Here is a 225,597-nt window from a genome sequence, read left to right on the forward strand (position 1 = left end):
GTGACACCAAGGCCCTTTGCCCGCATCAGGACGGCATAGATGAGGAACAGCGCATCCGCGTCCTCCGGCGGCCGGGCCTGCGGGGGCAGATGGGACTGGATCAGTCGGGCGTCATCACACAGGTAACTCATGTCAGCAGCCTGCCCAGGCACAACAGCCCATGCAAGAAAGCGAAGACCCAGGGGATCATTCGCTCGCTGAAACCGAGCTCGGCGTAGCGGCTGCGCCAGGAGGCCATGGGTCTCCGGGTCAGATGGCCCCACTCATCGGTGAAGACCTTAACCGGAAGCCGTGTCTCGATGGAGTTGATGACCTCGAACTTCGCCCGGTTGAGATCCCGGTAGCTGCGTAGCTGGAGCCACCAGGTCATCGAGATCGCCACGCCCGCCAGGGCGATCACCGGTGCGGTCCACAGTGGTTGCTGCCGGAGATTGAGGAGATTGATGCCGATGGTGCCGACAAAGGCCGTCTGGATGGAGAGGAAGAAGGCATTGGCCAGGCCCCGTCGTGCGGAGACCCGGTCGGCCATTTCCACGGCGAGCTTGTAGAGCTCCAGGACCGTTGAGGAGACGGGGGCCTCGTCGGCCGAGGTGGGCGGTGGCGGTGGCGATGGCGGTAACGGTGGCGATGGCGGTGCGCTGCGCGGATCGGGCATCACAGTCATCATGATGACGTCCGGGACGCCTGGGCATGGCCCGCTTCACGGAAAACGGGCGGCGGCGCCCGGCCGGGTGGCCGGGCGCCGCCGCCCGTCGGAACACTCCGTCTTAGTAAGCGGAGTTGACGTTGTCCATGGAGCCATAGGTCTTGGCCGCGTAGTTGCAGGACGCCACGATGTTGGCCACCGGGTCCCAGATGTTCCACGAGGTGCCGTCCACGTGGAAGGCCTTGAAGGTGGGGTCGATGATCTGCAGCAGACCCTTGGACGGGATACCGGCCTGGGCGTTGACGTCCCAGTCGTTGATCGACTGGGGGTTGCCGCTCGACTCACGCATGATGTTGCGCTTGATGCCGTCGTAGGAGCCGGGGATGCCCTTGGCGTGCATGATGTCCAGCGCCTGGCTGATCCAGCCGTCCAGGTTGTCGGCGTACGCCTTGGGGGCCGGAGCGGCCGGGGCAGCCGGGGCGGCGATGGGCTTGCGGGCCTCGGAGCGGCCGGCGGCGGCCTTGGCGGCGTGCGCCTTCTCGGCGGCCTTGGCCTTCTCGGCGGCCTTGGCGTCGGCCTGCTTCTTGGCGGCGGTGGCCTTGACCGTGGCGGCCTGGGCCTTGGCCTGGGCGGCGGCGGTGTCCGACAGCTGGGTCAGCTCGGTCTGGCCCGCACCGGAGAAGGTCTGCGCATTCCACGCGACCGGCTTGACCGAGGAGGACTCGGCGGCCGAAGCGGTGCCCGCCACGCCCAGGGCGAGGGCGGCGGCACCAGCGGTGGCGATACCGGCGGCGGCGAACTTGTGGGCCTTGGTCAGGTGGGTATAGCCAGAACGCATAAGTGAGCTGAACCTTCCAGTGGGGGGAATCTGCCGCAGCGGCCCTCATCGGCGCGAAAGAAGCGCCGCGTCTCGATCCGACGGCGCCCTGCGACCCGACCAGTCTTAGCGACGCAAAAACCCCCTGGCAAAGGGTGTGACCTACGAAAGAACCCCATGCAGAGGGCACACCGCTTCCGCCAATTGGCCATCCCAGGCGTTCGGTTATCACGAAAGAGGCTCGTAAGTGACGTGGGTCTCATGGGCGGGCTCACACTCCACACCCCCCGATCTCACCCACCGCCCAACAACCGCTACACAGGCGGAACGGCCGGGTCGTCCACTAGCGTTCGTATTTCCAGCCGCCGCTCCCGAGGAGCCCGCCAGCGATGACTGCCCCGCTCGACCTGGACTTCTTCCGCCGCTTCCTGGACCGCGCCACCCGCGTGATCGTCATCCAGGCCCCGTATCTGACCGATCTGGACGCCGCCATCGGCGACGCCGACCATGGCGCCAATCTCAAGCGCGGCTTCACCTCCGCGTCCGGGCTGACGGCCGACACGCCGGGGGCCCTGCTCACCGCCGTGGGGGCGCAGCTGACCAACACGGTGGGCGGGGCCTCCGGCCCGCTCTTCGGCACGGTGCTGCGCCGGATGGGCAAGGTGCTCGGCGAGGAACCCGTGGTGGAACCGGCCGCGCTGGGCAAGGCCCTGGCCGCGGCGGTGGCGAGCGTACGGCGGCTGGGGGACTCGGCGCCGGGCGACAAGACCATGGTGGACGCGCTCCAGCCCGCGTCCGATGCCTATACCGCCGCCGTCCAGGACGGGCAGGAGGTGACGGCCGCGCTGGACGCGGCGGCCCGGGCGGCCCGGGACGGCGCTCAGGCCACGGTCCCGCTGCGTGCCCGGCGGGGCCGGGCCAGCTATCTGGGCGAGCGGAGCACCGGTCATCTGGATCCGGGGGCCGCCTCCTCGGCGATGCTGGTCACGGCGCTGTACGAGGCCACCGACCCGGAGCTGTGCGCGGTGGACCCGGAGCCGCTGGCGGTGGCCAAGGAGGAGCGGCCCCAGGAGCCGGGGCGGGTCGGTCTGGTGCTGGTCTCGCACAGCCGGGAGGTGGCCACGGCCACCGCCGCCCTGGCCAAGGCCCTGGTGGGCACGGGTGACCCGGCGCCGGTCGCCCCCGCCGGGGGCCTTCCGGACGGCAAGATCGGCACCAGCGCGGAGCTGGTCCGCAAGGCGGTCCGGGCGGCCGACCAGGGGGCCGGGGTGGTGGTCGTCTGCGATATGGGCAGCGCGGTGCTGACCGTCCGGGAACTGCTGCCGGAGCTGGGCGGGACCCGGATCGCGGACACCCCCTTTGTGGAGGGCGCCGTGGCGGCTGCGGTCACCGCCTCGGCGGGCGGCGACCTGGCCGCGGTGCTGGCCGCGGCCGAGGACGCCCGTACCTACCGCAAGCTCAGCGGCTGAACAGTTCAAAGGCGACGCCCGGCCGCCCGCCGAAGCGCTCGGCGACGGCGGCCATATTGCCCTCCAGGAAGGAGCGGGCATAGCGCTCCGGGTCCTCCTGGGTCAGCGCCTCGATATAGGTGCGATGGCACAGCAGTGAGGCCACTCCCCGGTCCAGTCCGGCCCGCGCGTCCACCGCATGGGTGGGCCGGGGCGAGCCCGCCACGGCCACATAACGCACCCCGTTCCAGGGCAGCAGCCCCTGGTCCGCGAGCTCGGGGAAGATCCAGCGGTTGCCGGCGTCGGCCACCGCGTCCAGGGTGGCCCGGCCGACCGCCCGGTGATCGGGGGTGTTCCAGGCGACACCGCCCCAGGTGTCATGGTGATTGAGGGTGATGACCAGCTCGGGCCGGTGCCGGCGGATGGCGGCCGCGAAGTCCCGGCGCAGCGCGGTGCCGTATTCGATGACACCGTCGGAGTGGTCGAGGAACTCCACCGCCGCCACCCCGACCGCCGCGGCGCTCTCCCGCTGTTCGCGTTCGCGCAGTGGTCCGGCCTCGGCGGGCGGGAGAGTGTCGATGCCCGCCTCGCCCCGGGTGGCCAGCAGATAGGCGCACTGGCGTTCGTCGTCCAGCCAGGTGGCGATGGCGGCCGCGGCCCCGTACTCCAGGTCGTCGGGGTGGGCGACGATCGCCAGGGCGCGGCGCCAGTCGGTGGGCATCTCCAGGAGTTGCTGCTCGGCCATGCGGTTGTTCTCCTCGGCAGATCATCGAGGGCGCCTCGGCGGGTCCTCGGCGGATTCTCGGGGCGGACGGTCGGGTGGACGGGTCAATCGGCGAACGGGCCTTTCCCGGGATCATCGCACCGGGCGGGAACCCGGGGCCGTTCGCGGCCGACTACCTGTTCCGGATCCGTCATCTCGGGTCCGGTGTCCGGTGGAACGAATTCCTGGAGTGTTTCTGATGCGCCCTCGTGCGTGGTGCGGTGTGCTGGCCGCGGTTGCTCTGTCGGCGACGGCTTGCGGCGGTGGCAGCGAGGAAGGTACGGCCGCCAGGACCGCCGAGGGGGGTGCCCGGGGCGGTGGGTTCCCGGTGACCGTGACCGACTGCATGGGGGCCAGGACCACCTTTGACTCGGCGCCCAAGAAGATCGTCACCAGCAATGCCTCCGCCCTGGAGCTGCTGCTGTGGCTGGGCGCGGGCGACCGGGTGGCCGGTACCGGCTTCCCGCCCGGAAAGGGCGCGCTGCCAGGGCAGTTGGCGGACCGCGGCGCCAAGGTGCCGGTGCTGGGCCGGACGGTGATCCCCAAGGAGAAGCTGCTGGCCTCCGGGGCCGATCTCTATATCGACTCCTTCTCCTCGATGAAGAACATGGGCGGGGCGGGCGATGCCCCGACCCCCGAGGAGTTCAAGGCCGCGGGCATCAAGCATGTCTTCCTCAAGTCCACCGCCTGCGCCGCGAAGGCGGACAAGTCGCCGCGTACCGATCTGTCCGGGGTGGAGGCCGATATCGAGCAGCTTGGCAAGGTGACCGGCACCTCCGCCCGGGCCGCCGAACTGGTGGGAGGGATGCGGCAGAAGACGGAGGCGGTGCGCACCGCGCTGAAGTCCGTGCCGGAGGACAAGCGGCCCGGCTACTTTCTCTTCGACTATGACGCGGGCACCAAGCAGCCAATGGCGGTGTGCAACCGGCAGGTGGCCAACGCGGTGATCACCGAGGGCGGCGGCCGCAATGTCTTCGCCGACTGCGCGGGCGACTTCAAGCCGGTCGGCTGGGAGGACGTGGTGGCCAAGGACCCGGACTGGATCCAGCTGGCGGTCCGCAACCGGGGCAGCGAGGAGGCCAACCGCAAGGCGTTCGACGAGGCCGCCGGTTTCCTGAGGTCGTTTCCGGCCACCAAGGACCTCAAGGCGGTCAAGGAGGGGCACTTCCTGCGCATCAACTCCGAGCTCACCACCATCGGCGGGGTACGCAGCGCGGACACCGTCCGCGAGATCGCGCACACCCTGCACCCGGATCTGGTGAAGTAAGTGGCCGCGCCGGCCCGGGAGTTGCCGGAGCGGCGGCGGGCACCGCGCACCGGTGTGGTGGCGGCCGCACTGGCCGCCGCCCTGCTGTGCGCACTGGTCGCCTCGGTGTGCCTGGGCTCCACCCAGGTGCCGCCGGGCCGGGTGTGGTCGGCGGTGGTACGCGGGGTGAGCGGCCAGGCCCCGGTGCCGGGCACCCAGGATCTGATCGTCTGGCGGCTGCGGGTGCCAAGGGCACTGCTGGCGGCCGTGGTTGGCGCGGGTCTGGGACTGGTCGGTACGGCCGTTCAGGCGCTGGTCCGCAATCCGCTGGCCGACCCCTATCTGCTGGGGATCTCCAGTGGTGCCTCGCTGGGCGCGGTCTCGGCGATTGTGCTGGGCGCGGGGGCGGGCGGCGTGCTGGGGCTGGGGCTGTCCTCGGCGGCCTTCGCCGGGGCGCTGGCCTCCTTCACCCTGGTGTGGGCGGTGGCCCGGCGCGGCGGGGGCTTCTCCCCGCTGCGGCTGGTGCTGGCGGGTGTGGGCATTGGGCAGTTCCTCTCCGGCTTCACCCACTATCTGGTGCTCCAAGCCGGGGACGACCAGCAGACCCATGGGGTGCTGTTCTGGCTGATGGGCTCGCTGGGCGGGGCCCAGTGGTCCACCCTGGCCGCGCCCTCCCTGGCCGTACTGCTGGGCCTGGCACTGCTGACGGCCCGGGCCCGGGCGCTCAACGCGCTGCTGATGGGCGATGAGACGGCGGCCGGGCTGGGCGTGGATGTGGCCCGGCTGCGCCGTGAACTCTTCGTTGTCACCAGTGTATTGACCGGGGTGCTGGTGTCGGCCTCCGGCGCCATTGGCTTTGTGGGCCTGATGGTGCCGCATGTCTGCCGGATGGTGGTGGGCGGCGACCACCGTCGGCTGCTGCCCGTCTCGGCTCTGTTCGGGGCGGTGCTGCTGGTGGTGGTGGACCTTCTGGCGCGTACCGCGCTGCCCGAACAGGAGCTGCCGGTGGGGGTGGTGACCGCGCTGATCGGCGCGCCCACCCTGCTGTTTCTGCTGGACCGACGGCTGGAGCGGGCATGAGGACCTGTATCGAGGACCTGGCGGTGGTGCTGTCCGGGCGGACCATTGTCTCGGGCGTACGGGTGGTGGCCGAGCCGGGCGAGATCGCCGGGCTGATCGGCCCCAATGGCAGCGGGAAGTCCACGGTGCTGCGTACCGTCTACCGCCATCTGCGGCCGCACGCCGGGCTGGTGACGGTGGGCGGTACGGACGTCAGGGCACTCGGCGCCGCCCAGGCGGCCCGCCGGGTGGCGGCGCTGCCCCAGGAGCGGGGTTCGGACTTCGAGCTCTCGGTCCGCGAGGTGGTGGCCATGGGCCGTACCCCCTACAAACGGGCCTTCGCCGCCGATGACCGCGCCGACCGGGAAGCGGTGTCCGCCGCGCTGGCCCGGGTGGGCATGACGGATGCGGGTGACCGCCGCTTCTCCGTCCTCTCCGGCGGCGAACGGCAACGGGTCCTGCTGGCCCGGGCGTTGGCCCAGGACCCGGAGGTACTGGTGCTGGACGAGCCCACCAATCATCTGGACGTCCGGCACCAGGTGGAACTGCTGGGCATCCTGCGGGAGTTGGGCCGCACCACGCTGCTGTCGCTGCATGACCTGAACGCGGCCGCGTCGGTGTGCGACCGGCTGCATGTACTGCACGGCGGCGCGGTGGTGGCCTCTGGTGCGCCGCGAGATGTTCTCACCCCGGAGCTGCTGGCCGAAGTGTTCGGGGTTCGCGCGGTTGTGGTCGAGCATCCGCTCACGGGTGACCCTTTGATCGCCTTCGACCACCGGAGCGGTGCGCCCCGTCAGGGGCGCGGGGAACTGCGCGAACAACCACGGATGTCCCGCACCCGGAATGCGACCGCTGGTGCGGTTTCACCATGGAGCGACCCTGTGCAGCCGGTTTGCGGGTCAGGCGCGGGCCGCCTTGGGCTGATCGCGCAGTTCCCCGCGCCCCTGACGGGGCTCTCCCTTCAGCCCTGGAAAGCCACAAAGTGGCTGGGGCGCCCCTCGCGGAATGCGAGCCTCCCCAGCCGCTCCGCCTCCGCGCGCCGCATCAGCCGGGCGTGACCGCCCACGTCCCGGAGCACCGCCGTGTGCCAAGGCGTGGCCCACGCGTCCGGCGCGTCCAGCAGCCGGATGCCGAACTTGGCGGCGCCAAGCGGCTGCGGGTGGATGGACAGCCGTACCGACCGGGGGTGATGGAAGGCGATCAGTCCGCCCCAGGCCCGGCTGCGGGCGATCACCCCATAGGCCCGTTCCCGGCACTGTCGTTGCAGGGCCGAGCGGCTGCCGGAGAAGCCGGCGGTGTCCTCCACCAGGAAGCGGGTGATGCCCCGGTACAGCCGGGCGGTCTCCTCGTCGGTGCGGGTTCGCTCACGCAGTTCGGCCAGGGTGGGCGCGAACTCCTCGGTGACCAGGGCACGTTTGGTGTCATAGGGCAGGTCGCCATGGACCGCGCGCAGGTCGAAGGTGTCCAGATGGTGCAGCCCGTCCCGGCGGATCATGGCCCTCAGCTCGTCCCCGTAGGCATCGATATGGGCGTCCGGCACCTGGATCAGGTCGGCGAAGACATGGCCGTCGGAGCAGATGAGCATCCGGGCGCCGGGCGGGTAGATCTCGCCGATGCGTGCGCACAGCCGGTCCAGGAAGGCCAGGGAGAGCCGCTCGCCCTCGTCCGGCAGCCGGCCCAGCACCTTGGCGGGGTTGGGTGACTTGCAGGGAAAGCCGGGCAGGGTGAACAGGACCGGCTCACCGGTCCGGGTGAACTGCCGTATCTGACGCAGCTGTTCGGGGTGGTCCAGCGGATCGGGCGAGGACGGTCCGGATGTGCGGTGGTGGGGCAGCAGCAGGCTGAGGATGCGGGTCTCCACCGCCGGGGGTGCCACCAGGGCTGTCGGGGTCATCTGCGGGTCATCCAGCGAGGTGCGGGCAGGCGGAACGGTCGAAGGCGACGGGCAGGCGGCTTACGCCGCGGCCCAGTACGGCCGGGATCCAGGGCAGTTGGTCCTCGGGGACGGCCGGCCGCAGGCCGGGCAGGCGGCGCAACAGGGCGCCCAGGGCCACCTGGAGTTCAACGCGGGCGAGGGCCGCGCCGGGGCAGAAGTGGATGCCATGGCCAAAGGCCAGATGGGATCCCTGGGCCCGGTCCACATCGAGGGTGTCGGGGTCGGGGAAGCGCTCGGGGTCGCGGTTGGCGGCGCACAGCGAGACGATCACCGAGTCGCCGGCCGGTACCCGGGTGCCGTGCAGTTCGGCGTCCTCGGCGAGGAACCGCCAGGTGGTGAGCTCAAAGGCGCTGTCCAGGCGCAGGAGTTCCTCCACGGCGGCGGGCAGGGTCTCCGGTTCGTCCCGCAGCCGGTGCAGTACGTCCGGTCTGCGCAGCAGGGCCACCAGTGCGGTGGTGATCTGATTGGTCACCGGTTCCTGGCCGGCCACCAGCAACTGGAAGATCATGGAGTCCAGCTCCTGCCGGGTGAGTTGGCCCTCGTCGCGGGCGGTCACCAGGCGGCTGAGCAGTCCGTCGCCGGGGGCCGCGCGCCGGTCGGCGACCACCTCCGCGATGTACTGCTGCAATCCGCGCAACAGGGCCTCATAGGCGCCCCGGCCTGGGTCGGTCGGGCCGACCGGTGCCACCACCCCGCCCCACTCGCGCCGGAAGCGGCCGGCCAGGTGTGGCGGCAGGCCGATGACCTCGGCCAGTACCTGGAAGGGGAAGCGGGCGGCGAAGCAGCGCACCAGGTCAACGGTGGGGGCGTCCTTGGGCAGGGCGTCCAGGAGTTCCCCGGCCATCCGCTCGAAGCGCGGGCGCAGCCGCTCCACCCGGCGGGGGGCGAAGGCGTCGGTGATCAGCCGCCGCATGGTGGTGTGCTTGGGCGGGTCCTGGTGCAGCAGATGCACCTGGAGCTGGGAGTGCTGCGGCTCCGGCATGATCGAGGCGCGGGCCCGCCAGCGGTCGTTGCCCAGCGCGTGGTTCTTGCCCAGCCGGGGGTCGGCCAGGGTGCGCTGGGCGGCCGTGTGCCCGGTGACCAGCCAGGCCCGTACCCCGCTGGGGAAGAGCACCCGGTGGATGGGGCCCGCCTGGCGCAGCCGGGCGTACAGCGGATAGGGATCGCGCTTGTAGTCGGGACCGTAGAGGGGTACGGGTTCGGGCGGCGACTGCACGGTGGCGGGCTCCTTGAGGTGAAGGCGGGCCCTGAGGAAGTCGGACGCCGGTCCGGGTGAGTTCCTGGACATTTATGCGAGCCGGGGCGGGCGCGGTCCGCGATCCATTGGTAGTCGGCCGGCGGGCCCCCTCGGTTCCCGGCGGCGAAAGGGACAATCCTCACGCGCCATACCAGCGGCGCCGGTTGCCGCCGGACCGTCCGGACATGCCACGATGCGTTGATGACCGCTCGTCGTTCACTTGCTCCCCATGCCGCGCTGACCGGCTTTGTCCTGCTGCTGGCCATGGTCTTCGGCGCCGCCTACGCCGCCGGGTCGGCGGCCGGTCCGGTGGCCCCGGGCATGCACCGCACCGGTGGCGGATCCGCCCCGGCGCCGGGCTCCGGTTCCGGGAACGGTGGCGGGGGCTCGCACGATATGCCGGGAATGGACCACTGATGACCACGACCAGCGCAACCACCGGGTCCATCGGGACCACCGGGACCTCCGCGACCGCCGCCGAGACCGAGTTGATCGTCGGCGGAATGACCTGTGCCGCCTGTGTGGCCCGGGTGGAGAAGAAGCTCGGCCGGCTGGCAGGGGTCAGCGCCAGCGTCAATCTGGCCACCGGCCGGGCCCGGGTCAGCCATCCCCCCTCGGTGACCGCCGCCGAGCTGATGGCGGTGGTGGAGGGCGCGGGCTTCACCGCGGCCCTCCCGGAGCCGGAGCGCCCCGCACAGCCCGAAGTCACCGACTCCGCACCCGAGTTCACCCGGCTGCTGATCACCGCGCTGCTCTCGGTGCCGGTGCTGGTGCTGTCCATGGTGCCCGCCTGGCAGTTCACCCACTGGCAGTGGCTGTGCTTCACCCTGGCCACCCCGGTCGCCACCTGGGGCGCCTGGCCCTTCCACCAGCGGGCGCTGCGCGGCCTGCGGCACTCCACGGCCACCATGGACACCCTGGTCTCGCTGGGCGTGCTGGCCTCCTACGCCTGGTCGGTGTACGCGCTGTACTTCGGCGGCGCCGGACGGCCGGGCATGCGGATGCCGTTCTCGCTGACCCCCACGGTGATGGGCGGCACGGCCGATGTCTATCTGGAGGCGGTGGTCGGCGTTCCGCTGTTCGTGCTGACCGGCCGGCTGCTGGAGGCCCGCGCCCGCCAGGGCACCGGCTCCGCGCTGCGCGCCCTGGCCGCACTGGCCGCCAAGGACGTGGTGGTACGCGCCGACGGCACCGAACGCCGGGTGCCCATCGGCGAGTTGCGGGTGGGCGACCACTTTGTGGTGCGGCCCGGAGAGCGGGTGGCCACCGACGGCGTGGTGGTCTCGGGCAGTTCGGCGCTGGACATGTCGCTGGTGACCGGGGAGAGCGCACCGGTGGAGGCCGGTCCGGGCACCGCGGTGACCGGCGGAGCGGTCAACTCCGGCGGAGTGCTGGAGGTACGGGCCGAGGCGGTCGGCGCGGACACCCAACTGGCCCGGATCGCCCGCCTGGTGGCGGACGCCCAGGCCGGCAAGGCACGGGTGCAGCGGCTGGCCGACGCGGTGGCGGGGGTCTTCGTCCCGGCGGTGCTCACCGCGGCCGTCACCGTGCTGGGCTTCTGGCTGGGCGCCGGCGCCACCCCGCAGGCCGCGGTCACCGCGGCGGTGGCGGTGCTGGTGGTGGCCTGCCCCTGCGCGCTCGGACTGGCCACACCCACCGCCCTGTTGGCCGCCACCGGCCGGGGCGCGGCCCTGGGCATCCTGGTGCGCGGGCCGCAGGCACTGGAGGGGCTGCGCCGGGTGGACACCGTGGTGCTGGACAAGACCGGGACGCTCACCACCGGCGCCATGGCGGTGACCGGGGTGACCACCCGCCCGGACGGCCCGGACACCGAGGCGGTGCTGCGGCTGGCCGCGGCGGCCGAGGCCGGTTCCGAGCATCCGGTGGGCCGGGCCGTACGGGCCCGGGTGCCCGGACCGCTGCCCCGCGCCGAGGACTTCCGGGCCACCCCGGGACTAGGGGTGACCGCCCTGGTGGCGGGCCACCGGGTGGAAGTCGGGCGCCCCGGGCCCGAGTTGCCCGGGGTACTCGCGGCCGCCGTGCGCAAGGCCGAGGAAGACGGACATACGACCGTTGTGGTCCGGGTGGACGGCGAGCCCCAGGCGGTGATCGCCCTGGGCGACACGGTGCGTACCGACGCCTACCGGGCGGTGGACCACCTCAAGCGGCTGGGCCTGCGGCCGGTGCTGGCCACCGGCGACAGCCCGGCCACCGCCCACGCGGTCGCCGCCGGGCTGGGCATCGAGGAGGTGCACGCCCGGGCCACGCCGGAGGAGAAGGCGGCCCTGGTGCGCGAGCTGCGGGAGCGCGGCCACCGGGTGGCGGTGATCGGCGACGGCGTCAACGACACGGCGGCGCTGGCCGGTTCGGACCTGGGCATCGCCATGGGCGGCGGCACCGACGCGGCGATCGGCGCCGCCGATGTCACCCTGGTCCGCGAGGACATGGGGGCACTGGCCGACGCGGTGCGGCTGGCCCGGCGCACCTCGCTGACCGTACGGGCCAATCTGGCCTGGGCCTTCGGCTACAACCTGGTCACCGTGCCGCTGGCCGCGGTCGGGCTGCTCAGCCCGATGTTCGCGGCGGCCGCCATGTCCGTCAGTTCCCTGCTGGTGGTGGGCAACAGCCTGCGGCTGCGCACCTGGCAGCCGGCCCCGGCCCGACGAAAGGCAGCCCGATGAGGACCCCGGAACCGCTGCGCGCCCTGCGCGCCGCGCTGGTGCCGCTGGCCGCCTGTGCGCTGACCCTGGCCGGGCTGGGCGCCTGGACGGCCTCCGGGGCGGCCGGCCGCCCGGCGCGGATCACCGCCTCCGACGCCCGGGTGCTGCTGCCCTTCGGCACGGACGACACCGCGGCCTTCGTCCGGCTCCGCAACGACGGCGACGAGGACGACCGGCTGCTGGATGTGGAGGTGCCCTCGGCCTACCGGGCCATGCTCAGCCGGACGGTCACCCGCAACGCGGTCAGCCATATGGAGATGGTCTCCGCGGCCACGGTCCCGGCCCATGGCTCGCTGTCCATGTCGCCCCGGCAACTGGACATCATGATCTCCCGCCCGCCCCGGCTGCGCCTGGGCGACCGGCTGCCGCTGGTACTGACCTTCGCCAGGAGCGGCGTGCTGCGGGTGACCGCGGAAGTGGTGCGGCCGGGCACCGGCTGAGGGCCTGGCGCGCCGAGGGCCCCTGTGATCGACTCACCGGGTGACCACAGTGCTGCTCTCCATACGGCCCGCGCTCCCGGCCGCCTGGTTCCACCACCTCCTCACCCGCCCCTTCATCGAGCTCGACGGGACGGAACACCCGGCGAAGTGGGGCGAGCAATCCCTCGACCTCGCCCCCGGCACACACCGCCTCGGCGTCTGCTTCCGCTACCGCGTCCGGAGTTCGCCCCGCCTCGCCGAGTCGGTCACCCAGCTCACCGTCCCCGACACACCGACCCCCATCCCGGTACGCGCCCGCCTGGGCCTTCCCAACGGCAGCCACTTCCACATCGACGGCCCCTCAGCCCCCACACAAGGACCAGGGCCCACCCCATAAGGGGCGCGTGCAACCGACATCCCGCACCCAAAACGCGACGGGACGCCCGTCACCCAGGGGCCCGGGGAACTGCGCCACCAGCCACACACAGCCCGCACCAAAACACGGGGCGCCCCCCTCCCTGGGGGCGCGAGCAACCGCGCAACCAACCACCGACAACCCGCACCCAAACACGGCAGGACACCCCCCGTCCCAGGGGCGCGAGGAACGGCGCGACCAGCCACCGACAACCCGCACCCAAAACACAGCGAGACGCCGGCAAGCCCGCCCAGCGGGGGCACGAGGACACGCCCCGTACCCCCACCGCACAGCTCACCCAGCCGCACCCGCCAACACCGGAACCCGGCCGGCCGCATCCCGCTCAGCCGTCTCCAGCTGGCCGATCAGCGCCTCCCGCGCCCGCGCGACCCGCGACCGCACCGTGCCCACCGGGCAGCCGGCGACCAGCGCCGCCTCCGCGTACGGCAGGCCCAGCATCTGGGTCAGCACAAAGGCCTCCCGGCGCTCATAGGGCAGCCGGTCCAGCAGCTGCGACAGGGCCACGCCCTCGTCGAAGCCGGGCAGCTGAGCGCACTGGGCGCGTTCCGCCGCCGACTGCCAGTCGTCGGTATCCGACAGCCGCGGCCGGGCCGCGTTGAACCGGAGCCGGTCCACCACCGTGCGGCGGGCGATGGTCAGCAGCCAGGTACGGGCGGAGGACCGGCCCTCGAAGCGGGGCAGGGTCCGCAGCGCCCGGAGATAGGTCTCCTGCACCAGGTCGTCCGCACCCTGCGGGTCATTGCTCAGCCTGGCGACATACCGCCGCACATCACTCTGTGTGGCCCGGATGAACTGCTCCACCGCTTCGGCGTCACCGCCACGCGCCGCCAGTGCCCAGGCGGTCACCATGTCGCCATCACGCACGGCGGCCCCCGGTGGAGTGCGCCGCGCACACGCCGGAGACCATGGCGGGGTGCACTGCAGTGAGCTTCGTACCGCTATATCCGCCCGCGTCGACGACGAGCGGCCGCCGCCAGGGGTCGGCGAGGCGGTGCTGGACGCGCATCTGCGGGACTGTGCCGAGTGCCGGAGCTGGAGCGAGCGCGCCCGGCGGCTGAGGATCCTCGCCGCGGGCCTGGACCTCGACTGAAGCCGGCTCTGGGAACGCCGCCGTGAGCGGCGTAAGGGCAGGGGCCATCGCCCTGGGTCCTTCCTGGAATCCGGGCCCCGGCAGCGCCTGCGCGCGCCCGGCCCGGTGACGGTTACGGCCTTCAACCGGCCGCCGTCGGCGGGCCCCATGGACCGGCGTTGTTCCAGGTCGTGGGCTCAGCCGAGGGCGGCGAGGGCAGCCGGCGGCCCCCGGGTGGCGAGCACATGGGCGTACAGCAGCTGCCGCAGCCGCTGCGCGGCCCGCGCCAGGCCGGCGCGGATACGCGGGGGGCGCGGGGTGGACACCGGGTCGCGGAAGAGCACCAGCAGCGGGGCGAACAGCCGGGCGCCCACCGCACGTCCCAGCCGGAAGGCGGCCTGTTCGCCGCCGGACAGCCAGATCCCGCAGACCAGCGCCACCAGCAGGTGCGCGGACCACATCCCGGCCGCGCCGTGCCCGGTGTGTGCCGGCATCGCCTCCATGGGCATCGGCCCGCCCATGCCGGGCATGGGGTGACCCATGGTCAGGTGGTGCGCGCCGGTCAGGTTGTGCGCGCCGCACAGCATCCGGCCGGGATCGATCACCATCCGCTGGGCCGCCGCACCCGGCCGAGTGCCCTGGGCGACGGTCTGCGCCAGCGAGAAGAAGAGGTGCAGGCCGGTCTGCGCACCCACGGTGGCCAGGGTGACCAGCAGCGGGCCGCGCTCGCGGCCGGCCAGGAACCAGGCGCAGCTCCCGGTGCCGGACAGCGCCACGGCCACCGCCCACCAGGGGACGTCGGTACCCGACATCACCGCGTGGCCCAGGGCCGCGAGCAGCACACAGACCGCTGCGAACACCATGGCCCGCAACGCCCTGGGTCCCTGTTCCGCCCGCTGTCCCGCACTCATGACGTGGACATCGTTGCACCCGCCCCGAGCCGCGCGACGGCCGGGTATGGGTGACCGGTCCACATCCCCCCGCCCGGACGCACGGCTCCGCCCCGCACCGTCCGCCCGGCGGTGCGGGGCGGCGGGCCGCCGGCCCGGGGGAAGACCGGCGTCCGGTCCCGTCGCGCCATGGGACTCGCAGGAAAAGCCTCCCGTGCGGCGGGCCGTGCGGGGAGCGTGTGCGGCGGCCGGTTTGGAGTGCGCCGCCGCACACCCCGTGTGGAACTCCGGATTCCGAAGTTCCGCCCGCTGATCCACCTCAGACGGGCCGATGAACCCTTGACCGCCCCGAGCGAATGATCGATCATCGATCACGGAAAAGGGATTCCGAGTGGCGGAACAACGAGGTTCCATCCGGAAGCGAAAGGGGATCCACCGTGGCCCAGCTCGACCAATTGCCCGACCCGGACCCGTCCGAGACCGCCGAATGGCGGGAGTCACTGGACGCGGCCGCCCGCCACGGCGGCCCGCACCGCGCGGCCCTGCTGCTGCGCCGGACCGTGGAGCACGCCGGACACACCGGGCTGGACGTCCCCCCGCTGCTCGGCACGCCCTACCTCAACACCATCCCGACCGCCGAGGAACCGCCCTACCCCGGCGACGAGGCGCTGGAGCGCCGGATCACCGCCTGGAACCGGTGGAACGCCGCGGCCATGGTCACCCGTGGCAACCAACGCGCCGGGCTGGGCGGGCATATGGCCACCTTCGCCTCGGCCGCCTGGCTGTACGAGACCGGTTTCCAGCACTTCTTCCGCGGCAAGGAGACGGACGGCAGCGGCGACCAGCTCTATCTCCAGGGCCACGCCGCACCGGGGATCTATGCCCGCGCCTTCCTCGAAGGCCGCCTGACCGAGGGGCAGTTGGACCGGTTCAGGCAGGAGGCGTCTGGCGACGGACTGCCCTCCTATCCGCACCCGCGCCGGCTGCCCTGGTTCTGGGAGTTCCCCACCGTCTCCATGGGCCTGGGCCCCATCTCCGCGGTCTACCAGGCCCGTTTCAACCGCTATCTGGAGCACCGCGGCATCAAGGACACCTCGCGCTCCAGGGTGTGGGCATTCCTGGGCGACGGCGAGATGGACGAGCCGGAATCGACCGCCGCCCTCGACCTGGCCGGGCGCGAGGGCCTGGACAACCTCACCTTTGTCATCAACTGCAATCTGCAGCGGCTGGACGGCCCGGTCCGGTCCAACTTCAAGATTGTGCAGGAGCTGGAGGCCCGCTTCCGGGCGGCCGGCTGGCAGGTCGTCAAGGCCCTATGGGGCACCGCCTGGGACGCCGTCCTCGGCCGGGACACCGACGGGGCGCTGCTGAGCCGGCTGGGCGAGGTGCCGGACGCCCAGTTCCAGACCTATGCCACCCGGGACGCCGCCTATATCCGCGAGCACTTCTTCGGCACCGGCCCCTCGCTGCGCGCCCTGGGCGCCGGTCTCGGGGACGACGAACTGCTGGAGCTCTTCCACACCTCGCGGGCCGGCCATGAGCCGCGCAAGGTGTACGCCGCCTACCGGGCCGCGGTGGAGCACACCGGAGCGCCCACGGTGATCCTGGCGCAGACCGTCAAGGGCTACACCCTGGGCCCCGGCTTCGAGTCCCGCAATGCCAACCACCAGATGAAGAAGCTCACCGGCAAGGAGTTCCGCGCCATGCGGGACCTGCTGGAACTCCCCATCCCGGACCGGGCGTTGGACGGTGACACCATGCCCTACGCCCACCCGGGAGCGAACTCCGCCGAGGTGCGCCATCTGCGCGAGCGGCGGGCCGCGCTGGGCGGGCCGGCGCCCGCCCGCACCGTCCGGCCCAGGCCGCTGCCGGAGCCCTCCGCCAAGCCCTTCGCGGCGCTGGAGAAGGGCTCCGGACAGCAGGAGATCGCCACCACCATGGCGTTCGTCCGGCTGGTCAAGGAGCTGATGCGGGAGAAGGAGACCGGCCGGCGCTGGGTGCCGGTGGTGCCCGACGAGGCCCGCACCTTCGGCATGGAGTCGCTCTTCCCCACGGCCGGCCTCTATTCACCGGTGGGCCAGACCTATGACCCGGTGGACCGCGACCAACTCCTCTACTACAAGGAGGCCAAGGACGGCCAGATCCTCAACGAGGGCATCACCGAGGCCGGTTCACTGGCCTCCTTCACCGCCGCGGCCACCTCCTACGCCACCCATGGCGAGCCGGTGATCCCCTTCTACATCTTCTACTCGATGTTCGGCTGGCAGCGCACCGCCGACCAGTTCTGGGCGCTGGCCGACCAGTTGGGCCGCGGCTTTGTCATCGGGGCCACCGCGGGGCGCACCACCATGACGGGAGAGGGCCTGCAGCACGCCGACGGCCACTCGCATCTGATCGCCTCCACCAACCCGGCGGCGATCGGCTATGACCCGGCCTTCGCCTATGAGATCTCGGTCATCGTCCGCGAGGGGCTGCGCCGGATGTACAGCCCCCAGGCCGAGGACGTCTTTTACTATCTGACGGTCTACAACGAGCCCAAGGTCCAGCCGGCCATGCCCGAGGGGGTGACCGAGGGCATCCTCAAGGGCCTCTACCGCTTCCGGGAAGCCGCCGGCCTGCCCACCGACGCGCCGCGCCTGCAGCTGCTGGCCTCCGGTACGGCGGTGCACTGGGCGCTGGACGCCCAGCGGCTGCTGGCCGGGGACTGGGGCGTGGCGGCCGACGTCTGGTCCGCCCCGTCCTGGACCGAGCTGCGCCGGGAGGCGCTGGACTGCGACGCGGCCCGGCTGCGCGGTGAGGACCGGGTCCCCCATGTGACCCGGGTGCTGCGCGACGCCCCGGGGCCGGTGGTGGCGGTCAGCGACTGGATGCGTGCCGTGCCGGATCAGATCGCGCCCTGGGTGGAGCAGGACTGGACGTCCCTGGGCACCGACGGCTTCGGCCTCTCCGACACCCGGGAAGCCGCCCGCCGCCACTTCGGGGTGGATCCGCAGTCGGTCACCGTGGCGGCGCTGGCGGCTCTGGCCCGGCGGGGCGAGGTCAAACCGGAGACCGTGCGCCGGGCCGCCCGGCACTACGGCCTGGACTGAGCGGCGCCACGACCTGGACCGGGCCGCATTACTGCCTGGACTGGGCGGACTGACCGGAAGGAGCCGTTCCGGACGACGGCCCGGGCAGCCAGGCGGCGCTGTCCTTGTCGCCGATGTACCTGCCGATCGCCCCCTTGATCACCGAGAGAGCGGCCGGCAGGGCGGCGATGGCGGCCGCCTTGAGCGCCGAGACGCTGGTGAGGTTGAACCCGTCGGCCAGGATCAGGCCGAGGAAGGTGGTCACATATGCGGCGATGGTGCGCTCGGCTATGTCGATGAGCACCTTCTTGTTCATGGATTCATCCATTTCTGCGCAGCGGGAACGGTCTTCCTGATGTGTACACCACAGTGATCAGGACTTCCGAGGCGGGCCCGCGGGTAGCTTCCAGCCGTCCGCCGCCCGCGATGGCGCGGGCGGCACCGTCCCAGGAGGCCCCCGGACCATGACCCGTTACGCCGACCCCGGCTCCCCCGATGCCCTTGTCTCCTACCGCTCCCGCTATGACCACTGGATCGGCGGTGATTACGTCCCGCCCGCCCGGGGCCGCTACTTCGAGAACCCCACCCCGGTCAATGGCCGCCCCTTCACCGAGGTGGCCCGGGGCACCGCCGAGGACGTGGAGCGTGCCCTGGACGCGGCCCACTCGGCGTTACCGGCCTGGTCGCGCACCTCGCCGGCCGAGCGGGCGGCCGTTCTGCTGCGCATCGCCGACCGGATGGAGGCCCGGCTGGAGCCGCTGGCGGTGGCCGAGTCCTGGGAGAACGGCAAGCCGGTCCGGGAGACCCTGGCCGCCGACATCCCGCTGGCCATCGACCACTTCCGCTACTTCGCGGGCGTCATACGGGCCCAGGAGGGCAGCCTCTCCCAGCTGGACGAGGACACCGTCGCGTACCACTTCCACGAGCCGCTGGGCGTGGTCGCCCAGATCATCCCGTGGAACTTCCCGCTGCTGATGGCGGCCTGGAAGCTGGCCCCGGCGCTGGCCGCGGGCAACACCGTGGTGCTCAAGCCGGCCGAGCAGACACCCGCCTCCATCCATGTCTGGCTGGATCTGGTGTCCGACCTGCTGCCGCCGGGTGTGGTCAATGTGGTCAACGGCTTCGGTGCGGAGGCCGGCAAGCCGCTGGCGGCCAGCCCCCGGGTGGCCAAGATCGCCTTCACCGGGGAGACCACCACCGGCCGCCTGATCATGCAGTACGCCTCGGAGAACCTGAAGCCGGTCACCCTGGAGCTGGGCGGCAAGAGCCCCAATGTCTTCTTCGACGACGTCTCCGCCGCCGAGGACGACTTCCTGGACAAGGCCCTGGAGGGCTTCACCATGTTCGCCCTCAACCAGGGCGAGGTCTGCACCTGTCCGTCCCGCGCGCTGATCCAGCGCGGTCACTACGACTCCTTCCTCCAGGCGGCCATCGCCCGCACCGAGGCCATCGTCCCCGGCCATCCGCTGGACACCGCCACAATGACCGGCGCCCAGGCCTCCAACGACCAGCTGGAGAAGATCCTTTCCTATCTGGACATCGGAAAGCAGGAGGGGGCCCGCGTCCTCACCGGCGGCTCCCGCGCCGCACTGGGCGGCGAGCTGGCGGGCGGCTACTACGTGGAGCCCACCATCCTCGAGGGCACCAACCGGATGCGCGTCTTCCAGGAGGAGATCTTCGGCCCGGTGGTCGCCGTGACCCCCTTCACCGACTTCGACGAGGCCGTCTCGCTGGCCAATGACACCCTCTACGGCCTGGGCGCCGGCGTCTGGACCCGGGACGCCAACACCGCCTACCGGGCCGGCCGCGCCATCCAGGCCGGCCGGGTCTGGACCAACTGCTACCACTCCTACCCGGCCCATGCCGCCTTCGGCGGCTACAAGCAGTCGGGCATCGGGCGGGAGGGGCACAGGATGGTGCTGGAGCACTACCAGCAGACCAAAAACCTGCTGGTGAGCTACTCACCGAAGAAGCTCGGCTTCTTCTAGGCCAGTTGGGCGGGGCCCGGCTCCGGCAAATTCGATTCTCCCGTACGAAAAGGGCTCACCGGTCAAACCGCTGACGGGCTTCGGGAGTTCTCCTGAATTGGCGTCAACAACCCTTCGCACCCTAGAATTTGGGGCACGTACCGGCATAGCGGAAGGGCGCCGTCCATGGGCACCAAATTCATTGAGGTCGACGAATCCCACAAGGGTCAGCCCGGTGTGGAAGAAGGGGTGAAAACGATCGAGGTCGGTGGTCAGACGATCACGACGCCGATTTACGTCCAGCGGATCGACTTCGACGACCTCGACCCCGAGGTGACCGGCAATCTGACCACGGTCAAGTTCGCCGTAACGGTCACCGAGGAAATGGAGGACCTGACCGGGGAGCTGGACGAGGACGGCTCCCCGGTCACCGAAATCAAGGAAATCCAGGTGCCCAAGTGGCTGGAGGTCGATCTGGGCCCGGAATCCCTGCGGAAGTACGAGGAGGTAATGGCCCCCTACTGCGCCGCCGCCCGGGAAACCGAGGCCCCGGCCATTCCGGCCCCCCGCAAGCGCCGCAAGAAGTGAACTCCGAGCCCCTCTCCTGTCTTCGGGAGAGGGGTTTCGTCCAGCCGCCCGTCCCCCGGATCGCGAGGTGACGCCCTATCACCCCGCCCCCGCGACACGCCGCGCCCGCCCCCGCCGGACACCCCCGCGCCCACCCATCCGGCGCAGCTTGGCTACCGAACGGAGCAATACCGCTACCCTCCGGATGCCCGGGCGGATCTCCCAGGTGAACCTCGGATCAAGGAGGTACACCCATGAAGTCAATCCGTACCGCTTTCTGCGGCACTCTGACGGCAGTCGCCGTCTGCGCGGCGCCCGCCGCCTACGCCCTCAACTCCAGCCACTCCGCCCCGGTCAAATCGGAGACCCATGTCGCCGCCCCCAAGCACGGGGACCGTGCGGGCTGCGACCACGGTTGCGACGAGGACCATGGCCGCGACCACGAGGGCCGGGACGAGGACCACGGCCGTGACGAGGACCACGGTCGCGACCACGAAGGCCGGGACGAGGACCACGGCCGTGACCACGACGGTCGCGACGAGGACCACGGCCGCGACCACGAAGGCCGGGACGAGGACCACGGCCGCGACCATGAGGGCCGCGACGAGGACCACGGCCGCGACCACGATGAGCACGGGCGTGACCACGGCCGGGAGGACCACGGCCGCGAGCACGGCCGTGACCACGAGGGCCGCCATGAGCACGGCCGTCCGCACGGTCCCGCGCACGCGGGCGGCGGCGCCACCGCTCAGATGGCCGCGGCCGAATCCGCCACCGACACCCCCGCGCTCCTGCTCGCGGGTGCCACGGCGGGTATCGCCGGTGGTCTGATCTGGACCCGCCGCCGCGCCAATGCGGCCAAGCGCTGACGGGAAACGGATCGGCATCATGTCAGAGACGCGCAGAGGTGGTTTCGGCCGCCTGCTGACAGGGGCGGCCTGGGTAGCACTGCTGCTGGCCCTCTGGCTTCGCGGCCACGACATCGCCGAGGAGCCGATAGCCACGGCTCCCCGACCCGGTGATGTCGTTGCCCAGGGCCGCCCTCCTGCGCATGGCCTGCCCCCGGCACACGAGCCGTTGCCGGGGGCCGGCCCTCAAGGGCTGATCATCAAGAACATGGGGCTGCGGGCCCCGATCGAGGGCCATGGCCTGGACCCCCTGGGCGGCGTGGAACCGCCTCCCTATGAGCGTCCCGGCTCCGTGGCCTGGTACCAGGACGGCCCCGAGCCCGGGGCTTCCGGCTCCGCGGTGCTCGTCGGCCATGTGGACACCAAGACCGGCCCCGCCGTCTTCTACGAGCTCAGCACCGTCAAGCGCGGCGACCAGATCGCGGTCGCCCGGGCGGACGGCACCATCGCCGACTTCACCGTCGAGGATGTCTCGGTGGTCGCCAAGGACCACTTCGACGTGGACCGGGTCTATGGCCCCGAGGACACCCGGCGCGCCGAACTCCGGCTGATCACCTGCGGCGGCGACTACGACCGCGACCAGCACGAGTACAGCGCCAATGTGGTGGTCACCGCCTATCTCACGGGCACCGAGCGCACTCCCCGGCCGGCCTGATCACCGAGGCCGGCCCGCAAACCATTCGACAGCGAACGCCCGTTCCCGGCAGAGTCCGGTCATGGAAAGCCGCTACTGGCCGCTGTACGGCCTGGTACTCACCACCCCGCGCCTGGAGTTGCGCCTGCCGGACCTGGAGCTGCTGACCGGGCTGGCGGACGCCGCCGCCCAAGGGGTGCACGACGAGGCCGCCATGCCCTTCAGCGTGCCGTGGAGTGACGCACCGCCGGAGGAACGGGGCCGGTCGGTGTTCCAGTACACGCTGGGGACCATCGCCGAGTGGCGGCCGGAGCGCTGGGTGCTGTCGCTGGCCGTGGTCCATCAGGGCGAGCCGGTCGGCGTCCAGGGGCTGAACGGCACCGGCTTCGCGGTGACCCGGGAGGCGTCCACCGGCTCCTGGCTGGGGCTGGCCCACCAGGGCCGGGGCCTGGGCACCGAGATGCGGGCCGCCGTGCTGCACCTGGCCTTCGCCGGGCTGGGCGCCCGGTTTATGACCTCCTCGGCGATGACCGACAATCCGGCCTCCCACCGGGTCTCGGAGAAGCTCGGCTACCGCCCGGACGGTCTGGAGACGGCCGGCGTCCAGGGCCGTTGCCGCACCCTGCGGCGCTGGCGGCTGTCCCGGGAGGACTGGGAGGAGCGCCGGACCGTGCCGGTACGCGTCCAAGGGCTGGAATCCTGCCACCAGTTGTTCGGGCTGCCCTGATATCCGCTTGGCAAGTGAACGCAGGCACAGCAGAGTTGATGGCGTGAAGGAACCGGCAACCGCCCGGGTGGCGCTCACCGAAGACGCGGCCGGGCTGATCCGCGCGCTGTACACCGCGCATGGCCCGCTGATGTTCCATCAGTCCGGTGGCTGTTGTGACGGCAGTTCGCCGATGTGCTACCGGCGCGGCGAGTTCCGTACCGGCGGCTCGGATGTCCTGCTGGCCGAACTGGCCGTGGACGGGCTGCCGGAGCCGGTCGGCTTCTGGATGTCGGCGGAGCAGTTCGAGCGCTGGCGGCACACCCGTCTCACGGTGGACGTGGTGCCGGGGCGCGGCAGCGGCTTCTCCCTGGAGGCCCCGGAAGGGGTGCGCTTCCTGATCCGTTCCCGGCTGCTGACCGACGCGGAGCGGGCCCTGCTGGACGCGGCTCAGGAGGAGGCGTCCGCCAGGGAGAGGGCATGCAGGCGTTCCGGCGGGCCGGGGCGGGCGTAGTACCAGCCCTGGGCCGTCTCACAGCCCAGTATCCGCAGGTGGTCGGCCTGGGTGCCGGTCTCCACGCCCTCCACGGTCACCGAGAGGTCCAGCGTGTGGGCGAGCGAGACAATGCCCTCGACGATCTTGACGTCCACCGGGTCGGCGGGGGCGCACTGCATGCCCCGGGTGAAGGACCGGTCCAGCTTGAGGGTGCTCACCGGCAGCCGGCGCAGATAGGACAGGTTGGAGTAGCCGGTGCCGAAGTCGTCGAGCGCGATGTCCACGCCCAGGTCGGCGAGTTGCCGCAAGGGGCGCAGCTCCTCCTCGTCGGCGCCGATGAGGGCGCTCTCGGTGACCTCCAGGCAGAGCGCGGAGGGTTCCAGTCCGGCGTTGTCCAGCACCGCGACGGTCTCGGCGACCAGTGAGGGGTAACGCAGCTGCGCGGGCGAGAGGTTGACATTGACCCGCAGCGGCAGCGGGCAGCTGTCGTCATTGCGCCAGGCACGGGCCTGGCGGGCGGCCTCCTCCAGCACCCAGCGTCCCAGCGGCACGATCAGCCCGGTGCTCTCGGCCAGCGGGATGAACTGGTCCGGCCCCAGCACCCCATGGACCGGGTGCAGCCAGCGCACCAGGGCCTCGGCGCCGCGCACCGTGCCGTCGGCGAGCCGTACCAGCGGCTGGTACTCGATGAAGAACTCGCCGTTGTCCAGGGCGCCGGGCAGACAGTTGGTGAGGTCGTGCCGGGCAATGGCGCGGGCGTCGGAGTCGGCATCGGCGACCTCATAGCGGTTGCCGCCGGCCGCCTTGGCCCGGTACATGGTGATGTCGGCGCTGCGCAGCACCTCGGCGGCGCCCAGTTCGCCCACCGGGCCGTCCACGATGCCGATGCTGGCCCGTACCGACAGATGGCGGCCGTCCAGGCGAACCGGTTCGGCGAGCGCGTCCAGCATCCGGCGGGCTAAGGCGGTGACATCGCGCTGGGCGCCGGGGCCGGTGATCAGGGCCACGAACTCGTCGCCGCCCAGCCGGGCGATCAGTTCATGGGGGCCGGTGACACAGGAGCGCAGCCGTTCGGCGACGGCCACCAGCAGCTGGTCCCCCACCCCGTGGCCCAGGCTGTCGTTGACCGCCTTGAAGCCGTCGATGTCCAGGTAGCACAGGCCGAAGTCCTCGTCCGCGCCGCCGGATTCCAGCGCCTTGTCCAGCCGTTCGAAGAACAGGGCGCGGTTGGGCAGGCCGGTGAGGTCGTCATGGGTGGCCTGATGGCGCAGCCGCTCATGCAGCAGCCGGCGTTCGGTGATGTCCTCCATCAGGGCCAGCTGGTACTGGGGGCGGCCCTGGGCGTCGCGCAGCAGGGTGACCGACAGGTCGGTCCACAGCACACTGCCGTCGCCCCGGTAGTAGGGCTTCTCCACCCGGTAGTGGTCGCGGTCGCCGCGTACCAGCTCGGCGTACAGGCCCCAGACCTCCGGGGAGTCCTGGGGGTGCACCAGTTCGCCGACGTTGCGGCCGGCCACCGGGTGGTCCAGGCTGCGGAACATCCGCACCAGGGCGTCATTGACGTCGGTGATGTGCCCGTCCACATCGGCGATGCCCACGCCGATGGCCGCGCCCTCGAAGACCGCGCGGAAGCGGGCCTCGCTGGTGTGCAGGGCCTGTTCGGTCTGGGCCTGGGCGGCCAGCGCGGCGCGCGAGATGGCCTCCTGTTCGGCCAGGGTGCGCTCGCGCAGGGCGCGGGCGAAGCCGGCGGCCAGGGCGTGCTGGAGGCGGGTGCAGCGGGCCCGGTCCTCGCCCGCGGTACGGCCCGCGCCGGGTGGGCAGTACAGCGGCAGATAGGCATCGACCGCGCCCAGGATCAGCGGCAGGGCATCCGGGTCGGTGCAGTGGCCATGGACCAGGGCGGCGCCCACCTCGGCCCCGGGCCGGGGGTCGAAGGGCTGGGCGCGCAGGGCGTCGCGCAGCCGGGCGGCCAGCGGCCGCAGATAGCGCTCGAACTCGGGGCGGGTCATCGGGGTGCCGGCGGCGGGGTGGACCGCCCGGCACCAGATCGCGGCGAAGGCGCGGGTGCGCTCCAGCTCCTCGGCGTCCCGGGCCGGCTCCTCGGGCGCGGGGGACGGCTGGGCCGCCGCCGTCCCGTACAGGGTGCGGCCGTTGGGCGCCCCCGTCACGGCTTGCGCCCCACACCGGCGAATCCGGCGGCGCCGGCCCGCCCGTCCATACCGCCGGGTGCCGGGGCGCCGGGTCCGTCGTCCTCCGGGCGCCAGGCGTCCATCGGCACCAGGCCCGGCTCGACCAGGGTGAAGCCCTCGAAGAAGTCGGCCACCCGGTCCCGGGAGCGGGTGCACAGCGGGGAGCCGATGGCCTGGTAGACACCGCGCACCCGCTCGCCCGCCTCGGGGCGCATCGGCCCGTCCTGTTCGGTGGCGTGGGTGAGGATCAGCAGGCTGCCGGAGGGCAGGGCGTCGCGCAGCCCGGCCACCGCCTTGCGGGGTTCGTCCGCGTCCTGGAGGAAGTGCAGCACGGCCACCAGCAGCAGGGCCACCGGGCGGCCGGGCGCGAGCAGTTCGGCCACCGGGGGGCTGCCCAGTATGTCGTCGGGCGAGCGGAGGTCGGCGGCGACCACCGTCGCCCGGTCGTTGCCCGCCAGCACGGCCCGGCTGTGTTCCACGGCCACCGGGTCATGGTCCACATAGACCACCCGGGACCGGGGGTCCGCCCGCTGGGCGATCTCATGGACATTGCCGAAGGTGGGGATGCCGGAGCCGATGTCCAGGAACCGGGTCACTCCCTCGGCCACCGCGAAGCGCACCGCCCGCCGCAGGAAGGCCCGGTTGGCCTGCATGATCTTCGGCAGGCCGGGATAGGCCGCCATGGCCTGCCGGGCGGCCTCCCGGTCCACCTCGAAGTTGTGCGAGCCGCCCAGGTAGTAGTCATAGATGCGGGACACGCTAGGCATGGACAGATCGATGCCCTGGGGGGCCCAGGCGGGACGCTCCGTCACTTCGTCTCTCCGACTCGTCTCAGGGGGTGTTGAGGGCTCTGAGCAGAGGCTACTGATCGTTCGTTCGAATGATAGAAGGAAGTGGACATCCAGCGTCCGCATCCGGCCGTCGATCACCCCTCGCCTCCAGCAGGTGTGCTCTTCAGGCGAGTTTGAAACCAGTTGTACGCGTGAGATGCATCTCTGTTCCCGATTTCAGCCACTACAGGAAATGATCATGGAGTGCCGACGCCCGCGCAAGGGGCGCGTCCGGCCTCGCCCCGGCGCGCGGACGCACGACAGGGACCGCACGGTGAAGAGTGCGGTCCCTGTCGCTGCGTCAGGCGCGTGATCCTTGACCCGGAGGGGTTTACGGGCCCCGGAAGGGCTTACGCCCCCGAGGGAGCTATGGACGGATCGCGTCGGCCGGGCCCATGAGGTCGGAGTGGGCGGTGGTGTTCCTGGGGTGGTCGGGGTTGAGGAACCACCGCCGGGCCGAGACCAGCCACCACACCCCCGCGAAGCCCAGCACCACGGCCACCGCGATGGGCGCGTAGTTGAAGTTCTTCATGGTCACCGGGGAGACCTGGGGCAGCATAAAGAGCACGGTGATCACCGCCACCCAGCCCACCGCCAGCACCCCGACCGGCCGCGACCAGCGGCCCAGGTGCCAGGGCCCGCGCTCGAAGCGCTCCCCCAGCCGCAGCCGCAGCAGAGTGGGGATCACATAGGCGATATAGAGCCCGATGGTGGCGATGCTGGTGACGGCCGCGTAGGCGGTCTCATTGATCAGATACGGCAGTCCCAGCACCAGCGCCCCGCCGGCCGCCAGCCATACCGCGTTGGTGGGGGTGCGGGTGGCCGGGTTGAGCTGGTGCCAGACCCGGGAGAAGGGCAGCGCGCCGTCCCGGGAAAAGGCGTAGATCATCCGGGAGTTGGCGGTCACCGAGGCCATCCCGCAGAACAGCTGGGCCCCGATGATCACCAGCAGCAGCGCCTTGCCGCCACTGGCCCCCAGCGCGTCCATCAGAATCTGGGCGGGCGGCACCCCGGTGTCCGAACCGGAGGCCCCCGTATAGCTCCGGATGGCGAAGGTCAGCCCCACCAGCAGGACGAACCCGGCGATCCAGGAGGTCCAGATGGAACGGACGATGCCACGCGGGCCCGCGACGGAGGCGTCATTGGTCTCCTCCGTCATATGCGCCGAGGCGTCATAGCCGGTGAAGGTGTACTGCGCCATCAGCAGCGACAGCAGACCCACATAAAGCCCGTTGTGCCAGCCGGTGTTGTCGACGAATTTGGTGAACACAAAGGAGGCCGACTGGTGATGGTCCGGCACCAGGCCCAGCACCGCCACGATCAGCACCACACCGGCCACATGCCACCACACGCTCACCGTGTTGAGCACGGCCACGATCCGCACCCCAAAGGTGTTGAGCACCGCGTGCAGCAACAGGATCAGGGCGAACAGCGTCATGGTGTGCCGGGGCGTGGCCGCGAAACCGAACTGCAGGTCCAGATAGGCGTTGAGGAAGGAGGCGGCGCCGAAGTCCACCCCGGCGGTGCAGGCGATCTGGCCCAGCACATTGAACCACCCGGTGAACCAGGCCCAGGCGGCCCGGCTGCGCTCCGGGGCCATCCGGTGGGCCCAGAAGTACAGCCCCGCGCTGGTGGGATAGGAGGAGCAGACCTCCGCCATGGCCAGGCCCACGATCAGGGTCATCAGCCCCACCGCGACCCAGCCCCAGGAGATCATGGCGGGCCCGCCGGTGCTCATCCCATAGCCGTACATGGTCATACAGCCGGAGAGCACCGAGATGATGGTGAAGGAGACGGCGAAGTTGGCGAACCCGCTCATGCTGCGGGCCAGGGTCTGCCGGTAGCCGAGCTGGGCGAGGCGTTCCTCGTCGGAGACGCCGGAGGCGCCGGGGACATCGAGTGGCACGGGTTCCTCTTCCTCGGGCGAGCGGTCGTAACGGGCGATCGGTCGTGGGTCGGGGAGGTGTGGCACCGGCGCGGGCGGCGGTGGCTCAGCCCGGCGGGGGCCGGCCCTCCGCCGCGGCGCGGGCGGCCCAGGCGCGGTGCCTGACGAACAGCTCACGCGGTTCCCCGCAGTAGGACCAGGGCACATCGACGGCGTACGGGCCGATGGCGTGGAACACCTCGTGCGCCTCCGCGTGCCGTCCCGCGAAACCCAGGGCGTGCGCAAGGTAGTTGGCGTCCTCGGCGAACTGGGCGTGCGGCCGCGGCGGCCGGTGGTACCACCAGCGCTCCAGCACCCGGTCGATATGCGGGCAGTCGGTCCAGGGGTGGAGGCTCAGGCCGTACCGCTGCCCCTCGGCCGCCCTGCGCTGCCGGTGCGACTCGGCCAGCGCCACCAGGGGCAGTACGGCCAGCGGCAGACCGCGCGGCGCGGTCTCGGCCCGCTCCAGGGCCCAGTGGAACATCTCCCCGGCGCTGCCATGGTTGCGTTCGAAGAGATAGATGAGCACCTCATGGCGGGCTTCGCGGTTGTACGGATCGCGGGCCGCGGCCTCCTCCCAGACCTGCCTGAGCAGCGTCCGGTCCGGGGCGTGCACCCGCAGCAGGGCCAGCAGCACCACCCAGGGCGCCGGATCGGCGGGCTCCGCCTCGGCGGCGGCCACACAGGTGCGCCAGGCCTCCTCCATCAGCTCCCGGCCCTCCCCCCGCCCGGCGATCAGGGAGCGCAGCGCCTGCACATGGGCCAGCAGCGCCAGGGCGTCGGCCGAACCGGGCTCGGCCCGCGCCCAGGTGTCCGCGAACCGCAGCCTGGCCCCGGCCCTGGCCAGCACCTGGAGCCGGAAGATCCGCCGGTCCCAGTCCCGCCCGGTGGAGGCCAGCAGCTCGCGCAGCCCTTCCCAGCGGCCCATGGCGGCGTCCTCCAGCCCGGCGCGCAGCGGCATGTCCCCGCGTGCCGGATGGCGGTCGAGCGGCAGTTGACCGGGGTCCGGGGAGCGGGTGCGCCGTCCCCCGCGCCCGAACCTTCGACGCTCCATCGCAGTGCGCCCCTCCCCCTGAAGTGCCACGCCGGCCCATCGGAGCGGTGAACGCCCCGCCAACTCCGGTTGAACGGGGCGACAGCATATCCATACGCCAGTGCGAGGGAAGCGTTGTACGAATCTTTTGCCGGACCGGGAGGAACGGCCATGCCGCACAAGGGAGTTAGGCGCTCAGCGCACCCCCACCGCGCGCAGCGCCCGGCGCTGTTCCGCCGAGAGCTCCACCGGGAAATAGAGGTAACACACCCCTCCGGAACCGGACTTGACCTTTCCCTGGGCGTCATGCCGCTTGGTGCGCAGCCAGATGTTCTCGAACTGGCGCCGTTTGTACACCCGTTGGACCGTCCGGTCCGAGGCGCTGGCCGGATCATTGGCGATCACGTCCCCGGACTTGGTGAAGCCCGCCACGCACATCAGATGCCCCGCCGTGCCATAGCCCGCGCCGTCCAGCTCGGAGGCCAGGAAGGACTGCGAGGTGATCACCGGGATCCCGGCCCGCACCAGGCGCTCGGCGTCATTGAGGGTGTGCAGCCGGGTGATGACCGCCTGCATATCGTGATAACCGGCCGCATAGGCGGCGTTGAAGGGCCAGTTGCCGCAGCCCTGGTACTGGTGGTCATAGGTGAAGCGGGCCGCCTGGCAGACCTGGGGATCGGCATAGGCGGGATTCACCCAGGCCAGCTGGGCGGCAGTGGGGCGGCGCCCCCAGTACTCGATGACCATCTCCGAGGAGGTGGGGCTGCACCAGGCCTCGCCGCCGTTGTCGTACTCCGGGTACTGGCCCTTGTGGATCTCCTGCGAGTAGCGCGGCACCCCCAGCCGGTGGCCCGCCCCCGCGCCCGGGCGGGAGGCGGGCACCGTAAAGCGGTCCGGGATGTCGGAGCCCATCGCGCCCAGCCGCCAGACCTCGGGGGTCAGCGAGGTGCCCGGCCGGCGGAAGAGGGTCAGCCGCAGCGCGTAGGAGGCCAGCCGGACCCCGCTCGCCGGGTCCACCGCCAGGGTGTCGGTGTAGACCGCGCTCTTCTTGTCGCCCTGGCCGTCCACCGAGGTCCGCCGGATGTCGCCGGCCGCGTCACCGGAGGTCCATCGGCCCATGACATACCAGGGGGTGCGGGTGTGGTCGGTGTAGGTGCCGCGCGCCTCGACCTGGAGCCAGGTGCCGGCCGGGGTGCGGGCGTTCCAGGAGGCGATCAGCTCGGTGGCCGGCGCGGGCAGGGTGTGCACCGGCGAGACCCAGGTGGCGTACTCCCAGCGGGCCTTGGTGCCGGTGTGCGGGTCGGTGTACTCCATGCTGCCCGCCGGATGCGCGATGGCCAGGCGGGGCCGCCGCCCGTCCAGCGCCCGGGTGCCGTCCGCCGTCCCGCCGCGCCAGTCGGCGAGCGAGGTCCAGGCCCGGTAGTCGATGGAACCGGTGCGGGTGGTGCCGGAGTTGCCGGCGTCCTCCGTGTGTCCGCCGCCCGGAGCGGCCGCCAGGGCCGCCGCCGTCCGGGGCAGCGAGGAGGCGGCGGTCAGGGTGAGGACGGCGGCGAGCAGGGTGCGTCTGCTGGACATGGCGTTGATCCCTCGGTCGGCGCGGCGAACGGCTGGTGGGGGCACGGCGGGCGACTGGTCCGGCCGGACCACTATCGCCGCTCCGGAGGCCGCTTGGCCAGTGATGTGCGGCCCGTTGCCTCCGCACGGACCAGTGGCTCTCCTAGGGTGATCCGGTGCGCGAATCCTTTCCTCCCTTCTCCCCCGGCGGCACCGACGCCCTGGGTGTGCTGGCCCGCTGGCTGCCGGCGCTCCCCCCGTCCGTGGGCGCCGTGCGGCTGGTCGCCGTGGACGGTCACGCCGGCTCCGGCAAGTCCACCTTCAGCGCCCGCCTGGCCGAGGCGCTGGGCGGGGTGCCCGTGGTGCACCTGGACGACCTGGCCACCCATCAGGAGCTGTTCGACTGGACCGGCCGGCTGCGCCAGTGGGTGCTGGACCCGCTGACCCACGGGGAGACCGCGCGGTACCGGGCGTACGACTGGGTGGCCGAGCGCTTCACCGGCCCGGAACACCGGCTGGCGCCCGCACCGGTGGTCCTTCTGGAGGGGGTGGGCGCGGGCCGCCGCGATCTGAGGCCCCAGCTGAGCACCCTGCTGTGGATGGAGTTGACCTATGAGCACTCCTGGGAAAGAGGTCAACTCCGTGATGGTGCAGGGCTGGCGGAATTCTGGGAGGGCTGGAAGCGCGCGGAACACGCGCACTTCAGCGCAGACCCCAGCCGCCCTTATGCCCACATCCTGGTGCGGCAGTGCCAGGAGGGTTATGAGTTGCTTCCCGGGCCCGCTGGGACGGCCTGAACTCCCTTGATTCTCACCCTCCGTAGCCGGTCCCCGGTCCTCCGCCGGGCCGGGTCCGGACGCTCGTCCGCCGGCTCCTCAACTCCGCTTGACCCCGGGGCCTTACAGGACTTACGTTCTGAATGTGCGGTCGGCGCAGGCCGCTTGAGAACGCGAGGCCCCCGGTTGTTCCCCCGTGACCGGGGGCTTCGTACCGCCCCGGAACGGCCCCGCAACCGCCCTTCGAAGTCACCCACCGTGACCGCTCTGCGGAGTGCTTTCCCAAGCGCCGGGGATCACCCGCGCGCCGCGAACGGCCCTTCGGCACCCTACGGCGCACACCGGCTGCGCAGGTACGATGCGAACGGCGCACCCAACAGCCGGGGGCGCCGACCGAGCTGTGATCAACTCCCGTCAAACGACAAGAGCGTTCAACACACAGGGCGGTCCGGGAACCGGCCGGCCCGCCACGGGGGCAGGTTGGTGGGGGATGTGATGGACTTCGGCACTCAGGGCCCGCCCGCCCCGGCCGATCTCGCCTGGCTGCGCGCGGTGGACGCGTACACCATGGGCGCCTACACCCAGGCCGAGGAGGAGTTCCGCACCGCGGTCCGTCTCGACCCGGGGATGGCCGACGCCTGGCTGGGCCTGCACGCCCTGCGTGCCGAGACCTCCACCGCACTGCTGCGGATGCACCGGCACCGGGAGCGCTTCGGCCAGCAGCGCGCCCGCCACCGCCGCCCGCTGAACTCCTGGTACTGGCTGGGCTGGTGGGTCCAGCCGGTGCTGGAGAACGGCCGCGATCTGCTGCTGGCGCATGCCTCGCACTGGCTGGACGGCCGCCATGTCCCGGAACTGGACCGGGCGCTGGCCGACTGCCCGCCGGTGGAGACCGACCCCCAGGTGCGCTTCCTGCACGCCTGCCGGGCCTATCTGGTCAAGGACTGGGAGCAGTTGGTCCGGCAGACCGACCCGCTGCTGGACGACTCCCTGCTGGGCATCGAGGCGGGGCTGTTCGGCGGCATGGCCCGGGTCCGGCTGGAGATGTACGGGCAGGCCGAACCGCTGCTGGCCACCGCGCTGATGCGCTGCCGCAGCGAACAGCCGCAGCGCAAGGAGCTGCGCTACTGGCTGGCCCGGGCCCATGAGGGCACCGGCCGCAGCGCCGCCGCCCTGCCGCTCTACCGCGCGGTGCATCGGGTCGATCCCACCTTTATGGACACCTCCGCCCGGCTGACCGCCATCGCCGACTCCGACGGCCTGGACGATCCGCCCGACCCCGCCCCGGTGGCCCTGGTGGGCTCCGGCCCGGACGGCACCGAACCGGCCGGCGAACCCCAGGCACCGGCCGCCGAGCTGCTCACCGGGGTGGACCCCCAGTTCGGCGGGCCGCCGCCGGCCCCGGTGGACGGGGTACGCGAGAAACGGCGGATCCCGGCCCAGCCGGCCACCCGGCCGGTGCCCGGCCCCGCCGACCCCGCACTGCTGGACCAAGCCCTGGCCGAACTGGAGCGGATGGTGGGGCTGGAGCCGGTCAAGCGGCAGGTCAAGGCGCTCTCCGCCCAACTGCGCATGGCCCGGCTGCGGGCCGGACAGGGCCTGCCGGTACAGCCCCCCAAGCGCCACTTCATCTTCTCCGGCCCCTCCGGCACCGGAAAGACCACCGTCGCCCGGATCCTCGGCCGGGTCTTCTACGCCCTGGGCCTGCTGGGCGGCGATCACCTGGTGGAGGCCCAACGAGCGGATCTGGTGGGCGAGTTCCTGGGCCAGACGGCCGTCAAGGCCAATGAGCTGATCGACTCCGCACTGGGCGGGGTGCTCTTTGTGGACGAGGCCTACAGCCTCGCCAACTCCGGCTACAGCAAGGGCGACGCCTATGGCGACGAGGCCCTGCAGGTGCTGCTGAAACGGGCCGAGGACAACCGCGACCGCCTGGTGGTGATCCTGGCCGGCTACCCCGAGGGCATGGACCGTCTGCTGGCCGCCAACCCCGGCCTGAGCAGCCGCTTCACCAGCCGGGTGGACTTCCCCAGCTACCGCCCCGGTGAACTCACCGCCATCGGCGAGGTGCTGGCAGCCGACAACGGCGACTCCTGGGACGAGGAGGCGCTGGACGAACTGCGCAGCATCAGCACCCATGTGGTCCGGCAGGGCTGGATCGACGAACTGGGCAACGGCCGCTTTCTGCGCACCCTTTACGAGAAGAGCTGCGCCTACCGCGATCTGCGCCTCACCGGCTTCCCCGGCACCCCGACCCGCGACGACCTCGCCACCCTGCGGCTGCCCGATCTGATGCAGGCCTATGGCGAGGTCCTCTCGGGCCGGGGACCGGAGAACCGCTCTTGACTCGGTGGGCGATCGGGCGGGCGGGTGGGTGGGTGGGTGGAACAACGCCCCGAAGGGGCGTGCCCACCCACCGGCGGTCAGCCGACCATGACCCCCTCTTCCTCCCGCGTAGCGGGCACCGCAACCCGGTGCGAGGGATCCCGCACCTCCCCCACCAGCATCTCCAGCACATCCTCCAGGGCAACCAACCCCAGAAAACGCCCCGACGCGTCGGCGACCGCGGCCAGATGCGCCGCTCCCCGCCGCATCACGGTCAGCGCGTCGTCCAGCGGCAGCTCCGCCCGGAGGGTCTGCACCCGCCGCCAGAGCCGCTGCGGCACCGCCCGGTCCCGGTCCTCCAGGTCCAGCACGTCCTTCACATGCAGATAGCCCATGAACGCCCCGCCGGGCCCGCACACCGGGAAGCGGGAGTACCCGGTGCGTACCGTCAGCTCCTCCACCTCCCGGGGTGTGACCGACGGCGGTACGGTCACCAGCCGCGCCGGGTCCAGCAGCACATCCGTCACCGGACGGCTGCCCAACTCCAGGGCGTCCTCCAGGCGTTCCTGCTCGGCGGGGGCCAACAGCCCGGCCCGCCGGGAGTGTTCCACCAGGTGGGTCAGCTGTTCACTGGTGAACGCCGACTCCACCTCGTCCTTGGGCTCCACCCGGAACAGCCGCAGCACGCCATGCGCACAGGCGCCCAGCAGCCGGGTCACCGGGCGGCACAGCCGGGCGAAGGCGACCAGCCCGGGGCCCAGCCACAGAGCCGCCCGGTCGGGGGCGGACATGGCCAGGTTCTTGGGCACCATCTCCCCGATCACCAGATGCAGGGAGATCACCAGCGCCAGGGCGATCACATAGCCCAGCGGATGCACCAGCCCCTCCGGCAGGCCCACGGCCTGGAACACCGGTTCCAGCAGCCGCGCCACCGTGGGCTCGGCCACCGCGCCCAGCGTCAGGGAACACACCGTGACGCCGAACTGGGCCGCCGCCAGCATCTGCGGCAGATTCTCCAGCCCGGTCAGCACGGTACGGGCCCGTGCGGACCCCTCGGCCGCCCTGGGCTCGATCTGGCTGCGGCGCACCGACACCAGGGCGAACTCGGCGCCCACGAAATAGCCGTTGGCCAGCACCAGCAGCGCGGCGAACAGCAGTTGCAGCACGCTCATCGGGCGTCCCCCTTGACCGCGGCCAACACGGCGCTCTTGACCGGTCCCTTGGCGGCGCCCTTGGCCGTACCCGTGCGCACCAGTCGCACCCGTTCGGCCCGGTGGTGGCCCACCTGGCGCACCGACAGCCGCCAGCCGGGCAGTTCGGCCCGGTCGCCGGGGACCGGGATGCGTCCCAGCAGGTCCGCGACCAGTCCGGCGACCGTCTCATAGGGCCCGTCCGGCACCCGAAGTCCGATACGGGCCAGCGTGTCCACCCGGCAGGCGCCGTCCGCCTCCCAGGCGGTCCGTCCGTCCTCGCAGGTCACGGTGGTCAGGTCGGGGCGTGCCGCATCGGCATGGTCATGCTCGTCACGGACCTCGCCGACCAGCTCCTCGACGATGTCCTCCAGGGTCACCACCCCGGCGGTGCCGCCGTACTCGTCCACCACCACGGCTATCGGCTGCTCGCTGCGCAGCTGTTCCAGCAGCGGCTGCACCGGCAGGGTGCCGGGCACCAGCATCGGCGCCACCGCGATCCGCCCCACGGGCGTACGCAGCCGCTCCTCGCGCGGCACCGCCAGCGCGTCCTTGAGGTGGACCATGCCGACCACCTCGTCCAGCCGTTCCCGGTAGACCGGGAAGCGGGAAAGCCCGGTGGCCCGGGTGAGGTTGAGGACGTCCTCGGCGGTGGCGTCCGTCTGCAGGGCGCTGACCCTCACCCGGGGGGTCATCACATGCTGAGCGGTCAGCTCGCCCAGTGAGAGGGTGCGGACGAACAGGTCGGCGGTGTCCGCCTCCAGGGCCCCGGCGAGCGCCGAGTGGCGGGCCAGCGAGACCAGTTCGCCGGGGGTGCGGGCGGAGGCCAGTTCCTCCGCGGGCTCCACGCCCAGGGCCCGTACCAGCCGGTTGGCGACCGTGTTCAGCACGGTGATCACCGGGCGGAAGAGGTGGGCGAACAGGCTCTGCGGCCGGGCCACAAAGCGGGCCACCTGCAACGGCCGGGAGACCGCCCAGTTCTTGGGCACCAGTTCGCCGATGACCATCTGCACCGCGGAGGCCACCAGCATGCCGGTCACCACGGCCACCCCGGCCGCGGCACCGGCCGGCAGTCCGGCCGCGTCCAGCGGTCCGGCCAGCAGCCGGCCCAGGGCGGGCTCGGCCAGCATGCCGACCGCCAAGGAGGTGATGGTGATGCCCAGTTGGGTGCCGGAGAGCTGGAAGGACAGCTCACCCAGGGCCTTGACCACGGTCCGGGCGCGGTGGTCGCCGCCCGCCGCGGCCCGTTCGGCCTCCGGCTTCTCCACGGTGACCAGGCCGAACTCGGCGGCTACGAAGAAGCCGTTGGCCAGGATCAGCAGCAGTGCCGCCGCAAGCAGCAGCAGGGATACGGTGATGCTCATCGCGCCGCCTCACAATGCGGGGCGGCGCAGGTACTACAGGACGATCCGTCCATCCCGGAGGGATTCACTCCTCGGTTCGCAGGTGCCCCGCGGCGGCCGCGTCAGGCGGCCGAGTCGTCTCGGGCGGGGCCGGGCACGGATGTGCTCGTGTGCAACAGAGTAATCAAGGAATCCGCCGACCGGGCAGGCACCGGCCGTCAGGTCGCCGATCGGCCGGTGCCGCGCTCCTCCACCAGAGCGTTCAGCGCCCGGGCCTGGCTGATGGCCTGCTGCTTGCCGATGCCGGTCTGAATGCCCATCGCGGGCAGCGAGGTTCCGTCCGAGAGGTCCAGATGGACCCAGGGGTCGCCGGGCCGCAGATTGACCCGGATGATCTGGGCCCACTCCAGCCGGCGCACCGTGGTGAGGTTCACCACGGTGACCCCGCCCTCGGTCACCACCACCTTGGGGCGGCTGAGCAGCGCCAGCACGCCCAGGCCCAGCAGCGCGGCGAGAATGAAGGACGCGCGGTCCCCGGCCGTGAAGGTGTCCAGCAGGAAGGACACCACGGTCAGCACGGCGGCCAGGGCGCCGCCCACGCCCAGCAGCACCACACGGGTGCGGGTGGGACGGAAGGTCACGGGAAGCTCGGGCATGTCAGAGGCGGCAGGCGTGGATGCCGGTGGTCAGGATGGCCCGCGCGCCCAGTTCATAGAGCTCGTCCATGATCCGCTGGGCGTCCTTGGCCGGGACCATGGAGCGCACCGCCACCCAGCCCTCGTGGTGCAGCGGCGAGACGGTGGGCGACTCCAGGCCGGGGGTGAGCGCCACCGCGCGCTCCACCTGCTCGGCGCGGATGTCGTAGTCCATCATCACGTAGCGGCGGGCGACCAGGACGCCCTGCATCCGGCGGAGGAACTGGCGCACCTTGGGGTCGTCGGCCGGGGCACCGGCGCGCCGGATGACGATGGCCTCCGACTCCAGGATGGGCTCGCCGATGACCTCCAGCCCGGCATTGCGCAGGGTGGTGCCGGTCTCCACCACATCGGCGATGACCTCGGCGACGCCCAGCTGGATGGCGGTCTCCACGGCGCCGTCCAGGTGCACCACCTCGGCGTCCACGCCATGGTCGGCCAGGTGCTTGGTGACCAGCCCGGCGAAGGAGGTGGCGACGGTCAGGCCGCCGAACTCGGCCACGTCCTTGACGGTGCCCGGGCGGGTGGCGTACCGGAAGGTCGAGGCCGCGAAGCCCAGCTGCATGATCTCCTCGGCCTGGGAGCCGGAGTCCAGCAGCAGGTCACGGCCGGTGATCCCGATGTCGAGCCGGCCGGAGCCGACGTACACCGCGATATCGCGGGGGCGCAGGAAGAAGAACTCCACCTCGTTGGCGGCGTCCACCAGCACCAGTTCCTTGCGGTCCTTGCGCTGCCGGTAACCGGCCTCATGGAGCATCTCCGCCGCAGGCTCGGCGAGAGAACCCTTGTTGGGGACGGCGATGCGCAGCATGAGGTCGGTTCCTTTGTGCGTGGGAGGAAGGGGGCGGGGCGTTCGCGGGGATCAGAGGTGGGCGTAGACGTCGTCCAGCGAGATACCCCGGGCGACCATCATCACCTGCAGGTGGTAGAGGAGCTGGGAGATCTCCTCGGCGGTCGCCTCGGCGCCCTCGTACTCGGCGGCCATCCACACCTCGGCCGCCTCTTCGACGACCTTCTTGCCGATGGCGTGGACCCCCTTGCCCACCAGTTCCGCGGTGCGGGAGGTGGCGGGGTCGCCGGTGGCCTTCTGCTGGAGCTCGGCGAAGAGCTCCTCGAACGTCTTCTTGGACATGGTGGTCCTACCCTACGGCCTTGCCCGCCGGTGTCAGTGCCAGGGTTCGGAGACCGAGCGCAGGGTCACCGCGGTGGAGACCGCGGCGTAGACCGCCTCATGCCCCTTGTCCTCGGTGGATCCCTCGAGTCCGGCCCGGTCCACCGCCTGCTCCTCGGTGTCACAGGTCAGCAGGCCGAAGCCGACCGGGACTCCGGTGTCCACCGAGACCTGGGCCAGCCCCCGGGTGACGCCCTCACACACATACTCGAAGTGCGGGGTGCCGCCGCGGATGACGACGCCCAGGGCGACGATGGCGTCATAGCCCCGGCCGGCCAGCACCTTGGCCACCACCGGCAGCTCCCAGCTGCCCGGGACGCGCAGCAGGGTGGGCTCGTCGATGCCCAGCTCGTGCAGGGCGCGCAGGGCGCCGTCCACCAGCCCGTCCATCACCTTCTCGTGCCACTGCGCGGCGATCACGGCCACCCGCAGGTCCTGACAGTTCTTCACACTCAGCTCGGGTGCGCCCTTGCCGCTCATGTTTCTCCTCGGTGGCTGGTGGTGCTTACTGGTTGTCGCAGGCGGAGACCGGCTCGGCGTCCAGCCAGGGCAGGTCGTGCCCCATCCGGTCGCGCTTGGTCCGCAGATACCGCAGATTGTGCTCACCGGCGGGGGCGGGCATCGGCTCCCGTCCGGTGACCTTCAGACCGTGCCGCTCCAGGGCGATGGTCTTGTCGGGGTTGTTGGTCATCAGCCGCAGCGAGCGCACGCCCAGGTCGGCGAGCATCCGGGCGCCGGCCCCGTAGTCCCGGGCGTCGGCGGGCAGGCCCAGCTCCAGGTTGGCGTCCAGGGTGTCGTGCCCGTTCTCCTGGAGCTCGTAGGCCCGCAGCTTGGACAGCAGGCCGATGCCCCGGCCCTCGTGCCCGCGCAGATAGATCACCGCGCCGCGGCCCTCCTCGGCGATCCGGCGCAGCGAGGCCTGGAGCTGGGGGCCGCAGTCGCAGCGCAGCGAGCCGAAGACATCGCCGGTCAGGCACTCGGAGTGGATACGCACCAGGACGTCCTCGGCGCCGTCGAGTTCGCCCATCACCAGGGCGATGTGCTCCACCCCGTCGATGCCGGAGCGGTAGCCGTGGGCGAGGAAGTGACCGTAGGCGGTGGGCAGTTGGGTGGTGGCCTCGCGGCGTACCGCTGGCTCGGCCGCCTTGAGGTGGTTCACCAGCTGCTCGATGGAGATCAGGGTCAGACCGAACCGGCGGGCGAAGGCGGTCAGTTGGGGCAGTCGCAGCATCCGGCCGTCCTCGCCGGCGATCTCCACGATCGCGGCGGCCGGGCGGAATCCGGCCAGCCGGGCCAGGTCGCAGCCGGCCTCGGTGTGGCCGGGGCGGACCAGGACGCCGCCGGGCCTGGCCCGCAGCGGGAAGACATGCCCGGGGCGGACGAAGTCACCGGGCTTGCTGGCGGGGTCGGCCAGCAGCCGGATGGTGGTGGCCCGGTCGGCGGCGGAGATGCCGGTGTCCACGCCATGGGCGGCGGTGGCATCGGTGGAGACGGTGAAGGCGGTGCGCATGGTCTCGGTGTTGTTCTCGACCATCTGCGGGAGTTCCAGGCGGTCCAGGTCCTCGCCCTCCATGGGCACACAGATCAGCCCACGGCACTCGCTCATCATAAAGGCGAGGATCTCGGGGGTGGCCGCCTCGGCGGCGATCACCAGATCCCCCTCGTTCTCCCGGCTCTCGTCATCGATCACAATCACCGGCCGGCCGGCCGCGATATCGGCGATGGCCTGCTCGACCGGGTCGAGGACGCTCTCCCCGGTCACTGCGGTGTGCTGCGGGGCGGCGGTCATGCTGTCTCCGTTGAGTCGTCGGGCGGCCGCACGCGGGTCGCGCGGCGGCGTGGTTGTCGGGCCTGGCCCGCCGGGCGGGCGCATCAGAACGCCGGTGCGGTACGGGCGCCCGGACGCGAGCGCAGCCACCAGTCACGCAGCCCCCAGAGCACCAGGCCGAGGTAGACCACATAGACCAGGCCGGAGAAGGCCAGTCCGCTGGAGAAGGCCAGCGGGACACCGACCACGTCCACCAGCAGCCAGGCGAGCCAGAACTCCACCAGCCCGCGGGCCTGGGCGACCATGGCCGCCAGCGTGCCGACGAAGATATAGGCGTCCGGCCAGGGGTTCCACGACAGCTGCGGTACGGCGGTGAACAGCGTGCCCACGGCCAGGGTGCCCAGGGCCGTCCCGCCCAGCAGCGCCAGCCGCTCGCGGGCCGTGGCGAAGCGTACGGCCACCGAGCCGCCCTCGGCGTCGCGCCCGCCGCGCCCCCACTGCCGCCAGCCCCACACGGCCACGCCGATCACCAGCAGCTGCTTGCCCACTCCCCCGCTGAGGTGGGCGGAGGCATAGGCGGCCACCAGTATCAGCCCGGACAGCAGCTGGGCGGGCCAGGTCCAGATGGAGCGCTTCCAGCCCAGGGCGAGGGCGGCCAGTCCGATGGTGTTGCCGATGGCGTCGGACCAGATCACATGCTGTCCGAAGGCCGAGAAGGCCTCACCGGTCAGCCAGTTGAGCGAGGTCATGCGCGCTCCCGGAGGTCAGGGGTGGCGGTGTGGGCGAGCAGCCGCTCGGTGTACTTGGCCAGTACGTCCACCTCGAGGTTGACCGGGTCGCCGGCGGTCTTGAAGCCCAGGGTGGTCAGGGCGAGGGTGGTGGGGATGAGGCTGATGGTGAAGAAGTCGTCCCCCGCCTCCACCACGGTCAGGCTCACCCCGTCCACGGTGATGGAGCCCTTGGCGGCCACATAGCGGCTGAGTCCGGCGGGCAGCGAGACCGTGACCACGTCCCAGTGCTCGGAGCGTTCCCGGCCGAGGATCACTCCGGTGCCGTCCACATGGCCCTGGACCAGGTGGCCGCCGAGGCGGCCGTCCGCCTTCAGCGGGCGCTCCAGGTTCACCCGGGAGCCGGGGCCCAGCCCGCCCAGGCTGGAGCGCTTGAGGGTCTCGGCCATCACATCGGCGGTGAACTCCCCGTCCGCGGTCTCGACCACGGTCAGGCAGACACCGTTGACCGCGATGGAGTCGCCGTGCCGGGCGTCCTCGGTGACCAGCGGGCCGCGCAGCCGGATCCGGGAGCTGTCACCGAGGCTCTCCACGGCGACGACCTCACCCAGCTCTTCGACGATTCCGGTGAACATCCGTCAGTTCTCCTCGATTGCTTGTGACTTGGGGATGGCGGTCAGGCGCAGATCAGGGCCGATCCGGGTGACCTCGGTGATGTCCAGGCGCAGCGCCTCGCCGATGCTGCCGATGCCCGCCCCGGCCAGGGCGGCGGGCCCGGCGCCCAGCAGGGCGGGGGCGAGATAACCGGTCACCCGGTCCACCGCGCCGGCCGCCAGGAAGGCGCCGGCCAGCACCGGCCCGCCCTCCAGCAGCACCGAGCGCACCCCGCGCTCATACAGCGCGGCGAGCAGCTCCGGGATGCCGACGCGGCCGTCACGGGTGGGCAGCCGCAGCACCTCCGTCCCGGGCAGGTGCCGGGTGTCGGCGTCCGGGCCGGTGACCACCAGGGTGGGCGCGGCATCGTCCAGGACGCGGGCGTCCGGCCGGATGGTGGCCCGGGTGTCCAGCACCACGCGCAGCGGCTGGACGGCGCCCTCGATGCCGCGTACGGCCAGCTGGGGATCGTCGGCATGCAGCGTGCCGGAGCCCACCACCACCGCGTCCGCCTCGGCGCGCAGCCGGTGGACATCCGCGCGGGAGGCGGCGGAGGTGATCCAGCGGCTGCTGCCGTCGGCGGCAGCGCTGCGGCCGTCCAGGGTGGCGGCGTACTTCCACCGCACCTGGGGGCGGCCCCGGGTGACCGAGAACAGCCAGGCGGCATTGCCTTCGGCGGCCTCCTCGGCCAGCAGGCCGCCCTCGGTGGCCACTCCGGCCGCGGCCAGGGTGGCCGCGCCGCCGGTGGCGGTGGGGTCGGGATCGGCCACCGCGTAGACCACCCGGGCGATGCCCGCCTCGATCAGCGCCTGGGCGCAGGGGCCGGTGCGCCCGGTGTGGTTGCAGGGCTCCAGGGTGACCACGGCGGTGGCGCCGCGTACCGCATGGCCCCGGGCGGCGGCGTCCCGCAGGGCGTTGACCTCGGCATGGGCCTGTCCGGCACGCTGGTGGAAGCCCTCGCCCAGCACCCGGCCGGCCGGGTCCAGCAGGACACAGCCGACGACGGGGTTGGGGCTGGTCGCACCGAGTGCACGGGCGGCGAGCGCGATGGCGCGTCGCATCGCCTCTGCTTCGGTCGCGGTGGCCACCGGGTCCTCCTGCCTCTTCGGGCACGGACTCCGGGGCGTCGTCAGGAACGACGAGAAAGCGGGTGCACAACGCCGGTGGCGGAACCGCCGATACCGAGGGCCGTCCCCGCGACGGGTACGGCCGGACCGGCGGCGGCGCATAGCCGACGTCTGCCCGCCGCGCACTGCCTCCCATCCGGACTTTAACCGTCGGTCCAGGAATTTCACCTGGTCAACCGGCCGCTGGCGGCGGACGGGTCGCGGACTGTAACCGCCGGTTCGGACTTTCACCGACCCCGGAGTGCGCTGCGTAAGTTGAATTACGGTGTGCGATCCGCGGAAGCTCCACGGATCGACGCCCCCCGAGCGTACGACGCCCGGCCGCGCGGTGTCCACGGGGACTTGACAAGGTGGGACAGCTCACGTTGGTTGCCAGGGGCGGCAGGACGGAAGGGAGACCCGGCATGAACGGTGGCGGCCCCGGACGGTTACACCGGGCGCGGCCGGCCCTGTCCGCGGTCTTCGCCGTGCATGGCGCGGTCACCGGTGACTTCGCCACCCGGATCCCCTGGATCCGGGACCATCTGGGCCTGGACAACGGGCAGTTGGGCCTGGCCCTGGCCTTCCCCGCGCTGGGCTCCTTCGCCGCGATGCCGCTGGCGGGCCGGATCACCCACCGCCTGGGCTCCCGGACCGCGCTGCGCCTGCTGATCGTCCTGTGGTGCGCCTCGCTGGCGCTGCCCGCCCTGGCGCCCTCGCTGCCCGCGCTGTGCGGGGCGCTGGCACTGTACGGGGCCGCCTCCGGAATGGCCGATGTGGCGATGAACGCGCTGGGCGTGGAGACCGAGAACCTGCTGGGCCGCCCGGTCATGTCCGGCCTGCACGGCATGTGGAGCGCCGGGGCGCTGGCCGGGGCGGCGGTGGGCACCCTGGCCGCGCATACCGGCCTGGACGCCCGGCTCCACCTGGCACCGGCGGCCGGGGTGCTCGCCCTGCTGGGCGCGGCCGCCTGCCGCTGGGCGCCGGACCTGCGCCCGCCGCCCGGCGAGCGCCCGCCGCCGCGCTTCGCGCTGCCGCCGCGGTCCGCCCTGGCCATCGGCGCGGTCGGCTTCTGCGCGGTCTTCGCGGAGGGCGCCGGACTGGACTGGTCGGCCGTCTATCTGCGCGATGTCATGGGGTCCGGCGCCGGCCCGGCGGCCGCCTGCACCACGGCCTTCTCCTGCACCATGGCGGCCGCCCGGTTCGCCGGTGACGCCGCGGTGCGCCGCTTCGGGCCGGTACGTACGGTACGCGCGAGCGGCGCCCTGGCCACCGCAGGCGGGCTGCTGGTGGTCGCCGCCCCCGGCCCGGCACCGGCGATGGCCGGTTTCGCGCTGCTGGGCCTGGGCGTCGCGGTGGTGGTCCCGCTGGCCTTCGCCTCGGCGGCGCGCAGCGGCCCGGCCCCCAGCCAGGCCATCGCCGGGGTGGCCACCATCACCTACAGCTCCAGCCTGGTGGCCCCCTCGGTCATCGGCCGGCTCTCCGACGCCACCTCACTGACCGCCTCTTTCGGCCTGGTGACGGCGCTGACCGTGGGTCTGACCGCGGCCGCGGGGGTACTGCGGGTGCCCGCCGGACGGCCGGCCGGGCGGCCGGGGGCCCTGGCCGCCCCAGAGGACTGAGCCGCGCACACATCACCGCGGGCCGCGTGCCGGGCGAGTGCCCGGGTACGCGGCCCGCGGTCGAAGGGGCTGTTCAGACGTTGACCGGCTGAGCCTCCGGCCTAGTCGAAGATGCCGAACAGGTTGACGTTGCTGACGTGCTCGAAGTGACGGCTGCTGTGGTGGTGACCGTGCTCGCAGTCCTCACCGCGCCCACGGTCCCAGCCGCCGTGCCCACGGTCGCAGTCCTCGCCACGCCCGCGGCCCCAGCCGCCGTGCCCACGGTCGCAGTCCTCACCGCGCCCACGGCCCCAGCCGCCGTGCTCCCAGCCGCCCCGCTCCCAGCCGCCTCGGTCACAGTCACCGTGACGGCCACCGCGGCCCCAGTCACCCCAGTTGCCGCCACCCCAGTTGCCCCAGTTGCCGCCACCCCAGTTACCCCACAGGCCGCCGCCTTCGTGGCAGCCGCCGCCCCAGCGGTTGTGGCGACCGGAGTGAACGATCCCGAAGACGTTCCAGTTGTTCCAGTCTCTGGTCCAGTGGTCCTCGCTCCAGCCGCCCCAGCGGCCGCCATGGTCGCAGTCGTGGTCCCGGCCGTGGTCCCGGCCGCGGTCGCAGTCGCGGCCACGGTCGCGGTCGCGGTCGCGGTCGCGGCCCCGGTCGCGGCCACGGTCACGGTCCCGGTCACGGCCACCGTCGCGGCCGTGGTCGTCGTCCCAGCTCACCGTCTGACCGACGGACGGGGACTGCGGCGCGGCGTGAGCCACCCCGGCGGCCGCCGGCACGATGACGCCAGTAGCAAGGATCGCAGCAGCCGCAGTGCGGCCGACGAGCTTACGCATGTATGTCTCCTGGTTTGCAGGAAATCGGACAACCAACCCATACCGCGCAGTGCGGGGTGCTCAGCCGAGGGTCACGGCCGTACAGCCTTACGGGGCGGGAATTGGTCCGATCGCAGCAGCGCCCGCCGGGGCCACGGCCCGGCCGCCGGAACGACGGCGCCCTGCTCAGGCGCCCTTAACATGGTCCGGATCATCACATCGGGACATCGAGCACCTCAGGAGCGGTCATGGGCCTTGGCGTCCGCTGGACCCTGCACGGCGACGGACGCACCCCGGCCCCGGGAGCGGTGGTACGCCCCGACGAGCGGCTGTCCTGGCCGCGCACCGTGGGGCTGGGCGCCCAGCATGTGGTCGCGATGTTCGGCGCGTCTTTTGTGGCTCCGGTGCTCATGGGTCTGGATCCCAATCTGGCCATCATGATGTCCGGGGTCGCCACCATCCTGTTTCTGCTGGCCACCCGGGGCCGGATCCCCAGCTATCTGGGATGCAGCCTCTCCTTCGTCGGTGTGGCGGCCATCATCCGGGCCCAGGGCGGCGGCAGCGCGGCGGTCACCGGGGCCATCTTCGTGGTCGGCGGGGTGCTGCTGCTCAGCGGCCTGGCGGTGCGCCGGTTCGGCGCCCGGGTGATCCATGCGGCGATGCCGCCGGTGGTGACCGGTGCGGTGGTGATGCTGATCGGCTTCAACCTGGCGCCGGTCACGGCCACCGTCTACTGGCCGCAGGACCAGTGGACGGCGCTGCTCACCATGCTCTTCACCGGGCTGGCGGTGGTCTGTCTGCGCGGTTTCTGGTCCCGGGTGGCCATCTTCCTGGGACTGGTCTTCGGTTACGCCCTGTCCTGGATCCTGGACCGGCTCTTCGGCAAGATCCACTCGGTGCATGGGGGGACTCAGGCGGTGGACCACTGGCGGCTGGACCTCTCCGGGGTGTCCAAGGCCGACTGGATCGGACTGCCCTCGCTGCACACCCCGTCCTTCGGCTGGTCGGCCACTCTGGTGGCGCTGCCGGTGGTGATCGCCCTGATCGCCGAGAACGCCGGCCATGTCAAGGCGGTCGGCGAGATGACCGGGGATCCGCTGGACGACCAGCTGGGCACCGCCATCTCCGCCGATGGCGCGGCGACCATGCTCTCCACGGCGGTGGGCGGCCCCGCCAACACCACCTACTCCGAGAACATCGGGGTGATGGCGGCCACCCGGGTTTACTCCACCGCGGCCTACTGGGCGGCGGCCGGCTTCGCCCTTCTGTTCGGTGTATGCCCCAAGTTCGGCGCGGTGGTGGCGGCCGTTCCGGGCGGGGTGCTGGGCGGGATCACGGTGATCCTCTACGGCATGATCGGCCTGCTGGGCGCCCAGATCTGGGTGCACAACAAGGTGGACCTGCGCAATCCGCTCAACCTGGTACCGGTCGCGGCGGGCATCATCATCGGCATCGGCGGGGTGAGCCTGAAGTTCGGCAAGAACTTCGAGCTCAGCGGGATCGCCCTGGGCACCCTGGTGGTGCTCACCGGCTATCACGCCCTGCGCGCCCTGGCCCCGGCCCACCTCAAGCGGCAGGAACCCCTGCTGGACGAGGGGACCAGCGGCTATGACAGCGTGGTGGAGGACGATTCCAAGTCAACGCATTCGTAAGCCCGTTGCACCCCGGCTCACTCTTTCCGGTGGACCGGATCCCAGAACTCTCCACTCTCCGTGTTCGCATGTCACTCTCTGTATATGACGACGAGGGGGATGACGGGGATGACGGACACCACGGGGACGGCACGGATGGCGGGGGCTGCCGCACCCGCCGGAATCGACTGGGTACTCGCCCGGATGCACGGGCTGGAGAGGGCGCTCCCCCCGCGGGACGGGGTGGCGGTCTTCAACCGGGTGTATCTGTCGGTCACCGAGGAGGTCGGCCGACGGGTCACCGCCGGCCGGTTCCAGGACCGGCTGGCCACCACGGAGTTGGATGTGCTCTTCGCCGAGCGCTATCTCACCGCGGTGGACCGCGCCGCCGCGGGACGGCCGGCACCGGCCTGCTGGCGGCCGCTGTTCCAGCTGCGCGGCCACCCGGCGGTGCGGCCCGTCCAGTTCGCCCTGGCCGGGATCAACGCCCATATCGGCCATGATCTGCCGCTGGCGCTCACCGACACCTGCCGGGCCCTGGGGGCCGAACCCGCCGAGCTGGAAAAGGACTTCAACCGCGTCGGCGAGCTGCTGGTCTCCATGGAGGAGCGGATCCGGGAGGAGCTGATACCGGGCCATGAGCCGCTGGATGTGGCCGATCCGCTGACCCACCTGCTGGGCTCCTGGACCCTGGAGGCCGCGCGGGGTGCGGCCTGGGCCGCCTTCCGGACGCTCTGGGCCATACGCCATCTGCCCGAGCTGGCCCGGGAGTTCGCGGACCGGATCGACGCCGGAGTCGGCCTGGTCGGCCGCTGCCTGCTCACCCCGCTGTGCTGAAGGGCCCTCAGTCCTCCGGGAGTTCCACCGGGGCGATCTCGTCGAAGACATCGCCGGGGCCCGGGTTGGTGGGGTCGGTGGCACCACCGAAGTGGTGCATCACTCCCCATACGGCGTTGAGCGCGGTCTGCACGGCACCCTCGGCCCAGCCGGCGGTCCAGGAGATGTCGTCACCGGCCAGGAAGAGGCCGCGCTTGTTCTCGGGGAGGCGGTCCTGCATGAAGTGGGTGTACAGCCGGCGCTGATAGCGGTAGTGGCCGGGCAGGTTGGCCTTGAACGCGCCCATGAAATAGGGCTCGTTCTCCCAGGAGATGGTGACCGGGTTGCCGATGATGTGCTTGCGGATGTCCACCTTGGGATAGATCTCGCCCAGCGACTTCAGCATCACCTCCAGGCGCTCCCCGGCCGACAACGGCAGCCACTTCAGGCTGTCATCGCACCAGGTGTAGGAGAGGCAGATCACCGCGGGCTTGTCCGGCCCGTTGTCCAGCAGATAGGTGCCACGGGTCATCCGGTCGGTGAGCGTCATGCTCATCACGTCCCGGCCGGTCTCCTCGTCCTTGTCCAGCCAGAAGGGCCGGTCCACCGGAATGAACAGCTTGGAGGACTCCATGTAGTGGGTACGCTCGACCGCCGTCCAGTGGTCGATGGGCAGCAGCTCGTCATCGCACTGGATCTTCGACAGCAGCATCCAGGACTGGGCGGTGAAGACCGCCGCCCGGTAGGTGCGGATGTCCCCGGCGGCGTCGGTGACCGTGATGTGGTTGCCCGCGGTGCGGTGCAGCCGGGTGACGGCCGGCCGCGGCTCGCCGCCGTGCAGCGAGGCCAGTGAGGTGCCCTGGGGCCAGTGCACCATCTTTCGCGGCTCGCGCTCCCAGAGCCGCAGGGGCAGCTGCTGGCTGCCGCCGACGATGCCGCGGTGGTGGTCGTCCGCCTCGGTGTAGACGACGCGCAGGATCTCCAGGATGGAGTTGGGGAAGTCGGTGTCCCAGCCGCCGGTGCCGAAGCCGACCTGACCGAAGATCTCGCGATGCCGGAAGGAGGCGAAGGCCGCGGAGTCACAGAGGAAGCCATAGAAGGTCTGGTTGTCGAGCTTCTCGACCAGCCTGGCCCAGATTTCACGGATGCGGGGCACATCGCGCTCGCGCATGGCCCGGTTCATGGCGGAGAAGTCGGCGCCCTCCTCCAGGCAGGCGTTCCAGGCGGCGGCGACATCGCGGTAGACCTGGGGCAGGTCGTCGATGGTCCGCGCATAGTGGGACTCGCCCTTGAGGTCCACCACGGTGGAGGGGGTGCACGGCGCCAGCGGGTTGGGGAAGGGCTTGGTCTCCAGGCCCACCAGGTCGATGTAGTGCTGGAAGGCGGTGGAGGAGGGCGGGAAGCGCATGGCGCCCATTTCGGCGGTCAGTTCACCGTCACAGCCTTCGAAGCCCACGGTGCGCAGCCGGCCGCCGATCTGGTCGGCCTCGTAGACGACCGGCTTGAGCCCCATCTTCATCAGCTCATAGGCGGTGATGATGCCGGACAGTCCGCCGCCGATCACGGCGACCTCGGTGCCGTGCTCGGTGGCCGGTATCTGGCCCAGGCCGGCCGGGTGGGCCAGGAAGTCGTCATAGGCGAAGGGGAAGTCCGGTCCGAACATGGTGATGGGCGGCTCGGCCGGGAGCTGCTCGTCATGGACGGCGGTGGGCACCGTGGACGTCATCGGCTGGACTCTCCTACTGAAAGGCGGTGTTGGGGCGGGAGCTGTGGGCGGGGGGTGCTCAGAGGAGCGAGGTGTACAGCTCGGGGCGGCGGTCGGTGAGGTAGGTGTTCTCGGCGCGGGAGGCCCTGAGAAGCTGGGGGTCGATGTCGCCGAGGATCAGGTCACTGCGGTCGGCGGAGGCCCGGGCGCGGACGGTGCCGTCGGGCGCGGCCAGACAGGACAGTCCGGCGAAGGTGAAGTCGCCTTCCGGACCGCACCGGTTGGCATAGGCGATATAGAGCTGGCTCTCCCAGGCGCGGGCCGGGACGATGGTGTGCGGCACGATCTCATAGGGCCGCATCAGCGCGGTGGGCACCAGCAGGACCTCGGTACCGGCCAGGGCGTGCGCCCGCACCGGTTCCGGGAACTCCACGTCGTAGCAGGTCAGCAGGCCCAGCCGGAGGCCGTCCAACTCGGCCTGGACCACGGCGGCTTCGCCGGGGGTGAAATGGGCGGTCTCATAGGCGCCGAAGAGATGGGTCTTGCGGTAGCACGCCAGCGGTTCACCGGACGGGCCTATCAGGGCGCTGGAGTTGAACAGCCGCTCGCCCGCGCGCTCGGGGTAGCCGTAACAGATGGCCAGGCCGTGCTCGGCGGCGATGCGGGCCACCGCGCGGGCGGAGGGGCCGTCGGCGGCTTCGGCGCGGTCGCGGACCTCCTCACCCAGGGCGTAGCCGGTGAGGTACAGCTCATTGGTCAGCAGCAGCCGGGCCCCGCCGGCGGCGGCGCGGCGGGCGGCGGTCTCCAGGGCGGAGAGCGTCTCGTCGGTCGAGGCGGGAACGCCGCTGGGTCCCTGGAACAGTGCAATGCGCAGCGACGTCATAGGTCCTCGTTTTCAACCGGTCAGCAGGGGGCCACAGGGCCGTGAACGCAGGATTTCGTTAAGCGCCTTGACGGTACGGCTGGGCATCGGCGTGCGACAAGGCGCGGATGTTGCGTGACGGCGGTCGATTTGTTGCGCCTTGGGCGCCATTTCCGGCGATTCATTGCACGAGCGTCCGGCGGTGCGCTTTCCGTCGGCCACGGTGGGGGCGGGGGCGGCGGTGGCAGCCGGTTTCCCCGGTGCCGGGTCATGGCCGCCCTGGGCGCCCTGCCTCGGGTGGCCATCGGGGGCCTGCCCGGGCGGGTGAGTCCGGGGCCCGGTGAGCTGGTGGGGGCGGGCGTCGGCGGCAATGGCTCGCAGGGGCGGGGCGGTGTACCCGGCGTCGGGGCGGTCCGGGCCCGGTGCTAGCGTCCAGACGTTTGAAGCCGGAATGCAACCCATGGGGGCCATGCGCTCATGACCAAGCTAGTGCTCAGCATCCACGTCCTGGCGGCCATCATCCTGATAGGCCCGGCCACGATCGCCGCGAGCCTGTTCCCCCGCTATGCCCGGCAGGCGCTGGCCCCGCAGGGCGAAGAGGCCGGTTCGGCCATGGGCGCGTTGCGGGTGCTGCACCGGGTCACCCGGCTCTATGCCGGCGCCTCCCTGCTGGTCCCCGCCTTCGGTGTGGTCACCGCCCAGCTGATGGGCTCGCTGGGGCAGAGCTGGATGATCGCCTCCATGGTGCTCACCGCGATCGCCGCGGGCCTGCTGGCCTTCACCGTTTTCAGCCAGGACGCCGTGATGGAGGTGCTGGACGAGAAGGCCGGGGACACCGCCGCGCGGTCGGCCGCCGCGGCCACCCTCCCCCGGCTGGCCATGATCACCGGGCTGTTCTCGCTGGCCTGGGCGGTGGTCACGGTACTGATGGTCTTCCGCCCCGGCTCCAGCACCGGGGCGTAGTCCCCCCGCCCGGCCTCAGCGCCCGGCCCGGCCTCAGCCGCCCAGCAGGCCGCGGCCCAGCCAGTCGCCGGAGTCACGGACTCCGGGCAGGGCGAAGAAGTAGCCGCCGCCGGTCGGCGAGATGTAGTCCACCAGCGGCTCGTCCTTCAGCCGCTCCTGGTTGGCCTCGAACTGGCGCTTGACGTCCTGCTGGTAGCAGCAGAAGACCAGACCCATATCGAGGTTGCCGACGTTGTCCACGCCCCGGTCGTAGTTGTAGCCGCGGCGCAGGATCCGGGAGTCGTCGGTCTTGGCGGTGCGCGGGTTGGCCATCCGTATATGGGCGGTGAGCGGAATGGCCTCGCCCTTGGGGTCCGCGGAGTAGCGCGGGATATCGGTCTCCTTGGCTCCGTCCAGCGGAGCGCCGGTGTCCTTGCGGCGGCCGAACATCTTCTCCTGTTCGGCGAGGGAGACCCGGTCCCAGAATTCCACCAGCATCCGGATGATGCGGATCACCTGGTAGCTGCCGCCCACCGCCCAGGACGGCTCGCCCAGTTGCTCGGTGACCCAGACCAGCCGGTCCATCTCCCGGGCGGATGCGGTGTCCGGGTTGGCTATGCCGTCCTTGAAGCCCAGCAGATTGCGCTGGGCGCCGGTCGGGCGCGGCGCGTTCTGGAAGCCGTCCACCCGCCACTTGATCTGCATGGCGCCCCGGGTGTGCCGGGCGATGTCCCGCAGCGCGTGCAGCACCACATCCTGCCGGGCGGCACAGATCTGCAGCGAGAGGTCGCCATGGCACTCGGCCGCCTGCAGATTGTCATTGGGGAAGGTGCGCATGGGGGTGAGCTTGCGGGGCTTGGCCTTCTCCAGGCCGAAGCGGCCGTCGAAGAGCGAGGCCCCCACGCCCAGGGTCACGGTCAGCTTCTCGGCCGGGACCACGGGGCCCAGGATGCCGTTGTCCGAGGGCGGGGCGCCCACACCCAGGTCCTCGGGGGCACCGCCCGCGGTCAGCAGCCGGGCCCGCTCGGTGATGGTCTTGAAGAGCTCGGCCAGTTCCTTGCGGTTGTCCGCGATCACATTGAGCGAGACAAAGCTGGCGGCCTCGGGCTGCGGAGTGGTGATGCCCGCCTGGTGGGCGCCGTGGAAGGGCACCTTGCCGTGGTCCCCGGCCACCTCGGTCTCGGCGGCTTGGGCCGGGGTGCCGCTGACGGTCCGGCCCAGGGCGAAGCCACCGCCGGCCAGGGCGGCACCGGCCGCTCCGGCGCCCAGCACCGTCTTGGTGAAGCCCCGGCGTCCTGGAGCGAATCCGCCCGGCGTGAGGTCCGAGTCGGCGGTCATGGCATGGTTCCCTTCGCGGCGGTGCAACGGCGTCTGCATCAGGCGGACTTGCGGATTTCCAGGAGGTCGGGCACGGGGGCCAGGTCTTCGAGCAGCTGGCCGGTGGCGCCGTTGAGGCGGGCGCGGGTGCCGGCGTCCAGCTTGTCCACCGGGGTCCACTTGTCGTCCTGGTGGGCCGCGTCCAGCAGCTTCTGCACCCGGGCGATGTCCCCGTCCACCCGGGAGAGCAGGCCCGCGTCGCGCTTGGTGAGCAAGGGGCGCAGTACGTCCAGGAGTTCGCGGGTGCCGGTCAGATTGGCGTCCGCGGTGGCCAGATTGGTGCCGCTGCCCTCGTCGGTGTCGCCGGTCAGCTCGAACTGGAGGGTGTTCTCCAGGATCTCATGGGTGCGCAGCGGCAGGTCGCCCGGGTCGAAGTCCTGGCCGGGGAAGGCCTGCCGCAGCCCGTCGGCGTCCTTGGCCAACTGCTCAGCGGGGCCGCGCAGTTCGTCCGCGGACTGGCCGTGCCACAGCCCGTACTCAAGGCGGTGGAAGCCGGCGAAGTCCTTGTCGCGCTCAGCGTCGGGCAGTCCGTCCTTGCGCCCGTTGATCTTCTGGTCGAAGTCCTGGAAGGTGCCGTAGGCCGCGCCGAGGGAGGAGTAGGTGCGGTGGGCGGTGAGCCAGTCACCGCGGGCGGCGTCGAGGTCGCCGCCGTTGATGTCGTCGCTGAGCTTCCGGGTCTGTGAAGTCAGCGTGGCCAGGCCCTGGTTGACATAGTTCTTGTAGGCGGCCAGCGGTGCGGCCAGATCCCGCTCGGCGACCGGGGAGACGGCCTTGGCATTGCCGCCGCCGCTGACCCGGACCGCGGCCGAGGTGACGGCCTTGCCGCCGGTGGGCACACAGCGCCAGGCGTACTGGCCGCCGCCCACGGTGGCCACCAGGTCGCGGGTGGTGCCGGGGGCCAGTCCCTCGATCTCGCCGTAGACGGCGTTGCTGGCCGGGTCGATCAGATAGACCTCGGAGGCCTTGTCACCGGTGTTGTGCATCTGGAAGGTCTGCCGGCCGGGCCGGGGGGCGGTGAAGCCCTTGCCGCAGTCCTTCTCGGAGACGGCCACGGTCTGGGCTCCGGCGGGCTTGCCGCCGCTGAAGGCGACCACCGCTCCGGCGGCCACCGCGGGCACCGCGACCACGGCGGCGGGGATCACCCAGGCCGGACGGCGGCGCGGCGCCGGGGCGTCCCCGGCCGGCTCGCCGTCCTTGGCGGCCGCGGCGGCCTTCGCGGGCTTGGGCTCCTTGGGTGCCTTGGCCCGTACGCCCCGGACGAACAGCGTCATCACCACGGCCAGATAGCCGGCATAGGCGATCACCTGCAGCCAGGTCATGGCCGGGGTGAGGTTGAAGACGCCCTGGACCAGGGTGCTGTACCAGGAGCTCGCGTCGATGTGCGGGCTCAGGTCGAAGGCGAAGGCCTCCTTGCCCGGCAGGGTGCCGCCCTCCTGGAGGTCGCGCAGGCCGTAGCCGAGCACACCGGCGGCGATGACGATCAGAACGACGCCGGTCGCGGTGAAGAACCTGGTCAGGTTGATCTTCAGCACCCGGCGGTACAGGCCCCAGCACAGCCCCGCCGCGATGACCAGTCCGATGCCGGCGCCGGTCAGCGGTCCGGCGGACTCGCCGGCGGCCCGGGCGGTGGTCCACAGGAACAGCGCCGTCTCCAGGCCCTCGCGGCCCACGGCCAGGAAGGAGGTGACGATCAGCATGCCCGCGCCCATGGTGAGGGCGCTGGTGACCTTCTCCTTGATCTCACCGGAGAGGTTGCGGGCCGAGCGGCGCATCCAGAACACCATGGCCGTGACAAAGGCGACGGCGATGACGCTGAGCGCGCCGCCGAAGGACTCCTGGGCGGTGGTGGAGAGGCTGGCGGCGGTGAAGGTGAGCACCGCGCCAAAGCTCATGGCCAGGGCCATCGCGGCCAGTACGCCCGTCCAGACCTGTGGCAGGCGGGACTTGGCGCCGGCGCGCACCAGGGTGGCGACCAGGATGGAGACGATGAGCCCGGCTTCCAAGCCTTCCCGGAGTCCGATCAGAAAGCTTGGAAAAGCGTCATCCCACATGGTGTCCTCCCCCGCAGCCGTGATGGCGCATGGTCAAGTTCCGTGCCACCGGCTGCCGGTCGCCCTGGTTAGCGAAGCCATACCTTAATGAGGTGGACCTTAGTTGTCTACGGAAGTGTAGTCAAAAAATCGCATTTGCGCTGGTCAAGAGGGTGCACCGGAACTGAACCGGCGCAGCAGCGGAGACAGCACCAGCACCGATTTGGTGCGCTCCACAAAGGGTTCGCCGGCGATGCGCTCCAACACCCGCTCAAAATGCCGCATATCGGATGCGAAGATCTGCACCAGGGCATCGGCCTCACCGGTGACCGTGGAGGCCGATGCCACCTCCGGATAGCGCGAGAGCCCCCGGTGGATGGCCTCGGGCGAGGTGTTGCGCCGGCAGTACAGCTCGATAAAGCCCTCGGTCTCCCAGCCCAGCGCCGCCGGATCCACCCGGACCGTGAAACCGGTGATGGCACCCTCGGCGCGCAGCCGGTCCACCCGGCGCTTGACCGCCGGAGCGGACAGGCCGATCTCCGCGCCGATGTCGGCGTAGGAGCGCCTGGCGTCCTCGGCCAGGGCGTGCACGATGCGTTCGTCGAGCTCGTTCAGTCGCACGGGGGGCGGATCACTTCTCTGCGGAATCAGCGGAAACTGCGGAAACAGCGGATAACTGCGGTACCCATGAAAAGTAGATCACGCGTCCGGCCCGCACTCCGACCCGAGCGCGGCCCGGCGCCCGACCAGCGCGGTCAGCCCGTCCAGCAGCGGCCCCAGGCCGAACTCGAAGAGCTCGTCCAGATAGAGGTCATAGCCGGTCTCGGAGAATTCCCGGAGGACCTTGGCGAAGGTGGGGTAGCGGCCGGTGGCGGCCAGCGCCGCCAGGGCACCGGCCTGGGAGTCCAGCCACTCGTTCTCCGTCATCCCGGTCACACTCTCGGCCTGCGCCTGGCGTTCCAGGTGCACGGCGATGCCCTGGACATAGCTGTAGAGCAGCACATTGAGGTTGAACATGGTGGTGGCGTCCAGGCCCTGGCCGTCCAGCGCGGCCAGGTTCCACTCGGAGAAGGCGATCATTCCGGGCAGGGCGATCGGCCGGGTCAGCGGGCCGATATGGGCCAGCCAGGGGTGGGCCCGGTGGGCCGCCCACAGCGTCCGGGCGCCGGTTTCCAGACGGGCCCGGCAGCCGGCCGGAGCCTCGGCGGGCAGCGGGGTGTCGGCCAGCGCGGCCTCGGCCATCAGCAGGATCAGGTCGTCCTTGCCGCCGACATGACGGTAGGTGGACATCACGGCGACGCCCAGCCGCGCGGCCACTCCCCGCATGGACAGCGCGGCCAGGCCCTCACGGTCGGCGAGCTCGATGGCGGCCCGCACAATCCGCTCGCGGGTCAGCTCCCCTTCCCTGGCGGGAGCGGCCGGGGCCGTGCTCCCGGCGGGGGCGGGGGACGCGGGCGGCGTCCGGGAGGCCACCACGGTGCCCACCCGTGGTTCGGCCCGCACCAGGCCCTCCTGGCGCAGGGTGGTCAGCACCTTGGTGGCGGTGGCCAGGGCCACCTGCCACTCCCGGGCGATCTGGCGGGTGGACGGCACCCGGTCGCCGGGCGCCAGCTCCCCGTCGGCGATGCGCTTGCGGATCGCGGCGGCGATCCGCAGATACGGCGGAATGGATTTCGCGGATTGCGCGGACTTCGCGGCCATTTTTCGGTCCCCCTTGGTCCTGTACTAGCACAGAGGCTAGCAGCCGACTTGCCGCCACAGCCGCCCAACTGTCCTAGTTCAGAAGCGAAGAAGGCCGCTTGGCAGAGCTGTGCGTACGGCGTACATTCAGGAGCGTACACCGTACGAAGGGGGAGGTTCCCATGCACTCTGTCCTGGTTTCCGGCGCCGGCGTCGCCGGACTGACACTCGCCTACTGGCTGCGCCGCAACGGCCATGAGGTCACCGTCGTCGAACGGGCACCCGCCGTCCGGCCGGGCGGGCAGGCCATCGATGTGCGCGGAACGGCGCTTGAGGTGCTCGACCGGATGGGGCTGAGGGAGCGGGCAGCGCTCGCCCGGACCGGGCTGCGCGGCATGGCCATGCTGGACGGCCAGGGAAACGAACTGTGGCGCTCCACCGAAATGACCATCAGCGGCGGCCGGCTGGACAGCGAGGACATCGAGCTGCTGCGCGAGGACCTCACCTCACTGCTCCATGAGCGGGCCCGTCAGGCGGGTGCCGAGTTCCTCTTCGGTGATTCCCTGTGCAGCCTGGCGGACGGGCCGGACGGCGTCCTGGCCGGCTTCGAGAGCGGGGCCGAGCGGACCTTCGGCCTGGTGCTGGGGGCGGACGGGCTGCACTCCCGGACCCGGGCGCTGGCCTTCGGCCCGGAGCGGGAGTTCCTGCACCATATGGGGAGCTATCTCGCGGTGTTCAGCGCGGAGAACTTCCTTGGGCTGGACAACTGGGAGATCTGGCTCACCGAGGGCCGGGAGGCCACTTACTGCGTCTATCCGGTGCGCGACAACAGCCAGTTGCGGATCACCCTGGGCTTCCGCTCGGAGCCGGTCGCCTATGACCACCGTGACACCGAGCGGCAGCGGACCCTGCTGACCGAGCGGCTGTCCCATGTGGGCTGGGAGACCCCGCGGCTGCTTCAGGCCATGCGCCGGGCCCCGGACTTCTACTTCGACTCCTTGGCGCAGATCCGGATGGACCGCTGGTCAACCGGCCGGGTGGCGCTGGTCGGTGACGCCGGGTACTGCCCCTCGCCATTGTCCGGCCAGGGCACCAGCCTGGCGCTGGTGGGCGCCTTCATCCTGGCCGACGAGCTGCGGGCGGACGGTGACCATGTCAGTGCCTTCGCCCGCTATGAGACGCGGATGCGCCGTTATGTGGAACTCAACCAGGCGCTGGCACTGGCGAATCAGGAGGGCTCGCCCGACGAGAAGGCACTGGAGCAGGCCAAGTACGCGGTGACTCTGGACCGTTGAGACGGCGAGGGCCCGCGCGGGAATTCCGCACGGGCCCTTGGGGCGCCTCCCCGGTGGTGCTCAGCCCTCCAGGGTCACCGTCTCGCGTTCCTCCCGGGCCAGCCGCGAGGACTTCATTCCGTAGAGGAAGTAGATGACCAGGCCGACGGCCATCCAGCCGGCGAAGGTCAGCCAGGTGACAGCGGGCAGGTTGACCATGTTGTAGACACAGAGCCCAAAGCCGATCACCGGGAAGACCGGCCCCAGCGCCACCTTGAAGCTCCGCTTCATCTCCGGACGGGTCCGGCGCAGCACAATCACCGAGACATTGACCAGCGCGAAGGCGAACAGGGTGCCGATGCTGGTGGCGTCGGCCAGCTGGTCCAGCGGGATGGCGGCGGCGAGCAGGCCGCAGAACAGCGAGACGATCACGGTGTTGGCGCGCGGCACCCCGCTCTTGGCGTGCACCTTGGCGAAGACCTTGGGCGCCAGGCCGTCCCTGGACATCGCGAACAGGATGCGGGTCTGGCCGTAGAGCACGGTCAGCACCACACTGGCGATGGCGATCACGGCGCCGGCCGCCAGCATCACCGACCAGAAGCTCTGCCCGGTGACATCCTTCATGATCCCGGCCAGCGCGGCCTCGGCCCCGTCGAACCGCTTCCACGGCATGGCACCCACCGCGACGGCGGCGACCAGGCAGTAGAGAGTGGTGACGATCAGCAGCGAGAGCATGATCGCCTTCGGCAGGTCACGCTGGGCGTCCTTGGCCTCCTCGCCGGCCGTGGAGGCGGCGTCGAAGCCGATGTAGGAGAAGAACAGCGAGGCTCCGGCGTGGCTGACGCCCGCGATGCCCAGCGGCATAAAGGGCTTGTAGTTACCGGACTTGATGCCCTGGAAGGCCACCGCACAGAACAGCAGCAGCGCCGCGATCTTCACACAGACCATGATGGTGTTGGCGCGGGCGCTCTCCTTGGCGCCGCCCAGCAGGAAGGCCATGCACAGCAGCACCACCAGCAGCGCCGGAAGGTTGAAGTACCCGCCATGGCCAGGGGGGTTGGCCAGCCAGCCGGGGATGGTGACCCCGATGGTGCCGTCCAGCAGCTCATTGAGGTACTGGCCCCAGCCGACCGCCACCGCGGCCACCGAGACGCCGTACTCCAGGATCAGGCACCAGCCGCAGACCCAGGCGATCAGCTCGCCCAGGGTGGCGTAGGCATAGGAGTAGGAGGAGCCGGAGACCGGGATGGAGCCGGCCAGCTCCGCGTAGGACAGCGCGGAGAACAGCGCGGTCACACCGGCGATCACAAAGGAGATGATCACCGCCGGACCGGCCTTGGGGACCGCGTCGCCCAGCACCACAAAGATGCCGGTGCCCAGGGTGGCGCCGATGCTGATCATGGTCAGCTGCCACATACCGAGCGAGCGTCGCAGCGTACCGCCCTCGCCGTGGCCGCCCTCGGCGACCAGCCGCTCCACCGGCTTGCGCCGCATCATACGGCCGCCGAATCCGGTGGCCGGGCGGGGGGACCGCTGGTCCTCGCCGATGGCGGGGGCCGTTGTGTCTTGGTCCAACACTGGGGTCGCTCCGTTTCCTCGCTGCCAGTGGAACACCGGTACCGCAGCGGCCACCCACGGGCCATCGGCAGGACGAGCAACCCGGAAGAAAAAGAGGGGGACCGCGGGAAGCGGTACCCGCCACTCCACGTACTGCGCAGGACCTTATGGGGAGGGGACCTGCGCTGGTAATGCACCATTCTTGCGCATGCCCGCACGATCGTTGCGTCTGCACGTCAAGAACGACTGTTCATTGCATGTCATCTTACGCATGGATATGCAGTACCGTCAATAGGCATGTGCCGCATAACGCACAAAGGGGCGCGACCCTTGAAGGCCGCGCCCCTTTTCGCAGGTGAGACGAGGTGTTACTGCCAGCTGGCGTGCAGCGGCTTGCCCTCCGCGTAACCGGCGGCGCTCTGTACGCCGACCACGGCGCGCTCGGCGAACTCCGCCAGGTTGGCCGCTCCCGCGTAGGTGCAGGAGGAACGGACACCGGCGATGATCGAGTCGATCAGGTCCTCCACGCCCGGACGGGCCGGGTCCAGGAACATCCGGGAGGTGGAGATGCCCTCCTCGAACAGGCCCTTGCGGGCCCGGTCGTAGGCCGACTCCTCGCTGGTGCGGTTGCGCACGGCACGGGCCGAGGCCATGCCGAAGCTCTCCTTGTACAGCCGGCCGTCGGCGGTCTGCTGGAGGTCGCCCGGGGACTCATGGGTACCGGCGAACCAGGAGCCGATCATGACATTGGAGGCACCGGCGGCCAGCGCCATGGCCACATCGCGCGGGTGCCGGACGCCACCGTCGGCCCAGACGTGCTTGCCGAACTTCTTGGCCTCGGCGGCGCACTCCAGCACCGCGGAGAACTGCGGGCGGCCCACACCGGTCATCATCCGGGTGGTGCACATGGCGCCGGGGCCCACACCGACCTTGATGATGTCCGCGCCGGCCTCGATCAGGTCGCGCACGCCCTCAGCGGCCACGATGTTGCCGGCCACGATCGGGACCTGCGGGTCCAGCGCCCGGACGGCCTTGACCGCGGCGATCATGCCCTCCTGGTGACCGTGCGCGGTGTCCACCACGATGGTGTCCGCACCGGCCTCCAGCAGCGCCTTGGCCTTGCCCGCCACATCGCCGTTGATGCCCACCGCGGCGGCGATCCGCAGCTTGCCCTGGGCGTCGGTGGCCGGGGTGTAGAGGGTGGCGCGCAGCGCGCCCTTGCGGGTGAGGATGCCGGCCAGCCTGCCGTCCTTGTCCACCGCGGGTGCCAGCTTGCGGTGCGCGGCATCCAGCTGGTTGAAGGCCTCGCGCGGGTCCATGTCCGCGTCCAGCAGCAGCAGCTCCTTGGACATCACCTCGGAGAGCTGGGTGAAGCGGTCCACCCCGGTCAGGTCGTGCTCGGTGACCACGCCGACCGGGCGCTGGTCCTCGTCCACCACCACACCGGCGCCGTGCGCCCGCTTGGGCAGCAGGGCCAGGGCGTCGGCCACGGTCTGGGTGGGGGCGAGCACGATCGGGGTGTCGAGCACCAGGTGGCGGCTCTTGACCCAGGAGATGACGTCGGCGACGACCTCGATGGGGATGTCCTGGGGGATGACCACCAGTCCGCCCCGGCGGGCGACCGTCTCGGCCATGCGGCGGCCGGCGATGGCGGTCATATTGGCGACGACCAGCGGGATGGTGGTGCCGGTGCCGTCGGGCGAGGACAGGTCCACGGCCTGCCGGGAGCCGACCGCAGAGCGGCTGGGCACCATGAAGACATCGTCGTACGTCAGGTCGTACGGCGGCTTCTGGTCATTGAGGAAACGCATACTGGCTCTCTCACCTGCGATGTTGAATGCGGATGCGGGTGGGGAGTCAGCTCGAACCAGCACCGGATCGGGCTGAGGTTCCTGGACCCATCATCCATGATGATCCCGGTTTCTGGCGAACTCCTGTCGCATTCTGTGGCTTCGGCCAAGAGTGCCTGTCGCTTCGGCCAATTCTCCGGGCGCAGGCGGGTCAGCGGGTGTCGGGGTCGGCCCGGTCCAGCGCCGGGCGCGGGCCGGGGCCGGTCTGATGGAGCAGATAGTCCGCGGCGGCGGTGTCCGTGACCAGGCTGGTGACCAGCCCGGAGCGCAGCACCGCGCCGATCGCCGCCGCCTTCCGCTGCCCGCCGGCGATGGCCACCACCTCCGGTATGCGGCGCAGCCGGTCCGCCTCCACGGTGATGCAGCGCTCCCCCAGGTCCCGCCCGATGCGGCGGCCCTCGGTGTCGAAGAGGTGCGCGGACATCTCCGCGGCCGCCCCCAGCGAGGCGTAGTGGGCGCGCTCCTCGTCGCTGAGCATGTCGTAGACGGTGGAGATGCCCGGTTCCCAGGAGCCGATGGAGACGGCCGCCACGGTCACCTTGTCGAAGTAGTCGAAGGCCCGGGCGATGCCGGTCTGGCCGCGCAGCGCGGCGGCGGTGGCCGGGTCGGGGAGCAGCATCGGGGCGTAGATGGGGTGCGCCTCGCCACCGGAGACGGCGGCCGCCCGGCGCACCGCCTCCACCGAGCCGCGCTCGGCGGTGCCCGCGTCATAGACGCCGGTGAGCTGGACGACCGTGCACGGCGGCAGCCGGTGCAGCGCCGCCGCCATATGGATGGTGGAGCGGCCCCAGGCCAGGCCGAGTACATCGCCCTCGTGCACCAGCTCACCGAGCAGGCCGGCCGCCACCTCGCCGAGGTTCTCCGGGTCGGGGGCGTCCTCGGCGGCGTCGGCCGGGGACTCCACGACCACCGCGTGCCGCAGGCCGTAGCGGGCGCGCAGCGCGTCGGAGCGCTCCGCGTCCAGCTCCGCCGGCACCCGGATCTCGATCCGTACCAGGTCGCGCTCCAGTGCCGTCTCCAGCACCCGGGCCACCTTGAAGCGGCTCACGCCGAACTCCTCGGCGATCTGGATCTTCGACTTGCCCTCGAGGTAGAAGCGGCGGGCCATGGCGGCCGCCTGCACCAGCTCGGCGGGCCCCATCGGCGCGGCTGAACGGCCCGTCGACACCACGGTCTCCTCACTGCTGTGTTGGCGTTGTGACTGGACCGTCATCCTGTCAGAAAACGGCGGTCCTTGATCAGGTCTTGACCCCGGCCCGGACAACCGGGCCGGGGCCGAGCCTGCTCAGTGCCCGCAGGCCCAGGACGCGGTGGCGGTGGCCGCCTCGGCCCGCCCACGCAGCGAGCGTACGGCCGCCGCCGGGTCGTCCGCACCGTAAACGGCGGACCCGGCCACGAAGACATCGGCGCCCGCCTCGGCACACCGCTCGATGGTGGAGGCCGAGACTCCGCCGTCCACCTGGAGCCACAGCTGGAGGCCGTGCCGGGAGATCAGCTCCCGGGTGCGGCGGATCTTGGGCAGGGTGACGTCCAGGAACTGCTGGCCGCCGAAGCCGGGCTCCACGGTCATGATCAGGATCATGTCGAGTTCGGGCAGCAGGTCGGCATAGGGCTCGATGGGCGTCGCGGGCCTGAGCGCCATCGAGGCCCGGGCGCCCTTGGCCCGGATCTCCCGGGCCAGCCGCACCGGGGCGGCGGCCGCCTCCGCATGGAAGGTGACCGAGCCGGCCCCGGCCTCCACATACTGCGGGGCCCAGCGGTCCGGGTCGGCGATCATCAGATGGCAGTCCAGCGGGATGTCGGTGGACCGGCTGAGTGACTCCACGACCGGCACGCCCAGCGTGAGGTTGGGGACGAAGTGGTTGTCCATCACGTCTACATGGAGCCAGTCGGCCCCCTTCACGGCCTGCGCCTCATCGGCCAGGCGGGCGAAGTCCGCGCTCAGGATGCTGGGGTTGATCTGGACACTCATGCCCCCAAGACTGCCATGTCCGCGAGGCGGCGCCGACAGCGAGGTCAGCCGGTACGGCGCAGCAGGGCCAGGTACATCGCGTCGGTGCCGTGCAGGTGGGGCCAGAGCTGGACATCGGGGCCGTCGCCCAGCGAGGGCACCCCCGGCATCAGCGGACGGGCGTCGATCCACTCGGCTGCCGTGCCCGGCTGCTTGAGGACGTCCTCCACCACCGCCCGGGTCTCCGCCGGGTGCGGGGAACAGGTGGCATAGCCCACCACGCCGCCCACCCGCACCGCGCGCAGCGCCTGCCGCAGCAGCTCGCGCTGCAGGGGCGCGAAGCCGGCCACATCCTCCGGGCGCCGCCGCCAGCGGGCCTCCGGGCGGCGGCGCAGCGCGCCCAGCCCGGTGCACGGCACATCGACCAGGGCGCGGTCGAAGCTTCCCGCCCGCCATGGCGGGCGGGTGCCGTCGGCGGCGATGACCTGGTACGGGCCGGGGTTGCCGGCCAGGGCGCGGGCCACCAGCCGGGCCCGGTGCGGCTGCTTCTCGGAGGCCAGCAGGGCCGCTCCACGCCCGGCGGCCAGGGCGCCCAGCAGGGCGGCCTTGCCGCCGGGGCCGGCGCAGCCGTCCAGCCAGCGGTGGTCCGGGCCGTCCAGCGGAGCGTTGGCCAGGGCCAGGGCGACCAGCTGGCTGCCCTCGTCCTGGACGCCGGCCCGGCCCTCGCGGACCGCCTCCAGCGCGCCGGGCTCGCCGCCCTCGGCCATCCGCAGGGCGTAGGGGGACCAGCGGCCGGGCCGGGTGCGCTCGTCGCTCAGCTCTTCCACGGTGGCCCGGCCGGGGCGGGCGACCAGGGTCACCTCGGGCCGTTCGTTGTCCGCCGCCAGCAGGTCCTCGATGCCCTCCCGGCCGCCGCCCAGGGCGTCCCACAGGGCGGAGACGATCCAGCGGGGGTGGGAGTGGACGACCGCGAGATGCTCCTCGGGGTCCTCGGCGTAAGGCGGCGCGACCTTTTCCAGCCAGCCGTCCAGGTCATGGGCGGCGATCCGGCGCAGCACCGCGTTGACGAACTTCGCCCGGCCGTCGCCCAGCACCACCCGGGCCAGTTCCACGCTGGCGGAGACCGCCGCATGGCTGGGGATGCGGGTGCCCAGCAGCTGGTGGGCACCCAGGCTGAGCACATCCAGCACCGGCGGGTCCACCTCGCGCAGCGGGCGGTCCACGCACTGGGCGATGATCGCGTCATAGGTGCCCTGGTGGCGCAGGGTGCCATAGACCAGCTCGGTGGCCAGGGCGGCGTCCCGGGCGTCGAAGCCCTCCTTCTCCCGGGCCTTGCGCAGCAGCGGCGGCAGGACCAGGTTGGCGTAGGCGTCCCGTTCGTCCACCGCCCGCAGCGCCTCGAAGGCCAGGATGCGCACCGGGTCCTTCTTGGGCCTGCGGTGCGGCCGCGGGGGGCGCTTGCCGGTGGGGGCGGGGCCGTTGCCGTGGTTCAAAAGGTGCTCCGGATAACGAGGTGGCGAAGGTCCAAGCCTACGCCCCGCCCAGCCTCTCGCCTGCGGCGATGCGTACGCCACGGGCCCAGTCGGCGGCCTTCATCGGCTTCTTGCCCTGCGGCTGGACCCACAGCAGTTCCACCGCGTGCGAGCCGGTGCCCACATGGACGCTGTTCTTGCCGGCGACGATCTCGCCGGGGGCCAGATCGGTACGGCCGTGGTCCAGGGCCACCTGCATCACCTTCAGCCGCTCGCCGCGGAACAGCGTCCAGGCGCCGGGGGCCGGGGCGCAGCCGCGGACCACCCGGTCCACCCGCAGGGCGGGGGCGGCCCAGTCCAGGCGGGCGTCCTCCACGGTGAGCTTGGGGGCCAGCGAGACGCCCTCGGCGGGCTGCGGCACCGGCTTGAGGGTGCCGTCCTCGATGCCGTCCATGGTGGCGGCGAGCAGCCCGGCGCCCGCGAAGGCCAGCCGGGTGAGCAGGTCGCCGCTGGTGTCGGTGGGGCGGACCTGTTCGGTGATCACGCCATAGACCGGGCCGGAGTCCAGCCCCTCCTCGATCTGGAAGGTGGCCGCCCCGGTGACCTCGTCCCCGGCCAGCACCGCGTGCTGCACCGGGGCGGCGCCGCGCCAGGCGGGCAGCAGCGAGAAGTGCAGATTGACCCAGCCATGGCGCGGGATCTCCAGGGCCGGCCTGGGCAGCAGCGCGCCATAGGCGACCACCGGGCAGCAGTCCGGGCCGATCTCGCGCAGCCGGGCCAGGAAGTCCTCGTCACGCGGGCGGGCGGGCTTGAGCACCTCGATGCCGGCCTCCTCGGCGCGTTCGGCGACGGGGCTGGCCACCATCCGGCGGCCGCGTCCGGCGGGCGCGTCGGGACGGGTGACCACGGCGACCACCTCATGGCGCTCGGAGGCGATCAGGGCGTCCAGGGCGGGAACGGCGACCTCGGGGGTACCGGCGAAGACGAGCCTCATGGGGGACGAACACAACCTCTCAAGCACCGGGCGGGACGGCGCACCAGTCTAGGCGGGGGCCGGAGTTGAAGGGGCGTGCGGGGCAGCATGCGCCTCATTCCGGCGGATGTGCGCCCCCATACCGTGACCCGCGGGGCTGTGGCGCGTTGGGTCAAGAGAGATTGACCGAACCGGGCCGCAACCGCGGCCCGCTTCCATTGCGTGTCAACTCTCTCTTGCTTACGTCCCGTTCACCGCCGGTTCGAGAGGCTTGTTCATGCCCGACCACGCAACCCATGACGCCCAGGCGAGGGCCAGCCTGCATCTTCTGGTCCGGGACATCGAGCGGGTCCGCCGACAGGTGGACGCGCTTCGTACCCTGACCGCTCAGCTGGGCAATGTCTACCGTCCACGCCGTACCGGCCCGTCCTCGGGATTCGTGGTCTACGGGCGCGCCCCCGCTCCCACCGTCCGGCTGGCGCAGGAACTGCGCGACAGCGTGGAGACCCTGGTGACGGCGGCGGTCGACTTCGACCGCTCACTGGGCTTCTCCTGGGACGCGGTGGGCTCGGCGCTGGGCGTCACCAAGCAGGCGGTGCACCGGCGTTACGGGGCCCGGCGGGCCAATGGTCAGGCCACGGTGGAGAGTTCGGCCACCGAGCCGAGCACCGCCGCGCTGACGCCCTCGGCGATGCCGGTGGTGCCCGCCGCCCGCTCGGTGCCAGGGCAGCCCTCGGGTCCGCTCCGGGAGGAGCCGGCCCGCCCCTCGGCCTTCCCGGGCCCGCGCAACGGCTGACCAACCAGTCGGCCGCCGACGGTGACCAGCCGTCCACTGGAGAGTCCGGCCAACTCTGCTGACGGTAACGGGCGGTTGCGGGTGGGTGCCCACGCGCCGCCAGGCGCGTGCAAGCCCCCAGCGGCGGGTCAGCCGATATCCGGCGGATCCATCCGCAACCGCACGACAGGGCCCGCGCCCCGCGCCAGCCGCACCGCCTGCGCCGTCTTCAGCGCCGCCGCCAACTCGCCGCCCAGCCCCGGGCGGACCCGTACCAGCACCCGCTCCTCCCCCGGCGCGGCCCCCCGCGAGGTCACCGGAACGGGGCCCAACAGCTCGGCCTCCGAGGGCAGTTCGGCGGCGGCCAGCAACTCGGCGACCGCGTCCGCCGGTCCGCTCACCGAGGCCATCCGGGACACCGGCGGAAAACCCAGCTCCGCCCGCTCGGACAGCTCCCGCACCGCGTGCCCGGCCGGGTCCCAGCGGACCAGCGCCTGCACCGGCCGCAGGGTGGGCTCGGCCACGATCACCACCTGGCCGCCCGCCTCCTGGCCCCGTACCAGCGCCGCCGCGCCCAGCCAGCGGCGCAGCGCCTCCTCCCCGGCCCGCAGGTCGGGCAGCGACAGCAGCGCCCAGCCGTCCAGCAGCAGGGCCGCCGCATAGCCGCCCTCGGCGACCGGCTCCGCCCCGGGTGTGGAGACCACCAGGGCGGGGGTGTCCGGCACGGTGTCCAGCACCTGGTCCCGGCCTGAGGTGCGCACCGGGACCGCGGGAAACGCCCGTCCCAGCTCCTCGGCGGTGCGCCGGGCCCCCACCACCCTGGCCCGCAGCCGGGTGCCGCCGCACTCGGCGCAGTGCCAGCCGTCCTGCCGCCGGCCGCACCAGCCGCAGTGCAGCGCGCCATCGGCGTCATGTGCCTCCAGCGGGCCGGCGCAGTCCGCACAGCGGGCCGGTTCCCGGCAGCGGTCGCAGGCCAGCCGGGGGACATAGCCCCGGCGCGGCACCTGCACCAGCACCGGGCCGCGCTCCAGGCCCTCGCGCGCCACCCGCCAGGCCAGGGAGGGCAGCCGGGCGGCCCGTGCCGCCTCGTCCCGGGCCAGCTCGCCGTCGCCGACGGTACGGACCAGCGGGGCCACGGCGCGTATCCGCTCGCGGTCCGCCGCCAGCGGCCTGGCCCAGCCGGTCCGTACCAGCTGGGCGGCCTCGACGGTGCAGGAGAAGCCGCCCAGCAGGAACGCCGCCTTCTGGTGGGCGGCCCGCAGCAGCAGCACCTCCCGGGCGTGCGGCTGGGGGGCGTGCGGTTCGGCATGGCTGCCGTCGCCGTCGTCCCAGATCGCCAGCAGCCCCAGGTCGCGTACCGGGGCGAACATGGCGGCCCGGGTGCCGACCACCGCCCGTACCGCCCCACGGTTGACCGCCAGCCAGCGGCGGTAGCGCTCCTCGGGGCCGGTGTCGGCGGTCAGCAGCACATGCCGCCCCGGGCCCAGCAGCTCACCGAGGGCGGCATCGACCCGGGCGGCGCTCCGGCCGTCGGGCACCACGATCAGCACCCCACGCCGGGAGGCCAGGGTGGCCGCCGCGGCCCGGGCCAGCTCCATGGCCCAGTGCTCTCCCGGCAGCGCGGTCCATACCGCCCGGGGGGAGCCGCCGCGGGCCAGGGCGTCCAGAAAGCCGGGGCCGGTGGGATAGCGGGACCAGCTGCCGGGCTGCGGGGCGGCGGGCGGCGGCAGCAGGGCGGGCGAGGGCTCGGCCTCGATCCGGGCGTGCCGGGGGGGCACCGCCAGCTGAAGTACGTCCGCCAGCGAGCCGGCGTAGCGGTCAGCCACCGCCCGGCACAGCCGCAGCAGCTGCGGGCCCAGCACCGGCTCCGGGGAGAGCACCTGGGCGATGGCGGCCAGCGGGCCCTGATAGTCGGACTCGGCCACCCGCTCCACGATGAAGCCGTCCAGCAGCCCGCCGCCCTCGCGGCGGCCCTGGTGCACATTGCGGGCACCGGCGCCGAAGCGGACCCGTACCCGGGTGCCGGGCTGGGCGTCGGCGTCCAGCTCGGCGGGCACGGCGTAGTCCCAGAGCCGGTCCAGATGCACGGGGCCCTTGTCCACCAGCACCCGGGCCACCGGGAGCTCGGCGGCCAGTGGGGCGCCTCGCCAGGTGCGCGGCTTGGCCCTCGGCACATCCGCCTTGCGCACCAGCTCCCGGATGAGAGCCAGCTGCTCCGCCTGCTGCGGCTCCTCCTCCGGGTGACCGTTTTCGCTGCTCACAGGCTCAGTCCTACCAGACGGCTCGGACAGTGGCCGCCGCGCCCGACGGGCGGCCCAGCCGTTGACCGGGACGAGCCGCCTTCCCGGCCCGGTGCAGGCCGCCACCGGCTGTCATCCGCACGATCTCGGGCGCCGGCGGTGCCTTCGGTGCGGGAACCGTCCCCGGAACCGGACGTCTGCCTACGGACCGTACGCCATCAGGTGCGGGCCGTGCGGGGCTGGTCGCGCAGTTCCCCGCGCCCCTGATGAGGTGCCCGGCAACGCATCGGGGTCCGGAGACCGCTGCTCGGTCTCCGGACCCCGAGGACAGCGGGTCGGCGCGGGTTACAGCCCCACGGCCTTGCGCAGCGCGTCCACGCGGTCCGTGCGCTCCCAGGTGAAGTCGGGCAGCTCACGGCCGAAGTGGCCATAGGCGGCGGTCTGGGAGTAGATCGGGCGGAGCAGGTCGAGGTCGCGGATGATCGCGGCCGGGCGGAGGTCGAAGACCTCGGTGATGGCGTGCTCGATCTTCTCGGTCTCGACCGTGTTGGTGCCGAAGGTCTCGACGAACAGACCGACCGGCTCGGCCTTGCCGATGGCGTAGGCGACCTGGACCTCGCAGCGCGCGGCCAGCCCGGCGGCGACCACGTTCTTGGCCACCCAGCGCATGGCGTAGGCGGCGCTGCGGTCCACCTTGGACGGGTCCTTGCCGGAGAAGGCGCCGCCACCGTGGCGGGCCATGCCGCCATAGGTGTCGATGATGATCTTGCGGCCGGTCAGGCCGGCGTCGCCCATCGGGCCGCCGATCTCAAAGCGGCCGGTGGGGTTGACCAGCAGGCGGTAGCCCTCGGTGTCCAGCTTGATGCCGTCCTCGACCAGCTCCTTGAGCACGTGCTCCACCACGAACTCACGGATGTCGGGGGCCAGCAGCGACTCCAGGTCGATGTCGGAGGCGTGCTGCGAGGAGACCACCACGGTGTCCAGGCGGACCGCCTTGTTGCCGTCGTACTCGATGGTGACCTGGGTCTTGCCGTCGGGGCGCAGGTAGGGAATGGTCCCGTTCTTGCGCACCTCGGTCAGCCGGCGGGACAGCCGGTGCGCCAGGTTGATCGGCAGCGGCATCAGCTCGGGCGTCTCGTCACAGGCGTAGCCGAACATCAGGCCCTGGTCGCCCGCGCCCTGCTTGTCCAGCTCGTCCTCATCGCCCTCGACCCGCGCCTCATAGGCGGAGTCCACGCCCTGGGCGATGTCCGGGGACTGGGAGCCGATGGAGACCGAAACACCGCAGGAAGCGCCGTCGAAGCCCTTCTTGGAGGAGTCGTAGCCGATCTGAAGGATCTTCTCGCGCACCAGCTGCGCGATCGGCGCGTACGCCTTGGTCGTCACCTCGCCGGCCACATGCACCAGGCCGGTGGTGATCATCGTCTCGACGGCCACCCGGGACGTGGGGTCCTCACGGAGCAGGGCGTCGAGAATGGTGTCGCTGATCTGGTCAGCGATCTTGTCGGGGTGACCCTCGGTCACGGATTCCGAGGTGAACAGGCGGCGGGACACATCGCTCCCTGGGGTTGCAGCGGCTGCTGGCTGATCATTTGATGGAGTCGGCCGAGAGCTGCGCTCGACGCGGATCCGGTGCCAGTTTATCCGTCCTTGGTGTGCACGGGGCATGGGGTTGGCCATCACCGGCAACGTGACCTGCGACACCAGCCTCTCAAGCCGCACTGGAACACGGAATCGAGCGGCATCAAGGGAGACGGCGGACCACCAGGTCCCATACCACATCGGCGAGGGCCTCCTTGGGGCCGTGCGGCACGGGCGTCTCCTCACCGTCGGCGGCCAGCACCACGGCCTCGTTCTCCGTGGAGCCGAAGGTCTTGCGCTCCCCCACCTCATTGACCACCAGCAGGTCACAGCCCTTGCGGGCCAGCTTGGCGCGGCCATGGGCGAGGACGTCGTCGGTCTCGGCGGCGAAGCCGACCACCACCTGGCCGGGGCGGGCGCGCTCGGCGGAGAGCTCGGCCAGAACGTCCGGATTACGCACCAGCTCCACCGGCGCGGGCTCCTGGCCCTCCTGCTTCTTGATCTTCCCGGCGGCGTAGTGGGCGGGCCGGAAGTCGGCCACCGCGGCGGCCATCACCACGGCGTCCGCGTCCGCCGCCGCCTTGAGCACCGCCTCCCGCAGCTGGACCGCGGTGCCGACCCGCACCACATCGGCCCCGGCCGGATCCGGCAGCTCGCTGTTGGCCGCGACCAGGGTGACCCTGGCCCCGCGGGCCACGGCGGTACGGGCCAGTGCGTACCCCTGCCGGCCGGAGGAGCGGTTGCCCAGGTAGCGCACCGGGTCCAGCGGCTCCCGGGTGCCGCCCGCGCTGATCACCACATGGCGGCCGGCCAGGTCGGCGGGGAGCGGGCCGCGGGCCAGCACCCGGCGGCAGACCTCGAAGATCTCCTCGGGGTCGGGCAGCCGGCCCTTGCCGGTGTCCGCCCCGGTCAGCCGGCCGACGGCGGGCTCGATCACCACGGCGCCGCGGCGGCGCAGGGTGGCGACATTCTCCCGGGTGGCCGGGTTCTCCCACATCTCGGTGTGCATCGCGGGCGCGAAGACCACCGGACAGCGGGCGGTGAGCAGGGTGTTGGTCAGCAGGTCGTCGGCCAGGCCGTGGGCGGCCTTGGCCAGCAGGTCGGCGGTGGCCGGCGCCACCACCACCAGCTCGGCCTGCTGGCCGATGCGGACATGCGGCACCTCGTGCACGGTCTCCCAGACCTCGGTGGCCGCCCGGTGGCCGGAGAGCGCGGACCAGGTGGCCTCGCCGACGAAGTGCAGCGCGGCGGCGGTGGGCACCACCTGGACGTCATGCCCCGACTCGGTGAGGCGGCGCAGCAGCTCGCACGCCTTGTAGGCGGCGATCCCGCCGCTGACTCCCAGGACGACCTTGGGCTTGTCCATCGCTCGCTTCTCCCCGCGCCGCACGAAGTGTCTGTCCATCCATGACACACCAAGGGTCCGACAGCCGTGCTGCCGGACCCTTGGTGAAAGCCTTGGCCCTTACTGAGCCGGGGCCTCGACGGCCTCGGAGGTCAGCAGACCCGCGTTGATCTCGCGGAGCGCGATGGAGAGCGGCTTCTCGTGGACGTGGGTGTCCACCAGCGGACCGACGTACTCCAGCAGACCCTCGCCCAGCTGCGAGTAGTACGCGTTGATCTGGCGCGCCCGCTTGGCGGCGTAGATCACCAGGCTGTACTTCGAGTCGGTCGCCTCGAGCAGCTCATCAATCGGCGGGTTGATGATGCCCTCGGGCGCGGTGATGGAAGAGGACACTCTCTGCCTTCCGACGGGGGGTTGCGATCCAGTTGATTCGGGATCTTAAGGAAATTCCCAGTTCAACGCAGCAAGGCTAGCAGCTCGCGGGCCACGTCCTCGACGGAGGTGTTGACCAGCGTCACATCGAACTCGGACTCGGCCGCCAGCTCCACCTTGGCGGTGGCCAGCCGGCGCTCGATCACCTCGGGCGATTCGGTGCCCCGGCCGGTGAGCCGGCGCACCAGTTCGTCCCAGCCGGGCGGGGCCAGGAAGACCAGCTGGGCGTCCGGCATGGTTTCCCGCACCTGGCGGGCGCCCTGCAGGTCGATCTCCAGCAGCACCGGCTCGCCGGCCTCCAGGCGGTCCAGTACGGCCTGGCGGGGTGTGCCATAGCGGTTGCCGGCGAACTCGGCCCACTCCAGCAGCTCGCCATTGGCGATCAGCTTGTCGAACTCCTCGTCGCCCACGAAGAAGTACTGCACACCCTCCTGCTCGCCGGGGCGCGGCTTGCGGGTGGTGCAGGAGACCGACAGCCACACCTCGGGGTGGGCCTTGCGCATATGGGCGACGACCGTGCTCTTGCCGACCCCGGAGGGGCCGGAGAGCACGGTCAGCCGCGGACGTCTGGCCGGGGGTACGGGGGTCGTCCCCCGGGAGACAGCATTACTCATGCGGTGATTATCCCGGTTCCCGGGAGTGCCTGGGAACTCAGGCAGCGTGGCTGCCGAACTCCCGCTCCAGGGAGGCGATCTGGTTGGAGCCGAGCCCGCGGACGCGGCGGCTCTCGGAGATCCCGAGTCGTTCCATGATCTGCTTGGCGCGGACCTTGCCCACGCCGGGCAGGCTCTCCAGGAGGGCGCTGACCTTCATCTTGCCGATGACGTCGTTCTCCTGGCCTTGCTTGATGACCTCGTGCAGCGAGGCGCCGGAGTGCTTGAGCCGATTCTTGACCTCGGCGCGCTCCCGGCGAGCCGCGGCGGCCTTTTCGAGCGCGGCTGCGCGCTGTTCAGGGGTAAGGGGCGGAAGAGCCACGCCTACGTCACCTCGGATGTCGAACTGTCGGATACGGACCGGTGAGGAACCTAGTCGGCCCACACCTGGGGAGCAACGAGCAACGCGCTTGCACGTTCGCTCTTGTCGGAGACTAGCGGCCGATCCCGCTCCAGTCAGCGAGAACAGACGAAAAGTCCTGGTCAGCCTTGCTCGACCAGGACTTTTCCGGACATAACAACCGTCAATTTTTCGAGTGGAGCGCGGATTCCACCGCCGAGCGCACCTCTTCGGCGAACCTCGCGGCGCTCTCGCGCAGCGCGGTGACGTCCGGGCCGTGCCGCAGCACGCCCCGGCTGACATTGGGGACCACGTTCCCGGCCGCGGCGCCGAAGACCTTGGGCAGGTCGGCCGCGGTGGCCCCCTGGGCGCCGATGCCGGGGGCCAGCAGCGGGCCGTTGATGGCCAGATCGGCGGCGGGCGCGGTGCCCAGGGTGGCGCCGACCACCGCACCGAAGGAGCCCAGCGGCGCCGCGTCGGCGTTCTCCGCCCGCAGGTGGTCCAGCATGGCCGCGGCCACGCTGGAGCCGTCGGCGCGGACGGCGTGCTGGACCTCGGGGCCCTCCGGGTTGGAGGTGAGCGCCAGGACGAAGACCCCGGTGCCGCTCTGCCGGGCCAGGTCCAGGGCCGGGCGCAGCGAGCCATAGCCCAGGTACGGGCTGACGGTGACCGCGTCCGAGAACAGCGGGGAGGCGGGGTCGAGGTAGGTGGCGGCGTAGGCGGCCATGGTGGAGCCGATGTCGCCGCGCTTGGCGTCCATCAGCACCAGGGCGCCGGCCGCCCGGGCCTCGGCCACGGTCCGTTCCAGCACCGCGATGCCGCGTGAGCCGAAGCGCTCGAAGAAGGCGGACTGCGGCTTGAGCACGGCCACCCGGTCGGCCAGGGCCTCCACCACGGTGCGGCTGAAGCGCTCCAGGCCGGCGATGTCGTCGGTCAGCCCCCAGTCGGTGAGCAGCGCGGCATGCGGGTCGATGCCCACGCAGAGCGGGCCGCGCTCGTCCATGGCGCGGCGCAGGCGCGTACCGAAGGGTTCCAGAGAGGTCATGCGGTCACCTTCCGGTGGTCGGCGCCGACGGCCTCGGCGAGGGTGGCGTACGGGCTGGCGGCCAGCTTCCCGGCCAGGCCGCGGTGGATGGCGCGGCACCAGAACGGGCCCTGGTAGATGAAGGCGCTGTAGCCCTGGACCAGGGTGGCGCCGGCCAGGATGCGTTCCCAGACGTCCTCGGCGCTCTCCACGCCGCCGACGCCGATCAGGGTGATCCGGTCGCCGACCCGGGCGTACAGGCGGCGCAGCACCTGAAGCGAGCGGGTCTTGAGCGGGGCGCCGGAGAGGCCGCCGGCGCCGATGGCCTCGACGGTCTCGCGGGGGGTGCGCAGGCCCAGGCCGTCCCGGGCGATGGTGGTGTTGGTGGCGATGATGCCGTCCAGGCCGAGTTCCACGGCGAGGTCGGCGACCGCGTCCACGTCCTCGTCGGCCAGGTCGGGGGCGATCTTGACCAGCAGCGGGACGCGGCGGGTGGTGACCGTGCGGTCGGCGGCCTCGCGGACCGCGGTCAGCAGGGGGCGCAGCTGGTCCACCGCCTGGAGGTTGCGCAGGCCGGGGGTGTTGGGCGAGGAGACATTGACCACCAGGTAGTCGGCGTGGGCGGCCAGCCGCTCGGTGGAGGTGACATAGTCGGCCACTGCCTCGGCCTCGGGCACCACCTTGGTCTTGCCGATGTTGACGCCCACGGTGGTCCGGAACACCGGGTTCCGCTCGGCCAGCCGCCGGGCCACGGCGGCCGAGCCGTCGTTGTTGAAGCCCATCCGGTTGATCAGGGCGCGGTCGGCGACCAGGCGGAACAGCCGCTGCTTGGGGTTGCCGGGCTGCGGCTGGGCGGTGACGGTGCCGATCTCCACATGGTCGAAGCCCAGCATGGCCATGCCGTCGATGGCGGCGGCGTTCTTGTCGAAGCCGGCGGCCAGTCCGAAGGGGCCATGCATCCGCAGGCCCAGGGCCTCGGTGCGCAGTTCCTTGTGGCGGGGGGCCAGCACGGCGGCCGCGAAGGTGCGCAGCACCGGGATCCGGGCCAGGCCGCGGATCCAGGCGAAGGCCAGGTGGTGGGCCCGCTCGGGGTCCATCCGTTTGAAGATCAGGTTGAAGAAGAGTCGGTACATTTCCAGCCTTTTCGGGCGTGGAGGCTCGTGAAGAGGGGGACACCGCGTGGTGTCCCCCGTCTTCCGTCTCAGGCCTCGCGGGCGGCGGTCAGGTGTCCGGCGTGTTCCTGCAGGGAGCGGACGCCGACATCGCCCCTGGTGAGGGCCTCGATGCCCTGGACCGCGGCGGCCAGCGCCTGGACCGTGGTCAGGCAGGGCACCGCACGGGCGACCGCGGCGGTACGGATCTCATAGCCGTCGAGCCGGCCGCCGGTGCCATAGGGGGTGTTGACGATCAGATCGACCTCACCGTCGTGGATCAGCTGGACGATGGTCTTCTCGCCGTTCGGCCCCTCCCCCTCGCTCTGCTTGCGCACCACGGTGGCGTTGATGCCATTGCGCTTGAGGACCTCGGCGGTGCCGGAGGTGGCCAGCAGCTCGAAGCCATGGGCCACCAGCTCCCGGGCCGGGAAGATCATCGAGCGCTTGTCGCGGTTGGCCACCGAGACAAAGGCCCGTCCCTTGGTGGGCAGCGCTCCATAGGCGCCCGCCTGGGACTTGGCGTAGGCGGTGCCGAAGACATTGTCGATGCCCATGACCTCGCCGGTGGAGCGCATCTCCGGGCCCAGCACGGTGTCCACCCCGCGGCCGTGGATGTCGCGGAAGCGCGACCACGGCATCACGGCCTCCTTGACCGAGATCGGCGCATCCATCGGCAGGGTGCCGCCATCGCCCGACTTGGGCAGCATGCCCTCGGCCCGCAGCTCGGCGATGGTGGCGCCCAGCGAGATCCGGGCGGCGGCCTTGGCCAGCGGTACCGCGGTGGCCTTGGAGGTGAAGGGGACGGTACGGGAGGCGCGCGGGTTGGCCTCCAGGACGTAGAGGATGTCCCCGGCCATGGCGAACTGGATGTTGATCAGGCCGCGGACGCCGACGCCCTTGGCGATGGCCTCGGTGGAGTTGCGCAGCCGCTTGATGTCGAAGCCGCCCAGGGTGATCGGCGGCAGGGCGCAGGCCGAGTCGCCGGAGTGGATGCCGGCCTCCTCGATGTGCTCCATCACGCCGCCCAGGTAGAGCTCATGGCCGTCGTAGAGCGCGTCCACGTCGATCTCGATGGCGTCGTCCAGGAAGCGGTCGATCAGCACCGGGTGCTCGGAGATCAGGCCCGCGTGCCGCTCCAGGTAGCCGGCCAGCGAGGGCTCGTCATAGACGATCTCCATGCCGCGCCCGCCCAGGACGTAGGAGGGGCGGACCATCACCGGGTAGCCGATCTCGGCGGCGATGGTCTTGGCCTCCTCGAAGGAGAAGGCGGTGCCGTACTTGGGCGCGGGCAGCCCGGCCTCGGTGAGCACCCGGCCGAAGGCCCCGCGCTCCTCGGCCAGGTCGATGGCCTCCGGCGAGGTGCCCACGATGGGCACGCCGTTGTCCTTGAGCGCCTGCGCCAGGCCCAGCGGGGTCTGCCCGCCGAGCTGGACCACCACGCCCGCCACCGGGCCGGCCTGCTGCTCGGCGTGCACGATCTCCAGGACGTCCTCCAGGGTGAGCGGCTCGAAGTAGAGCCGGTCGGAGGTGTCGTAGTCGGTGGAGACGGTCTCCGGGTTGCAGTTGACCATCACCGTCTCATAGCCCGCCTCGCTGAGCGCGAAGGAGGCGTGGACGCAGGAGTAGTCGAACTCGATGCCCTGGCCGATGCGGTTGGGGCCGGAGCCCAGGATGATCACCGCGGGCTTCTGGCGCGGGGCGACCTCGGACTCCTCGTCGTAGGAGGAGTAGAAGTACGGGGTCTTCGCGGCGAACTCGGCGGCGCAGGTGTCCACCGTCTTGTAGACCGGCCGTACGCCCAGGGCGTGCCGTACCTCGCGGACCACATCCTCGCGCAGGCCGCGGATGGCGGCGATCTGGGCGTCGGAGAAGCCGTGCCGCTTGGCCTCGGCGAGCAGCGCGGGGTCCAGCTCGGCGGCGGTGCGCAGGTCCTCGGAGATCTCATGGATCAGGAACAGCTGGTCCACGAACCAGGGGTCGATGCGGGTGGCCTGGAAGACCTCCTCCTGGCTCGCCCCGGCGCGGATGGCGGCCATCACCGTGTTGATCCGGCCGTCGGTCGGCAGCTTTGCCTTGGCCAGCAGCTCCTCCTTGTCGCCCACCGGGGAGACGAAGTCGAACTGGGAGCCCTTCTTCTCCAGCGAGCGCAGCGCCTTCTGCAGCGCCTCGGTGAAGTTGCGGCCGATGGCCATGGCCTCGCCCACCGACTTCATGGTGGTGGTGAGGGTGGGGTCGGCGGAGGGGAACTTCTCGAACGCGAACCGCGGAGCCTTGACCACCACATAGTCCAGGGTGGGCTCAAAGGAGGCCGGGGTCTGCTCGGTGATGTCGTTGGGGATCTCGTCGAGGGTGTAGCCCACCGCCAGCCGGGCGGCAATCTTCGCGATCGGGAAGCCGGTGGCCTTGGAGGCCAGGGCGGAGGAGCGGGAGACCCGGGGGTTCATCTCGATGACGATGACCCGGCCGTCCTCGGGGTTGACCGCGAACTGGATATTGCAGCCGCCGGTGTCCACCCCGACCTCGCGGATCACCGCGATGCCGATGTCCCGGAGGATCTGGTACTCGCGGTCGGTCAGCGTCATCGAGGGCGCCACGGTGATGGAGTCACCGGTGTGCACGCCCATGGGGTCGAAGTTCTCGATGGAGCAGACGACCACGACATTGTCGTTCTTGTCGCGCATCAGCTCCAGCTCGTACTCCTTCCAGCCGAGGATGGACTCCTCCAGGAGCACCTCGGTGGTCGGGGAGAGCGTCAGGCCCTGGCCGGCGATGCGGCGCAGCTCCTCCTCGTCATGGGCGAAGCCGGAGCCGGCGCCGCCCATGGTGAAGGAGGGCCGGACCACCACCGGGTAGCCGCCGAGCGTCTCGACGCCCGCCAGCACCTCGTCCATGGTGTGGCAGATGACCGAGCGGGCGGACTCGCCATGGCCGATCTTGGCGCGGACGGCCTCCACCACGGTCTTGAACTGGTCGCGGTCCTCGCCCTTGTGGATGGCCTCGACATTGGCGCCGATCAGCTCGACGCCGTACTTCTCCAGCGTCCCGGCCTCGTGCAGCGCGATGGCGGTGTTGAGCGCGGTCTGGCCGCCGAGGGTGGGCAGCAGGGCGTCGGGGCGCTCCTTGGCGATGATCTTCTCGACGAACTCCGGGGTGATCGGCTCCACATAGGTGGCGTCGGCGATCTCCGGGTCGGTCATGATCGTGGCCGGGTTGGAGTTGACCAGGATGACCCGCAGGCCCTCGGACTTCAGCACCCGGCAGGCCTGGGTGCCGGAGTAGTCGAACTCGGCGGCCTGCCCGATGACGATCGGGCCGGAGCCGATGACCAGAACGGACTGGATGTCGGTGCGCTTAGGCACGCTGGCCCTCCATCAGGGAGACGAAGCGGTCGAACAGGTACGCGGCGTCATGCGGACCTGCGGCTGCCTCGGGGTGGTACTGGACGCTGAAGGCCGGCTGGTCGAGCAGCTGGAGACCTTCGACCACGTTGTCGTTGAGACAGACGTGGGAGACCTCGGCGCGGCCGTAGGGGGTGTCGGTCGCCCGGTCGAGCGGGGCGTCCACGGCGAAGCCGTGGTTGTGCGCGGTGACCTCGACCTTGCCGGTCGTACGGTCCTGCACGGGCTGGTTGATGCCCCGGTGGCCGTACTTCAGCTTGTAGGTGCCGAAGCCCAGCGCGCGGCCGAGGATCTGGTTGCCGAAGCAGATGCCGAACAGCGGGGTCCTGCGCTCCAGCACCGCCCGCATCACCGAGACCGGGTGGTCGGCGGTGGCCGGGTCGCCGGGGCCATTGGAGAAGAACACGCCGTCGGGGTTGACCGCGTAGACGTCCTCGGCGGTGGCGGTGGCGGGCAGGACATGCACCTCGATGCCGCGCTCGGCCATCCGGTGCGGGGTCATGCCCTTGATGCCCAGGTCGATGGCGGCCACGGTGAACCGCTTGGTGCCGATGGCCGGGACGACATACGCCTCCTTGGTGGCCACCTCGGCGGACAGGTCGGCCCCGGTCATCTCCGGCGCCCGGCGCACCTCGGCCAGCATGGTGCCCTCGTCGGGCAGGACACTGCCGGAGAAGATGCCCACCCGCATGGCACCGCGCTCGCGCAGATGGCGGGTGAGGGCGCGGGTGTCCACACCGCTGATGCCGACCACGCCCTGGGCGCGCAGCTCCTCGTCGAGGGAGCGGCGGGAGCGCCAGTTGGAGGGGGTGCGGGCGGGGTCGCGGACCACATAGCCGGCCACCCAGATCCGGGAGGATTCCGGGTCCTCGTCGTTGACGCCGGTGTTGCCGACGTGCGGGGCGGTCATGACGACCACCTGGCGGTGGTAGGAGGGGTCGGTGAGGGTCTCCTGGTAGCCGGTCATGCCGGTGGAGAAGACGGCCTCGCCGAAGGCCGACCCCACGGCCCCGTAGGCGCGGCCGTGGAAGGTACGGCCGTCCTCCAGGACGAGTACGGCGGGGACCTTGGCGGTCCCCCTGGTGGAGGTCGTCATCGTGCGCCTTCCGTGGTGCTGTTCATGGTGGAGATGGCTTCGACCCAGGCCGGGTGCCCGTCCGCCGCATCGGAGCGGAAGCCGGAGTCGATGGTCCGTTCGCCGTGCTGCCAGGTGATCACCAGCAGGCCGCCCTCGGTGAGGACCTTGCCCGCGATGCCCTTGTCCAGCCGGGCGCCGCGCAGGGCGGAAGCGGGGATGAAGAAGTCGCGGGCGCCGGGACGGACCACATTCACGCCCTGCTCGGTGAGGGTGAGTTCGGCGCGACTGCGGGTGCCCAGGCCCTGGGCGACGATGCGGTCCAGCCACTGCCCGGCGGTGGTCGAGCCGTGGTAGCGGCCGGTCATCGTCAGCAGCGGCTCGCTCTGCCGCTCGGGGGCGGCGGGCAGCTCGGGGAGGTCGCCCTGGAGGGTGCCGCGCCACTTCCAGCCCTCGCGCATCAGCCAGTAGAGCAGGGCGACAAAGAGCAGCAGCCCGACCACCCAGCCGGCGCGGGCCGCCCAGTCGGTCACGGCCTGCGACTTCTGCTCGCCCGCCAGGTTGATCAAAGTTGTCACGTCAGATTCCCGTCCACGACCGTCGCCCGGCCCCGCAGGAAGGTGTGGGTGACGCGCCCCGGCAGCTCAAGGCCCTGGTAGGGGGTGTTGCGGCTGCGGGAGGCGAAGCCCGCGGGGTCCACCACACCACGGTAAGCGGAATCGACCAGGGTGAGGTTGGCGGGCTCTCCGGCGGCGATGGGCCGGCCGTGCCCCGCCAGCCGGCCGATGGCGGCCGGGCGGAAGGACATCCGGTCGGCGACCCCGGCCCAGTCCAGCAGGCCGGTGTCCACCATGGTGTGCTGGACCACCGACAGGGCGGTCTCCAGGCCCACCATGCCCATGGCGGCCGCACCCCACTCGCAGTCCTTGTCCTCGTGCGGGTGCGGGGCGTGGTCGGTGGCCACACAGTCGATGGTGCCGTCGGCCAGCGCCTCGCGCAGGGCCCGTACATCGGCCTCGGTGCGCAGCGGCGGGTTGACCTTGTAGACCGGGTTGTAGCTGCGCACCAGTTCGTCGGTGAGCAGCAGGTGGTGCGGGGTGACCTCGGCGGTCACATTCCAGCCCTTGGACTTGGCCCAGCGGACGATCTCCACCGAGCCGGCGGTGGACAGATGGCAGATATGCACCCGGGAGCCGACATGGGCGGCCAGCAGCACATCGCGGGCGATGATCGACTCCTCGGCGACGGCCGGCCAGCCGCCCAGGCCCAGCTCGGCGGAGACCACGCCCTCGTTCATCTGAGCGCCCTCGGTCAGCCGCGGCTCCTGGGCGTGCTGGGCGATGACGCCGTCGAAGGCCTTCACATACTCCAGCGCCCGCCGCATGATCACGGCGTCGTCCACGCACTTGCCGTCGTCGGAGAAGACCCGCACGCCGGCGGCGGAGTCGTGCATGGCGCCCAGCTCGGCGAGCTTCTTGCCCTCCAGGCCCACGGTGACCGCGCCCACCGGCTGGACGTCGCAGTAGCCGGACTGCCGGCCCAGCCGCCAGACCTGCTCCACCACACCGGCGGTATCGGCCACCGGGAAGGTGTTGGCCATGGCGTGTACGGCGGTGTAGCCGCCGACGGCGGCGGCACGGGTGCCGGTCAGGACGGTCTCGGAGTCCTCCCGGCCGGGCTCGCGCAGATGGGTGTGCAGGTCCACCAGGCCGGGCAGCAGGATCCGGCCGTCCGCCTCGATGACGGTGGCGCCGTCGGCGTCCAGGCCGGTGCCCACCGCGGCGATGGTCTCGCCGTCGATCAGGACGTCCTGCGGCTCGCCGCCCAGCGGCCGGGCGCCGCGGATCAGGGTCTTGCTCATGATCGCTGCATCTCCTCAGGGGTTCCGCCGAGCGGGCGGTGCGGGTGGTCGGTGGGGGCGGGGGCGGGGGCGGTCACTGCTCACCTGTCGTACGGTTTCCCGCCACCGCGGGCTCCGCGCCGCCCAGCAGCAGATAGAGCACGGCCATCCGGATGGAGACGCCGTTGGCGACCTGCTCCACCGCGGTGCAGCGCGGGGAGTCGGCGACCTCGGCAGTGATCTCCATGCCCCGGTTCATCGGGCCGGGGTGCATCACGATGGCGTGCTCCGGCATCCGGGCCATCCGCTCGGAGTCCAGGCCGTAGCGGCGGGCGTACTCCCGCTCGGTGGGGAAGAAGGCGGCGTTCATCCGCTCACGCTGGACGCGCAGCATCATCACCGCGTCGGACTTGGGCAGCACCGCGTCCAGGTCGTAGGAGACCTCGCAGGGCCAGTGCTCCACGCCGATGGGCACCAGGGTGGGCGGGGCGACCAGGGTGACCTGGGCGCCCAGGGTGGTCAGCAGATGGACGTTGGAGCGGGCCACCCGGCTGTGCAGGACATCGCCCACGATGGTGATCCGGCGGCCGTCCAGGTCACGGCCGAGCCCGGCGTCCGGGCCCACCAGCCGGCGGCGCATGGTGAAGGCGTCCAGCAGGGCCTGGGTGGGGTGCTCATGGGTGCCGTCGCCGGCGTTGACCACGGCGCCCTCGATCCAGCCGGAGTTGGCCAGCCGGTAGGGGGCGCCCGAATCGTGGTGGCGGATGACCACCGCGTCCGCGCCCATGGCCTCCAGGGTCAGTGCGGTGTCCTTGAGCGACTCGCCCTTGGAGACCGAGGAGCCCTTGGCGGAGAAGTTGATGACATCGGCCGACAGCCGCTTGGCGGCGGCCTCGAAGGAGATGCGGGTGCGGGTGGAGTCCTCGAAGAAGAGGTTGACCACGGTGCGGCCGCGCAGGGTCGGCAGCTTCTTGATCGGCCGGTCGGCGACCCGGGCCATCTCCTCGGCGGTGTCGAGGATCAGCACGGCGTCGTCGCGGGAGAGGTCGGCGGCCGAGATGAGGTGACGCTTCATCCGGATTACTCCGATGTTGGGGAGGTATGCGGGAGTACTGGCCGGGCATGCGGGCTCGCGGGCCCGGTGCCACCGGGTCCGCTGTGGGTCCGCTACTGCCCGGCGGGGGCCGGGTGCACGCCGAGCAGGACGCTGTCGCGCCCGTCCTCCTCGGTGAGCTGCACCTTGACCGTCTCCCGCAACGACGTGGGGAGGTTCTTGCCGACATAGTCGGCGCGGATGGGAAGTTCGCGGTGGCCGCGGTCCACCAGGACCGCCAGCTGTACGGCGCGCGGGCGGCCGATGTCGTTCAGCGCGTCCAGCGCGGCGCGGATGGTGCGGCCGGAGAAGAGCACATCGTCCACCAGGACCACCAGCCGGCCGTCGATGCCCTCACCGGGGATCTCGGTACGGGCCAGCGCACGGGCCGGGCGCAGCCGGAGGTCGTCGCGGTACATGGTGATGTCGAGGGAGCCGACCGGGGTGCGGGCGCCGGTGATCTCCTGGAGTTTGGCGGCCAGCCGGTGGGCGAGGAAGACACCCCGGGTGGGAATGCCGAGCAGCACCACATCGTCCGCGCCCTTGGCGCGCTCGACGATTTCGTGGGCGATGCGGGTGAGAACCCGGGCGATGTCCGGTGCTTCTAGCACGGGACGCGCCGGAGCATTTGCGTCCATACGAAACGGACCTCCTTCTCCGCCTCACGGGACGGACATTAAAGGACGTCGAAATTGCGTGGTCCACCGTACCAGTACCGCCGAGGGCCGGTGAACGGGCCCTTGGCCGGTGCACCGCATGAACCATTCGGCTTGACGAAGGCAGATTACGCTGCGTAACCTCACAGTGAGTTACCACTCTTCGTCCGGGGAGCTTTATGTCCAGCGAATACGCCAAACAGCTCGGGGCCAAGCTCCGTGCCATCCGCACCCAGCAGGGACTCTCCCTCCATGGAGTCGAGGAAAAGTCCCAGGGGCGCTGGAAGGCCGTGGTGGTGGGCTCGTACGAGCGCGGCGACCGTGCCGTGACCGTGCAGCGCCTGGCCGAGCTGGCCGACTTCTACGGCGTGCCCGTGCAGGAGCTGCTGCCCGGCACCACGCCGGGCGGCGCCGCCGAGCCCCCGCCGAAGCTGGTGCTGGACCTTGAGCGGCTGGCCCATGTCCCGGCCGAGAAGGCGGGTCCGCTCCAGCGTTATGCCGCCACCATTCAGAGCCAGCGCGGCGACTACAACGGCAAGGTCCTCTCCATCCGCCAGGACGACCTGCGCACTCTTGCCGTCATCTATGACCAGTCGCCTTCGGTGCTGACCGAGCAGCTGATCAGCTGGGGCGTGCTGGACGCGGATGCCCGTCGCGCCGTGCAGCACGAGGACGCCTGACCTCCGCTCTTGTCCGATAAAACCGCCGTGGGGCGGGAAACCTGATCAGGTTTCCCGCCCCACGGCGGTTTCGCGTCATCGTCCGCAAAGGGTTCAGGAACGCCGGATGTTCGGCTTCAGCTCCTTGAACCGGCCCAGCAGACCATTGACGAAGGTGGGCGATTCGTCGGTGGAGAACTCCTTGGCCAGCTGCACGGCCTCGTCGATGGCCACCGCGTCCGGGGTCTCGTCCTCCCAGATCAGCTCGTACGCACCGAGCCGGACGATGTTCCGGTCGGCGGCCGGCATCCGGTCCAGGTCCCAGTCCACCGCATAGGTCTTGATCAGCTCGTCGATCCGGTCCACATGCCCGGCGTACCCCTCGACCAGCCGCATGGTGTACTCGGTGACCGGCGGCTGCCGGTCGTCGGTCCGTGAGTGCCGGATCCAGTCGGCGAGCACCGTCTGCACGGTGGTACCGCGCTGGTCGGCCTCGAAGAGGATCTGGAAGGCGCGCTTACGGGCCTTGCTACGGGCGGCCACGGTTAGCTGTTCACCCGGCCGAGGTAATCACCGGTGCGGGTGTCAACCTTGATCTTCTCGCCGGTGGAGATGAACAGCGGGACCTGGATCTCGTAGCCGGTCTCCAGGGTGGCGGGCTTGGTGCCACCGGTGGAGCGGTCGCCCTGGACGCCCGGGTCGGTGTGCTGGATGGTCAGCTCGACGGCGGCCGGGAGCTCGACATAGAGCACCTCGCCCTCGTGCTGGGCGACCGAGGCCTCGAAGCCCTCGATCAGGAAGTTGGCGGCGTCACCGACCGTCTTGCGGTCGATGTGCAGCTGGTCGTAGGTCTGCATGTCCATGAAGACGAAGTAGTCGCCGTCCATGTACGAGAACTGCATGTCGCGGCGGTCAACGGTGGCCGTCTCGACCTTGACACCGGCGTTGAAGGTCTTGTCGACCACCTTGCCGGAGAGCACGTTCTTGAGCTTGGTGCGCACGAAGGCGGGGCCCTTGCCAGGCTTGACGTGCTGGAACTCGACGACGGACCAGAGCTGGCCGCCTTCGAGCTTGAGCACCATGCCGTTCTTGAGGTCGTTCGTGGAAGCCACGGTTGCGGAATCTCCTGGACTGAACTGGGACCCCGAAGGCGCGCGCTACAGCGCGAGCAGCTCCTTGGTCGTGATGGTGAGTAGCTCGGGTCCGCCATCCGCCTCGGGGCGGACGACGAGCGTGTCATCGATCCGGACGCCGCCCCGCCCCGGGAGGTGGACTCCCGGATCTACGGTGACCGGCACGCAAGCGTCCAGTTTACCCATGGCCGAGGGCGCCAGACGCGGGTCCTCGCCGTTTTCCAGTCCCACCCCGTGCCCGATGGACGGGCCGACCCGCTCACCGTGCCCGGCCGCCTCCAGCACCCGGCGCGCTGCCCGGTCCACCTCCCGGTACGGCGTCCCCGGCGCCAGCGCCTCCCGCCCGGCCCGCTGGGCGGCGAAGACCTGGTCGTACAGCTCGATCTGCCACTCGGCGGGCGAGGTGCCGATGACAAAGGTACGGGCGATCTCGCTGTGGTAGCCCCGGTAGTCGGCGCCCAGGCAGACGCTGAGGAAATCGCCCTCCTCCACCCGCCGGTCGGTCGGCACATGCCCGGCCAGCCCGGAATGCGGGCCGGTGCCCACCGAGGTGGGGAAGGCCGCGCCGCCCGCCCCGTGGTCCACCAGCCGCCGCTCCAGCTCCAGGGCCAGATGCCGCTCGGTGCGGCCCACCAGGATGGACTCCAGCAGCTCGCCCAGCGCCTGGTCGGCGATCTCGGCGGCGATGCGCAGCGCGGCGATCTCCTCGCCGTCCTTGACGATGCGCTGCTGCTCCACCGCCGGGCCCAGGTCCTCCAGGTGCAGCCGGGGAGCCACCGAGCGCATGGCGCGGTGGCGCGCCACGGTCAGATGGTGTTCCTCGACCGCCAGGGTCTCCACCCCGGCGCCGGCGGCCCGCTCGGCGGCGGCCACCGCCGGGTCGCCCTCCGCGCTGGGCAGCAGCTGCACCCGCAGGTCCTCGGCGGGCCGTCCGGCCGGGCCGGTGCCGGCCGAGTGGTCGGCGAAGGGGTCCACCGTGCACAGCAGCAGGTCATGGCCGGGGCCGACCAGCAGCACGGACCCCGGCGGGGCACCGCCCGCCAGGTATCGGACATTGGCCGGACCGGTCACCAGGGCGGCCTCGCTGCCACCGGTGACACACCGTTCGAGGAGCCGTGAGCGCCGTGCCGCGTACACGTCGGACATGCTTCGAGCGTACGTACGGCGACCGGAACCGTCCGTTCCAGCGCGTCCGACCGGGCTTTACCAGCCGCCGGGCGCGGTCAGCGCGCGGGTGACGGTCTCGTCCAGCAGCCGGGCGGTGGTGGCCACATCCTGCTGGGAGTTGTCGATGATGGGCAGCCCGGAGCCGTACCAGCCGGCCATCCGGCCGTGGATACGGGCCACCTCCTCGTCACCGAGGCGGCGGTTGCCGCTGCGCTCGGCGTTGCGCTCCAGCACCACCTCCAGGCCCGGCAGCAGCACCACGGGCAGCAGGCCGGGGCCCACATGCCGCTTCCAGCCGCCCAGGCCCACCGAGGGCCAGTCGGGGAAGACGGCGTCGTCGATGATGCAGGAGATGCCGTTGGCGATGAAGTTACGTGCGGCGAAGCCGCAGGTGCGGCGGGCGAGGCGGTACTGGGCCTCGGAGTGGTCGTTCCACCCGGACTGGGGGTCGGCGAAGCCCGAGCGCACCCACTCCCGGACGTCGTCCAGGCTGATGTGGGCGGTGGGCGTGGCGCGGGTGTCCGCCCAGTGGCGGGCCACGGTGGTCTTTCCGGCGCCCGCCGGGCCGATCAGCAGCACCGCCACCGGGGCCCGCAGGGCGTCGGCCGGGACGGTGGTCCCGGGTACGGCCTGCGCGGCGGGTACGGCCTGCGCGGGCGCGGCGGGGGCGGGCGGTGCCGGGAAGTGTCCGGGCGGGGGCGGCGGCCCGGGAACCGGCGGCGGGCTCACCGGCCGGGGAGCGGGGGCCGCCCAGCCGGGCGCGGCCGGTATCGGCCGCCGGCCGTCCCCCCTTGGTGGCAGCGGCTCTCCCCCTGCGTGCTGCATCCGACTGGCACTCCGTCTCGTACTGGCGTTTGGGCGGGTTGAGGTTACCCGAGACGGCCGCGGCGGGCCGCCGGGCGGTCAACGGCCCGCCGGCCCGGAAAGTGCCCTCAAGCGGCCGGGTCAGCCCGCCAGTTCGTCCGCCAGGGCGCGCAGCGCCAGCCGGTAGGAGCCGATGCCGAACCCGGCGATGGTGCCGCTGGCCACCGCCGAGACCACCGAGGTGTGCCGGAACTCCTCCCGGGCATGCGGGTTGGAGATGTGCACCTCGATCAGCGGGGCGGTGCGCTGGGCGGCCGCGTCCCGCAGGGCGTACGAGTAGTGGGTGAACGCACCGGGGTTGATGACCACCGGCAGCGCCCCGTCGGCCGCCTCATGCAGCCAGCGCACCAGCTCGCCCTCGTCATTGGTCTCCCGGACCTCCACGGCCAGGCCGAGCTCCGCGCCCAGCGCGGTGCACTCGCGTACCAGCCCGGCGTAGGAGGTGGAGCCATAGACATCGGGCTCCCGCGAACCCAGCCGCCCGAGGTTGGGCCCATTGAGCACCAGCACCCGCGCGCTCACGCCGCGATCTCCGCGTGCGCGGCCAGCAGCATGGCCGGATCCGGTGCCTCCAGCACGGCCGGCCGGGCCAGGCCCTCCAGGACGATAAAGCGCAGCCGGTCGCCCCGGGTCTTCTTGTCGATCTTCATGGTCTCCAGCAGCTTGGGCCACTGGTCGCCCCGGTAGGTCACCGGCAGCCCCACCGAGGAGAGCACCGCACGGTGCCGGTCGGCGGTGGCGTCGTCCAGCCGTCCGGCGATCCGGCCGAGTTCGGCGGCGAACACCATGCCCACCGAAACCGCCGCGCCATGGCGCCAGTTGTAGCGCTCGTTCTTCTCGATGGCATGCGCCAGGGTGTGCCCATAGTTGAGGATCTCCCGCAGTCCGGACTCCCGCAGGTCCTTGGAGACCACCTCGGCCTTGACCCGGATCGCCCGCCCGATCAGCTCCGCGGTATGCGGGCCCCCGGGGCTGCGGGCCCCCTCCGGGTCGGCCTCGATCAGCTCCAGGATGGCGGGGTCGGCGATAAAGCCGGCCTTGATCACCTCGGCCAGGCCGGAGACATAGTCATTGACCGGCAGCGACTCCAGCGCCGCCAGGTCGCACAGCACCCCGGCGGGCGGGTGGAAGGCGCCCACCAGGTTCTTGCCCTCGGCGGTGTTGATGCCGGTCTTGCCGCCGACCGCCGCGTCCACCATGCCCAGCACGGTGGTGGGCACCGCCACCCAGCGCACCCCGCGCAGCCAGGTGGCCGCCACAAAGCCGGCCAGGTCGGTGGTGGCCCCCCCGCCGACGCCGACGATCACATCGGTGCGGGTGAAGCCGCTCTGCCCCAGCGCCTTCCAGCAGTAGGCGGCCACCTCGGCGGTCTTGGCCTCCTCGGCGTTGGGCACCTGGATGGCGATGGCCTCATAGCCCTGGGCGGCCAGGTCCTCGCACAGCGCTTCCCCGGTGGCGGCCAGTGCCTCGGGGTGCACCACGGCCACCCGCCGGGCCGCCTTGCCGATCAACTCGGGCAGCTCGCCCAGCAGTTGGTGCCCTACCAGAACCTCGTAGGGTGCGGTGCCCGCGCTGCCTGCGACATGGATGCGGGTGGGGGCGTCGGTCATGGGTTCCTCACTGGACGGAACTGGATGGAACTTGCTGGAACTTCTCTATGAAACCGGATGGACTGCCGGTCAGGGGCCCTTGAGGCCGAGGGCCTCGATCACCGCATCGGCGACCTGGGCGGGAGTACGGCCGCCGGTGGGCACCACCGCCCGGGCGACCTCGGTGTACAGCGGGCGGCGCTGCTCCATCAGCTCGCGCCACCGCTTGCGGGGGTTGACCGCGAGCAGCGGGCGCGGGCCGTCCAGCCCCACCCGCCGTACCGCGTCGGCGAGTTCGACCTCCAGGAAGACCACCGGCAGTCCGGCCAGCAGGGCGCGGGTGGCGGGGTCCATGACCGCGCCGCCGCCGAGCGAGAGCACCCCCTGGTGCTCCTCGACCGCGGCCCGCACCGCCCGCCGCTCCAGCTCGCGGAAGTGCGGCTCGCCGTCCTCCAGGAAGATGTCCGGGATGGGCTTGCCGGCCATCGCCTCGATATCGGCGTCGGTGTCCCGGTAGCCGGTCTCCAGCCGCCGGGCGAGCAGGGCGCCGATGGTGGACTTGCCCGCTCCGGGCGGGCCCACCAGCACCGCCAGCGGCCCGGTCACCTGATGGCCAGGTTGTCGAGGTAACCCTGGAGGTTGCGGCGGGTCTCCGCGACGCTGTCCCCGCCGAACTTCTCCACCACCGCGTCGGCCAGCACCAGGGCCACCATCGCCTCGGCCACGATGCCCGCGGCGGGCACCGCGCAGACATCGGAGCGCTGGTGGTGCGCCTGGGCCGGCTCGCCGGTGGCCACGTCCACCGTGGCCAGGGCGCGGGGCACGGTGGCGATGGGCTTCATGGCGGCGCGTACCCGCAGCAGTTCGCCGGTGGTCAGGCCGCCCTCGGTGCCGCCGGAGCGGCCGGTGGAGCGGCGGATGCCGTCCTCGGTGGCGACGATCTCGTCATGCGCCTGCGAACCGGGCACCCGGGCCAGCTCGAAGCCGTCGCCGACCTCCACGCCCTTGATGGCCTGAATGCCCATCAGGGCACCGGCCAGCCGGGCGTCCAGCCGCCGGTCCCAGTGCACATGCGAGCCCAGGCCCACCGGCACGCCATAGGCCAGCACCTCGACCACACCGCCCAGGGTGTCGCCGTCCTTGTGCGCCTGGTCGATCTCCGCGACCATCGCCTTGCTCGCGGCCTGGTCCAGGCAGCGCACCGGGTCGGCGTCCAGCCGCTCCACATCGGAGGGCTTGGGGTGGACGCCATAGGGCGCCTTGGCGGAGGCCAGCTCCACCACATGGGAGACGATCTCGATGCCGGCCGCCTCCTTGAGGAAGGACCGGGCCACCGCGCCCAGCGCCACCCGGGCCGCGGTCTCCCGGGCGCTGGCCCGCTCCAGCACCGGACGGGCCTCGTCAAAGCCGTACTTCTGCATTCCGGCCAGGTCCGCGTGGCCCGGGCGGGGCCGGGTCAGCGGGGCGTTACGGGCCAGCTCGGCCAGCTCCGCCGGGTCCACCGGGTCGGCCGCCATCACCTTCTCCCACTTGGGCCACTCGGTGTTGCCCACCATCACCGCGACCGGGGAGCCCAGGGACAGGCCGTGCCGCACTCCGCCGAGGAAGGTGACCTCGTCGCGCTCGAACTTCATCCGCGCGCCGCGCCCATAGCCGAGCCGCCGCCGGGCCAGGTGGTCGGCCACCATCCCGGTGGTCACCGGCACGCCGGCGGGAAGTCCCTCCAGCGTCGCCACCAGTGCGGGGCCGTGCGACTCCCCCGCAGTCAGCCAGCGCAACCTGCTCAACGGTGCTCCTCAAGTGCCGGGCCAATGCTCGCCCCGATCCTCCCATGGGCGACCGCCCGCACCGGGCGCGGGTCCGCGATGCGGACGGGTGGCTGAGACGACAGGTGCCGACTCTTGGCCTGGGCTGGGGCGCCCCGTAGGGGCGCGGGGAACTGCGCGACCAGCCACATACGACCCGCACGTGGCCCGCGTCCGTGGGTCATGGGGTGCTCACCGGAGGAACCGCACCGGCCCATGAGCCGCCGGCCATCCGTATTCGCCGCCCGCTCCCCGGCTCAGCCGGCGCGGGCCGCCAGCGCCGCCTCACCGGCCGCGCGCATCGCCGCCAGCGGGGCCGGTGCCCGGCCGGTCATCCGCTCCACCTGGAGCACCGCCTGGTGCACCAGCAGGTCCAGGCCGCCCAGTACGGATCCGCCACGCGCTGCCCAGGCCGTGGCCAGCGGGGTGGGCCAGGGCTCATAGAGCACATCGAAGAGGGTGCCGGGGCGCTCCGGCACCGCTCCCGCCAGCGCGTCGGTGGCACCGGCCGGGGTGGTGGCGATCACCAGCGGAGCGTCCAGCGCCTCGGCGGCCCGGGACCAGTCGGCGGTGCGCACCGCCACCCCCAGCCGCTCGCCCCAGCCGCGCATCTGCGCGGCCCGCTCGGCGCCGCGCACATAGGCGGTGACCTCGCCGGTGCACACCCGGGCCAGCGCGGCCAACGCCGAGGAGGCGGTGGCCCCGGCGCCCAGCACCGCCGCCGAGTCCACCTCGCCGATGCCGTGCTCGCGCAGCGCCGCCACCAGGCCGGGGATATCGGTGTTGTCGCCGACGCGCCGTCCATCCCCGGTGAACACCACGGTGTTGACCGCCTCCACGGCGGCGGCGGTGGCGCTGACCTCGTCCAGCAGCCCGATCACCGCCCGCTTCAGCGGCATGGTCAGGGAGAGTCCGGCCCAGCTGTCGTCCAGCCGGTCCAGGAAGCCGGGCAGCGCGGCCTCGTCCACCTCGAACCGCTCATAGGTCCAGTCGGTGAGACCGAGCGCGGCGTAGGCGGCCCGGTGCAGCACCGGGGAGAGCGAGTGGGCGATCGGCGAGCCCAGCACCGCCGCCCGGTGGCGGACGGTCACTGGCCGGCCGCCTTCTTGTGCTCCTGCTCGTAGCGCTGGCGGTTCTTGTTCTGCTCCTCGTTGGTCACGGCGAACAGTGTCTCGTTCTCATTGACCGAGACGAAGTAGTACCAGGGGCCGGGTGCCGGGTCGAGCGCCGACTTCAGCGCCTCGGCGCCGGGGTTGCCGATGGGGCCGGGCGGCAGTCCCTTGATGCTGTAGGTGTTGTACGGATCCTTGAACTTGCGCAGGTCGTTGACCGACCCGGTGTCCAGGGTGCTCTGGCTCTTGGCGTAGTTGACGGTGGAGTCGAAGTCCAGCAGCCCGTAGGTCTCCTTGTTGTCCGGCTTCAGCCGGTTGTAGATCACCCGGGAGATCTTGTCGAAGTCATGCGGGTAGCGGCCCTCGGCCTGCACCAGGCTGGCCACCGTGATCACCTGGAGCGGCGACTTCAGGCCGAGCTCCCTGGCCTTGCCGTCCAGGTCCTGCTCGGCGTAGTTCTTCTTGGCCCGGTCCACCATCTGCCGCAGCAGGTCCTCGGGCTTGGTGCCCTTGCCGGCGTTGTACTGGGAGGGGAAGAGGAAGCCCTCCAGCGGGTCCTTGATGTCGGGCGCGCTGTCGGCCCAGTCCGGCAGCCCCAGGTTCTTCGCCTGGGCCTTGGCCACGTCCTTGGTGGTGCCGGGCTTGAGGCCCAGCTTGTCGTCGATGGCCTTGTAGACCTGGGCGGCCCGGATGCCCTCCCGCAGGGTCAGGAAATTCCCGGCGTTGGTCATCATGGCGACCGCCGCCTCGCCGGACATCTCCTTGCGCAGGGTGTAGGTGCCCGGCTGGATGGACTTGCCGGAGGCCGCCGCGGAGAAGGCACGGGCGCTCTTGACCACACCGTTCTTCGCCAGGATGTCACCGATCTGGGTGAGACCGGCGCCCTTGGGCACCTCGATCTGCACCTGGCCGGTGCCCTCGCCCTGGTAGTCGGGGGCGGGCCCGTAGTGGGTCTCCCAGTAGTCGTAGCCGACATAGCCGATGCCGCCCACGGTGCCCAGCAGCACCACCGAGGCCACCAGACAGGCGGTGCCGCTGCGGCGCTTGTTCTTCTTGTCCTTGCCCTTGCCGCGCCGCTCCCGGCCGCGCGGGCTCTCCTCGGCCGGTTCGTCGTCCGCTTCGGCGGTGGTGCCGGGCTCGGCCTTGGGCTCCGCGCCGCCGGCCAGGCCGTCGAAGAAGGAGAGTTCGCCGGTGTCACCGGGATCGGGATCGGCCTGCCACTGCTCCTGCTGCGGCTGGTGTTGCTGATGCTGGTGCTGCTGCGGCACGCCCTGCTGCTGCTGTTGCTGCTGCTGTTGATGCATCAGCTGCTCATGCGTCTGCTGATGCATGCCCTGCTGATGCATGCCCTGCTGCTGATGGGGCGGCGGGTAAGAGCCCTGCCCCCCGTAATGGTCCTGCGCGTTCCCCGCGTAGGGGTCACCCTGAGGCGGATACGTTCCGGCCTGCGGGGCGTGCCCGTAGGGGGACCCCGTGCCCTGCGCGGGGTCCCACCCATACTGCTGCTGCTCCGGGTGGCCGTAGTACGGCTGCTGTGGCTGCTGCGACTGCTGTGGGTACTGCTGCCCCTCGTAGCCCTGCTCCCCGTAGTGGGGGTCGCCGGGATGCCACGGTTGGGAGCCGGAGTCCCGGCCGTACTCAGTCATCTATCCCCTAGAGCCGCACAGCGGCAGCCGGTGGACGCTCCCGGGGGAGCGCGGTCCGATCGTCTGGTCCTGTACGGATGGCGTTCGAACAGCTGCCATGTCGCGCGGAAGGTTACCGTATCGCGATTAGATGACCGCTTCGACGGCTTCGCCGGGGGGGCGCCCGGAGCTTTTCTCGGTCTCCAGGGCGCTCTGCAGAATGACCACCGCCGCCGCCTGATCGACGAAGGAACGTCCCTTCTTGGCGCTCACACCGGAGGCGCGCAGCCCCTGGGCGGCGGTGACGGTGGTCATCCGCTCGTCCACCAGCCGCACCGGCACCGGGGCGATGCGCCGGGCCATCTCCCGGGCGAAGGTGCGCGCCTTGGCGGCCGCCGGTCCCTCCCGCCCGCTGAGCGAGCGGGGCAGGCCGACGACCACCTCGATGGGTTCGTACTCCTCGACGATCGCCGCCAGCCGCTTGTGCGCGGCCGGGATGTCCCGGCCGGGCACGGTCTCCACCGGGGTGGCCAGCACCCCGTCGGGGTCGCAGCTGGCGACCCCGATCCGGGCGTCCCCGACATCGACGGCGATGCGTCTGCCGCGTCGCACGGCCTCAGACCGCTTCCGCGACAAGCCGCTCCACGGCGGCCATGGCCTCGCCCACGGCCTGCGGGTTCTGCCCGCCGCCCTGGGCCACGTCCGGCTTGCCGCCGCCCCCGCCACCGAGCGTCTTGGCGGCGGTACGCACCAGGTCACCGGCCTTGAGCCCACGCTCACGGGCGGCCTCGTTGGTGGCGATCACGGTCAGCGGACGGCCGCCCGCGACGGTGAACAGCGCCACCACGGCGGGCCGGGAACCCAGCCGGGAACGGACGTCCAGCACCAGCTTGCGCAGATCGTCGGCGCCGGTGCCGTCCGGCACCTGCCCGGTGACCAGGGCCACCCCGTGGACGTCCTTGGCGTCCTGGGCCAGTCCGGCGGCGGCGGCCAGCACCTTCTCGGCGCGGTAGCGCTCGATCTCCTTCTCGGCGTCCTTGAGCTTGGCGAGCATTCCGGAGATCTTCTCCGGCAGCTCCTCCGGGCGGCCCTTGACCAGCTCGGTGAGCTGGGAGACCACCGTGTGCTCCCGGGCCAGGAAGTTATAGGCGTCGGCACCCACCAGCGCCTCCACCCGGCGCACCCCGGAGCCGATGGAGGACTCGCCCAGCAGCTTCACCAGGCCCAGCTGGGCGGTGTTGGCGACATGCGTACCGCCGCACAGCTCCTTGGAGAAGTCGCCGATGGTCACCACGCGTACCCGCTCGCCGTACTTCTCGCCGAACTCGGCGATGGCACCGGACTTCTTGGCCTCGTCCAGGCTCATGATCTCGGCCTGGACGTCGAGCTCCCGCGAGAGCACCTCATTGATCCGCTGCTCCACATCGGTGAGCACCGTGCCGGGAACGGCCGCCGGCGAACCGAAGTCGAAGCGGAAGCGGCCCGGGGCGTTCTCCGAACCGGCCTGGGCGGCGGTCGGGCCCAGGGCGTCGCGCAGCGCCTGGTGGGTGAGGTGGGTGGCGCTGTGGGCGCGGGCGATGGCCCGGCGGCGCGTGACGTCGATGGCGGCGTACGCCGAGGCGCCCACCGTCACTTCACCGACCTGGACGACGCCCTTGTGGATGTTGACGCCCGGCACCGGCTTCTGGACGTCCCGGACCTCGATGACCGCGCCGTTGTCCAGCTTGATCCGGCCCTGGTCGGCCTGCTGGCCACCGCCCTCGGCGTAGAAGGGCGTACGGTCCAGTACGACCTCCACCTCGTCGCCCTCGGTGGCGGCGGGCGAGGGCACACCGTCCACCAGCAGGCCGACCACGGTGGCCTCGTTCTCGGTCCGGGTGTAGCCGGTGAAGTCGGTCTCCCCGGCCTTGTCGGCCAGCTCACGGTAGGCGGAGAGGTCGGCGTGGCCGGTCTTCTTGGCCTTGGCATCGGCCTTGGCGCGCTCCCGCTGTTCCTTCATCAGACGGCGGAAGCCGGTCTCGTCCACGGAAAGGCCCTGCTCGGCGGCCATCTCCAGGGTGAGGTCGATGGGGAAGCCCCAGGTGTCGTGGAGCAGGAAGGCCTTCTCGCCGGGCAGCACGGTGGAACCGGCGGCCTTGGTGTCGCTGACCGCGGTGTCCAGGATGTTGGTGCCGGCCTTCAGGGTCTTGAGGAAGGCGGCCTCCTCGGCGAGCGCGACGGTCTCGATGCGCTTGCGGTCCGTCTCCAGCTCCGGGTACTGCTGGCCCATCTTCTTGATGACGGTGTCCACCAGCTCACCGGCCACCGGCCCGGTGGCGCCCAGGATGCGCATATTGCGGATGGCGCGGCGCATGATGCGGCGCAGGACATAGCCGCGGCCCTCGTTGCCGGGGGTGACGCCGTCCCCGATGAGCATCACCGAGGTGCGCATATGGTCGGCGACCACCCGCAGCGAGACATCGGTGTCATGGGCCGTGCCATAGCGGACGCCGGTCAGCTCGGTGGCCTTGTCGATGACCACGCGCAGGGTGTCGGTCTCGTACATGTTCTGTACGCCCTGCAGGATCATCGCCAGGCGTTCCAGGCCGAGGCCGGTGTCGATGTTCTTGGCGGGCAGGTCGCCGAGGATGGGGAAGTCCTCCTTGCCCTCGCCGGCGCCGCGCTCGTACTGCATGAAGACCAGGTTCCAGATCTCCACATACCGCTCGTCGTTGACGGCCGGGCCGCCCTCGGGGCCGAACTCCGGGCCGCGGTCGTAGTTGATCTCGGAGCAGGGACCACAGGGGCCGGGGACGCCCATGGACCAGAAGTTCTCCTTCTTGCCCAGGCGCTGGATCCGCTCGGCGGGCACGCCGATGACGTCCCGCCAGATCCGCTCGGCCTCGTCGTCGTCCAGGTAGACGGTGATCCAGAGCTTCTCCGGGTCCAGCCCGTAGCCACCGTCGGCCACCGGAGTGGTCAGCAGCTCCCAGGCGTACTTGATGGCCCCTTCCTTGAAGTAGTCGCCGAAGGAGAAGTTGCCGCACATCTGGAAGAAGGTGCCATGCCGGGTGGTCTTGCCGACCTCTTCGATGTCGGGGGTGCGGATGCACTTCTGCACGCTGGTGGCGCGGTTGAAGGACGGCTTGACCTCGCCGAGGAAGTACGGCTTGAAGGGCACCATGCCGGCGTTGACCAGCAGCAGGGTCGGGTCGTCCGCGATGACCGACGCCGACGGGACGACGGTGTGCCCGCGCTCCTCGAAGAAGCGCAGCCAGCGGCGGCGGATTTCAGCCGACTCCATCAGTGGTCCTCTTTCCGGGTGAGCGAGTGGTAGGGGTGGGGCTGTTCGAGTGCGACCAGCCGGCGCTGCTCGGGGAGTTCATGGCGCTCCGGCCCGGGCCCGGCGGTCAGGCCGAGCGCGTCCTTGAGCGCCGCCTCCCGGTGCGCCATGCCGTCGCGGACGTCCAGGGCGAAGAGCTTGACCCGGCGGCCGGCCAGGACGGCCCGGTCGGCCGCCTGCAGCGCCAGGCTGTCCGGCTTGAGCTTGTTGAGTTTGCGGTTGACCTTGGTGGTGGCCCACACACCGGCGGCCACACCGGAGGTGAACCAGAAAGCGCGGCGGAACATTTCTCTGGTCAGCCCTTCCCACGGGTACGGCGGCCGCCGCGCCGGGCGGACGGCAGCTTCTTGCCGACGATCACGGTGCGGGACTGCTCCGGCTCGTTCCTGCGGCCCAGCGCGCGCCGTACTCCATAGCCGAAGGCGGCCACCTTGACCAGCGGGCCGCCGAAGGCGGTGGAGACGGTCGAGGAGAGCGCGGAGGCGTTGGCCGTCACCTCCTGGACGTCCGCGGCGATGGAGTCGACACGGGCCAGCTGGCTGTTGGCGGAGCGTACGGTCGCGGAGGCGTCGGCGAGCAGCGGCACCGCCTGCTCCGTGACATCGGCGACCAGCTTGGTGGCCGCCTTGAGCGTCTGCGCGAGACGCACCAGGACCAGGGCGATGAACGACACCAGGATCGCCCAGAAGACGGCCACCAGGATCCCGGCCACTTCTCCACCGGACACGCTGCACCGCTCCCTGCTGATCGTCGCTGGTCGTTGGACGTCGGATACCGACCTTATCGCGCCGGACACCGGCGCCCGTACCGCGTTTTGTGCTCGGTTCCGGGCCGGAAAACGGGCCCGGAGAACGCGCGAGCCCGCCGCTCCCCAGGCCGCGAAGGCCGGGGAGACGACGGGCTGGGCAAAGAGCGCGTTACGCCAGGATCAACGGGCGTAGTACTCGACGACGAGCTGCTCGTCGCAGATCACCGGGATCTCCTTGCGGTTGGGCTCCCGGTCCAGGCGGAAGGCCAGCGCCTGCAGGTTGACCTGCAGGTAGCGCGGGGTCTCGCCCTCACCCGCGTAGCCACCCTCGCGGGCGACCTGGAAGGGGTGCTTGGAGCGGCTGCGCTCGCGGACGGTCACCACGTCGTCGGGACGGACGCGGAAGGACGGCTTGTCCACCTTGCCGCCGTTGACCTCGATGTGGCCGTGAACGACCATCTGACGGGCCTGGTAGATGGTCCGGGCGATGCCGGAACGCAGCACCAGGGCGTCCAGCCGGCGCTCGAGCTCGACAACCAGCGCCTCGCCGGTCTTGCCCTCGGCCTTCTTGGCGCGGTCGTAGGCGCGGGCCATCTGGCGCTCGCTGATGTCGTACTGGGCGCGCAGACGCTGCTTCTCCAGCAGACGGACCTTGTAGTCCGAGTTCTGCTTGCGGCCACGGCCGTGCTCACCCGGCGGGTAGGGACGGGCCTCGAAGTACTTGACGGCCTTCGGCGTCAGCGCGATGCCGAGCGCACGGGACTTCTTGACCTTGGGACGCGACTGGTTAGGCACGTTCTCCAGACCTCCGAAATAGGTTAGGTTAGGCTCACCTTACTCAAGGAGATCGCATGTCTCGCCGTGGGAACACCAGTCACATCACGGACAGCACGAAGAAGACCGACGCCATCCAGGGCGTCGAGGCGACGGAGGTCCGATCAGATCGTGGTCAGCCGCGTCCCAGCGGACTTGAAACCGCCCGGATGCCGTCAGCAGCCGAGCGCACACGAACTCTCGTACAGGGTACATGCTCCGCGGTGCTGCTCATTCCCGGCCTGGACCCGGCCCGCCCCGAACAGCTGGTGCCCGAGGCGCGCACCGTGGGACCGGACGGCGATGTGTTCCTGCTCTTCCCGGCCGACTCCCCCGCCGTACGCATCGCCACCCATGCCCAGGACGACGAGCTCCCGGCGGTACTGGAGCTCGCCGATGTGGCCCCGGTCGCCGTCCCCCACCGTATCCGGGGCCGGGCCTGGCTCTCCGGCTGGCTGACGACCGTGCCCGGGGCGGCCGAGCCGGGCAAGGCGATGGTGCGCCTGGAGTTCGGCGAGGCGAGCGTGGACGACCTCTGGGGCACCGAGCGGGTGGACGGTCCCGCCTTCGCCGCCGCCCAGGCCGATCCGCTGGCCGGGCACGAGGCGGAGCTGCTGCAGCATCTGCACTCCGGGCATGGGGACCAGGTGCGGTCCCTGCGCAGCCTGCTGGACGAACGCTTTTCCTGGGCCCCGGGCGACCGCGTCGTGCCGCTTGCCCTGGACCGCTTCGGCCTGCGGGTGCGCTTCGCCGGCGCCACCGGTTCTTTCGACGCCCGGTTCGACTTCCCGGAGCCGGTGGGTGACGTCCACGGTCTGCGGCGGGCGATGCACCGTCTTTTCGAGGCGGCGGCTGCATAGGGGGATCCGGCTGCGTTTCCGGTGCGGGCCGTCAGTGGCTGGTCGCGCCCACGCGGCGGAGCCGCACAATGCAGCCGCCCCGCGCCCCTTACGGGGCGCCCTACTCCCCCGCCGGTTCCCCGCGCAAGCGGGCCCGGACCCGCTCCACCACGTCCGCGTACCGTGCCTCGACCCCGTGCCGGGTCGGCTCGTAGTACCGCTTGCCGTGTACCGCGTCCGGAGCGTACTGCTGGGCGGCGATCCCGCCCGGCAGATCGTGCGGGTAGACATACCCCTGGGCATGCCCCAGCTTCTCCGCACCCTTGTAGTGCCCGTCCCGCAGATGCGGTGGCACCGGCCCGGCCAGCCCGGCCCGGACATCCGCCAGCGCGGCATCTATCGCCAGATAGGCCGCATTGGACTTGGGCGCCAGCGCCAGGGCCACCGTCACCTGCCCCAGCACGATCCGCGCCTCCGGGAAGCCGATCAGCGCCACCGCCTGCGCCCCGGCCACGGCGGTCTGCAAGGCGGTGGGGTCGGCCATCCCGATGTCCTCGCTGGCCGAGATCATCAGCCGCCGGGCGATGAACCGGGGGTCCTCCCCCGCCTCGATCATCCGTGCCAGATAGTGCAGCGCCGCGTCCACATCCGAGCCCCGGATGGATTTGATCAGCGCGCTGGCCACGTCATAGTGCTGGTCGCCGTCGCGGTCGTAACGCACGGCCGCGCGATCGACGGCCTCCTCCAGCGTCTGCAGACTGATCTCGGTCTCGCCCTTGGCGATCGCCGAACCGGCCCCCGCCTCCAGGGCGGTCAGCGCCCGCCGGGCGTCTCCCCCGGCGATCCGCAGCAGATGCGCCTCGGCGTCCTCCGGCAGGGTCACCGCCCCGGCCAGCCCGCGCTCGTCGGTGAGCGCCCGGTGCAGCAGGCCGCGCAGGTCGTCATCGGTGAGCGCCTGCAGCGTCAGCAGCAGCGAGCGCGACAGCAGCGGGGAGATGACCGAGAAGTAGGGGTTCTCGGTGGTGGCCGCGATCAGCGTGACCCAGCGGTTCTCCACCGCGGGCAGCAGCGAGTCCTGCTGGGCCTTGCTGAAACGGTGGATCTCATCCAGGAAGAGCACGGTCTCCTTGCCGTACCCGCCCGAGGCGCGGCGGGCGCCGTCGATGACCGCCCGTACCTCCTTCACCCCGGCGGTGATGGCGGACAGCTCCACAAAGCGCTTGTTGGTGGCCTGGCTGACCACATAGGCCAGAGTGGTCTTGCCGATCCCCGGCGGCCCCCAGAGGATCACCGAGGACGGACCGGCCGGACCGCCGCCCCCCTCGCCTACCAATCGGCGCAGTGGTGAGCCGGGCTTGAGCAGATGGCCCTGGCCCACCACCTCGTCCAGGGTGCGCGGGCGCATCCGGACGGCCAGCGGACTGCTTGCCGGGTCCTTCTCCTGGCGGTCCTCTGCGGCCGCGGTGAACAGGTCGGGTTCCACGACGGAAACCCTATGTCACCCCACTGACAGCGGGCCGCGGGCTCAGGCCCCGCTGCCCGTCCAGAAGTCCCACCACCTGGTGAGGATCAGCATGCCGATCACGCCGATCCACAGCACCGGCACCACCCAGTGGAACTCCAGCAGTGCCCGCCGCGGCCTCTCCGGGACCGGGATGAAGCCATGCCGGATGTTCTGCAGGGTCACGTACCAGAACATAAAGATGGTGGCGACCCAGGCCAGGCAGCACCACAGGCACAGCGAGCCGATGACATACAGCGACTGGTACTGCAGCCAGGTCACAAAGCCCACGCCGAACAGGCAGCCGGCCTGCATGCCCAGCCAGTACCAGCGGCGGTAGCGGGCTCCGGCGATCAGCCCCAGGCCGATGGAGATGATGATGCCGTAGGCGACCAGGCCCAGCATCGGGTTGGGGAACCCGAAGACATGGGCCTGCTTGCTCTCCATGATGTTGCCGCAGGAGACGATGGGGTTGAGGCTGCACCCGGGGGTGTAGGACTTCCCGGCCACCTTGGCTTCAAGAATCTTGTTCTTGTCGATGGTGATGACCCAGGCCGCCAGCAGCCCCATCGCACCGGTGACCACCAGCAGCCAGGCGAACGCCCGGCTGCCGCCCACGGCGCCCGTGGCGGGACCGTCCCGCTCCACATCGTCGGTGTCGGAGCGGTCCAGTGCCGAGGTGGTCATAGCGGTATCGGTCCCATCACTAGGTTGCCGCCCATTCTGCACCAAGCGGCGGACGGTCAGGACTCCTTGGCGAGGAGTTCACCGACGACCGCGTCGATCGCGACAGCCGTCTGCTCTCCGCTGGCCAGGTCCTTCAACTGCACCACGCCCTCGGCCAGATCACGCTCGCCCAGCACCAGCGCCCAGCGCGCGCCCGAGCGGTTGGCCGACTTCATCGCGTTCTTCAGGCCCTTGCCGCCGAAGGCGAAGTCGGTGGCCAGGCCCGCCCGGCGCAGCTCGGTCACCACGGAGAACAGCGCCCGGCGCGCCTCCTCCCCCAGCGGCACCGCGAACACCTGGGTGGGCGCGGGCAGTTGGAGCTCGATGCCCTCGGCCTTCAGCGCCAGCACGGTACGGTCCACACCCAGCGCCCAGCCGACCGAGGGCAGCGCCGGTCCGCCGATCATCTCGGACAGTCCGTCATAGCGGCCGCCGCCGCCGACCGCGGACTGGGCGCCCAGGCCGTCGTGGACGAACTCGAAGGTGGTACGGGTGTAGTAGTCCAGGCCGCGCACCAGCTTCTCGTCGTCCTGGAACTCCACACCGGCCGCGGTCAGCAGCGACCGGACCTCCTCGTGGTACGCCTTGCACGCCTCGCACAGGTGGTCGCGCAGCATCGGGGCGCCCACCAGCTGCTTCTGCACCGCCTCGCGCTTGTCGTCCAGCACCCGCAGCGGGTTGATCTCGATCCGGCGCCGGGTGTCCTCGTCCAGGTCCAGACCGCGCAGGAAGTCCTGGAGGGCGGCCCGGTAGGCGGGACGGCACTCCTTGTCGCCCAGCGAGTTCAGCAGCAGCCGGAAGTTCCTCAGGCCCAGCGACTTGTAGGCGTCCACCGCCAGGATGATCAACTCGGCGTCCAGCGCCGGGTCTTCGGCACCGATGGCCTCCGCGCCGACCTGGGAGAAGTGCCGGTAACGCCCGGCCTGGGGGCGCTCATAGCGGTAGTAGGAGCCGGAGTACCACAGCTTGACCGGTAGATTGCCCTGCTTGTGCAGATTCGCCTCCAGCGCGGCCCGCAGCACCGAGGCGGTGCCCTCCGGGCGCAGCGCCAGCTGCTCGCTGCCACGCTGGGTGAGGGTGTACATCTCCTTGGTCACAATGTCGGTGGACTCACCGACGCCACGGGAGAACAGCTCGATCTGCTCGAAGCCCGGGGTCTCCGCATAGCCGTAGCCGGCGCGCTTCAGCGGCGCGGCAATGGCCTCGCGAACCGCCAGGTACGTGGCGGAATCGGGCGGAAGCAGGTCGTAAGTGCCCTTGGGGGCCTTGAAGGTGCTCACTGGAAGTCTCTCGTCACATTCCTCGTCGCGGAGCCGGGGTGCCGTCTCCGTGGCCGGACCGCGCCTGGGCCACCTGCCGCAGATAGGGGTTGGTGGCGCGCTCCCGGCCGATGCTGGTCTGGGGGCCGTGGCCGGACAGCACCACGGTGGAGTCGTCGAGCGGCAGGCACACACGGGCCAGCGACTCGAGTATCTCGGCGTGGTCGCCACCGGGCAGGTCGGTGCGTCCGATGGAGCCGGCGAACAGCAGGTCGCCCGAGAAGAACACCGAGGGGACCTCGGCGGTCTCGGGCAGCCGGAAGGTCACCGACCCCTTGGTATGGCCGGGCGCGTGCGCGACGGTGAACTCCAGCCCGGCCAGCTCCAGCCGGCTGCCGTCGGAGAGCTCCTTGACGTCGTCCGGCTCGCCCACGGTGAGCTCACCCAGCAGCTGGGTGCCGATGGAACGGCCCAGCGCCTTGGCCGGGTCGCTCATCATGTAGCGGTCCGCGGGGTGGATCCAGGCGGGCACATCATGCGCCCCGCATACCGGGACGACCGAGGCGACATGGTCGATATGGCCATGGGTGAGGACGACGGCGACCGGCTTGAGGCGGTGTTTGCGCAGCGTTTCCTCGACGCCCTGGGCGGCCTGGTGGCCCGGGTCGATGATCACGCACTCCTCGCCCGCGGCGGGGGCGACCAGGTAGCAGTTGGTGCCCCAGGCCCCGGCGGGGAACCCGGCAATCAGCACGTTCGTCCTTATCGGTCGGTGAGTGTCTCGGTGGATCAGAGCCTACCGGCGGCACTCCCGTCGCCGCGAACCCGTATACGGTACGGGCACACTCGCAACACAGTGCTATGTCGGACGAGACGGTACGAGGAGACGACCCGGTGGTCAGTAACGAGCAGCGGCGGCGGCAGCTCGCCCGGGAGAAGTTCGAGCGGCAGCAGGAACGCCGCGACGCCGAGCGGCGCAAGGCCCGCCGCCGCAACGCGGTGATCGCGGCCGGCCTCGCCGTGGTGCTGGCCGGCGGTGCGACGGCCTACGCCACCGGCGCGCTGAGCGGCGACGGCAAGAAGGACAGCGCCGCGGACGCCGCGGACACCCCCACCCCCACCAAGGGCCCGGACCCCTGCAAGAAGCCGCTGCCCGGCTCCGCCTCCACCAAGCAGTGGAAGTCCGAGCCGTCGATGAGCATCGACAAGTCGGCCTCGTACACCATGAGTCTGCAGACCACTTGTGGTGCGGTGGGCATCAAGCTGGACGCCGACAAGGCGCCGCACACGGTCAACTCCTTCAACTTCCTTGCCGCGCAGGGCTTTCTGGACCACTCCAAGTGCCACCGGCTGACCACGCAGGGCATCTATGTGCTGCAGTGCGGCGACCCCACGGCCAGCGGCCAGGGCGGGCCGGGGTACTCCATCCCGGATGAGAACCTCAAGGACGCGCGCCTGAAGCCGGACAAGTCCCCGGACGCGCAGCCGGGCTCGGTGGTCTACCCCGCGGGCACCGTGGCGATGGCCAACGCCGGTCCCAACACCGGTGGCAGCCAGTTCTTCCTGGTCTACAAGGACAGCCCGCTGGCGCCCTCGTACACCCCCTTCGGCACCATGGACGCCGAGGGCCTGAAGACGGTCCAGAAGATCGCCGGGGCGGGTGCCCAGCCGGGTGCGCAGGGCAACCCCGGGGACGGTGCGCCCAACGCCACCGCAGTGATCGACAAGGCGACCGTCACCAAGTCCTGAGCGGGCGGCCCGAGATCACCGCGGTCGGAAATTCCGTTCGCGCGGGATACGGACAGCCGGGCCACCGTTCGCCTATGTTGGCGTTGTGCAGGGTGCCTGCTCCGGCGGCTGCGGGGACCCGGTCAGCACAGGAATCATCACTCAACTGATCAAGCCGTCGGACCGGCTGGGGCAGAGACCCGCCGGGACACCTGTGGACGATGCCCGAGGGCCGTGAACCGGCCCCGGCATCATGTGGAGGAGGCGCTGTGAGCAGCGACCGATGGGGCCGCGTCGATGAGACGGGGACGGTGTACGTGCGTACGGCCGACGGCGAGAAGGTCGTCGGTTCGTGGCAGGCGGGGAGTCCCGAGGAGGCCCTCGCTTACTTCGAGCGCAAGTACGAGGGCCTGGTCGTGGAGATCGGCCTCCTCGAGCGCCGGATCAAGACCACCGACCTGTCCGCCAAGGACGCCCTGACCGCGATCGAGCACCTGCGCAGCCAGGTCGAGGAGCATCACGCGGTCGGCGATCTGGACGCGCTGCGGGCCCGGTTGGACCAGCTCGTCGCCCTGGTCGAAACGCGCCGTGAGGAGCGCAAGGCCGCCAAGGCCAAGCAGTCCGAGGAGGCTCGTACCGCCAAGGAGGCCCTGGTCGCCGAGGCCGAGGAGCTGGCGGCCAGCGAGCAATGGCGGTCGGCGGGCGAGCGGTTGCGCGCCCTGGTGGACACCTGGAAGGGGCTGCCCCGGCTGGACCGCAAGACCGATGACGAGCTGTGGCACCGCTTCTCCCACGCCCGTTCGGCGTTCTCCAAGCGGCGCAAGGCGCACTTCGCCTCGCTGGACGCCCAGCGCGAGGAGGCCCGCAAGGCCAAGGAGAAGCTGGTCGCCGAGGCCGAGGCGCTGTCCGGATCCACCGACTGGGGTGCCACGGCGGCCCGTTACCGCGAGCTGATGAACGAGTGGAAGGCCGCCGGACGCGCCCAGCGCGAGGCGGAGGACGAGCTGTGGAGCCGCTTCCGCGGCGCCCAGGACGTCTTCTTCCAGGCGCGCGGTGAGGTGTTCGCCGAGCGCGACGCCGAGCAGCAGCAGAACCTGGCGCTGAAGGAGGAGTTGGCGGCCGAGGCGGAGAAGCTGCTGCCGGTCACCGACCTCAAGGCGGCCCGGGCGGCGTTCCGTTCGGTCAATGAACGCTGGGAGGCCATCGGCCATGTGCCGCGGGACGCCCGGCCGAAGATCGAGGCGCGGATGCACGCCGTGGAGCGCGCCATCCAGGAGGCCGAGGAGGCCGAGTGGCGGCGCACCAACCCCGAGGCGCGGGCCCGCGCGGCCGGTCTGACCGGCCAGTTGCAGGCGGCCGTGGACAAGCTCCAGGAGCAGGTGGACAAGGCCCGTGCGGCCGGCAACCAGGCCAAGGCCGACAAGCTGGCCAAGGAGCTCGAGGGCCGCAAGGCGCTGCTGGACCAGGCGCTGAAGGGACTTGAGGAGTTCGGCGGCTGAACTCCGGCCCATAGCAAGGAAGATGGCCCCGGCGAGGTTTCGCCGGGGCCGTCTTCGCATATGCGCTGTTACGGCCTGCGGGCCGAGGTCACCCGGTAGACGTCATAGACGCCCTCCACGCCGCGCACCGCCTTGAGCACATGGCCCAGGTGCTTGGGGTCGCCCATCTCGAAGGTGAAGCGGGAGGTGGCCACCCGGTCCCGGGAGGTCTGCACCGCCGCCGAGAGGATGTTGACGTGCTGGTCGGACAGCACCCGGGTGACGTCCGACAGCAGCCGGGAGCGGTCCAGCGCCTCCACCTGGATGGCCACCAGGAAGACCGAGGACTGGGTGGGCGCCCACTGGACATCGATGATCCGCTCGGGCTGCTGGGAGAGCGCGTCCACATTGACGCAGTCCGCCCGGTGCACCGAGATGCCATTGCCCCGGGTGACGAAACCGATGATGGGGTCGCCGGGAACGGGCGTACAGCAGCGGGCCAGTTTGACCCAGACATCGTCAACGCCCTTGACCACCACGCCCGGATCGGCGCTGGAGCGCCGCTTGGAGCGGGTGCGGATGGGGGCGCTCTCCTCGATGTCCTCGGTGGCCGCGTCCTCGCCGCCCAGCGCCTGGACCAGCTTCTGCACCACGCCCTGGGCCGCCACATGGCCCTCGCCGATGGCCGCGTAGAGCGAGGAGATGTCCGGATAGCGCATCTCATGCGCCAGGGTGACCAGCGAGTCCCCGGTGAGGATCCGCTGGATCGGCAGGTTCTGCTTGCGCATGGCGCGGGCGATGGCGTCCTTGCCCTGCTCGATCGCCTCGTCCCGGCGCTCCTTGGAGAACCAGGCGCGGATCTTGTTGCGGGCGCGGGGGGACTTGACGAAGCCCAGCCAGTCGCGGGACGGTCCGGCGCCAGGTGCCTTGGAGGTGAAGACCTCCACCAAGTCCCCGTTGTCCAGGGTGGATTCCAGCGGAACCAGCCGGCCGTTGACCCGGGCGCCTATGGTGCGGTGGCCGACCTCGGTGTGCACCGCGTAGGCGAAGTCCACCGGGGTGGCGCCGGCCGGCAGCGCTATCACATCGCCCTTGGGCGTAAAGACGAAGACCTCGTTGCGGGAGAGGTCGAAGCGCAGCGACTCCAGGAACTCGCCCGGGTCCTCGGTCTCCTTCTGCCAGTCCAGCAACTGCCGCAGCCAGGCCATGTCATTGACGGTGTCCTGGTTCTTGCCGGCGTGCTTGGGCACATCGGTACGGACCTTGGAGGCTCCGGCGACCGCCTCCTGCTTGTACTTCCAGTGCGCGGCGATGCCGTACTCCGCGCGCCGGTGCATATCGAAGGTGCGGATCTGCAGCTCAACCGGCTTGCCGCTGGGGCCTATCACGGTGGTGTGCAGCGACTGGTACATATTGAACTTGGGCATCGCGATGTAGTCCTTGAACCGCCCCGGCACCGGGTTCCACCGCGCGTGCACGGTGCCCAGCGCGGCGTAGCAGTCGCGGACGGTGTCCACCAGGACCCGGATGCCCACCAGGTCGTAGATCTCGGCGAAGTCCCGGCCGCGCACAATCATCTTCTGGTAGACGCTGTAGTAGTGCTTGGGGCGGCCGGTGACGGTGGCCTTGATCCGGGCCGCGCGCAGATCGGACTGCACCTCGTCGATCACGGTGGCCAGGTATTCGTCACGCTTGGGGGCGCGTTCGGCGACCAGCCGGACGATCTCGTCGTACATCTTGGGGTAGAGGATCGCGAAGGCGAGGTCCTCCAGCTCCCACTTGATGGTGTTCATGCCCAGCCGGTGTGCCAGCGGGGCGTAGATCTCCAGCGTCTCGCGGGCCTTCTTCTCCTGCTTCTCCCGCTTGAGATAGCGCATGGTGCGCATATTGTGCAGCCGGTCGGCCAGCTTGATCACCAGGACCCGGGGGTCCTTGGCCATGGCGACGACCATCTTGCGCACGGTCTCGGCCTGGGCGGCCTCGCCGAATTTGACCTTGTCCAGCTTGGTGACGCCGTCCACCAGCAGCGCCACCTGGTCGCCGAAGTCCCGGCGCAGGTCCTCCAGGCCGTACTCGGTGTCCTCCACCGTGTCGTGCAGCAGCCCGGCCATCAAGGTGGCCGGGTCCATGCCCAGCTCGGCCAGGATGGTGGTGACGGCGAGGGGGTGGGTGATGTACGGGTCGCCGCTCTTGCGCTTCTGGCCCCGGTGCCAGCGCTCGGCCACCTGGTAGGCGCGCTCCAGCTGGCGCAGGGTGGCCGCGTCGGCCTTGGGGTCGTTGCCGCGGACGATACGCAGCAGCGGCTCCAGCACCGGGTTGTACGGGCTCTGGCGCTGTACGCCCAGTCTGGCCAGGCGGGCCCGTACCCGGCTGGAGGACCCGGAGCGGGCCGGGGCACTGGGCGGCGGGGCGGGGCGGGCGGGGGCCGGCGTCGGAGGCACGGCCTTGCCCTGCGGCTCCGCCTTGGGCTTGGTGGCGGGCGTGCGCTGCGGGCCGCCCTGCTCCCTGGGCGTGCCCGCGGCCGCCGCGGCCGGTGGAGTCGGCTTGTCCGGCTGGGTGGTGAGCGGCTGGGCCTTGTCTGGCAAGAGCACTCCTCATGCGCGGTCCGGCCCCCCGAGCAGGTCCGGACTGCCATGGTATCGAGCCGAGGGGGGAAGCTGCCGCTCGCCCGGTGCGGGCGGGGAACGACAAGGGCGGGCCCCGGGATGCTCCCGGGGCCCGCCCACCGGTCCATTGGACCGGGCCGGACCTGGTTCTCAGACCTGGATCAGCGCGTCCAGCGGCGCTCCGTCGAGCACGCTCTCCAGCCGCTCGCGGCCGTTGAGGAATCCAAGCTCCATCAGCACCGCCACGCCCGCCACCTGGGCACCTGCCCGGCGGATCAGCTTCAGCGAGGCTTCCGCGGTGCCGCCGGTGGCCAGCACATCGTCGATCACCAGCACCCGCTCGCCGACGCCCAGCGCCTCCGCGTGGATCTCTATCTCGGCGGTGCCGTACTCCAGCTCATACGCCTGGGAGAGGGTGGCACCGGGCAGCTTGCCCGCCTTGCGGACGGGGACGAAACCGACGCCCGCGCGGACGGCCACCGGGGCGGCCAGGATGAAGCCGCGGGCCTCCAGGCCGACGACCTTGTCCGCCCGGTAGCGCTCGCACAGCGCCGCCAGGGCGTCGGTGAGCGCGGTGAAGGCCCCGGCGTCGGCCAGCAGCGGGGTGATGTCCTTGAACATCACGCCGGGCTTGGGGTAGTCGGGGACGTCGGTGATCCGGCTGATCAGCAGGTCCCGCAGTTTCTGGTCGGTGGTCATCGGCGCTTCCCCTGGGTCCGGCCGCGGCCGCCACGGCCCCGGGTCGCCGGCTGGCGGCGCGGTCCGACCACGCCGGCGGGCGGGGTGTCCTCGGGGCCCTCGCCCTCCGGCGCGTCCGCCTCGTGGTCCGCGGGGTCGGTGGAGTCCGCCTTGGCCGCCTGGGCGGCACGGCGCGCATGCACCCGCTTGGCCAGGGCCTTCATCTGCGGGTCGCGCTCCTTGAACTCCGCCACCAGCGGGGTGGCGATAAAGATCGAGGAGTAGGCACCGGCCGTCAGACCCACGAACAGCGCCAGCGAGATGTCATTGAGCATGCCCGCGCCGAGGAAGCCGCCGCCGATGAACAGCAGACCGGCGACCGGCAGCAGCGCCACCACGGTGGTGTTGATGGAGCGCACCAGGGTGCTGTTGAGGCTGCGGTTGGCGATCTCGCTGTAGGTCCAGCGGGTCTGCTTGGTGAGGTCCTTCGAGCTCTCCTTGAGGCCGTCGAAGACGACCACGGTGTCGTAGAGCGAGTAACCGAGGATGGTCAGCAGACCGATCACGGTGCCCGGGGTGACCTCGAAGCCGACCAGGGCGTAGACGCCCACGGTGATGGTGAGGTCATGGACCAGGGCGATCAGCGCGGCCAGGGCCATCCGCCACTCGAAGGCGATGGCGAGGTAGATCACCACCAGGACCATGAAGATCCCCAGGCCGGTCCAGGCCTTGTTGGCGATCTCATCGCCCCAGCTGGGGCCGACGATGTCGGTGTTGATCTTGTTGGGCGAGACATCCAGCTTCTTGGCCAGGGCCTGCTGGGTGGTCCGGGACTTCTGCGTGGTCAGCTCGCTGACCTGCACCCGCAGCTTGCCGCCGCCGAGCTTCTGGACGATGGCGGTGTGACCCGAGGCATCCTCCGCGGTCCGCTTGGCCGCATCGGCACTGACCGAGGTCTTGGGCGTGGTGAAGACCGCGCCACCCTTGAACTCGATGCCCATGTTCAGGCCGCGCACCGCCAGGCCCACGATGGCCGTGATGGTGATCAGGATCGAGATGCCGTACCAGATCTTCCGCTTGCCGACGAAGTCATAGCCGACCTCGCCTCGGTACAGCCGGGCGCCGAGCGCGCCGAGTCGCGACATCTCACGCCTCCTTCGGGTCGGTGCTGGCGGAGGGACGGCGGCGGGAGGACCGCAGCGGGGGGCGGGCACCGAGCCGCTTGGGGTCCAGACCGGACCAGGGATGGCCGCTGGCGAAGAACTTGCGCCGGGCCAGGATCGTCATCAGCGGCTTGGTGAACAGGAAGACCACCACCACGTCCAGCAGCGTGGTCAGACCCAGCGTGAAGGCGAAGCCCTGCACCTTGCCGACGGTGACCACGAACAGCACCGCGGCGGCCAGGAAGGACACAAAGTCCGAGACCAGGATGGTGCGCCGGGCGCGCGGCCAGCCGCGCTCCACCGCCGGACGCAGGGTGCGTCCCTCGCGGATCTCGTCCCGGATGCGTTCGAAGTAGACGATGAAGGAGTCGGCGGTGATACCGATGGCCACGATGGCACCGCAGACGGCCGGCAGGTTCAGCGCAAAGCCGATGGCCGGGCCGAGCAGCACCATCAGGGTGTAGGTGAGGATCGCCGAGCAGGCCAGGCTGGCCAGGGCCACCAGGGCCAGGCCGCGGTAGTAGGCCACCAGGTAGACGACCACCAGGGCCAGGCCGATGGCTCCGGCGAGCAGACCGGCGTGCAGCTGCTCACCGCCGAGCGCGGCGCTCACGGTGCTCTCGTCGACGATGTCAAAGGACAGCGGCAGCGAACCGTAGGCCAGAACGTTGGCCAGGTCATTGGCGCTGGACTGGTCGAAGTTGCCGGTGATCTGGGCGCTGCCGCCGTCAATGGCCTGGCGCACCGAGGGCGCGGAGACGGACTCGCCGTCCAGCACGATCGCGAAGCGGTTCTGCGGGTCGGGCTGGGAGGCCAGCTTGCCGGTGACATTGCCGAAGGTCTTGCTGCCCTTGCCGTTGAACTTCAGCGTCACCATCCAGCCCGCGGCCTGCTGGGTGTCCAGCACGGCCTTGGCGCCGGTCACATCCTTGCCGTCCACCGCGACCGGGCCGAGCAGCAGCTTCTCCTTGCCGTCCTTGTCACACGCCACCACCTGGTCGGTGGGCTTGGCGGCGTCGGCGGCCTTGGCGGCGTTGGACCGGCTCTGCTTGGTGGAGCAGTCCAGGGCCGCGAACCGCTTCTGCAGGTCCTGGGACGGAGCGGAAGGAGTGGGCGTGGGCTTGGGGGCCTGCGGGGCCTTCAGCGCGTCGGTGACGGCACGTCCCTGGCCACCGGGGGTCGCCGAGCCGGAGGGCTTGGCGCTGGGGGTGGCGGAGGGGCTGCTCTTGCCGCCCTTCTTGTCCTTGCCGCTGCCGCCCGAGGCGCTCGGGGTGGGCTGGGGCTGGGGCATCGTGCCCGCCGGGGCCGCCGCGAGCACCGGCCGGAACATCAGCTGGGCGGTGGTACCGACCTGCTGGCGGGCCTGCTCCGCGTTGGTCCCCTTGGGGATGTTCACGATGATGTGGTTCTTGCCCTGCGTCTGGACCTCGGCCTCGGAGACACCGAGACCGTTGACACGCCGCTCCAGGATGCCGACGGCCGTGTTCATATTGGTCTTGGTGATCGCATTGGGCTTGCCCGGCTCGTTCTTCGCCTCCAGCGTGAAGCTGGTGCCGCCCGCCAGGTCGATGCCCAGTCGCGGGGTGAAGTGCCCATAGGCGAACATTCCCCCGGTGAGCGCCACCATGACGAGCAGGATGAAGGCCAGGACTCTGCCTGGCCTGCCCTGGCCGCCCGGGGACCTGCGGCCCTTCTTCGGTGCTGCCACCTTGTCGTTTCTCCCTGTCCAACCGCCGGGCCCGAAGGTGTTCGCCGGGCGGCCACGAAGTTTGTGGGGACCTGCCCCCGCCGGAGCCTAGACCGTCGGCCGGCCGCGGCCCGCCGAGCGGTGGGCGTGCCGCGGCCGGCCGCTGCGCTTACTTGGCGCCGGTGTCGCCCTCGCCCTTGTCGTCCCGCTTGGTGTCCTTCGGCTCGGCCTGCTCGGCCTGGTCACCGGCCGCTTCCTTGCCGAGGTCGATCTTCTTCTCCCCGGCCTTCTCCTCCGCCGGCCCGGCGGCCTCGCCCTCGGTCAGCGAGGAGAGGTCGTCCGGCACGACAGGGGCGTCGGACTCGGCCGACTCGATGCCATGGATGATGCGGTTGTACTCGTCATCCGGCAGGACGGCGCCGATGGCGTTCTTGGCGTAGATCGCGTGCACACCCGGAGCGACCTCCAGGAGCACCGAGTCCTCGCTGATCTCCTTGACGGTGGCGTACATTCCGCCGATCGTCCGCACACCGGTGCCCGGCTGCATCTGGTCACGCATGTTCGCAGCCTCGCGCTGCTTGTTCTTGGCCGACCGGGTCATCAGGAACATGGCCCCGATAAGCACGATGAACGGCAGGAGAGTCACGATATTCACGGGACGGGGTTTCCTTCACACGACCGCGGGGTCCGCGGCCTGGTCTACGGGGGTGGTATGCCGCACCGTTGAGGACGGCATCGGCGGAGTCTAAGCGAGTCCGCACCTATGGAACAACGCCCAGCATGGCACTCGGGTTCCTGGCTGTCGAAGCGCCCGCGCCGTCACCCCTCGAAGAGTCCCCGCTGGCCGGAGCCGCCCGTGACCTGCTGGGGAGGCACCATTCCCAGGTGCGACCAGGCCGCCGGGGTAGCCACCCGGCCCCTGGGCGTACGCGCCAGCAGCCCCTCCCGTACCAGGAAGGGCTCGGCGACCTCCTCCACCGTCTCGCGCTCCTCGCCCACGGCCACGGCGAGGGTGGACAGCCCGACCGGGCCGCCGCCGAACAGCTTGAGCAGGGCGGTGAGCACCGCGCGGTCCAGCCGGTCCAGGCCGCGGCCGTCCACCTCATAGACCTCCAGGGCCTGGGCGGCCACCTGGCCGGTGATCACTCCATCGGCCTTGACCTGGGCGTAGTCCCGGACCCGGCGCAGCAGGCGGTTGGCGATGCGGGGGGTGCCGCGGGAGCGTCCGGCGATCTCGGCGGCGCCGTCGGCCGCTATGTCCACATCCAGCAGCCTGGCCGAGCGGTTGATCACCCGCTGGAGTTCGTCCGGGCTGTAGAACTCCATGTGCCCGGTGAAGCCGAAGCGGTCGCGCAGCGGGGGCGGCAGCAGTCCGGCCCGGGTGGTGGCGCCGACCAGGGTGAAGGGCGGCAGTTCCAGCGGGATCGCGGTGGCGCCGGGGCCCTTGCCCACCACCACATCGACCCGGAAGTCCTCCATGGCCATATAGAGCATCTCCTCGGCGGGCCGGGACATCCGGTGGATCTCGTCGAGGAAGAGGACCTCGCCCTCGGTGAGCGAGGAGAGGATGGCGGCCAGGTCACCGGCGTGCTGGATGGCGGGGCCGGAGGTGATGCGGATGGGGGCGCCCATCTCGGCCGCGATGATCATCGACAGGGTGGTCTTGCCCAGGCCGGGCGCCCCGGAGAGCAGCACGTGGTCGGCGGTGGCCCCGCGGCCGCGGGCGGCGCGCAGCACCAGGTCGAGCTGTTCGCGGACCCGCTCCTGGCCGACGAACTCGCCCAGGTCCTTGGGGCGCAGCGCGGCCTCGACGGCCTGGTCGTCCCCGTCGGCGGCGCCGCTGACCACGCGGTCGCCGGGGTGGGTGGCGGGGGTGGATCCTTCGTCCCAGTTCACGGGTGAAACCTCATACCTCATGCTCGGTGGCGGTCGGGCCGGTCGGAGGGTGGGGCCGGGGCGTTCAGCGGGCCCGGTTCAGGCTCTGCAGCGCGGCCCGCAGCAGCTGCCCCACCTGCGGGGTGCCACCGGCGGCCTCGGCCTGCGGTGCCACCGCCTCCACCGCCTGGTCCGCCTCCCGGGCCGCGTAGCCCAGCCCGACCAGCGCGGCGTGCAGTTGCTCGCGCCAGGAGGCGGCGCCGCCCGAGGCGGGCCGGGGCACCGCGGCGGAGGCGGCGGCCGGGGTGCCCAGTCGGTCCTTGAGCTCCAGCAGCAGCTTCTGGGCGCCCTTCTTGCCGATGCCGGGGACGGCGGTGAGCGCCTTCTCGTCGGCGGTGGCGAAGGCCCGGCGCAGGGCGTCCGGGGAGTGCACGGCCAGCATGGCCTGGGCCAGGCGGGGGCCGACTCCGCTGGCGGTCTGCAGCAGCTCGAAGGTCTGACGCTCGTCGTCGTCGGCGAAGCCGTAGAGGGTCAGGGAGTCCTCCCGGACGACCAGGGAGGTGGCCAGGCGGGCCGGTTCGCCGATGCGCAGCCGGGAGAGGGTGTCGGGGGTGCACTGCACGGCCATGCCGACGCCGCCCACCTCCACCACGGCGGTGTCCGGGCCGAGGGCGGCGACGGGGCCGGAAACGAAGGCGATCATCGGGTGCCCTTCATCAGTGGTGCTTCGGCGGTGGTGCGGCGGTGGGCGGCCACCGCCTGCTGGAGGCGGTTGGTGGCCGGGGCCCGCCAGATATGGCAGATGGCCAGGGCCAGGGCGTCGGCGGCGTCGGCCGGCTTCGGCGGGGCGTCCAGCCGCAGCAGGCGGGTGACCATCGAGCCGACCTGGGCCTTGTCGGCCCGGCCGGAGCCGGTGACGGCGGCCTTGACCTCGCTGGGGGTGTGCAGGGCCACCGGCAGCCCGCGCCGCGCGGCGCAGAGCATGGCCACCGCGCTGGCCTGGGCGGTGCCCATCACGGTGCGGACATTGTGCTGGCTGAAGACCCGTTCCACGGCGACATACTCGGGCCGGTACTCCGTCAGCCAGCGCTCCAGGCCCTGCTCCACCAGCAGCAGCCGCTCTGCGGTGTCGGCCTCGGCAGGGGTCCGTATGACGCCCACGCCCAGCATCCGCAGCGGCCGCCCGGCGACGCCCTCGACCACCCCGACGCCACAGCGCGTCAGCCCGGGGTCCACCCCCAGCACCCGCATCGCGCCCCTCCCTTCGGTCAACTGTTCCGGCAGGCTATCGGCCGCCACTGACAACGCCGCGCACCGACAACGCGACGGGCCGACGGGAGATGCTCCCGCCGGCCCGTGCGCTGCGCTTGGATCAGGCGTCGACCTTCGCCATGACGTCGTCGGAGACGTCGAAGTTGGCGAAGACGTTCTGCACGTCGTCGCTGTCCTCCAGGGCGTCGATCAGCTTGAAGATCTTCTTGGCGCCCTCCTCGTCCAGCTCGACCTGCATGGTGGGGACGAAGTTGGCCTCGGCCGAGTCGTAGTCGATCCCGGCCTCCTGCAGGGCGGTACGGACCGCGACCAGGTCGGTGGCCTCGCTGATGACCTCGAAGTTCTCGCCGAGGTCGTTGACCTCCTCGGCACCGGCGTCCAGGACCGCGCCCAGCACGTCGTCCTCGGTGAGCTCGCCCTTGGGGAGGATCACCACGCCCTTGCGGTTGAACAGGTAGGAAACCGAACCCGGGTCGGCCATCGAGCCGCCGTTACGGGTCATGGCGACCCGGACGTCGGAGGCGGCGCGGTTGCGGTTGTCGGTGAGGCACTCGATGAGCACCGCGACACCGTTGGGGCCGTAACCCTCGTACATGATCGTCTCGTAGTCGGCGCCGCCGGCCTCCAGGCCCGCGCCCCGCTTGACGGCGGAGTCGATGTTCTTGTTGGGAACCGACTGCTTCTTGGCCTTCTGGATGGCGTCGTAGAGGGTCGGGTTGCCCTCCGGGTCGGCGCCGCCCATCCGGGCCGCGACCTCGATGTTCTTGATGAGCTTCGCGAAGAGCTTGCCGCGCTTGGCGTCGATCACGGCCTTCTTGTGCTTCGTCGTAGCCCATTTAGAGTGGCCGGACATCCGCCTGTCTCCTTCGCGTAACCAAGTTTCCTTACGAACGCCTGTGATCCTACCGGGATCCGGCTGCTGCCCGTTCCCGGACCATCGCCACGAACAGGGCGTGCACCCGGTGGTCCCCGGTGAGCTCCGGATGGAAAGAGGTGGCCAGTACATTGCCCTGCCGGACGGCCACCGTGTGACCGTCATAGGTGGCCAGCACCTCGGTATCGGCGCCGGTGGACTCCACCCAGGGCGCACGGATGAAGACGCCCTCCACCGGGGCGCCCTCGATCCCGGCCATCTCGATGGCCGCCTCGAAGGACTCGTTCTGCCGGCCGAAGGCGTTGCGGCGGACGATCATGTCGATGCCGCCCAGGGTCTCCTGGTCCTCCCGTCCGTCCAGCAGCTTGTCGGCGAGCATGATCATGCCCGCGCAGGTGCCGTAGACCGGCATCCCGGCCCGGATCCGCTCGCGCAGCGGCTCCAGCAGGCCGAAGATCACCGCCAGCTTGGACATGGTGGTGGACTCGCCGCCCGGGATCACCAGTCCGTCGATCTCGGCCAGCTCCTCGGGGCGGCGGACCGGGCGGGCCAGGGCGTCGGCCGCGGCGAGGGCGACCAGGTGCTCGCGGACGTCGCCCTGCAGGGCCAGGACGCCGATGGTGGGAGTGGACACTGAAAGCACTGCCTTTCCGATGTACCAGCGGTGGGCGGCCCGCACCGCGCGAGCCGCCCACCGGTGAACTCCTGCGTTACCAGCCGCGGTTGGCGTAGCGCTCCGCCTCGGGCAGGGTGTCGCAGTTGATGCCGACCATGGCCTCGCCCAGGTTGCGGGAGGCATCGGCGATGATCTTCGGGTCGTCGTAGAAGGTGGTGGCCTTCACGATGGCGGCGGCCCGCTTGGCCGGGTCGCCGGACTTGAAGATGCCCGAGCCCACAAAGACGCCCTCGGCACCGAGCTGGCGCATCAGCGCGGCGTCGGCCGGGGTGGCCACACCACCGGCGGAGAACAGCACCACCGGCAGCTTGCCCAGCTCGGCGACCTCCTTGACCAGCTCGTACGGGGCGCGCAGCTCCTTGGCGGCGGCGTAGAGCTCGTGGTTGTCGTAGCCGCGCAGGCGGGCGATCTCGTTCTTGATCTGGCGCAGGTGGCGGACGGCCTCGACCACATTGCCGGTGCCGGCCTCACCCTTGGAACGGATCATGGCCGCGCCCTCGGCGATGCGGCGCAGGGCCTCGCCCAGGTTGGTGGCGCCGCAGACGAAGGGGGTGGTGAAGGCCCACTTGTCGCTGTGATTGACCTCGTCGGCCGGGGTGAGGACCTCGGACTCGTCGATGTAGTCCACGCCCAGCGACTGCAGCACCTGGGCCTCGACGAAGTGGCCGATACGGGACTTGGCCATCACCGGGATGGACACCGCGTTGATGATGCCTTCGATCATGTCCGGGTCGGACATCCGGGCCACGCCACCGTCCTTGCGGATATCGGCGGGAACCCGCTCCAGGGCCATCACCGCGACGGCGCCGGCGTCCTCGGCGATCTTGGCCTGCTCGGGGGTGACGACGTCCATGATCACGCCGCCCTTGAGCTGCTCGGCCATGCCGCGCTTGACGCGTGCGGTGCCGGTCTCGGGGGCCTGGGTGGTGGGAGTGGACACGTATGACCTCACTAATCAAGGGCGGTGACGCTGCAGCGGCGGCCCATAGGCGCCGCAGCGTCATCAAACCCAGGGCCCGGCCCCGCGAAAAAGGGCCAATCAGAGGTCAGTGGCTTGCCGGATCGGCCAGCGCCGCGGGCGGCTCGTCGTCCATCTCGAAGGCCAGCGGGAACGGCGCGTGCCCGGCCAGCCGGAACCAGCGGACCACCCGGTGGGTGCGCACCGCCCGGGCCGCGCGCACCGCGTCATTGTGGAACCGCCGGGCCATCGGCACCCGGCGCACCGCCTGGTTGAGCTCCCCCAGCGACTCCTCGCCGCCGGGCGCCTGGCGCACCGCCTCCACCTGCGGGGGCTCGGCGAAGACCGCGCGCAACGCCTGGCTCAGCTCGCTCTCGGCGACCTCCCGCTGTTCCTCCTCGGCCTGCCGGGCGGCGTGGGCGGCCTGGTAGAGGACCATCGACGCGGCCGGGTCCAGCACTCCGGCGGTGGCCAGCTCCTGGGCCACCGAGGCGCGGCGCAGCAGCTGGGCGTCCAGCGCGGCCCGCGCCGCGTCGATGCGGCTGTGCAGCCGGTCCAGCCGGCCCGCGGTCCAGCTCAGATAGACGCCGATCAGGATGAGCGCGGCCGTGGCCCAGATCAGACCCCATAGAGAACCAGTCACGGCGGGCCACAGTACCGGGCCGGGCACCGGGTGCCTCTCCACCCGGAGGTGGACGAGGGGGTGGAGCGGGCCCGCTCCGGAATCTACCCGGGCTCCGATCCCTCTGCACCCGCCCGGCACCTAGCGTCAGTGGGGCAGGACGCAGAACGCAGCACTCCCGGCAAGGGGACGCACACCATGAAGGCCCGACGCTCCCTCCTCACCTCCCTGACCGTCAACCTCGCGCTGCCGCTCGCGGTGTACTACGTGCTCCGCGGGCAGGGTGCCCCGCAGTGGCAGGCGCTGCTGATCAGCAGTGCCCCGCCGGCCCTGCACGCCCTGGCCGGCGCCCTTCTCCGGCGCCGGACCGAGCTCTTCGACCTCTTGGTCCTGGTGCTGCTGGTGGTGTCGGCGGGCACCTCGGCGATCAGCGGGGACCCCCGGGTGCTGCTGCTGAAGGACGCGGCCCTCCCGGCGGCACTGGCGCTGTGGATGGCGGGCACCCTGTTCACCGCCCGGCCCTTCGCCTACCAGTTCGGCCGCCAACTACGCACCCCCGAGGCATGCGAAGCGGCCGAGCGCCAGTGGCTGACCTCACCGGAGTTCAGGAACGCCCTGCGCGGCCTGACCCTGCTGTGGGCCGGCGGCCAGCTCCTGGACGCCGCCCTGAGCACGGCCGAGGCCCTGACCCTCCCGGTGGACGCGGTCCCGCTGATCGGCCGCCTGCAGTCCATAGCCCTGATCGCCCTGGTCGTCCTCCTCACCGTCCGCCTCGCCCACCGCTTCCGCGACCGCCACGGCATGTCCCTCTTCGGCACCCGCCCGATACCCACACCGGAAGCCCCGTAAGGAACGGGCGCCCCGTCAGTGGCGCGCGGCTACACCGACGCGGCTCCGCTCCAAGCGCGGAGCCGCACCCGCCCCCAGTCGCGGCCGACCACCGGGGCGCCCCGCAAGGGGCGCGGGGAACTGCGCGGCCCACAGCCAGCCCGCACGGGAAAGTCCACCGAACGCCCCCCGCACCCGACGACGCCAGACCTCAAGAGGCGCCGGCCGCAAGCTAATCCCGGCCCAGCCCCAACCGAGCCAGCAGCCCGATGCGTTCATCAGCGGCCACCGAAGCCGCCCCCGCCGCCACCGTCTCATAGACCGCGAGAATGTCCGCCCCGACCGTGGACCAGTCAAAGCGCCGCACATGCCGCGAGCCCCGCTCACTGAGCTCGGCCCGCCTGGCCGGATCGCCAAGCAGCCGTATCGCCGCCTCGGCCAGCGCGTCCGCGTCCTCGTTGGCGAACAGCTCACCCGCCGCCCCCTGGTCCAGCACCTGGGCGAACGCGTCCAGATCACTCGCCAGCACCGGCGCACCGGCCGACATCGCCTCGACCAGGATGATGCCGAAGGACTCCCCACCGGTGTTGGGCGCCACATAGACGTCCACGCTGCGCAGCAGCCGCGCTTTGTCCTCGTCGCTGATCATGCCGAGGAACTCGACCCGGTCCCGCATGGGGGCAGGCAACTGGGCCACCGCCTCCTTCTCGTCACCGCGCCCGGCCACCAGCAACCGCGTGCCGGGGTACTCGGCGAGGATCTTCGGCAGTGCCCGCATCAGCACCGGCAGGCCCTTGCGGGGCTCGTCGATCCGCCCGATGAAGCCGATGGTCCCCTCCCGCCGCCCGGCCGGACCCCCACCGTCACCAACCGGGCCCGTACCGGAGGAGCTCTCACCAGCCGGCCCCGCACCGCCCCCGTCCCGCCCCATCCACTCGGGCCTCGGCTCGGCGCGGGCGAAGAAGTCGACATCCACCCCATTGGGGATGACCACCGCGTCACCGCCCAGATGCTCCACCAGCGTCCGGCGGGCATACTCGCTCACCGCGATCCGGGCGCTGATCTTCTCCAGCGCCGGCTGGAGGATCGGATAGGCCGCGATCATCGCCCTGGACCGCGGATTGGAGGTGTGGAAGGTCGCCACGATCGGCCCCTGCGCCGCCCAGCAGGTCAGCAGTCCCAGCGACGGCGAGGTCGGCTCATGGATATGGATGACCTCGAAGTCCCCCTCGTGCAGCCACCGCCGCACCCGCGCCGCGGAGAGGAAGCCGAAGTTCAGCCGGGCCACCGAGCCGTTGTAGGGCACCGGAACGGCCCGTCCCGCGGAGACCACAAAGGGCGGCAGCGGCGTCTCGTCGTCCGCCGGGGCCAGCACCGAGACCTGGTGCCCCTGCCGGATCAGGTGCTCGGCCAGGTCCCTGATGTGGAACTGGACGCCCCCCGGGACGTCCCACGAGTACGGGCAGACGATCCCGATCCTCAAGGCTTCTCCGTTCCCGGGCTCTGGGTGTCGGGGCGGGGCGGGCGGCCATCGGCCGGGCGCGGCGCCAGGTCGGCCAGCCATAGGCGCTGCAGCATATGCCAGTCCGTGGGGTGCTCGGCAATGCCCGAGGCGAAGGCGTCGGCCAGTCGCTGGGTCATGGCGGCCGCCTGCTCGGCACGGGTGCCGTCGTCCGGCACCTCAATGGGCGGGTGCACCCGCCCCCGCATCACCGGCGACCGGTCGTACCAGAGGGTCACCGGCAGCAGCAGCGCACCGGTCTGCACCGCCAGCCGCGCGGGCCCGGCAGGCATCTTGGCCCGTTCGCCGAAGAAGTCCACCTCCACCCCGGAGGCCGACAGGTCCCGGTCGGCCACCAGGCAGACCAGCCCGCCGGCCCGCAGCCGCCGGGAGAGCGTGCCGAAGGCGCTGCCGCCCGCATGGGGCAGCACCTCCATGCCCAGCCCCTCCCGGTAGGCCACAAACCGGTCGTAGAGGCTCTCCGGCTTCAGCCGCTCGGCCACCGTGGTGAAGGGCACCCCCAGCGCCGTGGTGACCCAGGCCCCGGCCAGGTCGTAGTTGGCCATATGGGGCAGCGCCAGCACCACGCCCCGGCCGCCGTCCAGCCCGTCGGTCAGATGGTGCAGGCTCTCGGGGTCGAAGCCGCCGCGGATGCGGTCCCGGCTCCAGGCCGGCAGCCGGAAGGACTCCATCCAGTAGCGCATATACGAGCGCATCCCGGCCCGGGACAGCTCGGCCAGCCGGGCGGGGGTGGGATCGGGGACCACCCGGGCCAGATTGGCCTCCAGCCGCAGCACCCCCTTGCCCCGCCGCCGCCAGGCGGCATCGGCCACGGTCCGGCCCAGCCGGTCGGCCACCGGTTCGGGGAGCTTTTTGACCGTCCCCCAGCCCAGCCCGTACAGCGCGTCGGTCAGGCCCTCCCTCACGCGGTGTCTCCCCGGCCGGCCGCCAGCGCCGCGTCCGCCTCGGCCGCCTCCCGGCGCACCGTCACCACCCGCTGGATCAGGGTGATCAGGCTGCCCACGGCCACCACCCACAGCGCGACCGGCAGCAGGATCTGGATGCCCGGCACCCCGAACTTGTGCAGCCCGGAGAGTCCGCAGGCCACCAGCGAGATCACCAGTCGCTCGGCGCGCTCCACCAGGCCATTGACCTTCACCGGCAGCCCGATGCTCTCGCCGCGCGCCTTGGTGTACGACACCACCTGGCCGCTGGCCAGACAGAAGATCGACACGGCGCACAGCGCCAGGTCGTTGCCGCGCCCGGCGTACCAAAGGGCCAGCCCGCCGAAGATCGCCGAGTCCGCCACCCGGTCCAGGGTGGAGTCCAGGAAGGCCCCCCACCGGCTGGAGCGGCCCAGCTGGCGGGCCATATTGCCGTCCACCAGGTCCGAGAAGACAAACAGCGTGATGGTGACCGTGCCCCAGAAGAACTCGCCCTGGGGATAGAAGACCAGCGCACCCGCCACCACGCCCCCGGTGCCGATGAGGGTCACCGTGTCGGGGCTGACGCCGAGTCGGATGAGCAGGGCGGCGAACGGCGTGAGAACACGCGTGAAGAACGCACGCGCGTACTTGTTCAGCATGGCCTTCCCGGAGGGTCGTGTGCGGGCCGGGTGGCCGAAGAGCCACCGGCTGGCCCATCGTAGCCAGGCCGCCGCGGCCCGCCGCGCGCACATCACGCCCGGGGTCCGCGGCCCATGTCACCGCCCGCACCGCCACCCGGTCGGCGCAACCGCCCGGCCGGCCCCCTCGGCGGTTCACGCCGGGGGCGGACAGTTGCGCCTGCGTGTGCGACGTATGGACGCAGCGTGACCACGGTGGAAAGCTCGGAGAACCGCAGGTGTCAACCGGAAGGCGAGGCACATGGGCGAGAAGACGACTGTCCACCCAGGGGCCGCCGGCAGAGCAGTGGCGGCCGACCGGCCCGGCGACATACGCAATGTGGTGCTGGTCGGCCACACCGGATCCGGCAAGACCACCCTGGTGGAGGCGCTGGCACTGGCCACCGGCGCACTCACCCGGGCGGGCCGCGTGGAGGACGGCGGTTCGGTCTCCGACTACGACGAGCTGGAGCACCGCCAGCAGCGCTCGGTCCAGCTCTCCGTGGTCCCGGTGGAGTGGGACGGCATCAAGATCAATCTGCTGGACACCCCCGGCTACGCCGACTTCGTCGGCGAGCTGCGGGCCGGGCTGCGCGCGGCGGACGCGGCCCTGTTCGTGATCTCGGCCGCCGAGGGCACCGAGGGCGTCACCGGCGCCACCCGGATGCTCTGGGAGGAGTGTGCGGCGGTCGGCATGCCCCGCGCCATCGTGGTGACCCATCTGGAGACGGCCCGGGCGGACTTCGCAGACCTCACGGAGACCTGCCGCGCCGCCTTCGGTGGTGACTCCGCCGAGAGCGTCCTCCCCCTGTACCTGCCGCTGTACGGCCCGGAGGGCCCCGACGGCCACCGCCCGGTGGCCGGGCTGACCGGGCTGCTCTCCCAGCGGGTCTTCGACTACTCCTCCGGCGAACGCCGGGAGACCTCGCCCGCCCCCGACCAGCTGCCGGTGATCGAGGAGGCCCGCAACCGGCTGATCGAGGGGATCATCGCCGAGAGCGAGGACGAGACCCTGATGGACCGCTACCTCGGCGGCGAGGAGATCGACGTCAAGACCCTTATCGAGGACCTGGAACGGGCCGTGGCCCGGGGCACCTTCCACCCGGTACTGGCCGCCGCCCCCGCCCCCGAGGGCGCCCGCCAGGGCCTGGGCACCGTGGAGCTGCTGGAGCTGGTCACCGGCGGCTTCCCCACCCCGGCCGAGCGCGAGGTGCCCGCCGTCACCGGGCTGGACGGCAGCCCGCGCCCCCCGCTGAGCTGCGACCCGGCCGGCCCGCTGGCCGCCGAGGTGATCAAGACCGCCTCGGACCCCTATGTGGGCCGGATCTCGCTGGTACGCGTCTTCTCGGGCACCCTGCGCCCCGACGAGACCGTGCATGTCTCCGGCCACGGCCTGGCCGACCGCGGCCATGAGGACCATGAGGCGGACGAGCGGATCGGCGCCCTGTCCTCCCCCTTCGGCAAGCAGCAGCGCCAGCTGGCCCAGGCCATCGCCGGGGACATCGCCTGCGTCGCCAAGCTCGGCCGGGCCGAGACCGGGGACACCCTCTCCGCCTGCGGCGACCCGCTGCGCATGGAGCCCTGGCTGATGCCCGACCCGCTGTTGCCGGTGGCCATCCAGGCGCACAGCAAGGCGGACGAGGACAAGCTCTCCCAGGGCCTGGCCCGGCTGGTGGCCGAGGACCCCACCATGCGGCTGGAGCACAACCAGGACACCCACCAGGTGGTGCTGTGGTGCCTGGGCGAGGCCCACCGCGACGCCGCCCTGGAGCGGCTGCGCAGCCGCTACGGCGTCCAGGTGGACACCGTGCCGCACCGGGTGGCGCTGCGCGAGACCTTCGGCTCCAAGGCCGCCGGGCGCGGACGGCACGTCAAACAGTCCGGCGGACACGGCCAGTTCGCCATCTGCGAGATCGAAGTCGAGCCGCTGCCGGGCGGATCGGGCATCGAGTTCGTGGACAAGGTCGTCGGCGGGGCGGTACCACGGCAGTTCATCCCCTCGGTGGAGAAGGGCGTACGCGCCCAGGCCGCCAAGGGCGTAGCCGCCGGCTACCCGCTGGTGGACATCCGGGTCACCCTGCTCGACGGCAAGGCGCACTCGGTGGACTCCTCGGACGCGGCCTTCCAGACCGCCGGCGCCCTGGCCCTGCGCGAGGCCGCCGCCGAGGCCCGTATCCACCTGCTGGAACCGGTGGCCGACCTGCGGGTGCTGGTGGCCGACGAGTATGTGGGCCCGGTGATGAGCGACTTGTCCGGGCGGCGCGGCCGGGTGGTGGGCACCGAGCAGGCCGCCGGCGGGCGCACCCTGGTGCGGGCCGAGGTCCCGGAGATCGAGATCGGACGGTACACGGTGGACCTGCGCTCGCTGTCCCATGGCACCGGCCGGTTCAGCCGCTCCTACGCCCGGCACGAGCCAATGCCGCCCCAGCTCGCCGACCGGATCCGCGAACAGGCCGAAAACGGCGCATAGTTCATAAGCCGCCCGCCCAACGCCCCCCGGGCGGGCGGCATTCGGATCTTTCGACGACAGGCGGCGGCCCGCACCACTAACCTGGACGCCGCGACGGGCGCGCGGCATTGGGGGCAGCAGTGGCAGACGGCTTCGACTTCAGTCCGGGGGCACAGATCCCGATCGCGGGCGGTGCCGGACAGACCGCCGCGACCCAGGCGCTGGCCTCGGCCGCCTACCGCGACGGCCCCATGGACGAGCTGCTCAAGGCCAACTCCGAGTGGACCGCCTCCGCCATCAAGAAGCCGCGCATATCGCTCTTCGAACCCAACCTGGGCGAGGCCTTCTCCCGCGCCGTCCAGACCCGGATGCTGGGCGAGGGACGCAAACCGCTCATCCAGTCCTTCGGCACCGAGCCCCAGGTGATCGTCGAGCACTGCCTGGCCGCCACCCGCATCCGCAAACTGCGCGACGTCCGGCTCACCCTGATCATGGTGGTCTTCGGGCTGCTCTTCCTGCCCGGCGTACTGCTGTGGCTGGGCGCCTTCCAGCTGCGCCGCACCATCGCCGGCGCCCAGAACAAACGGGCCGGCGCCCTGGGCACCGCCCTGCTCGGCCTGCTGGCCGTGCTCGGCGTGATCTTTATGATCAAGCTGCCGTTCACCGGCTTCTGGGGCGTCTATCTGCGCGCCATGCTGGTCGCCCCGGTCATCGGCTGGTACTGGGCCAAGCTCGTTTGCGAACGTACCGCCCAGGACCTGCGCGAACGCTGGAGCGGCCTGCTCTCCGGCGGCGGCGTGGGCGCCAAGATCCCCGAGGCGGTGCCCCAGGCCCCCGGCGAGAGCGCCGCCGAACAGCTGCGCCAGAGCCTGGAGCGGCTGTCCGCCGAGCAGAAGAGCAATGTGGTCTTCTACGCCGGGCCCAAGGGCATACTCGGCATGGGCACCCGCTGGGGCAGCTGGCAGCTGGCGGAGGAGCTCGTCCCCGCCGAACCCGGCAAGGACATCAACCCCTTCCGCAGCTGGGACATCATGCGCGCGGTCCATGACCAGCTGCGCCTGCTGGAGCGCACCCCGGTCAACACCGGCGGCCTCACCGCGCCCTTTGTGGAGCACTGGGTGGTCTCCCCCATCGGCGAGGGCGCCGACTCAGTCTCCCGCAGCGCCGGGGACGAGGGCACCTTCCAGATACGGGGCGCCGAACTGCAGAAGATCTGCAACGAACAGCACTTCGGCAGCGGCGACCGGCACTACCTGGGCGTGCAGTTCGTGCTCTGGGACGGCCAGTTGGTGATCACCCTGCTGATCAATGTCACCGTGCTGCACAAGACCCTGCGCATCGAGGTCACCGGCCATGCCCTCGGCCCCATCCACCCCGTCTTCAACGGCAAGCCCAAGAACCGCACCAAGTCCTTCCGCAAGGGCATCAAGTTCTGGGAGACCTGGGAACGCACCCTTCCGGTGGTCGAGGCCCGCGAGGTGGTCCGGCTGGCCGCCCGGGCCCCGCTGACCTGGTACCCCCCGCTGCTGGAGTACTGGGGCGGCAAACTGGTCCTCCCCGAGCCCTTCGGCCTGCGGCACGCCTGGGCCGACAAGCCCTGGCGGCACCGCTTCATGGCCGATGACGCGCTGCGCGCCGCCACCCCCGTGCTGCGCGTGGTGCACGAGGCGGCGCTGCGGGTGCTGGCCGAACACGGCGTGAACACCGAGCGGTTCGGCAACCGGGCCACCTTCCTCAGCGGCGCCGTCCAGGACCCCACCCCGCGCCAGGCCGACGTCTACAACGCCTGAGCCGTCCGCCCGCCCTCGCCGGGCCTCACCGGAAGATCCCGGTGTGGCCCAGCGAGTAGCGTCCCGGCTGCGGATAGACGGCCAGACCGTGCGGCCCGGCGCCCACCGGGATCCGGGCGATCTGATGCCCGTCGGTGGTGTCGATGGCGTACACCTCGCTGTTGTAACGCCCCGAGAGCCACAGCACCTTGCCGTCCGCCGACACCCCGCCCATGTCCGGGCTGCCGCCGTCCGGCAGCTGCCACTTGTGCACCAGCTTCCGGGTGGCCAGGTCGAGCACCGAGATGGAGCCCTCGCCCCGGTTGGAGATGTACATCGACTTCGAGTCCCGGCTCACATAGAGACCGTGTGCTCCCTTGCCGGTGGGCATCAGCCAGGGCTCGTTGAACCGGTCGCCGTCCAGCACCCAGATCCCGTCCGCCATCATGTCGGCGATGTACCAGGTCTTCCCGTCCGAGGCGATCTTCACATCCTGTGGCATCGCCCCGTCGAAGGGCAGCTTCTGCTGCCCGATGACCTGCATCTTCGCGGTGTCCACCTTGAGCAGTTCGCCGGAGAACTCACAGGAGACGATGAAGTACCGCCCGTCCGGCGAGAAGTCGGCGTGGTTGACGCCCAGGCAGCTCACCGGAACCGTCTTCTTCCGGGCCATGGTGTGCGCGTCCCGGAACACCAGCTCCCGGTCCATCGAGGCCATCACCACCGCGTACTTGCCGTCCGGGGTGAAGTAGAGGTTGTAGGGGTCATGGACGTCCACCGGCTTGCCCGCCTTACCGGTGGCCGGGTCGATCGGGGTGAGGGTGTGCCCCCGGTCGTTGTTGACCCATAGCGTCTTCAGATCCCAGGACGGCACCACGTGCTGCGGCTGGTTGCCCACCGGAATGGTCTCGATGACCTTGTAGGTCTTGGGGTCGATCACACTGACCGTGTCCGACTCGGTGTTGGGCACATACACCCGGGACGGGAAGTTCTTCACCACCGGCGAAAGGGCGTTGGGGCGGTCGGCGGCATAGACGTCATTGGGGTCCAGCAGCGGCGGCATCCCGGGCAGCCCCTGTGGCATGCCGCGCGCCGCGCCCTGGCTGGCGCGCTGCTGCGGCTCCCGGCCGGTCGCTCCGGAACCGCCGTCCGACCCCCCGCAGCCGGCCACGGCCAGCAGCGCTCCGGCGGCGGCCCACAAGGCGGCCCGGCGAACGCCGCACAGTCGGGTACGGGAACCAACACGCGAGAACTGGATCATCGGGTCAGCAGCTCCGTAGTCGTCACCGCTCGCAGACCGCGGCGGTGCAGGCCGTCGAGGATCGCGGGCAGCGCGGCGACCGTGCCGGCGTGCCCGAAGTGCAGGCTGACGACCGACCCGGGCCGTACCGCGTCCAGCACGGTACGCCGGACCACCGCCGCGCCCGGGTCGGTGAAGTCGAGGGAGTCCACGTCATAGGACAGAACGTGCGGATAACCGGCCTTGCGCGCCAGCCGCTGCACCAGCGGGGTGGCCCGCCGCGCCCGGGAGGGACGGAACCAGCGGCCGATGCCGCCGGTGAGCTTGCGCAGCCGGTCCGCGCACTGGGTGATCTCGGCATAGGCGGCCTGGGCGCTCATCGAGCAGATGTCGAGGTGGCGCATGGTGTGGTTGCCCAGTTCATGCCCGCCGTCCAGCACCCGGCGGGCCAGCTGCGGCTGTTCGTCCAGCCAGTCGCCCACGGCCAGCACGGTGATCCGGGCCCCGGCCCGTTCGGCCTCGGCCAGCAGACCGTTGGCCGATTTGGCGTCACCGCGGCCGTGAAAGGTGAGCGCCACCGCCTTGCCCTGCCGGGAGCCGTGCTCGATCTGCGCCGGGAGGTCGGCGGGCAGCGCGGGCAGCCGGGGCGGCACCGGCCGCTGCGGTACGGGCGAGGCGGACGCCCGGGCCCTGGCCGGTTCCCCCGCCCTGGCCGCACCCTCCTCGTCACAGCCCGCGAGCGGTGCCCCGGCCACTGAGGCAAGGGCACCGCTCGCGGCTGCGCGCAGCACGGCACGGCGGTGCAGGAAGGTCACTGCACCATTAGAGCCTTTACCGCCGGATTTGTGTCGATTTTCCGGTTAGTCGGGTGATTCGTGTCCCCTGACGTCTTACGCGGCGGGCCAGGCGTCCGCCAGCATCTTCCGGGTGTCCGCCAGGAGTTGGGGCAGCACCTTGGTGTGACCGATCACCGGCAGGAAGTTGGTGTCCCCGCCCCATCGCGGCACCACATGCTGGTGCAGGTGAGCGGCGATGCCGGCCCCGGCCACCGCCCCCTGGTTCATGCCCACATTGAAGCCATGGGCGCCGGAGGCGGACCGCAGCGCGCGCATGGACCGCTTGGTGAAGTCGGCCAGCTCGGCGGTCTCCGCCTCATCGAGGTCGGTGTAGTCGGCGATATGCCGGAAGGGGACCACCATCAGATGGCCGCCGTTGTACGGATAGAGGTTCAGCACGGCGTAGACCCGCTCGCCCCGGGCGATGATCAGGCCGTCCTCATCCGACTTCTCCGGAATCGAGCAGAACGGGCAGCCGTCCCCGGCCCCCGGGCCGGTCGGCTTGTTCTCTCCCTGGATGTACGCCATCCGATGGGGAGTCCACAGTCGCTGGAAGGCGTCCGGGATCCCGACTCCGATCTGCTGCTCCGGCTCACTCGTCATGCCGTGCAGCATATTCCCTGGCCCTCGACGCCAAGAGGGGCGGCCCTGGAGCCGCCCCTCCTCCCGCCGGGGCGGGACGCGCCTCACACCTGGACGCGGCGCTCCACCACATCGACCAGCTTGGCCAGCGCCTCTTCCCGGGGGACGCCGTTCTCCTGGGAACCGTCCCGGTAGCGGAAGGAGACCGTGCCCGCGTTCATGTCCTCGTCACCGACGATGATCATGAACGGCACCTTGGACTTCTGGGCGTTGCGGATCTTCTTCTGCATCCGGTCCGAGGAGGCGTCCACCTCCACCCGGAGGCCCTTCTTGCGGGCCTCGGCCGCGAACTCCTGCAGATACGGGACATGGGCGTCGCCGATCGGGATGCCCACCGCCTGCACCGGGGCCAGCCAGGCCGGGAACGCGCCCGCGTAGTGCTCCAGCAGCACCGCGAAGAAACGTTCGATCGAGCCGAAGAGGGCACGGTGGATCATCACCGGCCGCTGCCGCGAGGCATCCGCCGCGGTGTACTGCAGATCGAAGCGCTCCGGCAGGTTGAAGTCCAGCTGGATGGTGGACATCTGCCAGGTACGGCCGATGGCGTCCTTCGCCTGCACCGAGATCTTCGGGCCGTAGAAGGCCGCGCCACCGGGGTCGGCGACCAGTTCCAGACCCTGCTTCTCGGCCACCTTGCGCAGCGTCTCGGTGGCCTCCTCCCACGCCTCGTCGGTGCCCACGAACTTCTGCTCGTCCTTGGTGGACAGCTCCAGGTAGAAGTCGTTGAGGCCGTAGTCACGCAGCAGGTCCAGCACAAAGGTGAGGGTCTTGTCGAGCTCCTCCGCCATCTGCTCGCGGGTGCAGTAGATGTGCGCGTCGTCCTGGGTGAAGCCGCGCGCCCGGGTCAGGCCGTGCACCACACCCGACTTCTCGTACCGGTACACCGTGCCGAACTCGAAGAAGCGCAGCGGGAGTTCACGGTAGGAGCGGCCCCGCGCATCGAAGATCAGGTTGTGCATGGGGCAGTTCATGGGCTTGAGGTAGTAGTCCACGCCCTCGTCGAGCTGCATGGGCGGGTACATACCGTCCGCGTACCAGTCCAGGTGCCCCGAGGTCTCGAAGAGCTTCCCCTTGGTGGCGTGCGGGGTGTAGACGAACTCGTAGCCCTCTTCCTCGTGCCGCTTGCGCGAGTAGTCCTCCATCACCCGGCGCACGATGCCGCCCTTGGGGTGGAAGACCGCCAGGCCGGAGCCGATCTGCTCCGGGATGGAGAACAGGTCCAGCTCGGCACCGAGCTTGCGGTGGTCGCGCTTCTCGGCCTCGGCGAGGAACTCCAGGTGCGCCTTGAGCTCGTCCTTGGTCGGCCAGGCGGTGCCGTAGATGCGCTGCAGCATCGGGTTCTTCTCGCTGCCCCGCCAGTACGCGGCCGCGTTCCGCATCAGCTTGAACGCCGGGATCATCCGGGTGCTGGGCAGGTGCGGACCCCGGCAGAGGTCCTTCCAGCACAGGTCCCCGGTCTTGGGGTCCAGGTTGTCGTAGATGGTCAGCTCGCCGGCGCCGACCTCCACATCCGCGCCGTCGTCGTGGGAGGCGGAGCCCTTGAGGCCGATCAGCTCCAGCTTGTACGGCTCGTCCGCCAGCTCCTCGCGGGCCGCCTCGTCGGTGACCACCCGGCGGGAGAACTTCTGTCCCCGCTTGATGATCTCCTGCATCTTCTTCTCGATGAGCTTGAGGTCATCGGGGTGGAAGGGCTTCTCCACATCGAAGTCGTAGTAGAAGCCGTCCTTGACCGGCGGGCCGATGCCCAGCTTGGCCTCGGGGAACAGCTCCTGCACGGCCTGGGCCATGACATGCGCGGTGGAGTGGCGCAGGATGTTCAGGCCGTCCTCGGAGGAGATCTCCACCGGCTCGATCTCGTCACCGTCGGCCGGCTCGTAGGCGAGGTCCTTCAGCTCCCCGCCGACCCGGGCGGCGACAACGGTGCGCTGACTGGCGAACAGCTCGGCCGCCGTGGTGCCCGTGGTCACCACGCGCTCTTCCCGCTCGGAATCGCGTTGGATGATCACACGGACGTCTGACACCGGACTCTCCTGACTCAGGGGACGCGACAGCGGACGCTGCGCGCCTGAATCGTACCGAGCCCCGCCGCCCGACCGCTAAACGCCTCAGCCGTCCCCTTCCTTCTCCCCCAGCGCGTCCAGACTGGCCTGCAGCGACTTCAGCAGCCGGTCGCGCTCCGAGGCATCCACCGCCGCCGGCACCACGCTCCCGCCGGTCAGCCGCCGGAATCCGCCCCGGCTCTCCAGCCGCCCGCTGACCACCACCGGCAGCCCCACCAGATGGGCCTGGCCGGCGGTCCGGTAGTCGTCCTCCCCCAGCTCCGCCCGGACCTCCGCCACCTCGGCCCCGTCCAGCACCCGCAGCCGCACCACACCGGGCCCGCCCGGGGCCTCGCGCCACATCCGCACCACGGTCCCGGTGATTCGCACCGGAAGCGACGGCTCCTGCCGCAGATAGCGGGCACCGGCCTCGCGCAGCACCGGAAGGTCGCCCGGGGAGAACTCCACCGGCTCCGGACGGGCGGCGAAACCTTCCGGCGGCCCGGCGGCCGGCGCCCACTCGGCCTGGATCCGCACCCCCTGGGAACCGCCGGCCAGCGCCACGATGGCCTCGGTGAGCTCCTGGCACACCCCCGCCCGCACCGCCGCCTCGAAGGCCTCGGCCCGCCCGGTCGCCCGCTGGTAGTCGGTGGCGTCCCGGGCCGCGTACAGCGCCCGCAGCAGCGCGGCTACGGCCGGCCGGCCATCGTGCCCGGTGCCCACCGGCAGGAACACGGTCAGCTCCCGGCCGGAGCGCACCGGCCCCAGCAGGGCCCCGCCCAGCACCGCCTCGGCCTGCCGGCGGCCCCGGGCGCCGTGGTAGCGGGCCCGCCGCCCGGCGGCCAGCGCCCCGGCCAGCAGCATGGCGCGCGCCCCGGCGCGCAATCGTTCCTGCGCACTCCACGCGGCGGCGGGCGCGGCGGGCTCGGGCACCTCCCGGTACCAGCGCAGTTCGTCACTGGGCACCCGCAGGGCGATCAGCACCTGGCGCGCCGAGGGGGCGGGACTGCGCTCCAGCGCCGTCACCGCCTCGGCGATCAGGTCGGCGCTGTCCGGGAATGCGCCGCTGTCCGGCACCAGCAGACTGGTCCCCGGCCCCTCGGGGGGCGTCCAGCGGCTGTAGTGACCGGCGGCGGACCCACGCCGCCGCCAGCCGTGCCGGGCCAGCAGGGCGCCCAGTACGACGGGATCGGCGGGCCCGGCCGGCCCGGGGGCGCGGCATGCCATCAGGGTCTCCCTCCCGCCCCCACCCGGTTCATGATCTCGCAGAGGGCGTGGTCGTCGAAGACGTGCGAGGTGGGGATCCGCACGGTGGTTCTGCGCCGGCCGGTGACCGGGTGGCCCGCCAGGTTGGCCCAGTAACAGCAGTGACGCAGCTCCAGCCGCTCATGGCCGGCGCGCAGCCAGTCGTCCTGGCACCGGGGGGCGACCATGACCACCAGGATCTTGTGTACGGACACCGGGGTGCGGGCCAGCTTGACCAGGTGGTCGTTGTCCAGAGTGAAGGGAAACGTTGCGGCGGGCGGCCCGAAGGGGGCCGTGCGGGCGGCCAGTTGATAGGTGCACTTGAGCTGCACCTTGATGGTCACCTCGTCGTCCGCGGTGTGCCCGGGGGCGCTGTGGCTGACGTGCCAGTCGATGCCGTAGTCGGGAAAGGGCTGGGCCAGTGAACAGCCCGCCGCGGCGGCCACGGCGTGCAGATAGCCGACCTGGAGGGTCTCCATGCACGCGGTGACGGCGAGCGCACCGCGCCGTGCCGCGGGCCGCCCGGCCGCCGGTTCCCTGACCGCCGCGGCCGGGTCGGGCTGGGCGAGCGCCATGTCCGAAACACCTTCCGGGATCTCCGGCCCCCTTGCTCGTACAAGTGTGTTGTCTCCACCCCAACTCCCGCGCAAACGAGGGCGGTTCGGGGTGCGGGATGACCGGGTATCACCTGCCGGGAGTGGGAAACACGCCATTTGCCGGGCAGACGCGAGGAGTTGTGACATGGGGTGCTGGTTCGAGGGGCCTCTTGCCGCGTTCGACACCGAGACCACCGGGGTCGATGTGGAGCACGACCGCATCGTGTCGGCGGCTCTGGTGGTGCAGTCCCAGGCCGGGGGCCCGCCCCTGGTCACCCGCTGGCTGGTCAATCCGGGGGTGCCGGTGCCGGAGGGCGCGACGGCGATACACGGACTGACCGACGCCCACCTCCAGCGGCACGGCAGGTGGCCGGCGCCGGTGATGGAGGAGGTGGCCCGGGCCCTGGCGGAGCAGACGGCGGGCGGCGTCCCGCTGGTGGTGATGAACGCGCCCTTCGATCTGACTCTGCTGGACCGGGAGTTGCGCCGCCACCGGGCCCAGCCGCTGGCCGGCTATCTCGACGGCGCCCCGCTGTGCGTCCTGGACCCCTGGGTGCTCGACAAGCACCTCGACCGCTACCGCAAGGGCCACCGCACCCTGGCCGATCTGTGCCTGCACTACGGCATAGAGCTGACCGGCGCCCATGACGCGGCCGCCGACGCGGTGGCGGCGCTGGAGCTGGTACGGGCGATAGGCCGCCGCTTCGCCTCCCGGCTGGACCGGCTCAGCCCGGCGGAGCTGCACGCCCGCCAGACGGTGTGGCACGCGGCACAGGCGCGCGGGCTGCAGGCCTGGTTCGCCCGCAATGGTTCGAGCGAGCAGTGCGATCCGGCCTGGCCACTGCGCCCCCGGCTGTCGGCGGCCGCCTGATCCGGCCAACGCACAAGGCCGGTCCGTCAGTTGACGGACCGGCCTCGGGGCGGTGGGCGATACTGGGATCGAACCAGTGACCTCTTCGGTGTGAACGAAGCGCTCTCCCGCTGAGCTAATCGCCCTCGCGTTCCCTCCGGGGTCTCCCCCGGGAACGCACTGAACAATACAGGCCGCGACGGCTCTCCATCAAATCCCTTCCGGACGGCGCTCGAGCAGGGCCCGCAGCCCCCGCCGGCCGCGGCGCATCATCCAGGCGTGGTTGGCGATGAAGACGGGCCGGCCGGGCACCGCCAGCCACCGCATCAGCGGCTTGCGCACCTCGACCTCCTGCTCGAAACGGGCGGTGCTGCCGGCGGCGCCACGGGGCAGCACGGTCCAGCGCACCCAGCCCTCCAGGTCGCCATGGACGGTGATCTCCAGGACCCGGGCCCGCGGATCGCGCCGGCTCTCCCGCGCGGTGAGGTCCAGGCCATAGGGCAGGAGCGAGCGCAGCCGCACGCCCCCGCTGACGCCGTCGGCACCCACGGTCACCCCGCGGATCTGCGGCCACCAGGAGGGATAGCGTTCGGCGTCCTCCAGGAGCCGGTAGACCGTGTCCGGGGGTGCGTCGAGCGGCCAGTCGTCGCGGAAGCGGTAGTGATGCAGGGCCATGCCCGCCAGCGCATACGAAAAACCGGGGGTCCGCAAGGCTTCCTGCCTTGCGGACCCCCGGTCCGTGGTGGGCGATACTGGGATCGAACCAGTGACCTCTTCGGTGTGAACGAAGCGCTCTCCCGCTGAGCTAATCGCCCGGGCGCACCGCAAACATTACCCCATGTCAGGCCCTACCCAGAACCACTCGGCCGCCCCACCACCCCGGCCGTAACCGTCCACGCCCGGCGCCGGGTAAATCGACGGTTACTGAATCTCACCGAAATGGCCGCTTTACCGGCGAAGACGGTCGGCCGTCCGAGGTACATGAACTGTCCCAAAACGGTCAGAGGGGTTTACAACGGCACCGTAGGTGGCATGTCGATTTCGCCGACGTGCGAATCCCCGAGCGCACACTGAGCGAAAGGCCCTGGCGCTTATGAACACCACGGTCAGCTGTGAGCTGCACCTGCGCCTCGTTGTGTCGAGCGAATCGTCACTGCCTGTACCCGCAGGTCTGCGATACGACACGTCCGATCCGTATGCGGTGCACGCCACTTTCCACACCGGAGCCGAAGAAACGGTCGAATGGGTCTTCGCCCGGGACCTGCTCGCCGAGGGCCTGCACCGGCCCACCGGCACCGGCGACGTCCGCGTATGGCCGTCCCGCAGTCACGGCCAGGGCGTCGTGTGCATCGCGCTGAGTTCTCCCGAGGGCGAGGCCCTGCTGGAGGCTCCGGCGCGAGCCCTGGAGTCGTTCCTCAAGCGAACCGACGCCGCCGTCCCGCCGGGCACCGAGCACCGGCACTTCGACCTGGATACCGAGCTCTCCCACATCCTGGCCGAGAGCTAGCCCGGTAGCCGGGAAGCGCACCGCCCACTCGGGGAGGCGGGGCGCACACCACACGCATTCATCTCGCATAGGGCACCCCGCCGATGCCGTCACCGCGAAGAGCCGCGGTGGCGGCATCGGCGCGTACGAGTGGTACGGGCGGTACGGAAGCTAGGAGCCCGTCGCGTCCGCAGGAGTGCGCCTCACCAGCGGTACAGGTCATGCACGGCGGTCAGCAGGATCAGTGTCGCCACCAGGGTGAGGAAGAGCATCAGCGGCGGCTGGGAGAGGGCGAAGAGACAGCCGCGGGGTTCCTCGGCGGTGTCTGCCGGTTCATTGTTCATCTCCGGCAGATCATGGCCCAGTTCGCCATGGCTGCTTCACAACCTGGTGGATACGTACAGGAGTTGTCAGATTCCGTGCTTCTTGAGAATCGCCTCGATGTCTGAGAAGTCGTCACCGGACGAATCCTGCTTGGACTTGGTCTTGGAGCGCTGTGCAGGGCGGGCCGGCCCGAGGGACGGAGCGGAGGCTCCCGGCGCCGCCACCTCCCGGCCCTCGGCGGCCGCCGTCCGGCGCTCCTTGCGCCCGCCGCCACCACGGCGCTCGGCCGCCCTGGTCACCATGAACAGCAGGGCGGACAGCGCGAGAACGCCGAAACCGGCCCATACGGTGGGCTTGAAGACCAGACCAGTGACCCAGTCGATGATCCCCGTCATGACCAGCCCGATGGGAATGAGGGAGTAGGCCGCTATCCGGGCGGCGGCGAGGAAGCGCTTGCGGTAGGCAGTCAGCAGGGCGATGCCCAGGCCGCCCGCGGACACCGCGGCGCATACGGTCGAGGTCAGCATCCGGTCCTCCTGCCGATGACGGTCTTCTTCATCCATCCTGCACCGGCGCGAGCGGCGCATGCCACGATCGGACCAGGGCTCAGGGAGAACTCCGGGTCGGCTCAGGGTCGCGGCTCCTCCCCCGGACCGAGATCCCGTCCACCCGCCGGGGCTGGAAGACTGGCCCCATGAGCGAGACCACCACCCCCCGGGCCGTACTCGACGTCTGGTGCGAGCTGCAGTGCCCGGACTGCCGGACCGCCCTGGACGACCTTCGCGCACTGCGCGCCCGCTACGGGGACCGGCTGGAGATCCAGCTGCGGCACTTCCCGCTGGAGAAGCACAAGCACGCCTATGCCGCCGCCCAGGCCGCCGAGGAGGCGGCGGTACAGGGCCGGGCCTGGCCGTATGTGGAGGCGGTGCTGGCCCGCGCCGAGGAACTCGGCGAGCGCGGCGAGCCGCTCCTGACGGAGGTGGCCCGTGAGCTCGGGCTGGACGCCGAGGAGCTGGACACCGCGCTGATCGACGGGCGGCACCTGCTGGTCGTCGACGCGGACCAGGCCGAGGGCCGGGCGATCGGGGTGACCGGCACGCCCACCTATGTCATCGGCGGCGAACGGCTGGACGGCGGCCGGAGCCAGGAGGGGCTGCGGGAGCGGATCGAGGAGATCGCCGACCGGCTGCTGGCCGGCTAGAGCAGCGCCTTGTGCAGGGTGAATGACGTAGGCCGGTAGCCCAGCGACTCGTACAGCCGCCGGGCCACCGTGTTGGCGGTAAAGACATTCAGGGCCAGCCGGCGGGCCCCGGCCGCCAGGGACTCCCGCTCGGCCAGCAGCATCAGCGTCCGGCCGTGGCCGTGGCCGCGGTGGCCGGCGTGCACCGCCACGCTCAGTACATAACCGCCGCCGTCGAGCCGGGTGGCCAGCCAGAGCGTGCCGACGTCCGTGCCACGGTGGACCAGCACGCGCAGTACGGTGCCGGGCGTGGCCGGGCCCTGCGGCAGGAAGGCGGCCTGGTCCTGCCGGGCCTTCGCCTCGGCCCGGTCGCGGGGCACTCCGCGCTCCGCCCAGTGCTCGGCGTACTGCGCCAGCTCCGCCTTCTGCCAGGCGGGGAACTCCTCCCGGCTCATCGGCCGGGCCACACTGTCCGCGGGCAGCCGGGGCGCGGTGGTGAGCGTTTTGGCCAGCCGCTGGCTGTCCTCGGTGTAGCCCAGGGCCGACGCGAGCTGCAGGGCCGCCCGGGCGGGGGCCGGGACGCTCACCTGAATCCGCTCGCACCCCCAGCCGCGCAGCACCTCCTCGGCGGCCAGCGCGGCGACCGTGCCGCGCCCCCGGTGCCGGTCCCGCTCGTCGATGGCCAGTCCGGCTATCCGGCCGATCCGCGGCCCGAAACGCGGGTGTGTGGACAGATCCACCGTGCCTACGCGCCTGCCGTTGACGCAGACGTCGTACGAACGGGACCTGCCGCCGTCCTCGGTGCGCTGCTCGGGTGCGGTGGGGCGCAGGGTGGTGGTCACGGTGACGTTGTACCGGGCCCGGCCGGGCCGCGTCACGGGGTTTGCCGGATCAGGGCAGGGGATCGATGTCGGCGGCGGAGCGCTCCTCGAAGAGGCGCATGGCCTTGGCGGTCACCGGCCCGGGGGCACCGGGCAGCCTGCGGCCGTCAATGGCGTGCACGGCCTGGACGTCCCGGAGGCTGGAGGTCAGGAAGACTTCCTCGGCCCGTTCCAGGGCCTCCATGGGCAGGTCGGTCTCCCGGGCCCCGGTCCACTCCACGACCAGGGCGCGGGTGATGCCGGCCAGGCAGCCGGAGCTGACCGGCGGGGTGTGCAGTTCGCCGTCCAGGACCACGAAGACATTGGAGCCGGTGCCCTCGCAGAGGGCGCCGGCGGTGTTGGCGAAGAGGGCTTCGCTGGCGCCCTGCTGCTGGGCTCTGGCCAGGGCGATGACGTTCTCGGCGTAGGAGGTGGACTTCAGGCCCGTCAGGGCGCCGCGCTCGTTGCGCGTCCAGGGGACGGTGATGACGCCCGTGGTGTCCGGCCGCCGCAGGGTCTCGCCGAGGGCGACCAGCAGCGTGGGGCCGGTGGTGCCGCGGTCCGAGCCGAGCGGGGAGATTCCGCCGGTGTAGGTGATACGCAGCCGGCCCAGCGGCATGGGGTTGGCCTCCAGCACGGCCGCGCAGGCCCGGCGCACCTCCTCCGGGTCCGGCTCGGGCAGGCCCAGGCCCCGGGCCGATGTGGCCAGCCTGGTGAGGTGGCGGGTCAGGGCGAAGGGGCGCCCATGGACGGTCTTGACGGTCTCGAAGACCCCGTCGCCAACCGTGAGGCCGTGATCGAAGACCGAGACGAAGGCGCTGCTCTCGTCCCGGAGTGCGCCGTTGAGCCAGATGGTCACCGTTCCGTCCCTCCGAGCGGCCGATATGCCTGTGAAGCTATCGCGAGCAGCCGGGCTGCCTTGAGTTCGGTCTCGGCCCATTCGAGCTCCGGGTCGGAGCCCCAGGTGATGCCCGCTCCGGTACCGAACTTCAGCGCTGCGCCGCCGGGGGCGCCGCGGTCGATCCAGAAGGTGCGGATGCCCACGGCCAGCTCGCCGGTGCCGTGGTCGGCATCCACCCAGCCGACCCCTCCACAGTAGGGGCCGCGCGGCGAGGTCTCCAGGGAGTCGATGATCCGCAATGCGCTGGCCTTGGGCGCGCCGGTGACGGAGCCGGGCGGGAAGGTGGCGGCCAGCAGCTCGGCCCAGCCGGTCCCCTGGGCCAGCTCGCCGCGCACGGTGGAGACCAGGTGCACCAGGCCGGGATGCGGCTCGGTGACACAGAGGCCGGGGACGGTGACCGAGCCGGTGGCGCAGACCCGGCCGAGATCGTTGCGGACCAGGTCCACGATCATCACGTTCTCGGCGTAGTCCTTCTCCAGCAGGTCGGCCGCGGTGCGGCCGGTGCCCTTGATCGGCCCGGACTCCACGGTGCGGCCCCGGCGGCGCAGGAAGAGCTCGGGCGAGGCGGTGGCCACCTCCACCCCGTGTGCGGGCAGGCGAATCGTTCCTGCGAACGGCGCCGGGTTGCCTCGGGCCAGCAGGACGGTCAGGGCGTCCACATCGGCGGCGTCCGGGTCCGGCAGCGGAGCGCTCAGCACCCGGCAGAGGTTGGCCTGATAGACCTCGCCCGCCGCTATGTGCTCACGGATGCGCCGTACGCCCGCGGTGTAGGCGCCATGGTCGAGCGAGCTGGTCCAGCTCTCCGGGTGCGGGCCCAGCCACCGGCCGGGAGCGGGGCGCGGGGCCGGGCCGGGCCGTACGTCCGCGAAGCGGGCGCACCTCAGGCCCCCTTCGAAGTCCGCGACCACCGCCCACCAGCCCTTGGACTCCAGGGCTCCGGGATCACTGGTCACATCGCGCAGATCGGTGGCGAGCAGGCCGCCGAAGCGGGCCATCGGGGGCAAGTGGTGCACGTCAACGAGTCTATGGCGCGGTCAGCGGGGTCGGGCGGGCCGGTGAACAGGGCAGCACGCTGCGGAAACGGAATTTGAGCTGGCGCTGGAATCCGCTAGAGTTCAACACGTCGCCGGGACGCGGAAGCGAAACGGCGTGAGCAGCTCTCGGACCTGGTCCGGGGGAGGCACGCGGACGTGGCTCAGTTGGTAGAGCATCACCTTGCCAAGGTGAGGGTCGCGAGTTCGAATCTCGTCGTCCGCTCTGTGGGGGATCTTCCCGACCCCCCGCTCCGTTGGTGGAGTGGCCGAGAGGCGAGGCAACGGCCTGCAAAGCCGTCTACACGGGTTCAAATCCCGTCTCCACCTCCAAGGACGATTAGCTCAGCGGGAGAGCGCTTCCCTGACACGGAAGAGGTCACTGGTTCAATCCCAGTATCGTCCACCAGGGTCTCACCGACCCTTCTGCGCGATTAGCTCAGCGGGAGAGCGCTTCCCTGACACGGAAGAGGTCACTGGTTCAATCCCAGTATCGCGCACGCATTATCCCGGACGATTAGCTCAGCGGGAGAGCGCTTCCCTGACACGGAAGAGGTCACTGGTTCAATCCCAGTATCGTCCACCAGGGTCTCACCGACCTTTCCGCGCGATTAGCTCAGCGGGAGAGCGCTTCCCTGACACGGAAGAGGTCACTGGTTCAATCCCAGTATCGCGCACATCACGGGCCGGGGGCCGGGGCGTTGAGCTTCGGACCCCGGCCTTTCGCATGCCCGCACCGGAGTTGAGACCGGCCGGGCACCTCCCCAGGTACCCGGCCGGCGGTGCCGTCCGCCGCACCCCCGTCCCCACGGGGTTATGGCCGGCTCGCGTACCCGACCCGGGCCGCTCTCCCGGGTCCGGAGCGCTCAGCGCCCCAGCAGGCCGACCACGGACGACGCTTGTGTGACGACGGCATCCCAGCCGCCGAAGAGCACGGCGAGGAGCACCGCGAACGGCAGTACCATCGCCAGGGCGACCAACGGGTGGCGCGTGTCCGACGACTGTCCGAAGGCGTCCGCGGCCTCCGCTCCGTATGCCCGGCCGGACGTACGGACTGACCGTGGCCCTTGCTGCGCCATCGTTGCTCTCCCGATGTGCTCGGCCCCTGCTGTGCCCCTGCCGTGTCCCAAGTGGTGGAATTCGGCAGCGACGGGCGTCTGACCTCGGGGGACGAGTGATACGCCCGCCGCTTGGATCCCACACTAGGGGCCGCTGCGGGCGGGGACGTCATGCCCGCGTACCGCTTGTACGGCCTCCCGTAGGATGACGCGGCCCTGGCCGGGCTACTCCCCTGGGTGGAGATCGGAGCGTTCGGCCCCTGAGGCTTCCCTGAAGGGGCGCGCGTTGGTCCGCGAGCGCCGGTCCGGCGAGCCCTGCCCGCCGGACACTCCACCAGTGCCACCACCCGGGCGGCCATAAAGCGCGCGGCCCTAACCACCGTGCCGCCCCTAGTGAGTTCGCTCACCTCCACGGTGTCGCCCTGGGTGGTGATCTTCACCTTGCGCCCCGCCTTGGAGGCCATCACTTCGTACGTTCGAGTCGTGGCTCCGGCGTCCACCACGATCTCCACCCGGTCGCCCTTCATGGCGTCAATCCCCCTTGGTCTGCTGCCTTTTGAGGACATGCCTCAGCCCCCCGGCTGCGGAACCCCGGCTCCGCGACCGCTCTGTGAGCCTCCCATGAGCCACTGACAATCCGGCCGCCGACGCATGCGCGGCCTCTCAGCACGCCCGGCCGTCAGTCCGTAAGCTGTGGCTCGTCAGACGGACCGGCAGCGGGGATGAAGATGACGATGATGCGGCTCCGGCGCGAGGACCCGCGAGTCGTCGGCTCGTTCCGGCTTCACCGCCGGCTGGGAGCGGGCGGCATGGGCGTGGTGTACCTGGGCTCGGACCGGCGCGGGCAGCGGGTGGCGCTGAAGGTGATCCGGCCGGATCTCGCCGAGGACCAGGAGTTCCGTTCCCGTTTCGCGCGCGAGGTCTCGGCCGCGCGGCGCATCCGGGGCGGCTGTACGGCACGGCTGGTGGCCGCCGATCTGGACGCGGAGCGGCCCTGGTTCGCCACCCAGTATGTGCCCGGGCCCTCCTTGCACGACAAGGTCAACGAGGAGGGGCCGCTGTCGGCGGCTCAGACCGCCTCCATCGGGGCCGCGTTGGCCGAGGGGCTGCTGGCCGTGCACGACGCGGGCGTGGTGCACCGTGATCTGAAGCCCTCGAACATCCTGCTCTCCCCCAAGGGCCCCCGGATCATCGACTTCGGCATCGCCTGGGCAACCGGGGCCAGCACCCTGACGCATGTGGGCACGGCCGTCGGTTCGCCCGGCTTCCTGGCACCCGAGCAGGTGCGCGGCGCCGCGGTCACACCGGCCACCGACGTTTTCGCGCTGGGCGCCACCCTGGCCTACGCCTCCACCGCGGACTCCCCCTTCGGGCAAGGCAGTTCGGAGGTCATGCTCTACCGGGTGGTGCACGAGGAGCCCCAGTTGATGGGAGTGCCGGACGCCCTGGCCCCCTTGGTGCTCGCCTGTCTGGCCAAGGACCCGGAGGAACGGCCCAGTACTCTCCAACTGTCCTTGCGGCTGAAGGAGATCGCGGCCCGGGAGGCGCAGGGCCTTTCCGAGGGGCGCCGGGCACCGGTGCGCCGGGCGCCGGAACGGCCGCTGGGCCGGAGGGCAGAGGAGTACGTGGAGCAGCGCACCGAGCCGCAGCCGGCCGAGGTCACCGTGCCGCGCCCCACGGTCCGTCCCGCGGCCCGTCCGCAGGGGCCCAAGCGGCCCGTGGGGCCGGGCGGGGCGCGGCCCGCGGGGCGTACCGGTCAGCGTTCCGGCCAGGCCAAGGCCCGGCGCGGGCCGGACCGGCGGCTGCTGCGGCAGCGGCTGATCGTCTTTGTGGTGGTGACGCTGCTGGTGGCCCTGGGCATCGCGGCCGCGCAGGGCTGCCAGGGCCCCAAGAAGCAGTCCGGAACGGGACGTTCCTGCCCCGCCGTGACTCAGTCCTGCGGACGCCCGGACGCCACCGCGTAGAACGCGACGGCCGCCGCCGCGCCCACATTGAGCGAGTCGATGCCGTGGGCCATGGGAATGCGGACCCACTCGTCCGCCGCCCGCAGGGCGCGGGCGGACAGCCCTTCGCCCTCCGCGCCGAGCATCAGGGCGACCCGCTCCAGCCGGTGCGGGGCGGCCACGTCCATGGGGACGGCCTTGGCGTCGGGGGTGAGGGCGAGCACCCGGAAACCGGCCGCGCGCACCGTCTCCAGGTCCTGGGGCCAGCTCTCCAGCCGCGCGTACGGCACCGAGAAGACGGCGCCCATCGAGACCTTGACCGACCGCCGGTAGAGCGGGTCGGCACAGTCCGGGGAGAGCAGTACGGCGTCCATGCCCAGGGCGGCGGCGCTGCGGAAGATGGCCCCGATGTTGGTGTGGTCGTTCACGGCCTCCATCACCGCGACCCGCCGGGCGGTGCGCAGCAGTTCGGCGGCCTGCGGGAGGGGCTTGCGCGCCATGGAGGCCAGCGCCCCGCGGTGCACGTGGTAACCGGTCACCCGCTCGGCGAGGTCGGGGGTCACGGTGTAGACGGGGTTGGGGCTCTCGTCGATGACATCGCGCATCACATCGACCCACTTGGGGGTCAGCAGCATCGACCGCATCGCGTATCCGGCGTGCCGGGCGCGGCGGATGACCTTTTCGCCCTCGGCGATGAACAGGCCCTCGGCGGGTTCGCGGCGGCGCCGCAGTTCGACGTCGGTCAACCCGGTGTAGTCGTGCAGGCGCGGGTCGTCGGGATCGTCGATGGTGATGAGGTCGGCCACGGGTTGCTGCCTTGCCTTGGTGGATGCGAACTGTGCTGCTAGCGGCCGGTTTCCGGGCCGACGGTCACGACGTCGCCGATCACGATCACGGCGGGCGGGCGTATGCCCTCGGCGGCGACCCGCTCACCCACGGTCTCCAGGGTGGCGTCCAGGCGGCGCTGGGCGGCCGTGGTGCCCTCCTGGATCACGGCGACGGGGGTGCCGGCGGAGCGGCCGTGGCGGATCAGGGTCGCGGCGATGGCGCCGATGTTGGCCACCGACATCAGCAGCACCAGTGTGCCGCGGAGTGCGGCGAGCGCCTGCCAGTCCACCAGCGAGCGCGGGTCATCCGGGGGCACATGCCCGCTGACGACGGTGAACTCATGGGAGACGCCCCGGTGGGTGACGGGGATGCCGGCCGCGCCGGGGACGCTGACGGAGCTGGAGATGCCCGGGACCACGGTGCAGGGAATGCCCTGTTCGGCCAGAGCCTGGGCCTCCTCCATGCCACGGCCGAAGACATAGGGGTCACCGCCCTTGAGCCGGACCACCGCCTTGCCCGCCCTGGCGTGCTCGATCAGGGCGTTGTTGATGGCCTCCTGGGCCATGAACCGGCCGTAGGGGATCTTCGCCGCGTCGATCACCTGGACGTGCGGCGGGAGTTCGTCGAGCAGGTCGCGGGGGCCGAGCCGGTCGGCGATGACCACATCGGCCTCGGCGAGCAGCCGGCGGCCGCGCACCGTGATCAGGTCGGGATCGCCCGGTCCGCCGCCGACCAGGGCGACACGTCCGACGCCGCCGGGACGGGCCCGGTAGTGCGGTGCGGTCAGCGAGCCGTCGCGCAGGCCCTCGACGATGGCGTCCCGGACCGCGGCGGAGCGGCGGGGGTCCTGCCCGGTGAGCACCGCCACCGTGACGCCCTCGCTGCGGCCGGTGGCGGGCGTCCAGGCGGAGGCGGCCGCCGCGTCGTCGCTGCGTACGGCCCATACCCGGCGCGCCTCGGCCTCGGCGGAGGCCGTCTGGTTGGCCTGGTCGTCATCGGTGGTGATCAGGGCGTACCAGGCGCCTTCGAGGTCGCCCTCGCGGTAGCGGCGGCGTTCCCAGCGCAGTTCACCGGCCTCGGCCATCGCCTCCACCGAGGGGGTGGCGGACGGCGAGATCAGCAGGACGTCGGCGCCGGCGGCCAGCAGGGCGGGCAGGCGGCGCTGGGCGACCTGTCCCGCGCCCAGGACGACCACCCGCCGGCCGGCGAGGCGCAGGCCGACCGGATAGGCGGGCGCAGCGGATGGGGCGTGCTCGGCATGCTCGGCCATGGCGGTGCGGCTCTCCTCGTGCGTATGCGCTGCGCTTGCCGCTGCGACGGTGGAGCGGCGGTGGGGAAACGGGTGAGATACGGCCCCGGGGACACCCTATGGGGCGGTGCCGGCCGGGTGGGCGGGGGACGGGGCGGTACGTGCCCTGCCGGACTCATACCGCCCCGTCCCCCGCCGCCGTCGAGGGCGGCCTGCGGACCGCCCTTCGGCGCCGTCAGCTCTTCTCGGTGACGCCGGCGGTGTCGAAGGTGGCGACCTCGTGCATGGCGCGGGCCGCGCTCTGGACCACCGGCAGGGCCAGCAGGGCCCCGGTGCCCTCGCCCAGCCGCAGGTCAAGATCGACCAGCGGGCGCAGTCCCAGCTTGGTCAGCGCCGCGACATGGCCGGGTTCGGCGCTGCGGTGACCCGCGATGCAGGCGGCGAGCGCCTCGGGGGCGATGGCGCGGGCGACCAGCGCGGCGGCGCCGGCGCTGACTCCGTCCAGGATCACCGGGGTGCGCAGTGAGGCGCCGCCCAGGATCAGCCCGACCAGAGCGGCGTGCTCCAGTCCGCCGACGGCGGCGAGCACCCCGATGGGGTCCTTGGGGTCGGGCTGGTGCAGTTCCAGTGCCCGCCGGACCGCATCGATCTTGCGGGCGTGCATCTCGTCGTTGATGCCGGTACCGCGGCCGGTGACCTCGGCCGGGTCGGCGCCGGTGTAGACGGAGATCAGGGCGGCCGAGACGGTGGTGTTGGCGATGCCCATCTCACCCGTCAGCAGTGCCTTGTTGCCCGCGGTGATCAGGTCCCGGGCGGTTTCGATGCCCACCTCGACGGCGCGCAGCGCCTCTTCACGGGTCATCGCCGGGCCGGTGGTGAAGTCGGCCGTGCCGGGCCGGACCTTGCGCGGCAACAGGCCGGTGGTGGCCGGGAGTTCGGCGGCCACGCCGACGTCCACGATGCACACCTCGGCGCCGACCTGGTTGGCGAAGGCGTTGCAGACCGCCCCGCCGCCCAGGAAGTTGGCCACCATCTGGGAGGTGACCTCCTGCGGCCAGGCCGTGACGCCCTGGGCGTGCACCCCGTGGTCCCCGGCAAAGATGGCCACCGCGGCGGGCTCCGGGATGGGCGGCGGGCACTTGCGGGACAGGCCGCACAGCTGGGCGGAGATGATCTCCAGCATGCCGAGCGCGCCGGACGGCTTGGTCATCCGCTTCTGCCGCTCCCAGGCCTCGCCGAGCGCCTTGGCGTCCAGCGGGCGGATGCCGCGCAGGGTTTCCGCGAGCAGGTCGTGCGGGTCCTCGCCGGGCAGCGCGCGGCGGCCGTAGGTCTCCTCGTGGACGACCCAGGACAGCGGGCGGCGCTTGGACCAGCCCGCCTGGAGCAGCTCCGGCTCGTCCGGGAACTCGTCCACATAGCCGACGCAGAGGTAGGCCACGATCTCCAGGTGGTCGGGCAGGCCGAGTTCGCGGACCAGTTCGCGCTCGTCGAAGAAGCTGACCCAGCCGACGCCCAGGCCCTCGGCGCGGGCCGCCAGCCAGAGGTTCTCCACGGCGAGCGCGGAGGAGTACGGGGCCATCTGCGGCTGGGTGTACCGGCCGAGGGTGTGGCGGCCGCCGCGGGTGGGGTCGGCGGTGACCACGATGTTGACCGGGGTGTCGAGGATGGCCTCGATCTTCAGTTCCTTGAACTGCTTGGCCCGGGCCTTGGGCAGCGACTGGGCGTAGGCCTGCCGCTGCCGGGCGGCGAGTTCGTGCACCGCCTTGCGGGTCTCGGCGGAGCGGATGACCACGAAGTCCCAGGGCTGGGAGTGCCCGACGCTGGGTGCGGTGTGCGCGGCCTCCAGGACGCGCAGCAGCACATCGTGCGGGATGGGGTCGGTGCGGAAACCGTTGCGGATGTCCCGGCGTTCGCGGATCACCCGGTGTACGGCGGCGCGTTCGGCCTCGTCATAGGCCGGGGCGGGCGGCTCGGCGGGCATGGGTGCGGGCTGCTCCGCCTCCGGGACGGCCGGCTGCCACGGCTCGTCCTGGGCCTCCGGCTCGCCGGTCCCGGCGGCGGGCGCGGTGGCGGCCGGGGCGGCTTCCGGCTCCGGCTGCGCGGCGGGCTGCGGTGCGGGGGCCTCGGCGGGCTCCGGCTGTGCGGCCACCGCGGCGGGCTCGGGTGCGACCGGCGTCTGCGGGGCCTGCTCGGCAGCGGGCGACTGCTCCTCCGCGGGGGCCGGTTCGGCGGCCGCCACGGGCTCGGCGGGCTCCACGGATGTGACGGGCTCTACGGGCATGGGGGGCTCTATGGGCTCTACGGGCATGGCGGGCTCGGCGGTCGCCACCGGTTCGGCGGGGGCCACCGGCTCGGTGACCGGCTCGGCGACCACGGTGGCCTCCGGGGCCGCGGCGGGCTCGCTGGTGGTGGTGTCGGCCTGCTGTTCAACGACGCCCGACGGCGCCGGAATCACAGGCTCCGGGCTGACGGCCGGAGCGGTGGCCGGCTGGGCCGGGGCTTCCGGAACCGGCGGGGCCGGTTCCGCGCTGACGGTCTCGGGGGCCTGCGCGGCCACCGGCTCGGCGGCAGCAGCCTCATCGGCGGCCGGGGCGGCAGCCGGCTGCTCCTGCACGGCGACGGCCTCGGGCGCCGACGGTGCCACCGGCGCCACCGGATCGGCCACGGCCGGGGCGGGCTCACCGGTCTCCTCGGCGGAGACAGCGAGTTGGAGCTGGCCGGCGGGCTCCGCGATGGTCGCGGGAGCGGCCTGCTGCGGTGCGGCAGCGGGTTCCACCGGCGCCATGGGCACTTCCTGCGCGGCGCCACCGGCCGCGTCACCGGGAACCTCGGCGGCGGCCGGGGCCGGTGCCGCCGCCGGGACCGTGGCGTCCACGCCGGCGTCCATGACCGGCTGCGGCTGCGGGGCGGCGGACTGCTCGGCGCCCGCGGGGACTCCGGCAGCGGCCACGGCGGGTTCGGTTACGGCAGGTTCGGCCACGGCAGGTTCGGCCACCACGGGTTGGGCGACGGCCGGCTCGGGCGACGGCGTCTCTGCGGCCGGGGCCACGGCGGGTTCCGGCGCGGGCTCGGCGGCGACCGCCGGCTCCTGCACCGGTGCCGCGGGAGCGGCCGGAGACGGCGCGGCGGCGGCCGGTCCGGCCTGCGGCGCCGCGGCCTGCACGGGCTCCTCGGGGGCGGCCGGCGGCGGCGCGCTTTCCGGGCCACTCGCGGCGGGGGCCGCCGACGGCTCGGCGGGGCCGGACTGGGCGGGTACCGGGGCCGGATCCTGCGGACCGTCAACGGCGGCCGGGGCGGGCGCGGTTGGGTGCTCGGTGGCCGGGTCACCGGTGGTCTGGGCCGGAACAAAGGCTTCCGCCGGCTCGGCGGGCGCCGGTGCGGGCGTCTCGGTCCGGGCGGCGGGCACCGGGACGGGCGCCTCGGCGGGCGCCGGCTGCTGCGGCTGGGCGTCCCATATGCCCGGCTGGCCGGGGGGCTCGGCGGCCGGGGCCGGCGCCACCGGCTCGGTCTCGGGTTGCGGAGCCTCCAGGTATTCGGCGGCCGGAGCGTGCGCGGTGGGCTGCGGCACCGGAGAGCCGACCGGCTGGGGCGAGGTGGCGGGGCCGCGGTCGGCGAGCGAGCGCACCACACCGCCGGAGTTGTCCGGCACCGGCGGGCCCATGTGCAGCGGGCGCCGGGGCGCGGCGGGTGCCGTGGGCTGCGTACGCGCCTCGTCCGGACCGGCCTCGGCGCCGTCCCGGCCGCTGGTCTCATGGGTGCCGGCCTGGGGCTGCTCGGTCCAGGCGCCCTGGGCGCCCGGCATCAGCAGCAGGTCGTCGTCCTCGGTGGGGTCCCCGTTGTCGAGGAAGCTGTAGGTGGAAGGGAGTCCGGTTCTGGCAGGAGTCGCGGCGTCCCCGGAGTCCGGGTGCCCGGGCGTCGCGCCTGCGTTCTCCGGCTGTCCCTCGCCCGGGAACCTGCCGGTGTCGGTCATGCGTACCCCTCGCCCATCGGTAGTGCTCCTTCCAACCGCTCACGCCCATAGCAAGAACGAGCGTCCAAGTCTCGCGGCACGTTGCGTGCCACCCGGTGCCACCCTGCCGTGCGCCCCGCCAAAACGGCGGTGCGTCCGGGACATTGGTGACTGTGGTGTCGGACACCGGGCGGCTGCACAACGGTCCGCCAGCCTACCCTCCGCCCGGCCGGTCACGATCACGGGAGGGCGCGACGGCCGCTCAGCAGGAAGGCTACGGCGCGCTCGCGCTCGTTCCAGTCGGTTGTGTCCAACTCCACGGACTGCAACAGGGCACATTCCACGGCATATCCGCCGTCGGCCAGGGCCCGGCCGATGGCCTCGGCCTCGTCGCGGGTGACGGCGTGGGCGACGATCCGTTCCGGGCGCCGGTCGGCGCAGGCGGCGACGACCGGGGCGCCGCCGCCCCCGACACGCACCACATCGGGCTCCGGCAGGTCCTCCAGTACCTGGGGCGCGATGCCGTGCACCACCTGGACCTGGACCCCGAAGTGGCGGGCCACGGCGGCCGCGCGTGCGCAGGCGTCCGGGTCGCGGTCCACGGCGATGACGGCGGCGCCGAAGCGGGCCGCCTCCACGGCCGCGGCGCCGCTGCCGGAGCCGATGTCCCAGACCAGATCGCCCACCCTCGGCCCCAGCCGGGCGAGTTGGGCGGCCCGCAGTCCGGTGCTCTCCCCTTCGCCGGGCGGGGTGCCATAGGCGTCGGCGGGCAGTGCCCAGCCGCGTACGCCCGGGTACTGCCCGGGGTCCCGGCCGGCCAGCCAGTGGCCCGCGGCGCGCTGCCGGGGCAGACCGCCGGCGGGGGCCTCGGCCGCGCCGGTGCCTCCGATGACGATGACCACATTGGGGTCCCGCCAGGTGTGGTCGGCGACCTTGTCGGAGGTCAGAACGGTGACGCGTTCGCGCTCGGTGCCCAATTCCTCGCAGATGACGAAGGTGCGGTGCACCGGGCCGAGCAGCAGGGCGAGTTCGGCGGGTCCGGCGCCGGGCGAGGTGAGCACCGCGACCTTGGTGTGGGCGCGGCAGACGTTGACCGCCCGGCGCAGTTCGCGGGGGTGGGCGACCACGATCCGGGCGTCGTCCCAGGGCATTCCGGCGCGGGCGAAGGCGGCGGCGACCGAGGAGACGGCCGGTACCACCTCGACCTCCAGGCCGTGTTCGGGGGCGCGCAGGGTACGGACCACGCCGAAGAATCCGGGATCGCCGTCGGCGAACACCACGGCGGTGCCACGGTGCTGGGCGATGCGGCGGGCGGCCAGGCCGACGCTGCCGAGCCGGATGCGCTCGGCCGCGGGGGGTATCTCGGGCAGTGCCAGGTGGTGGGCGGCTCCGGCCACCAGGGTGGCGGCGCCCACGGCCGAGCGGGCCGCGTCCGTCAGCGGTGAGCCGTCCCACCCGATCACCGTGACCCGGTCGGCCATCGTCGTCTGTCTCCTGGGGCTTGTCTGGGAGGACTTGTCTGGGATCGCGGCCCGCCTGCGTGCGGGCATGGTGAGGGTACCCCGGCAGGTCCGTACCACCGTCCCGGCCGGGGGTGCGTGGAGGCGGGGCGGCGCGGGCGGGGTCAGCGCCAGCCGGGGAAGGCGGTGGCGTAGCCGCTGCCGCCGGTGTGCTGTTCGCGTACTTCTTCCAGGTCCTCGGGCAGCAGGCTCCAGACGATGAGGTCGGTGCGGATGTCCGTCCAGCCGCCGTCCTCGGTGCGGCTGCGCGCTATCCAGGCGTTGCGCAGCACACCTTCACTGATGCAGCCGGTCTTCTGGGCGACCTGCTGGGCGGCGGTGTTGTCGGCGGCGGTGCGCAGTTCCAGCCGTTCGAACTTCTGGTCGCGGAAGAGCCACTGGGCGACGGCGAGGACGGACTCACAGGCATAGCCCTCGCCACGGGCCCAGGGCGCGGTGACATAGGCGGCCTCGGTGGCCAGGGTGCGCCAGTCGGTGTTCTTCAGGTGGACGATCCCGACCAGGCGGTGGGTGAGGAACTCGGTGACCGCAAAGACGATTCCGCGCCCGGAGGTGCGTTCGGCGGGCGCCAGCCGCAGGGCCCACTGGCGGGCGTCGGCGGTGGTGTAGGGGTGCGGTACCGAGGTCCAGGCGGTGATGAGTTCGTCGTTCATCATCTCGGTGAGCGCGGGCACGTCCGAGGCGTCGAACGGGCGCAGCACCAGCCGGTCCGTACTGATGGAGATGTCCGGAAAGGTGGATGTCATGCGCTGCTCCAACGCCGGAGGGGTTCCCGCGCCGTTCCGGCGTGGGGAAGGTGGCTCGAGTCTGTCCCGGTGGTCCGATTCGGGTGTGGCCCGGGTGCACCAGCATGCAGCATGGGTGCCGGGTGTGCCACGCGCGGCGGCCCCGCGCACGCGGTGCGTGTGCGGGGCCTGCGGCCGCCGGGACGGCTGAGATTACCGGCGTTTGCCGTCCGGCGCCGGTCCGGGACGCCCTGTGGCCTGTTGTTTTCGCCTCCCGGGGCGGACCGGCGGACCCGGCCGCGGGTTCGGGGCCGGGTGCCGGGGCAACGCCGGGGCGGGGTTCAGTTCTTGACGGGGCCGAAGGCGGGGAGGACGGCGCCGTTGAACTTGTCCTCGATGAACTTCTTGACCTCGTCGGAGTTGAGGAGCTTGGCGAGCTTCACGATGCGCGGGTCGGACTCATTGCCGCGCTTGACGGCCAGGAAGTTGGCGTAGGGGTTGTTCTCGGCCTTCTCCAGGGCGATCGAGTCCTTGGCCGGGTTGAGCTTGGCGCCGATGGCGAAGTTGCCGTTGATGACGGCGGCGTCCACGTCGGCCAGGCGGGCCGGGATCTGGGAGGCCTCCAGCTCGGTGAACTTGATGCCCTTGTTGTCCTGGATGTCGGACAGGGTGGCGTTGCTGCCCACACCGTCCTTGAGCTTGATGACGCCGTTGTCGGCCAGCAGCTTCAGGGCGCGGCCCTCGTTGGTGGCGTCGTTGGGGACGGCGATGGTGGCGCCGTCGCCGAGCTCGGTGGTCTTCCTGACCTTCTTGCTGTACAGGCCCAGCGGCTCGATCTCGACGTTGACCACCGGCACGATGTCGGTCTTGTTCTTCTTGTTGAAGTCGTCGAGGTACGGCTTGTGCTGGAAGAAGTTGCCGTCCACATCGCCGCTCTGGGTGGCGGTGTTGGGCAGGTTGTAGTCGTTGAGCTCCTTGACCTGGAGCTTGAGGCCGGCCTTGGCCGCCAGGTGGTCGCGGACGAAGTTGAGGATGTCGCCGTGCGGGGTGGGGCTGGCGGCGATGACCAGGGTGGCGTTGGGGTCGGCGTCCTTGCCGTGCTTCTCCGAGCGGCCGGCGGAGGAGGAGTCGGAAGGAGCGCTGCAGGCGCTCAGGCCCAGGGTGAGGGCGGCGGCCGCGGCCAGGGTGGCGCTGATCTTGATGGTGGTACGCACGAAGAGTGCCTCTTTCCGTTTCACGAGTGGTGCGCCCGGCAAAGGGTCCGGGCTCGTGTGAGTGGGCGGGCGGGGTGCCCGCCGGGGTCAGGTGGTCTCGGGGGCGACCTCGGTGACCTCGGTCTTCCGCGGGCCCGGCGTGCGGTTGGCGCTCCACAGGCGGCGTACGCCCACGGGTGCCGGCTGCCGTCCGGTGCGCCGGGCCAGGCGCCGTACCGACAGGTCACCGGCGAGCTGAACGACCGTCACAATGACGACCAGCAGCACGATGGTGATGTTCATCAGGCCGTGTTCCTGGCGCTGGTAGCCGTAGTTGATGGCCACCTGGCCCAGTCCGCCGCCGCCGACCGCGCCGGCCATGGCGGAGTAGCCGATGAGGGCGATCACGGTGGTGGTCAGGCCCGCCACCAGGGAGGCCAGGGCCTGCGGGAGCAGCACCTTGAAGATGACGGTCCAGGTGCCGCCGCCCATGGCCTGTACGGCTTCGATCAGGCCGTGGTCCACCTCGCGCAGCGAGGTCTCCACCAGCCGGGCGAAGAAGGGGATGGCGCCGATGGTGAGGGCCACCACGGCCGCGCTGGGGCCGATGGAGGTGTTGATCACCAGCCGGGTGAAGGGGATCAGCCAGACGATCAGGATGATGAAGGGCACCGAGCGGGCGATGTTGACCACGGCGCCGACGGCCTTGTTGACGACGACATTGGGAAGCAGTCCGCCGCGCTCGGTGAGGTAGAGCAGGATGCCCAGCGGCAGACCGCCGAGCACCGTGTAGACGGTGGACCACCACACCATGAAGAGGGTGTCCAGACAGGCGTCGTGCAGCAGGGGCTGCATCTGGGACCAGGTCACTTGGCACCTTCCTGGATCAGGGCCTCGGCGGCGTCGGCCACGTCCGTCCCGGCCGCGGCACCGGCCACATCGACCTGGAGTCCCTGCTCGCGCAGGAAGCCGATGGGGACGACGTTCTCCTCGAAGCGGCCGGGTAGTTCGATGCGCATCCGGCCGACCTGCTTGCCGGCGACGGTGTCCATCGCGGCGCCCAGGATCGAGATGTCGATGTTGTAGGTACGGGACAGCTGGGAGATGACCGGCTGGGTGGCCGCCTCGCCATGGAAGGTGACGTCCACGACGGTGCGGTCCGGGCCGGAGGGTTCGCCGCCGACCGGGAAGAGCTCGCGGGCCAGTTCGGAGCCGGGGGTGGCGAGCAGTTCGGCGACGGTGCCGGACTCGGTGATACGGCCGCCCTTCATCAGGGCCGCGGAGTCGCAGATCGTCTTGACCACGTCCATTTCATGGGTGATGAGCAGGACGGTCAGGCCGAGCTGCCGGTTGAGGTCGCGCAGCAGCCCCAGGATGGAGCGGGTGGTCTCCGGGTCGAGCGCGGAAGTGGACTCGTCGGAGAGCAGCACCTTGGGGTCGCCGGCCAGGGCGCGGGCGATGCCGACGCGCTGCTTCTGGCCGCCGGAGAGCTGGGCGGGGTAGGACTTGGCCTTGTCGGCGAGGCCGACCAGGTCCAGCAGTTCCAGGGCCTTGCGGCCGCGCTCGCGGCGGTCCAGGCCGAGGATTTCCAGCGGCAGTTCGACATTGGCCTGCACGGTGCGCGAGGACAGCAGGTTGAAGTGCTGGAAGACCATGCCGATGCGGCTGCGCGCCTGGCGCAGCGCGCCACTGGCGCGCCGGCCCCGCCCGGCGAGGGCGGTGAGGTCCTGGCCGGCCACGGTGACCGTGCCGGCGGTGGGGCGCTCAAGGAGGTTGACGCAGCGGATCAGGGTCGATTTTCCGGCGCCGCTCTGCCCGAGGACGCCATACACCTCCCCTTCCCGCACATGCAGATCGACGCCGTCGAGGGCGGTGACCTCGCGGCCGCCTGAGCGGTAGACCTTTGTCAGGCCCGAAGTGGTGATCACAGGGTTTCCGTCACTGTCGAGTGCGCGGCAGTGGGGCGCCGGGCACGGGCAATTGATTGCGGAACGCGGCAGAGACTGCCCCCGGGCGCTGGAGCGCGGCTCGGGGAGTCGGTGACGCGGGGCGGAGCGGCCGGTCTGCAAGGGGACTTGACCGGCGCTACGGGTCTCGCTTCGGGGCGCGAGGCTCGGAACAGGGGCCCTCAGCGGTCACACATTCGACACATGCAACGAGCACCGGGCGTCATCATCGCCTCGGTCGCAAGGGTGCGGCTGCTCGTCGTGGTCATGCGGGCCAGTAAAACAGAAGCCCTCGCGAATCAGCCACGCCTGTCCGAATAGCGGACACCTTCGATCATTGGATGGACGCAGGGATGCCGGACCGGCCGAGGAAACGTATCGCCCGGCGAGGGCGCCCGGCCGCCGCGGCCAGGGTCGCGTGCGGTGCGGCCCGCCCGGCCCCGTAAAGTCGTCACATGCCTCTTACGCCCCTCCCGCACACCGGTGCCGCCCGGGGGCCACGGTGATCGACGCGCTGACCCTCGCGCTCGGCCTGGCCGCCCTGGCGCTGGCCGCCTGGTGCGGATTCGCCTTCTCCCGGGACCAGTCCACCAAGGACTGGCACTTCATCGGCATGGCCGTGGTCACCGTGCTCGCCCTCGCCCAGCTGGTCATAGGCGTGGTGCGCCTGGCGGGCGGCGACAAACCGGCCCAGGGCACGGCGATCTTCGTGGCCTATCTGCTGGGCGCGGCGGCCTCGGTTCCGGCCGCCGGTTTTATGTCCCTGGCCGAGCGCACCCGCTGGGGTTCGGCCACGGTGTCAGCGGGCGCGGTGGTGCTGGCCGTGCTCGAAGTACGGCTCTACGACATCTGGGGAGGCTGAGGATGGCCCAGTCCACGGAAGCGAACGGCACCGGCGAGAAGCCCGGTTTCGACCTCGGGCAGGGCCCGGGCCGGCTGCTGGTGTGGCTCTACGGGGTGTTCACGGTCGCGGCGGCGTCCCGCGCGGTCGTGCAGATGCTGCTGGACTTCGGCAAGGCCCCGCTGGCCTATCTGTTGTCGGCCGCCGCGGCGGTGGTGTACGCCTTCATCACCTACTCCCTGGTCCGCGGCGGCCCCAGGGCCCGCCGGGCGGCACTGGTGTGCTGCGCGGCGGAGCTGGCCGGAGTGCTCACCGTGGGCACCTGGACGCTGGCCGACAAGTCGGCCTTCCCGGACGCCACGGTCTGGTCGGACTACGGCATGGGCTATCTGTTCATCCCGGTGATCCTGCCGGTGACGGCGATGCTTTGGCTGCGCCGCGCCGAGGGCACCACCGGGCGCTGACGGACACGGCTCAGCGGCTGGCCGCCAGCGCCGGCACCTCGGCCACCGGCTTCTCCAGGGTCACCAGGGTCAGCGCCCGGCTCACCCGCTCGGTGCCCCCGGTGGGGATGTAGCCCCGCTCACGGCACAGCCGCAGGCTGATCTCGCTGCGCCGCCCGACGGCCAGCCGGTAGCGCACCGCGGACTCGGCCGCCAGCTGCTCCTCGATGGCGTCCAGCAGCCGGCCGCCCAGACCGTGCCGCCGCAGCCGCGGGTGGACGATCAGTCCGGTGATGACGGCGGTGCCCTCGGAGTCGACCGCGCCCCGCACCGAGCCGACGACCTCGGTGCCCAGCCGGGCCGCCAGGACCCGCCCGGCGCCCAGTTCGGCGCGGAGCGCGGCGAGCGACTGGGTCAGCGGCTCCAGGGAGTAGTCGCCGTAGAGCTCGGCCTCGCTCTGGTAGCACAGGTACTGGAGTTTGAGGATCTCCTCGGCGTCGTCCTCGTCCGCCGCCGCGATGGTCACGCTCATGCCCATGTGCGTATGCCTCCCTGGTTGGCCCGGCCTGGTCCGTCGGACAGGAGCCGCCGCGGTGTACGCCGCCTCCGTGGCGCCGGTTGTCTAACGCTCCTTTCCCCCGGGGCCAGGAGCCGCAATCGCCGCCGTGAGCATTCTGCGCAGGCATCCCAGGCAACGGGAACGGACCGGCCCCAAAGATCCTTGTGAGATTCCCAACTCGCCTGCGATTTCCCGGTAGGTGGGGTCGGTGGCCGACAGCAGGGCGCTCAGCAGGCGGGGGCAGCGGCCGGGCAGCCGGCGCACCGCGGCGCGCAGTTCGCGGCCGGCCTCGGCGGCCAGCACCGCGTACTCCACCCCCAGGTCCTGGCCGTCGGAGGGTTCGGCGGAGGTCGGGTCGTAGGGCACCTCCCGCCGGGCGCGGCGGCGTTCGGCGCGGGCCTCGGCCCGTACCGCGGCGCGTAACCGCAGTACGGACTCGGTACGGTGCCGTGTGCCGGCGCAGCCGCCGCTCTGGCGGTCGCTCAACAGGCGGACCCAGACGGCCTGTTCGAGGTCGGCGGCGTCAACACCCGCCGCCGGCGCCTCGGCCGCGCACTCGGCGGCCAGCAGCGGGCGCAGCGAGGTGAGGAGCTCGTTCGGTGTCATGCCCGGCGGGACGTGGCGCTGCGCCCCGCCGGTTGCCGACCCGGCCGGTCCTCACCCTTCCGTGTCGGTCCCGGGGCGACGGTTACCCCTTGCGTCCCTTGAGGAAGTCCTCCCTCGCCAGTACCGCAGTGTCACAGTTGTCGGAGAAGATGCCGTCGATGCCGGTGGCGTAGTACGCCTTGAAGGCGCCAAAGGCGTCACCGTAGGCGTTGGGGTCGCCGCCGCGCCGGAAGTCGGCGGGCAGGAAGGTGTTTTCGTTGCGCATGGTGTACGGGTGCAGGACGAGCCCGGCGGCGTGCGCGTCACGGACGAGCGTGGTGGGCTTGGTGAGCTTGCCCTGGGCGTCCCGGGGGATGATCAGCTGGACGGTGGGGCCGATGCCCTGGGCGAAGCCGGCGATCCACTTGAGCCCGGCGGGGGTGATCAGGTCGGCCACCGTGCGCGGGTCCTTGGCCACCACGAAGTCATAGGGCTTGGTGGTCAGTTCGTCGATCAGGAAGATCTTGGGGGCCTTGACGCCCAGCCGGCCCAGCCGCTGCAGGCTGCCGGGCTCGAAGGACTCCAGGAACTGCGGGGAGTCGGCGTGGTGCCGGCCGTAGCGGCGCAGCAGCTTGGCGAGACGTTCCTCCAGCCCCAGGCCGAGGGCGCGGAAGTAGGTGGGGTGCTTGGTCTCGGAGTGCAGCCAGATGCGGCGGCCGCGCTTGCGCCCCTGCTCCTCGGCCCAGTTGAGGACCTCTTCGAAGGTGGGTATGGTCCAGCGGCCGTCGTAGAGGGTGTTGCGCTGGCGGACCTGGGGCAGCCGCTCCTTGGCGCGCAGCGTCTTGAGCTCGGCGAGGGTGAAGTCCTCGGTGAACCAGCCGGTGACGGCGGTGCCGTCCACGGTCTTGGTGGTCCTGCGGTGCGCGAACTCCGGGTGCGCCGCCACGTCCGTGGTCTGGCTGATGTCGTTCTCGTGCCGGCAGACCAGATGGCCGTCCTTGGTGGGGACCAGGTCCTGCTCGATCACATCCGCGCCGTTGTCCAGGGCGAACTGATAGGAGCCGAGGGTGTGTTCGGGCCGGTAACCGCTGGCGCCGCGGTGCCCGATCACGGTCGGCACCGGAAGGTCCCGGTAACCGCCCCGGCCGTGCCCGTGCTCGCGTCCGGTGCCCGTCGGCGCGGCCGCGGAGGTCCCGGCACCGCCGAGGACGACCGATCCCGCGCCCAGGGCCGCCGCGGCCCCCAGCACCGTACGCCTGCCCGGCCGCTGCTCCTGCTGCATATACGCTCCTTCGTTCGCCGCGCCGGGACGGCACCCGGCAGCTGTCGGACGCCGCCGATCGTAGGCAGGCGGGGCCGGCGGGCTGAAGGCCGTGATCGAAACGGAGGGATAACTCACGTCAACCGTGTGTATGGGGTCGGTCAACCCGGTGTGCACAACGGCTCTACCCGCGAGTATGGTCCTGGTCTGCGCAGGCCTGCGCGCCGTTGTGTCCCAACCCGAGCCATGCCCGTCCCGACCGGAGGACCCGTTGTCCCGCATCATGCTCAAGGCGTTCCTCGGACTGCTTATGCGCGTCCTCTACCGCCCGACGGTGGAGGGCACCGAGCACATTCCCGAGTCGGGACCGGTGATCCTGGCCGGGAACCATGTCACCTTTATCGACTCGCTGTTCACCGCCCTGGTGCTCAAGCGGCAGGTGTTCTTCATCGGCAAGGACGAGTACGTCACCGGCAAGGGGCTCAAGGGGCGCCTGATGGCCTGGTTCTTCGGCTCCTCCGGGATGATCCCGGTGGACCGCGACGGCGGGCACGGCGGGGTGGCGGCGCTGATGACGGGCCGCCGGGTGCTGGAGGAGGGCAAGGTCTTCGCCATCTACCCGGAGGGCACCCGCTCCCCCGACGGCCGGCTCTACCGCGGCCGTACCGGGGTGGCCCGGCTGGCGCTGATGACCGGCGCCCCGGTGGTGCCGTTCGGGATGATCGGCACCGACAAGGTGCAGCCGGGCGGCAAGGGGATGCCGCGGATCAGCCCGGTGACGGTGCGGTTCGGCGCCCCGCTGGACTTCTCCCGCTATGAGGGCATGGACCGCGACCGCTATGTGCTGCGGGCCGTCACCGACGAGGTGATGAGCGAGGTCATGCGGCTGTCGGGGCAGGAGTATGTGGACGTGTACGCCACCAAGGCCCGCGCGGCCACGGCGGCTTGAGAAGGGCCCGTCCGCTCCGGGGACCAACGGCCCTGGAACGGACGGGCGTTGCCCGGGCTCAGCCCAGGCACCTCGGCTGGAAGCCGGGGTCGGCCGGGCCCTTGCGGGACAGCGCGTTGAGCACCCATTGGGCCACCACCGGATCCTTGGTCGCCTGGTCGTGCATAAAGGGATCCAGCGGGCACTTGTCCTGGAGCACCACATTGGTGAGGTGCTCGGCGGGCCCGCTCAGCAGGGCGCTGGTGTAGGGGGTCACCACCTCGTCGTGGCGGGTGGTGATGACGGTGTAATCCGGTCCGGCCGGCGTCTCATCGCCCTGGTTGAGCTTCTTCAGCAGGTCGGATCCGGCGCGCTGGTCCAGGCAGGCCGGGCAGAAGGTGTAACCGGTGGGTATCGCCAGGGGGTTGGTGGTGCCGTGGTTGGACGGCACGATGCCCACCAGGTCCCCGACCTTGTCCGCGCCGCCCAGGAACTTCACGTAGTAGCGCGGCATCATGCCGCCCTGGCTGTGGCCGACGATGTCCACCTTGGCCGCCCCGGTGGCACCGCGCACCGCCTCGACGAAGTCCTTGAGCTCGGCGGCCGACTGCGGGACCGGTGCGGTCTCCAGCTTCCCGTAGTTGAAGGCGAAGACGCAGTAGCCGGCCGCCTTGAGCTTGGGGGAGAGCGCGGCCCAGTTCTCGGCCATCAGCTTGAACGTTCCATTGACCAGCACCACCGGCCGGGGGTGCGCCGAATCCGGCTTGCAGGACCAGTCGTTGGCGCCCTTGGGCGGAATGTCGAGGACCGAGGCGGAGGCAGGAGCCGTGAAGCCGGTGAGGGTCAGTGCCGCGGTGGCCGCGGTGGCGAGCAGGAGCCTGACTCTGGTGCGCAGTTTCATGGGGGGTTCCTTTGTGCACCGGACTCTCGTCCGAACCTTGTTCGGCAATACCGAACGGTAACCGCGATATTCGCCGGTGTGTAAGAAACACGTCAAGGGAAGACGCCCTCGGCAAATGTCACAGGGGCCGGGGCTTGCCGCCCCCGCCCCATCTGCGCATCAAACGAGCGCCATCGCGCTCAGTGACCGCCTCCGGCCCCCTCCTCCAGCCGCTGCCCGCGCAGCAGGAACCAGGCGGCCACCGCCGTCACCAGCAGCACCACCGCGGCCACCGCGGAGGCCAGCCGCAGCCCCTCCACAAAGGCCCGCTGCGCCTCGGTGAGCAGCACCGTTCCCTGGTCGGCGGGCAGCGCCACGGCCGCCTTCACCGCCCCGCCCAGCGACTCATGGGCCTCCCCCGCCGCCCCGGCCGGAACGCCCGCCGGGACGGGAAAGCCCCGGTACACCCCGGTCACAATGGAGCCCAGCAGGGCGATGCCCAGTGCCGCCCCCAGTTCATAGGCCGTCTCGGAGACCGCCGAGGCCGAACCCGCCTGCTCCTTGGGCACGCTGGAGAGGATCACATCGGCGGTGACCGTGAAGGACAGTCCCGCCCCGGCACCGATCACCAGCAGCCCGGCGCCGAGCAGCGGGTAGCCGGTGGTGGTGCTCAGTCCGGCCAGCACCGCCAGGGCCACCCCGATGGCCGCCAGCCCGCCGGCCACCACCGACCGTACTGACCAGCGCCGCGCCGCCTGACCGGCCAGCAGACCGGTGGCCACCGCGCCGATGGCGGCCGGAAGTTCGGCCAGTCCGGCCTCCAGGGGGTCCCGGTTCTGCACCAGCTGGAGGAACTGGGACAGGAAGAAGACGGTGCCGGACAGGCCCAGTACGGTCAGCAGGTCCGCCAGCACCGCGGCGGAGAAGCCCCGGTTGTGGAAGAGCCGCATATTGAGCAGCGGGGCGTCCAGGGTGAGCTGGCGCCGTACGAACCACACCAGCGCCAGTACACCCAGCACCGCCGCCGCCCCGGCCGCCGGGGTGAGCCCCAGGGTCGCGCCCTCCTTGATCGCATAGACCAGCGCCACGATGCCGGTCATCGACAGCAGCACGCTCGGCAGGTCCCAGGGCCCCGGTGCCGGGTCGCGTGATTCCGGCAGCAGCCGGGCGCCGACCAGGACCAGCACCGCCATCACCGGCAGGTTGATCAGGAAGACCGAGCCCCACCAGAAGTTCTCCAGCAGGAAGCCGCCCACCACCGGCCCCACCGCGGCGCCCGCCGAGGCCATGGCGCCCCAGATGCCGATGGCCAGGCTGCGTTCCCTGGGGTCGTGGAAGATATTGCGGATCAGCGCCAGGGTGGAGGGCATCAGCGTCGCCCCCGCCACACCCAGCAGCGCCCGGGCGGCGATCATCATCTCCGGGCTGGTGGCATAGGCGTTGAGCACCGACACGGCACCGAAGGCCACCGCCCCGCTCAGCAGCAGCTTCTTGCGGCCGATGCGGTCGCCGAGACTGCCCATGGACACCAGCAGTCCGGCGATGACAAAGGAGTAGACATCGCCGATCCACAGCAGCTGGGTGCCGGAAGGGCGCAGGTCCTCGCTGAGGTACGGGGTGGCCAGGCCCAGCACGGTGGCGTCCACCGCGATCAGCAGCACGGCCAGCACCAGCACCGACAGCGCCAGCCAGCGGCCGGGCCGGGGTGCCTCGGACGCTCCGGGGGTCTCGGCGGACGGCATGATGATCTCGCTGCTCATCGCTCCATCCTCCGCCGGGCGCCGCCGAGCAGCAGCTCGGAGACCATCCGGGTACGGTCCTTGGCGGCCACCCGCCCGTCGTGCACCGCCCAGGCGCCGGTGCCGATCAGCCCGTAGAGCGCCTCGGTGAGCCAGGCCGCCGAGAGGTCCAGGCGGAACGTTCCCTCTTCCTGTCCGCGGCGGAACAGGGCCTGCACCCGGGCGTCCAGCCGGTTCCAGCCCTCGTTGACGCCGTCCTCGTAGAGCTGGTTCTCGGTGAACAGGAAGGCCAGGATGCCGGCCACCGGCTCGGAGGCGGCGATCAGCCGCCGTACCGCCTCGGCGGCGTCCCCCTCCTCGGGATGCGCCCGGTCCAGGGCGCGCTCGAATTCGGCGATGCCCAGCTCCTCCAGGGCCCGCACCAGCGCGTCCCGCCCGGCGAAGTGCCGGTGCAGGGTGGCGCGGCCGATGCCGGCCGCTCTGGCGATCTCGTCCATGGAGGCGGTCGCCTTGCGGGTCAGCAACGCCGCGGCTGCTCTGAGTACCTGGTCACGGTCGATGCTCATGAGACAACGATAACCCCAGTGAGACATTGTCGTCTCACTCGGGTTGCGTTTGTCTCAGCCGTGTGGGCCGCCGGTGGCTGTTCGCGCGGCTCCCGGAGCGTGTCTAGCGCTTGGCCTCGGCCCACTCCCGCTGCCGGACAAGGTCCGCCTTGACCTCGCCGAGCTGTACGGCCACCGCGGACGGCGCGGTGCCGCCGCGTCCGCTGCGGGCGGCCAGCGCCCCGCGCACATCGAGGACCGTACGGACCTCAGGCGTCAGATGCGGGGAGATGGCGGCGAACTGCGCGTCACTGAGCTGGTCCAGCTCGATGCCCTGCCGCTCGCACTCCTTGACGCACTCCCCCGCGACCTCATGCGCCACCCGGAACGGCACTCCGCGCCGCACCAGCCATTCGGCCACATCGGTGGCCAGCGAGAACCCCGCGGGCGCCAGCTCCTCCATCCGCTCCCGGTTGACGGTGAGCGTGGCCATCATCCCGGTGAAGGCGGGCAGCAGGACCTCCAGCTGGTCACAGGAGTCGAAGACCGGCTCCTTGTCCTCCTGCAGATCGCGGTTGTAGGCCAGCGGCAGCGCCTTGAGGGTGGCCAGCAGCCCGGTCAGGTTGCCGATCAGGCGGCCGGACTTGCCACGCGCCAGCTCGGCGATGTCCGGGTTCTTCTTCTGCGGCATGATCGAGGAGCCGGTGGAGAAGGCGTCATGCAGGGTCACAAAGGAGAACTCCTTGGTGTTCCAGATGATCACCTCCTCGGCGATCCTGGACAGATCGACGCCGATCATGGCGGTGATGAAGGCGAACTCGGCCACGAAGTCCCGCGCCGCGGTGCCGTCGATGGAGTTGCCCGCCGAGCCGCGCTCAAAGCCCAGGTCGGCGGCGACCGCCTCGGGGTCCAGCCCCAGCGAGGACCCGGCCAGCGCACCCGAGCCGTACGGGGAGACGGCCGTACGCTCGTCCCACTGCCGCAGCCGCTCCGCGTTCCGGGAGAGCGCCTGCACATGGGCCAGCACATGGTGGGCGAAGAGCACCGGCTGGGCATGCTGCAGATGCGTACGCCCCGGCATGGCCACATCCGCGTGCGCCTCGGCCAGCCCCACCAGCGCCTGCTGGAGGTCGGCCAGCAGGCCGCCGATGATCCGGGCGTGGTCCCGCAGATACATCCGGAACAGGGTGGCCACCTGGTCGTTGCGGGACCGCCCGGCGCGCAGCTTGCCGCCCAGCTCCGGGCCCAGCCGCTCCAGCAGCCCGCGCTCCAGCGCGGTGTGCACATCCTCGTCGGCGATGGTGCCGGTGAAGGTGCCGGCCGCGACATCGGCCTCCAGCAGCCCCAGGCCCTCGATCATCCGCCTGAGCTCGTCATCCGTCAGCAGACCCGCCTTGTGCAGCACCCGGGCATGGGCGCGGGACCCGGCAATGTCATAGGGCGCCAGCCGCCAGTCGAAGTGCACCGAGGCGGAGAGCCTGGCCAGGGCCTCGGCCGGTCCGTCCGCGAACCGGCCGCCCCACAGCCGTACGTCCTGCCGGACGTCCTGCTGCTCGCTCATACCAGATCCCGCTTGGCCGCGATCTTGCTCGACAGCCCGAAGATCTCGATAAAGCCCTTGGACATCGACTGGTCGAAGGTGTCGCCGGTGTCATAGGTGGCGAGGTTGAAGTCGTACAGCGACTGGGCCGACTTCCGCCCGGTGACCACCGCCCGGCCGCCGTGCAGGGTCATCCGGATGTCACCGGAGACATGCTGGTTTGCCTCGGCGATAAAGCCGTCCAGCGCCCGCTTCAGCGGGGAGAACCACAGGCCGTCGTAGACCAGCTCGCTCCAGCGCTGCTCCACCTGCCGCTTGTAGCGGGCCAGTTCGCGCTCGACGGTGACGTTCTCCAGCTCCTGGTGTGCGGTGATCAGCGCGATGGCGCCCGGCGCCTCGTAGATCTCCCGGGACTTGATGCCCACCAGCCGGTCCTCGACCATGTCGATCCGGCCCACGCCCTGGGCGCCGGCCCGGTCGTTGAGCTGCTGGATCGCCTGGAGCACGCTGACCGGCCGGCCGTCGATGGCCACCGGGACGCCCTGCTCGAAGGTGATGACCACCTCGTCGGCCTCCCGGGGGGTGGCCGGGTTGGCGGTGTAGTCGTAGACGTCCTCGATCGGGGCGTTCCAGATGTCCTCCAGGAAGCCGGTCTCCACGGCACGGCCGAAGACGTTCTGGTCGATGGAGTACGGGGACTTCTTGGTGGTGGCGATGGGCAGGCCCTTGGTCTCGCAGAAGGCGATGGCCTTGTCCCGGGTCATGGCGTAGTCCCGGACCGGGGCGATGCACTTCAGCTCCGGGGCGAGCGAGGAGATGCCCGCCTCGAACCGCACCTGGTCATTGCCCTTGCCGGTGCAGCCGTGGGCGACGGTGGTGGCGCCGTGCTTCTTGGCCGCGGCCACCAGGTGCTTGACGATGGTGGGCCGGGAGAGAGCGGAGACCAGCGGATAGCGGTCCATGTACAGGGCGTTGGCCTTGATCGCGGGGAGGCAGTACTCCTCGGCGAACTCGTCCTTGGCGTCCGCCACCTCCGCCTCGACCGCACCGCAGGCGAGCGCGCGCTTGCGGATGACGTCCAGGTCCTCGCCGCCCTGGCCGACGTCCACGGCGACGGCGATGACCTCGGCGCCCGTCTCCTCGGCGATCCAGCCGATGGCGACGGAGGTGTCCAGGCCGCCCGAGTAGGCGAGTACGACGCGCTCGGTCACGGGGTTCTCCTTACGGTGCGCAATGCGATGCGGTGATGGGTATAAGTATGCGGCAGTCCGTATGGTTCGTCAATGGCTCGGGCGGGTGAATCATTGCCCGGCCGGCAGCGGGCAGGCGGTCCGCGATGCGGCGGCCCGGGCGACCGGGCGGCGGCGATTCCGGCCAGGCCCCTCCACGACTGCCGGACGGCGGCCGCGCCGGCATCCCCAAGGACACCTTCGAACACCGCAAGTGATCATGGGCGCGGCCCCCGATTTTGGATCACGCCCCCGAACAGGGTATTTTCTTCTTGCACGCCCCGACGGGAACAAAAACCCGGAGGGAACGGGCAACCGGGACGTGGCGCAGCTTGGTAGCGCACTTGACTGGGGGTCAAGGGGTCGTGGGTTCAAATCCCGCCGTCCCGACGGTACAGGCCGAGGGGCCCTGCTTCGTATGACGAGGCAGGGCCCCTCGGCGTATCGGCGTCGGGGGTCTCAGCCCAGGTCGAAGGCGTTGCCCAGCCCCAGCGAGAAGCGGATCTCGTCCTGACGCTTGAGTCCTTCGAGTTCCGGAGCGCGGTAGAGCGGGGTGACGGTGCAGCGCTCGGCGTCCGAGCCGGACTCGTCCAGCAGGGCGTTGACCGCGCTGCGTGCCGCGGCGTTGGCGCCCTCCATGGTGGCCAGATCGATGTCAGTGGCCACATAGTCCCCGGCCAGGAAGAGGTTGGGGATCGCGGTGCGGGCCGGGGGACGGTCGTACCAGGTGCCGGTGGGGTGGATCAGCAGCTGTTCGTCGTTGGCCGGACGGGGGCCGCCGAGTTCCACGGCGGGGTCCAGGAACCAGGAGTGCAGGGCGGAGTCGCTGAGCACGGTGCGGCCGGTGTCATTGAGTCCGGCCTTCATCTGCGCCCAGACCTCCCGGATGACCTCCTCGCGGGTGCACTGCTTGGCCGTCCTGCCGTAGAGGATGCCGGGCTTGTTCCACTCCGATACGTCCACCGAGAGGCAGTCCGCGACCGTGCCGTCGCCGTAGTCGGCCCGGAAGTCGCGCCCGGCCCAGAACTGCGCCTGGCTCACGGCGGTGAGGGACCAGGGCGAGTCGATGTGGTTGACATGCCCGTGCACGATGGGCGTGGGCTGGGTGAGGTAGAACTGCACGCCGGTCATCCAGTCCGTCTGCAGCCGGTCGCAGCGGGCCAGTTGCGGATCGGCTGCGCGGACCTGTTCGTTCCAGGTGGTACGGGCGTGTTCCACCGGCATGGCGGAGACAAAGTAGTCGGCGGTCACCGAGTGCCGGGCGCCGCCGGCGTCCTGGATCACCGCTTCGGTGATCCGGCCGCCGTCCAGAGTGAGGTCGCGCACCTCGTGCCCCAGCTGGAACCGCACACCCAGGGAGCGCAGATGGCTCACCCAGGGGTCGATCCAGGCTTCGTTGGTGGGGGCGTTGAGCACCCGGTCGGGCTGCCCGTCGGCGCCCCGGCCCAGCAGGTTGAACAGGAAGGCCTCGGCACAGGTGCCGACCGTCTTGGTGCTGGCCACCTCGGCCTTGGTGGCGATGATGTTGCGGGTGATGCCGATGGCGAGCAGCCGCCGGTAGTCCGGTGACATCCGGCCGGCCCGGGTGAAATCGAACCAGGGCACCCGCTCCCACTGCTCGGTCCGCCGCCGGTCGCAGCTGGTGAACCAGACCAGCAGCCGCCCGGCGAAGTAGGCGATCTCATGGGCGGGGAGGCCGGCGAAGTTGTCCAGCAGTCCGCGTACGGCACGCAGAAAGGCGTCGGGGGTGAGAACGGGCGGCGGGGTGCCGACGATGCCGAAGGGGACGCGGATGTCCTCGCGGCCGATTCGGGCGATCAGCACTTCGGTGGAGGGCACCAGATTGTCGTGGCAGCCGCCCGGGTTGCCGGGGAAGGGGATGCGGCGCAGGGTGTCCGGCAGGTTCTGGTAGATGCCGGGGATGAAGCGGAAGCCATGCTCGCCGGGGAGCGGTTTACGGCCGCCGCGGGCGCTGTCCGGCACGTCCATGCTGCGCGCCTTGCCGCCCAGGGCGGATTTGCGCTCATGGACGGTGACCTCGAAGCCGCGTTCGGCGAGTTCATGAGCGGCCGTCAGGCCGGCCACGCCGCCGCCGAGCACGGCGACGCTCCGTCCGCCGGCCGGTCTGCCGCGTCTGTGCCGGGGTTCGGCCGCGGCCCGGGTCGCGGTGGCGCCCAGTGCGGCCGTGGCGGCCGCGGCGGTGGCGCCGCCGAGGAAGGCCCTGCGTGTGCTGTGCGCCGTACGCCCTGTCATGACCCAGCCCCCTACCGCCGGTAACTTGTCATGTTCGGCGCAGGAGCATAGGGGGCGGCCGTCCGGCCCGGAAGACCGCCGGGGGTGCGGTGATACGGTCCCGCGCAGCTTGGCGGGAAAGCGGCGGGATCCGGTGTGTTTTGTGGGTGGCCGGTCACGCCACGCGGCGGAGCCGCATCATGCGCGGCGTCAATGCGCGTCCGGAGTGAGCGGCGGGTATGTCCTCGCCTCGGGCGCGGGCACCATGCAGCCCCGCGCCCCGGCGGGACGCGGGGCGCCGGTCAGCGCTCTTTCTGGGCCAGCCGCAGCAGATGGTCCGCCAGGGCCTGGCCGCCGGCGGGGTCGCGGCTGATGAGCAGCACCGTGTCGTCCCCGGCGATGGTGCCGATGATCTCGTGCACCCCGGCCTGGTCGATGGCCGAGGCGAAGAACTGGGCGGCGCCCGGCGGGGTGCGCAGCACCACCAGGTTGGCCGAGGCCTCGGCGGAGATCAGCAGTTCGGCGGCGAGCCGGCCCATCCGGGCCTCGGTCGCCGACTCGCCGAGCGGGGCCCGCGGGGTGCGGTCGCCGCCCTCGGAGGGCACCGCGTAGATCAGCTCGCCCCCGGTGTTGCGGATCTTCACGGCGCCCAGTTCGTCGAGGTCGCGGGAGAGCGTGGCCTGGGTGACCGAAAGGCCGTCGTCGGCGAGCAGCCGGGCCAGCTGGCTCTGCGACCGGACGGCGTGCCGGCCGAGGATGTCCACGATCCGTCGGTGGCGTGCGGTGCGGGTCTGCGGCACGGCCTGCCCGCCGTGCAGCGGCTCGGTCTCCTGCGCCTCGGTCATCGTCTCCTCAGTCTCCGGATCATCGTCGTACCCCGTCGGCCGCTTCGGCCGGGTGCGCCCCTGCCCCGGCCGCGGCGGCGTCAAGGACACCGGGGAGCGCCTGAAGGAACGTCACCGCCTCATCTTCCGTGATGATCAGCGGAGGGGCCAGCCGCACCACATCGGGTGCGACCGCGTTCACCAGGAGACCGGCTTCCTGTGCTGCCTGCTGCACCGTGGGTGCGAGGGGCTCGGCAAGGACAATACCCAGCAGCAGACCCGCGCCACGGACCTGGTCCACCAGCGGGTGACCCAGCGCCGCGATCCCGTCACTCAGCAGGGCGCCGATCCGCCGGACATGAGCGAGCAGCCCATCGGCGGCCAGGGTGTCCAGAACGGCCAGCGCGGCGGCGCAGGCGACCGGGTTGCCGCCGAAGGTGGAGCCGTGCTGACCGGGAGTCAGCAGGTCGGCGGCGTCGCCGAAGGCCAGGGTGGCGCCGATGGGCAGTCCGCCGCCCAGCCCCTTGGCGAGGGTGACCACATCCGGTTCGACGCCCTGCGCCTGGTGCTCGAACCAGTGCCCGGTGCGTCCGATACCTGTCTGGATCTCGTCCATGACCAGCAGGGTGCCGGTGGCCCGGGTGATCTCGCGGGCGGCGGCAAGATAGCCGGGCGGGGGCACCACCACGCCGTTCTCGCCCTGCACCGGTTCCAGGATGAGCAGCGCGGTGTCGGTGGTGACCGTCCGGCGCAGCGCCTCGGTGTCGCCGTAGGGGACATGGCTGACGTCGCCGGGCAGGGGCAGGAAGGGCTGCTGTTTGGCCGGTTGTCCGGTGAGGGCCAGGGCGCCCATGGTGCGGCCGTGGAATCCGCCGGCGGCCGAGACCATATGGGTACGGCCGGTACGCCGCCCGATCTTGAGCGCGGCCTCCACGGCTTCCGCGCCGGAGTTGCCGAAGTAGACGCGGCCGGGGCGGCCGGCCAGTGCCAGCAACCGCTCGGCGAGGGTCACGGTGGGTTCGGCGGTGAAGAGGTTGGAGACATGGCCGAGGGTGGCGATCTGGTCGCCGACCGCCCGGACCACGGCGGGGTGGGCGTGGCCCAGCGCATTGACCGCGATGCCGCCGACCAGGTCGAGATAGGCCCGGCCGTCCGCGTCCCAGACGGTGCTGCCCTCGCCGCGCACCAGCGGGATGCGCGGGGTGCCGTAGTTGTCCATCAGGGCACCCCGCCAGCGCCGGGTGAGGTCCTCGTTGGTCACCGCTCCCCCTCGTCCGGGACGACCATGGTCCCGATCCCTTCGTCCGTGAAGATCTCCAGCAGGATGGAGTGCTGTACCCGCCCGTCGATCACCCGGGCGGTGGCGACGCCATTGCGCACCGCGTACAGGCAGCCCTCCATCTTGGGCACCATGCCGCTGGCCAACTCCGGCAGCAGCGCCTCCAGTTCGCTCGCGGTGAGCCGGCTGATGACCTCGTCGCTGTGCGGCCAGTCCGCGTAGAGGCCCTCCACATCGGTGAGCACCATCAGCGTCTCGGCGCCCAGTGCGGCGGCCAGGGCGGCCGCGGCGGTGTCGGCGTTGACGTTGTAGACATGCCCGTCGTCGGCGCTGCGGGCGATGGAGGAGATCACCGGGATGCGGCCGTCGTCCAGCAGTGCCCGGATGGCGCCGGTGTCGATCGCGGTGATCTCGCCGACCCGTCCGATGTCCACCCGCTCGCCGGCGATCATGGCGTAGTGCTTGACGGCCGTCATGGTGTGAGCGTCCTCGCCGGTCAGGCCGACGGCCAGCGGGCCGTGCCGGTTGAGCAGGCCGACCAGTTCCCGCTGCACCTGCCCGGCCAGCACCATCCGCACCACGTCCATGGCCTCGGGCGAGGTGACCCGCAGCCCGGCCTTGAACTCGGATTCCAGCCCCAGCCGGTCCAGTTGGGTGTTGATCTGCGGCCCGCCGCCGTGCACCACCACCGGGTGCAGTCCGGCGTGCCGCAGGAAGACCACGTCCTGGGCGAAGGCCGCCTTGAGCTCCTCGTCCACCATGGCGTTGCCGCCGAACTTGATCACCACGGTCTTGCCGTGGTGGCGGGTGAGCCAGGGCAGGGCCTCCACCAGGGTGCGGGCCTTGGGCAGGGCGGTGTGCTTACGGGCGGGGGTGCACCCCGGTGACTGTTTGACCGTCTGTGAGTTCTTGACCGTCATGACCGACTTTCGGGAGAGTCTCGGGTCAGCCGCCGGGCAGGCGGTGCTGGCCTGTGGAGGCGGTGCGGGACGCGTCCCGGACAGGTCCGGGCGGGCACCTCAGGAGGCGGGCATCCGGAGGCGGGCACCTCAAGACGAATACGCGCTGTTCTCGTGGACATAGTCGGCCGTGAGGTCGTTCGCCCAGATCACCGCGGACTCGTTGCCCGCCGCGAGGTCAGCGGTGATCGTGACCTCCCGGTAGCGCATATCGACCAGGTCGCGGTCCTCGCCGACCGAGCCGTTCTTGCAGACCCAGACGCCGTTGATGGCCACATTGAGCTTGTCCGGTTCAAAGGCGGCCGAGGTGGTGCCGATGGCGGAGAGCACCCGGCCCCAGTTGGGGTCCTCACCGTGAATGGCGCATTTGAGCAGATTGTTACGGGCGATGGAGCGGCCGACCTCCACCGCGTCGTCCTCGGTGGCCGCGCCCGTCACCTCGATCCGGATGTCCTTGCTGGCGCCCTCCGCGTCGCCGATCAGCTGGCGGGCCAGGTCGGCGCAGACCGTACGCACCGCCTCGGCGAAGGCATCCGGGGCGGGTGTGACTCCGGAGGCGCCGGAGGCCAACAGCAGCACGGTGTCATTGGTGGACATACAGCCGTCGGAATCCACCCGGTCGAAGGTGGTACGGGTGGCGGCGCGCAGCGCCCCGTCCAGGGTGCCGGCGTCCACATCGGCGTCGGTGGTGAGCACCACCAGCATGGTGGCCAGGCCGGGGGCAAGCATTCCGGCACCCTTGGCCATGCCTCCGACGGTGAAGCCCTCGCCCTGGGCGACGGCGGTCTTGTGCACCGTGTCGGTGGTCTTGATGGCGATGGCGGCCTTCTCCCCGCCGTGCGCGGAGAGTTGGGCGGCGGCCTTCTCGATGCCTGGCAGCAGCCGGTCCATCGGCAGCCGGACGCCGATCAGTCCGGTGGAGGCGACGGCCACCTCGGCGGCGCTGACGCCCAGCACCTGGGCCGCCTTCTCCGCGGTGGCATGGGTGTCCTGGAAGCCCTGCGGTCCGGTACAGGCGTTGGCGCCACCGGAGTTGAGGACCACCGCGGCCACCTGCCCGCCCTTGAGGACCTGTTGGGACCACAGCACCGGCGCCGCCTTGACCCGGTTGGCGGTGAAGACACCGGCCGCGGCCAGCCGGGGGCCCTGGTTGACCACCAGGGCCAGGTCGGGGCTGCCGCTCTCCTTGATCCCGGCGGCGATGCCCGCCGCGGTGAATCCCTTTGCCGCGGTAACGCTCACGGTGTCCTCTCCTTGTCCGTCCCGCCGGTGGGGCGGCTGTCGATCATGGATATGGCGCTCTCCGGCGCCCGGCCGCAGGGCAGCGCCCGGGCCAGCAGGGCGGCCAGCGCCCGGCGCAGCTGTGCGGCGGGTGCCCGGTACGGGCTCATGGCGCGATCCCGGCGGTGGGCAGCCCCAGGGTCTCCGGGAGGCCGAGGGCGATGTTCATGCTCTGTACGGCGCCGCCGGCCGTGCCCTTGGCCAGGTTGTCGATGGCGCAGACCGCCACGATGCGGTGCGCCGCCTCGTCCAGGACGACCTGTACCAGCGCGGTGTTGGACCCGTACACCGAGGCGGTGGCGGGCCAGCGGCCCTCGGGCAGCAGAACGGTGAAGGGCTCGTCGCGGTAGGCCTTCTCATAGGCGGACCGCAGCCCGGCGGCCGTGACCCCGGGCCGGGCCTTGGCGCTGCAGGTGGCCAGGATGCCGCGGGGCATCGGGGCCAGGGTGGGGGTGAAGGAGACGGTGACCGGCTCCCCCGCGACGGCGGACAGGTTCTGTGCCATCTCCGGGGTGTGGCGGTGCACTCCGCCGACGCCGTACGGGCTCATCGAGCCCATGACCTCGCTGCCCAGCAGATGCGGTTTGGCGGCCTTGCCCGCTCCGGAGGTGCCGGACGCGGCCACGATGACCGCCTCCGGTTCGGCAAGCCCGGCCGCGTACGCGGGGTAGAGCGCCAGCGAGGCGGCGGTCGGGTAGCAGCCCGGCACCGCGATCCTCCCGGCGCCGCGCAACTGCTCGCGTGCGCCGGGCAGTTCGGGCAGTCCATACGGCCAGGTGCCGGCGTGCGGCGAGCCGTAGAACCGCTCCCAGGCGGCGGCATCCCGCAGCCGGAAGTCGGCCCCGCAGTCCACCACCAGCGTCCGCTCCCCCAGCTTTGCGGCCAGCGCCGCGGACCGGCCGTGCGGCAGCGCCAGGAACACCACGTCATGCCCGGCCAGCGCCTCGGCCGTGGTGGCCACCAGCTCCCGCCCGGCCAGCGCCGGCAGATGCGGCTGCACCTCGCCCAGCGGCCGGCCGGCGCTGGAATTCCCGGTCAGCGCACCGATCCGGATCTCGGGGTGGCCGAGCAGCAGACGGAGCACTTCCCCGCCCGCATATCCGCTCGCTCCGGCGACTGCAGCGTGTATTGCCATCGATGCCTCCCTGGCCGATGGCATGACTATACGGAGCCCAGAAGCTTTATGCAATGCCTGGATGTCGCCGGAACAGCGGCGGATTGTGACGTCGCCCGATAGCCGGCCCTTCCGATCGACTGTTGGCCCCGCTGCGACTTTGGCCCACCGCCTTCCGATCGCGGGATCCTGGCCGGCGTCGTCCTCAATTTCTGCCGAGAACGACCCACAGCTGGTTTTTCAGATAACCAGGACCCGCCGCCCGCGCGTGTGACCGGCCTGGCTGTCGATGTGCGCCGCCGCTGCCTCGGCGAGCGTGTACGACTTCTCGACCGGGATGTGGAGCTTTCCCCGCGAGATGAGGCCGACGGCTTCGGCGAGCGCTTCCGGCACGCTCCCGGCCACGCCGGAGAATCGGACACCGAGCTCCGGCGCACCGAGATCGGCGATGGAGACCACCTTCCGCGGGTCCCCGGTCAGTTCGACGAGCTCGCGGATGACGCCCGAGCCGGCCAGGTCGAGGGCGGTGTCAACATGGCCGAGCTGCCGCACCCGCTCGACCCAGCCCTCGCCGTATGTCGTGGCAAGGGCGCCCAGGCTGCGCAGATAGTCCTGGTTCGCCGCCCCGGCGGTCCCGATCGTCGTGATGCCGCGGTCGCGGGCGATCTGCAGCACTGCCGATCCGACTCCCCCGGAGGCACCGCTGACCAGCAGCGTCTGCCCGGGCCGCACACCGACCTCACGGATGATGCGCAGCGCGGTCTCCACCACGGAGGGGTAGCCGGCCGCCTCTTCGAAGGTCAGGCCCTCGGGCATCAGGGCCCAGGCCGACAGCACGGCGAACTCGGCATATGTGCTCATGCCTTCGCCGAACACATGGTCGCCGACCGCTACCCCTTCGACGCCCTCGCCGATCTCGTCCACCACGCCGGCGGCGTCCAGCCCTACTCCTGAAGGCAGTTCGATCGGATGGGCCCCCAGGACCTGGCCTTCACGGAGTCTCCAGTCCACGGGGTTCACGCCCGCCGCCCGTACGGCGATGCGTATCCGGCCGGGGCCCGCATGGGGCTCCTCGGCATCCATGAGGTGCAGAACGTCCGGACCGCCGAACTCGGCGAAGCTCACCTTCTTCATGCACCGAACATAACACTAACCGTTAGGGTTTTGAATCCGTTAGCGATTTGCGCGCTGATAGCGTCGGGGCATGACCGAGCCGACCGGACGCCGTGAGCGCAAGAAGGCCGCCACCCGCCAGAAGATTGCTGACGCCGCCCTGCGGCTCTTCCTGGAGCACGGGTACGACGCGGTGGGCATCCGTGACGTGGCCGCCGAGGCCGACGTGGCCGTCACCACGCTCTTCTCCCACTTCGCCTCGAAGGAGGCCCTGGTCTTCGAACAGGACGAAGACTTCGAGCAGCGCCTCACGCGGGCGGTCACCGAGCGGGCGCCGCATGAGCCGCTCATCCCCGCGCTACGCCGCGAGATCCAGGCCTTGGTGCGACACTGCACGGCGGACAGCGCCGCCCCGATCTGGCACATGATCGACGCATCACCCGCCCTGCGGGAGTACGAAGAATCGATGCGGCTGCGCCACGCGGAGTCGCTGGCAACGGCCATCGCCGCCGATCCCGGCCTGCCAGGGACCCCAACGGCCTGCCGGGCGATCGCGAGGTTCGTGATCGACGCCTATTCGCTGGCCCGTGACGCAGCCGATCCGGAGGCCGCGGTGGGCGAGATCTTTCAGATGATCGAGGCGGCCTGGGCCGTCACCTGCCCCTCCGGAAACCCCACCGGCACCGCCGGACCGTAGTCAGGACTCGACCCTGCCCCGTGCCGTTTCGCCGGACCCCAGCCGCAGAGCAGATCAGTGGGCGAGCCGGCCTTCTGCGCAAACTGCTGACCACCGGCTACCGAGCGTTGCGAGACCATCTATCGATCTTCGTCACAGCAGATGCGACCGGCCCGCTTGCCACCGGCCGCGGTCCAGCCGCCACCGCGCGGGCAGTTGCTTCGGGGAAGATCGGTGCATGCCCTGCCTGCCCATACAGCCCCGTCCGTTGAGCGTCTCCGAGCGGACCGTGCTGGAGCACATCCTCTCGGCCGACTTCGCCGGCGCCTCCGCGCTGCGCGGTCAGCTGGACCGGACGGAGGTCGTGGCCCTCTGGGCACCGGGGTCCGTCAGCGTCGATCTGCGAGTCCGGGAACCGGTGCGGCACGCGGCCATGCCCTCCGCGCTGGTGCCCGTCGCTGCCCACGTCCACGATCAGTCCGGCGAGTACGTCGGTGAACTGCTGGTCTGGACCGACAGGGGCGCCACCCTGGCGGCCCTGGAGTACGCCTGGGTCACCGATGAGATGCCGGCTCACCTGCCGCCCCTCGACCAGGTGCTGCTCACGGTGCGCTGACCGCCCGCGCGGGGCAAGTGTCGGTAAACAACGAGGCGAGACGTTTCCGCACCTCAGCGGCTCCGGGAGACAAGCACTTCGGTTTGGCGAGCCCCGCACCACCCCCCGGACCGGCGGCGATCGCCTGGGGCCGGTGGCGCGTCACTGACGGCGGGCGCCCACCCAGGAAAGGGCTACGGACGGCGCCCCCAGGCGGAGATCATCGGGGCGGTGGCCAGGTCGAGCTGACCGGTGGCGACATTCGCCAGGTGACGGTCGATCTCCTCGTCCGTGGCGAGCCCCGCCGCCACCAGACGGTGGCGGATCTGCCGTACGGTCGCGGCCTCCAGGACGGCACAGGCCGGCGAGGTGATCGGGAAGTACGCATCGGCCCGCACATCCGCCAGACCGGCCGCACGCAGCAGTTTGGGCAGGGTCCGGCCATAGGCGAGGTCCACCCCCCGGGTCGCCATCAAAGTGCGGAAGCCGGATCGAAGCCGGTTGGCGAGCCGCTGTTCCGGACCCGACTCGTCCGGACACAGCAGCGGCTGCAACCCCGGGTCGGCGTCCTCCAGGAGCAGCCAACCGCCGGGCCGCAGCGCCCGGACCATCCGGCGCAGCGCCTCGGCCCGGTCGGCGACATGCACCAGAACCAGCCGTGCATGGACCAGGTCGAACCCCTCGCCCGGCGGTTGGTCGGCGGCCACATCGTGGCGCAGGACTTCGATCCCGGCACGGGCGATGTCCCGGGTCCAGGACACATCGATGTCGGTGGCGATCACCGTTCCCGTCGGGCCGACACGCTCGGCCAGCCCAAGGGGTACGGACGGGCCACCGGCGCCCACCTCCCAGCACCGCATCCCGGCGGTGATGCCGAGTTGGTCGATATGCCGGAAGGTCACCGGATCGAACAGCTCGCGCAGGGCGTCGAATCGAACCCCCGCTTCCGATTGCCGGTTGTCCAGCAAGTAACCGCGATCCATGTCCGGTTCATCCATGCCTCGATTCTGGCAGCAGCGGGGTTCCGGACGGACCCGGCACCTGCCGCGCCGACGGCTCTGCCGGACGGCAGCGGTTAGGGGCGGGCCTGGACAGCGGTGACGCCGCCCCGGTCCGCTCCGCCCACGCGTACCCGAGCGCGGGTGCGCCACCTTGCGGTGCAGCGCCTCACGAGGACCAACCCATGCGGACGAAGGCGGAATTGAGTCCGTCGCAAAGCAGCCGGGCCCCAATGCCCGCCGACGGGGACGGCTATCCAATGAGCGTCTGGGTGCCCAGTACCGTGAGGAGGGCGAGCCGCTCCGCGTCCTCGGTGCCGGGTTCGGCCGTGTAGATCATGATGCGCAGATCACTGCCCACCACGGTCAGCACATCGCAGTCCAGGGTCAGCGGACCGACCTGCGGATGGTCAAAGGTCTTCCGGGTGACCTCATGGTGGCCAAGCGCTCCGGAATCCCAGAGCCGGACGAATCGTTCGCTGTTGGCGCGCAGTTCGGCCACCAGCCGCCCCAGGCGCCGGTCGGCCGGATACCGCTCCACCGCCGTCCGCAGATCGGAGACCAGGACGTTCTCGAACGCGGCAAGCGACTCGGGGGTGTGCCGGATCCGGCTGGGCGGACCGAGGAAGTGCCGCCATACACCGTTGCGTTGATTGCCCTGCCGGCCCGAGGGGTCGCCCTTCAGTGCGGCATACGGCGGGTTGACGGTGAGCAGGGTCCAGGCGGCGTCGAAAACCGCCACCGGTGTGCCGGTCAGCCTGTCCAGCATCCGTTGGACGCCGGGGGTGATGTACGCGGGAACCGTCTCCGGGCCCGACGGCACCCGTCCGGCCAGCCGGAAGAGGTGGGCACGCTCGCTCTGCGACAGCCGCAGGGCTCTGGCCAGGGCCTCGATGACCTGTGCGGAGGGGTTGGCGGCACGGCCCTGTTCAAGGCGGGTGACATAGTCAACGGAGATCCCGGCCAGCGAGGCGAGCTCCTCACGGCGCAGTCCGACCGCGCGCCGGTGCCGCCCGGCGGGCAAACCGGCCGCCTCGGGCGTGGTCCGGTCCCGCCAGCGGCGCACCGCCCTGCCGAACTCCCCCGTCCCCATGCCCAACAGTGTGCACCGTCCCTCGGCCGGTGTGCCTGGTACCAGCAGTCCTAGGAAGACGGGACTACTGGCCGACCGCGGCACTCGGATGGAACCTCAAGCCATGACCACAACACTGATTACCGGAGCCAACAAGGGTCTGGGCTTTGAGACCGCCCGTCGTCTCGTCGCCGCGGGCCACACCGTGTACATCGGCAGCCGAGACGCCGAACGGGGCCGCCGGGCCGCCGAGCGGCTGGGGGCGCGGATGGTCACGCTCGATGTCACCGACGACGCCTCCGTGGCCGCCGCGGTGAAGACCGTCGAGGCCGGGGGCGGGCTGGATGTGCTGGTCAACAACGCCGGTATCGAAGAATGGCGGCCGGACGGCGAAGCGATCGGCGCCGCCGAGGTGACCGCCGATGTGATGCGGCGGGTGTTTGAGACCAATGTCTTCGGCCTGGTGCGGGTGACCCATGCCTTCCTGCCGCTGCTGCAACGGTCGGCCGCGCCGGTGGTGGTCAATGTCAGCAGCGGGCTGGCCTCGCTGACTCACGCCAGTGAGCCGGGCACATCCGCCTTCGCCTTTCCCGGATTCGCCTATCCGGCCTCGAAGGCCGCGGTCAACATGGTCACCTTGCAGTACGCCAAGGCTTTCCCCGGCATGCGGATCAACGCGGTGCAGCCCGGCTATACGGCCACGGACCTCAACCATCACATGGGCACGCAGACGGTTGAGCAGGGTGCGGAGATCATTGTGCGTATGGCACAGGTGGGATCCGACGGCCCCACGGGCGGGTATTTCGACGCGGAAGGTCCGCTTCCCTGGTAATTGGCCTTTGGTAACCGGCGGTTGCCGCCGGGGCATCCATCCGGGGGCGCGGCCGGTGCCGTCGAAAGCCGAAAAGCGGACGGGCTCCTGTGGCCTGCCCCCAGTCCGAAACGCCGGGGTTCAACCGACGTAGCGCCAACACCGGTTGCCGGGCCGGCCAGGCCGAGCCCGGTCCCGTCCGTTCCGGCAGGCGAGCGGCGCCTCCCGGCCCGTCCACCGGGCGGCATCCGGAAAAACGGTTCGCCACCGGACGGCCCGTCCGGCGCCGCCACGACCATCGGCCGACCGCTGTCCAACACGGCAGAAACCCGGCGTCCCGCACCCGCCCGCAACCGGCTCCACCATCGCCCACGCGGTGCGTGACGGCACCAAAACCGACCCGGTCACGCCGGACAGGGACGCCGCCAACTCCACGGCGGCCCGCCACGATTACGCCTCCGGCCCCTCGGTACCGAGGGCCATTGCCGGGGCCGCCGCATCGCGGGAACGGAACACCTCCCGGACAAATCCCCCTACGGTGCCGGGCGTTCCGGTGGACGGGCGGGGGAAACCCTAGTGGTGGCCGCACGGACCGGGCCGAGGGGCGCCCCCAAGACGGGATCCGCGCCGCGCCGTGGGGGGATGGTGGGACAACGGTGAGCGAGGAAAAGGCGCTGAATGTCGGCCCGTCCGGCATCGAGATGGCCTATGAACGCTTCGGCGACCCCGCCGCACCACCGGTGCTCCTGATCATGGGTGGCGGAGCCCCGATGATCAATTGGCCCGAGGGCTTCTGCGCCCAACTGGCCGGGCACCGACTGCAAGTGATCCGTTTCGACAACCGCGACAGCGGTCGGTCCTCGCACTTCCCCGACACCCCGGAACCGGACCTTCCGGCGGCCCTGGCCGGTGACTTCTCATCGGCGCCCTACACGCTTTCGGATATGGCCGCGGACACCGTCGGTCTGCTGGACGTCCTCGGGCTGGACAGCGCCCATCTGGTCGGTGCTTCGCTGGGCGGAATGATCGCCCAGACGATCGCCCTGGAGCACCCGGACCGGGTCCGGTCGCTGACCTCGATGATGGCCAGCACCGGGGATCTCGGCGTGGGCCGCCCCGACTTCGCGGCGCTGGCGGGGCTGGGAGCACCGCCCGCGGACCGCCAGGGCTATATCGACTGGCAGGTCCGGGCCTTCCGGGTGACCGGTTCCCCCGGCTTCCCGCCGGACGAGGCCGCGCTGGCGGAGCGCGCCGGACGGGTCTATGACCGGGGGTACGACCTCAAGGGCATGCTGCGGCAGTCGGTCGCCGCCGTGGCCTCCGGGGACCGTACGGCGCGGCTGCGGGCACTGGACGTGCCCGCCCTGGTCATCCATGGTGCCGACGACCGCGTCTGCGACGTCAGCGGCGGACGGGCCACGGCCGCCGCGATCCCCGGGGCGGAACTGGTGGTCATCGACGGCTTGGGCCACAGCCTCCCCCGTGAACTATGGCCCCGGCTCTCCTCACTGATCGCCGCCTTGGCGCAACGCGGCGAGGCGGCCGCCCGCCGGCGCTGACGAACGCACCGGGACCGGGGAACGAACCGTAACCGGGACGGAGTTGCCGAACCGGCAACACTCCTTGCCGATTGCGGAGGCCGGCGCGCACGGTGCTCTCCAAGCAACCGGTCCATGCGACCAATCCATGCGACCAGTCCATAAAGGAGCGCGCCACCATGACTGATGCGATGCCCCCGACCCAGCGGTTCTGGGAGGACTTCTACCGCGACCCGGACCGCCCCCACAGCCCGGTCGGCAAGCTCAACGCCCTGCTGGTGGCGGAGGCCGGTTCCCTGACTCCCGGTACCGCCCTGGACCTCGGCTGCGCCGAGGGTTCCGACGCGATCTGGCTGGCCCGGCAGGGCTGGCGGGTCACCGCCGTGGACGTCTCCGGCACCGCACTGGGCCGGGCGGCGGAGCGCGCCGCCGACGCGGGGGTCGCGGAACTGATCGACTGGCAGCGCCATGATCTGTCCGAGTCCTTCCCCTCCGGTGAATTCGACCTGGTTTCGGCCCAGTTCCTGCACTCCCCCGACGACCACGACGGCCGGCGCGAATCGATCCTGCGGCGGGCGGCCCAGGCGGTGGCACCGGGCGGGGTACTGCTGATCAGCGGGCACGCCGGCTGGCCGTCCTGGAACCACGAGCCGCCGGAGGGCATCGAGCTGCCGTCCAACGCCGAGGTGCTGGACTCACTGCGCCTTGAGCCCGGCGGGTGGCGGGTGGAACGCGACGAGGTGCTGGTCCGCGAATCCACGGGTCCCGAGGGACAGTTGGGCACCCGCGAGGACGGCATCCTCCGGATCCGCCGCCTCCGTTAAGGCTCGCCCGCCGGCACATTCCGACCCCGCCGGGCGCCCCGTTCAGGGGCGTGGGAGCGGCCATTCGCTGTGCGGCTCCCGCCATGGGGGCGCGACCAGCCGGCCAAAGACAACCCGCGCGTGACACATAACCGGCGGTGCGGGGCCGCTGGATGGGCGGCCCCGCCGGCGATGGGACCGCGTCCGGCCATGACGCGGCACAAGGCCAAACGGCGGCGTCCGGCGAGGAGTTCGACGGCGCCCGGGGCCACCCCCATAACCAGATGCGGTCGCGTTTGGCGTGAAAGGGCTCGGGCGCGTGCCGTCCGCGGCCGGCCGCTCAGTCCCCCGCCCCCGAACAGGGCGCTCCCGCTCCGGTGCACCCGGGCAGGCCGGCGGGCAGCCAACCCGGTGCGCCCGTACGGCCGTCAGCGCCCGTCCTCACCCCACCCGGGCGGCAGCGGCGGCAGGTCCGCGTGCCGGACGGTGAAACCGCCCTTGGTCACCGGGGCGAACGGCGCCGGGGCCATACAGGTGCCGATGCGCGGGGCGATCACCTTGCCCTTGGCGCTGTCAACATTGCTTACGCCCCAGTGGAATCCGAACCGGCCCTTGCCGGGGCCGCCTTGGCGGACGCTGAAGCCCAGGCGCTTGCCGATGTCCGCCGGGTCCTGGGACTTGGTGACCACGGCGGTGAAGGTGGCCGTGTCCCCGGCGGTGATCAGGCAGTCCACGGCCGCCTCGGACCGCCGGGCCTCCTTCTTGGCCGGTGCGTAGTGATAGATGGTGACCTTGCCCCGTGCGTCGGTGGGCATCCCGTGTTTCAGGGCGCCCACGGGGCGGGTGAAGGGCGCGGCCTGGGCGTCCACGCTGAAGCGGATGTCGTCCTTCGCGGAGTACGTATAGAAGATGCGGGCCTGGCCGGTGACCCGGGCCGGTGCCTTGGCAGCCGCGGCCGGGGCCGAACCGGAGGAAGCGGGAGAAGCGGCGGAAGCGGACGAAGCGCTGGACACCCCCGTGAGGGCGGCCAGCGCGCTCATGGCGGCCACGGCCGTGGCCACGACCCGTCGCCGGGCGGCAGAAGAAACGTTGCGCTGCATGGTGAACTCCTTGGCCGGAAAAAGCGATTCGGCAGGCGACCGAGGCAAGCGATCGCGTTGGTCACCAATCTCCTTCGGGTCCCCCGCCCCCGGCCATCTGCCGACCGGCGGACTTCGCGGCCCCGGGCCATGGCATCTCTGCCGATCGGCAGAAACAGCCGCCGCCGACCGCTCCCATCAGGCGCGCTCCGTAGGATCAAAGGTGTGGGAAACTCACCGGACTTGAGACGCGCGGACCTGGTACTGGCCGTACTCCTGGGGGCTGTCACGGCCGGCCTGGCGGTGACCGGGGCCATGGCCGCCTGGTACGGGGTGGCGGCGGCCGCCGCCACCGGCGCACTGCTGCTCTGGGCGCCGCTGTGCTGGCCACGCTCACGTGGCAGGCTCGGCCGCCCGCTGCTCCTGGCGGCCGCGCTGTCCCTGGCCGGTACGGTGTTCAAGGAGCCGCCGGACTCCGGCGCGGGGTCCTGGCCCCAACTCCTGGCGGTGGCCCTGCTGCTGGTGCTGCTGGTTCCCGTGGTGCGCTGGTCGCCGCGCCATGAGGCGGTGACGGCGGGCGCGGTCACGGCCTTGGCGGTCGCGGCCTGGTCGCTGCCGCTGCTTCCGGACCCCTCCGTCCTGTCCCTGGCAGGCGCGGCCGCGTTCTGGACGCTGCCGGTGCTGGGTGCGGCGGTCGTCGGCGGCTATCCCCGGCTGATGGAGCACCGCAGGGAGCGGCTGGTGGCCGATTCCCGCCGCGAACAGCGGCTCCGGCTGGCGCGCGATCTCCATGACTTCGTGGCCCATGACATCAGCGGGATCGTGGCCCAGGCCCAGGCCGCCCGCTTTGTGGCCGCTTCCGACCCGGGCCAGGCGGGGCCCGCCCTGGAGCGCATCGAGCGGGCCGGGCTCAACGCGCTGGCCGCGATGGACCGGATGGTACGGATGCTCGGCGAACCGGACGACGGCAGGGAGGCGGAGGGCGTGGAGCCGCTGCCGGGCGTGTCCCAACTCCTATCCCTGGTGGAACGTTTCACCGCCGACGGCGGCCCGGAAGCGCGGCTGCGCATGGATGCCGCCCTGGCGTCCCGGCTGTCCCATGACACCGGTTCCACGGCCTACCGCATGGTGGTCGAGGCGCTGACCAATGTGCGCCGGCACGCACCGGGCGCCCCCTTCGTCGCGGTGAGCCTCACCGAGGCCCGTACTCCCGCCGGGGACGGGGCCGTTGAGGTACGGGTGGTCAATGGACCGTCCCCGGCGGGCGGAACGGGGCTGCGCTTGGAGCGGTACGGGCCGGGCGGCCAGGGCCTGGCGGGCATGCGGGAGCGGGTCCAGGCCACCGGCGGTACCCTGGACTTCGGGGCGTACCAGGGCGGTTGGCGGGTGGCCGCCGTCCTCCCGCTGGCGCCGGTGCCCGCCGGGCGGGCGTCATGAGCGGGGGCCCGACCCGGATCCTGCTGGCCGACGACCAGGACGATGTGCGCAGCGGCTTCCGCCTGGTGCTGGACTCACAGCCCGATATGACGGTGGTGGGCGAGGCCGCGGACGGCGCCCAGGCCCTCCGACTGGCCCATGAGCTACGGCCGGATGTGGTGCTGGCCGACATCCGGATGCCCCGGCTGGACGGACTGGAGCTGACCCGTCTGCTGGCCGGACCGGAATCGGAGCATCCGGTCCGGGTGGTGGTGGTCACCACCTTCGACCTGGACGAGTATGTGCACACCGCACTGGCCCATGGCGCCTGCGGATTCCTGCTGAAACGTTCCGGGCCCGCCCTGCTGATCGAGGGCGTCCGGGCGGCGATGGCCGGGGACGCGCTGATCAGTCCCCAGATCACGGTGCGGCTGCTGCGCCGGCTGTCGGCACCGCCGCCCGCTCGGGTGCGGGCGCCCGATCCGCTCACCGAACGCGAGCGGGAGATCGTCCGGCTGGTCGCCCGGGGCTGTACCAATGGCGAGATCGGGGCGGAGCTTTTTATCTCGCCGGGTACGGCCAAGACCCATGTGTCCAACATCCAGGCCAAGTTGAAGGTGCGCAACCGGGTGGGCATAGCGTCCTGGGCATGGCAGAGCGGGCTGCTCCCCGACGAGGGGTGACCCGGCCCGGGTGCACGGGGCGCCGGATCGCGCGCCACCCCTGCTGGGCGAGCTGGCGGCGGAGGTGGCCGCCGGCCAGGGCGGGTTGCGGCGAGGGTGGGGGTGGTTGGGGGGCGTTGGGTGGCCTTGGCTGGTACGGAGGATTTCCGGGCCGGCCGGTGAGGGAATGTTCCGCCCCGTTGGCAGGTGCGGGAATGTCCCGGGCGCCTTGGCTGGTGTGGGCCGTCCCTGGTTGCTCGCGCCGTTCCCCGCGCCCCCATGGGGCGCCGGTCGGGGCGCGGGGAACCGCACGACCGGCCGAGCGGAGACGGCCCCCCACCCGAGAGCAGCCCCAGCCCCCACCTGGGCGACCCCGAAACCGGGAGCCCCCAAAACCGGCGGCCCTAACCGCCCGCGCTCTCCACTGCCGTCCGCAACCTCCGTACCCCCTCGGCCAGTTCGGCCGTCCCCGAGACCGCCGCCCAGCACAGGCGCAGATGCGGCGCGGGCGGCTCCGCCGCGTAGTACGGGCGGCCGGGCGGGACGGCGACACCGGCGCGCAGCGCGGCGGCGGCCACCGCGCCGTCATCGGCGCCGCCAGGCAGCCGCAGCCAGAGGTGGAAGCCGCCGGGCGGCACGAACTCGACCTCACAGGAGGGAAGTTCGGTGCGCAGCGCGGTGAGCAGGGCCGCTGCCCGGGTGCGCAACTCGGCGGCCACCATGCGCCGGTGGCGGGCCCAGGCGGGCGAGCCGACCAGTTCCAGCGCGGTCTCCTGCAGTGGCCGGGGGACGAAGAAGCTGTCCACCACCTGGATGGCGCGAAGCCGTTGCAGCACCGGCCCCCGCGCGGCCAGTGCCCCCACCCGCAGACTGGGCGAGGTGATCTTGGTGAGCGAGCAGACATGCACCACCACCCCGTCGGCGTCGTCCGCGATCAGCGGAGGCGGCAGGGCGGGGCCGCCCTCGTGGGCCAGGCGGCGGGCGAAGTCGTCCTCGATGACAAAGGCCCCGGCCCGGCGGGCGATGTCCAGCACCTCACGCCGCCGCCGGTCCTCGAGGACGATCCCGGTGGGGTTCTGGAAGAGCGGCTGGCAGACGAAGACCCGGGCCCCGCTGGCCCGGAAGGCCTCGGCGAGCAGTTCGGTGCGTACCCCGCCGGTGTCCACCGGCACCGGGACCGGCCGCAGTCCGGAGGCGCGGGCGGCGGCCAGCATGCCGGGGTAGGTGGGTGATTCCACCAGCACCGGGGCGCCGGGCGGGGCCAGGGCGCGCAGGGCGGTGGTCAGGGCGCTCTGCCCGCCGGCGGTGATCAGCACCTCGGCGGGGGTGAGGGTGCCGGCCGGGCCGCCGATCTCGCGGGCGAACCAGGCGCGTAGTTCGCCCACGCCCTCCAGGGGAGGGCGGGCCCAGGCGCCGGGGCGGCGGCCGGCCCGGGCCAGTGCGGCGGCCAGGGCCCGTTCCGGTTGCAGGGCGGGGTGCAGATAGCCGCCGCTGAGGTCGATCACCCCGGGGGGTGCCTCGGTGAGGGTGGCCAGCACCCCGGTGGCATCCACCGAGCGCGGCACCGCTTCCTCGCCGGTCTCGGCGCTGAGCGCCACCTGCTGCCAGGAGGTGTCCGCGGGGCGGTGGCGCTCGGCGGGCGGCCGCGCCCGGAAGGCTCCGGCGCCGGGCCGGGTGACCACCAGGCCCTCGGCGGCCAGCGCGGCCACCGCGCGGGAGACGGTGACCGGGCTGACACGGAAACGTTCCACCAGGGCCCGGCTGGACGGCAGCTTCTCACCCGGCGAGTAGCGGTCCAGCTCATTTCGCAGCACCCCGGCCAACTCGGCCACACTGTTACGCTCTTGCATGACAGTACAAGATAGCGCTACTACCGGCAGCCCGATAGCGGTGAGCGGAGGGACCCTGCTCGCCGGACTCGCGGTGCTGATGTTCTCGATGACCTTCCCGGCGACGGTCTGGGCCCTGGACGGGCTGGGTCCCTGGTCGGTGGTCACCTGCCGGATGGTGCTGGCGGGGCTGGTGGCGGGCGGCTGCCTGCTGGCCGGGCGGGCCCGGCTGCCCGCCCGGCGGCTGTGGGGCGGGCTGGTGATGGTCGCCCTGGGCTGCATCGTGGGTTTCCCGCTGCTCACCACGCTGGCCCTGCGCACCTCCTCCACCTCGCACGCCGCCGTGGTGGTGGGCCTGCTGCCGGCGACCACCGCCGTCTACTCGGCGCTGCGCACCGGCACCCGGCACTCCCCCGCCTTCTGGGCCGCGGCGGTGGGCGGGGCCGCGGTGGTGATCGGCTTCGCGGTGAGCCAGAGCGGCGGGCGGCCGACGACCGGCGATCTGTATCTGTTCGGCGCCCTGCTGGTGTGCGCGGCCGGTTATGCCGAGGGCGGGCGGCTGGCCCGGGAGCTGCCCGGCTGGCAGGTGATCGGCTGGGCCCTGGTGTTCTCCCTGCCCGCGGGTGTGGCCGGAGCGGTCTGGGCGCTGGGCGCGGAACCGGTGCATCCGGGCGCCAAGGCCCTGGCCGGTCTGCTGTGGCTGGGCGTGGTGGCCCAGTTCGCCGGGATGTGGCTGTGGTACCGGGGCATGGCCGCCATCGGGGTGGGGCGGGCCAGCCAGCTGCAGCTGGCCCAGCCCCTGCTCACCCTGGTCTGGTCGGTGGCGCTGCTGGGTGAGCGCCTGACGCCCGCGGCGCCGTTGGCGGCCGTCGCGGTGCTGGTGTGCATCGCGGTGACCCAGCGCTGCTGAGCCGGGTCACCGGCTGCTCGGTACTGCAAGCCGTGTGAGCCCGGTCACCCTAAACTGGGAGACATCCCGCACAGCAGGTATCCGGATTCCTGGAGAAAGGGCACCGCCGATGCATGCGAACAAGGGTGACCGGCTGGTCAGGCACGGCAGGAGGGTCGGGCAGCACGACCGGGAGGTGGAGGTCGTGGAGGTCCTGGGCAAGGACGGTACCCCGCCGTACCGGGTGCGCTCCCAGGACGGACATGAGTCGATCATGTCGCCCGGCCCGGACTGCGTGGTCGATCACCGTAAGGACGCCCGCAGGGCGTAGCCCCTCAGCGCGGCGGGTGCGCGCGGTGCGGGTAGTGGTCCCGCACCACGCGCGCCATCGCCCCGATGGGGTCGGTGACCACCTGGGTCGCCGAGAAATAGACATTGCCTCCCACCTCGGGATACCGGCGGTCCAGGGTGAGGTGCCGGGAGAGCTCGCCCGGGTCCTGCCAGGGCGCGGGCTGCCCGGCGGCGCCCTGCCGGTAGAGGGCCTCGCCGATGTAGAGCCGGACGCCGGTGCCCCGTACCGTCCGTGCCCACCAGGCCACCAGCACCGCGTAGTCGGCGGCCGGGTTGCCGATGTGCCAGTAGACCTGGGGGACGATGTAGTCGATCCACCCCTTGCGCACCCAGCCCCGGGTGTCGGCGTAGAGGTCGTCATAAGTCTGCACTCCGGCCCGGTTGTTGGAGCCCCGGGGATCGGTGCCGTGATTGCGCCACACCGCGAAGGGGCTGACACCGAACCGGACTTGGGGCTTGTGCTCCTTGATGCGCCGGTGCATCTCCCGCACCAGCCGGTCGATGTTGTCGCGCCGCCACGCCGCCCGGCTGGGGAACCCCTGGCCATGGCGGCGGTAGGCGTCCGCGTCCGGGAACTCCTGCCCGGCCACCGGGTAGGGGTAGAAGTAGTCGTCGAAGTGCACCCCGTCCAGGTCGTAGCGCCGCACCGCGTCCAGCATGGCGTCCTCGACAAAGTGCCGGACCTCGGGCAGGCCGGGGTTGTAGTAGAGCTTCCCGCCGTAGGGCACCGCCCAGCCGGGGTGTCTGCGGACCGGGTGGCCGGGGGCCAGCCGGGAGGGGTCGGTGTGGTTGGCCACCCGATAGGGGTTGAACCAGCCGTGCAGCTGAAGTCCGCGCCGGTGCGCCTCGCGCACCGCGAAGGCCAGCGGGTCCCAGCCCGGATCCCGCCCCTGAGTGCCCGTCAGATACTCCGACCAGGGCTCGTGACGCGACGGCCAGAAGGCGTCCGCGGTGGGGCGGATCTGCAGCAGGACGGCGTTCAGCCGCCGCTCCAGCGCGGCCCGGTAGAGGGCGAGCAGTTCGGCCCGTTGCCGGTCCGGAGCCAGGCCCGGCCGGGACGGCCAGTCGATATTGGCCACGGTGGCCGCCCACATGCCCCGGAACTCCCGCTTCTGCCGGCTCTCGGTCCCGGCCCGGGCGGCCGTGGTGTCCAGGGCCGCCGCCGTCACCGCCCCCGCGGCGGCCGCGGTGAACACTCTTCGCGTCATACGCCCCATATGCCGCTCACTCCTTGTCGGATGCGTCACATCGCTCCCGCACAGCATGCCCTCCCCGGCCCCACCGGGACCCGAGGGCGCGGAGTACCGTTTCCAGCGAGGCGGGAGCCATGGAGACCCCAGGGCCCCGCCGGTCGACTAGTTCTGCGAAAGGCACGTTTGTGAGCGACGCACGCGCGGCCACCGGCCCGCAGTCGGACAACCACGGGGGACACGGTGAGTGACATCCAGCGCGTAGGAGTGGTCGGCTGCGGCCAGATGGGCGCGGGCATCGCCGAGGTGTGCGCCAGGGCCGGCCTGGACGTCAAGGTCGCCGAGACCACCGGCGAGGCCCTGGAGCTGGGCCGCACCCGGCTGACCAACTCCCTCGGCAAGGCCGCCGAGCGCGGCAAGATCACCGAGGAGGAGCGGGACGCCACCCTGGCCCGGCTCGGCTTCACCACCGATCTGGGCGAGTTCGCCGACCGCGACCTGGTCATCGAGGCCGTGGTGGAGAACGAGCAGGTCAAGACGGAGATCTTCCAGGTGCTCGACCAGGTGGTCACCCGCCCCGACGCCATTCTGGCCTCCAACACCTCCTCCATCCCCCTGGTCAAGCTGGCCGTGGCCACCTCGCGGCCGGACCGGGTGATCGGCATCCACTTCTTCAACCCGGCGCCGGTGCAGCAGCTGGTGGAGCTGATCCCGGCGCTCACCACCAGCGAGGAGACCATCAAGCGCGCCGACGCCCTGGTGAGCCAGGTACTGGGCAAGCACGCCATCCGCGCCCAGGACCGCTCCGGCTTTATCGTCAATGCGCTGCTGATCCCCTATCTCCTCTCCGCCATCCGGATGTTCGAGTCCGGCATCGCCAGCCGTGAGGACATCGACAACGGCATGGAACTGGGCTGCGCCCACCCCATGGGCCCGCTCAAGCTCTCCGATCTGATCGGCCTGGACACGGTGGCCTCGGTGGCGGACAGCATGTACGCCGAGTACAAGGAGCCGCTGTACGCCGCTCCCCCGCTGCTCCAGCGCATGGTGGACGCGGGGCGCCTGGGGCGGAAGTCGGGGGCGGGGTTCTACACCTACGAGTGAAGGGCGGGTCGGCTGTCGCGCGGGGCCGTACGACAGCCGACTCCATCGCCGGGCTTCGCCTGGTTGAGCACACTTCGCGCCAAGCCAACGACGGCATCGGCGTCCGGGGGCCAAATCACTGGCGCGCGGGCCGGGTCGGCGCTTGGATGCCCGGGGTGACCACAGCTGCCATCCTGCGAAGACTTGAGGCGTATTACGACGCCGTACCCCGCTCCGCGGCCCGTGCCGAGGACTTCGGTCCGCTGACCCTGTTCATAGCCGAGGGCCGGGCCGGGCACCCCTACTACGCCCGTCCCGCACTGGACCGTCCCGGCCCGGTGGAAGCGGCGGATGTGGAGCGCGTCCGGGCCCGTCAGCGCCAACTGGGCCTGCCCGAGAGCTTTGAGTGGGTGGCCGAGACCGCTCCCACCCTGCGCTCGGCCGTCGAAGGGTCCGGACTGGCCGTGCAGCAGCACCCGTTGATGGTGCTGGACGAGCCCGCGCCCCCTGCCCGCACCGAGGCGGGGGTACGCATCCTGGACCCCGAGGACCCCCTGCTCCCCCAGGCCCTGGCCGCCGCTCATCTGGCCTTCGGCACTCCAGGCACCGGCATCGGACCGGTCGGCCCCGCCCAACTGGACGCCCAGGCCCGGGAACTGGCCGAGGCCGGCTGGGTGCGGCGGACGGCCGGCCGGATGCGGGCCGGGCTGACCGTGGTGGCCGCCGCGGTGACGGACGGCACCGTGCTGGGCTCCGGGCAGCACCAGCCCGTGGGGCCGGTGAGCGAGATCGTCGGCGTGGGCACCCTGCCCTCGGCCCGCCGCCGCGGGCTGGCGGCGGCGGTCACCGCGGAGCTGGTTCACGACGCCCGCACCAGGCGGGGCGTGACCACGGTCTTCCTGACCGCGGCGGATGACGACATTGCCCGCGGGTACGCCAGGCTCGGCTTCCGCCGGGTGGGCACGGCGCTGATCGCCGGCCCGCCTGAGTAAGCGGGTGTTCCGGCACCCTCGCCACCGGCGCGGAGGTGACCGGGCCGGCGGTTGCGCACCGTGACCGGCGGCCGGGCCGGCGGCTGTCGCCGGCGGCCCGGCCGGGCTTCGGGGCACCCGGTTCCACCCGTACACACGGGTGTTCACACGGGGTGTGCGCCCGCTACCCGTACTCACCCTCCGCACACGCTCCCCCCAAGGGCCGCCGCACGGTTGACTCATGGTCGTCGCACTTTCCACCGCACGGGGGTCTTCCCGGAAGGAGTACGGACCGTGACCATCCATCCCGAGCACGCCGCCAAGGCGGGTGAGCTCGCGGAGCTCAGGCGCAGGGTCGATGTGGGAGTCGTCCGCATCGACGGTGATCTCGCCCTGCTCACCCAGCGCAGCGATCAGACCGAGCGGGAGATCAGTGAAGTCACCGAGCGGCTAAGGGCCTTGGAGCACGGCCGGTGGCCGCTGCCGTCGGTGGCCGCACTCACCGGACTGGCCGCCCTGGTGCTCGCCGTATGGCAGGCGACGACGGGCCGGTGAGCGCGGATCCCAGCGGAGTTCAGCGGGGAGGGCCGGTGACACCGCCGCCCGGCGGGTCAACGGCCCTTTGATCCGGGGCGGTTCAGCCGAGCCGCAGATGGTGCAGCAGCAACAGCGCGGCCGCCATATTGGCGGCCGGTACCTCGCCGCGGGCGATCAGATCGGGCACCAGCTTCAGCGGCACCCACTCGCGGCGGTCCGACTCAAAGCCGTCCTCGGGGTCGCCGACGTACTCGGCCCGGTCCGTCCAGTAGATGTGGTGCCGGGCGTCGGTGAGCCCGTTGGACGGCTCCACCGTCATCAAGTGCCGTAGCGGGCCCGGCCGCCAGCCGGTCTCCTCCTCCATCTCGCGGGCCGCCGCGGCGGCGATGTCCTCGCCGTCCTCGACCACTCCCGCCGCCAGTTCCCAGCCCCAGGCGTCCGTGATGAACCGGTGCCGCCACAGCAGCAGAACCTCATTGGCGGCGTTGACCACGGTGGCCACGGCCACCGGCCGCAGCCGGATCAGGAAGTGGTCCAGATGACGGCCGTCGGGGAGTTCCACGTCCGCGAGATTGACCTGGAACCAGCGGTTCTCGTAGACCGTCGACTCCTTGAGATTTTTCCAACGCACCTGATTGCCACCTTCCGCCGAGGTGGCCACCTACCCGGGCGCTGTCCTCACCAGGGTTGTCACAGGGGCACGCGCAGCGCCCCGTCGATCATCTCGGCGGCCTCGGCGGTGGCGGCGCACCCGCTTTCGATCAGGTGCTCGCGCACCGCCCGGAGCCGGTCGCGCAGCCGCTGCGATTCCATGCCCCTCGCCTGCTCGGTCATCTGCTGAGCGGTGGCCACCGCCTTGTCCGCGTCTCCTTGACGCAGCTCGATGTGCGTGAGCATGGCGAGCCGATGGACCCGTCCCCGGTCGTGGGCGGGGGTGTCCACGGCCCGGTCGGCATGCTCACGGGCGGGTCTGAGATCGCCGAGGCTGAGCAGCGCCTCCGCCACCTGCACATTGACCAGACCGGGCTGGACATAGCCGGTCTCGGCGGGTTCCTGGCCGGGGTGGATGCGCTCGGCGGCGGTCTCGGCCCGGCGGATGCAGGCCAGCGCCCCGGCGCCGTCGCCGAGCCGGGCGTAGGCCTTGGCCTGCATGGCGTAGAGGTCGGCGGCCAGCGCCTGGGTGAGGTGGGCACCGGCGGAGCGCAGCGCCGACTCGGCGAAGGCCACCGCCTGGCGGTATTCCCCCATGAACAGCGCCTGGTTGACCAGCAGCGCTATCACATAGGCGCCAAGTCCCCGGTCGCCACTGGCCTTGGCCAGCCGCAGCGCCTGGTGGAAGTAGCGCTGGGCCAGGCCATGGGCGTCGGAGTCATAGGCGCAGATCCCGGCGACCGCCACCAAACCGCCGGTGGCGCGGTGCAGTTGACGGCCGGTGGCGTCGGAATAGCTGCCGCGCAGCAGCGGGGCGGTCTCGGCGTTGAGAAAGCCGACCACCCGGGCGCGGGTGGCGATCCCGCCGGCCTTGCGGTACATCTGCTCGTAGTGGGTACGGGCGGCGCGCAGCATCTCGATGTCGTCCATGGAGACCCTGGTCGGTCCGCGCCGGGAGACATCGGCGTCCTCCGGGGGGTTCTCCCACTCCCAGACCGGCATCACGGCATGGGTGCCGGTGACGGCGGGGGCCCGGACAATGTGTTCCCGCTGCTGTTCGTCCGAGCGCCACAGCGCGGTGGCCCGTTCCACAAAGCCGGACAGCGGGGTGCCGGGGGCGCGGGCGGTGCCGGGGGTGCCCAGCCCTATGTCGTCCAGGGTGAGCGCGCGGTGCAGGCGCTCGCCGAGGACCTCGCAGATCAGGTCGGGTACCTGGCCGCGCGGGCGCTGGCCCTTCAACCAGCGTGCCACGGCGGTGTGTTCATAGCGCAACGCCAGTCCCCGGGCGCGGCCGGCCGCGTTGACGTGGGCGGCCAGTCCGGCGTGTGAGATGCCCGCCTCGTCCAGGATGGCGTCGAGCAGGGTATTGGGCTCCATGCCGCCCTCCGTTGCGCTCGGTGTACCCAGCGTAAGGGAACCGTCCGCACACGGGGTGTGAACGGGCCATCTCAGGGGCGTTCTCAGGGGCGTTCTCAGGGACGTTCTCAGGGACGGCCGCGGGCGATCTCAGGGACCGGTCGTGGGCGGTTTCAGGTGCGGCCTCAGGGACAGGGGGAACTGCTCGCCAGTGGCGGGTGGGGCGTGGGGAGGGCGAGGGGCTGGTGGTAGAGCACCAGCAGGGCCACATCGTCGGCCAGCGGACCGCCGGTGTGGGCCAGCAGGGCGGTCTGCACCCGCTGCACCACCAGTCCGGGGACCAGGCGGTCCTCCCGGGCGGCCTCGGTGAGGGCCAGGGTGAGCGGGAAGAAGCCGCCGCCGGGGTCACGGGCGTCCTCGGCACCGTCGGTGTGCAGCACCAGGGCCTCGCCGGGCCGCAAGGGATGCAGCCGCTGCGGCGGCAGCCGGGCCGGGAGCGGGAACATGCCCAGCGGCGGCAGGGGTTCGCCGGGCGCCTCGGTCAGGGCGCAGCGGCCGCCGGTGACGGCGGTGGTGAGCCGGTGCGGCCAGGGATGGCCGCAGTTGAGCACCAGGACCTCGTCCCGGGGGCGGATCTCCAGCAGCAGGAGGGTGGCGAACTCCTCGGCGCCGGCGCCGTCCTGGCCCTCGGTCGGGTGACCGGTGCGGTCGGCCGCCAGATGGCGTTGCAGGGAGCGTTCCAAACGGCGCAGGACGTCCGGGAGTTCGGCCTCGTCATGGGCGGCGTCACGGAAACTGCCCAGCAGAGCGGCCACGGTGGCCAGGGCGGGCAGGCCATGGCCGCGTACATCGCCGATGACCACCCGGACGCCGTGCGGGGTGGCCAGGGCCTCGTAGAGGTCGCCGCCGAGCAGGGAGCCCCGGGTGGCGCTGAGGTGGCCGCCGGCCAGGGCGAGTTGGGCCAGGCGGGGCGGGACGGGGCGGAGCAGTGCGCGCTGGGTGGTGGTGGCGATCTCCTTGAACCACTCCAGTTCGGCGGCCAGTCGCAGACGGCGGCCGGTGGTCAGATAGCTGGCGGCGACCACCACCAGGATGGCGCAGCAGGTGCCCAGCCGGGTGCCGGAGGGAACGTCATGGCCGCCGAAGGGCAGCAGGGCGAGCAGGGCGCAGCCGCCGCCCATCAGCACGCACTGCCGGCGGCCGGTGCCCGCGCAGGCGATGGCGGGGGCCGCGGCCAGGAGTTCGATGAACCGGGTGCCCAGGGGGCTGAGAAGCTCCCAGAGCACCACCGCCAGGACCCAGAGCCCGGGCAGCAGGAACACCAGGCCCCGCCTCCAGCTCATGGCCCCCGTACGGCTCATGCGATCCGCTCCCAACGCAGCAACGCCGCGCACGATTCTGGCGAGAGCTTGGCCCTGAGCGGTGGGCCGGCCTCCATTTCCACCCTATTGAGTGATATTCGGAAGGTGCGCCGCTGACGGTGCATCGGCATGTGCGAGGGGCGCCCCGGATCACCGGAGCGCCCCTCAACTGGCTTTGCACCCAGGGCTGTTACGCGCCGCGCAGCACCGCGCCGGTGCGCTCCACGGCCGTGGCGACCGCCGACTCGCGGGCGGCGGACGCCTCCTCGGCGGTCAGCGTGCGGTCGGCGGCCCGGAAGCGCAGGGCGTAGGCCAGCGACTTCTTGCCCTCGCCGAGCTGTTCACCGGTGAAGACGTCGAACAGCCGCAGCGACTCCAGGAGTTCGCCCGCGCCGGAGCGCAGCGCGGCCTCGACCTCGGCGGCGGGCACCGAGGCGTCCACCACCAGGGCGACGTCCTGGGTGGCCACCGGGAAGGTGGAGATCCGCGGGGCCTCGACCACACCGCCGGCGGCGCGCTCCAGGCGGTCCAGGTCGATCTCCATGGCGCAGCTGCGCTCCGGCAGGCCAAAGGCCTTGACGACCCTGGGGTGCAGCTCGCCGGCGTTGCCGACCAGCACCTCCTGGCCGTCGGCCATGGCCAGCAGCGCGGCACAGCGGCCGGGGTGGAAGGGCGCCTGCTGGTCCTGGCGGACGATCAGCTCCACGCCCGCCTCACGGGCCACGATGCGGCCGGCCTCCACGGCGTCCGCCCAGGTGGCCGGGCGGCCCTGGCCCCACCAGCCGGTGCGCTCGCGGGCCCCGGCGAGGACCACGGCCGCCCGGCGCGGCTGCGCGGGCAGCGCGGCGTCCAGCTCGGCGATCTCCTGATCGGTGGGGCGGCGGTCCACCGGCAGGCGCAGCGCCGGGCGCTCGTCACCGGTGGGGTGGAAGACCAGGCCGGTCTCGAACAGCGCCAGGTCATGCTCGCCCCGGCTGTCATTGCGGCGCAGGGCGGCGAACAGCCCCGGCAGCAGGGTGGTGCGCAGCGAGGGCTCCGCCTCGGAGAGCGGGTTGGCCAGGCGGACGGTCAGCCGGCGCGGGTCGTCGGCCTCCAGGCCCAGGTGGTCCAGGGCCCAGTCGCCGATAAAGGGGTAGTTGAGCGCCTCGGTGTAGCCGGCCCCGGCCAGGGCCCGGCCGACCCGGCGGTGCAGGCGCTGACGCTCGGTCAGGCCGCGGCCGGCGGGCGGCTGGGGCAGGGTGGCGGGCAGGTTCTCGTAGCCCTCCAGCCGGATGACCTCTTCGGCGAGGTCATTGGGGTCGGTGAGGTCGGGCCGCCAGCTGGGCACGGTGACGATCAGCTCGTCCTGCCCGTAGACATCGCAGCCGACCTGCTGCAGGCGGCGCACCACGGTCTCCCGGCCGTAGTCCACGCCCGCCACCCGGTCGGGGTGGCCGGCGGGCATGGCGATGGTGCGCGGGGCGGAGGGGGCGGCGAACTCGGTGACGCCGGCCTCCGGGGTGCCGCCGGCCAGCAGCACCAGCAGGTCCACGGTGCGCTGGGCGGCGGCGGAGGTGGCGGCCGGGTCCACGCCGCGCTCGAAGCGCTTGGACGCCTCGGAGGACAGCTTGTGGCGGCGGGCGGTGCGGGCGATGGAGACCGGGTCGAAGTGCGCGGCCTCGATGACCACCTCGGTGCTGCCGCCCTCCTCCGGGCCGGCGATCTCGGTGTTGGCGCCGCCCATCACACCGGCGAGCCCGATGGGGCCGTTGTCGTCGGTGATGACCAGGTCCTCGGCGTCCAGCACCCGCTTGGTGCCGTCCAGGGTGGTGAGCTTCTCGCCGCGCTCGGCGCGGCGCACCCCGATCGGCCCCTTCAGCCGGGAGCGGTCGTAGGCGTGCAGCGGCTGGCCCAGTTCGAGCATCACATAGTTGGTGACGTCCACGGCCAGCGAGACCGGGCGCATCCCGGCCTTCTGCAGCCGGCGCTGCAGCCAGATCGGGGAGCGGGCCTCGGGGTCCAGGCCGGTGACGGTGCGGGCGGTGAAGCGGTCGCAGCCGAGGGGGTCGGAGACCTGGACCGGGTGGCCGTGGGGGTTGGGCGCGGGCACGTCCAGCAGGGCCGGGTCGCGCAGCGGCAGGCCGTAGGCGGTGGCCACCTCGCGGGCGATGCCGCGCATGGACAGGCAGTAGCCGCGGTCCGGGGTGACGGCGATGTCCAGGACCTCATCGCGCAGCTGGAGCAGTTCGATGGCGTCGGTGCCGGGCTCGTACTCGGGCGGCAGCACGATGATGCCGTGGCTGCCGTCGTCGCCCATGCCCAGCTCCTCGCCGGAGCAGATCATGCCGTGCGAGACCTTGCCATAGGTCTTGCGGGCGGCGATGGCGAAGTCGCCGGGCAGCACGGCGCCGGGGAGCACCACGACGACCTTGTCGCCGACGGTGAAGTTACGGGCGCCGCAGACGATCTCCTGCGGCTCGCCGGTGCCGTTGGCCATGCCGACGTCCACCGTGCAGAAACGGATCGGCTTGCGGAAGCCCTCCAGCTCCTCGATGGTGAGGACCTTGCCGACGACCAGCGGACCGGTCAGGTCGCTGCCGAGCTGCTCCACCCGCTCGACCTCCAGGCCGGCGTCGATCAGCTTGGCCTGGACGTCGCGGCCGGTGGTGTCGGCCGGCAGGTCCACATATTCCCGCAGCCAGGAAAGCGGGGCGCGCATCAGATCTCCATCCCGAACGGCCGGGTGAAGCGCACGTCACCTTCGACCATGTCTCGCATGTCCTCGACGTTGTGGCGGAACATCAGCATTCGCTCGATGCCGAATCCGAAGGCGAAGCCGCTGTACTTCTCCGGGTCGATCCCGGCGGCCACCAGCACCCGGGGGTTGACCATGCCGCAGCCGCCCAGCTCGATCCAGCCCTCGCTGGAGCAGGTGCGGCAGGGCTGCTCGGGGTTGCCCACCGAGGCGCCGCGGCAGACATAGCACTGCATGTCCAGCTCGGCGGAGGGCTCGGTGAACGGGAAGTAGTTGGGGCGCAGCCGGGTGGTCAGTCCCTCGCCGAACAGCGAGCGGACCATGTGCTCGATGGTGCCCTTGAGGTCCGCCATGGTCAGGCCCTCGTCGATGGCGAGCAGCTCGACCTGGTGGAAGACCGGGGTGTGGGTGGCGTCCAGCTCGTCGGTGCGGTAGACGCGGCCGGGGCAGACCACATAGATGGGCGGCTCGCGGTCGAGCATGGAGCGGACCTGCACCGGGGAGGTGTGGGTGCGCAGCACCACGCCGGTCTCCCGGCCGGGCTTGTCGCCCGCGACGAAGAAGGTGTCCTGCATGGCCCGGGCCGGGTGGTCGGGCTCGAAGTTCAGGGCGTCGAAGTTGAACCACTCCGCCTCCACCTCGGGGCCCTCGGCGACCTCGTAGCCCATGGCGGTGAAGACGTCCTCGACCCGCTCGCAGAAGGTGGTCAGCGGGTGGCGGGCACCGGCCGGGACCCGGTCGTAGGGCAGGGTGACATCCACCGCCTCCTCGACCAGCACCCGGGCGTCGCGCTCCGCCTCCAGCTCCGCCTGGCGGGCGGCGAAGGCCTTGTTCACGGCACCGCGGGCCATGCCCACGCGCTTGCCGGCCTCGGCCTTGGCCTGCGGCGGCAGGGCTCCGATCTCACGGTTGGCGAGCGCCAGCGGGGAGCGGTCGCCCATGTGGGCGGCCTTCGCCTCGCGCAGCGCTTCGAGGTCGGCGGCCGCGGCGAAGGCGGCCAGCGCCTCGTTACGCATCCGCTCGATCTCTTCCGGTTTCAGTGCCTCGACCTCGACAGGGTCGTACGACTTATTGGGTGCCGACATCTCTTCCCGTGTTTCCGCTTGTCCCCCAGCTACCGCTGGGCGGTGCCCCCAGGCTTCGCTGCGCCCGACAGCCTCGAGTAAAGGGTTTGGTGCCAAAAAGGTGCCAAAGGTCGAGTCTAAGGGGCGTCCGGGTTCCGGTGAGCCCGTGGGCTGGCGCTTCAGCTCTGCGCGAGGAAGGCCGGCGCGCCCACGGGCAGGGTAAACCGGAACTGGGCACCGCCCCGGGCGGCCCGCCCGACGGTGATGGTGCCGCCGTGCGCTTCCACGATGCCCTTGACGATGTACAGGCCAAGGCCGGTGCCGCCGCGTTTGCTGCCCCGCCAGAAGCGGGTGAAGACGCGGCTCATGGCCTCCTCCGGAATGCCGGGGCCCTCATCGCTCACGGTGACCGCCGTTCCCCGGGTGCGAGCCGGTGTCAGTGCTGGTGCGACCTCTATGGTGACCGTTCCCTCGCCGTGCCGCACTGCGTTTTCCAACAGGTTGCCCAGCACCTGATCGATCTTGTCGGGGTCGGCCCACAGCGGCGGCAGCTCCTCGGCGGCCTTGACCACAAAACGCTCCGGCCGCTGGCCCCGGGCCAGGTGCGCCTGGACGTGCCGGCGCACGGCGGCGGTCATGTCCAGCGGCTGACGGCGCACCTCCAGCCGTCCGGAGTCGATCCGGGAGATGTCCAGCAGCTCGGCGATCAGCCGGGTGACCCGGTCGGCGTCGGCGTCCACGGTCTGGAGCATCAGCCGCTTCTGGTCGTCGGTGAACCGCTCCCACTTGGCCAGCAGGGTGGCGGTGAAGCCCTTGACGGAGGTCAGCGGGGAGCGCAGCTCATGGGCCACGGTGGCGATCAGCTCGGCATGGCTGCGCTCGGTGCGGCGGCGGGCCTCGGTGCCGCGCAGCTGGACGACCAGGCGCACCACCTTCCCGCAGGGCCGCTCGCGCACATAGCGGGCGGAGACCAGCACCTCCCGGCCGCCGGGCAGCAGCAGATTGCACTCCGGCTGGCCGACCCGGGTGGACAGCCCCCCATAGGGGTCGGTCAGCCGCCACCAGCGGCGGCCGTCCAGGTCCTCCAGCGGCAGGACGAACTCCAGCGGGCGGCCCAGCGCCTGCTCGGCGGGCATCGCGGTGATCCTGGCGGCGGCGGCGTTGAAGCAGGTCACACGGCCGTCGGCATCGGCGACCACCAGGCCGTCCGGCAGGTCGTCGGCCTGCAGTCCGCCGGCGGCGGTGACCTCGGCGACCGCGGCGGCCACGCTCCCGGACGACGTTCCAACGCTCACATCACACCCCCTGGCGAGCCCCCGCGGGCCACACCCTACTAGCTGGACGTCACGGAGCGGCACCCTCCGGGTGCGCGCTGCGCACGGGCGGAGGCGTAGAGGCAGACCGCGGCGGCGGTGGCCAGGTTGAGGCTCTCGGCCTTGCCGTGGATGGGCACCCGCACCACCTCGTCGGCCAGTGCCCGGGTCTCCTCGGGCAGGCCCCAGGCCTCGTTGCCGAAGATCCAGGCGGTGGGGCCGCCCATGGTGCCGCGGTCCAGCTCGCCGTCCAGGTCGCACTCGCCCGCCCCGTCGGCGGCCAGCAGGCGTACGCCCGCGCCGCGCAGCCCGCGCACCGCCTGCTCGACCGGGACGCCCACCGCCACCGGCAGGTGGAACAGCGAGCCCACCGAGGCCCGTACCGACTTGGGGTTGTACAGGTCCACCGAGGCGTCGGTGAGCACCACCGCGTCGGCTCCGGCGGCGTCCGCGCAGCGCAGCACGGTGCCGGCGTTGCCGGGGTCGCGGACATGCGCCAGCACGGCGACCAGCCGGGGGCGGGCGGCGAGGATCTCCTCGAAGGGGGTGTCCAGGAAGCCGCAGACGCCGACCAGTCCCTGTGGGGTGACGGTCTGCGAGATATCGGCCAGCACCGCGCCGTCGGCGTGGTGCACCCGGACGCCGGCGGCGTGCGCGGCCTGAATGATCTCGGGGTGCCGCTCGGCCGCCTCGGCGGTGGCGAACAGTTCGATCAGGGTGGGGCGGCCGGCGCTGCGGTGCTCGATCGCCTCGCGCACGGCCTGCGGGCCCTCGGCGATAAACCGCCGTTCCTTGACCCGGAAGCTGCGCTTGGCCAGCCGCCGGGCGGCGACGACGCGGGGAGAGCGCGGGGAGATCAGCTCGGGGGTGCCCATGGGCGGCGGCTCACTTCTTGTCATGTCGGTGGTCCGGAAAAGCGGCGGACCCGCAGGCCGCGGGGCCTGCGGGTCCGCTTTCAGCAAGCGCGGCGCCTGGATCAGGCGGCGGCCTTCGGGGCGTTGACGTCGGCCGGCAGCGCCTTCTGGGCCACCTCGACCAGCGCGGCGAAGGCGTTGCCGTCGTTGACCGCGAGCTCGGCGAGCATCTTGCGGTCCACCTCGACGTTGGCGGCCTTCAGACCCTGGATGAGGCGGTTGTAGGTCATGCCGTTCTGGCGGGCAGCGGCGTTGATGCGCTGGATCCACAGCTGACGGAAGTCGCCCTTGCGCTTCTTGCGGTCGTTGTAGTTGTAGACCAGGGAGTGGGTGACCTGCTCCTTGGCCTTGCGGTACAGACGCGACCGCTGGCCGCGGTAACCGCTGGCCTGCTCGAGGATCGCCCGGCGCTTCTTGTGCGCGTTGACTGCGCGCTTGACGCGTGCCACTTGTTAACTCCTTGTAGCGGGGCCGCGGTCGGTTCTCACGCGGCCCGGAAACGATTGGGTCCCGGTCTTTGACGTGCACCCCTGGCTCTGGCGAGCGGGGTGCCTGGCGTCACTTGCCGAGAAGCTTCTTGATCTTCTTGGCGTCGCCCGGGGCCATCTCGGCGTTGCCGGTGAGGCGACGCGTCAGCTGGGACGACTTGTGCTCGAGCAGGTGGCGCTTGCCGGCGCGCTCACGCAGCACCTTGCCGGAGCCCGTGATCTTGAAGCGCTTGCTGGCACCGCTGTGCGTCTTGTTCTTCGGCATCGCGCCGTATCTCCTCGTCGGTGGCGCTCCCCGGCCCGGTGAGGGGCACGGGGGGAGCGTCAGCTGTGTTCGATTGCTGTCCGAGGCCGTACTGAAGCCCCGGAGTGACCCGGGGCACGGCCCCGGGATCACGCCTCTGCGGATTCCTCGCCGGCGGCGTCCGCCTCCGCGGCGGAGCCACCCTGACGCCCCGCCTTGCGAGCGGCCTGCGCCTCGCGGGCTTCGGCCATCGCCTCGGTCTTCTTCTTGTGCGGACCGAGGACCATGATCATGTTCCGGCCGTCCTGCTTGGGGTTGGACTCGACGAAGCCCAGCTCCTGGACGTCTTCCGCGAGCCGCTGCAGCAGCCGGTAGCCCAGCTCGGGCCGGGACTGCTCGCGACCACGGAACATGATCGTGATCTTGACCTTGTCGCCCTGCTTGAGGAACCGGACGACGTGACCCTTCTTGGTGTCGTAGTCGTGCGGGTCGATCTTCGGCCGGAGCTTCATCTCCTTGATGACCGTGTGCGCCTGGTTCTTGCGCGCCTCACGGGCCTTCATGGCCGACTCGTACTTGAACTTCCCGTAGTCCATGAGCTTGCAGACCGGCGGGCGTGCGTTTGCCGCCACCTCGACCAGGTCGAGGTCGTACTCCTGCGCAAGCTCCAGGGCCTTGGCAAGCGGCACGATGCCGACCTGCTCGCCGCTGGGACCGACAAGTCGCACCTCGGGAACGCGAATCCGGTCGTTGATGCGGGGCTCGGCGCTGATGGATCCTCCTCGGTAGCACCACACGGCGGTCTGGATGACTGCCGCGCAACGTCTTTCAGTGAGACCAACCGCGCCGGCGCACGAAAAATGCCCCGGACGGGATCACAGGCGGGGCTCCATGGACCGGAGCACCGCCACGGAGAACCCGCGGGGCGCTTTCGACGGCTCCATCGTCCGTACGGAACGATGGGCACCGCCTGACCGGAGACCTGCCGATCTTGAGATCGGACGAGGTGGGAGTTCGGAGCCTCCACTTGTGGGCCGGACACACTGGTGACCGGCCGGTCGCACTCAAGCATACCAGCGACCGGGGGTGGTGGCCGCCCGAGCGGCGACGGGCCCTAGGCTGAGCACCCGACCAGCGCGAACACCAGCGCTAGCGCAAGCACCAGCGGAAAGCAGCAACGATGAGCGACGCCCGACCCGAGCCGGACGGCACCCCGGCCTTCGACGACCTGACCCGCGACATCGCGGATGTGCCCGCCGTCGAGGTGATCACCACGGTCGCGGTGCACCTGATGAGCGCCGCCGCCGTCAACCTCGGCCTGGCCGAGGGCGGCGAGGGCCACAAGGACCTGGACGAGGCGCGGAAGCTGATCACCGCACTGGCCGGGCTGGTCACCGCCGGTGCCACCGAGATCAGCAACTTCCACGCCGGGCCGCTGCGCGACGGGCTGAAGTCGCTCCAGCTCGCCTTCCGCGAGGCCTCCCTGGTGCCGGACGAGCCCGGGCAGGGGCCGGGCGAGAAGTTCACCGGCCCGGTCTTCGGCTGATCCCGGCAGCCGGGCCCTCCGGCTCTGCCCTCGGCCGCGTCCTCAGCCCTGCCGGGCCCGGCCGCCAGGGCCCTCCGGCCGGTCGGACTCACCGGGCTGGGTCAGATCCCCGGTCCGGTGACCGGGCACCGCCCGCTCGTCCGCGACCAGCACCGGCGCGCCCCGGGGCTGGGTGATCTGGTGCGCGAAGCCGGCCAGGATGCCCCCGATCAGCGGGGCCACGATAAACAGCCACAGCTGGGAGAGTGCGCCGCCGCCCGCGAAGATCGCCGGGCCGATGCTGCGGGCCGGGTTGACCGAGGCGCCGGTCAGCGGGATGCCGATCAGCTGGATTGCGGCCAGTGAGAAGCCGATGGGCAGCGCGCCGAAGCCGACCACCGCCACCTTGTGGGTCACCGCCAGCCAGACGAAGACCAGCAGGAAGGTCAGCACGATCTCGGCCAGGAAGGCGCCGCCGGTGCTGATGTGCACCGCGGAGCGGTAGGCGTAGCCATTGGTGCCGAAGGCACCGCTGGTCTTGAGCCCCGGCACCTGCTTGGCCAGCAGGAGCAGCAGGGCCGCGCCCACGATGGCGCCCAGCAGCTGGGCGATCCAGTACTCGATGGCGGTCCGGAGCATGATCCGGCCTTCCACCAGGAACCCCAGGGTGACCGCCGGGTTGAGATGGCTGCCCGAGATGGGGCCCAGGGCGTAGATCAGGGCCACAAGAGTGAACCCGAAGGCCAGGGCGATGCCGAGCGCGCCGATGTAGTCGGCCGCCAGGACGGCGGAGCCCACCGCGAAGAAGACCAGCAGCAGGGTGCCGATGAACTCGGCCGCCACGGTCCGTGTCTCCACGGGGTCCAGCTTCCAGGTGTCCAGCTTGGCGTCCATGGCGTCCTCCCGGGAACTTCGTGGACTGTCCTCGCATTGTCGGACGGTCCGCCCAAGCCCGCCTGTCGGCAAACGAGGCGCCCCTCAGGGGCGCGCGGAACTGCGCGACGAGCCACAGACGCCCCGCACGCCAGACGCCCCCAGGGGCGCGGGGAACTGCGTGACCAGCCACAGACACGCCGCACCCTCAAACGCGACCCCAGCCCCCCAAGGGGCGCGAGGAACTGCGCGAACAACCACAGACGCCCCGCACCCAAAACACAAGGCAGACACCCCAGGGGCGCGGGGAACTGCGCGACCAGCCACAGACGCGCCGCACCCCGAAACGCACCCCCAGCGCCTCTCAGCGCTGGAACAACGGCTCCCCCGGCACCCGCGCCCCCGCGGGCAGCAGCGCCAGGTCCAGCCCGCGCACCAGCCGGCGCCGCAGAACCTCATCGGTGGCCAGAGCCTGAGCCACCCGCTGCAGCACCCCAGCCGCCCCAGCGCCCTCGCCCACCTCGTCCAGAGCCAGGGCGAGCGTGCCATCGGCGTCCTGCGCGCGTACCAGGTACGCCTGCCGCACCCCCGCCTCCGCGGTCAGTACGGCGCGCAGCGCCTCCGCCACGGCCGGGTCGGCCAGTGGATCGGCCGTGGTCCGGCCCTCGGCCAGGGCCAGCAGCGCCGGCCCGGTCAGCGCGTAGGTGACCGGCCCCGCCAGGTCGAGCACCAGCGTGTCGGCCTTCTCATGGGCCACCGCCTGCAGCGCCTGGTGCAGCGGCACCGCCACCGGCCGCGCATCGGCCCGCCAGCGCGCCAGGGTCTCCATGGACGTAAAGGCTGGAAGCGCCCGGCGCCCATCGGGCGCCTGAAGCGTCGGCACCGCCATATCGCTGGTCTTCTCCCGCTTAAGGCCGTCCGGCCCCTCCTCCACCTCGCCCAGCACCGCGACGACCGGTACCAGCAGCCGCGCGCCCTGGAGGGCGGCGAGCACCCGTTCCTCGGCGGACCGGTCGGAGCGGTCGGCGGACCAGGCGGCCAGCGCCTCGGTCAGCGCCGGGTCGGCGGAGCCGTCGTCGTCGGAGAAACCGGGGTCCGGGATGTTCTTGAGCGCCACGCCCCGAGGGTATCGAGGCCCTTCACTCCGCCCGGGAGCCGGGGGTGAGCAGGGCGTTCACCCACGGCCCTCCGGGGTACCCAGTGCGGTGGTCCGCCGCCCGGACCGCCACAGCACCCCGGCCGCCGCCAGCAGCAGCAGCCCCGCGGCCCCGGTGGCCAGCGCCGCCGGAGCCGGGCGCCAGTGCGCGGGGGCGGGCCGCTCCGCGCCCGGCCCGCCCCCGAAGTAACGGGGCGCGGCGGCCGGAACCGGACCGTCCGGCTCCGTATGTACCGCCCGCGCCACGGCGGCCGCCGGATCGACCACGCCCGCGCCCAGGGAGTCACTGTGCCCGCCCCGCGGGGTGTCCCGGGCGGTGTCCACCAGCACCCGCCGGACCTGGGCCGGGCTCAGCCGTGGGTTGACCGAGCGGACCAGGGCGGCGGCGCCGGAGACAAAAGCGGCGGCCGCGCTGGTCCCCCAGCCCTCGTAGTAGCGCCGGTCCGGGTCGGCGATGACCACATCCACGCCGGGCGCACTGAGGGTGGCGTACCAGCGGCGGGTGGAGAAGGGGGCCCGGCCGCCGAAACGGTCCACCGCGGTCACCGCGATCACTCCCGGATAGGCGGCCGGGTACGAGGCGCGGTCGCCCCGTTCGCCGCCGTTGCCGGCGGAGGCCACCAGCACCACGCCCTTGGCCAGGGCGTACCGCACCGCCGCGTCCTCCCCCGGGTCCGGGTGGGCGCTGGCGCTGTCGTCGCCCAGCGACAGGTTGATCACGCTCGCGCCATGGTCCGCCGCCCAGCGGATGCCCTCCGCCAGCGCGCCCCCGCGCGCCCCGCGTTCCTTCTCCCGGGAGGGGTCGCCCTCCTCCAGGATCACCCGCACCGGCAGGATCCTGGCCTCCGGCGCCACCCCGATGACGCCGTTGGCGTCGCCCGGTCCATGCCCCCGCCCGGCGATGATCCCGGCCATGGCGGTGCCGTGCCGGGCCCAGGTCCGGTCTCCCCGGCCGGCGCCGAAGCCGACCAGGTCGGTGCCGGGCAGGACCCGTCCGCGCAGATCCGGATGGCCCGCGTCCACCCCGGTGTCCAGCACCGCGACCGTTACTCCCGCGCCCCGGCTGATGCGCCAGGCGTCCTCGGTGTGCAGGGCGTCCAGCGCCCACTCCTGAGCCCTTATGGTGTCCGCCCGGGCCGGGGCGCCGGCGCCCAGGGCGGCCAGCACGGTGACCATGGCGAGCAGCCGGGGAACGCTCCGTCCGCTCATCGTCCGCCCTCCGGCACTTCCGCCGCCCGCCGGTAGCCGCGGGCCAGCAGTCCGGTGAGCGCCATGGCGTCATGCCCGAGCCCGGCCTGGGCCGGGGCGGTGGTGGCGCCGGGGGCGACCGCCTGGGCGGCGGCCTGCGGCGGGGTGCCGGTACGGCCGTCGGTGAAGCCGGTCACCGCATAGACCACCGCAGGCAGATCGGGCAGCACCTCAATGCGCCAGCTGGCACGCTGGGCGTCGCCGAAGCGCTCGGCGACGGTGCCCGGCGGGGCGTAAGGGTGTGGCATCAAGTCCGGCCGCTCGTCCAGCCCTTGGGCGGCGAATCGTTTGCGCAGCTCCCGCATCCGGTCCTGGGTGGCCTCGGTGACCAGCAGCCCCACCGTGGTGACGGTGGTGGCCGTGGCGTCGGCATAGGTGGCCCGCAGCAGCCGTCGGCAGCCGGCCGGGGCCAGCTCCCGGGTCAGCGGCGGGTCGAAGCCCGCCGCGCAGTCGCTCTCCGGGGCCACGCCGACCCGTTCCCAGTCCCGGTCGGCGCCGCCGGGCCCGGCACCGGCGCCATGCACGGTGCGCGGGAAGAGCTCGTCCACCGGCACCTGTCGCCAGCGGGTGCCGCCGCGCTGGTACGCCTTCTGGGCCGCGGTGCGCTCGGGCGGACCGGCGGTCAGCCAACTCCCGGCCGCCGCACCGGCGATCAGCCCGAAGCCGAGCACCGCGCACACCGCCGAGGCCGTCCGCCGGCGCGTGCCCGGGCGCGTGAGGATGTCGGGCGCGGGGGTGCGCGCCGGGGGCTCACCGGTCCAGGGGGCGTACGGGGGAGGCGGCGGTACGGTCACCGGAATGTGCTCCGCCTCGGTGCTCACCGTGCGCTCCCCCTTGTGCGCTCGCCAGGACATCGCCGTACACCGGGGACATCGCTCGACTCGCCTTTCCGGGCAGGCCGGTTCGTATCCGGACATCCCCTCACCAGGCGAGTGATCCACGGCGTGCGCGCCACTTTACGGCCCGCGCGACGGCCCGGCCATCCGCCCTCCGTCGCCCCTCTACCCCCGGGTTGATCCGCTCTGGCAAGCTGCGCCCATGTCGCCCGCGATAGCTCATGCCATCGGGCCCGCGACGGACCGTGTCCGTTACGACCGGGCCACCGCCGCGCTGGACGCCCCGCTGGCGGTGGTGGATCTCGCCGCCTTCGACGCCAATGCCGCCGATCTGGTGCGCCGGGCGCACGGCAAGCCGGTTCGGGTGGCCACCAAGTCGGTGCGCTGCCGCGCCCTGTTGGAGCGGGTGCTGCGCCGGCCCGGCTTTTCGGGTCTGATGAGCCACACCCTCGCCGAATCGCTCTGGCTGGCCCGCTCCGGCTTTACGGACATCCTGCTGGCCTACCCCTCGGCCGACCGGGCCGCCTTCGCCGAACTGACCGCCGACCCGGCCCTGGCCAGGGCGGTCACCGTCACCATCGACGACCCCGCACAGCTGACACTGATCGACTCCGCCCGTACCGGTAGCGAAGTGGTCAGAGTCTGCCTGGAGTTGGACACTTCCCTTCGCCTGCTGGGGGGCAGGGTACGGATCGGCGCCCTGCGCTCCCCGCTCCATGACCCGGGCCGGCTGGCGCAGTTGGCAAGGGCGGTCAACCGGCGCCCGGGCTTCCGGGTGGTGGGCCTGATGGCCTATGAGGCCCATATCGCCGGAGTCGCCGACGCCCCGCCCGGCCGCCCCCTGCGGGCCGGGGCGGTCCGGCTGCTGCAGTCGGCCGCCCGCCGCGAACTGGCGGCCCGCCGCGCCGAGGCGGTACGGGCCGTACGGGCGGTGGCGGAGCTGGAGTTCGTCAACGGCGGCGGCACCGGCAGTGTGCAGCACACCGCCGCCGAGGCCGCGGTGACCGAGGTGGCCGCGGGCTCCGGCCTCTACCAGCCGCGGCTCTTCGACGGCTACCGCTCCTTCCGCGGCCGCCCGGCCGCCCTGTTCGCCCTGCCGGTGGTACGCCGCCCGGGTCCCGGCACCGTCACCGTGCTGGGCGGCGGCTACCCCGCCTCGGGCCCTCCCGGCACCGACCGGCTGCCCACCCCCTGCCTCCCGACCGGACTGCGCCTGACCCGCCAGGAGGCCACGGGCGAGGTACAGACGCCGCTGCTGGGCACCGTCGCCGACGATCTCTCGATCGGCGACAAGGTGTGGTTCCGGCACGCCAAGGCGGGCGAACTCTGCGAGCGCTTCGCCGCATTGCATCTGGTGGCGGGGGACCAGGTGGTGGAGACGGTGCCGACCTATCGCGGCGAGGGCCAAACGTTTCTCTGACCCATCGCACGACCACGCGGCGGAGCCGCATGCGCGCAGCCGCCCCGCGTCCCTTACGGGGCGCCCCTAGCCGAGCAGCCCCCGCAGCGAGCGGGCCATTGCCTGGGCGAAGTCCTCCCGGGTCTGCTCGTCCAGCGCGTCCAGCGAAAGATACGGGTTGAGGTCCTCCAACTCCACCAGCAGCAGCGCCCCTTCGGCCGTGCGACAGGCGTCCACCCGCTGGATGCCGTGCCGGATTCCGTTCCAGGCGATGAAGCGGCGCGCGAAGTCCAGGTCCTCGTCGGTGGGTTCATAGCGCACCAGCTCCCACCGGCGCGCCGGATCCGGGGCGTACAGGGCGTACTGGAAGTCGTCGTCCACGAAGTAAAAGGACACTTCATACCGGAAGTCGATCCGCGGCTGGACCAGCACCTCCCCGTACACCACCGCCGCCAGCCGCTCCCCGGGCAGGAACTCCATGCCTATGGAGTCCGCCCCCAGCTTGGGCTTGGCCACATACTCGGCCGCCTCGGGCAGCCGGCCGATGTCCTCGGCCCGGTCGATGGTCGGTATCACCGGGTACCCGGCAGCGGTCAGCTCCAGCAGGTACCGCTTGCCCCGCATATCGGCCCGCCCGGTCAGCTCGTTGTAGACCGGCACCGCCAGCTGCTCCGCCCGCGCACGGAACTCGCCATACGCGGCCTGGTAGTTGAGCACCGGTCCGCTGTTGCGCACCACGACCGCGTCAAAGCCCGCCATCAGCGCGGCCGCGTCCAGCGGGTGGCACAGCGCGATATCGAACTCGGCGCGGAGCCGGGAGCTGAGGAAGATGTCCTCGTCACAGTAGCGGCGGCCCTTGGCGGGATAGGCGAGGTCGGTGACATAGAGGAGGCGGTGGCGGGTGGCTGGCATTGCGAGGTTTCTCCTGCTGATCGATTGATCAACAACCTACCTTCCTGCCGATGGCTGGTTCATACCTGCCCCGGCCCGGGGTGGCCCCAGCAGGATGCTGTTGCCAGACAAACCCGGGGGGACCTCATGAAGGAATTCGATCGCCGGTTGTGGCGCCGTGCCGCGCCGAGATCCGCGGCAGGCGCCGCCTTTGCCGCCGGCGGGGTGGGCGCCGGTGCCCTGACGGCGGCGACACCGGCCGCCGCGGCCGGCGGCCTTCCGGACTGTGCGCCAGTTCCAGGGCACTTGGCGCGGCGCCGAGGACGGCCGTCACACCAGGCTCAGCGTCTGGCGAAGCTCCGAGCCGGCCAGTCCCAGGGATCCCTTCAGCCCGGCAATCGTGTCTCCCGCACCTATGGCGTCCAGTTCCAGCGGGTGTGATGTCCCGCTCCGCAGGGATAAGGAATCCGCTGAGTGAGACCCGCCCCTACAGAGGCGTGACATAGGCCCCGGAAATGCCGCCATCCACCAGAAACTCGGCGGCGTTGACAAAGGAGGCGTCATCACTGGCCAGGAAGGCCACCGCCGCGGCGATCTCCTCCGCCTCGGCGAACCGCCCCACCGGTACATGCACCAGCCGTCGCGCGGCCCGCTCCGGGTCCTTGGCGAACAGCTCCTTCAGCAAAGGGGTGTTGACCGGCCCGGGGCACAGCGCATTGACCCGGATACCCTCGCGGGCGAACTGCACACCCAGTTCCCGGGACATCGCCAGCACCCCGCCCTTGGAGGCGGTGTAGCTGATCTGGGAGGTGGCAGAGCCCAACACCGCTACAAAGGACGCGGTGTTGATGATGGAGCCCTTGCCCTGGCGCCGCATATAGGGCAAGGCCGCCTTGCAGCACAGATAGACGGAGGTGAGGTTGACCTCCTGGACCCGCTTCCAGGCGTCCAGCCCGGTGGTGAGGATGGAGTCGTCCTCGGGCGGGGAGATCCCGGCGTTGTTGAAGGCGATGTCCACCGAGCCATAGGTGTCGTCGGCGGCCTGGAACAGCGCCTCCACCTGGGCGGAGTCGGTGACATCGGTGCGTACGAAGAGACCGCCGGCCTCCTCGGCGGCGGCCTTGCCCGCCTTCTCGTCGATGTCGGCGCAGACGACATGGGCACCTTCGGAGGCCAGCCGGCGGACGGTGGCCAGGCCGATGCCGCCACCGGCTCCGGTGACCACGGCGGTACGGCCGACGAGCCGGCGGCAGACGGGGGCCTGGTCGGTCGCTTCGGTCATTTTGGTCACTTCGGTCACTTAGAACTCCTCGTTGCTGATGAAGACGTTCTTGGTCTCGGTGAAGGCGGCGAGCGCGCCCGGGCCCAGTTCCCGGCCCAGTCCGGACTGTTTGAAGCCCCCGAAGGGCGTCCAGTAGCGCACACTGCTATGGGAGTTGACGGAGAGATTGCCCGCCGCCACGGCCCGGGAGACGCGCAGCGCCCGGGAGATGTCCCTGGTCCACAGCGAGCCGGACAGCCCGTAGTCGGTGGCGTTGGCCAGCCGTACCGCCTCCGCCTCGTCCTCGAAGGGGATGACCACGGCCACCGGGCCGAAGATCTCCTCCAGAGCGGTGCGGTCGTCCGCGGTGCCCTCCAGCACGGTGGCGGGATACCAGAAGCCCTTGCCGGACGGGGCCTCGCCACGGATGGCGGCGGGGGCGGTCTCGGGGACGTAGGACCGTACCCGCTCCCGCTGGGCGGCGGAGATCAACGGGCCCATCCCGGTGGCCGGATCGGCCGGGTCGCCCACCGTGACGGCGCGTACCGCCGGTTCCAGCAGCTCCATAAAGCGGTCGTAGACGGTGCGCTGGACAAGGATGCGGCTTCGCGCGCAGCAGTCCTGGCCGGCGTTGTCCAGGAAGGAGCCGGGGGCGGTGGCGGCGGCCCGTTCCAGGTCGGCGTCGGCGAAGACGATATTGGGGCTCTTGCCGCCCAGTTCCAGGGTGACCCGCTTCACCTGCCGGGCGCAGCTGGCCATGATCCGTCTGCCCACCGCGGTGGAGCCGGTGAAGACGATCTTGGCGACGCCGGGGTGTCCGACCAGCGCGTCCCCGGCGACCGGACCGGTGCCGGGCAGCACTTGGAGCAGCCCTTCCGGAATCCCTGCCTCCAGGGCGAGTTCGGCCAGGCGCAGCGCGGTGAGCGGAGTGGTTTCGGCCGGTTTGACCAGTACGGCGTTCCCGGCGGCCAGGGCGGGGGCGAAGCCCCAGGCGGCGATGGGCATGGGGAAGTTCCAGGGCACGATCACCGCGATCACCCCCAGGGGTTCCTGGAAGGTGACGTTCAGGCCGCCGGAGACCGGGATCTGCTGTCCGGTGAGCCGTTCCACTCCCCCGGCGGCATAGTCCAGCAGGTCCCGGACGTTGCCCGCCTCCCAGCGGGCGTTGCCGATGGGGTGGCCGGCCTCGCGGACCTCCAGAAGGGCGAGTTCCTCCAGGTGTTGATCGACGGTGGCGGCGAACCGCCGGAGCAGCCGGGCGCGTTCGCCGGGGGCCAGCGCGGCCCAGGACCGCTGGGCGGTGGCGGCCCGGCGGACGGCGGCGTCCACATCCTCGGCGGTGGCGGCCGGCACGGTGGCGATGACTTCTTCGGTGGCGGGGTTGAGGATGGCAAGCTGCACTGCTGTTGGTGTCCTTACATGCGCTCGAAGGAACGGAACCGCTCCCAGTCGGTCACCGCGGTGTCGTACGCCTGCTGTTCGACCCGCGCCATATTGAGGTAGTGCTCCACCACCTCGTCGCCGAAGGCGGCCCTGGCCAGTTCGCTGTTCTCCCACAGCTCGGCCGCCTCGCGCAGGGTGGCCGGTACGTGCTGGGCGTTGCCCCGGTAGGCGTTGCCGGTGCACACCTCGGGCAGCTCCAACTCCCGTTCCACGCCGTGCAGTCCGGCGGCGACCATGCCGGCGACGGCCAGATAGGGGTTGACATCGCCGCCGGGCAGGCGGTTCTCGAAGCGGTGCGAGGGGCCATGGCCGACCACCCGCAGGGCGCAGGTGCGGTTGTCCGGCCCCCAGGCCACGGCGGTGGGGGCGAAGGAGCCGGGCCGGAAGCGCTTATAGGAGTTGATGTTGGGGGCGTAGAGCAGGGTGAACTCCCGCAGGGCGGCCAGCTGTCCGGCCAGGAAATGGCGCATCGTCCGGGACATCCCGTAGGGGCCGTCCTTGTCGGCGAGCACCGGCCGGCCCGCCGCATCGCGCAGCGAGAGATGGATATGGCAGGAGTTGCCCTCACGCTCATCGAACTTGGCCATAAAGGTGAGCGCCATGCCCTCCTGGGCGGCGATCTCCTTGGCCCCGGTCTTGTAAACCGTGTGCTGGTCACAGGTGGTGAGCGCCTCGGCATAGCGGAAGGCGATCTCATGCTGGCCCAGATTGCACTCGCCCTTGGCGGATTCCACGGTCATCCCGGCGGCGCCCATCTCATTGCGTATCCGGCGCAGCAGCGGCTCCACCCGGCCGGTGCCCAGCACCGAGTAGTCGCAGTTGTACTGGTTGGCCGGGGTGAGGTCGCGATAGGCGCTGTTCCAGGCGGATTCATAGCTGTCCCGGAAGACCATGAACTCCAGCTCGGTGCCCGCATAGGCGCTCCAGCCGCGCTCGGCCAGCCGGTCCAGCTGGCGGCGCAGTATCTGGCGGGGCGAGGCGAGCACCGGGGAGCCGTCGTGCCAGGCGAGGTCGGCGGTGAGCAGGGCGGTGCCGGGGTTCCAGGGGGTGCGGCGCAGGGTGGCCAGGTCGCCGTGCATGGCGAAGTCGCCATAGCCGCGCTCCCAGGAGGACATGGCATAGCCCTCCACGGTGTTCATCTCGGCGTCCACCGCGAGCAGATAGTTGCATCCCTCGGTGCCGTGCTCCAGGACCTCGTCCAGGAAGAACCGGGCGGCGAACCGCTTGCCCTGCAGCCGTCCCTGCATATCGGTGAAGGCCAGGACGACGGTGTCGATCTCCCCGGAGTCCACGAGCCGGCGCAGCTCTTCAATGGTGAGCGGGGGCGTACGGTCAGCCACGTGAGGTGCCTCCCTGTCGGTACGACCGGAGGCTTTAAGGTATGCCGACAAACCATTGGCTGGGAAGGGTTTGTCGATGAACGCGAGTGCGGTGGAACGGCTTTCACCGGTGCTGCGCCCGGTGCGGGCGGGCAATGGCTTTGAGGAGGCCCTGGAGCAGATACTCCAGGTCATCAGGCTCGGCCTGGTAGCCGATGGTGAACGTCTGCCTTCCGAAAGGGAGTTGGCGGAGCTGCTGCGGATCAGCCGGGTGACCTTGCGCGAGGTGCTCAAGGTACTCCAGGAGCAGGGGCTGGTGGAGAGCCGCCGGGGCCGTTACGGCGGCACCTTTGTCCATACCCCCCGAACCGCCCCGGACTCCGCGGAGTTGCGGCGCCGGGTGACGGATGTGGACGTGGAGGACGTGCTGCGCTTCCGCGAGGTGCTGGAAGTGGGAGCGGCGGAGCTCTGCGCCGCACACGAACTGACGGCTGATCAGTCCGGTCGGCTGCGGGAGGCGCTGGCCGCCACCGAGGACGCCCCGCTGGCCGACTACCGGCGGCGGGACACCCTGCTTCATCTCGCGCTGGCCGAACTGTCCGGCTCGCCCTCGCTGGCCGAGCGGTACGCGGCCGTACGCGCCACGGTCAACGAGCTGTTGGACTGCATTCCCCTGCTGGTACGCAATCTGGAGCATTCTCAGCGGCAGCACACCGCGCTGGTGGAGGCGGTGCTGGACGGCGACCCGGACGGGGCGCGCGAGATGATGCGCGAGCACTGCTCGGGCACGGCGGCGCTGCTGCGGGGGTTCCTCGGCTGAGCGCCCCCCTCACCTGTCCGTCAACCTGGCCGTCCGGCCGGGGACTTGTGCCGTGATCCCCTCGCCGCAAAGGTAGTCTCACGGACCATTGCCTCGCCGGACGAAGGGGAGCAGGACCTTGCCCAGCCAGCCGCTGATCGGCGTCACCACCTATTTCACCCGGGCCCGCTGGGGCGCCGCCTGGGATCTGCGTGCGGCGCTGCTGCCGGGCGACTATCCGCACCATATCCAGCGCGCGGGCGGGCTGGCGGTGATGCTCCCGCCGGACGATCCGGCCACCGCCGAGGCCTTGGTGCGGCGGCTGGACGGGCTGGTCCTGGCGGGCGGCGAGGACCTGGACCCGGCACTGTACGGCGCAACCCCGCACCCGCGTACCGGCCCTCCGGTCCCGGAGCGCGACCGCTGGGAACTGGCGCTGCTGGACGCGGCGTTGCGGCAGGGCGTCCCGCTGCTGGGGATCTGCCGGGGCATGCAGCTGATGAACGTCCATGCCGGTGGCGCGCTCAATCAGCATCTGCCCGAGACGGTCGGGCACAAGGACCACAACCCCCGGGTCGGTGTCTTCTCCCACCATCGGGTGGAACCGGTGGCCTGGACGCGCATGGGCCAGCTCCTGGCCGCGCCCGCCCAGGTGGCCACCCACCATCACCAGGGGGTCTCCCGGCTGGGCACGGGTCTGATCGCCTCCGCGCACGCGGAGGATGGCACGATCGAGGCGATCGAATACCCCGGCGACTGCTTCCGGGTGGGTGTCCAGTGGCACCCCGAGGCCGACGACGACCTCCGCGTCATCACCGCCCTGATCCACGCCACGACCGCCCGGTAGGGGACCCGTTCAGGCGCGCGAGGAACTGCGCGACCAGCCACGCACAGCCTGCAGCCGAACAGGGAAGGTCGTCGGCAGACGCCGTTTCATTGCCGGGTGCGGCCCGGTGGGCGTTGTGCCCACCCTCCCCCAGCTACCGCTGGGAGGTGCCCCCATCGCCCTGCGGAACGCCTGCCCACAACGCGGCGGGGCTGCTCGGCGAAGGCGCGACCAACCCAAGCGGCCCGTACCCGGAACACAACGCAACCACGAAGCGCTCACCCCCGGGTGAGGGCCAGCAATTCGCGGGCGGGCCCAACGGGCCGATGGCCCAGAGGCCAAACCGCCCGCAGATCACGACGCAACCGCAGGCCCGCGACCGGCACCTCCACCAGCCGGCGCGCCGCCAGCTCCTCCCCCACCGCCAGTTCGCTGAGCACCGACGGCCCGGCTCCGCTCACCACCGCCGCCTTGACGGCCGTGGTGGAGGCCAGTTCCAGCAGCGGCCGGGCCGGGCCGCCCCGCCCGGCCAGTGCGGCGTCCAGCACCTGCCGCGTCCCGGACCCCCGCTCCCTGAGGATCAGCGGCGCCGCGGCCAGCTCCTCCGCCTCCAGTGGTTTCCGCCGCCGGGACCAGGGCCGGCCCGGCGCGGTGACCACCACCAGCCGGTCATGGCCGATCACCGCACCGTCCAGACCGGCCGGGACCTCCAGCCCCTCCACAAAGCCCAGGTCCGCCTCCCCGGACAGCAGCCGTGCCGCGACCGCGGCGGAGTTCCCGGCGTACAGCGACACCGCCGTGCCCGGCCGCTCCATACGCAGCGCGACCAGCCACCCGGGCAGCAGGTACTCGGCGATGGTCATGCTGGCCGCCACCCGCAGCCGCGAGTCCCGCCGGGTGCGCAGCGCCTGCGCACCGGCGTCCAGCGCCTCGGCCGCCTCCACCACCCGCCGCGCCCAGTCGGTGACCAGCACCCCGGCGTCGGTGAGCCGGGAGCCGCGCGGTGAGCGCTCCACCAGGGCCACCCCGAGCAACCGCTCCATGCTGCGGATCCGGCCGCTGGCGGCGGGCTGGCTGATGCCCAGTTCCCGCGCCGCCCGCCCCAGGCTGCCCAGCCGGGCCACCGCCAGCAGCAGCTCCAGGGCGCCCAGATCGGGCACCCGGTGCGCCAGTGGGACGGTGATCGGCCGGTCCTCGCTCATAACCCCAGGTTATGCCGTCATAGGGAAGAAGGGCCTGGTGAGGGCGCTGATGGCCAGGAGACGCTGGCTGTATGACCACCCTTGTACAACCCGGTACCACCCCCCTGCCGCGAGCCGGGGAAACGCTTCGGCACTTCGGCCCCAACTGGTACGCCACCGTGATGGGCACCGCCATCGTCGCGGCCGCCGGTGCCGCACTGCCGACGCGGCCGCCGGAAAGCTTTCTGCGGGTGGTCTGGGCGCTGTCGGCACTGCTGCTGCTCGGCGTGCTGGTGGCCCGCGCCGGGCACTGGGCGCGCCACCGCGACCAGGGAGTGCGGCACCTGGCGGACCCGGCCGTCGCCCCGTTCTACGGTTGTCTGGCGATGGCCCTGCTCGCGGTGGGCGGGGCGACCCTCTCGGTGGGCTCCGCCGTGCTCGGCCGGCGGACGGCGGTGGCCGCCGACGGCGCGCTGTGGCTGACCGGCACGGTACTGGGCCTGGCCGCTGCGGCCGGTATCCCCTATCTGATGGTCACCCGGCACCGGGTCGAGCCGGGCAGCGCCTCCCCGGTGTGGCTGCTGCCGGTGGTGGCACCGATGGTGTCCGCCGCGCTGGGCCCGGCCCTGGTGGAGCACCTGCCGGCCGGGCAGTGGCGGGAGGCCCTGCTGCTGGGCTGCTATGCCCTGTTCGGCCTGAGTCTGCTGATGACGCTGCTCCTACTGCCGCTGGTGTTCTCCCGGCTGATCCACCATGGCCCGCTGCCGGCCGCCCTCACCCCCGCGCTGTTTCTGGTGCTCGGCCCGCTGGGCCAGTCCACCACGGCGGTCAACAACCTGGCGGATGCGGCGCGTTACGCGGTCGGCGCGCCCCTGGTGCGCGCGATGGGCGCCTTCGCGGTGCTCTATGGGGTGCCGGTGACCGGCTTCGCCCTGCTCTGGCTGGCTTTCGCCACCGCGATGGTGGTGCGGGCGGCGCGACGTGGAATGAGCTTCTCCATGACCTGGTGGGCCTTTACCTTCCCCCTGGGCACCTGTGTCACGGGCGCCGCGGGGCTCTCCCGCCACACCGGTTTGCATGCCTTCGGCTGGCTGGCGTTGGGGCTGTACGCACTGCTGGTGGCCGCCTGGGCCACCGCCTCGGCTCGTACCCTGTCCGGGCTGTTCAGCGGACGGCTGCTCGCAGCGCCGCGCCCAGCACCTGTGGTGCCTGCCCCAACGACGGCCCGTACCAGGTGAGATGGCGCCCGCTGACCAGCGCCGACGGGATCCCGGGAAATGCCTCGGGCCCGTCGTCCCGGCTGAAGCGGTAGGGCTCGTCGGGGAGTACCACCAAGTCGGCGCCGGACGCGGTCAACTCCGGCAGCGGAACGCGGGGATAGCGCTCGGCGTGCCCGGCGTGAACATTGGTCACCCCGAGCCGGGCCAGGACGTCCCCGGCGAAGGTGTCCCGGCCCAGCACCATCCAGGGGCGGCGCCACACCGGAACCACGGCCCGCAGCGGCGGTGTCACCGGCCGGACCTCCCGCCAGGTCTGGCGTGCCTCGTCCAGCCAGCCGGGACGGGCCAGACCGCAGCCCGTCACCAGCACCCGTTCGAGCTCTCCGAATCCCTGCTCAAGGGACCGGACTTCGGTCACCATCACCCGCACTCCGGCGGCGCGCAGCGCGGCCAGGTCGGCCGGGCGGTTCTCCTCCTCGTTGGCCACCACCAGGTCCGGCGCGAGCGCGGCGATCCGCACCACATCAGGGTTCTTGGTGCCGCCGATGCGCAGCACATCGAGCCCGGCCGGCTGCTCGCACCAGTCGGTGGCGGCGAGCAGCAGACCGGGCTCGGTGACGGCGATCGCCTCGGTGAGGGAGGGGACCAGGGAGACGACTCGGCGAACGGTCATCTGTCCACAGTACGCAGCCTCGCTGCTACCAGCCGCCGTTGCCGATCTCGGTACGGTCACCGAGACCGCCCTTGCCGGTGCCGGGGTAGAAGTAGAGCTTTCCGGTCTGGCCCGGGTCGGACTCCACGGCCGCCAAGTCACCTATGCCATCGCCGTTGAAGTCACCGCCCGCATAACCGGAGATGCCGTTCCAGCCGCCATGACCGATCTCGATACGGTCACCAAGCCCATGGCCCGTTCCGGGGTAGAGGAAGAGCTTGCCCGTGGTGGTCTCGGTGGCGATCAGATCGTCCTTGCCATCGCCATTCATGTCACCGGGGCTGACCAGCTTGTTCATCTCGTTCCAGCCACCGTTGCCGATCTCGACGGGGTCGCCAAGGGCATAGAGACCATTGCGGTTACCCCGGCCCGGGTACAGAAGCAGCTTGCCGGTGGCGATGTCCGTGGCACCGATGTCCTTCTTGCCATCACCGTTGAAGTCACCCGCGAACAGGTTCTTCAGACCGTTCCAGCCACCACGACCGATCTCGATACGGTCACCGATGCCATTGCCCGTCCCGGGGTACATAAACAGCTTGCCGGTTTCGACCTCGGTGCCGATGAGGTCGTCCTTGCCGTCACCGTCAAGGTCGGTGGCGACCAGGTCCTTCATCCCATTCCAGCCACCATTGCCGATCTCCACACGGTCACCGAGACGGCCATTGCCCTGCCCCGGATACATAAACAGCTTCCCGGAGTTGACCTCAACCGCAACCAGGTCCTTCTTGCCATCACCGTTGAAGTCACCGGCTGTGAGGCTGGTCATGCCCGGATCGGTGGGCGCGGGCGGGAAGGGGTCGGCATGGTCGTCGGCAAGGCCGGTGCCGGGGGCACAGCTCCAGGCCCCCGGTCCCTGGACGGCGAGCACCTTTTCGGCGATCCGGATCTGCTGTTCCTTGGTGGCCAGGTCGGCACGGGGTGCGTACTGTCTGCCGCCGAACCCCTCCCAGGTGCTCTGCGCGAACTGCAGGCCGCCGTAGTAGCCGTTTCCGGTGTTGATGTGCCAGTTGCCGGAACTCTCGCACTGGGCAACCTTGTCCCAGGTGGCGACCGAAGCGGCATGTGCCGTACCGGAGTTGAGAAGGGAGAGAGCAGCGACCGGAGCCAGTGCGGCGGCGAGCAGCCCGGTGCGCAGGCGTGCTGAAAGAGACATGCGTTACCTACTCTTTGAGGGGTGGTGGGGTGGTGCGGACTACCAGCCGCCGTTGCCGATTTCGGTGCGGTCGCCGAGACCGCCCTTGCCGGTGCCGGGGTAGAAGTAGAGCTTTCCGGTCTGGCCCGGGTCGGACTCCACGGCCGCGAGGTCGCCTATGCCGTCACCGTTGAAGTCGGCACCCGCATAACCGGAGATACCGTTCCAGCCGCCATGACCGATCTCCACGCGGTCGCCGAGACCGTGGCCGGTGCCCGGGTAGAGGAAGAGCTTGCCGGTGGTGGTCTCGGTGGCGATCAGATCGTCCTTGCCATCGCCATTCATGTCACCGGGGCTGACCAGCTTGTTCATCTCGTTCCAGCCACCGTTGCCGATCTCGACCGGATCGCCAAGGGCATAGAGACCATTGCGGTTACCCCGGCCCGGGTACAGAAGCAGCTTGCCGGTGGCAATGTCCGTGGCACCGATGTCCTTCTTGCCATCACCGTTGAAGTCACCCGCGAACAGGTTCTTCAGACCGTTCCAGCCACCACGACCGATCTCGATACGGTCACCAACACCGTTGCCCGTCCCGGGGTACATAAACAGCTTCCCGGTGCTCTTCTCCGTGGCGATCAGGTCATCCTTGCCATCACCATCGAGATCAGTGGCGACGAGATCCTTCATCCCGTTCCAGCCACCATTGCCGATCTCCACACGATCACCGAGACGGCCATTGCCCTGCCCCGGATACATAAACAACTTCCCGGAGTTGACCTCAACCGCAACCAGGTCCTTCTTACCATCACCGTTGAAGTCACCCGCCGTCAGGCTCGTCATGCCGGGATCCATCGGGGCTGCCGGGCCGACATCGACATAGTTGCGGTCGATCTGGATGGTGGTGCCGCCGTAGGTTTCGTAACTCTCCCCCTCGTACTGGTGCACCCGCTGGTGGTTGGCCCAGTAGCTCGCCGGGAGGACTTCCTCGTCCGTGTCGGCCTGGTGGTTCCAGTCGGCCGTCCACATCACGTCCGGGCGTTGATAGGAGTCGGAGTTGTAGACCGAGGCGAGGTCACCGGCCCCACTGGCGGCGGAGGTGTACACACCCGAGCGGAAGCCCAGCGCCTGTACCCGCTGGGTCCACGCGGACAGGTAGGTCAGCACATTTGTCCGCAGGCCGCGGTCGTTGTAGTGCTCCATATCGGAATAGAGGACGGTGCCGGGAACGAATCCCAGATCCCTCGCCTGGTTCACCGCCGCCTCGGCGTCCGCCCGGCCCTGGTCTGCGGCGCCACTGCCGGAGCGGATGTTGGCCGGCCTGGGTGCGCCGTAGATGGGGAGCAGGTGCCAGCCGGCCCGACTCTGCTCGGCGACATAGGAGGCCGAGAGGTTGGGCTGATCGCACACTCGGGTGCCGCCGATGTAGACGCCCAGTCCACGGTACGGAGAGGCGGACCAGTCCCGCATCGCGGAGGAGGACGGGGCGGAGCAGGTGTCGAATGCCTTACCGGTGTAACCGGTGGAGGGGGTAGCCGAGGAGTCGGCCGCCAGTGAACGGCGGAACTTCTTGACCGGCTTGGGCGGTACTGCCATCGGCTTCGCGGACCGGCCGATGGTTGCCGAGCGGAGTATCTTCTCCACGGTCGCCGCGGAGCTTCCGTAGTTGGCTCTCGCGTAAAGGCCCGCGCCTTCGAAGGCCACCCGGATTTCATTGCCCTGGTCGGCAGTCAGCTTGCGGGGCACCGGCTTTCCGGCCGGTACGGTGACGGTCGGGGAGCCCACGCTCGCCGCGGCGCCCGAAAAGGGTTCCACGATCAGGGAGTCGGTCCTGTCACCGGTGATATGCGCAGGGCACTTCTGGTCGGCTCCGGGGTGGCCCAGGTAAACGGTGTGCTGGTCGAAGCGGACGCAAGTCTCCGGGTGCTTCGCCAGGTCAACGGCCTTCCACCCGCTGGGAATCCGGAGATTGAGGCCGTGGTAGGAGACCGCGCTCGTAGCGGTGGCGGCGGAAGCCTCCGGGGCGAGTTGCAGCGGGGTGGCCACAACCGCGGCCGAGGCTATGAGCGTGGCCAGGCGGTGAATGTGCTGAGAAGGCATGGGTCTCTCTCGAGAGGAAGACTTGGGAGGGTGGTGGCCGGGGCGGATCGGACGAGGGACGACCCGCCCCGGGACAACGCGCCTATTACCAGCCGCCGTTGCCGATTTCGGTGCGGTCACCGAGACCGCCCTTGCCGGTGCCGGGGTAGAAGTAGAGCTTTCCGGTCTGGCCCGGGTCGGACTCCACGGCGGCCAAGTCACCTATGCCGTCACCGTTGAAGTCGGCACCCGCATAACCGGAGATACCGTTCCAGCCGCCGTGGCCGATCTCGATACGGTCACCAAGCCCATGGCCCGTTCCGGGGTAGAGGAAGAGCTTGCCCGTGGTGGTCTCGGTGGCGATCAGATCGTCCTTGCCATCGCCATTCATGTCACCGGGGCTGACCAGCTTGTTCATCTCGTTCCAGCCACCGTTGCCGATCTCGACCGGATCACCAAGGGCATAGAGACCATTGCGGTTACCCCGGCCCGGATAGAGAAGCAGCTTCCCGGTGGCGATGTCCGTGGCACCGATGTCCTTCTTGCCATCACCGTTGAAGTCACCCGCGAACAGGTTCTTCAGACCGTTCCAGCCACCACGACCAATCTCGATACGGTCACCAACACCGTTGCCCGTACCGGGGTACATAAACAGCTTCCCGGTGCTCTTCTCCGTGGCGATCAGGTCATCCTTGCCATCACCATCGAGATCAGTGGCGACGAGATCCTTCATCCCGTTCCAGCCACCGTTGCCGATCTCCACACGATCACCGAGACGGCCGTTGCCCTGCCCCGGATACATAAACAGCTTCCCGGAGTTGACCTCAACCGCAACCAGGTCTTTCTTACCGTCACCGTTGAAGTCACCCGCCGTCAGGCTCGTCATGCCCGGGTCGTCAGGAGTGTCATCGACGATGGACATGTTGCGGATCGGGTAGTAACTGTCGGCGTCGTAGCCCGGGAGGTAGGCGTAGGGGAGCGTACGGTGATGCATACCGGTCCCGGAAAGTTCATAGCCGACATACGAGGTGTGCGCGTCGTTGGCCCACTTCTCAAAGAGCACGATGTGCCCGTAGTCGCCCGCCTTGGGGTTCAACAGCGCATCGCCGGGCAGGAGTTCCTCCTTGCTGATCCGCTTGGCGACAGAGCCGTCGAATTCGGGTGTGGTCAGTGAATCCCCAAGGTTCCAGGCCATGGAGACATAGCCGGAACAGTCCGTGCGATAGCCCTGGTACTTGGCTTGCTGGTTGTACGGCAGATCAGCGTCCACCCAGGTCTGGGCTCGCCTGAGCACCTCGCTGCGAGTGATGGCGGGGGCCATGTCGCCGGCTCCGGGAGCCACCCGGGCCAGGCCCTTGGGCAACTTGGAGACATGTCTGCCGGGGACGTGCATCCTCGGGCCCTGTCCGGGGTTGGCGTGTTTCTGGGCCGAAGGCTTGGCCGATGCCTTGTGCGTGGGTGCCGGAGTGGCCGCCATCGCGCTGGTCGCGAGCGTACCGCCCGCCAGAGCGCAGGCCAGGGCTATACCGATGGCGGACTTTCGCAGATACGTGTTACTGGGCACAGGAGTCTCCCGTTGAATGGCATGCTGACATGGCGAATTGGCCGTCGTGCCAGGAAGGAATGCGGTGATCGGCTCAGCAGGCGGTGGCCGCTTCAGACACAGGGCCGCTCGCGAGCCGGGAACATGGGGAAGGCGGCACGTCCGCTAGGACGGGGGGCGGAACATCTCCGGTCGTACCTCCAAGAGCGAAGTGCCAATGCCCGCGGCCTTGATGTGGCCGCGCCGACGCAGAACAGCTTGCGCCCTCGCCGGGCCTGGGAAAAGGGAATCCGGGTGGACCGAAGTGGCCTTGGACGGATCAGTCCAGCCAGCAGTGGTCCAGCAACGGCACCTGGGCGCTGAGCAGTTCCCAGCCGGCCAGCTCCGGGGATCGTTCAATGGCCCGCCGGCAGACCCCGGCCGCCCGCAGCTCTGCGGTCCTCAGCCGGTCCGCCCGGAGAAAGAGCCCGAGCACGGGGTGTGGTTCGGCGTGGGGGTGGGCCACCACATGCTCGACACCCTCCTCGGGGCGTGCGTGGGCCATTACCAATTCCCGTACACCGTTGGGGAGTTTTACGCCCATGGGTCCGCACAGGCTGATGTGCACGAGATACATGACAGCAACCCTCCCAGCAGAAGAACGGTTCCCGCCAGCCGTCGCGCTCAGAATGGTTCGTTCTGTAACCGTTTCCGCCGGAGTGAAGGAGTACCTTCCCCCCTCCTCTCATGGGCGTGCAATGATCGCGTAAGTTCCTGGCAAGATCAGACTCAACATGGGGGGTAGTGGTGCTGGAGACACTGGGACTTGATGCCACCTCGGAGCGCGTCTACCGAGGAATGCTGGCGATGCCCGGCGCGGGCGTGACCACTCTCGCCGAGTACCTGGGAATTGCGGAAGCCGATGTACGCCGCGGACTGGATGTGCTGAGCGAGCTCGCCCTGGTGCGGCCGTCGGGGGAACGACAGGGGCGACCCGACGCGGTCTCGCCGGACATCGGGCTGGGAATTCTGCTCCATCGCCGGCAGGCCCAACTTGCCACCGCGCAACAGCAACTTGAGGAGTCGCGCGCCGCAGCCGCCCGGCTTATCGCGGAGTTCTCGGAGCGGCGCCCGGACTCCACGGGCTTCACCGGAGAACAGCTGACCGGCATGGCCGCAATCATGGACCGGCTGGCCGAACTCAGACGCTCGGCCCGTACCGAGGTGCTGACCTTCTGCCCCAGTGAGACACAGCCCGAGGAGGAATTCGAGGCCATCCGTCCCTTCCATCAGGAGCTGCTGGAACGCGGTGTGCGCCTGCGCACCGTCTTCCTGGACAGCGTGCGTAACAGCGCGCCCTGTGTGGCGTATGCGCAGTGGCTCACCGGCCTGGGCGGCCAGGTGCGCACCGTACCCTCGCTGCCGACCCGCATGGTGGTCATCGATGCGACCACCGCGCTGCTTCCGGTCTCCGGCGAGGGAAGCGAGGAGAGCGAGGCGCGCTCGGTGGTGCTCACCGGCCAGGGCGTGCTCACCGCCCTGGAGGCGCTCTTCGACCGGATCTGGGACACCGGCCAGCCGCTGGGCGGTTCCTCCTGCCGCAACTCGCTGGGACTGACCGCTCAGGAGGCGGCCACCATCGGGCTGCTGGCCGAAGGCCGTACCGATGAGGCCATTGCCAAGCGGCTGGGCGTCTCGCAGCGCACCGCGCGGCGGATAGCCACCGGGCTGATGGAACGCCTGGGGGCCCGCAGCCGGTTCGAGGCCGGGGTGCTGGCGGTCCAGGCAGGCTGGCTGCCGTGGCGGGCCACGGACGCCACCGACACCCCGGCGGAGTGAGCGCCGCGCGGTACGGCGGTGCATACGGCACGGCCCTCCCCGGGATGGGAAGGGCCGTACGAGGCCGGGTACATGGCAAGCGCGGACCTTCGCGGCCGGCCGCGCCCCCAACCGAACGCTAGCTGGTCACCGGCGCCAGCTTGTCCATCAGACCCGGCCGGGCGTCCAGCCACTTGCGGGCGGACTCCTTCTCCTTGCCCTTGCCGCCCTGCTGGATGGCCGCCTCCAGCGAGGACAGCTCCTTCTCCGACATATGGAAGTTCTTCACCCACTGGGCGACCTGTGGGAAGTCCTTGCCGAAGTCCTTCTTGCCCACCGCGTGGATCTGCTCGCCCTTGCCCCAGGCGCCCTTGGGGTCCTTGAGCTTCTTCAGCGGGTAGGTGCCATAGGCCCAGTGCGGCGACCACAGGGTGGTGACGATGGGCTCCTTCTTGTCGATGGCCCGGTGCAGTTCGGCCAGCATGGTGGCGGTGGAGGAGGACACCACCTGGTACTCGCCGTCCAGGCCGTACTCCTTGAGCACTGTGCTGTTGAGCTTGCCCATCATTCCGGCGCTGGCCTCAATGCCGATGATCTTCCCGCCGAACTGGGCGCTCTTGCCCTTGAGATCGGCGAGCGAGTCGATGCCCTTGACATAGGAGGGCACCGACAGCTCCAGCGAGGTCGGCCCGTACCAGGCGCCCAGGTCGCTCAGCTGGGACCCGTAACGGTCCATGTACTGCTTGTGCGTGGTGGGCAGCCAGGAGTCGAACTGGACGTCCATCTGCCCCTGGGCCAGGGCGGTGTAGAGCGGACCGGGGTCCAGCTGCTTGACGTCCGGCTTGTAGCCGCGCTGCTCAAGGATGTTCTCCCAGAGGTAAGTGGAGGCCACCGCCTCGTCCCAGGGGAAGTAACCGAGCTTGATGTGCTTGCCATTGCCCACATTGGGGCCGGCGGCCACGCTCTCCCGGCCTCCGCCGCCGGCCAGGTGCATACCGCCCGCGACCAGGGCGAGCACCACGATGCCGACCGTGGCGACGGCGGTGCCGGGCCGGTAACGCAGCAGGTTCACCGGGCGGTTGGCGCCCGCCTTGGCGGTGGCGCGGCGGCCGCGCGGGGAGACCCGCTTGCCCAGGGCGCCGGTCATCCGGTCCAGGTACATGGCCAGGACCACCACGGCGACACCGCTCTCCACACCGCCGCCGATGTCCACCTGGGTGACGGCCGAGTAGACGGCCTCGCCCAGGCCGCCGGCGCCGGCCATGCCCGCGATGACCACCATGGAAAGCGCCAGCATAATCACCTGGTTGACGCCCGCCATGATGGTGGGCAGCGCCAGCGGCAGCTGGACCCGGGTGAGGGTGTCGCGCGGTGTGGTGCCGAACGCCCTTGCCGCCTCGACCAGTTCGCCATCGACCTGGCGGATGCCGAGTTCGGTCATCCGTACCCCGGGCGGCATGGCGAACACAATGGTGGCGATCAGGCCCGGAATGGGACCGATCTTGAAGAACATCACGCCGGGAATGAGATAGACGAAGGCGGGCATCGTCTGCATCACATCCAGCACCGGCCGCAGTGCCCCGCTCACCCGCCGGTCGCGGGCCGCCCAGATGCCCAGCGGCACCGCCAGCAGCAGGGTGATCAGGCTGGCCACCAGCACCAGGGAGAGGGTGGCGGTGGCCTGGTCCCACAGGCCGAAGGAGTCGATCAGGGCCAGCCCCGCGAAGGCGGCCACCGCGGCCGGCAGACCGCGCAGCCACCAGGCGATCACGGCCAGGATGCCGGCCATCAGCAGCGGCTGGGGGGCGCCCAGCACGGCGTGCACCGCGTCATAGGCGCCGGTCAGCACCGTGTTGACGGCGTCGAAGAGCCAGGAGAGATGGGCATTGAGCCAACCGACCGCGCTCTCCGCCCAGTTTCCGAGTTTGATCCTGGGCATCAGGCGGTCACCTCCGTGGTGGGCTGCTCTCCGAGGGCGGCCAGCAGCCGCTCCCGGGTGACGATTCCGGCGAGTTGGCCCCGTTCATCGGTGACGGCCACCGGCGCCGTGCTGTGCGCGAAGGGGGCGAAGAGCTCGGCCAGCGGGGTGCCGGAGGGCACGGTGGCGGCGTGCTCCCCGGCGGAGCCGCCCGGCCTTTCCGGATCCAGCCTTTCCGGATCCGGCTTTTCCATGATCGAGCCGGCGGTGAGCACCCGGGTGCGGTCCACATCCTGGATGAAGGAGGCCACATAGTCATTGGCGGGCCGGACCAGGATGTCCTCGGCGGTGCCGTTCTGGACGATCCGGCCGTCGCGCATCACCGCGATCCGGTCGCCCAGCCGCATGGCCTCATTGAGGTCATGGGTGATGAAGACAATGGTCTTCTTCAGCCGCTTCTGCAGGTCCAGCAGCTGATCCTGCATATCGCGGCGGATCAGCGGGTCCAGGGCGCTGAAGGACTCGTCCATCAGCAGCAGGTCGGCGTCGGTGGCCAGCGCGCGGGCCAGGCCGACGCGCTGCTGCATACCGCCGGAGAGCTCGTCCGGCCAGGAGCGCTCCCAGCCGCCCAGCCCGGTCAGCTCCAGTGCCTCGGCGGCCCGTTCCTCGCGTTCGGCGCGCGGCACCCCGCGTACCTCAAGGCCATAGGCGGCGTTCTCCAGCACGCTGCGGTGCGGGAACAGGGCGAAGTGCTGGAAGACCATGCTGATGTTCCGCGAGCGCACCTCGCGCAGTTCGCGCGGGGAGAGGGCGGTCAGGTCGCGGCCGTCGTAGAGCACGCGTCCGGCGGTGGGGTCCAGCAGCCCGTTGAGCATGCGCAGCAGGGTGGACTTGCCGGATCCGGACAGACCCATCACCACGAAGATCTCGCCGGCCCGGACCTCGAAGGAGGCGTCGATCACGGCGGCCGTGATGCCATCGGCACGCAGTTCCTCGCGGCCGGCGCCGTCACGCAGTCGCTGGACGGCGGCTTCGGGTCGTCTGCCGAACACCTTGTACAGATGCTCGGCTCTGAGCCTGGACACATACACCTCTCGGGTCGAACTCACTACGGCCCTCCCCCGGCGCGGGCCGTGGAGTGGCACGGCATCGGACCGCCATATCCGTTATGTCGGTCTTGGACACAACGGCTTCACTCCGGCACCGCGCCTGCCCAGGCTCATTCGGGGCAAACGGAACAGTGAGCCACTTCACACCCGGGCGTCCCGGTGTCAGTGGGGTGCGGCATCATCGACCCCGTGACCCGACGCCTGATGCTCCTCGACACCGCCTCCCTGTACTTCCGCGCCTATTTCGGGGTGCCCGAGTCCGTCAAGGCTCCGGACGGCACCCCGGTGAACGCGGTGCGCGGCCTGCTGGACTTCATCGC

At 71.4% G+C, this 225,597-nt stretch carries 208 protein-coding genes, 9 tRNA genes, 4 pseudogenes and 1 riboswitch (2 of these 222 running past the window's edge); of the genes and pseudogenes, 65 read left to right on the top strand and 156 right to left on the bottom strand.

What is annotated here, in order from left to right; all coding sequences use genetic code 11:
• The 3 genes from CV755_RS04140 to CV755_RS04150 all read right to left on the bottom strand — a co-directional run.
• A protein-coding gene (locus CV755_RS04140) for a DUF7701 domain-containing protein (protein ID WP_109278762.1) crosses the window boundary here: on the bottom strand, nucleotides 1–131 show its beginning. The gene continues 175 nt to the left of window position 1, outside the view; 131 of the gene's 306 nt are visible here — the first part of the coding sequence; its start codon is at nucleotides 129–131; its stop codon lies beyond the left edge, outside the window.
• Nucleotides 128–655 carry a RipA family octameric membrane protein gene (locus CV755_RS04145; protein ID WP_206608384.1) on the bottom strand — a complete coding sequence of 176 codons (528 nt, stop codon included), beginning with the start codon at nucleotides 653–655 and terminating at the stop codon, nucleotides 128–130. The genes CV755_RS04140 and CV755_RS04145 overlap by 4 nt, the downstream gene beginning before the upstream one ends.
• 112 nt (nucleotides 656–767) lie before the next feature.
• Complete coding sequence (locus CV755_RS04150) at nucleotides 768–1,484, bottom strand: transglycosylase SLT domain-containing protein (protein WP_109278763.1); 717 nt, start codon at nucleotides 1,482–1,484, stop codon at nucleotides 768–770.
• Between the two features lie 368 nt (nucleotides 1,485–1,852).
• Between CV755_RS04150 and dhaL the strand changes: the two are divergent.
• Both dhaL and CV755_RS35795 read left to right on the top strand, forming a co-directional pair.
• Nucleotides 1,853–2,464: pseudogene (gene dhaL, locus CV755_RS35790) on the top strand (dihydroxyacetone kinase subunit DhaL); the annotation flags it as partial.
• A complete protein-coding gene (locus CV755_RS35795) occupies nucleotides 2,441–2,932 on the top strand; it encodes a PTS-dependent dihydroxyacetone kinase phosphotransferase subunit DhaM (RefSeq protein WP_241560983.1) in 492 nt (163 codons plus the stop codon). The pseudogene dhaL and the gene CV755_RS35795, both read left to right, overlap by 24 nt.
• On the opposite strand, the gene CV755_RS04160 is transcribed toward CV755_RS35795, so the two are convergent.
• On the bottom strand, nucleotides 2,922–3,656 hold the full coding sequence (locus tag CV755_RS04160) for a PIG-L deacetylase family protein (protein ID WP_109278765.1): 735 nt from the start codon (nucleotides 3,654–3,656) through the stop codon (nucleotides 2,922–2,924). The two genes, CV755_RS35795 and CV755_RS04160, sit on opposite strands and share 11 nt — an antisense overlap.
• A gap of 217 nt (nucleotides 3,657–3,873) precedes the next feature.
• Between CV755_RS04160 and CV755_RS04165 the strand changes: the two genes are divergently transcribed.
• The 3 genes and pseudogenes from CV755_RS04165 to CV755_RS04175 all read left to right on the top strand — a co-directional run.
• Nucleotides 3,874–4,941, top strand: coding sequence for an ABC transporter substrate-binding protein (locus tag CV755_RS04165; protein WP_109278766.1), 1,068 nt, complete (start codon nucleotides 3,874–3,876; stop codon nucleotides 4,939–4,941).
• A complete protein-coding gene (locus CV755_RS04170) occupies nucleotides 4,942–6,000 on the top strand; it encodes a FecCD family ABC transporter permease (protein WP_109278767.1) in 1,059 nt (352 codons plus the stop codon).
• Nucleotides 5,997–6,767: pseudogene (locus CV755_RS04175) on the top strand (ABC transporter ATP-binding protein); the annotation flags it as partial. The gene CV755_RS04170 and the pseudogene CV755_RS04175, both read left to right, overlap by 4 nt.
• Before the next feature lie 173 nt (nucleotides 6,768–6,940).
• Here the strand turns inward: CV755_RS04175 and CV755_RS04180 are convergent.
• Both CV755_RS04180 and CV755_RS04185 read right to left on the bottom strand, forming a co-directional pair.
• The gene (locus tag CV755_RS04180) at nucleotides 6,941–7,873 is read right to left on the bottom strand and encodes an L-tyrosine/L-tryptophan isonitrile synthase family protein (protein ID WP_109278768.1); all 933 of its coding nucleotides are present in this window, start codon (nucleotides 7,871–7,873) and stop codon (nucleotides 6,941–6,943) included.
• A gap of 7 nt (nucleotides 7,874–7,880) precedes the next feature.
• The gene (locus CV755_RS04185) at nucleotides 7,881–9,203 is read right to left on the bottom strand and encodes a cytochrome P450 family protein (protein ID WP_109278769.1); all 1,323 of its coding nucleotides are present in this window, start codon (nucleotides 9,201–9,203) and stop codon (nucleotides 7,881–7,883) included.
• Nucleotides 9,204–9,353: 150 nt separating this feature from the next.
• Here CV755_RS04185 and CV755_RS04190 point away from each other — a divergent pair, with 150 nt between their 5' ends.
• Genes CV755_RS04190 through CV755_RS04205 form a run of 4 tightly spaced genes read left to right on the top strand, consistent with a single transcriptional unit; the run spans nucleotide 9,354 to nucleotide 12,688 of the window.
• The gene (locus CV755_RS04190) at nucleotides 9,354–9,569 is read left to right on the top strand and encodes a hypothetical protein (protein ID WP_109278770.1); all 216 of its coding nucleotides are present in this window, start codon (nucleotides 9,354–9,356) and stop codon (nucleotides 9,567–9,569) included.
• Nucleotides 9,569–11,833 (top strand): heavy metal translocating P-type ATPase, encoded by a 2,265-nt coding sequence (locus CV755_RS04195; RefSeq protein WP_109278771.1) that lies wholly within the window; start codon nucleotides 9,569–9,571, stop codon nucleotides 11,831–11,833. Before CV755_RS04190 ends, CV755_RS04195 begins: the two co-directional genes overlap by 1 nt.
• Nucleotides 11,830–12,312 carry a copper chaperone PCu(A)C gene (locus tag CV755_RS04200; RefSeq protein ID WP_109278772.1) on the top strand — a complete coding sequence of 161 codons (483 nt, stop codon included), beginning with the start codon at nucleotides 11,830–11,832 and terminating at the stop codon, nucleotides 12,310–12,312. The genes CV755_RS04195 and CV755_RS04200 overlap by 4 nt, the downstream gene beginning before the upstream one ends.
• A gap of 40 nt (nucleotides 12,313–12,352) precedes the next feature.
• Nucleotides 12,353–12,688: a hypothetical protein gene (locus CV755_RS04205; protein WP_153068575.1), complete on the top strand. Its 336-nt coding sequence runs from the start codon at nucleotides 12,353–12,355 to the stop codon at nucleotides 12,686–12,688.
• A 312-nt stretch (nucleotides 12,689–13,000) separates the two neighbouring features.
• On the opposite strand, the gene CV755_RS04210 is transcribed toward CV755_RS04205, so the two are convergent.
• The gene (locus tag CV755_RS04210) at nucleotides 13,001–13,591 is read right to left on the bottom strand and encodes a sigma-70 family RNA polymerase sigma factor (protein ID WP_422070503.1); all 591 of its coding nucleotides are present in this window, start codon (nucleotides 13,589–13,591) and stop codon (nucleotides 13,001–13,003) included.
• Here CV755_RS04210 and CV755_RS37330 point away from each other — a divergent pair.
• Nucleotides 13,575–13,709 (top strand): annotated as a pseudogene (locus tag CV755_RS37330) (hypothetical protein); the annotation flags it as partial. The gene CV755_RS04210 and the pseudogene CV755_RS37330 overlap by 17 nt on opposite strands.
• 284 nt (nucleotides 13,710–13,993) lie before the next feature.
• Here CV755_RS37330 and CV755_RS04220 read toward each other — a convergent pair.
• Nucleotides 13,994–14,707: a hypothetical protein gene (locus CV755_RS04220; protein ID WP_109278776.1), complete on the bottom strand. Its 714-nt coding sequence runs from the start codon at nucleotides 14,705–14,707 to the stop codon at nucleotides 13,994–13,996.
• A gap of 416 nt (nucleotides 14,708–15,123) precedes the next feature.
• Here CV755_RS04220 and aceE point away from each other — a divergent pair, with 416 nt between their 5' ends.
• Complete coding sequence (gene aceE, locus CV755_RS04225; RefSeq protein ID WP_241560969.1) at nucleotides 15,124–17,775, top strand: pyruvate dehydrogenase (acetyl-transferring), homodimeric type; 2,652 nt, start codon at nucleotides 15,124–15,126, stop codon at nucleotides 17,773–17,775.
• Between the two features lie 28 nt (nucleotides 17,776–17,803).
• Here aceE and CV755_RS04230 read toward each other — a convergent pair whose 3' ends face one another.
• On the bottom strand, nucleotides 17,804–18,070 hold the full coding sequence (locus tag CV755_RS04230) for a holin (RefSeq protein ID WP_109279008.1): 267 nt from the start codon (nucleotides 18,068–18,070) through the stop codon (nucleotides 17,804–17,806).
• 148 nt (nucleotides 18,071–18,218) lie between these two features.
• On the opposite strand from CV755_RS04230, the gene exaC reads away from it, so the two are divergent.
• The 6 genes from exaC (at nucleotide 18,219) to CV755_RS04260 (ending at nucleotide 23,050) form a co-directional block, all read left to right on the top strand.
• The gene (gene exaC / locus CV755_RS04235; protein WP_109278778.1) at nucleotides 18,219–19,742 is read left to right on the top strand and encodes an acetaldehyde dehydrogenase ExaC; all 1,524 of its coding nucleotides are present in this window, start codon (nucleotides 18,219–18,221) and stop codon (nucleotides 19,740–19,742) included.
• 165 nt (nucleotides 19,743–19,907) lie between these two features.
• The gene (locus tag CV755_RS04240; protein ID WP_109278779.1) at nucleotides 19,908–20,309 is read left to right on the top strand and encodes a hypothetical protein; all 402 of its coding nucleotides are present in this window, start codon (nucleotides 19,908–19,910) and stop codon (nucleotides 20,307–20,309) included.
• Between the two features lie 233 nt (nucleotides 20,310–20,542).
• Nucleotides 20,543–21,157 (top strand): hypothetical protein, encoded by a 615-nt coding sequence (locus CV755_RS04245; protein WP_109278780.1) that lies wholly within the window; start codon nucleotides 20,543–20,545, stop codon nucleotides 21,155–21,157.
• A 19-nt stretch (nucleotides 21,158–21,176) separates the two neighbouring features.
• The gene (locus tag CV755_RS04250; RefSeq protein ID WP_109278781.1) at nucleotides 21,177–21,851 is read left to right on the top strand and encodes a class F sortase; all 675 of its coding nucleotides are present in this window, start codon (nucleotides 21,177–21,179) and stop codon (nucleotides 21,849–21,851) included.
• Nucleotides 21,852–21,912: 61 nt separating this feature from the next.
• On the top strand, nucleotides 21,913–22,557 hold the full coding sequence (locus CV755_RS04255) for a GNAT family N-acetyltransferase (RefSeq protein WP_109278782.1): 645 nt from the start codon (nucleotides 21,913–21,915) through the stop codon (nucleotides 22,555–22,557).
• A 43-nt stretch (nucleotides 22,558–22,600) separates the two neighbouring features.
• Nucleotides 22,601–23,050 (top strand): DUF779 domain-containing protein, encoded by a 450-nt coding sequence (locus tag CV755_RS04260; protein ID WP_109278783.1) that lies wholly within the window; start codon nucleotides 22,601–22,603, stop codon nucleotides 23,048–23,050.
• On the opposite strand, the gene CV755_RS04265 is transcribed toward CV755_RS04260, so the two are convergent.
• The 5 genes from CV755_RS04265 to CV755_RS04285 form a co-directional block, all read right to left on the bottom strand.
• Nucleotides 22,987–25,200 (bottom strand): putative bifunctional diguanylate cyclase/phosphodiesterase, encoded by a 2,214-nt coding sequence (locus tag CV755_RS04265; RefSeq protein ID WP_109278784.1) that lies wholly within the window; start codon nucleotides 25,198–25,200, stop codon nucleotides 22,987–22,989. The two genes, CV755_RS04260 and CV755_RS04265, sit on opposite strands and share 64 nt — an antisense overlap.
• Complete coding sequence (locus CV755_RS04270; RefSeq protein WP_241560986.1) at nucleotides 25,197–25,988, bottom strand: SAM-dependent methyltransferase; 792 nt, start codon at nucleotides 25,986–25,988, stop codon at nucleotides 25,197–25,199. Before CV755_RS04270 ends, CV755_RS04265 begins: the two co-directional genes overlap by 4 nt.
• 430 nt (nucleotides 25,989–26,418) lie before the next feature.
• Nucleotides 26,419–27,957 (bottom strand): amino acid permease, encoded by a 1,539-nt coding sequence (locus CV755_RS04275; RefSeq protein WP_109278785.1) that lies wholly within the window; start codon nucleotides 27,955–27,957, stop codon nucleotides 26,419–26,421.
• Nucleotides 27,958–28,042: 85 nt separating this feature from the next.
• Nucleotides 28,043–29,029, bottom strand: a complete 987-nt coding sequence (locus CV755_RS04280; RefSeq protein WP_109278786.1) for a hypothetical protein — start codon at nucleotides 29,027–29,029, stop codon at nucleotides 28,043–28,045.
• 174 nt (nucleotides 29,030–29,203) lie between these two features.
• Nucleotides 29,204–30,583 (bottom strand): peptidase C39 family protein, encoded by a 1,380-nt coding sequence (locus tag CV755_RS04285; protein ID WP_193553348.1) that lies wholly within the window; start codon nucleotides 30,581–30,583, stop codon nucleotides 29,204–29,206.
• Between the two features lie 200 nt (nucleotides 30,584–30,783).
• On the opposite strand from CV755_RS04285, the gene CV755_RS04290 reads away from it, so the two are divergent.
• Nucleotides 30,784–31,359, top strand: coding sequence for a uridine kinase family protein (locus CV755_RS04290; RefSeq protein WP_109279011.1), 576 nt, complete (start codon nucleotides 30,784–30,786; stop codon nucleotides 31,357–31,359).
• A 474-nt stretch (nucleotides 31,360–31,833) separates the two neighbouring features.
• Complete coding sequence (locus tag CV755_RS04295; RefSeq protein WP_109279012.1) at nucleotides 31,834–33,684, top strand: AAA family ATPase; 1,851 nt, start codon at nucleotides 31,834–31,836, stop codon at nucleotides 33,682–33,684.
• A gap of 77 nt (nucleotides 33,685–33,761) precedes the next feature.
• Here CV755_RS04295 and CV755_RS04300 read toward each other — a convergent pair whose 3' ends face one another.
• From CV755_RS04300 to ribD, 10 genes are all read right to left on the bottom strand, one after another.
• Entirely contained in the window at nucleotides 33,762–34,835 is a 1,074-nt protein-coding gene (locus CV755_RS04300) for a hemolysin family protein (RefSeq protein ID WP_109278787.1), read from the bottom strand.
• Complete coding sequence (locus tag CV755_RS04305) at nucleotides 34,832–36,211, bottom strand: hemolysin family protein (RefSeq protein WP_109279013.1); 1,380 nt, start codon at nucleotides 36,209–36,211, stop codon at nucleotides 34,832–34,834. The genes CV755_RS04300 and CV755_RS04305 overlap by 4 nt, the downstream gene beginning before the upstream one ends.
• A gap of 203 nt (nucleotides 36,212–36,414) precedes the next feature.
• On the bottom strand, nucleotides 36,415–36,852 hold the full coding sequence (locus CV755_RS04310; protein WP_109278788.1) for a PH domain-containing protein: 438 nt from the start codon (nucleotides 36,850–36,852) through the stop codon (nucleotides 36,415–36,417).
• A 1-nt stretch (nucleotide 36,853) separates the two neighbouring features.
• Nucleotides 36,854–37,702 carry an ATP phosphoribosyltransferase gene (gene hisG, locus CV755_RS04315; protein WP_109278789.1) on the bottom strand — a complete coding sequence of 283 codons (849 nt, stop codon included), beginning with the start codon at nucleotides 37,700–37,702 and terminating at the stop codon, nucleotides 36,854–36,856.
• Between the two features lie 51 nt (nucleotides 37,703–37,753).
• A complete protein-coding gene (locus tag CV755_RS04320) occupies nucleotides 37,754–38,023 on the bottom strand; it encodes a phosphoribosyl-ATP diphosphatase (protein ID WP_109278790.1) in 270 nt (89 codons plus the stop codon).
• A gap of 33 nt (nucleotides 38,024–38,056) precedes the next feature.
• Nucleotides 38,057–38,542 (bottom strand): 6,7-dimethyl-8-ribityllumazine synthase, encoded by a 486-nt coding sequence (gene ribH, locus CV755_RS04325; protein WP_109278791.1) that lies wholly within the window; start codon nucleotides 38,540–38,542, stop codon nucleotides 38,057–38,059.
• A 25-nt stretch (nucleotides 38,543–38,567) separates the two neighbouring features.
• The gene (locus tag CV755_RS04330) at nucleotides 38,568–39,851 is read right to left on the bottom strand and encodes a bifunctional 3,4-dihydroxy-2-butanone-4-phosphate synthase/GTP cyclohydrolase II (RefSeq protein WP_109278792.1); all 1,284 of its coding nucleotides are present in this window, start codon (nucleotides 39,849–39,851) and stop codon (nucleotides 38,568–38,570) included.
• Between the two features lie 83 nt (nucleotides 39,852–39,934).
• Nucleotides 39,935–40,579: a nicotinamide mononucleotide transporter family protein gene (locus CV755_RS04335; protein ID WP_109278793.1), complete on the bottom strand. Its 645-nt coding sequence runs from the start codon at nucleotides 40,577–40,579 to the stop codon at nucleotides 39,935–39,937.
• Nucleotides 40,576–41,193 (bottom strand): riboflavin synthase, encoded by a 618-nt coding sequence (locus CV755_RS04340; RefSeq protein WP_109278794.1) that lies wholly within the window; start codon nucleotides 41,191–41,193, stop codon nucleotides 40,576–40,578. Before CV755_RS04340 ends, CV755_RS04335 begins: the two co-directional genes overlap by 4 nt.
• Before the next feature lie 3 nt (nucleotides 41,194–41,196).
• Nucleotides 41,197–42,300 (bottom strand): bifunctional diaminohydroxyphosphoribosylaminopyrimidine deaminase/5-amino-6-(5-phosphoribosylamino)uracil reductase RibD, encoded by a 1,104-nt coding sequence (gene ribD / locus CV755_RS04345; RefSeq protein ID WP_109278795.1) that lies wholly within the window; start codon nucleotides 42,298–42,300, stop codon nucleotides 41,197–41,199.
• A gap of 157 nt (nucleotides 42,301–42,457) precedes the next feature.
• Nucleotides 42,458–42,588, bottom strand: a riboswitch (FMN riboswitch).
• Nucleotides 42,589–42,743: 155 nt separating this feature from the next.
• On the opposite strand from ribD, the gene CV755_RS04350 reads away from it, so the two are divergent.
• A complete protein-coding gene (locus CV755_RS04350) occupies nucleotides 42,744–43,940 on the top strand; it encodes an MFS transporter (protein ID WP_109278796.1) in 1,197 nt (398 codons plus the stop codon).
• A gap of 101 nt (nucleotides 43,941–44,041) precedes the next feature.
• On the opposite strand, the gene CV755_RS34500 is transcribed toward CV755_RS04350, so the two are convergent.
• The gene (locus CV755_RS34500; protein WP_161968586.1) at nucleotides 44,042–44,761 is read right to left on the bottom strand and encodes a hypothetical protein; all 720 of its coding nucleotides are present in this window, start codon (nucleotides 44,759–44,761) and stop codon (nucleotides 44,042–44,044) included.
• Between the two features lie 227 nt (nucleotides 44,762–44,988).
• On the opposite strand from CV755_RS34500, the gene CV755_RS04360 reads away from it, so the two are divergent.
• Together CV755_RS04360 and CV755_RS04365 are read left to right on the top strand one after the other, a co-directional pair.
• Entirely contained in the window at nucleotides 44,989–46,392 is a 1,404-nt protein-coding gene (locus tag CV755_RS04360; protein WP_109278797.1) for a uracil-xanthine permease family protein, read from the top strand.
• A 135-nt stretch (nucleotides 46,393–46,527) separates the two neighbouring features.
• Complete coding sequence (locus CV755_RS04365) at nucleotides 46,528–47,208, top strand: DUF5995 family protein (protein ID WP_109279014.1); 681 nt, start codon at nucleotides 46,528–46,530, stop codon at nucleotides 47,206–47,208.
• Between the two features lie 7 nt (nucleotides 47,209–47,215).
• On the opposite strand, the gene CV755_RS04370 is transcribed toward CV755_RS04365, so the two are convergent.
• The gene (locus tag CV755_RS04370) at nucleotides 47,216–48,913 is read right to left on the bottom strand and encodes a flavin monoamine oxidase family protein (protein ID WP_109278798.1); all 1,698 of its coding nucleotides are present in this window, start codon (nucleotides 48,911–48,913) and stop codon (nucleotides 47,216–47,218) included.
• A 58-nt stretch (nucleotides 48,914–48,971) separates the two neighbouring features.
• Nucleotides 48,972–49,775, bottom strand: coding sequence for a carbon-nitrogen hydrolase family protein (locus CV755_RS04375; RefSeq protein WP_109278799.1), 804 nt, complete (start codon nucleotides 49,773–49,775; stop codon nucleotides 48,972–48,974).
• 456 nt (nucleotides 49,776–50,231) lie between these two features.
• On the opposite strand from CV755_RS04375, the gene CV755_RS04380 reads away from it, so the two are divergent.
• The gene (locus CV755_RS04380; RefSeq protein WP_109278800.1) at nucleotides 50,232–50,717 is read left to right on the top strand and encodes a DUF2269 family protein; all 486 of its coding nucleotides are present in this window, start codon (nucleotides 50,232–50,234) and stop codon (nucleotides 50,715–50,717) included.
• A 33-nt stretch (nucleotides 50,718–50,750) separates the two neighbouring features.
• Here the strand turns inward: CV755_RS04380 and efeB are convergent, their stop codons facing one another.
• From efeB to CV755_RS04400, 4 genes are all read right to left on the bottom strand, one after another.
• Nucleotides 50,751–52,034, bottom strand: coding sequence for an iron uptake transporter deferrochelatase/peroxidase subunit (gene efeB / locus CV755_RS04385; RefSeq protein WP_109278801.1), 1,284 nt, complete (start codon nucleotides 52,032–52,034; stop codon nucleotides 50,751–50,753).
• Nucleotides 52,035–52,072: 38 nt separating this feature from the next.
• Entirely contained in the window at nucleotides 52,073–54,124 is a 2,052-nt protein-coding gene (gene efeU / locus CV755_RS04390; RefSeq protein ID WP_109278802.1) for an iron uptake transporter permease EfeU, read from the bottom strand.
• A 144-nt stretch (nucleotides 54,125–54,268) separates the two neighbouring features.
• Nucleotides 54,269–54,724, bottom strand: a complete 456-nt coding sequence (locus CV755_RS04395; RefSeq protein ID WP_109278803.1) for an Lrp/AsnC family transcriptional regulator — start codon at nucleotides 54,722–54,724, stop codon at nucleotides 54,269–54,271.
• Between the two features lie 78 nt (nucleotides 54,725–54,802).
• Entirely contained in the window at nucleotides 54,803–55,804 is a 1,002-nt protein-coding gene (locus tag CV755_RS04400; RefSeq protein ID WP_109278804.1) for a TetR/AcrR family transcriptional regulator C-terminal domain-containing protein, read from the bottom strand.
• Between the two features lie 161 nt (nucleotides 55,805–55,965).
• Between CV755_RS04400 and CV755_RS04405 the strand changes: the two genes are divergently transcribed.
• Nucleotides 55,966–57,078 carry an FAD-dependent monooxygenase gene (locus tag CV755_RS04405; protein WP_109278805.1) on the top strand — a complete coding sequence of 371 codons (1,113 nt, stop codon included), beginning with the start codon at nucleotides 55,966–55,968 and terminating at the stop codon, nucleotides 57,076–57,078.
• Between the two features lie 60 nt (nucleotides 57,079–57,138).
• On the opposite strand, the gene CV755_RS04410 is transcribed toward CV755_RS04405, so the two are convergent.
• The 6 genes from CV755_RS04410 to fmt form a co-directional block, all read right to left on the bottom strand.
• Entirely contained in the window at nucleotides 57,139–58,554 is a 1,416-nt protein-coding gene (locus CV755_RS04410) for an amino acid permease (protein ID WP_241560987.1), read from the bottom strand.
• A gap of 428 nt (nucleotides 58,555–58,982) precedes the next feature.
• Nucleotides 58,983–60,425 carry a GuaB1 family IMP dehydrogenase-related protein gene (locus CV755_RS04415; protein ID WP_109278806.1) on the bottom strand — a complete coding sequence of 481 codons (1,443 nt, stop codon included), beginning with the start codon at nucleotides 60,423–60,425 and terminating at the stop codon, nucleotides 58,983–58,985.
• A 190-nt stretch (nucleotides 60,426–60,615) separates the two neighbouring features.
• Nucleotides 60,616–61,605 carry a sugar-binding transcriptional regulator gene (locus tag CV755_RS04420; protein WP_109278807.1) on the bottom strand — a complete coding sequence of 330 codons (990 nt, stop codon included), beginning with the start codon at nucleotides 61,603–61,605 and terminating at the stop codon, nucleotides 60,616–60,618.
• A 144-nt stretch (nucleotides 61,606–61,749) separates the two neighbouring features.
• Nucleotides 61,750–62,436, bottom strand: a complete 687-nt coding sequence (rpe, locus tag CV755_RS04425; protein WP_109278808.1) for a ribulose-phosphate 3-epimerase — start codon at nucleotides 62,434–62,436, stop codon at nucleotides 61,750–61,752.
• A gap of 44 nt (nucleotides 62,437–62,480) precedes the next feature.
• Nucleotides 62,481–63,908, bottom strand: a complete 1,428-nt coding sequence (locus tag CV755_RS04430) for an RsmB/NOP family class I SAM-dependent RNA methyltransferase (RefSeq protein WP_109278809.1) — start codon at nucleotides 63,906–63,908, stop codon at nucleotides 62,481–62,483.
• Nucleotides 63,909–63,945: 37 nt separating this feature from the next.
• Nucleotides 63,946–64,881: a methionyl-tRNA formyltransferase gene (fmt, locus tag CV755_RS04435; RefSeq protein WP_109278810.1), complete on the bottom strand. Its 936-nt coding sequence runs from the start codon at nucleotides 64,879–64,881 to the stop codon at nucleotides 63,946–63,948.
• Between the two features lie 256 nt (nucleotides 64,882–65,137).
• Between fmt and CV755_RS04440 the strand changes: the two genes are divergently transcribed.
• Nucleotides 65,138–65,656 (top strand): hypothetical protein, encoded by a 519-nt coding sequence (locus CV755_RS04440; protein ID WP_109279016.1) that lies wholly within the window; start codon nucleotides 65,138–65,140, stop codon nucleotides 65,654–65,656.
• Between the two features lie 128 nt (nucleotides 65,657–65,784).
• On the opposite strand, the gene CV755_RS04445 is transcribed toward CV755_RS04440, so the two are convergent.
• From CV755_RS04445 to pyrR, 14 genes are all read right to left on the bottom strand, one after another.
• Nucleotides 65,785–67,896 carry a primosomal protein N' gene (locus CV755_RS04445; RefSeq protein WP_109278811.1) on the bottom strand — a complete coding sequence of 704 codons (2,112 nt, stop codon included), beginning with the start codon at nucleotides 67,894–67,896 and terminating at the stop codon, nucleotides 65,785–65,787.
• A gap of 324 nt (nucleotides 67,897–68,220) precedes the next feature.
• A complete protein-coding gene (gene metK / locus CV755_RS04450) occupies nucleotides 68,221–69,429 on the bottom strand; it encodes a methionine adenosyltransferase (protein ID WP_109278812.1) in 1,209 nt (402 codons plus the stop codon).
• 190 nt (nucleotides 69,430–69,619) lie between these two features.
• Nucleotides 69,620–70,822, bottom strand: coding sequence for a bifunctional phosphopantothenoylcysteine decarboxylase/phosphopantothenate--cysteine ligase CoaBC (coaBC, locus tag CV755_RS04455; RefSeq protein WP_109278813.1), 1,203 nt, complete (start codon nucleotides 70,820–70,822; stop codon nucleotides 69,620–69,622).
• Between the two features lie 99 nt (nucleotides 70,823–70,921).
• Nucleotides 70,922–71,194 (bottom strand): DNA-directed RNA polymerase subunit omega, encoded by a 273-nt coding sequence (rpoZ, locus tag CV755_RS04460; RefSeq protein ID WP_030360466.1) that lies wholly within the window; start codon nucleotides 71,192–71,194, stop codon nucleotides 70,922–70,924.
• 62 nt (nucleotides 71,195–71,256) lie between these two features.
• On the bottom strand, nucleotides 71,257–71,847 hold the full coding sequence (gmk, locus tag CV755_RS04465) for a guanylate kinase (protein ID WP_109278814.1): 591 nt from the start codon (nucleotides 71,845–71,847) through the stop codon (nucleotides 71,257–71,259).
• Nucleotides 71,848–71,884: 37 nt separating this feature from the next.
• Complete coding sequence (locus tag CV755_RS04470; protein WP_109278815.1) at nucleotides 71,885–72,208, bottom strand: integration host factor; 324 nt, start codon at nucleotides 72,206–72,208, stop codon at nucleotides 71,885–71,887.
• Nucleotides 72,209–72,410: 202 nt separating this feature from the next.
• Nucleotides 72,411–73,271 carry an orotidine-5'-phosphate decarboxylase gene (gene pyrF / locus CV755_RS04475; RefSeq protein WP_161968587.1) on the bottom strand — a complete coding sequence of 287 codons (861 nt, stop codon included), beginning with the start codon at nucleotides 73,269–73,271 and terminating at the stop codon, nucleotides 72,411–72,413.
• Nucleotides 73,268–74,383 carry a quinone-dependent dihydroorotate dehydrogenase gene (locus tag CV755_RS04480; RefSeq protein WP_109278816.1) on the bottom strand — a complete coding sequence of 372 codons (1,116 nt, stop codon included), beginning with the start codon at nucleotides 74,381–74,383 and terminating at the stop codon, nucleotides 73,268–73,270. Before CV755_RS04480 ends, pyrF begins: the two co-directional genes overlap by 4 nt.
• A 68-nt stretch (nucleotides 74,384–74,451) precedes the next feature.
• Complete coding sequence (gene carB / locus CV755_RS04485) at nucleotides 74,452–77,763, bottom strand: carbamoyl-phosphate synthase large subunit (protein ID WP_109278817.1); 3,312 nt, start codon at nucleotides 77,761–77,763, stop codon at nucleotides 74,452–74,454.
• Nucleotides 77,756–78,898 carry a glutamine-hydrolyzing carbamoyl-phosphate synthase small subunit gene (carA, locus tag CV755_RS04490; RefSeq protein ID WP_109278818.1) on the bottom strand — a complete coding sequence of 381 codons (1,143 nt, stop codon included), beginning with the start codon at nucleotides 78,896–78,898 and terminating at the stop codon, nucleotides 77,756–77,758. The genes carB and carA overlap by 8 nt, the downstream gene beginning before the upstream one ends.
• Nucleotides 78,895–79,455 carry a PH-like domain-containing protein gene (locus CV755_RS04495; protein ID WP_109278819.1) on the bottom strand — a complete coding sequence of 187 codons (561 nt, stop codon included), beginning with the start codon at nucleotides 79,453–79,455 and terminating at the stop codon, nucleotides 78,895–78,897. The genes carA and CV755_RS04495 overlap by 4 nt, the downstream gene beginning before the upstream one ends.
• Complete coding sequence (locus CV755_RS04500; protein ID WP_109278820.1) at nucleotides 79,452–80,738, bottom strand: dihydroorotase; 1,287 nt, start codon at nucleotides 80,736–80,738, stop codon at nucleotides 79,452–79,454. The genes CV755_RS04495 and CV755_RS04500 overlap by 4 nt, the downstream gene beginning before the upstream one ends.
• A gap of 73 nt (nucleotides 80,739–80,811) precedes the next feature.
• The gene (locus tag CV755_RS04505; protein ID WP_109278821.1) at nucleotides 80,812–81,792 is read right to left on the bottom strand and encodes an aspartate carbamoyltransferase catalytic subunit; all 981 of its coding nucleotides are present in this window, start codon (nucleotides 81,790–81,792) and stop codon (nucleotides 80,812–80,814) included.
• Nucleotides 81,793–81,884: 92 nt separating this feature from the next.
• Entirely contained in the window at nucleotides 81,885–82,448 is a 564-nt protein-coding gene (gene pyrR / locus CV755_RS04510; protein WP_109278822.1) for a bifunctional pyr operon transcriptional regulator/uracil phosphoribosyltransferase PyrR, read from the bottom strand.
• Between the two features lie 197 nt (nucleotides 82,449–82,645).
• Between pyrR and bldD the strand changes: the two genes are divergently transcribed.
• Nucleotides 82,646–83,146, top strand: a complete 501-nt coding sequence (bldD, locus tag CV755_RS04515) for a transcriptional regulator BldD (RefSeq protein WP_004948690.1) — start codon at nucleotides 82,646–82,648, stop codon at nucleotides 83,144–83,146.
• Between the two features lie 93 nt (nucleotides 83,147–83,239).
• On the opposite strand, the gene nusB is transcribed toward bldD, so the two are convergent.
• The 15 genes from nusB to rpsD form a co-directional block, all read right to left on the bottom strand.
• Complete coding sequence (gene nusB / locus CV755_RS04520; protein WP_109278823.1) at nucleotides 83,240–83,668, bottom strand: transcription antitermination factor NusB; 429 nt, start codon at nucleotides 83,666–83,668, stop codon at nucleotides 83,240–83,242.
• Between the two features lie 2 nt (nucleotides 83,669–83,670).
• Nucleotides 83,671–84,237: an elongation factor P gene (gene efp, locus CV755_RS04525; RefSeq protein WP_109278824.1), complete on the bottom strand. Its 567-nt coding sequence runs from the start codon at nucleotides 84,235–84,237 to the stop codon at nucleotides 83,671–83,673.
• A gap of 45 nt (nucleotides 84,238–84,282) precedes the next feature.
• Complete coding sequence (locus tag CV755_RS04530) at nucleotides 84,283–85,404, bottom strand: aminopeptidase P family protein (RefSeq protein ID WP_109278825.1); 1,122 nt, start codon at nucleotides 85,402–85,404, stop codon at nucleotides 84,283–84,285.
• Between the two features lie 57 nt (nucleotides 85,405–85,461).
• Nucleotides 85,462–86,250 carry an AAA family ATPase gene (locus tag CV755_RS04535; protein WP_109278826.1) on the bottom strand — a complete coding sequence of 263 codons (789 nt, stop codon included), beginning with the start codon at nucleotides 86,248–86,250 and terminating at the stop codon, nucleotides 85,462–85,464.
• Between the two features lie 120 nt (nucleotides 86,251–86,370).
• Nucleotides 86,371–86,811 (bottom strand): type II 3-dehydroquinate dehydratase, encoded by a 441-nt coding sequence (aroQ, locus tag CV755_RS04540; protein WP_109278827.1) that lies wholly within the window; start codon nucleotides 86,809–86,811, stop codon nucleotides 86,371–86,373.
• Nucleotides 86,808–87,899 carry a 3-dehydroquinate synthase gene (gene aroB / locus CV755_RS04545; protein ID WP_241560971.1) on the bottom strand — a complete coding sequence of 364 codons (1,092 nt, stop codon included), beginning with the start codon at nucleotides 87,897–87,899 and terminating at the stop codon, nucleotides 86,808–86,810. Before aroB ends, aroQ begins: the two co-directional genes overlap by 4 nt.
• A gap of 69 nt (nucleotides 87,900–87,968) precedes the next feature.
• A complete protein-coding gene (locus CV755_RS35805) occupies nucleotides 87,969–88,484 on the bottom strand; it encodes a shikimate kinase (RefSeq protein WP_241560972.1) in 516 nt (171 codons plus the stop codon).
• Nucleotides 88,481–89,665, bottom strand: a complete 1,185-nt coding sequence (gene aroC, locus CV755_RS04550) for a chorismate synthase (RefSeq protein ID WP_109278828.1) — start codon at nucleotides 89,663–89,665, stop codon at nucleotides 88,481–88,483. Before aroC ends, CV755_RS35805 begins: the two co-directional genes overlap by 4 nt.
• A 275-nt stretch (nucleotides 89,666–89,940) precedes the next feature.
• Nucleotides 89,941–90,774, bottom strand: coding sequence for a shikimate dehydrogenase (locus tag CV755_RS04555; protein WP_109278829.1), 834 nt, complete (start codon nucleotides 90,772–90,774; stop codon nucleotides 89,941–89,943).
• Nucleotides 90,771–92,441, bottom strand: a complete 1,671-nt coding sequence (gene mltG / locus CV755_RS04560; RefSeq protein WP_109278830.1) for an endolytic transglycosylase MltG — start codon at nucleotides 92,439–92,441, stop codon at nucleotides 90,771–90,773. Before mltG ends, CV755_RS04555 begins: the two co-directional genes overlap by 4 nt.
• Nucleotides 92,442–92,567: 126 nt before the next feature.
• Complete coding sequence (gene ruvX, locus CV755_RS04570; protein ID WP_109278831.1) at nucleotides 92,568–93,032, bottom strand: Holliday junction resolvase RuvX; 465 nt, start codon at nucleotides 93,030–93,032, stop codon at nucleotides 92,568–92,570.
• A gap of 4 nt (nucleotides 93,033–93,036) precedes the next feature.
• Nucleotides 93,037–95,703, bottom strand: a complete 2,667-nt coding sequence (gene alaS, locus CV755_RS04575) for an alanine--tRNA ligase (RefSeq protein ID WP_109278832.1) — start codon at nucleotides 95,701–95,703, stop codon at nucleotides 93,037–93,039.
• Nucleotides 95,703–96,029, bottom strand: a complete 327-nt coding sequence (locus CV755_RS04580) for a DUF6167 family protein (protein WP_109278833.1) — start codon at nucleotides 96,027–96,029, stop codon at nucleotides 95,703–95,705. Before CV755_RS04580 ends, alaS begins: the two co-directional genes overlap by 1 nt.
• Before the next feature lie 8 nt (nucleotides 96,030–96,037).
• Nucleotides 96,038–96,469, bottom strand: a complete 432-nt coding sequence (locus CV755_RS04585) for a DUF948 domain-containing protein (protein ID WP_109278834.1) — start codon at nucleotides 96,467–96,469, stop codon at nucleotides 96,038–96,040.
• Between the two features lie 201 nt (nucleotides 96,470–96,670).
• Entirely contained in the window at nucleotides 96,671–97,285 is a 615-nt protein-coding gene (rpsD, locus tag CV755_RS04590; RefSeq protein WP_109278835.1) for a 30S ribosomal protein S4, read from the bottom strand.
• A 188-nt stretch (nucleotides 97,286–97,473) separates the two neighbouring features.
• Here rpsD and CV755_RS04595 point away from each other — a divergent pair, with 188 nt between their 5' ends.
• Nucleotides 97,474–98,163, top strand: a complete 690-nt coding sequence (locus CV755_RS04595) for a DUF2470 domain-containing protein (protein ID WP_109278836.1) — start codon at nucleotides 97,474–97,476, stop codon at nucleotides 98,161–98,163.
• A gap of 100 nt (nucleotides 98,164–98,263) precedes the next feature.
• Here the strand turns inward: CV755_RS04595 and CV755_RS04600 are convergent, their stop codons facing one another.
• Genes CV755_RS04600 through CV755_RS04615 form a run of 4 tightly spaced genes read right to left on the bottom strand, consistent with a single transcriptional unit; the run spans nucleotide 98,264 to nucleotide 102,382 of the window.
• Nucleotides 98,264–99,625 carry a replication-associated recombination protein A gene (locus CV755_RS04600; protein ID WP_109278837.1) on the bottom strand — a complete coding sequence of 454 codons (1,362 nt, stop codon included), beginning with the start codon at nucleotides 99,623–99,625 and terminating at the stop codon, nucleotides 98,264–98,266.
• Between the two features lie 42 nt (nucleotides 99,626–99,667).
• Nucleotides 99,668–100,330: a vitamin K epoxide reductase family protein gene (locus CV755_RS04605; protein WP_109278838.1), complete on the bottom strand. Its 663-nt coding sequence runs from the start codon at nucleotides 100,328–100,330 to the stop codon at nucleotides 99,668–99,670.
• Nucleotides 100,331–100,386: 56 nt separating this feature from the next.
• Nucleotides 100,387–101,649 carry a histidine--tRNA ligase gene (gene hisS / locus CV755_RS04610; protein WP_109278839.1) on the bottom strand — a complete coding sequence of 421 codons (1,263 nt, stop codon included), beginning with the start codon at nucleotides 101,647–101,649 and terminating at the stop codon, nucleotides 100,387–100,389.
• A gap of 13 nt (nucleotides 101,650–101,662) precedes the next feature.
• A complete protein-coding gene (locus CV755_RS04615; protein ID WP_109278840.1) occupies nucleotides 101,663–102,382 on the bottom strand; it encodes an MBL fold metallo-hydrolase in 720 nt (239 codons plus the stop codon).
• A gap of 140 nt (nucleotides 102,383–102,522) precedes the next feature.
• Between CV755_RS04615 and CV755_RS04620 the strand changes: the two genes are divergently transcribed.
• Both CV755_RS04620 and CV755_RS04625 read left to right on the top strand, forming a co-directional pair.
• A complete protein-coding gene (locus CV755_RS04620; RefSeq protein WP_109278841.1) occupies nucleotides 102,523–103,377 on the top strand; it encodes a peptidylprolyl isomerase in 855 nt (284 codons plus the stop codon).
• Between the two features lie 248 nt (nucleotides 103,378–103,625).
• Complete coding sequence (locus CV755_RS04625) at nucleotides 103,626–104,855, top strand: DUF349 domain-containing protein (protein WP_109278842.1); 1,230 nt, start codon at nucleotides 103,626–103,628, stop codon at nucleotides 104,853–104,855.
• 68 nt (nucleotides 104,856–104,923) lie between these two features.
• On the opposite strand, the gene CV755_RS04630 is transcribed toward CV755_RS04625, so the two are convergent.
• From CV755_RS04630 to CV755_RS04685, 12 genes are all read right to left on the bottom strand, one after another.
• The gene (locus tag CV755_RS04630; protein WP_109278844.1) at nucleotides 104,924–107,419 is read right to left on the bottom strand and encodes a RelA/SpoT family protein; all 2,496 of its coding nucleotides are present in this window, start codon (nucleotides 107,417–107,419) and stop codon (nucleotides 104,924–104,926) included.
• A 171-nt stretch (nucleotides 107,420–107,590) separates the two neighbouring features.
• Nucleotides 107,591–108,139, bottom strand: coding sequence for an adenine phosphoribosyltransferase (locus CV755_RS04635; RefSeq protein WP_109278845.1), 549 nt, complete (start codon nucleotides 108,137–108,139; stop codon nucleotides 107,591–107,593).
• Entirely contained in the window at nucleotides 108,136–109,263 is a 1,128-nt protein-coding gene (secF, locus tag CV755_RS04640) for a protein translocase subunit SecF (protein WP_109278846.1), read from the bottom strand. The genes CV755_RS04635 and secF overlap by 4 nt, the downstream gene beginning before the upstream one ends.
• A gap of 1 nt (nucleotide 109,264) precedes the next feature.
• Complete coding sequence (gene secD / locus CV755_RS04645; RefSeq protein ID WP_109278848.1) at nucleotides 109,265–110,989, bottom strand: protein translocase subunit SecD; 1,725 nt, start codon at nucleotides 110,987–110,989, stop codon at nucleotides 109,265–109,267.
• Between the two features lie 148 nt (nucleotides 110,990–111,137).
• On the bottom strand, nucleotides 111,138–111,623 hold the full coding sequence (yajC, locus tag CV755_RS04650) for a preprotein translocase subunit YajC (protein ID WP_109278849.1): 486 nt from the start codon (nucleotides 111,621–111,623) through the stop codon (nucleotides 111,138–111,140).
• A gap of 164 nt (nucleotides 111,624–111,787) precedes the next feature.
• Entirely contained in the window at nucleotides 111,788–112,864 is a 1,077-nt protein-coding gene (gene ruvB, locus CV755_RS04655) for a Holliday junction branch migration DNA helicase RuvB (RefSeq protein WP_109278850.1), read from the bottom strand.
• 64 nt (nucleotides 112,865–112,928) lie between these two features.
• Nucleotides 112,929–113,546, bottom strand: coding sequence for a Holliday junction branch migration protein RuvA (gene ruvA / locus CV755_RS04660; protein WP_109278851.1), 618 nt, complete (start codon nucleotides 113,544–113,546; stop codon nucleotides 112,929–112,931).
• Nucleotides 113,543–114,094, bottom strand: coding sequence for a crossover junction endodeoxyribonuclease RuvC (gene ruvC / locus CV755_RS04665; protein WP_109278852.1), 552 nt, complete (start codon nucleotides 114,092–114,094; stop codon nucleotides 113,543–113,545). The genes ruvA and ruvC overlap by 4 nt, the downstream gene beginning before the upstream one ends.
• 121 nt (nucleotides 114,095–114,215) lie before the next feature.
• Entirely contained in the window at nucleotides 114,216–114,968 is a 753-nt protein-coding gene (locus tag CV755_RS04670; protein WP_109278854.1) for a YebC/PmpR family DNA-binding transcriptional regulator, read from the bottom strand.
• 49 nt (nucleotides 114,969–115,017) lie between these two features.
• Nucleotides 115,018–115,623, bottom strand: coding sequence for a pyridoxal 5'-phosphate synthase glutaminase subunit PdxT (pdxT, locus tag CV755_RS04675; protein WP_241560973.1), 606 nt, complete (start codon nucleotides 115,621–115,623; stop codon nucleotides 115,018–115,020).
• A gap of 76 nt (nucleotides 115,624–115,699) precedes the next feature.
• A complete protein-coding gene (gene pdxS, locus CV755_RS04680) occupies nucleotides 115,700–116,605 on the bottom strand; it encodes a pyridoxal 5'-phosphate synthase lyase subunit PdxS (RefSeq protein ID WP_109278857.1) in 906 nt (301 codons plus the stop codon).
• A gap of 106 nt (nucleotides 116,606–116,711) precedes the next feature.
• Nucleotides 116,712–117,266, bottom strand: coding sequence for a LemA family protein (locus CV755_RS04685; RefSeq protein ID WP_193553349.1), 555 nt, complete (start codon nucleotides 117,264–117,266; stop codon nucleotides 116,712–116,714).
• Between the two features lie 177 nt (nucleotides 117,267–117,443).
• On the opposite strand from CV755_RS04685, the gene CV755_RS04690 reads away from it, so the two are divergent.
• Nucleotides 117,444–118,094, top strand: a complete 651-nt coding sequence (locus CV755_RS04690; protein WP_109278858.1) for a VC0807 family protein — start codon at nucleotides 117,444–117,446, stop codon at nucleotides 118,092–118,094.
• A 211-nt stretch (nucleotides 118,095–118,305) separates the two neighbouring features.
• Here the strand turns inward: CV755_RS04690 and CV755_RS04695 are convergent, their stop codons facing one another.
• From CV755_RS04695 to pgsA, 3 genes are read right to left on the bottom strand one after another with little or no spacing between them, the layout of a single operon-like run.
• Entirely contained in the window at nucleotides 118,306–119,556 is a 1,251-nt protein-coding gene (locus tag CV755_RS04695) for a glycosyltransferase family 4 protein (protein ID WP_109278860.1), read from the bottom strand.
• Nucleotides 119,553–120,500 (bottom strand): phosphatidylinositol mannoside acyltransferase, encoded by a 948-nt coding sequence (locus CV755_RS04700; protein ID WP_109278861.1) that lies wholly within the window; start codon nucleotides 120,498–120,500, stop codon nucleotides 119,553–119,555. The genes CV755_RS04695 and CV755_RS04700 overlap by 4 nt, the downstream gene beginning before the upstream one ends.
• Nucleotides 120,497–121,159, bottom strand: coding sequence for a phosphatidylinositol phosphate synthase (gene pgsA, locus CV755_RS04705; RefSeq protein WP_109278863.1), 663 nt, complete (start codon nucleotides 121,157–121,159; stop codon nucleotides 120,497–120,499). The genes CV755_RS04700 and pgsA overlap by 4 nt, the downstream gene beginning before the upstream one ends.
• Before the next feature lie 280 nt (nucleotides 121,160–121,439).
• Between pgsA and CV755_RS04710 the strand changes: the two genes are divergently transcribed.
• Together CV755_RS04710 and CV755_RS04715 are read left to right on the top strand one after the other, a co-directional pair.
• The gene (locus tag CV755_RS04710) at nucleotides 121,440–123,647 is read left to right on the top strand and encodes an elongation factor G-like protein EF-G2 (RefSeq protein WP_109278864.1); all 2,208 of its coding nucleotides are present in this window, start codon (nucleotides 121,440–121,442) and stop codon (nucleotides 123,645–123,647) included.
• A 119-nt stretch (nucleotides 123,648–123,766) separates the two neighbouring features.
• Nucleotides 123,767–125,416 (top strand): hypothetical protein, encoded by a 1,650-nt coding sequence (locus tag CV755_RS04715; protein WP_109278865.1) that lies wholly within the window; start codon nucleotides 123,767–123,769, stop codon nucleotides 125,414–125,416.
• A 25-nt stretch (nucleotides 125,417–125,441) separates the two neighbouring features.
• Here CV755_RS04715 and CV755_RS04720 read toward each other — a convergent pair whose 3' ends face one another.
• The 6 genes from CV755_RS04720 to CV755_RS04745 form a co-directional block, all read right to left on the bottom strand.
• Nucleotides 125,442–126,656 carry a YncE family protein gene (locus CV755_RS04720; RefSeq protein WP_109278867.1) on the bottom strand — a complete coding sequence of 405 codons (1,215 nt, stop codon included), beginning with the start codon at nucleotides 126,654–126,656 and terminating at the stop codon, nucleotides 125,442–125,444.
• Entirely contained in the window at nucleotides 126,653–127,450 is a 798-nt protein-coding gene (locus CV755_RS04725) for a polysaccharide deacetylase family protein (protein ID WP_241560974.1), read from the bottom strand. Before CV755_RS04725 ends, CV755_RS04720 begins: the two co-directional genes overlap by 4 nt.
• Nucleotides 127,451–127,525: 75 nt before the next feature.
• Nucleotides 127,526–128,086, bottom strand: coding sequence for an HIT family protein (locus CV755_RS04730; protein WP_109278868.1), 561 nt, complete (start codon nucleotides 128,084–128,086; stop codon nucleotides 127,526–127,528).
• Between the two features lie 71 nt (nucleotides 128,087–128,157).
• Complete coding sequence (gene thrS, locus CV755_RS04735) at nucleotides 128,158–130,134, bottom strand: threonine--tRNA ligase (protein WP_109278869.1); 1,977 nt, start codon at nucleotides 130,132–130,134, stop codon at nucleotides 128,158–128,160.
• Nucleotides 130,135–130,218: 84 nt separating this feature from the next.
• Nucleotides 130,219–131,379, bottom strand: a complete 1,161-nt coding sequence (locus tag CV755_RS35270) for a hypothetical protein (protein WP_193553350.1) — start codon at nucleotides 131,377–131,379, stop codon at nucleotides 130,219–130,221.
• Nucleotides 131,379–131,972, bottom strand: a complete 594-nt coding sequence (locus tag CV755_RS04745; RefSeq protein ID WP_109278870.1) for a DUF4365 domain-containing protein — start codon at nucleotides 131,970–131,972, stop codon at nucleotides 131,379–131,381. The genes CV755_RS35270 and CV755_RS04745 overlap by 1 nt, the downstream gene beginning before the upstream one ends.
• Nucleotides 131,973–132,138: 166 nt before the next feature.
• Between CV755_RS04745 and CV755_RS04750 the strand changes: the two genes are divergently transcribed.
• Complete coding sequence (locus tag CV755_RS04750) at nucleotides 132,139–132,864, top strand: 3'-5' exonuclease (protein ID WP_109278871.1); 726 nt, start codon at nucleotides 132,139–132,141, stop codon at nucleotides 132,862–132,864.
• A 53-nt stretch (nucleotides 132,865–132,917) separates the two neighbouring features.
• Here CV755_RS04750 and CV755_RS04755 read toward each other — a convergent pair.
• The 3 genes from CV755_RS04755 to CV755_RS04765 all read right to left on the bottom strand — a co-directional run bounded on the left by CV755_RS04755 (nucleotide 132,918) and on the right by CV755_RS04765 (nucleotide 133,658).
• Nucleotides 132,918–132,989: transfer RNA gene (locus CV755_RS04755), tRNA-Val, on the bottom strand.
• Between the two features lie 64 nt (nucleotides 132,990–133,053).
• Entirely contained in the window at nucleotides 133,054–133,518 is a 465-nt protein-coding gene (locus tag CV755_RS04760) for an SRPBCC family protein (RefSeq protein WP_153068576.1), read from the bottom strand.
• Between the two features lie 65 nt (nucleotides 133,519–133,583).
• A tRNA-Val gene (locus CV755_RS04765) sits at nucleotides 133,584–133,658 on the bottom strand.
• A gap of 278 nt (nucleotides 133,659–133,936) precedes the next feature.
• On the opposite strand from CV755_RS04765, the gene CV755_RS04770 reads away from it, so the two are divergent.
• Entirely contained in the window at nucleotides 133,937–134,350 is a 414-nt protein-coding gene (locus tag CV755_RS04770; RefSeq protein ID WP_004942301.1) for an SsgA family sporulation/cell division regulator, read from the top strand.
• 182 nt (nucleotides 134,351–134,532) lie between these two features.
• Here CV755_RS04770 and CV755_RS35060 read toward each other — a convergent pair whose 3' ends face one another.
• Together CV755_RS35060 and CV755_RS04775 are read right to left on the bottom strand one after the other, a co-directional pair.
• The gene (locus CV755_RS35060) at nucleotides 134,533–134,673 is read right to left on the bottom strand and encodes a hypothetical protein (RefSeq protein WP_164503270.1); all 141 of its coding nucleotides are present in this window, start codon (nucleotides 134,671–134,673) and stop codon (nucleotides 134,533–134,535) included.
• A gap of 66 nt (nucleotides 134,674–134,739) precedes the next feature.
• Nucleotides 134,740–135,180, bottom strand: coding sequence for a hypothetical protein (locus CV755_RS04775; protein WP_109278873.1), 441 nt, complete (start codon nucleotides 135,178–135,180; stop codon nucleotides 134,740–134,742).
• A gap of 167 nt (nucleotides 135,181–135,347) precedes the next feature.
• Between CV755_RS04775 and CV755_RS04780 the strand changes: the two genes are divergently transcribed.
• Nucleotides 135,348–135,854: a DsbA family protein gene (locus CV755_RS04780; protein WP_109278874.1), complete on the top strand. Its 507-nt coding sequence runs from the start codon at nucleotides 135,348–135,350 to the stop codon at nucleotides 135,852–135,854.
• Here the strand turns inward: CV755_RS04780 and CV755_RS04785 are convergent.
• Genes CV755_RS04785 through CV755_RS04795 form a run of 3 tightly spaced genes read right to left on the bottom strand, consistent with a single transcriptional unit; the run spans nucleotide 135,851 to nucleotide 138,607 of the window.
• The gene (locus CV755_RS04785) at nucleotides 135,851–136,675 is read right to left on the bottom strand and encodes a GNAT family N-acetyltransferase (protein ID WP_109279020.1); all 825 of its coding nucleotides are present in this window, start codon (nucleotides 136,673–136,675) and stop codon (nucleotides 135,851–135,853) included. The two genes, CV755_RS04780 and CV755_RS04785, sit on opposite strands and share 4 nt — an antisense overlap.
• 49 nt (nucleotides 136,676–136,724) lie before the next feature.
• Nucleotides 136,725–137,552 carry an aminotransferase class IV gene (locus tag CV755_RS04790; RefSeq protein ID WP_109278875.1) on the bottom strand — a complete coding sequence of 276 codons (828 nt, stop codon included), beginning with the start codon at nucleotides 137,550–137,552 and terminating at the stop codon, nucleotides 136,725–136,727.
• The gene (locus tag CV755_RS04795) at nucleotides 137,549–138,607 is read right to left on the bottom strand and encodes a chorismate-binding protein (RefSeq protein ID WP_109278876.1); all 1,059 of its coding nucleotides are present in this window, start codon (nucleotides 138,605–138,607) and stop codon (nucleotides 137,549–137,551) included. Before CV755_RS04795 ends, CV755_RS04790 begins: the two co-directional genes overlap by 4 nt.
• 171 nt (nucleotides 138,608–138,778) lie before the next feature.
• Here CV755_RS04795 and CV755_RS04800 point away from each other — a divergent pair.
• From CV755_RS04800 to CV755_RS04825, 6 genes are all read left to right on the top strand, one after another.
• Nucleotides 138,779–138,851: transfer RNA gene (locus CV755_RS04800), tRNA-Gly, on the top strand.
• Between the two features lie 33 nt (nucleotides 138,852–138,884).
• A tRNA-Cys gene (locus tag CV755_RS04805) sits at nucleotides 138,885–138,958 on the top strand.
• A 1-nt stretch (nucleotide 138,959) separates the two neighbouring features.
• Nucleotides 138,960–139,034, top strand: a tRNA-Val gene (locus CV755_RS04810).
• A gap of 19 nt (nucleotides 139,035–139,053) precedes the next feature.
• Nucleotides 139,054–139,125, top strand: a tRNA-Val gene (locus tag CV755_RS04815).
• 11 nt (nucleotides 139,126–139,136) lie between these two features.
• Nucleotides 139,137–139,211, top strand: a tRNA-Val gene (locus CV755_RS04820).
• A 19-nt stretch (nucleotides 139,212–139,230) separates the two neighbouring features.
• Nucleotides 139,231–139,302, top strand: a tRNA-Val gene (locus CV755_RS04825).
• Nucleotides 139,303–139,491: 189 nt separating this feature from the next.
• On the opposite strand, the gene CV755_RS04830 is transcribed toward CV755_RS04825, so the two are convergent.
• Together CV755_RS04830 and CV755_RS35810 are read right to left on the bottom strand one after the other, a co-directional pair.
• Nucleotides 139,492–139,704 carry a hypothetical protein gene (locus CV755_RS04830; protein WP_109278877.1) on the bottom strand — a complete coding sequence of 71 codons (213 nt, stop codon included), beginning with the start codon at nucleotides 139,702–139,704 and terminating at the stop codon, nucleotides 139,492–139,494.
• A gap of 254 nt (nucleotides 139,705–139,958) precedes the next feature.
• Nucleotides 139,959–140,210: pseudogene (locus CV755_RS35810) on the bottom strand (hypothetical protein); the annotation flags it as partial.
• Between the two features lie 195 nt (nucleotides 140,211–140,405).
• Here CV755_RS35810 and CV755_RS04840 point away from each other — a divergent pair.
• Nucleotides 140,406–141,647 (top strand): serine/threonine-protein kinase, encoded by a 1,242-nt coding sequence (locus CV755_RS04840; RefSeq protein ID WP_109278878.1) that lies wholly within the window; start codon nucleotides 140,406–140,408, stop codon nucleotides 141,645–141,647.
• Here the strand turns inward: CV755_RS04840 and CV755_RS04845 are convergent.
• The 8 genes from CV755_RS04845 to CV755_RS04880 form a co-directional block, all read right to left on the bottom strand.
• Entirely contained in the window at nucleotides 141,614–142,432 is an 819-nt protein-coding gene (locus CV755_RS04845; protein ID WP_109278879.1) for a TrmH family RNA methyltransferase, read from the bottom strand. The genes CV755_RS04840 and CV755_RS04845 overlap by 34 nt on opposite strands.
• Before the next feature lie 38 nt (nucleotides 142,433–142,470).
• A complete protein-coding gene (gene cobA, locus CV755_RS04850; RefSeq protein ID WP_109278880.1) occupies nucleotides 142,471–143,724 on the bottom strand; it encodes a uroporphyrinogen-III C-methyltransferase in 1,254 nt (417 codons plus the stop codon).
• A 214-nt stretch (nucleotides 143,725–143,938) separates the two neighbouring features.
• On the bottom strand, nucleotides 143,939–147,673 hold the full coding sequence (gene cobT / locus CV755_RS04855; RefSeq protein ID WP_109278881.1) for a nicotinate-nucleotide--dimethylbenzimidazole phosphoribosyltransferase: 3,735 nt from the start codon (nucleotides 147,671–147,673) through the stop codon (nucleotides 143,939–143,941).
• A gap of 218 nt (nucleotides 147,674–147,891) precedes the next feature.
• On the bottom strand, nucleotides 147,892–149,133 hold the full coding sequence (gene cbiE, locus CV755_RS04860) for a precorrin-6y C5,15-methyltransferase (decarboxylating) subunit CbiE (protein WP_109278882.1): 1,242 nt from the start codon (nucleotides 149,131–149,133) through the stop codon (nucleotides 147,892–147,894).
• Between the two features lie 143 nt (nucleotides 149,134–149,276).
• Nucleotides 149,277–149,918 carry a GNAT family N-acetyltransferase gene (locus tag CV755_RS04865; RefSeq protein WP_109278883.1) on the bottom strand — a complete coding sequence of 214 codons (642 nt, stop codon included), beginning with the start codon at nucleotides 149,916–149,918 and terminating at the stop codon, nucleotides 149,277–149,279.
• Nucleotides 149,919–150,238: 320 nt separating this feature from the next.
• A complete protein-coding gene (locus CV755_RS04870) occupies nucleotides 150,239–151,111 on the bottom strand; it encodes a MetQ/NlpA family ABC transporter substrate-binding protein (protein WP_109278884.1) in 873 nt (290 codons plus the stop codon).
• An 87-nt stretch (nucleotides 151,112–151,198) separates the two neighbouring features.
• Nucleotides 151,199–151,960: a methionine ABC transporter permease gene (locus tag CV755_RS04875; protein WP_109278885.1), complete on the bottom strand. Its 762-nt coding sequence runs from the start codon at nucleotides 151,958–151,960 to the stop codon at nucleotides 151,199–151,201.
• Entirely contained in the window at nucleotides 151,957–153,018 is a 1,062-nt protein-coding gene (locus tag CV755_RS04880; RefSeq protein WP_109278886.1) for a methionine ABC transporter ATP-binding protein, read from the bottom strand. The genes CV755_RS04875 and CV755_RS04880 overlap by 4 nt, the downstream gene beginning before the upstream one ends.
• 520 nt (nucleotides 153,019–153,538) lie before the next feature.
• On the opposite strand from CV755_RS04880, the gene CV755_RS04885 reads away from it, so the two are divergent.
• Both CV755_RS04885 and CV755_RS04890 read left to right on the top strand, forming a co-directional pair.
• Nucleotides 153,539–153,898 (top strand): hypothetical protein, encoded by a 360-nt coding sequence (locus tag CV755_RS04885; RefSeq protein WP_109278887.1) that lies wholly within the window; start codon nucleotides 153,539–153,541, stop codon nucleotides 153,896–153,898.
• A gap of 2 nt (nucleotides 153,899–153,900) precedes the next feature.
• Nucleotides 153,901–154,341: a hypothetical protein gene (locus tag CV755_RS04890; protein WP_109278888.1), complete on the top strand. Its 441-nt coding sequence runs from the start codon at nucleotides 153,901–153,903 to the stop codon at nucleotides 154,339–154,341.
• Between the two features lie 10 nt (nucleotides 154,342–154,351).
• Here the strand turns inward: CV755_RS04890 and CV755_RS04895 are convergent, their stop codons facing one another.
• The 3 genes from CV755_RS04895 to CV755_RS04910 form a co-directional block, all read right to left on the bottom strand.
• Nucleotides 154,352–154,858, bottom strand: coding sequence for a GNAT family N-acetyltransferase (locus CV755_RS04895; protein WP_109278889.1), 507 nt, complete (start codon nucleotides 154,856–154,858; stop codon nucleotides 154,352–154,354).
• An 84-nt stretch (nucleotides 154,859–154,942) separates the two neighbouring features.
• Nucleotides 154,943–155,485: an RNA polymerase sigma factor gene (locus tag CV755_RS04900; protein WP_109278890.1), complete on the bottom strand. Its 543-nt coding sequence runs from the start codon at nucleotides 155,483–155,485 to the stop codon at nucleotides 154,943–154,945.
• Between the two features lie 82 nt (nucleotides 155,486–155,567).
• The gene (locus CV755_RS04910; protein ID WP_109278892.1) at nucleotides 155,568–156,746 is read right to left on the bottom strand and encodes a glycerophosphodiester phosphodiesterase; all 1,179 of its coding nucleotides are present in this window, start codon (nucleotides 156,744–156,746) and stop codon (nucleotides 155,568–155,570) included.
• A gap of 250 nt (nucleotides 156,747–156,996) precedes the next feature.
• On the opposite strand from CV755_RS04910, the gene CV755_RS04915 reads away from it, so the two are divergent.
• Entirely contained in the window at nucleotides 156,997–157,674 is a 678-nt protein-coding gene (locus CV755_RS04915) for a lysophospholipid acyltransferase family protein (RefSeq protein ID WP_109278893.1), read from the top strand.
• Nucleotides 157,675–157,732: 58 nt separating this feature from the next.
• Here the strand turns inward: CV755_RS04915 and CV755_RS04920 are convergent, their stop codons facing one another.
• The 5 genes from CV755_RS04920 to CV755_RS04940 form a co-directional block, all read right to left on the bottom strand.
• Complete coding sequence (locus CV755_RS04920; RefSeq protein ID WP_109278894.1) at nucleotides 157,733–158,554, bottom strand: alpha/beta fold hydrolase; 822 nt, start codon at nucleotides 158,552–158,554, stop codon at nucleotides 157,733–157,735.
• Between the two features lie 179 nt (nucleotides 158,555–158,733).
• Nucleotides 158,734–160,293 (bottom strand): MFS transporter, encoded by a 1,560-nt coding sequence (locus CV755_RS04925; RefSeq protein WP_241560975.1) that lies wholly within the window; start codon nucleotides 160,291–160,293, stop codon nucleotides 158,734–158,736.
• Nucleotides 160,290–160,838: a TetR/AcrR family transcriptional regulator gene (locus tag CV755_RS04930; RefSeq protein WP_241560976.1), complete on the bottom strand. Its 549-nt coding sequence runs from the start codon at nucleotides 160,836–160,838 to the stop codon at nucleotides 160,290–160,292. Before CV755_RS04930 ends, CV755_RS04925 begins: the two co-directional genes overlap by 4 nt.
• 103 nt (nucleotides 160,839–160,941) lie before the next feature.
• Complete coding sequence (argH, locus tag CV755_RS04935; RefSeq protein WP_109278896.1) at nucleotides 160,942–162,378, bottom strand: argininosuccinate lyase; 1,437 nt, start codon at nucleotides 162,376–162,378, stop codon at nucleotides 160,942–160,944.
• Nucleotides 162,375–163,568: an argininosuccinate synthase gene (locus CV755_RS04940; protein ID WP_109278897.1), complete on the bottom strand. Its 1,194-nt coding sequence runs from the start codon at nucleotides 163,566–163,568 to the stop codon at nucleotides 162,375–162,377. The genes argH and CV755_RS04940 overlap by 4 nt, the downstream gene beginning before the upstream one ends.
• Before the next feature lie 334 nt (nucleotides 163,569–163,902).
• On the opposite strand from CV755_RS04940, the gene CV755_RS04945 reads away from it, so the two are divergent.
• Nucleotides 163,903–163,976 (top strand) — tRNA-Pro (locus CV755_RS04945).
• A 69-nt stretch (nucleotides 163,977–164,045) separates the two neighbouring features.
• Here CV755_RS04945 and CV755_RS04950 read toward each other — a convergent pair.
• The 8 genes from CV755_RS04950 to CV755_RS04980 all read right to left on the bottom strand — a co-directional run bounded on the left by CV755_RS04950 (nucleotide 164,046) and on the right by CV755_RS04980 (nucleotide 172,409).
• A complete protein-coding gene (locus CV755_RS04950; protein ID WP_109278898.1) occupies nucleotides 164,046–165,839 on the bottom strand; it encodes a hydroxysqualene dehydroxylase in 1,794 nt (597 codons plus the stop codon).
• A gap of 281 nt (nucleotides 165,840–166,120) precedes the next feature.
• Nucleotides 166,121–166,663 carry an arginine repressor gene (locus tag CV755_RS04955; RefSeq protein ID WP_109278899.1) on the bottom strand — a complete coding sequence of 181 codons (543 nt, stop codon included), beginning with the start codon at nucleotides 166,661–166,663 and terminating at the stop codon, nucleotides 166,121–166,123.
• Between the two features lie 19 nt (nucleotides 166,664–166,682).
• The gene (locus CV755_RS04960; protein ID WP_109278900.1) at nucleotides 166,683–167,903 is read right to left on the bottom strand and encodes an acetylornithine transaminase; all 1,221 of its coding nucleotides are present in this window, start codon (nucleotides 167,901–167,903) and stop codon (nucleotides 166,683–166,685) included.
• Nucleotides 167,900–168,841: an acetylglutamate kinase gene (gene argB / locus CV755_RS04965; protein WP_109278901.1), complete on the bottom strand. Its 942-nt coding sequence runs from the start codon at nucleotides 168,839–168,841 to the stop codon at nucleotides 167,900–167,902. Before argB ends, CV755_RS04960 begins: the two co-directional genes overlap by 4 nt.
• A gap of 129 nt (nucleotides 168,842–168,970) precedes the next feature.
• Nucleotides 168,971–170,122: a bifunctional glutamate N-acetyltransferase/amino-acid acetyltransferase ArgJ gene (gene argJ / locus CV755_RS04970; protein WP_109278902.1), complete on the bottom strand. Its 1,152-nt coding sequence runs from the start codon at nucleotides 170,120–170,122 to the stop codon at nucleotides 168,971–168,973.
• Nucleotides 170,119–170,271 (bottom strand): hypothetical protein, encoded by a 153-nt coding sequence (locus CV755_RS34505; protein WP_161968588.1) that lies wholly within the window; start codon nucleotides 170,269–170,271, stop codon nucleotides 170,119–170,121. The genes argJ and CV755_RS34505 overlap by 4 nt, the downstream gene beginning before the upstream one ends.
• Nucleotides 170,268–171,296: an N-acetyl-gamma-glutamyl-phosphate reductase gene (argC, locus tag CV755_RS04975; protein ID WP_109278903.1), complete on the bottom strand. Its 1,029-nt coding sequence runs from the start codon at nucleotides 171,294–171,296 to the stop codon at nucleotides 170,268–170,270. Before argC ends, CV755_RS34505 begins: the two co-directional genes overlap by 4 nt.
• Nucleotides 171,297–171,515: 219 nt before the next feature.
• On the bottom strand, nucleotides 171,516–172,409 hold the full coding sequence (locus tag CV755_RS04980) for an NADP-dependent oxidoreductase (RefSeq protein WP_109278904.1): 894 nt from the start codon (nucleotides 172,407–172,409) through the stop codon (nucleotides 171,516–171,518).
• Between the two features lie 70 nt (nucleotides 172,410–172,479).
• Here CV755_RS04980 and CV755_RS04985 point away from each other — a divergent pair, with 70 nt between their 5' ends.
• Nucleotides 172,480–173,085, top strand: coding sequence for a TetR/AcrR family transcriptional regulator (locus tag CV755_RS04985; RefSeq protein ID WP_109278905.1), 606 nt, complete (start codon nucleotides 172,480–172,482; stop codon nucleotides 173,083–173,085).
• Between the two features lie 217 nt (nucleotides 173,086–173,302).
• Entirely contained in the window at nucleotides 173,303–173,680 is a 378-nt protein-coding gene (locus CV755_RS04990) for a hypothetical protein (protein WP_109278906.1), read from the top strand.
• Between the two features lie 173 nt (nucleotides 173,681–173,853).
• Here CV755_RS04990 and CV755_RS04995 read toward each other — a convergent pair whose 3' ends face one another.
• Together CV755_RS04995 and CV755_RS05000 are read right to left on the bottom strand one after the other, a co-directional pair.
• A complete protein-coding gene (locus tag CV755_RS04995; RefSeq protein WP_109278907.1) occupies nucleotides 173,854–174,657 on the bottom strand; it encodes a methyltransferase domain-containing protein in 804 nt (267 codons plus the stop codon).
• 253 nt (nucleotides 174,658–174,910) lie between these two features.
• Complete coding sequence (locus CV755_RS05000) at nucleotides 174,911–175,750, bottom strand: helix-turn-helix transcriptional regulator (protein ID WP_109278908.1); 840 nt, start codon at nucleotides 175,748–175,750, stop codon at nucleotides 174,911–174,913.
• A 103-nt stretch (nucleotides 175,751–175,853) separates the two neighbouring features.
• Between CV755_RS05000 and CV755_RS05005 the strand changes: the two genes are divergently transcribed.
• The 3 genes from CV755_RS05005 to CV755_RS05015 all read left to right on the top strand — a co-directional run bounded on the left by CV755_RS05005 (nucleotide 175,854) and on the right by CV755_RS05015 (nucleotide 178,902).
• Complete coding sequence (locus CV755_RS05005) at nucleotides 175,854–176,561, top strand: SDR family NAD(P)-dependent oxidoreductase (RefSeq protein WP_109278909.1); 708 nt, start codon at nucleotides 175,854–175,856, stop codon at nucleotides 176,559–176,561.
• Nucleotides 176,562–177,196: 635 nt separating this feature from the next.
• On the top strand, nucleotides 177,197–178,099 hold the full coding sequence (locus CV755_RS05010; protein ID WP_109278910.1) for an alpha/beta fold hydrolase: 903 nt from the start codon (nucleotides 177,197–177,199) through the stop codon (nucleotides 178,097–178,099).
• A 158-nt stretch (nucleotides 178,100–178,257) separates the two neighbouring features.
• Entirely contained in the window at nucleotides 178,258–178,902 is a 645-nt protein-coding gene (locus CV755_RS05015) for an SAM-dependent methyltransferase (RefSeq protein ID WP_206608385.1), read from the top strand.
• A 407-nt stretch (nucleotides 178,903–179,309) separates the two neighbouring features.
• Here CV755_RS05015 and CV755_RS05020 read toward each other — a convergent pair whose 3' ends face one another.
• Entirely contained in the window at nucleotides 179,310–179,981 is a 672-nt protein-coding gene (locus tag CV755_RS05020) for a hypothetical protein (protein ID WP_241560977.1), read from the bottom strand.
• Nucleotides 179,982–180,185: 204 nt separating this feature from the next.
• Between CV755_RS05020 and CV755_RS36625 the strand changes: the two genes are divergently transcribed.
• Together CV755_RS36625 and CV755_RS05030 are read left to right on the top strand one after the other, a co-directional pair.
• Nucleotides 180,186–181,397, top strand: coding sequence for a sensor histidine kinase (locus tag CV755_RS36625; protein ID WP_277751780.1), 1,212 nt, complete (start codon nucleotides 180,186–180,188; stop codon nucleotides 181,395–181,397).
• Nucleotides 181,394–182,059 (top strand): response regulator, encoded by a 666-nt coding sequence (locus CV755_RS05030; RefSeq protein ID WP_109278912.1) that lies wholly within the window; start codon nucleotides 181,394–181,396, stop codon nucleotides 182,057–182,059. Before CV755_RS36625 ends, CV755_RS05030 begins: the two co-directional genes overlap by 4 nt.
• A 383-nt stretch (nucleotides 182,060–182,442) precedes the next feature.
• Here the strand turns inward: CV755_RS05030 and CV755_RS05035 are convergent, their stop codons facing one another.
• The gene (locus CV755_RS05035; protein ID WP_109278913.1) at nucleotides 182,443–183,888 is read right to left on the bottom strand and encodes an aminotransferase-like domain-containing protein; all 1,446 of its coding nucleotides are present in this window, start codon (nucleotides 183,886–183,888) and stop codon (nucleotides 182,443–182,445) included.
• Here CV755_RS05035 and CV755_RS05040 point away from each other — a divergent pair.
• Both CV755_RS05040 and CV755_RS05045 read left to right on the top strand, forming a co-directional pair.
• Nucleotides 183,887–184,777, top strand: a complete 891-nt coding sequence (locus CV755_RS05040; protein ID WP_109278914.1) for a DMT family transporter — start codon at nucleotides 183,887–183,889, stop codon at nucleotides 184,775–184,777. The two genes, CV755_RS05035 and CV755_RS05040, sit on opposite strands and share 2 nt — an antisense overlap.
• Before the next feature lie 109 nt (nucleotides 184,778–184,886).
• Nucleotides 184,887–185,087 carry a DUF1918 domain-containing protein gene (locus tag CV755_RS05045; protein WP_109278915.1) on the top strand — a complete coding sequence of 67 codons (201 nt, stop codon included), beginning with the start codon at nucleotides 184,887–184,889 and terminating at the stop codon, nucleotides 185,085–185,087.
• Nucleotides 185,088–185,091: 4 nt separating this feature from the next.
• Here CV755_RS05045 and CV755_RS05050 read toward each other — a convergent pair whose 3' ends face one another.
• Nucleotides 185,092–186,324, bottom strand: a complete 1,233-nt coding sequence (locus tag CV755_RS05050) for a glycoside hydrolase family 10-like protein (protein WP_109278916.1) — start codon at nucleotides 186,322–186,324, stop codon at nucleotides 185,092–185,094.
• Nucleotides 186,325–186,540: 216 nt separating this feature from the next.
• On the opposite strand from CV755_RS05050, the gene CV755_RS05055 reads away from it, so the two are divergent.
• From CV755_RS05055 to CV755_RS05065, 3 genes are all read left to right on the top strand, one after another.
• Nucleotides 186,541–187,401: a 3-hydroxybutyryl-CoA dehydrogenase gene (locus CV755_RS05055; protein WP_109278917.1), complete on the top strand. Its 861-nt coding sequence runs from the start codon at nucleotides 186,541–186,543 to the stop codon at nucleotides 187,399–187,401.
• Between the two features lie 155 nt (nucleotides 187,402–187,556).
• Entirely contained in the window at nucleotides 187,557–188,372 is an 816-nt protein-coding gene (locus CV755_RS05060) for a GNAT family N-acetyltransferase (RefSeq protein WP_422070504.1), read from the top strand.
• Nucleotides 188,373–188,645: 273 nt separating this feature from the next.
• Nucleotides 188,646–188,906 (top strand): hypothetical protein, encoded by a 261-nt coding sequence (locus tag CV755_RS05065; RefSeq protein ID WP_109278919.1) that lies wholly within the window; start codon nucleotides 188,646–188,648, stop codon nucleotides 188,904–188,906.
• 82 nt (nucleotides 188,907–188,988) lie between these two features.
• Here CV755_RS05065 and CV755_RS05070 read toward each other — a convergent pair whose 3' ends face one another.
• The 10 genes from CV755_RS05070 to infC form a co-directional block, all read right to left on the bottom strand.
• Nucleotides 188,989–189,519, bottom strand: a complete 531-nt coding sequence (locus CV755_RS05070; protein WP_109279024.1) for an NUDIX domain-containing protein — start codon at nucleotides 189,517–189,519, stop codon at nucleotides 188,989–188,991.
• Nucleotides 189,520–189,578: 59 nt separating this feature from the next.
• Nucleotides 189,579–190,916: a tetratricopeptide repeat protein gene (locus CV755_RS05075; protein ID WP_109278920.1), complete on the bottom strand. Its 1,338-nt coding sequence runs from the start codon at nucleotides 190,914–190,916 to the stop codon at nucleotides 189,579–189,581.
• 164 nt (nucleotides 190,917–191,080) lie between these two features.
• Nucleotides 191,081–192,256: a PP2C family protein-serine/threonine phosphatase gene (locus CV755_RS05080; protein WP_109278921.1), complete on the bottom strand. Its 1,176-nt coding sequence runs from the start codon at nucleotides 192,254–192,256 to the stop codon at nucleotides 191,081–191,083.
• Between the two features lie 190 nt (nucleotides 192,257–192,446).
• The gene (pheT, locus tag CV755_RS05085; protein ID WP_109278922.1) at nucleotides 192,447–194,954 is read right to left on the bottom strand and encodes a phenylalanine--tRNA ligase subunit beta; all 2,508 of its coding nucleotides are present in this window, start codon (nucleotides 194,952–194,954) and stop codon (nucleotides 192,447–192,449) included.
• A complete protein-coding gene (gene pheS, locus CV755_RS05090; RefSeq protein WP_109278923.1) occupies nucleotides 194,954–196,075 on the bottom strand; it encodes a phenylalanine--tRNA ligase subunit alpha in 1,122 nt (373 codons plus the stop codon). The genes pheT and pheS overlap by 1 nt, the downstream gene beginning before the upstream one ends.
• A 158-nt stretch (nucleotides 196,076–196,233) precedes the next feature.
• Nucleotides 196,234–197,322, bottom strand: a complete 1,089-nt coding sequence (locus CV755_RS05095) for a sensor histidine kinase (protein WP_241560988.1) — start codon at nucleotides 197,320–197,322, stop codon at nucleotides 196,234–196,236.
• 65 nt (nucleotides 197,323–197,387) lie between these two features.
• Nucleotides 197,388–198,242, bottom strand: a complete 855-nt coding sequence (locus CV755_RS05100; protein ID WP_109278925.1) for a TrmH family RNA methyltransferase — start codon at nucleotides 198,240–198,242, stop codon at nucleotides 197,388–197,390.
• Nucleotides 198,243–198,343: 101 nt separating this feature from the next.
• Nucleotides 198,344–198,730 carry a 50S ribosomal protein L20 gene (rplT, locus tag CV755_RS05105; protein WP_109278926.1) on the bottom strand — a complete coding sequence of 129 codons (387 nt, stop codon included), beginning with the start codon at nucleotides 198,728–198,730 and terminating at the stop codon, nucleotides 198,344–198,346.
• Nucleotides 198,731–198,839: 109 nt separating this feature from the next.
• Nucleotides 198,840–199,034, bottom strand: a complete 195-nt coding sequence (gene rpmI / locus CV755_RS05110; protein ID WP_109278927.1) for a 50S ribosomal protein L35 — start codon at nucleotides 199,032–199,034, stop codon at nucleotides 198,840–198,842.
• A 128-nt stretch (nucleotides 199,035–199,162) separates the two neighbouring features.
• Nucleotides 199,163–199,810, bottom strand: coding sequence for a translation initiation factor IF-3 (gene infC, locus CV755_RS05115; protein WP_109278928.1), 648 nt, complete (start codon nucleotides 199,808–199,810; stop codon nucleotides 199,163–199,165).
• 383 nt (nucleotides 199,811–200,193) lie between these two features.
• Between infC and CV755_RS05120 the strand changes: the two genes are divergently transcribed.
• The gene (locus tag CV755_RS05120; RefSeq protein ID WP_109278929.1) at nucleotides 200,194–200,559 is read left to right on the top strand and encodes a DUF1844 domain-containing protein; all 366 of its coding nucleotides are present in this window, start codon (nucleotides 200,194–200,196) and stop codon (nucleotides 200,557–200,559) included.
• Between the two features lie 42 nt (nucleotides 200,560–200,601).
• Here the strand turns inward: CV755_RS05120 and CV755_RS05125 are convergent, their stop codons facing one another.
• The 4 genes from CV755_RS05125 to CV755_RS34510 all read right to left on the bottom strand — a co-directional run bounded on the left by CV755_RS05125 (nucleotide 200,602) and on the right by CV755_RS34510 (nucleotide 204,636).
• A complete protein-coding gene (locus CV755_RS05125; protein ID WP_109279025.1) occupies nucleotides 200,602–201,396 on the bottom strand; it encodes an MIP family channel protein in 795 nt (264 codons plus the stop codon).
• Nucleotides 201,397–201,775: 379 nt separating this feature from the next.
• Nucleotides 201,776–202,528, bottom strand: a complete 753-nt coding sequence (locus CV755_RS05130; RefSeq protein WP_109278930.1) for an SseB family protein — start codon at nucleotides 202,526–202,528, stop codon at nucleotides 201,776–201,778.
• A 57-nt stretch (nucleotides 202,529–202,585) separates the two neighbouring features.
• The gene (gene mycP, locus CV755_RS05135; RefSeq protein ID WP_109278931.1) at nucleotides 202,586–203,776 is read right to left on the bottom strand and encodes a type VII secretion-associated serine protease mycosin; all 1,191 of its coding nucleotides are present in this window, start codon (nucleotides 203,774–203,776) and stop codon (nucleotides 202,586–202,588) included.
• Entirely contained in the window at nucleotides 203,773–204,636 is an 864-nt protein-coding gene (locus CV755_RS34510) for a hypothetical protein (RefSeq protein ID WP_161968589.1), read from the bottom strand. Before CV755_RS34510 ends, mycP begins: the two co-directional genes overlap by 4 nt.
• A 217-nt stretch (nucleotides 204,637–204,853) precedes the next feature.
• Between CV755_RS34510 and CV755_RS05145 the strand changes: the two genes are divergently transcribed.
• The gene (locus tag CV755_RS05145) at nucleotides 204,854–206,071 is read left to right on the top strand and encodes an amino acid deaminase/aldolase (RefSeq protein ID WP_109278933.1); all 1,218 of its coding nucleotides are present in this window, start codon (nucleotides 204,854–204,856) and stop codon (nucleotides 206,069–206,071) included.
• A gap of 66 nt (nucleotides 206,072–206,137) precedes the next feature.
• Here the strand turns inward: CV755_RS05145 and CV755_RS05150 are convergent, their stop codons facing one another.
• The 4 genes from CV755_RS05150 to CV755_RS05165 all read right to left on the bottom strand — a co-directional run bounded on the left by CV755_RS05150 (nucleotide 206,138) and on the right by CV755_RS05165 (nucleotide 210,985).
• Nucleotides 206,138–206,962: an ATP-grasp domain-containing protein gene (locus CV755_RS05150; protein ID WP_109278934.1), complete on the bottom strand. Its 825-nt coding sequence runs from the start codon at nucleotides 206,960–206,962 to the stop codon at nucleotides 206,138–206,140.
• A gap of 466 nt (nucleotides 206,963–207,428) precedes the next feature.
• On the bottom strand, nucleotides 207,429–208,223 hold the full coding sequence (locus tag CV755_RS05155; RefSeq protein WP_109279026.1) for a 3-oxoacyl-ACP reductase: 795 nt from the start codon (nucleotides 208,221–208,223) through the stop codon (nucleotides 207,429–207,431).
• Nucleotides 208,224–208,241: 18 nt separating this feature from the next.
• Nucleotides 208,242–209,603 carry an aldehyde dehydrogenase family protein gene (locus tag CV755_RS05160; RefSeq protein ID WP_109278935.1) on the bottom strand — a complete coding sequence of 454 codons (1,362 nt, stop codon included), beginning with the start codon at nucleotides 209,601–209,603 and terminating at the stop codon, nucleotides 208,242–208,244.
• A gap of 14 nt (nucleotides 209,604–209,617) precedes the next feature.
• On the bottom strand, nucleotides 209,618–210,985 hold the full coding sequence (locus CV755_RS05165; protein ID WP_109278936.1) for a glutamine synthetase family protein: 1,368 nt from the start codon (nucleotides 210,983–210,985) through the stop codon (nucleotides 209,618–209,620).
• 76 nt (nucleotides 210,986–211,061) lie between these two features.
• On the opposite strand from CV755_RS05165, the gene CV755_RS05170 reads away from it, so the two are divergent.
• Nucleotides 211,062–211,784: a FadR/GntR family transcriptional regulator gene (locus tag CV755_RS05170; protein WP_193553351.1), complete on the top strand. Its 723-nt coding sequence runs from the start codon at nucleotides 211,062–211,064 to the stop codon at nucleotides 211,782–211,784.
• A 118-nt stretch (nucleotides 211,785–211,902) separates the two neighbouring features.
• Nucleotides 211,903–212,610 carry a gamma-glutamyl-gamma-aminobutyrate hydrolase family protein gene (locus CV755_RS05175; protein WP_109278938.1) on the top strand — a complete coding sequence of 236 codons (708 nt, stop codon included), beginning with the start codon at nucleotides 211,903–211,905 and terminating at the stop codon, nucleotides 212,608–212,610.
• Between the two features lie 257 nt (nucleotides 212,611–212,867).
• Here CV755_RS05175 and CV755_RS05180 read toward each other — a convergent pair whose 3' ends face one another.
• Nucleotides 212,868–213,791, bottom strand: coding sequence for a LysR family transcriptional regulator (locus tag CV755_RS05180; protein WP_109278939.1), 924 nt, complete (start codon nucleotides 213,789–213,791; stop codon nucleotides 212,868–212,870).
• A 71-nt stretch (nucleotides 213,792–213,862) separates the two neighbouring features.
• On the opposite strand from CV755_RS05180, the gene CV755_RS05185 reads away from it, so the two are divergent.
• Nucleotides 213,863–215,008 (top strand): TDT family transporter, encoded by a 1,146-nt coding sequence (locus CV755_RS05185; RefSeq protein WP_109278940.1) that lies wholly within the window; start codon nucleotides 213,863–213,865, stop codon nucleotides 215,006–215,008.
• On the opposite strand, the gene CV755_RS05190 is transcribed toward CV755_RS05185, so the two are convergent.
• From CV755_RS05190 to CV755_RS05210, 5 genes are all read right to left on the bottom strand, one after another.
• Complete coding sequence (locus CV755_RS05190) at nucleotides 214,935–215,663, bottom strand: helical backbone metal receptor (RefSeq protein WP_109278941.1); 729 nt, start codon at nucleotides 215,661–215,663, stop codon at nucleotides 214,935–214,937. The two genes, CV755_RS05185 and CV755_RS05190, sit on opposite strands and share 74 nt — an antisense overlap.
• 25 nt (nucleotides 215,664–215,688) lie before the next feature.
• Nucleotides 215,689–216,855: a transglycosylase family protein gene (locus CV755_RS05195; protein WP_109278942.1), complete on the bottom strand. Its 1,167-nt coding sequence runs from the start codon at nucleotides 216,853–216,855 to the stop codon at nucleotides 215,689–215,691.
• Between the two features lie 39 nt (nucleotides 216,856–216,894).
• Nucleotides 216,895–218,931: a glycoside hydrolase domain-containing protein gene (locus CV755_RS05200; RefSeq protein WP_109278943.1), complete on the bottom strand. Its 2,037-nt coding sequence runs from the start codon at nucleotides 218,929–218,931 to the stop codon at nucleotides 216,895–216,897.
• An 85-nt stretch (nucleotides 218,932–219,016) separates the two neighbouring features.
• Complete coding sequence (locus CV755_RS05205; protein ID WP_161968590.1) at nucleotides 219,017–220,231, bottom strand: C40 family peptidase; 1,215 nt, start codon at nucleotides 220,229–220,231, stop codon at nucleotides 219,017–219,019.
• Nucleotides 220,232–220,772: 541 nt separating this feature from the next.
• Complete coding sequence (locus CV755_RS05210) at nucleotides 220,773–221,069, bottom strand: hypothetical protein (RefSeq protein WP_161968591.1); 297 nt, start codon at nucleotides 221,067–221,069, stop codon at nucleotides 220,773–220,775.
• A 170-nt stretch (nucleotides 221,070–221,239) separates the two neighbouring features.
• Here CV755_RS05210 and CV755_RS05215 point away from each other — a divergent pair, with 170 nt between their 5' ends.
• On the top strand, nucleotides 221,240–222,271 hold the full coding sequence (locus CV755_RS05215; protein ID WP_109279027.1) for a helix-turn-helix transcriptional regulator: 1,032 nt from the start codon (nucleotides 221,240–221,242) through the stop codon (nucleotides 222,269–222,271).
• A gap of 118 nt (nucleotides 222,272–222,389) precedes the next feature.
• On the opposite strand, the gene CV755_RS05220 is transcribed toward CV755_RS05215, so the two are convergent.
• A complete protein-coding gene (locus tag CV755_RS05220; RefSeq protein ID WP_109278946.1) occupies nucleotides 222,390–224,189 on the bottom strand; it encodes an ABC transporter permease/substrate binding protein in 1,800 nt (599 codons plus the stop codon).
• A complete protein-coding gene (locus CV755_RS05225; protein WP_109279028.1) occupies nucleotides 224,189–225,253 on the bottom strand; it encodes a quaternary amine ABC transporter ATP-binding protein in 1,065 nt (354 codons plus the stop codon). Before CV755_RS05225 ends, CV755_RS05220 begins: the two co-directional genes overlap by 1 nt.
• A 228-nt stretch (nucleotides 225,254–225,481) precedes the next feature.
• Between CV755_RS05225 and CV755_RS05230 the strand changes: the two genes are divergently transcribed.
• On the top strand, nucleotides 225,482–225,597 hold the 5' portion of the coding sequence (locus CV755_RS05230; RefSeq protein ID WP_109279029.1) for a 5'-3' exonuclease. The gene runs 790 nt beyond the window's last position; only the first 116 of its 906 coding nucleotides appear in the window; its start codon is at nucleotides 225,482–225,484; the stop codon falls past the right edge of the window.

This window comes from Streptomyces orinoci (assembly GCF_003121295.1).
GTDB lineage: Bacteria > Actinomycetota > Actinomycetes > Streptomycetales > Streptomycetaceae > Streptomyces > Streptomyces orinoci.

Bases quoted from the DNA above. Each gene is read 5' to 3' on its own strand.
- CV755_RS04145 (WP_206608384.1), bottom strand. From the start codon at position 655: ATGCCCGATCCGCGCAGCGCACCGCCATCGCCACCGTTACCGCCATCG.
- CV755_RS04150 (WP_109278763.1), bottom strand. From the start codon at position 1,484: ATGCGTTCTGGCTATACCCACCTGACCAAGGCCCACAAGTTCGCCGCC.
- CV755_RS35795 (WP_241560983.1), top strand. From the start codon at position 2,441: ATGCTGGTCACGGCGCTGTACGAGGCCACCGACCCGGAGCTGTGCGCG.
- CV755_RS04160 (WP_109278765.1), bottom strand. From the start codon at position 3,656: ATGGCCGAGCAGCAACTCCTGGAGATGCCCACCGACTGGCGCCGCGCC.
- CV755_RS04165 (WP_109278766.1), top strand. From the start codon at position 3,874: ATGCGCCCTCGTGCGTGGTGCGGTGTGCTGGCCGCGGTTGCTCTGTCG.
- CV755_RS04180 (WP_109278768.1), bottom strand. From the start codon at position 7,873: ATGACCCCGACAGCCCTGGTGGCACCCCCGGCGGTGGAGACCCGCATC.
- CV755_RS04185 (WP_109278769.1), bottom strand. From the start codon at position 9,203: ATGTCCAGGAACTCACCCGGACCGGCGTCCGACTTCCTCAGGGCCCGC.
- CV755_RS04190 (WP_109278770.1), top strand. From the start codon at position 9,354: ATGACCGCTCGTCGTTCACTTGCTCCCCATGCCGCGCTGACCGGCTTT.
- CV755_RS04195 (WP_109278771.1), top strand. From the start codon at position 9,569: ATGACCACGACCAGCGCAACCACCGGGTCCATCGGGACCACCGGGACC.
- CV755_RS04200 (WP_109278772.1), top strand. From the start codon at position 11,830: ATGAGGACCCCGGAACCGCTGCGCGCCCTGCGCGCCGCGCTGGTGCCG.
- CV755_RS04220 (WP_109278776.1), bottom strand. From the start codon at position 14,707: ATGAGTGCGGGACAGCGGGCGGAACAGGGACCCAGGGCGTTGCGGGCC.
- CV755_RS04230 (WP_109279008.1), bottom strand. From the start codon at position 18,070: ATGAACAAGAAGGTGCTCATCGACATAGCCGAGCGCACCATCGCCGCA.
- exaC (WP_109278778.1), top strand. From the start codon at position 18,219: ATGACCCGTTACGCCGACCCCGGCTCCCCCGATGCCCTTGTCTCCTAC.
- CV755_RS04240 (WP_109278779.1), top strand. From the start codon at position 19,908: ATGGGCACCAAATTCATTGAGGTCGACGAATCCCACAAGGGTCAGCCC.
- CV755_RS04245 (WP_109278780.1), top strand. From the start codon at position 20,543: ATGAAGTCAATCCGTACCGCTTTCTGCGGCACTCTGACGGCAGTCGCC.
- CV755_RS04250 (WP_109278781.1), top strand. From the start codon at position 21,177: ATGTCAGAGACGCGCAGAGGTGGTTTCGGCCGCCTGCTGACAGGGGCG.
- CV755_RS04255 (WP_109278782.1), top strand. From the start codon at position 21,913: ATGGAAAGCCGCTACTGGCCGCTGTACGGCCTGGTACTCACCACCCCG.
- CV755_RS04270 (WP_241560986.1), bottom strand. From the start codon at position 25,988: ATGCCTAGCGTGTCCCGCATCTATGACTACTACCTGGGCGGCTCGCAC.
- CV755_RS04280 (WP_109278786.1), bottom strand. From the start codon at position 29,029: ATGGAGCGTCGAAGGTTCGGGCGCGGGGGACGGCGCACCCGCTCCCCG.
- CV755_RS04285 (WP_193553348.1), bottom strand. From the start codon at position 30,583: ATGTCCAGCAGACGCACCCTGCTCGCCGCCGTCCTCACCCTGACCGCC.
- CV755_RS04295 (WP_109279012.1), top strand. From the start codon at position 31,834: ATGGACTTCGGCACTCAGGGCCCGCCCGCCCCGGCCGATCTCGCCTGG.
- CV755_RS04300 (WP_109278787.1), bottom strand. From the start codon at position 34,835: ATGAGCGTGCTGCAACTGCTGTTCGCCGCGCTGCTGGTGCTGGCCAAC.
- CV755_RS04310 (WP_109278788.1), bottom strand. From the start codon at position 36,852: ATGCCCGAGCTTCCCGTGACCTTCCGTCCCACCCGCACCCGTGTGGTG.
- hisG (WP_109278789.1), bottom strand. From the start codon at position 37,702: ATGCTGCGCATCGCCGTCCCCAACAAGGGTTCTCTCGCCGAGCCTGCG.
- CV755_RS04320 (WP_109278790.1), bottom strand. From the start codon at position 38,023: ATGTCCAAGAAGACGTTCGAGGAGCTCTTCGCCGAGCTCCAGCAGAAG.
- ribH (WP_109278791.1), bottom strand. From the start codon at position 38,542: ATGAGCGGCAAGGGCGCACCCGAGCTGAGTGTGAAGAACTGTCAGGAC.
- CV755_RS04330 (WP_109278792.1), bottom strand. From the start codon at position 39,851: ATGACCGCCGCCCCGCAGCACACCGCAGTGACCGGGGAGAGCGTCCTC.
- CV755_RS04335 (WP_109278793.1), bottom strand. From the start codon at position 40,579: ATGACCTCGCTCAACTGGCTGACCGGTGAGGCCTTCTCGGCCTTCGGA.
- CV755_RS04340 (WP_109278794.1), bottom strand. From the start codon at position 41,193: ATGTTCACCGGAATCGTCGAAGAGCTGGGTGAGGTCGTCGCCGTGGAG.
- CV755_RS04350 (WP_109278796.1), top strand. From the start codon at position 42,744: ATGAACGGTGGCGGCCCCGGACGGTTACACCGGGCGCGGCCGGCCCTG.
- CV755_RS34500 (WP_161968586.1), bottom strand. From the start codon at position 44,761: ATGCGTAAGCTCGTCGGCCGCACTGCGGCTGCTGCGATCCTTGCTACT.
- CV755_RS04360 (WP_109278797.1), top strand. From the start codon at position 44,989: ATGGGCCTTGGCGTCCGCTGGACCCTGCACGGCGACGGACGCACCCCG.
- CV755_RS04365 (WP_109279014.1), top strand. From the start codon at position 46,528: ATGGCGGGGGCTGCCGCACCCGCCGGAATCGACTGGGTACTCGCCCGG.
- CV755_RS04370 (WP_109278798.1), bottom strand. From the start codon at position 48,913: ATGACGTCCACGGTGCCCACCGCCGTCCATGACGAGCAGCTCCCGGCC.
- CV755_RS04375 (WP_109278799.1), bottom strand. From the start codon at position 49,775: ATGACGTCGCTGCGCATTGCACTGTTCCAGGGACCCAGCGGCGTTCCC.
- CV755_RS04380 (WP_109278800.1), top strand. From the start codon at position 50,232: ATGACCAAGCTAGTGCTCAGCATCCACGTCCTGGCGGCCATCATCCTG.
- efeB (WP_109278801.1), bottom strand. From the start codon at position 52,034: ATGACCGCCGACTCGGACCTCACGCCGGGCGGATTCGCTCCAGGACGC.
- efeU (WP_109278802.1), bottom strand. From the start codon at position 54,124: ATGTGGGATGACGCTTTTCCAAGCTTTCTGATCGGACTCCGGGAAGGC.
- CV755_RS04400 (WP_109278804.1), bottom strand. From the start codon at position 55,804: ATGGCCGCGAAGTCCGCGCAATCCGCGAAATCCATTCCGCCGTATCTG.
- CV755_RS04405 (WP_109278805.1), top strand. From the start codon at position 55,966: ATGCACTCTGTCCTGGTTTCCGGCGCCGGCGTCGCCGGACTGACACTC.
- CV755_RS04410 (WP_241560987.1), bottom strand. From the start codon at position 58,554: ATGATGCGGCGCAAGCCGGTGGAGCGGCTGGTCGCCGAGGGCGGCCAC.
- CV755_RS04415 (WP_109278806.1), bottom strand. From the start codon at position 60,425: ATGCGTTTCCTCAATGACCAGAAGCCGCCGTACGACCTGACGTACGAC.
- CV755_RS04420 (WP_109278807.1), bottom strand. From the start codon at position 61,605: ATGGGGCCCGCCGAGCTGGTGCAGGCGGCCGCCATGGCCCGCCGCTTC.
- rpe (WP_109278808.1), bottom strand. From the start codon at position 62,436: ATGAGTGTCCAGATCAACCCCAGCATCCTGAGCGCGGACTTCGCCCGC.
- fmt (WP_109278810.1), bottom strand. From the start codon at position 64,881: ATGAGGCTCGTCTTCGCCGGTACCCCCGAGGTCGCCGTTCCCGCCCTG.
- CV755_RS04440 (WP_109279016.1), top strand. From the start codon at position 65,138: ATGCCCGACCACGCAACCCATGACGCCCAGGCGAGGGCCAGCCTGCAT.
- coaBC (WP_109278813.1), bottom strand. From the start codon at position 70,822: ATGGACAAGCCCAAGGTCGTCCTGGGAGTCAGCGGCGGGATCGCCGCC.
- gmk (WP_109278814.1), bottom strand. From the start codon at position 71,847: ATGAGTAATGCTGTCTCCCGGGGGACGACCCCCGTACCCCCGGCCAGA.
- pyrF (WP_161968587.1), bottom strand. From the start codon at position 73,271: ATGACCTCTCTGGAACCCTTCGGTACGCGCCTGCGCCGCGCCATGGAC.
- CV755_RS04480 (WP_109278816.1), bottom strand. From the start codon at position 74,383: ATGTACCGACTCTTCTTCAACCTGATCTTCAAACGGATGGACCCCGAG.
- carA (WP_109278818.1), bottom strand. From the start codon at position 78,898: ATGACGACCTCCACCAGGGGGACCGCCAAGGTCCCCGCCGTACTCGTC.
- CV755_RS04500 (WP_109278820.1), bottom strand. From the start codon at position 80,738: ATGAGCAAGACCCTGATCCGCGGCGCCCGGCCGCTGGGCGGCGAGCCG.
- CV755_RS04505 (WP_109278821.1), bottom strand. From the start codon at position 81,792: ATGAAGCGTCACCTCATCTCGGCCGCCGACCTCTCCCGCGACGACGCC.
- pyrR (WP_109278822.1), bottom strand. From the start codon at position 82,448: ATGGACGCAAATGCTCCGGCGCGTCCCGTGCTAGAAGCACCGGACATC.
- bldD (WP_004948690.1), top strand. From the start codon at position 82,646: ATGTCCAGCGAATACGCCAAACAGCTCGGGGCCAAGCTCCGTGCCATC.
- CV755_RS04530 (WP_109278825.1), bottom strand. From the start codon at position 85,404: ATGTCCGACGTGTACGCGGCACGGCGCTCACGGCTCCTCGAACGGTGT.
- CV755_RS04535 (WP_109278826.1), bottom strand. From the start codon at position 86,250: ATGCAGCACGCAGGGGGAGAGCCGCTGCCACCAAGGGGGGACGGCCGG.
- aroB (WP_241560971.1), bottom strand. From the start codon at position 87,899: ATGACCGACGCCCCCACCCGCATCCATGTCGCAGGCAGCGCGGGCACC.
- mltG (WP_109278830.1), bottom strand. From the start codon at position 92,441: ATGACTGAGTACGGCCGGGACTCCGGCTCCCAACCGTGGCATCCCGGC.
- alaS (WP_109278832.1), bottom strand. From the start codon at position 95,703: ATGGAGTCGGCTGAAATCCGCCGCCGCTGGCTGCGCTTCTTCGAGGAG.
- CV755_RS04580 (WP_109278833.1), bottom strand. From the start codon at position 96,029: ATGTTCCGCCGCGCTTTCTGGTTCACCTCCGGTGTGGCCGCCGGTGTG.
- CV755_RS04595 (WP_109278836.1), top strand. From the start codon at position 97,474: ATGCCGTCAGCAGCCGAGCGCACACGAACTCTCGTACAGGGTACATGC.
- CV755_RS04605 (WP_109278838.1), bottom strand. From the start codon at position 100,330: ATGACCACCTCGGCACTGGACCGCTCCGACACCGACGATGTGGAGCGG.
- CV755_RS04635 (WP_109278845.1), bottom strand. From the start codon at position 108,139: ATGACCACCGACCAGAAACTGCGGGACCTGCTGATCAGCCGGATCACC.
- secF (WP_109278846.1), bottom strand. From the start codon at position 109,263: ATGTCGCGACTCGGCGCGCTCGGCGCCCGGCTGTACCGAGGCGAGGTC.
- ruvA (WP_109278851.1), bottom strand. From the start codon at position 113,546: ATGATCGCCTTCGTTTCCGGCCCCGTCGCCGCCCTCGGCCCGGACACC.
- ruvC (WP_109278852.1), bottom strand. From the start codon at position 114,094: ATGCGGGTGCTGGGGGTGGACCCCGGGCTGACGCGCTGTGGCGTCGGG.
- CV755_RS04670 (WP_109278854.1), bottom strand. From the start codon at position 114,968: ATGTCCGGCCACTCTAAATGGGCTACGACGAAGCACAAGAAGGCCGTG.
- CV755_RS04690 (WP_109278858.1), top strand. From the start codon at position 117,444: ATGAAGGCCCGACGCTCCCTCCTCACCTCCCTGACCGTCAACCTCGCG.
- pgsA (WP_109278863.1), bottom strand. From the start codon at position 121,159: ATGCTGAACAAGTACGCGCGTGCGTTCTTCACGCGTGTTCTCACGCCG.
- CV755_RS04710 (WP_109278864.1), top strand. From the start codon at position 121,440: ATGGGCGAGAAGACGACTGTCCACCCAGGGGCCGCCGGCAGAGCAGTG.
- CV755_RS04720 (WP_109278867.1), bottom strand. From the start codon at position 126,656: ATGATCCAGTTCTCGCGTGTTGGTTCCCGTACCCGACTGTGCGGCGTT.
- CV755_RS04730 (WP_109278868.1), bottom strand. From the start codon at position 128,086: ATGCTGCACGGCATGACGAGTGAGCCGGAGCAGCAGATCGGAGTCGGG.
- CV755_RS35270 (WP_193553350.1), bottom strand. From the start codon at position 131,379: ATGGCATGCCGCGCCCCCGGGCCGGCCGGGCCCGCCGATCCCGTCGTA.
- CV755_RS04745 (WP_109278870.1), bottom strand. From the start codon at position 131,972: ATGGCGCTCGCCCAGCCCGACCCGGCCGCGGCGGTCAGGGAACCGGCG.
- CV755_RS04750 (WP_109278871.1), top strand. From the start codon at position 132,139: ATGGGGTGCTGGTTCGAGGGGCCTCTTGCCGCGTTCGACACCGAGACC.
- CV755_RS04760 (WP_153068576.1), bottom strand. From the start codon at position 133,518: ATGGCCCTGCATCACTACCGCTTCCGCGACGACTGGCCGCTCGACGCA.
- CV755_RS04770 (WP_004942301.1), top strand. From the start codon at position 133,937: ATGAACACCACGGTCAGCTGTGAGCTGCACCTGCGCCTCGTTGTGTCG.
- CV755_RS35060 (WP_164503270.1), bottom strand. From the start codon at position 134,673: ATGAACAATGAACCGGCAGACACCGCCGAGGAACCCCGCGGCTGTCTC.
- CV755_RS04775 (WP_109278873.1), bottom strand. From the start codon at position 135,180: ATGCTGACCTCGACCGTATGCGCCGCGGTGTCCGCGGGCGGCCTGGGC.
- CV755_RS04780 (WP_109278874.1), top strand. From the start codon at position 135,348: ATGAGCGAGACCACCACCCCCCGGGCCGTACTCGACGTCTGGTGCGAG.
- CV755_RS04830 (WP_109278877.1), bottom strand. From the start codon at position 139,704: ATGGCGCAGCAAGGGCCACGGTCAGTCCGTACGTCCGGCCGGGCATAC.
- CV755_RS04840 (WP_109278878.1), top strand. From the start codon at position 140,406: ATGAAGATGACGATGATGCGGCTCCGGCGCGAGGACCCGCGAGTCGTC.
- cobA (WP_109278880.1), bottom strand. From the start codon at position 143,724: ATGGCCGAGCATGCCGAGCACGCCCCATCCGCTGCGCCCGCCTATCCG.
- cobT (WP_109278881.1), bottom strand. From the start codon at position 147,673: ATGACCGACACCGGCAGGTTCCCGGGCGAGGGACAGCCGGAGAACGCA.
- cbiE (WP_109278882.1), bottom strand. From the start codon at position 149,133: ATGGCCGACCGGGTCACGGTGATCGGGTGGGACGGCTCACCGCTGACG.
- CV755_RS04865 (WP_109278883.1), bottom strand. From the start codon at position 149,918: ATGACATCCACCTTTCCGGACATCTCCATCAGTACGGACCGGCTGGTG.
- CV755_RS04890 (WP_109278888.1), top strand. From the start codon at position 153,901: ATGGCCCAGTCCACGGAAGCGAACGGCACCGGCGAGAAGCCCGGTTTC.
- CV755_RS04895 (WP_109278889.1), bottom strand. From the start codon at position 154,858: ATGGGCATGAGCGTGACCATCGCGGCGGCGGACGAGGACGACGCCGAG.
- CV755_RS04900 (WP_109278890.1), bottom strand. From the start codon at position 155,485: ATGACACCGAACGAGCTCCTCACCTCGCTGCGCCCGCTGCTGGCCGCC.
- CV755_RS04910 (WP_109278892.1), bottom strand. From the start codon at position 156,746: ATGCAGCAGGAGCAGCGGCCGGGCAGGCGTACGGTGCTGGGGGCCGCG.
- CV755_RS04920 (WP_109278894.1), bottom strand. From the start codon at position 158,554: ATGAAACTGCGCACCAGAGTCAGGCTCCTGCTCGCCACCGCGGCCACC.
- CV755_RS04925 (WP_241560975.1), bottom strand. From the start codon at position 160,293: ATGAGCAGCGAGATCATCATGCCGTCCGCCGAGACCCCCGGAGCGTCC.
- CV755_RS04930 (WP_241560976.1), bottom strand. From the start codon at position 160,838: ATGAGCATCGACCGTGACCAGGTACTCAGAGCAGCCGCGGCGTTGCTG.
- argH (WP_109278896.1), bottom strand. From the start codon at position 162,378: ATGAGCGAGCAGCAGGACGTCCGGCAGGACGTACGGCTGTGGGGCGGC.
- CV755_RS04950 (WP_109278898.1), bottom strand. From the start codon at position 165,839: ATGACAGGGCGTACGGCGCACAGCACACGCAGGGCCTTCCTCGGCGGC.
- CV755_RS04955 (WP_109278899.1), bottom strand. From the start codon at position 166,663: ATGACCGAGGCGCAGGAGACCGAGCCGCTGCACGGCGGGCAGGCCGTG.
- argB (WP_109278901.1), bottom strand. From the start codon at position 168,841: ATGACGGTCAAGAACTCACAGACGGTCAAACAGTCACCGGGGTGCACC.
- CV755_RS34505 (WP_161968588.1), bottom strand. From the start codon at position 170,271: ATGAGCCCGTACCGGGCACCCGCCGCACAGCTGCGCCGGGCGCTGGCC.
- argC (WP_109278903.1), bottom strand. From the start codon at position 171,296: ATGGCAATACACGCTGCAGTCGCCGGAGCGAGCGGATATGCGGGCGGG.
- CV755_RS04980 (WP_109278904.1), bottom strand. From the start codon at position 172,409: ATGAAGAAGGTGAGCTTCGCCGAGTTCGGCGGTCCGGACGTTCTGCAC.
- CV755_RS04985 (WP_109278905.1), top strand. From the start codon at position 172,480: ATGACCGAGCCGACCGGACGCCGTGAGCGCAAGAAGGCCGCCACCCGC.
- CV755_RS04990 (WP_109278906.1), top strand. From the start codon at position 173,303: ATGCCCTGCCTGCCCATACAGCCCCGTCCGTTGAGCGTCTCCGAGCGG.
- CV755_RS04995 (WP_109278907.1), bottom strand. From the start codon at position 174,657: ATGGATGAACCGGACATGGATCGCGGTTACTTGCTGGACAACCGGCAA.
- CV755_RS05000 (WP_109278908.1), bottom strand. From the start codon at position 175,750: ATGGGGACGGGGGAGTTCGGCAGGGCGGTGCGCCGCTGGCGGGACCGG.
- CV755_RS05005 (WP_109278909.1), top strand. From the start codon at position 175,854: ATGACCACAACACTGATTACCGGAGCCAACAAGGGTCTGGGCTTTGAG.
- CV755_RS05015 (WP_206608385.1), top strand. From the start codon at position 178,258: ATGACTGATGCGATGCCCCCGACCCAGCGGTTCTGGGAGGACTTCTAC.
- CV755_RS05020 (WP_241560977.1), bottom strand. From the start codon at position 179,981: ATGCAGCGCAACGTTTCTTCTGCCGCCCGGCGACGGGTCGTGGCCACG.
- CV755_RS05030 (WP_109278912.1), top strand. From the start codon at position 181,394: ATGAGCGGGGGCCCGACCCGGATCCTGCTGGCCGACGACCAGGACGAT.
- CV755_RS05040 (WP_109278914.1), top strand. From the start codon at position 183,887: ATGACAGTACAAGATAGCGCTACTACCGGCAGCCCGATAGCGGTGAGC.
- CV755_RS05035 (WP_109278913.1), bottom strand. From the start codon at position 183,888: ATGCAAGAGCGTAACAGTGTGGCCGAGTTGGCCGGGGTGCTGCGAAAT.
- CV755_RS05045 (WP_109278915.1), top strand. From the start codon at position 184,887: ATGCATGCGAACAAGGGTGACCGGCTGGTCAGGCACGGCAGGAGGGTC.
- CV755_RS05050 (WP_109278916.1), bottom strand. From the start codon at position 186,324: ATGGGGCGTATGACGCGAAGAGTGTTCACCGCGGCCGCCGCGGGGGCG.
- CV755_RS05075 (WP_109278920.1), bottom strand. From the start codon at position 190,916: ATGGAGCCCAATACCCTGCTCGACGCCATCCTGGACGAGGCGGGCATC.
- CV755_RS05080 (WP_109278921.1), bottom strand. From the start codon at position 192,256: ATGAGCCGTACGGGGGCCATGAGCTGGAGGCGGGGCCTGGTGTTCCTG.
- pheT (WP_109278922.1), bottom strand. From the start codon at position 194,954: ATGCGCGCCCCGCTTTCCTGGCTGCGGGAATATGTGGACCTGCCGGCC.
- pheS (WP_109278923.1), bottom strand. From the start codon at position 196,075: ATGTCGGCACCCAATAAGTCGTACGACCCTGTCGAGGTCGAGGCACTG.
- CV755_RS05100 (WP_109278925.1), bottom strand. From the start codon at position 198,242: ATGGGCACCCCCGAGCTGATCTCCCCGCGCTCTCCCCGCGTCGTCGCC.
- rpmI (WP_109278927.1), bottom strand. From the start codon at position 199,034: ATGCCGAAGAACAAGACGCACAGCGGTGCCAGCAAGCGCTTCAAGATC.
- CV755_RS05120 (WP_109278929.1), top strand. From the start codon at position 200,194: ATGAGCGACGCCCGACCCGAGCCGGACGGCACCCCGGCCTTCGACGAC.
- mycP (WP_109278931.1), bottom strand. From the start codon at position 203,776: ATGAGCGGACGGAGCGTTCCCCGGCTGCTCGCCATGGTCACCGTGCTG.
- CV755_RS05145 (WP_109278933.1), top strand. From the start codon at position 204,854: ATGTCGCCCGCGATAGCTCATGCCATCGGGCCCGCGACGGACCGTGTC.
- CV755_RS05150 (WP_109278934.1), bottom strand. From the start codon at position 206,962: ATGCCAGCCACCCGCCACCGCCTCCTCTATGTCACCGACCTCGCCTAT.
- CV755_RS05155 (WP_109279026.1), bottom strand. From the start codon at position 208,223: ATGACCGAAGCGACCGACCAGGCCCCCGTCTGCCGCCGGCTCGTCGGC.
- CV755_RS05170 (WP_193553351.1), top strand. From the start codon at position 211,062: ATGAACGCGAGTGCGGTGGAACGGCTTTCACCGGTGCTGCGCCCGGTG.
- CV755_RS05180 (WP_109278939.1), bottom strand. From the start codon at position 213,791: ATGAGCGAGGACCGGCCGATCACCGTCCCACTGGCGCACCGGGTGCCC.
- CV755_RS05185 (WP_109278940.1), top strand. From the start codon at position 213,863: ATGACCACCCTTGTACAACCCGGTACCACCCCCCTGCCGCGAGCCGGG.
- CV755_RS05190 (WP_109278941.1), bottom strand. From the start codon at position 215,663: ATGACCGTTCGCCGAGTCGTCTCCCTGGTCCCCTCCCTCACCGAGGCG.
- CV755_RS05195 (WP_109278942.1), bottom strand. From the start codon at position 216,855: ATGTCTCTTTCAGCACGCCTGCGCACCGGGCTGCTCGCCGCCGCACTG.
- CV755_RS05200 (WP_109278943.1), bottom strand. From the start codon at position 218,931: ATGCCTTCTCAGCACATTCACCGCCTGGCCACGCTCATAGCCTCGGCC.
- CV755_RS05205 (WP_161968590.1), bottom strand. From the start codon at position 220,231: ATGGCCCCCGCCATCACTCGCAGCGAGGTGCTCAGGCGAGCCCAGACC.
- CV755_RS05210 (WP_161968591.1), bottom strand. From the start codon at position 221,069: ATGTATCTCGTGCACATCAGCCTGTGCGGACCCATGGGCGTAAAACTC.
- CV755_RS05220 (WP_109278946.1), bottom strand. From the start codon at position 224,189: ATGCCCAGGATCAAACTCGGAAACTGGGCGGAGAGCGCGGTCGGTTGG.